Origin of the sequence: Acidovorax sp. Root402 (genome assembly GCF_001425125.1) — a bacterium.
In the GTDB taxonomy this organism is placed as follows: domain Bacteria; phylum Pseudomonadota; class Gammaproteobacteria; order Burkholderiales; family Burkholderiaceae_C; genus Acidovorax; species Acidovorax delafieldii.
Window position 1 is genome coordinate 664775 of sequence record NZ_LMDQ01000014.1, and the last position, 230686, is coordinate 895460.

Sequence of the window (230686 nt, forward strand, 5' to 3'; positions counted from 1 at the left end):
CCGCCACGCGCAATGTTGACGAGCGTCGCCGTGGGCTTCATCAACGCCAGCTCGGCCGCGCCGATGGTGTGGTGCGACGCGGGCGTGTAGGGCACCACCAGCACCACATGGTCTGCGGTGCGCAGCAACTCGTCCTTGCCCACGTAGGTGGCCTTGCATTCGGCCTCCAGCTCGGCCGACAGGCGCGAACGGTTGTGGTAGACCACCTTCATGCCAAAGCCGTGCGCGCCGCGCTTGGCAATGCCCTGCCCGATGCGGCCCATGCCGATGATGCCCAGCGTGCTGCCGTGGATGTCGCTGCCCGCGAACATGTCGTAGCTCCACTTGGTCCACTTCCCGGCACGCAGGTAATGCTCGCTCTCGGTCATGCGGCGGGCCGTGGCCATCAGCAATGCAAAGCCGAAGTCGGCGGTGGTCTCGGTGAGCACATCGGGCGTGTTGGTGCCCAACACACCCGCGGCGGTCATGGCATCCACGTCAAAGTTGTTGTAGCCCACGGCCATGTTGGCGCAGACCTTCAGGCGAGGCGCAGCGGACAGCAGCGCAGCGTCGATGCGCTGGCTGCCGGTGGTCAGCACACCGTCCTTGTCGGCCAGGCGCGCGGCCAGCTCTTGCGGGGTCCAGATCACGTCGTCAGGGTTGGCCTCCACGTCAAAGTGCTCGCGCAGGCGGTCCACGACGTCAGGAAAGATCGCGCGGGCGACCAAGATGCGGGGTTTGCTCATAAGTCTTCAATCTCCAAACTATTCGCAACGCACGTCGGCCTATGAAACTGGCGTGGTCCAAGCCAGTGGCCGCCGAGCAAAGGCCGCCCTGCAGCGAGGGCGGCGTCCCCCTGCCCGCAGCGCGCAGCGGTGCGAGAGAAGGGGGAAGCGGCGAAGCCGCTCAGGGGGATGTTCACTATCTAAACCAGATGAAAGTCATGACGATAAAGAGCGGCACCAGAATGCCCCCCGACCACAGCATGTAGCCGAAGAAGCTTGGCATCTTCACGCCGCGGTCTTCGGCAATGGCCTTGACCATCATGTTGGGCGCATTGCCGATGTAGCTGTTGGCACCCATGAACACCGAGCCCGCCGAGATAGCGGCCAGCGTGGGGGCCAGGGTGGTCATCAGCACGGCCGGGTCGCCCCCGGCGGTGTTGAAGAAGACCAGGTAGGTCGGCGCGTTGTCGAGGAACGAGCTGAGCAGCCCGGACGCCCAGAAGTACATGGCCGGGTCAGGTGTGCCGTCCGGCCGCGTGACGGCGGACACCACGGCACCAAAGGGGCCATTGACGCCCGCCTTGAGCATCGCGATCACCGGGATGATGGTGAGGAAGATGCCCGCAAACAGCTTGGCCACTTCCTGCATGGGGCCCCAGCTAAACTGGTTGTCTTCATGCACCTGCTTGGGCGTGATGCGCAGGGAAACCAGCGCCACGATGATCAGGCCCACGTCCCGCACGATGCCGGGCAGCCCCACCTCGGCCCCGGCGATGGTGAACGCCACCTGCGACTTCCACAGGCCACTCAGCAGCACCAGCGCCACCACCACGCCCAGCAGCGCAAAGTTGGCCTTGCCGTCAAAGCCGATGGCTTTGGTGTCGGGCGTGGGGTCGACCCTGAGCATCTCTTCGCGCCGGTGGTAGTACCAGGAATCCATCACGAAAAAGATGGCCAGCAGCGAGCCCACCAAAAAGAGGGTCTCGGGGAAAATGTGGCTCACCGTCCAGAAGAAATCCACCCCCTTCAGGAAGCCCAGGAACAGCGGTGGGTCACCCAAGGGTGTGAGCGAGCCCCCGGCGTTGGACACGATGAAGATGAAAAACACCACCACATGCGCTGTGTGCTTGCGGTTGTCATTGGCGCGGATCAACGGGCGGATGAGCAGCATCGACGCCCCCGTGGTGCCCATGACGCTGGCGAGCACCGCGCCAATGGCGAGGATGGCCGTGTTGAGCGCCGGGCTGCCGTGCAGGTTGCCCCGGATGTAGATGCCCCCTGCCACGGTAAACAGCGCGGTGAGCAGTATGACGAACGGAATGTATTCGGCCACCAGCGCATGCACAAAACTCGCGCCCGCCGCGCCCGGGCCAAACACCAGCGCAAACGGCACCAGAAAAGCCAGCGCCCAACCGGCTGCGACCTTACCAAAGTGGTGGTGCCAGAAGATGGGCGCCAACAGCGGCATCAAGGCAATCGACAGCAGAATGCCGGCAAAGGGCACGCCCCACAGCACCGACAGCGCACTGCCATCAATATCGGCCGCCAGTGCCAGACCCGGCAACGCCGCCAGTAGGCCGGCCACTGCCAGCCCGCGCGAAAATTTCATGGTTCTTGTCTCCGTCTCATTGCTAAAAATCAGGGGACGCAGGGCCATGGCACCTGCGGGGCACGGTCACACCGGCGAAGGGATATCAAACACCTGGCGCAGGTAGGCCAGGTACTTCTCGTCATCACACATGCCCTTACCCGGCGTGTCCGACAGCTTGGCCACAGGCTGGTCATTGCAGCGCGTCATCTTGATGACGACCTGCAAAGGCTCATGGGCAGGCGGGCTGCCGAGGTCATTGGTCAGGTTGGTGCCGATACCAAACGCGAGCTGGCAGCGACCCCGGAACTGCTGGTACAGCTCGATGGTGCGCGGGATGGTGAGCGCATCGCTGAAGATCAGCGTCTTGGTCAGCGGGTCCACGCGGTTCTTGCGGTAGTGGTCCAGCAAGCGTTCACCCCAGGCAAACGGGTCGCCGCTGTCATGGCGGGCACCGTCGAACAGCTTGCAGAAGTACAGGTCGAAGTCACGCAGGAAGGCGCTCATGCCGTACACGTCCGACAGCGCAATGCCCAGGTCACCCCGGTATTCCTTGGCCCACATCTCGAAGCCAAACACCTGGCTGTCACGCAGCCGCGGGCCCAGCGCCTGGCAGGCCTGCAAATATTCGTGCGCCATGGTGCCCAGGGGGGTCACGCCCAGCTTCATCGCGTACAGCACGTTGCTGGTGCCTGCGAACTGCCCGGGGCCTGCGGGTGCACCTGGGCGGCGGTCCCCGGTACCGAGGCGTGCCACCAGCACGCGCAGCACTTCCTCGTGCCAGGCGCGCGAGAAGCGGCGGCGGGTGCCGTAGTCGGCGATCTTGAGGTCGGACAGGCCCTCGCCCTGCAGCAGCGCAATCTTGGCATCCAGGCGGCGGCGGCCTTCCGGAAAGTCGGGCACCTTCTGCGTGTTGCGAAAGTACACCTCGTTGATGATGGCCAACACCGGGATCTCGAACAGGATCGTGTGCAGCCAGGGCCCGCGGATGGTGATGTCGATTTCACCGTTGTGCTGGGGCACTACGGTGATGTACTTCTCGTTGAGCTTGAACAGGCCCAGAAAGTCCACGAAGTCGCTCTTGATGAATCGCAGCGATCGCAGGTAGGCCAGCTCTGCATCCTGAAACTGCAGGCTGCACAACGAACGGATCTCGTCGCGGATTTCATTTGCAAACGGTGCCAGCTGCACGCCGGGGTTGCGGCACTTGAACTTGTACTCGACCTGCGCCCCGGGAAACTGATGCAGCACCACCTGCATCATGGTGAACTTGTACAGGTCGGTGTCGAGCAGGCTGGTGATGATCATGGACAGGGCACGCCTCAGAAACCGCGCACGCTGGGCACGCGATGCTCCGGCCGCAGACCGGACGATAAAGCCGCAAAGTGTAGGCCATCACGGCGCCCGGTGCGCGGCGCTGCGGGCGGCGTCAGCCAGTGTTCAGCCGCCGCTGTGCATTCAAGCTGTTCAGGGCCCAGGCGCACATTGCAGCTGCGCCTGACGCTATCAAATCAGTAGCTACGGTTTGCAGCCACTGATCAGCCGCCAATCAACGACCCGTCAACCGGGCATGACCAGCGCCTGCAGCACGTTGCGCAATGCGTCTGGCACGGCCACCGGGCGGCGGGTTTCGCGGTCCACGTACACATGGATGAAGTGCCCCGCCGCCGCCGTCAGCGGCTCGCCCTGCGCAAACAGGCCCACCTCGTAACGCACACTGGAGCCGCCCAGCCGTGCCACACGGATGCCCGCCTCCACCGTCTGCGGGAACGCCAGCGGCGCGAAGTAATTGCATTGTGTCTCGATGACCAGGCCGATGGTCTGGCCCGCATGGATGTCCAGCACGCCCTGGTCGATCAGGTGGGCGTTCACCGCCGTGTCAAACCAGCTGTAGTACACGACGTTGTTCACGTGGCCATACACATCGTTGTCGGCCCAGCGTGTGGTGATGGGGCGGAACACGCGGTAGGCGCTGCGCGGCTGCGGAGCCGGGCGGACCGACGCGGAAGAAGCGACAGGAGAGGGGCTGGCGGCAGAGGTCATGGCCGCACATTCTGCCAGCGCTGGTGGTACTGCCAGGCCACGCGCCAGGTGGTGAGCTGCGCCTGCAGCGTGTCTTCCAGGTCGTTACCATAGCCGCCCGCCATCACGAACACCGTGGGAATGCGCCGCTGCCAGGCCCAGTCAAACACGCGCCGGTCGCGTGCCTCCAGCCCATCGTGGGTGACGGCGAGACGACCCAGGCGGTCGCCCACATGGGGGTCCGCCCCCGCCAGATAGAACACCAGGTCCGGCTTGCAGCGATGGTCCAGCGCCTCCAGGGCCTGGTCCAGGGCGTGCAGGTAGTCGTCGTCAGCGCATCCGTCTGGGAGTTCCACGTCCAGGTCACTCGGCTCCTTGCGAAAAGGAAAGTTGCGTGCACCATGCAGCGACAGGGTGAACACGCTGTCGTCGCCCTGAAAGATATGGGCCGTGCCATTGCCCTGGTGCACATCCAGGTCGATCACCGCCACCTGCAGCGGCCAGCCCGATCCATCGTTCAGGTGATCGGCCTGTGCCTGCCGGGCAGCCACCGCCACATCGTTGAACACACAAAAGCCACTGCCCTTGTCGGCATACGAGTGGTGGGTGCCACCAGCCAGGTTGCCAGCCACACCCTCGCGCCAGGCGGCGCGGGTGGCCGCCAGAGTAGCGCCCACCGAGCGGCGAGCGCGCTCTGCCATGGCAGGACTCCAGGGAAACCCGATCTCCCTCTGCGCGGCGGGCACCAGCGTGCCCTGGGCGACCGCGTCGATGTACTGCGGGCTGTGCACGCGCACCAGTGCCTCATCCGCTGCTGGCAGGGCTTCTTTCAACAGCACGCCAGGCAGGTGCTGGGCGATCCGGTCGCGCAGCATGCGGTACTTGGCCATGGGGAAGCGGTGACCATCCGGTAAAGGCAACACGAAGTGGTCGGCGTAGTAGGCGTGCATGACGCAATTGTGGCAAGCCGGGGATTTCTGGGTGATCGTGTCTAATTTGCTGCAGTGCAACAAAAAGCCCTTGCAATAGCGCTGCAAGTCCCTAAAATTCAACCCCATGCTGCACTGCAACATGACCCAACAGGTCAAGGTCAGCGCAGATGTCTGTGAACCACCCGGCCCCCTGGGCCCTCATTTTAGGAGATATGACATGTCGCTGACCGCAGAACAAATCCTGGCATCCCACAAGGCCAACATCGAAACCCTGTTTGGCTTGACCACCAAGGCTTTCGAAGGCGTGGAAAAGCTGGTCGAACTGAACGTGACCGCTTCGCGCGCTGCCCTGTCCGAAGCCGCCAACCACACGCAAGCCGTGCTGGGCGTGAAGGACGCACAAGAATTGCTGGCCCTGCAAGCTGGCCTGTTCCAGCCCCTGGCTGAAAAGACCGCCGCTTACAGCCGCCACCTGTACGACATCGCTTCGGGCACGGGCGCTGAGTTCGGCAAGGCTTTCGAAGCCCAGGCCACCGACGCACAGAAGGCTTTCACCAACCTGGTGGACAGCGCCGCCAAGAACGCCCCCGCCGGTTCCGAAACCGCTGTGGCCGTGATGAAGAGCGCCGTGTCTGCCGCCAACAACGCGTTTGAGTCGGTACAAAAGGCTGTGAAGCAAGCGTCTGATGTGGCTGAAGCCAACTTCAACGCCGTGGCCAATACCGCTGCCAACGCTGCCAAGACGGCCGCTCCCCGCAAGCGTTAATCGCCCTACCTGCGGTCTGGAGTGCAACCTCTAGGCCGTGTTCAGGGAATACCCTGATAATTCAACCCATGCGCTGCTGACCTTGTCTACAGCGCCTCAGTTGTCTCCTTGGATCCTCTCGAAACCCCCGTTTCAAGGATCCTTTTAAAGCCCGGTTTTACGACCGGGCTTTTTTTTGGCCTGACCACCCACAGGCCGCAAGCGTGGGAACGGGCCCGCGCGGCGAACCGATCTTTTTGCGGTGTTCCGGCATCCACGGCATGCGGCCCTTGCGCCACTTCAAACCCTGACCCGAAATCCGGCCTTTGCGCAAGACATTGATCAAGAATAATTCGCGTTTGCTTTATCATTGACGCAGTTTCAACCCCGAAAGACGCAACCCATGTCGAAGACTGTGAAAGCCTTGCTGAGCGCTTGTGCCCTGGCCGCCGCTGCAGGCGCCGTGCACGCCCAGGAACAAGTGGTCAACCTCTACTCGGCCCGCCACTACTCCACCGACGAAGCGCTGTACACCGGCTTTACCAAGGCCACGGGCATCAAGATCAACCGCGTGGACGCGGACGATGCCGGCATCCTGGCCCGGCTGAAGGCCGAAGGCACCGCCTCGCCCGCCGACGTGATCCTTCTGGTGGACGCAGCCCGCCTGTACAAGGGCGAGATCGATGGCCTGTTTCAGCCCATCCAGTCCAAGGTGCTGAACGATGCCATCCCCGCTAATCTGCGCAGCCAGCCGGCAGCGGACGGCGGCATCTCGTGGTTTGGCCTGTCCACCCGCGCGCGCGTCATCGTCTACAACAAGGTCAAGATGCAGAAGGCCGATGTGGACACCTACGAAGAACTGGGTGACCCCAAGAACAAGGGCAAGCTGTGCATCCGCTCCGGCTCGCATCCCTACAACCTGAGCCTGTTCGGCGCTGTCACGGAACACATGGGCGAACAGAAGGCCGAGGCCTGGCTCAAGGGCATGGTGGCCAACCTGGCCCGCCCACCCAAGGGTGGCGACACCGACCAGATCAAGGCCGTGGCTGCGGGTGAGTGCGACATCGCCGTGACCAACACCTACTACCTGGCGCGCATGATGCGCTCCAACAAGCCCGAAGACGTGGCTGTGGTCAACAAGGTGGGCGTGGTGTTCCCCAACCAGGAATCCTGGGGCACGCACCTGAACATCGCCGGCGGCGCGGTGGCCAAGCACTCCAAGAACCAGGCCAACGCCATCAAGTTCCTCGAATATCTGGCAAGCCCCGAGGCACAGAACTATTTTGCAAACGGCAACAACGAGTGGCCTGCTGCCAAGGGCGTGGCACTGGACAACCCGGCCCTCAAGGCCATGACTGGCGGCAAGCCTTTCAAGAGCGAGACCATCCCGATCAGCGCGGTGGGCGCCAACACGACCAAGGTGCAGCAGATGCTGGACCGCGTGGGCTTCCAGTAAGCTGCCCCTGCCCTCACCCACCACAAGCCCGGCCTGGTCCGGGCTTTTTTTCGCGTTCAGCACGGTGAGGAGATGCGCCATAATTGACGTTTACGTTAACGTCACTTACTGGAGACAACCATGGACATCCAAGGCAAGGTATTCATCGTCACCGGCGGCGCTTCGGGCCTGGGCGAAGGCACGGCACGCATGCTGGCCGCCCAGGGCGGCACCGTGGTCATTGCCGACATGCAGGCAGAAAAAGGCGAAGCCGTGGCCAAGGAAATCGGCGGCGCGTTCGTGAAATGCGATGTGAGCAACGAGGCAGACGGCCAGGCCGTGGTGGCCAAGGCCGTGTCGCTGGGCAAACTAGTGGGCCTGGTGAACTGCGCCGGCATCGCACCCGCCGAGAAGACGGTGGGCAAGAACGGTGCGCATGCGCTGGCCTTGTTCAGCAAGACCATCACGGTCAACCTGATCGGCAGCTTCAACATGATCCGCCTGGCCGCCGAGGCCATGAGCAAGAACGAGCCGGAATCCACCGGCGAACGTGGCGTGCTGATCTCCACGGCCAGCGTGGCCGCCTACGACGGCCAGATCGGCCAGGCCGCCTACGCAGCCTCCAAGGGCGGCGTGGTCGGCATGACCCTGCCGATTGCCCGTGACCTGGCGCGCAACGGCATCCGCAACATGACCATTGCCCCCGGCATCTTCGGCACCCCCATGCTGTTTGGCATGCCGCAGGAAGTGCAGGACGCGCTGGCCGCTGGCGTGCCCTTCCCCAGCCGCCTGGGCACCCCCCAGGACTACGCCAAACTGGTGCGCCACATCCTCGAAAACGACATGCTCAATGGCGAGGTGATCCGCCTGGACGGTGCCATTCGCCTGGCACCACGTTGAGCTGGGGATTGAGTAAAAGAGGCATGTCTGAATGCTACTCTTTCGATAGCACCTTAGGCATATTCCTCTAGCGCATGGTGCCTGTTTGGCGCAAAAAGTCGTCCACTAGGAGCCCGGAAAGGCCGCAGGACTACTGAGAGCCAAACACTTTGCTGATGCCCACCCGACCGCCGCGCTCACAACGCGGCGGCTTCGTTTTGGCGGTGGCTTACCTCGGTCTCCCGCCTCCTCAACCCAAGACTGCGTGGCCTTGGGTGAGAAGCCCCTCCAAGTCGGCAGCTGGCACGGGGCGGCTGAAGTGGTAGCCCTGCCCGGTGTCACAGCCCAGTCCCGAAAGCACGTCACGCTGCGCAGCCGTTTCCACGCCCTCGGCAATGGTTTCCAGGCCCAGGCTTTGCGCCAGACCGATGATGGCGCGCACGATGTGGGGCGCGCTGGGGTCGTCGCCCAAATGCCGCACAAACGACTGGTCGATCTTGAGCTTGTGCACCTTGAGGCGCTGGATATAGCTGAACGACGAGTACCCGGTCCCAAAGTCGTCAATGGACAGCTGCACACCCAGGTCATACAGCTGCCGCACGATGGCAATCACCTGCTCTGGTGCATCCATGGCGATGCTCTCGGTCAGCTCCAGTTCCAGCATTTGCGACGGCACCCCGCTGTCGGCCAGCGCCCGGCCCACCATGTCCACCAGACCCGGATGGCGAAACTGCACCATCGACAGGTTCACCGCCACCACCAGCTCGGTGTGGCCAGCATCGCGCCATTCCCGGGCCTGGGCCAGCGCAGTGCGCAGCACCCATTCACCGATGCCCAGAATCTGGCCGCTGCTCTCGGCGACCGGTATGAACTCGGCCGGGCTGACGGCGCCCAGCTCGGGGTGGGTCCAGCGCAGCAAGGCCTCCACCCCCACCAGTTGACGGTCTTTCAGCCGGATTTGCGGCTGGTAGTGCAGCGTCAGCTGGCCCTGCACCAGGGCGCTGCGCAGAGCATTCTCGATGTGCAACACCCTGAGCGAGCGTGCCTGCATGTCCGCCGAGAAGAACCGGTAGGTGTCGCGCCCCGACTCTTTGGCGCGGAACATGGCTGCGTCGGCGCGCTGCGCCAGGGTTTCAAAGTCGCCACCATCTTCGGGGTACATCGCAATACCGATCGATGACGTGACCACCAGCTCGTGGTGCTCCAGCTTGCAGATGCGGCGCACCTGTGCCTGCAGTTCGTCGGCCACGTGGGCCGCCTGCTGGGCATCGGTGAGCGGCAGCACAATGACAAACTCGTCCCCGCCCTGTCGGGACACCGTGTCCTCGTCGCGCACCACTGACTGCAAGCGGTGCGCAATCTCGATCAGCAACCCATCGCCCACCTGGTGACCCAGCGAGTCGTTCACGTTCTTGAAGTGGTCCAGGTCCAGATACAACAAAGCAAGCTGATGGCCGCTGCGTTGGGTCAATGCAAGGGCCTGGCTGAAACGGGAGGCGAACATCGTGCGGTTGGGCAAGCCTGTCAGCGCATCAAAGTTGATCAGCTTGCGGATACGCTCCTCGTCACGCCGACGTTCCGTCACGTCCTCTTGCACGGCCAGGTAGTGGGTGATGCGGCCCTGCTCGTCGTGCAGTGGCGAGATGATGGCGGACTCGTTGTACTCGCCTCCGCCCTTGCGCCGGTTCACGAACTCGCCGCGCCACGGACGGCCTGACGTCAAATGCGCCCACAGGTCGGCATACACGCTGGCTGGCGTGGCCCCTGCGCTGAGCAGGCGCGGGTTGCGGCCTATCGCCTCCTCGGGGCTGTAGCCCGTCGTGGCGGTGAACGCAGGGTTCACGTATTCGATGTTGCCATCAGCGCCCGCAATGAAGATGGAATTGGGCGCCTGCTCCACGGCATGGCGAAGCTTGCGCAAAGTATCGAGCGTCTGAACGCGCTGCGTGATGTCACGCGACAGCACCACAAAGTGATCGTCCGCTTCATCGTCCATCACCTTGCGCGCCACGGACAGCTCAAACCAGTGCTTGCCATCGGGCAAGTCCAGCGCGTACTGGAAGTCACGGGCCAGGCCCTGTTCAGCCGCCGTATTGATCGCAGCCTGCGCTACCGCTGCGGCCGCTGGGGGCAAGATGTCGTGGATAGAGCGGCCCACCACCTCGCTGGCTGGCATCAGCAACAGCTCGGGCTGGCGCGTATGGATCTGCACGTAGTGGCCATCGCGGGTCACTTCGAACATCAGGTCGGGCACTGCATCCAGCACAGCGCGCATGGCTTTGTCGGACTGCTTGAGCACCCGATATGGCGCCTCGATGGTGCCCACAAAGATGGCACGGTAGAGGTAGTAGTACCCCACCACCTTGTATATGTGGCCCAGCAGATTGAATGGATCGGTAGCGATGATATAGAACGTGAAGAAGAACTCGCTCAGTGCCATCACCCACACGGCCGCGAAGAGTCTGGCCACATCAAAGGCGGCACGCTCCCGCGCCCAGTGCAGCAGCACGCCCAGCGATGCTGCATACAAGGCCACCACGCCGTACTCGGAGGCGATCTTGAACCGCGTGAGCCCCTGGGCGTCGTAGGTCTGCGGGTACCACTGAGGAAACCAGAACACAACAGCATGAATGGCGGCCACTGCAGCCAATACCAGCGTCAGCACCACAAATCTGCCAGGGCCGGGTGCGGCCGCATCGCCAGGCACGCGCCAGTGCAGCGTCACCGCAGCCAGGAGCGTCAGCGCCCCCAGGTATCTGGCGGGTAACCAGAAATTGATGCCTTTGGCTACCGAGTTGGGCGTGATGTAGTCGGGCATGCCGGCGAATGACAGCATGTGCGAAAAATCCAGGATCGCCACGCCCAGGAAGCCGCAGGCCAGGATGAGCACGTTGCGCTGCGGATTGAGACTGTGCGCCTTCCACCCCACCGCAAACACCAGTGCAGACACTGCAATGGACAGCGTCTCCAGCACTTGGTGCAACGTGAGGTAATGCCCCACCCGCTGTGGGCTGGCCACCGAAAAATAGACCCACGCTGCGATCACCCCACCGGTTAACAAGGAAAGCACCGGCGCCACGGCTTTGAAGCTGGCCAGGTGCTGTGGGTGGATCTGCAGCCGAATAAGGTTCATGGGCGCTGGATGGATCTGTGAGGACCGCCTGAGCGGTATGGCGGCGCGGCCGGGTACCGACGATTCTTGCACAGGCCCCACCACTTGTAACAGGTCGAATCCCAATAGCGGCCCCGCCTCACGCTGCCTGAACAGCCTGCCAGCGCAGGGCGCATCAGAACAAGGCATAAAAAAACCGCTGCAGCCTTGCGACTGCAGCGGTTGATATCTGGCGGAGTGGACGGGACTCGAACCCGCGACCCCCGGCGTGACAGGCCGGTATTCTAACCAACTGAACTACCACTCCTGGCAGGCAGCTTTTCGCTTGTATTTATCAACACAAGCCAAGTGCTACAAACTTGGCGACCCCACGGGGATTCGAACCCCGGTACTCACCGTGAAAGGGTGATGTCCTAGGCCTCTAGACGATGGGGTCAAAACCTTGGAACTAACCGAAATACCACTGACAAATTTGGTGGAGGTAAACGGGATCGAACCGATGACCTCTTGCATGCCATGCAAGCGCTCTCCCAGCTGAGCTATACCCCCACTGAATGACTTCAAACACTTTGTATTTGTTGTCATCACCTGAGCCTCGAATTATAGACAGATTTTTAGCGGTTTCGCAAACGCGCTATAACTTTTTCACGTCCGACCAGTTCCAGCACAGCATCGACCGATGGCGTGTGGGCGGTTCCGACCGTCAGGACACGCGCAGGCATCGCCAGCTGGGGCATCTTCAGACCCTGAGACGTCAGCACCTGCTTGAACGCAGCACTGATGGACGCCTTGTCCCACTCGCAGGCGGACAGTGCATCAGCCAGTGCGTCCAGAGCGGGCGCAATGGCGTCGGTGACATGCTGAGCGCGCTCTGCATCCACCGGAGTCACGTCGCCATAGAACACCTGCGCCCAGTTGGCAAGCACGACGGTGGTGTCGCACCGGTCTTTGAACAGCGCACAGATCCGGGGCAGACGCCCATCGGCCAGCGCCTCAGCCGAAACACCACGCGCCTGCAATTGCGGAGCAACCAGCGCGGCCAAAGCGTCGTCAGCCATGGCTTTCAGGTGCTGGGCATTCACCCAGCGTAGCTTGGCCTCATCGAACTGCGCCGCGCTGCGGCCCAGATGGTCGAGGTTGAACCACTGCAGAAACTGCTCGCGGCTGAAGATCTCATCGTCGCCGTGACTCCAGCCCAGACGCGCCAGATAGTTCACCATGGCATCGGGCAGATAACCTTCATCGCGGTATTGCGTCACGGGCTTGGCGCCGTTGCGCTTGCTCATCTTCTCGCCCTGCTCGTTGAGCACAGTGGGCAGGTGGGCATACACCGGGGGTTCCTTGCCCAGGGCGCGGAAGATGTTGATCTGACGCGGCGTGTTGTTCACATGGTCATCGCCTCGGATCACGTGCGTGATCGCCATGTCGATATCGTCCACCACCACGCAAAAGTTATAGGTGGGCGTGCCATCGGGCCGTGCGATGACCAGGTCATCCAGCTCATCATTGCTGATCTCAATGCGGCCCTTGACCTTGTCGTCCCAGGCCACAACGCCGCCCTGTGGGTTCTTGAAGCGCAGCACCGGCTGCACGCCTTCAGGAATGGCTGGCAAGGTCTTGCCAGCTTCAGGACGCCATGTGCCGTCGTAGCGAGGCTTCTCCTTGGCAGCCATCTGCCGCTCGCGCAGGGCATCCAGCTCAGCCACGCTCATGTAGCAGGGATACACGTGACCGGCAGCCTGCAATTCTGCGAGGACCGCCTTGTAACGATCCATGCGCTGCATCTGATAGAACGGGCCTTCGTCGTGGTTCAGACCCAACCAGGCCATGCCCTCGATGATGACGTCCACCGCCGCCTGGCTGGAGCGCTCCAGGTCGGTGTCTTCGATGCGCAAAATGAAATCCCCCCCCGTGGCACGGGCAAACGCCCAGGGATACAGCGCCGAGCGGATATTGCCCAGGTGGATGAAGCCGGTGGGAGACGGTGCAAAACGGGTGCGTATGCGGCCCGTGCTGGTGGCAGTGGTTTCAGTCATAACAATCAATGCTGGCCCTCCATGGGGCCAGTTCAAACTAGGATCAATCCGTCGGGCGCAGCCCGACCCGGCTAGGGCATCACGCGCACAACCGGAGGCACAGCATCGCGTGCGATGGTCCGCGGTGGCTGCGCAAGCCCTTGGCTACGCTTCCTGCGCATTGGGCAAAGCAAGGCGCGAGGTATCTTCCTCGCCCTCCTCTGCACCTACACGCCCCTCATTCAGGCTGGCAATCCCTTCCGCAGTGATGTCACCCGTCACGTACACGCCGTCAAAACACGACGCATCGAACCCGACAATGGCACTGTTGAGCGCACCCACAGCCCTCTTCATGCCATCTACATCCTGATAGATGAGAGCGTCGCAGCCGATGGCCTGGCGAATCTCTTCGACCGTGCGGCCATGGGCCACCAGTTCGCTGCTGGTGGGCATGTCGATGCCATACACGTTGGGGTAGCGCACGGGCGGCGCCGCGCTGGCGAGGTACACCTTGCGGGCACCCGCGTCACGCGCCATCTGCACGATCTCGCGGCTGGTCGTGCCACGCACGATGGAGTCGTCCACCAGCAACACGTTGCGGCCTTTGAATTCGCTGCCAATCACATTGAGCTTCTGGCGCACCGACTTTTTGCGCACGCCCTGCCCGGGCATGATGAAGGTGCGACCCACGTAACGGTTCTTGACGAAGCCTTCCCGGTACGGGACGCCGAGCAGATGTGCCAGCTGGGTAGCGCTGGGGCGGCTGGACTCGGGGATGGGGATGATCACATCGATCTCGTTGGGCGGCACGGTGGACACCACACGCTTGGCCAAGGCTTCACCCAGGTTCAGACGGGCCTGGTAGACCGAGATGCCGTCAAGCACCGAATCGGGCCGCGCAAGGTACACAAACTCGAAGATGCAAGGGTTGAGCTGCGGGTTCTCTGCGCACTGGCTGGCGTGAACCTGTCCGTCCAGCGTGATGAAAATCGCTTCGCCCGGATTGATGTTGCGTTCGAACACGTGGGAAGTGCCCTCCAGCGCCACCGACTCACTGCCTACCATCACGGTGCCGTCGTGGCTGCGGCCCATGGCCAGCGGGCGGATGCCGTGCGGGTCGCGGAAGGCCAGCAGGCCGTGGCCTGCGATCAGCGCGATCACAGCATAGGAACCCTTGATGCGCTTGTGCACCGCACGCACGGCAGTGAAAACGTCCTCGGGCTGCAGAGGCACGCCCCGCGTGGCGCGTTCGAGTTCGTGCGCAAACACGTTCAGAAGGACTTCCGAATCACTTTCCGTGTTGGTGTGGCGGTGGTCCGTCTGGAACAGCTCGGTGCGCAGTTCGCGGGCGTTCGTCAGATTACCGTTGTGCACCAACACGATGCCGAACGGGGCATTGACGTAAAACGGTTGCGCCTCTTCTTCGCTGTAGGCGTTGCCGGCGGTGGGGTAACGCACCTGACCCAGCCCCACATTGCCCGGCAGAGCGCGCATGTTGCGCGTGCGAAAAACGTCGCGCACCATGCCCTTGGCCTTGTGCATGAAGAATTTGCGGCCCTGCTGGGTCACGATGCCAGCAGCATCCTGGCCACGATGCTGCAAAAGCAGCAAAGCGTCATAGATCAGCTGATTGACGGGCGCAGGACTGACGACGCCGACGATTCCACACATAGTTGTATTCCATCCGTTTGCGGGAACAGCCCCGCGGTCATCCAACGGCAGCAGCTTCTGGCCGCTGCCGCTTCGATCTCACGAAGGCATATGCCTTCCAAATTCGTCCGGCAGCGCCGGTTTCAACCCCTTGAGCACTTCGGCCAAGACCGGCGCGCCCCGCGACTCCTGCCACCACTGTGCCTCGTGCACGGGGGTGATGCCAGCCACCACGGCCACAGCAAGCAACAAAACGAGGCCGCGCAACACACCAAAGACGGCACCGAGGGTGCGGTCCGCCGGGCGCAGCCCTACAGCTTCCACCAGCTTCTTGGCCAGCCATGCCAGAAAACCACAGGCAAAAACCGAAGCCACAAACACCACGACAAAACCGGCTGCATACCGCAGCGACTCGCCCGACCCACCCATGGGCAACAAGGCCGCTGCATCGGCCGCAAACCATTGCGCCACAAAAAAAGACGCCACCCAACCCAACACCGACAGCACTTCAAACACCAGTCCGCGCCACGCACCTATCAGCATGGAGGCCAGCAACACGGCCACAAACACCCAATCCAACGCAGCCATGGACAAGCGGCAGCCTGATCAATGTTTACAGGGTCAGCACCGACGCCGACAGGTCCAGCGACTTGATGCGCGCCGCCGCCTTGTCTGCCTCTGCCCGGTTGGTGAACGGACCCACACGCACCCGGGTGCGCTTTCCGTCCTTGGTGTCCACCACCTGCATATAGGTCTTGAGACCCGCCCGTTCCACCTTGGTGCGTGCTTCGCGGGCCTTTTCGGCATCTGCAAAGGCCCCCACCTGCACAATGAAGCGCGCCTCCTCGGCACCGGCGGCGGCTGGCGCCTCGGTGCTGCGGCCTTCCAACAGGGCGCGGGCACGTGCCGAATCGTCAGCACGTGCAGGCTTGGGTTCAGGGACGGGAGAAGGTGCGGGAGCAGCGGGCGGCTTGGCCTCGTGTTTCACCTCGGGCTTTGGGGGGGCAACCGCTGGGGCTGGCGCAGGTTTGGCCGCTGCAGTACGAGCGCTAGGCACCAGTTCTTCACCATCCGCCAAGCCATTGGCTGCGGCATTGCGCGAGGGCGCAGGCCGCTGCGCAGCAGCCGTCGGGGCTGGCTCTGGGGTGGAGGGCGCAACAGGCTTGGCGGCGGTAGCTTCGGCCACTGGCGCAGGCACCACCAAGGGAGCCACCTTGTTGCGGTCTGGGATCTCTATGGGAATGTCCACAGGGATAGGCCGTGGCTGGGTATCAAACAGCAACGGAAACCCGATGACCCCCACCAGTACCAGCACTGCGGCGCCAATCAAACGGTGCCGGGCGCGGCGGCGCATCACTTCGATGCTCTCAGCCTGTGGTGTGCGCGGGCGCTTGGACGGCTTTTCGGCCTGTTGCTGCTCACCCTGACCGGGCCACCGGAACTTGAAAAATGCCATGGACTAAGGACTCGTGAGGCGCTCAGGCGCCCATATGTTTGGCGTGCAAGCGGGGTGTTCCATTCATCAACACCCCACCCACCGTGTAGAACGAGCCAAAGACCACGATTCTATCAGCGGGGTCTGCGGCGGCCACCGCCGCCTGCAGGGCCTGCAGTGGGTCGGCATGCAAGCTGGATGCAACGTCCCGGCGACCGCCCGTCACCATATGCACGGCATTCCACTTCTGCTGCAACACGGCGGCCGACTCAGCGCGCGGAGTGGGCAGATCGGTGAAATACCAACGGTCCACCAGAGGTCCGACCTTGGCCAGCATGGGCGCCAGGTCCTTGTCCGCCATGGCGCCAAACACCGCGTGGGTGACGGGGAAGAACCCCATCGCATCCAGGTTGGCCGTGAGCGCCGCCACGGAGTGCGGGTTGTGCGCCACATCCAGCACCAGGGTCGGTTGCCCCGGCACAATCTGAAAACGTCCCGGCAACTCCACCATGGCCATGCCGTTGCGCACGGCCTGGGCGGTCACCGGCAGCCGATCGCGCAATGCCTCGAAAGCCGCCAGCACGCCCGAGGCGTTCACCAGCTGGTTAGCCCCCCGCAACGACGGGTAGGCCAGCCCGGCATAGCGCCGCCCCCGGCCAGCCCAGCTCCACTGCTGCTTGTCGCCCGAGAAATTGAAATCGCGCCCGAAACTCCACAAATCGGCGCCGATCTCCCGCGCGTGATCCACCACGCTCTGCGGGGCCATGGGGTCGCTCACGATGGCTGGGCGCCCCGTGCGCATGATGCCCGCCTTTTCGCGGCCAATGCTCTCGCGGTCCGGGCCCAGAAATTCTGTGTGGTCGATATCGATGCTGGTGATGATGGCGCAGTCGGTGTCGATCGCGTTCGTGGCATCCAGACGTCCTCCGAGGCCGACTTCGAGAATTGCCACATCCAGCAACGCATGGCTCATCAAGCGCAGGATGGCCAGGGTGGTGAACTCAAAGTACGTGAGAGACACCTCGTTGCCGTTCTGAGTTCTGGCGCTCTCCACCGCCTCGAAATGGGGTACCAGGTCCGCCGCCGACACGATTTCGCCATGCACACGGCAGCGCTCCTCAAAGTGCACCAAATGCGGTGAGGTGTACACGCCGGTGCGATAACCCGCCTGCAGCGCCACCGCTTCGAGCATGGCGCAGGTCGATCCTTTTCCGTTGGTGCCCGCCACCGTGATCACCGGGCACTCGAACCGCAGCGCCATGCGGCGGGCGACTTCGGCGACCCGATCCAGGCCCATATCAATGTTGCGGGGGTGCAGCTGCTCGCAATGGCGCAGCCAGCCTTCCAGGGTGTGGGGTTTGGTTTGCATACAGCCGGGGATTGTCGCCGAGCCAGCATTCACCCCCGCGATTTCGAGGATGATGCGCGGCATGAATACCGCCATCACCGTCTACGGCATCCCCAACTGCGATACCGTCAAAAAATCCCGCGCCTGGTTTGCAGAACAAGGGCTGGAAGTCCAGTTTCATGACTTCAAAAAGCAAGGCGTTCCCACCGAGCTGCTCCCTGGCTGGCTGAAGGCCGTGGGCTGGCAGAAGCTGGTCAATCGTCAAGGGACCACCTGGCGCAAGCTGGACTCAGCCACACAGGCATCGGTGCAGGACGACGCGAGCGCCAGTGCGCTGATGCAGCAACAACCCAGTGTGATCAAGCGCCCCGTGGTGCAGTGGCAGGACGCCCATGGCCTGCAAGTGACCGTCGGATTTGTGCCGGAGCAGTGGCCTGGCGGGCCGAATGGCGCATCCAAGGGCTGACTTGGGACGGGGAACGCGGGAAAATCGCACAAATCTTTACGCAGATTTACGGCGTCCGGGCCCCGAATTGACCTTGCGGGCCTAAACTTTTCCGCAGTCTGGTGCGTTATGTACCGACCCGAAAGGAGTTTCTCCATGAAAAAGATCGTCATTTTTTCTGCCCTGGCAGCCGTCGCCGTCGTGGCCAGCGCTCAGGAACAAGGCCGTGTGCTGTCTGCCACGCCCATCATTCAGCAGGTCGGCGTTCCGCAGCAGGTGTGTGGCAACGAGACCGTCTACAACGGCAACCGCACGACGGGCGCCGGCGCTGTGATTGGCGCGATTGCCGGGGGCGCTGTGGGCAATACCATCGGCAAGGGCAGCGGTCGCGCAGCAGCCACCGCCATCGGGGTGCTGGGTGGCGCCGTAGTAGGCAACCAGATCGAGGGCAACGGCCAGCCGCAGTACCAGAACGTGCAGCGTTGCTCCACCGAGACGTACTACGAAAACCGTACCGTAGGCTACAACGTGGTGTATGAATACGCAGGCCGCCAGTACACCACCCGCACCCAGAACGACCCAGGCCGCTGGATCCCGGTGAACGTGCAGCCCGCTGGCCAGACCTATTCCACACAACCCGACCCGTATGCGGCCCAGGGTGTTTACAGCCAACCGGGTGTGGTGACCTCCACCTACCCCGTGCAGCCGGTGTACCAGGCGCCCCCCACCTATGTGACGCCCCCGGTGACGGTGATTGAATACGGCTACGACAGCGGCCGCCCCTACTACCCGCACCACCGCAACCCTTACTGGCGTTGAAGGCTGGCGGCATAGCCGCACAAGCCAGTGAACAAAGAGCCCTTCGGGGCTCTTTTTCTTGGTGCAAGCGGCGGCGGGCATGGGTTTCGTTGGTTCGCACAGCCCAATGCGTCAGCACCCTGCCCTAAAATCGCGGGTTTCCTCCATTCCTACCCGCGCATCCATGACCACCGAAAAAATCGACGGCGTGTCCGTCACCACCCAGGCCAATGTGTACTTTGACGGCAAGTGCGTGAGCCACGGCATCACCTTCCCGGACGGCACGAAGAAGTCGGTGGGCGTGGTGCTGCCCGCAACGCTCACGTTCAACACCGGCGCCCCTGAAATCATGGAATGCGTGGCGGGCTCGTGCGAATACAAGCTGGCCGGTACCGATGCATGGGTGAAATCGTCCGCAGGCGAGAAGTTCAGCGTGCCCGGCAATTCCAAGTTCGACATCCGCGTAACCGAGGCCTACCACTACATCTGCCATTTCGGCTGAGATGTTCGGGCTGAAATTTGATTGATTTTGGCCTCTAGCGCTAGTCCACAATGCGCTGGCAGCTATCATTTTTGAAGAAGATTCCATGGCAACCATCCTCCAGAACCTCCCCCTCGGCCAAAAGGTCGGCATCGCCTTCTCCGGCGGCCTGGACACCAGCGCCGCACTGCACTGGATGAAGCTCAAGGGCGCCGTGCCCTACGCCTACACCGCCAACCTGGGTCAGCCCGACGAGCCCGACTACGACGCCATCCCCCGCAAGGCCATGGAATACGGCGCCGAGAAGGCCCGCCTGGTGGACTGCCGCACGCAACTGGCCCACGAAGGCATTGCCGCCCTGCAGGCTGGCGCCTTCCACATCAGCACCGGCGGCCTGACCTACTTCAACACCACCCCCCTGGGTCGCGCCGTGACCGGCACCATGCTGGTGGCCGCGATGAAGGAGGACGACGTCAACATCTGGGGCGACGGATCGACCTTCAAGGGCAACGACATCGAGCGCTTCTACCGCTACGGCCTGCTGACCAACCCCTCGCTCAAGATCTACAAGCCGTGGCTGGACCAACTGTTCATCGACGAGCTGGGCGGCCGCGCCGAAATGTCGGCGTTCATGACCCAGGCCGGCTTTGGCTACAAGATGAGCGCCGAGAAGGCCTACAGCACGGACAGCAACATGCTGGGCGCCACACACGAGGCCAAGGACCTGGAGTTCCTGTCCAGCGGCATCCGCATCGTCAACCCCATCATGGGTGTGGCGTTCTGGAAGCCCGAGGTCGAAGTGAAGGCCGAGGAAGTGTCCGTGACCTTCAACGAAGGCCAGCCCGTGGCGCTGAACGGCAAGGAGTTCAACGACCCCGTCGAGCTGATCCTTGAAGCCAACCGCATCGGTGGCCGCCACGGCCTGGGCATGAGCGACCAGATCGAAAACCGCATCATCGAAGCCAAGAGCCGCGGCATCTACGAAGCCCCCGGCCTCGCGCTGCTGCACATCGCCTACGAGCGCCTGGTGACCGGCATCCACAACGAAGACACCATCGAGCAGTACCGCATGAATGGCCTGAAGCTGGGCCGCCTGCTGTACCAGGGCCGCTGGTTCGACCCCCAGGCCATCATGCTGCGCGAAACCGCCCAGCGCTGGGTGGCCCGCGCCGTGACCGGCACCGTGACACTGGAACTGCGCCGTGGCAACGACTATTCGCTGCTGAACACCGAGTCGCCCAACCTGACCTACGCACCCGAGCGCCTGTCGATGGAGAAGGTGGAAGACGCGCCGTTCAGCCCGCTGGACCGCATTGGCCAGCTGACCATGCGCAACCTGGACATCTCGGACACGCGCGGCAAGCTGGGTGTGTACTCGCGGGCGGGCCTGCTGTCGCTGGGAGGCAATGCAGCCCTGGCGCAGCTGGACAACGACCGCAAGTAAGGCAGCACTCGCCCCATGGGCCCCAAGCCTCCCGGGTTGCCACCGGAAGCTGCTTGGCGGCTCATTGGGAGCAAAAATGGCTGGTAGCGCTAGTGCAATTTGCCTCTCCAGCTATCAATAGATGAGCAAAAGCCACCCTTGGGGTGGCTTTTTCATTGGGGTCTCGTACCAGGCGCGACACCGGCTCTTTCGAGGCGCAGCGGTCGCCTCAGACTTCGCGCTACACCACCACCGGCTCGGGCTCCAGCCGGATGCCAAAGCGCTCGTACACACTCGTCTGGATGGCCTTGGCCAGGGTCATGACCTCGCCCCCTGTCACGCTGTCAGCGCCCTGCCCCCGGTTGACCAGCACGAGGGCCTGCTTCTCGTACACCCCGGCCTTGCCGATGGATTTGCCTTTCCAGCCGCAGGCATCGATCAGCCAGCCCGCCGCCAGCTTGATGCTGCCGTCGGGCATGGGGTAGTGCACGATCTTGGGCTCGCGGGCGATGATGTCGGCGCACTGGTCGGGCGACACGGTGGGGTTCTTGAAGAAGCTGCCCGCGTTGCCCACCACGGCAGGGTCGGGTAGTTTCGCGCGGCGAATGTCGCAGACCCAGTCAAAAATTTGCTGGGCACTGGGGTGTTCCACCCCCGCCTCGGCGCGGCGGCGCTCCAGGTCCAGGTAGCCCAGTACCGGCTTCCAGGGCTTGGGCAGTCGAAAGCGCACATGGGTGATCACCGCCCGGCCTGCCAGACCCATGCCGCGCGGCAGCCCGCTGCCATCCTGCGCTTCGGAAGGTGCATGCTTGAAAACGGAATCACGGTAGCCAAAACCGCATTGCGCAGCATCCAGGCTGAACGACTGGCCCGTAGCCAGGTCGATGGCGTCGAGCGACTCAAAACGGTCCTGCAGCTCCACGCCATACGCGCCAATGTTCTGGACGGGCGATGCCCCCACCGTGCCCGGGATCAGGGCCAGGTTCTCCAATCCGGGATAGCCGTGCGCTAGCGTCCAGGCCACGGCGTCGTGCCAGACCTCGCCAGCACCCGCCTCCACGATCCAGGCCTTGGGCGTTTCATCCACCAGGCGCAGGCCCTTGATTTCCATCTTGAGCACGACGGACTTCACGTCACCGGTCAGGATGATGTTGCTGCCGCCGCCCAGCACAAATTTCGGTACCGGCGCGAGCTGGGGGTCTGCCAGCACAGCCCGCAGGTCGTCCACCGAATGCACTCGCACCAGGGTTTGGGCGCGTGCGGCAATGCCGAAGGTGTTGCAGGGCTGTAAAGGGGCGTTTTTCTCGACTACCATTGGCCCGATTGTCGCACCCGGCCTTTTGGCTCCCCGCGATCCGCCCCCATATCTGCACCTGTTTTCCCCGAGATAGAGACCCACCATGCCATCTTTTGACACCGTCTGCGAAGCCAATCTGGTTGAAGTGAAAAACGCCGTCGAGAACACCGCCAAGGAAATCGCCACCCGTTTCGACTTCAAGGGCACCTCTGCCAGCATCGAGATCAAGGACAAGGACATCACGCTGATCGGCGATGCTGATTTCCAGCTCACCCAGATTGAAGATGTTCTGCGCAACAAGCTCACCAAACGCAGCGTGGATGTGCGTTTTCTGGACATGGGCGATGTGCAGAAAATGGGCGGTGACAAGGTCAAGCAGGTCATCAAGGTGCGCAACGGCATCGAGAGCGAGCTGGCCAAGAAGATCCAGAAGCTGCTCAAGGAAAGCAAGCTCAAGGTGCAAGGCGCTATTCAGGAAGACAAGGTGCGCGTGACTGGAGCCAAGCGCGACGACCTGCAGGCCGCCATGGCCTTGATCCGCAAGGATGTGACGGACGTGCCGCTGTCGTTCGACAACTTCCGCGACTGATATGAAGCGACACCCCGCTGAGGTCCTGCGGGCCCTCCCCCCGCTCTCGCAGCGCGGAGCGCTGCAGGCAGGGGGACGCCGCCAGCGCGGCGGGGCGGTCCTTGCGTGGCGGCTCTCACCAGGGCTGCGCCGGTATCAGCGCCTCCTCGCCCTGTGCATCGGGTTGCTGCTGGGCCCCACCTGGGCGCATGCGCAGGCTGTGGCGCTGGCGGGTGTACTGGGCAGCAAGGCGCTGATCGTGGTGAATGCCAACCCGCCCAAGGCGGTGGGCGCGGGGGATGAGTTCCAGGGGGTGAAAGTCATCGCCGTCGCCAAGGACGAAGCCACCGTGGAGATCCAGGGTGCACGGCGCACGCTGCGACTGGGCGAGGCGCCCGTGAGTGTGGGCGGACGCAGTGGCAGCGGCAAACGCATTTTGCTGGTGGCAGATGGCAGAGGCCATTTTGTGAACAGCGGCACCATCAACGGGCAGGTGATGCAGTACATGGTAGACACCGGGGCCTCCACCGTCGCCATCGGGCGGCCGGATGCAGAGCGTATGGGCCTCAACTACCAAAGCGGCCAGCCGGTGCGCGTGAACACGGCCAATGGCATCGCCCAGGGCTGGCGCATGAAGCTCGACTCCATCCGCATCGGTGACGTCGAGGTCTTTGGGGTAGAGGCCATCATCACCTCGCAGCCCATGCCCTATGTGCTGCTGGGCAACAGCTTCCTGAACGAGTTCCAGATGACCCGCACCAACGACCAGATGGTGCTCGAAAAGCGCCACTGACGCCTGTACACCCGCAATGTCCGCACACCCCTCCTCCACCCACGCGCACTCCGAAGGGGAGTACGAAGACCTGCTCAGCCTCTGGTCCGACCTGGAGTCGGCCCTGTCGGTGCTGCTGAGCCGGCCGCTGCAAGTGCAGGACTTTCCGGGCAAGGTGCGGCAGTTTGATGCCTGGCTGCAAGACCTGGTGGCGCACGACATCGACGCGGCGCTGTACCTGATGTTCCAGCACGCCTCCACATCCACCGTGGGCTACAGCGCATCGCACGCGCTGGTGTGCGGCACGCTGTGCCACATCATGGCGCTGGAGCTCAAGCTGCCGCAGCGTGAGCGCGACAGCCTGGTGCGGGCGGCACTCACCATGAACATTGGCATGACGACCCTGCAGGACGAACTGGCCGTGCAGCGCGAGCGCCCCACGGCGGAGCAGCAGGAGGCCATCAAGAGCCACCCCGAAGACAGCATGCTGCTGCTGGAACGCCTGTTCATCAACGATCCGCTCTGGCTGGACGTGGTGGGGCAACACCATGCCAGCATTGCCGAACGCGTGCCTTTGGCAAACCAGGAGCCGATAGACCGGCTCACCCGCATCCTCGGCACCATTGACCGCTATGCCGCCATGATCAGCCCACGCAAATCCCGCGCCGGGCGCAGTGCCACCGATTCGGTGCGTGCCATCGTGGGACAAGAAGTGGACCAGCGCGACGAGGTCAGCTACACCCTGGTGCGCTCCATCGGCCTGTGCCCCCCAGGTACGTTTGTGAAACTGGACAACGGCGAAACCGCCATCGTGCTGCGCCGCAGCGACAAGGCCAACCACCCGTTGGTGGCCAGCCTGCTGGACAGCACCGGCAACCACCGCAGCCAGCCCAGCCTGTACCAGACCGCGAGCGGCAAGCCCCGCATCCAGTCTGCCCTGGCCCGGTCCGCAGTGAGCCTGGAACTCAACCACCGCACCATGGTGCGGCTGGGGCTGTACGCCGCCCAGCACAGCGCAGGGTTACGCGGGCTGGTGACTGCGCCCGGCGCGCTCTGACACAGGGCACGCGCCCAACCGGGCGCGTGGCTACATCAGTGTTTGGCCTTGGCTTTTGCTATGGGCTTTGCCTTGGCGCTCTCTTCGCCCTCGGCAGGTTTCGCCTTCTTGCTGCCCAGGCGTGATTCCGTGCCGGCAATCAGGCGCTGGATGTTCTCGCGGTGCCGCCAGGCCAGCAGCAGCGCCATCACCACGATCGAGGCGGCAATCGTGCCTTCGGCATACCAGACCACGCCATCCACCAGCAGGTAGTACACCGGAGCAAACGCGGCGGCCACCAGCGAGGCGAGCGACGAGTAGCGGAAGAAGAACGCAATGATGAGCCAGGTGGCCGCCGTGGCCAGCCCCAGCCAACCGCTGATGCCCACCAGCACGCCCAGTGCCGTCGCCACGCCCTTGCCGCCCTCAAACCGGAAGAACACCGGCCACAGGTGCCCCAGGAAAGCGGCCAGCCCCACCAGCGCCACGGTGCCGTCTTCGAGCCCATAGGGGTGGCCAAACCACATCACCAGCGCCACGGGCAGCCAGCCCTTCATCGCATCGAGCAGCAGGGTCACGATGGCCGCCGCCTTGCTGCCCGAGCGCAGCACATTGGTGGCTCCGGGGTTCTTGCTGCCATAGGTGCGCGGATCGCTCAGGCCCATGACACGCGTCACGATGACGGCAAACGACAGCGAGCCCAGCAGGTAGGCGGCCACGGTGGCAAGAACGGGATAGACGGCGGTCAAAGCAACTCCTTGGAAATCAAATGATCAGCCTTCTGACGGGCTGTATCGCGCGGCGGCCTATTCTGCCAGCGCGCACTGCACCGGTTTGGCGCCCAGCAACTGCACACACACCTGCGGGTCCAGCTGCACCAGAAAGCCCCGGCGCCCGCCGTTGATGGCAATGCGGGGCAACGCGAGGATGGTTTCTTCGATGTAAACCGGCATGGTGCGCCGCGTGCCAAACGGAGACGTCCCCCCCACCAGGTAGCCACTGTGCCGGTTGGCGACCTCGGGTGCACAGGGCTCGACCGACTTGGCGCCGATCTGGCGTGCGAGGTTCTTGGTGGAGACCTTGCGGTTGCCATGCATCAGCACCAGGAGCGGCTTGGCGTCCTGGTCCTGCATGACGAGGGTCTTGACCACAGTGAACGGGTCCAGACCCAGCACCTCGGCGCTGTGCATCGCGCCGCCGTGCTCCAGGTACTCATACGGGTGTTCGGTGAACGCCACCTTGTTCGCCTTGAGCAGCTGGGTGGCTTGGGTCTCGGAAACGTGTTCTTTCTTGGCCATGGTGTGGTGCGGATAGGGCACCGATGGTATCCGTATCCAAATGTGAGCGTACTGGAATCTGCGGCAATGTGTCAGAACACCGAGGCAGGCGCTGGGGTGGCCTTGCGGCGGCGCCCGACCTTGCGCTTGCCGTATTCTTCGATGGCGATCACCAGCGCTTGCGTGAACTGCTGCACCAGGGCGGACTGGCTACGGCCCTCGGCTGCCAGCACCTGCAGGCGCCGTTGCTGCAGCTGGGTTTCGTCAAACGGCCGGGCAGCCAGCAGGCCCGCCTCCACCCATCGCGCCGCCGTGAGGTAGCTGGCCAGCACCACGTCCTGCCCGCTCAGCAGCGGCAACAAGGCCGACGAAAAATTGCTCTCCACAGCGGGCACATAGCGCAGGCCCTGCACCGCACAGCTCAGGTCAAACAGCTGCCGCCCCGTGGTGTTGGCGGCCCCCAGCAGCAACGGGTAGTGCACCACGTCAGCCACGCTCACACTGCGCTGGCGCGCCAGCGGGTGCTGTGCGGGCATGACGGCATAAATGGGTGCGATGGCCGAGTGCAGCACCTGCAGGCCCTTTTCGGGCGCCGTGCTGTACTTCAGCGCCAGATCGGCCTCGCCGCGCAGCACCAGGGCCGACACCTCCTGCGGCACGGCCACCTGCAACTGCAGCTGCACCTGCGGGTGCGCCTGCCGAAACCCCGCCATGACCAGCGGCATGAAGGCTGCCGCAAACCCTTCGGTGCAGGCCAGCCGCACCCGCAGGGCACCTTGGGCCGACAGATCCTGCAATTGCTCGACCAGCTCCAGCGCCTGCGCATCGTGTGCACTGGCGTGAGCCAGCAGGCGGGTACCCGCCTCGGTCAGGTTCATGCCGCGCGCCTGGCGCTCGAACAGCACCACACCCAGGCTGTCTTCCAGCTTGCCTAGCTGCCGGCTCACGGCCGAAGCGGCCACGTGCAGGCGCTGCGCGGCCTGGTTGACGGAGCCGGTGCGCGCGACCTCCAGAAAGTAGCGCAATGGCAGACTGAGCAGTGAAATGGCCATGGTTGTTTAAATCACAAAAAGGCAATGGTCAGTTGCCAAATCTCTATTCCAAGCAATGGTAAACCAGCATCCATCTTGCATGGCTTGAGGCTCCAATTCACCCATGCCCTTGCGCGGGCGCCACGTGGTCATTGCTCCCACGCCGCCCGCTGCCGGGGCCCTACCACCGGAGTCCGCATGAAACGCCTTGTTCGAGCCTCTTTCCTGTCTGCCACCCTGGCAGTTCTTGCCGGCCATGCCAGCCTGGCCTGCGCCCAGGCAGCAGCCCCTGCCGACGCCTGGCCCCAGCGCCCCGTGCGCATGGTGGTGCCCTTCCCGCCCGGCGGCGGCACCGACGTGGTGGCACGCGCGCTGGCACAGAAGCTGGCCAGCCGCCTGGGCACGCCAGTGGTGATCGACAACAAGCCGGGTGCCTCCACCATCATCGGCACCGAAGCCGTGGTGCGTGCCGACCCCGACGGCTACACGCTGCTGGTTTCGGGCTCCACCAGCTACACGGTCAACCCTGCCTTGCGCAGCAAGCTGCCCTACGACCCTGCCAAGGACCTCGTGCCCGTGGCCACCGTGGCCCGGGCACCCCTGGTGCTGGTCGTCAGCGCCAGCGCGCCGTACAAGGACCTGAACGCACTGATCGCCGCAGCCAAGGCAAAGCCCAAGAGCATCCACTACGCCACCTTCGGCTCCGGCTCTGGCCCGCACCTGGCGGGCGCACTGCTGGAGCAGGCCGCGGGCATCCAGCTGCAGGACGTGCCCTACCGGGGCAGCAGCCAGTCGCTGATCGCCCTCATGGGCGGCGAAATCCAGCTAGGTATCGACACCGTGGCCGCTGCGGCGCCGCAAGTGAAGGCCGGCAAGCTGCGCGCCCTGGCCATTGCGGGCAAGTCGCGCTCCAGCATGCTGCCGGGGGTGCCCACCGTGGAGGAACTCAAACTGCCAGACGCCGTGTTCGACGCCTGGTATGCCATCGCCGCCCCCGCCAAGACGCCACAGTCTGTCATCCGAAAGCTGGTGACCGAGGTGGAAGCCGTCACCCGCGACAGTGGTCTGCAGGAACAGATGCGCACCCAGGGCATGGAACCCGTGCATCTGGGCCCCGTGGCCACGCGCGCCATGATCGATGACGAGATTGGCCGCTACCGCGCGCTGGCCCATCGCGCCAAGATCGTGGTGGACTGACGAACACCCAACAAGGACCTGCACGATGAACCGCCAACAACTCATTCAAGACGTCCAGCGCTACTTTGACGATGGCCGCTTTGCCACCGACCTGCGCCGCCGCGTGGCCTGGCGCACCGAAAGCGACACTGGCAAGGTGCCGCCAGAACTGCACACCTACCTCACCGACGAAATGGTGCCCTGGCTCGCGCCCCTGGGTTTTGAATGCGAGGTGCTCGACAACCCGTCGCCACAAGGCGGCCCCTTCTTGGTGGCCCGCCGCGTGGAAGACCCTGCGCTCCCCACCGTGCTCACCTACGGCCACGGCGACGTGGTCAACGGACAGGACGCGCAATGGCGCGAGGGCCTCTCGCCCTGGGAGCTCACCATCGAAGGCGAGCGCTGGTATGGCCGAGGCACGGCCGACAACAAAGGCCAACACACCGTGAGCCTGGCCGCACTGGCCCACACCATCGAGGCCCGGGGCGGCCGCCTGGGCTACAACGTGACGCTGCTCATGGAGATGGGCGAAGAGGCGGGTTCACCCGGCCTGGCCGCCTTCTGCGAGCAGCACAGCGACGCGCTGAGAGCCGACCTTTTTCTGGCCAGCGACGGCCCCCGCGTGAACGCGGGCCACCCCACCCTCTTCCTGGGTTCACGCGGAGCCATCAACTTCTCACTCGCGGTGCGCAGCCGCGACAAGGCCTACCACTCGGGCAACTGGGGCGGCGTGCTGGCCAACCCGGCCACCGTGCTCACCCACGCACTGGCCACACTGGTGGACGCCAAGGGCCGCATCCTCGTCAAAGGCCTGCTGCCGCCTGCGGTGCCCGACAAGCTGCGCACTGCCCTCAAAGATGTGGTGATTGGCACCGGCGCCGATGACCCCGCCCTCACCCCCGGTTGGGGCGAGCCCGGCCTCACCCCCGCAGAGCAGCTGGTGGGCTGGAACACGCTGGAGGTGCTGGCGCTGGGCGCGGGCAACGCGCAGCGGCCCATCAACGCCATCCCCGCGCAGGCCGTAGCGCACTGCCAGCTGCGCTTTGTGGTGGGCACCGATTGGCAGAACGTGCAGGCCACGCTGCGCGAACACCTGGATGCGCATGGCTTCAGCCAGGTCGAGATCACCATGGGCATGCACTGCGGCGCCACGCGGCTCGATCTGCACAACCCCTGGGTGGACTGGACGATGGCCTCGCTGCAGGCCAGCGCAGGCCAGCCCGCAACGCTGCTGCCCAACCTGGCAGGCTCGCTGCCCAACGACATCTTTGCCGACCAGCTCGGTCTGCCCACGCTGTGGGTGCCGCACTCGTACCCCGCCTGCGCCCAGCATGCACCCAACGAACATTTGCTGGCGCCCGTGGCACGAGAAGGTCTGGCGGTGATGGCCGGGCTGTTTTGGGACCTGGGTGAGCCCCAAGGGACGCCGTGGGTTGAAGGGCGCACCACCCGGCAGGAGGCAACTGCCTGACAGCAGCGCGCACAAACTCGCAGAAAAACAAAGGGGCCTGCACGGCCCCTTGGTTTGATCTTGCCGATTCGCAGGGCCACGCCCTGCCCCCGGTCACAACGCAGGGTCGCGCAGCTCCCAGCGGATCGCATCGATGGCCTTCAGCACCTCGGGCGACAGCGTGGTGCCCCAGGCATTCAGGTCTTCCTCCAGCTGCGCCACCGACGTCACGCCGATGATGGTGCTGGCCACTTGCCACTTGGTGTAGCAGAACGCCAGGGCCATCTGCGTGGGTGTCATGCCGTTGGCACGCGCCAGTGCGTTGTAGCGGCGCGATGCCTCCAACGCCTCGGGGCGGCCCCAGCGTTGTTTGCGCACGGATTCATACGATGCAATGCGCGCACCCTGCGGGGCATTGGGGCCAGTAATGCCGCTTTCGTCGTACTTGCCCGTCAACAAACCAAAACCCAGCGGCGAATAGGCCAGCAGCGACACATCCAGGCGGTGGCAGGTTTCATCCAGTCCGTTTTCCCAGGTGCGGTTGATCAGGCAGTACGGGTTCTGCACCGTGGCCACACGCGGCAGGCCGTGCTGCTCGGCCAGGCGCACAAACTCGTGCACGCCGTAGGGAGTTTCGTTCGACAAACCGATATAGCGCACCTTGCCGGCCTTCACCAGGCCGGCCAGCGCTTCCAGCTGCTCGCGGATGGGGGTTTGCGAGGTTTCCTTGGAAGGGTCGTAATACAGGTTGCCGAACGCTGGCACATGGCGCTCGGGCCAGTGGATCTGGTAGAGGTCGATCACATCGGTCTGCAGGCGACGCAGGCTGGCCTCGCACGACGCCACGATGTCGGCCGGGGTCATGCCCTTGCCCTCGCGCACCCAGGGCATGCCGCGCGATGGGCCGGCCACCTTGGTCGCCACCACCAGCTTCTGGCGCGCGCCAGGGTTCTTGGCAAACCAGTTGCCGATGATGGTTTCGGTGGCACCAAAGGTCTCGGCCTTAGCGGGCACAGCGTACATCTCGGCCGTGTCGATGAAGTTCACGCCGCGCGCAAGCGACTGGCTCAGGATGGCATGCGAGTCGGCCTCATTGACCTGCTCGCCGAAGGTCATGGTGCCCAGGCAAATGGGGGTGACAAGCAGGTCACTCTGACCCAAGCGGACGGTGTTCATGCGGTGAAGGCTCCAGAAGGTGGGAAAGTAGGCAGGGCCTGCTGCGGCCCCGGCTGGCGATGGTACAAGCGATCGCCAAAACCTGCCGGACGCCGGACTCCTTGGTGACACCGCAGGGCGCCCCGCCAGCGTGGCGGCAACGTAACATTGGCACAGCATGTACCAAGTCCTCACCCCTTCGCGCAGCAGCACACTGGCGCTGCGGCACCTCAACTACCACGTCCGCCACTGGGGCCCAGAGCAAAGCGACCTGCCCACGCTGGTGCTTTTGCATGGCTGGATGGACGTCAGTGCCTCCTACCAGTTCACAGTGGACGCGCTGCGGCAACCACGCCGCATCATCGCGCCGGACTGGCGCGGTTTTGGCCTCACCACCGGTGCACCGGTAGACCACTATGTGTTTGCCGACTACCTGGCCGACCTGGATCTGCTGCTGGACCACTACGCCCCCGGCGAAGCCATCGACCTGGTGGGCCACAGCATGGGCGGCAACGTGGCCATGATGTACGGCGGTGTGCGGCCCGAGCGCGTGCGCAAGCTCGTCAACCTGGAAGGTTTTGGCCTGCCCGCCACACGCCCCGCGCAGGCGCCCACGCGCTACGCGCAATGGATCGACGAGATCAAGCAGCTGCACCAGGGCACCAAGGAGCTCAAGACCTATGACAGCGCCGACGGCGTCGCCCGCCGCCTGATGAAGACCAACCCCCGCCTGTCCGAAGACAAGGCCCAATGGCTGGCCCAGCACTGGGCGCGGCCCAACGCGCAGGGGCAGTGGGAAATCCTGGGCGACCCCGCCCACAAGATCACCAGTGCGCAGCTGTACCGCGCGGACGAAGCCCTGGCCATCTACGAGCGCATTTCCGCACCCGTGCTGGCCATCGAGGCCAGTGGCGACAGCCTGGGCCAGTGGTGGAACGGCCGGTACACCCTGGACGAATACCACCGGCGCCTGACCCATGTGCGTACCTGCAGCACCGCCGTCGTGCAAGACGCGGGCCACATGCTGCACCATGACCAGCCGGGGCAGGTGGCCCAGCTGATCGAAGCGTTTTTGGATGCTGCCTGAGGCAATTTGACGTTCTGGCGCCCGCAAGCGCTAGTGGATATTGCCTGAGTAGCTATCATTTTTTATATGAATGCCGCCCAGAGCCCACACGCCGGCCTGCGCAGATCCGGCGGCGGTCTGGCACAAAGGGCATTAGCGGGGCACCTGCCCGTCCCATGAGAAAATCGCGGGTTATTCCACAGAACACGCAGGACAAGAATCATGGACGCAGAACGCATCAACCTCATCGGCACCACCCTCAGCGACCTGGCTCTGCGCACGCAAGAGTTACGGAGGTATCTTTGACTTCGATGCCAAATTTGAACGCCTGCGCACGGTAAACGCATCGCTGGAAGACCCCTCCGTCTGGAACGACCCCAAGAAGGCCCAGGAGTTGGGCAAGGAGCAAAAGTCGCTCTCCAGCGTGGTCGTCACGCTGGACAAGCTCACCCGCGATCTGGCCGACAACGCCGAGCTGTATGAGATGAGCAAAGAGGAAGGCGATGAAGCCGGCCTTTTGACCATCGAGTCGGAAGCCGCCACGATGCGCGCAGCGGTGGAAGAGCTGGAGTTCCGCCGCATGTTCCGCAACGAGGCGGATCCTCTCAACTGCTTTGTGGACATCCAGGCAGGCGCTGGCGGCACCGAGGCCTGCGACTGGGCCAGCATGCTGCTGCGCCAGTACCTCAAGTACGCCGAGCGCAAGGGCTTCAAGGCCACGGTCGAAGAAGAAACCCCGGGCGACGTGGCCGGCATCAAGAGCGCCACGATCAAGATCGAGGGTGAGTACGCCTTCGGCCTGCTGCGCACCGAAACCGGTGTGCACCGCCTGGTGCGCAAGAGCCCGTTCGATAGTTCGGGCGGCCGCCACACCTCGTTCGCGTCGCTGTTCGTGTACCCCGAAATCGACGACTCCATCGAGATCAACATCAACCCTGCCGACGTGCGCACCGACACCTTCCGCGCATCGGGCGCGGGCGGCCAGCACATCAACAAGACCGACTCGGCCGTGCGCCTCACGCACATCCCCACCGGCATCGTGGTGCAGTGCCAGGACGGTCGCAGCCAGCACAGCAACCGCGACGTGGCATGGCAGCGCCTGCGCAGCCGCCTGTACGACTTCGAGATGCGCAAGCGCATGGAAGAGCAACAGAAACTGGAAGACACCAAGACCGACGTGGGCTGGGGCCACCAGATCCGCAGCTACGTGCTGGACAACAGCCGCATCAAGGACCTGCGCACCAACGTTGAAATCTCGGCCACGCAAAAGGTGCTGGACGGCGACCTGGACGCTTTCATCGAAGCTTCGTTGAAGCAAGGCGTCTGAGCGATGTGGATGCGCACCGACGCCATCATCTTCGACATGGACGGCACCATGATCGACTCCATGCCCTGGCACGCCCAGGCGTGGGTCGAGTTCGCACGCCGCCGGGGCATGGACATCGACGTGCCTGACCTCATGGCCCGCACCACGGGCCGCAATGGCACCGAGTGCATCGTGGAACTGTTGGGGCGCCCCGTGTCGCAAGACGAGGCCGACGCGCTCACGCACGAAAAAGAAACCATCTACCGCGAGCTGTTCGCCCCGCGTTTCTCCGAAGTGGCGGGCTTTCGCCAGTTTGCGGCCCAGGTGCGCGCGCGTGGTCTCAAGGTGGCGGTGGGCACCGCGGGTGACATCGGCAACGTGGAATTCGCACTGGGCCACCTGGGCCTGGAACCCGCGCCCCAGGCCATCGTGCGTGGCGATGAGGGCCTGCCCGGCAAGCCGCAGCCCGCGATCTTTCTGGAGGCTGCACGCCGCATCGCGGCAGCCCCCGAGCATTGCATCGTCTTTGAAGACGCGCCTTTCGGCATCGAGGCAGCGCGCCGCGCGGGCATGCGTGCCGTGGCCATCTGCAGCACCCACACGCCCGAACAACTGGCCGGGCCCAATGTGCTGGCCGCCGTGCGCGACTACACCGAACTCATGAACACCGACTTTCTGGAGAGCATCCATGTTGCAACTGCATAAAGCCGACGGAAGCGGAGACGGCGCAGCCCCGGCCATCGCCATCCGCCGCGAGGACTACACCGCCCCCGCCTACTGGATCGACAGCGTCGAGCTGACCTTCGACCTGGACCCGAACAAGACACGCGTGCTCAACCGCATGACGCTGCGCCGCAACCCCGACGTGGCCGCGCAGCCGCTCAAGCTCGATGGCGATGACCTGAACCTGGCACGTGTGCTGGTCAACGGCCAGGGCACCTCGTTCAAGATGGAAGGCACCCGCCTGGTGCTAGAGAACCTGCCTGAAGGCGCCGAGCCCTTTGCGCTCGAAATCTTCACCACCTGCTGCCCCGCCAAGAACACGCAGCTCATGGGTCTGTACGTGAGCCAGGGCACCTTCTTTACGCAGTGCGAGGCCGAGGGCTTTCGCCGCATCACCTACTTCCTGGACCGCCCGGACGTGATGGCCAGCTATACCGTCACGCTGCGCGCCGACAAGGCCCAGTACCCGGTGCTGCTGAGCAACGGCAACCTGGTGGACAGCGGCGACCTGGAAGACGGCCGCCACTTTGCCAAGTGGGTGGACCCGCACAAGAAGCCCTGCTACCTGTTCGCCCTGGTCGCAGGCAAGCTGGTGGCCCGCGAGCAGAAGATCAAGAGCCGCTCGGGCACCGACCACCTGCTGCAGGTCTACGTGCGCCCCGGCGATCTGGGCAAGACCGAACACGCCATGAACTCGCTGATGTACAGCGTGGCCTGGGACGAAGCCCGCTTCGGCCTGCCGCTGGACCTGGAGCGCTTCATGATCGTCGCCACCAGCGACTTCAACATGGGCGCCATGGAGAACAAGGGCCTGAACATCTTCAACACGAAGTACGTTCTGGCCAGCGAATCCACGGCCACCGACACCGACTTCGCCAACATCGAAAGCGTGGTCGGCCACGAGTACTTCCACAACTGGACGGGCAACCGCGTGACCTGCCGCGACTGGTTCCAGCTCAGCCTGAAGGAAGGCCTCACGGTCTTCCGCGACCAGGAATTCAGCATGGACCTCGCGGGCAGCCCCTCCGCCCGCGCCGTCAAGCGCATCGAGGATGTGCGCGTGCTGCGCACCGCCCAGTTCCCCGAGGACGCTGGCCCTATGGCCCACCCGGTGCGGCCCGACAGCTACGTCGAGATCAACAACTTCTATACCGTCACCATCTACGAAAAGGGTGCGGAAGTGGTGCGCATGCAGCACAACCTGGTGGGCCGCGAAGGCTTTGCCAAGGGCATGAAGCTGTACTTCGAGCGCCACGACGGCCAGGCCGTGACCTGCGACGATTTTGTGCAGGCCATCGCCGATGCCAACCCGGGCAGTCCGCTCACGCAGCACCTTGGGCAGTTCAAGCGCTGGTACAGCCAGGCCGGCACGCCCCGCGTGCGCGCCACGGGCCGCTACGACGCTGCCACGCGCTGCTATGCACTCACGCTGTCGCAAAGCTGCGCCCCTACGCCCGGCCAAAGCGAGAAGTTGCCCTTCGTCATCCCGGTCGAGCTGGGCCTGATCGATGCCACCACCGGTGCCGCCCTGCCCTTGCACCTCGCAGGTGAAGGCGCTGCAGAAGGCGCAGCCCACACCACCTCGCGCGTGGTCGTGCTCACCGAGGCATCGCAGACCCTCACCTTCACCAACCTGGACAGCGAGCCTGTGCCATCGCTGCTGCGCGGGTTCAGTGCTCCCGTGGTGCTGGACATCGACTACACAGACGCGCAGTTGCTCACGCTGCTGGCGCACGACGCCGACGCTTTCAACCGCTGGGAAGCTGGACAGCGCCTGGCATTGCGAATTGCTATTAATACAATAGCTAATGAAGCATATACAACCGGCGCTACCGGCCGATTTGAGCAAACCATTCTGTCGACAGCGTTTGTAGAGGCAATGCGCAGCGTGCTGCGCAACCCGGCCCTGGATGCAGCATTCAAGGAACTGGTGCTCACGCTGCCCTCCGAAACTTACATCGCCGAGCAGCTGGACGTGGTGGACCCGCAGCGCATCCACGCGGTACGCGAAGCCATGCGCGAAGAGCTGGCACTGGCGCTGCAGGCCGACTGGGAAACCGTCTGGGAACAGAACCACGACACCGGCGGCTACCGCCCCGACCCCGTCTCCTCCGGCCGCCGCGCACTCAGTGGCCTGGCGCTGCACATGCTGTGCATTGCCGCGCAAAAGACAGGCGATGTGGTCTGGCCTGGCAAGGCGTACCAGCGCTTCAAGGTCGCGGGCAACATGACCGACCGGTTCAATGCCCTCACGGCCTTGGTTGCAAGCGGCAGCGAACTGGCCACACCCGCCCTCGCCCGCTTCCATGCGCTGTTCAAGGACGAGCCCCTGGTCATCGACAAGTGGTTTGCATTGCAAGCCGGCGCCCCGGACCGTGGCGGCAACGTGTTGCCCGCCGTGCGCCAGCTCATGTCGCACCCAGACTTCAGCCTCAAGAACCCGAACCGCGCACGCAGCGTGATCTTCAGCTACTGCAGCGCCAACCCCGGTGCGTTCCACCGGTCAGACGCTGCGGGCTACGTGTTCTGGAGCGACCGCGTGATCGAGCTGGACGCCATCAACCCGCAGGTTGCGGCCCGCCTCGCGCGCGCGCTCGACCGCTGGAAGAAGCTGGCGGCCCCCTGGCGCAGCGCCGCGCGCGAGGCCATTGCTCGTGTGGCCGCCAAGCCTGATCTGTCCAACGATGTGCGCGAGGTAGTGACCCGCGCACTCGCCGAATAAACCACGACCGAGAAGAGACTGACATGGCAAAAAGCATCAGCCTGACCCGCTACCTTGTTGAACAACAACGGGTGGACGGACTCATTCCCTCGCAACTGCGCCTGCTGCTGGAAGTGGTGGCCCGCGCCTGCAAAAGCATCAGCCACGCGGTGAACAAAGGTGCACTGGGCGGCGTGCTGGGCACGGCCAGCAGCGAAAACGTGCAGGGCGAGATTCAGAAAAAGCTCGACATCATCGCCAACGAAGTGCTGATCGAAGCCAACGAATGGGGCGGCCACCTGGCGGCCATGGCGTCTGAAGAAATGGACGGCATCTACCTGGTGCCCAACCGCTACCCGCAAGGTGAATACCTGCTGCTGTTCGATCCCCTCGATGGCTCCAGCAACATCGACGTGAACGTGAGTATCGGCACCATCTTCAGCGTGCTGAAAAAGCCCGATGGTGATCGCGGCGTGGAGGAAGGCGACTTCCTGCAGCCCGGCACCCAGCAAGTGGCCGCGGGCTACTGCATCTACGGCCCGCAGACCACCCTGGTGCTCACCGTGGGCGATGGCGTGGCCATGTTCACGCTCGACCGAGAACAGGGCTCCTTCGTGCTGACCGAGGAGAACGTGCGCATCCCCGAGGACACCAAAGAATTCGCGATCAACATGAGCAACATGCGCCACTGGGACGAGCCCGTGAAGCGCTACATCGACGAATGCCTGCAGGGCAAGGAAGGCCCGCGCGGCAAGGACTTCAACATGCGCTGGATCGCCAGCATGGTGGCCGACGTACACCGCATCCTGACCCGTGGTGGCGTCTTCATGTACCCGTGGGACAAACGCGAGCCCAACAAGCCCGGCAAGCTGCGCCTGATGTACGAGGCCAACCCCATGGGCTGGCTGGTAGAACAAGCCGGTGGCGCTGCCACCAATGGCAAGCAACGCATCCTCGACATCCAGCCCACGCAGCTCCATGAGCGCGTCAGCGTGATCCTCGGCTCAAAAAATGAGGTGGAACGCGTGACCAGCTACCATTCCACGCTATAATCCAAGGCTAAGCCGGTGTAGCTCAGTCGGTAGAGCAGCTCATTCGTAATGAGAAGGTCGGGTGTTCGATTCATCTCTCCGGCACCAAATGAAAAGCCCTGATTCGCAAGAGTCAGGGCTTTTTTCATGTAGTCAGAATGTACCCGTGAGGACATTATCCAGGCGCGAGGCCGCAACCTGCAAGCCTTCCGGCGCTACGTGGGCATAGCGTTCCACCATTTCCAGTGTTTTCCAACCGCCCAGGCGCTGCAGTTCGTGGGTCGGCGTTCCGGCCTGCCGGTGCCATGTTGCGAAGGTGTGCCGCAGGTCATGCCACCGGAAATCCTCGATCCCCGCACGCTTGAGCGCTGCCCGCCATGCCTTGGTGTTCACCTGCACGATGGGCTTTCCTTCGTACGTGAACACATGGGTCAGGTGATCGCCTTGGCGTTTTTGCAACACCTGCATGGCAGCTTCATTGAGCGGCACCGCATGCGCCTTGCCGTTCTTATGGTCCTCGGCCGCAACCCATAGGTGCCGCCGCTCCAGGCTGATCTGGCGCCATTGCAACTTCGTCACGTTGCTTTGCCGCAGGCCTGTCGCCACCGAGCAAATCGCCATATCCCGCAGGTGTTCGGGCAACTGCACCAACAGCCGCGCGAACTCTTCTTTGGTCAGCGCACGGATACGCCCACCCTTGTCACGCAGCATCCCCACCTTGGGGACGCGATCGAGCCATTCCCAGTCGTAGCAGGCCCTGCGCAAGATGGCGCGCACTAGGGCCATGTATCGGTTTACCGTCCCAGGCGAAACGCCCTTGGCGCGCTTGGCCTTGACCTCGTCCAACAATGCGCGGTTGATCTCGTCCAGGGCTTTCCCCCCTAGATACGGGTGGAACCAGCGCAGCATGGACTTGTCCCAGGCCTGCGTGCGCTTGTGGGTCGTCTCGACCAGGAAGCGGTCTGCAGCTTCATCCCAGGTGCGACGCGGTTTCACATCTAGCTTGTCTTGCTCCCAGCGCTCGGCCTTGAGCTTGTCGTGGTACTGCTGCGCCTGCCGCTTGTTGGCTGTGCCGCTGGAGATTTGCAGGGGTTTCAGCTCGTTTTTCGTGGGTGGCAAGCGTATCCACCAGTACGGCGAATTTGCGCGTTTGTAGAGGCTCATGCTGCCCCCTCTCCGACGCGAGAAGAGCGCCGATCTTGTCGCTCAATGAAATCCCGTTTGATCAGGCTACCAAGCGTTTTTTCATCGCAAAGGACAAGACCTGACGCCCCATATTTGAGCCACGAAACACGCCCAAATCGAAGCCAACGACCAAAACCCATCGGCTTAGATTCTGGAAAATGTTCACGGTAGGCGACACAGTAAGCGTCCCATTCCGGCCGATGTGATCGGCGCCACTCCTTCATGCGGTCGTTGCTCTCAGCGTTGAGTCGGTTTCTATGCCGACGTCGATACGCAAGCGCTCCACCGCCCTCCTGCGCATAGGCAAGAATCAAACGCCGGCCTGTCGAGTCAGGTCGTTCAACCTTCTTAAGCCAAAGGTCACCATCAACCAAAGCGCATTCATCCAAAACGCTGGCGATTTCATCCGCTCTCCAGCCCTCATAAACCCGGGAAACGGGACCTGACCATCGAGCAACAAGCCTACATGAAGGTCGTACTTGATCGCCCAATACGGCAGTGAGCTTTTCGGCAAACCCAGACGATGCAGATAACTGCAACAGTGCATCACACCACGTCATGCGGTACCCCCTCTCAGCTCCCAATCGAGCATGGCCGGATCGTTCTTCACGTGGTAGCTATAGGGGTCGATGCGCGCGGGAATGCCGGGGCGCAAGAGCTTTTCAACGACTGCCACATAGTCCCCTTGCATCACCTGCATCATGAGGTTGACCAGCTTCCCGCAATGCTGTTTGGCGTTCTCTACCGCAGCATCAAAAGCAATTTGCGCGGCGTTCGTCACCGTCTTGATGATCGACTGTTCTTCACTCAAGAACGCAAGACAGGGATAGGCCCCAGCAAGGTAGTGACTTGGGCGCGTGAGGATGTCATAGGGGATGAAGCGGTCCTCTGCACGCCATTCGACTTCCATGCGCGTCCAGGGGTTGGAGGCATCGCCAAGCTGTTTGCCCTTTTCGTAGATCCGGGCGTACTTGCCACTGGCACGATTGCCGATGCCAAGGGTTCGCCCCTTGGTCGAGGACTCGCCTTCGAGCCAGTCCCCATAGCACGTATGGATAGGCTTGCGACCGCCCGCATTGAAGCCCCCAGCCCGGTACTGGTCGATTGCCCACGCGATGGATACGAGCCTGCCTGCAAAGTCGTCATAAGCCAAATCTGCCCGCTTGATGGCGGCCCGGTGTTGCTCAAGCCACAGAGCCAAATCGGCCCAGCGCGTGACCATTGAACAGCCCTTGCCCATGAGGCTGAAATAGACCCTGCCCCGCTGGCTTTCACCACCCCATGCAACGATGCCCGCGCCATCGCCAAAGCGCGCCGAGAAGCGAAAACCAAACAAGCCCTTGCGGTGTTGCAAGTCGCTGATTTCGAGGAACTGCGCCATTTCGCTCAACACCCAGTCATAGGACTTTTCATCGGGTGGCACGATGGAGAAGGCCAAGGCATCAACGAGGGCCACGCCTTCCCGCAATGGCTCAACTGGTTCCATGTGGCGCAGCATGACAAGCTTGGAACCATTGTGAAGAAGCTCAACAGGTTCGCCCGTTTCCGGGTCATTCCCTGCGTAATGCGGTTGACGTTTAACGTCTTTCTTTCTCCCCGTGGTTACTACACGGGGGATGATCGGCGCATCGCTCGCTCGTGCAGCGCCCGCTTGCCCGGCGAGCGCTGCGCCGCCCAAGCTCTGTGCAAAACCGTCTTCGGAAAAGGACATACGAACTCCAAGAACTTGGGTTCGCAACGCATAAAGCAAAAAACCATGCAGCAGCGAACCCCTGATTAGGAAAGGTTCGCAACAGCATGGCTTGCTTATCGGGTCTTTGGATTGAGCCTCAATCGGCTGTAGGGGTGCCCGCGCAGCCCCGTCGGTTCCACTGGGGCCAGAGTGTTAGTTGTCTGCCAATGCTAATGCGAATGCCTCATCACACGCAACAAATCACCCGTTAGGTGTTGCATCCTCGTCATAGCTTGGATCGTCTGGCGAGCGAAACGAGTAGGTCACTCGGCCTGTTTCTACATCCCTACTCTCAATCACCTTCACGCCCGGCTCAGCCATCAGCGCCTTGGTTTCTGGTCTGGAAAGCATCTCCTCAAGCACATCGATGACCGACGACTGTGCGCGTTGGGCAGGCTGAAGAATGGTGGGCTTTTTCTTCATGGTTGCACCTCTGCAGAAGCGACCAGTTCACCAGGGGGTTGCACCCCCTCCTTACGCTGCGCTCCAGCCCCCGAGGTGACTACGCCCCCTCCACTGCGTGGCCCCTCCCCCGCCTGCCAATCAGCAACAGCGCGCACAGCCAGTTCGCCCAAAGACGCAACCAGTCCGATATTGCGCAACCAGCGCTCTACAACCCGACCGTCTTCTGTGTCGTCCGCAACAGCGACGCGGAGAAACAAAGCCGCACTCTCTCTCATGCGGCTTATTGCCACCGAAAGTTCAGTTCCTGCGGCCTCTTCTTGTGCAGCCGCCCAAAGCCTCTCTCCCTCCGCAAACTCGCTCGACAACTGGAGGTTTCTATCAACTTGCATGTGTAGCTCCGATGTAGTTCAAAGGTTGAAAACACCGGGTACAAACTGACCTTCACCAGAGAGAGGCGATTCCCGAGAGGCCTTCGTAATGAGAAGGTCGGGTGTTCGATTCATCTCTCCGGCACCAAATGAAAAGCCCTGATTCGCGAGAGTCAGGGCTTTTTCATTGGCCGTTCCGGAGCAACAACCCAGCCCACCGCCGGACAACAAGAACTGGCGGTGCGGCCAGTGGGTGGCGCAAATCAACCCACTGCCGGGACATGCGATACAGCGCTGCCAACAGGAGGGGCCGCCACTCGGTACGCCCGCCTCCATCGTCAACAATGGTGTCGCGCGTGTGTTGCGCCCGCCAGATGGCAGCTTAGGTGTTTGCAAACATCGGCAACTGATGCAGACTGTGCGCTTCAGCTTGCCACCAGAGGTTGCCTGGTCAACTGGCGACAGGCCGCACACCAAAGTCTCACACCTCCACTACCAGCACCATCATGAGTGTCGAACGCAGAGGCAGCATGGACCGCCGCACCGGCAAGGATCGCCGCCAGGAAGAAAAAGGCCCCCCCACCAATTTCGAGCGGCGCCGAGCCATCGAGGCGCGCCAGCCCGAATTGACAGAACTACACATGAGCGAGGATGAGCTCAAGGCATTGGGATTTGCGCCCACTCCCAAAGGCAACCCTCGCAAGACAGGCTAGGTACAGCGCCCGGTCCGGGTGCGCTTGTGGGCTCTCCCCGCTCCGCGTGTCATCCCATGACACAGCTTGCGCCGCATATGCCTACTGCTCGATGCCAGAGACCGGCAGGCTGATCAACCGGTGTGCCACCATATCCAGCGCGGGCCTCGCGTTGCCTTGTTTGTCCGTCCAGACACGAGGATTCAAGCTGCCAGAAAGCGCCACTGAATCACCGTCGCGCAACTGGTGAAGTGACGCGCAGAGACCCTCGTCAAAGGCGATGACGTTGATGAAAAGCACTTCGCCCTCCGCCGTGCTAGCTCTCACCTTCGCCAAGGTGTAGGCCTTGCCCGCTTTGTCCGTGCGGCGCTCCGCCTCACCGTAAAGCCGTCCGGCTACCAAGCCATCAATCATGAAGGTCTCCATGCCCATCGTGGGCGCGTTGTTGCGCCCCTCCCAGGCCGCGGCCATCACTGCACTGCCGATGTCACCGGCAAGGGTGCCTGACGTCGCCGCACGCACGGCACGCAAGTACAGCATGTGCATGGAGCGATGCGCCACCACCGAACCGCAACGCTGCCGCCGCTAAAACCAGGGAGGAGAAAAGCAAAAAAGCCCAGAACCTTTCGGCTCTGGGCTTTTGCTATCAATGGTCGGCGTGGCGGGATTCGAACTCGCGACCCCTTGCACCCCATGCAAGTGCGCTACCAGGCTGCGCTACACGCCGACAAGACTTAGATTATATGCAGAAAAAAGCTCAGTTCAGAGAAAGTAGCGCACGAATTTCAAATAATTCTTGGCGCACTGCGTTGGAGTCCAGGGAGAAGCCCGCAGCAACGATGGAAAGGTCGCGCGCGCTGTCCACCAGCATGCTGGGTGGCTCTGCGTCCTGCGGCATAGAAGCCTCGTCCGACCCAACAACTTCTCGCGCAGCATGTGCAAGCTCTTGCAGGCGATTGCGCGCTCCACTGATGGTGAAGCCCTGGTCGTACAGCAAGTCACGGATGCGGCGAATCATCAGCACCTCATGGTGCTGGTAATAACGCCGGTTGCCACGTCGCTTCATGGGCCGCAGCTGCGTGAACTCCTGCTCCCAGTAACGCAAAACATGCGGTTTGACGCCGCACAGCTCCGCAACCTCACCAATCGTGAAGTATCGCTTGGCGGGAATGGAAGGGAGGGTGGTGCCCATGAGATGCGTGTTCAAACGGGAAAGCTTTCAAGCGTACTGCAGACCAGCCTGCACCGCCAGCCACCAAGAACATCTTGGCAACAAAAACAGCACAAACTCACGCAACAGCGGCCGTCTGAATCTGCTCCTTGAGCTTGCTGCTGGCATGGAAAGTCACCACGCGACGCGCCTTGATGGGTATGGCCTCGCCCGTGCGTGGATTGCGCCCGGGACGGGGAGCCTTGGTCCGGATCTGAAAGTTACCAAACCCCGAAAGCTTCACGTCCTTGCCTTCGACAAGGCTTTGGGCAATCAAGTCGAAGAAGGCATCGATCATGTCCTTGGACTCGCGCTTGTTCAAGCCGATCTGATCGAACAACAGATCCGCCAACTGCGCCTTGGTCAGTGCCGGTGTTTCCAGGCTTTCAACTGCGAATTCGATCATGGCTCGTCACTCCCCTTGGACATCATCACACCCGCAGACGGGCGCCCGTGCGCTGCGTCAACTGAGTGATCACGGATTGCATCGCTGCGTCGATTTCTGCCTCAGTGAGCGTGGCTTCATCGCGCCCCAGAGTGAGGCGCACGGCCAGGCTCTTCTCGCCGGGGGCCAAGCCACCCGCAGGCGCCTCTTCTCCCGCCCGCAGCGCCTTGGGCCGATACACGTCAAACAGCACGGCAGAGCGGAGCATGCCACCCGGAACGGCCTGCTCTACCGCGCCCATGATGTCGGCGTGCGTCACGCGCTCTGCCACGACCACGGCCAAATCGCGCTCGACAGCCTGGTGTTTGGTCACCGGCTTGAACTGAGGCACCACACGCTGCAGCACGGCGTCAAGCTCCAGTTCGAACATCACAGGCGCCTGAGGCAGGTCCCACGACTGGCGCCACTGGGGGTGCAATTCGCCCACGAAGCCCATGGCACGCCCATCGACCAGCACGCGGGCGCAACGGCCAGGGTGCATGGCGGGGTGGGTGCCGGGCTCGAACGTTGCGCGCAGGGGGGCCAGAAGCGCTTCCACGTCCCCCTTCACATCAAAGAAGTCGATGGCCTGGTCCTTGCGACCCCACTGCAGCATGTCGTTCGGACCATACGCCAAGCCCGACACGCGCATGGGCTGGTGAAAGCCTTCGACCGTGGTGTCGGTGTTGCGCACGCCGCCGTCGCGCAGGAACACACGGCCCAGTTCGAAGACGCGCACCCGCTCGGCCTTGCGGTCCAGGTTGAACTTCAAAACTTGTAGCAGAGAACCCAATAAAGTCGAGCGCATCACGCTCATCTGACTTGCGATCGGATTGAGCAGCTTGATGGGTTGCGGGTTGGCAGCCAGCTCGTGCTCCCAACGCTCCTCCACAAAGCTGAAATTGATCGTTTCCTGATACCCCAGGGCTGCCAGCGAACGGCGCACTGCAAACGGGCTGCGCGTGGCCTCGAGCGCTAGCTTGGGCGTAATGGGTGCCAGCGGTGGAGTGGTCGGAAGGTTGTTGTAGCCCACCATACGGGCCACTTCTTCGATCAGGTCTTCCTCGATGGTGATATCGAAACGGAACGACGGCGGCGTGACCGTGAGCGCACCTTCGCCCTGCACCACCGGCAGACCCAGGCGGGTCAGCGCGTCGGCGCATTGCACCTGCGTCAGCGGCATGCCGATGACCTTGGCAGCACGCGCCACGCGCAGCGTGACAGGCTGTGGCACAGGCAAGTTCACCACTTGGTCGTCCATAGGGCCGCATGCTGTATCGGCCGTACCGCAGATATCGATGACGAGTTGGGTAATGCGCTCGATGTGCTCCACCGTCAGGCTCGGATCCACGCCGCGCTCAAAACGATGGCCGGCATCCGTCGAGAAGTTGAAGCGGCGCGAACGGCCTGCCACCGCCTTGGGCCACCAGAAAGCCGCCTCGATATAGATGTTCCGGGTGTCATCAGACACCGCCGTGGCGTCTCCGCCCATGATGCCCGCCAGCGATTCCACCTGGCTGTCATCGGCGATCACGCCCACCTTGTCATCCACCGTGATGGTGTTGCCATTGAGCAGCTTCAGCTGCTCACCCGGCTTTCCCCAGCGCACGTCCAGGCCACCATGGATCTTGTCCAGGTCAAAAATGTGCGAAGGACGTCCCAACTCAAACATCACATAGTTGGAAATGTCTACCAGCGGCGACACACCACGCTGGCCGCAGCGTGCCAGGCGATCGAGCATCCACTGAGGCGTGGCAGCCCGCGTATTCACGTTGCGCACGATACGGCCGGAGAAACGGCCACACAGGTCAGGCGCGCTCACTTTGACGGGCAGTTTGTCCGTCAGCTTTGCGGCCACGGCAGGGAACGATGGATTTTTCAGCGGCGTACCCGTCAATGCGGACACTTCTCGCGCGATGCCATAGACGCTCAGGCAATGTGCAAGATTGGGCGTGAGCTTGAGCGTGAACAGCGTGTCGTCCAGGTTCAGGTGGGTGCGGATGTCCTGGCCCACGGGTGCAGAGGCGTCGAGCTCGAGCAGACCGCCATGGTCCTCTGACAGTTTAAGCTCACGGGCGGAGCACAACATGCCTTGGCTTTCCACGCCGCGCAGTTTGCCCACCTTGATGAGGAAAGGTTTGCCATCGTCACCCGGCGGGAGCTCGGCACCCACCAGTGCGCAAGGCACCTTGATACCCACGCGGGCATTGGGCGCACCACAAACGATGTTCAGCAGGGCGCCCTGCCCCACGTCCACTTGGCACACACGCAGGCGGTCGGCGTCTGGGTGCTGTACCGCCTCCTTGATCTCACCCACCACGATCTTGGTGAAAGGCGGGGCCACGGGGCGCAGCTCCTCCACCTCGAGGCCGGCCATCGTCAGCGTTTCGGCCAGCTCGGCCGTCGTCAAAGGGGGGTTGCAGAACTCACGCAACCAGGATTCAGGAAATTGCATAGTCGGACACTCTTGTACGGAAGGTGCGCAGCACGGCCACAGGGCTCGCGCACGGCGCGAAGTCGGCGGGCTTTACTGGAACTGCGACAGGAAGCGGATGTCGCCGTCAAAGAACAGGCGCAGGTCATTGACGCCATAGCGCAGCATGGTCAGGCGGTCGGGTCCCATGCCGAATGCAAAGCCGATGTACTTCTCAGGGTCAAGACCCATATTGCGCACCACGTTGGGGTGCACCTGGCCCGAGCCCGCCACTTCGAGCCAACGGCCTGCAAGCGGGCCCGTCTGGAACTGGATATCGATCTCGGCGCTGGGCTCTGTGAACGGGAAGAAACTGGGACGGAAGCGCAACACGAGATCGTCGCTCTCGAAGAACGTGCGGCAGAAATCCGTGAAGATGACTTTCAGGTCCTTGAAACTCACGTTCTCACCAATCCAGAGACCTTCGCACTGGTGAAACATGGGCGAGTGCGTAGCGTCGCTGTCCACGCGGTAGGTACGGCCGGGGGCAATGACGCGGATCTCGGGCATCGCCTGACCGGCATCGAGCGCAGCCCGGTGCTTTTTGACATGCTGGACCGCATGGCGGATCTGCATGGGGCTGGTGTGTGTGCGCAGCAGGTTGGGAGCGGTGGCAGTGCCGCCCTCCACATAGAACGTGTCATGCATGGAACGCGCAGGATGGTCTTCCGGCGTATTCAGTGCAGTGAAGTTGAACCAGTCGGTCTCGATCTCAGGGCCTTCGGCGACGTCAAAACCCATGGAACCGAAGATGCCCTGGATGCGTTCAAGCGTGAGCGACACCGGGTGCAAGCCACCCTGCCCGCGCTGGCGGCCTGGCAGGCTCACGTCCAGTGCTTCGGCCTTGAGCTGCAATTGAAGTTCGGCATCGGCCAGAGCTTGGCGGCGAGCGGTCAGCGCAGCCTCGATGGCCTGCTTGGCAACGTTGATGGCTGCGCCGCGGGATTTCTTTTCCTCGACGGACAGCTGCGCCATGCCCTTCATGAGCTCGGTCACGCGACCTGACTTGCCCAGAAACTGCGCCTTGGCGTTTTCGAGGTCAGCAGGGGTTGCGCTTTGGGCAAACAGTTGCGTCGCGCTCTCGACCAGGGAATCCAACTCGTTCATATCGACTCTTGAAAATGAACAAGGGCTAGTGCCTTTTCAAGCCCTAGCCCTTGCTGTTATTGCGCAAGCAGCTATCAGAACGATAGCCGCTCATCGTGAACTCAAGCAGCCAGCTTGGCCTTGACTTGCTCCACGATGCTGCCAAAGGCAGCCTTGTCGTGCACTGCGAGGTCGGCCAGCATCTTGCGGTCGATCTCGATGGATGCCTTCTTCAGGCCGTTGGCGAACTGGCTGTAGGTCAGGCCCAGTTCACGGGCAGCGGCGTTGATACGGGCGATCCACAACTGGCGGAACACGCGCTTCTTGGTGCGGCGGTCACGGTAGGCATATTGCCCAGCCTTCATTACCGCCTGTTTGGCGATACGGAAGACGTTACCGCGGCGACCACGGAAACCCTTGGCAAGGGCGAGAACTTTCTTGTGACGGGCACGGGCCGTTACACCACGTTTGACGCGAGGCATGTATGTACTCCTTGTTCGTCAGTAAATTAAACGCCCATGCCGGGCAGCATCTGTGAAATCGAGCCCATATTGGTCTCGTGCACAGCAACCGCACCACGCAGATGGCGCTTGTTCTTGGTGGTCTTCTTGGTCAAGATGTGACGTTTGAAGGCTTGACCGCGCTTGACGGTACCACCTGGACGAACGCGGAAACGTTTTTTCGCGCTGCTCTTGGTCTTCATTTTGGGCATGTGAATGCTCCTTTTTCGTTGTGCTCGTGAGGCGTTTGCAAACCGATCTGCAAACTTGTTGGCCCCGAGCCACTTTTATCGAAAGGCTTTCACCTTCCGGTCGGCAGTGCTCGAAAGCCCCACCTTTTCAAACACCCCGCCCCTTCGGGCGTGGCGCTCAAAATCTGACACTGATTGGCAAACCTACGCCGCCGCACCCGTTGCAGGGGCCGCGCCTTCAGCCGCTGGCTTGGCCGCGGGCTTCTTCTTGCCCGGAGCAATCATCATGATCATCTGGCGGCCTTCCAACTTAGGAAACTGCTCAATGATGATGCTGTCAGCCAACTCGTCACGAATCCGGTTCAGCAAAGCCAAGCCGAGTTCCTGGTGCGTGATTTCACGCCCGCGGAACCGCAGCGTGATCTTGCACTTGTCGCCATCCGCCAAAAAGCGGCGAATGTTGCGCATCTTGATGTTGTAGTCGCCATCGTCCGTTCCGGGGCGGAACTTGACTTCCTTGATCTCAATGACCGTCTGCTTGGCTTTGGCTTCTGCCGCACGCTTTTGCTCTTGGTACTTGAACTTGCCGTAGTCCATGAGGCGGCACACCGGTGGATTCGCCGTAGCGGCGATTTCCACCAGATCCACGTCCAGCTCACCGGCCATGCGCAAGGCCTCCATGAGGCTGACAACACCCAAAGGCTCGTTGTCTGGCCCGGAAAGGCGGACTTCCGGGGCCATGATTTCACGGTTCAGGCGGTGCTTGCGCTCTTCCCGGTGGCGACGATCACGAAATTCAGTAGCGATGGCTATCTTCCTTGAATCAAAATGCTACAAATAAAGTAGCTACTTCCGCACAGTCCGCGAGCGGCAAAGCAGTTTTGTGTTCAAAATCAGGCTTTGGTGGCGATGTCGTTAGCGATCAATTCAATGAACGCATCCACCGACATCACGCCGAGATCACGATTACCCCGGGCTCGCACTGCGACGGCGCCGGCTGCCTTTTCCTTGTCGCCTGCGACGAGGATGTAGGGCAGCTTTTGCATCGAATGCTCCCGTATTTTATACGTAATCTTCTCATTGCGCAGATCCAGGGCCACCCTAAGGCCTTGATTGGGCAGCGCTTTTTGCAGTTTTGCTGCGATTTCACGACAGTAATCGGACTGAGCGTCCGTGATGTTGAGCACCGAAACCTGCACGGGAGCGAGCCATGTCGGCAAAGCACCCGCGTGCTGCTCGATCAGAATGCCAATGAAGCGCTCCAAGCTACCCACGATGGCGCGATGCAGCATGATGGGCCGATGGCGGGCGCCATCTTCGCCCACAAACTCTGCGTCCAAGCGCTCGGGCATATTCGGATCCACCTGAATCGTGCCGCACTGCCAGGGGCGCCCCAGCGCGTCCTTGAGCGTGTACTCGATCTTGGGACCGTAAAAGGCGCCCTCTCCGGGCAGGTATTCAAATTCGCAACCGGATGCCCTTAGACCCTCAGCCAAGGCGTTCTCGGCGCGGTCCCAGCTTTCCTCACTACCGATTCGCTTCTCAGGCCGTGTGGACAGCTTGTAGATGATGTCCGTGAACCCGAAGTCCTTGTAAACCTTCTGCAGCAACGTGGTGAACGCCACGACTTCGGACTGGATCTGGTCTTCGGTACAGAAGATGTGGCCGTCGTCCTGTGTGAAAGCACGCACGCGCATGATGCCGTGCAGCCCCCCGGTCGGCTCATTGCGGTGGCATTGGCCGAACTCGCCAAACCGCAAAGGCAGGTCGCGGTAGCTCTTGATACCTTGCTTGAAAATGATGATGTGCCCAGGGCAGTTCATCGGCTTGAGCGCGTAGTCGCGCTTTTCCGACTCCGTGACAAACATGTTCTCGCGGTATTTGTCCCAGTGCCCGGTTTTCTCCCACAGGCCCTGGTCCAGGATCTGCGGCCCCTTGACCTCCTGGTAGCCGTTGTCGCGGTACACGCGGCGCATGTACTGCTCCACCTCCTGCCACACCGTCCAGCCCTTGGGGTGCCAGAACACTGTGCCAGGCGAGTGTTCGTCGATGTGGAACAGATCCAGCTCGCGGCCGAGTTTGCGGTGGTCGCGCTTTTCGGCCTCCTCCAGCATCGTCAAATACTGCTGCAGCTCATCCTTGGTAGCCCAGGCCGTGCCATAGACCCGCTGCAGCATCTCATTACGATGATCGCCACGCCAGTAGGCGCCAGCCACCTTCATGAGCTTGAAGAACTTGAGCTTGCCGGTGCTGGGCACATGAGGGCCGCGGCACAGATCTTCGAAATTGCCTTCGCGGTACAGGCTCACGTCTTCGTTGCTGGGGATGCTGGCAATGATCTCGGCCTTGTAGTGCTCACCCAGGCCCTTGAAATACGCCACGGCCTCGTCGCGCGGCAGCACGCGGCGCACCACGGGCTCGTCCTTGGATGCCAGTTCGGCCATGCGCTTTTCAATCGCCACCAGGTCTTCAGGTGTGAAGGGCCGCTTGTAGGCAAAGTCGTAATAAAAGCCGTTTTCGATCACCGGGCCAATGGTGACCTGCGCGTCAGGGAACAGTTCCTTGACCGCGTAGGCCAGCAAGTGAGCGGTGGAGTGACGAATCACCTCCAGGCCATCCGCATCCTTGGCCGTCACGATGGACAGCGGGCTGTCGGCCGTGATCTGGTAGCTGGTGTCCACCACCTTGTCGCCGATCTTGCCCGCCAGGGCGGCTTTGGCCAGACCGGCGCCAATGGAGGCGGCCACCTCGGCCACGGTGACGGGGCCCGGAAACTCGCGCTGTGAACCGTCGGGAAGCGTGATGTGAATCATGGGAGCAACTCTTTCTCTGTGATCAGTGCAATGGATGCGGGCACGCGCCAGGCCCGAAAAACAAAAAAGCGCGGAACAGGTCCGCGCTTTTTGGAGGTGTGTGCAATCTCGTGCAGGCGCGAACAGCCAGCCTCAACGGCCGGTCAACATCTCCGATGTAGTTCGCGGTGTCATAACCAGATTGCCTTTCTCGCTCTTGTGCAGTGAATTTCCGCAGATTTTAACCCCAGCACCCAGAAAAAAGCCCGAAGCATCTGCTTCGGGCTTTTGTCGAGTGCATTTGGCGCCACAACAAAGCAGCGCTGAGCCACGCAGATCAGTGGAACTGCTCTTCTTCGGTCGAACCCGTCAGGGCCTTCACGGAGGACGAGCCACCCTGGATCACCGTGGTCACGTCGTCAAAGTAGCCTGCGCCCACTTCCTGCTGGTGCGACACGAAGGTGTAGCCCTTTTCGCGTGCTGCGAATTCAGGTTCCTGCACCATTTCGGTGTAGTGCTTCATGCCTTCGCCTTGGGCGTATGCATGGGCGAACTGGAAGGTGTTGAACCAGTTGATGTGGATACCGGCCAGCGTGATGAACTGGTACTTGTAGCCCAGAGCCGACAGGTCTTCCTGGAACGACGCGATCTGCTTGTCGTTGAGGTTCTTCTTCCAGTTGAACGAAGGCGAGCAGTTGTACGACAGCAGCTTGCCAGGGCAGGCAGCGTGCACAGCTTGCGCAAATTCACGGGCGAAGCCGATGTCTGGCACGCCAGTTTCGCACCACACCAGGTCGGCATAGGGAGCGTAGGCCACGCCGCGGCTGATGGCTTGTTCCAGGCCGTTCTTCACGCGGTAGAAGCCTTCTTGCGTGCGCTCGCCGGTCAGGAAAGGCTTGTCGTTGGCGTCGTGGTCGGACGTGATCAGGTTGGCGGCTTCTGCGTCGGTGCGGGCCAGCACGATGGTGGACACGCCCATCACGTCAGCAGCAAAACGTGCGGAGATCAGCTTTTCGCAGGCTTCCTGCGTAGGCACCAGCACCTTGCCACCCATGTGGCCGCACTTCTTCACGGCAGCGAGTTGGTCTTCGAAGTGCACGCCGGCAGCGCCCGATTGGATCATGTTCTTCATGAGTTCGAAGGCGTTCAGCACGCCGCCGAAACCGGCTTCCGCGTCCGCCACGATGGGCAGGAAGTAGTCGATGAATTCCTTGTCGCCGGGGTTGATGCCACGGCCCCACTGGATTTCGTCGGCGCGCTTGAAGGTATTGTTGATGCGGCGAACCATGGTGGGCACCGAGTCATACGCATACAGCGACTGGTCGGGGTACATGGTTTCGGATGTGTTGCCGTCAGCGGCGACTTGCCAGCCCGACAGGTACACGGCTTCGAGGCCGGCCTTGGCCTGCTGCATGGCTTGACCGGCAGAGATGGCGCCGAAAGCGTTGACGTAGCCTTTCTTGGCACCGCCGTTGATCTTGTCCCAGAGCTTTTCAGCGCCGCGCTTGGCCAACGTGTGCTCGATGGGCAGCGAACCACGCAGACGCACCACGTCGGCAGCGGAGTAACCGCGCTTCACACCCTTCCAGCGGGGGTTGGTCGCCCAGTCTTTTTCCAGGGCGGCAATTTGCTGTTCGCGGCTCAGTTGTTCGTTGAGGGATTGGGGCATGAGATCACTCCAGGGGTTGGTTGAAAACGCCGGGCTGCTGTGCGCCGCCCTTGAAGACAACTTTAAGTCTTCTATAAGACTTGCGCAAGCTCTTATGTCTTATAGAAGAGATAAATTTTCTTCTTTCAAAACAACCACTTAACCACGTGATTTCTCAATACAGAAATTGATTTCTCATATCGAGAAAAATTGCGGCAATGCAACATCTATCGCATTCCACATCAAGAAATCTAACTTTCGTATTGTGATAATTCAAGCGGACGCAGTGCCAACTGCCCTGAGCCAATCGCCATGTTCGATCCGGCGTGCGCCCTCTGCGTATCGGGGATGGACCTCGTACACCAGACAAGACAGCCGTTGGCCCTCAACTGTCACCACGATCTCGCGCTTGAGGTATTCGTCGGTGGGGTGATCTCCGGTCAACCCTTCAATGGCATCCAGAACCTCCTCCAGCGCAGGCTCGATGGCGTACACCTCGCCATGCACCGGCTGATCGCCACCCAGCGTCATGCCCGGATACGCCCCCAGGTGAAACAACACTCCCGGCACCTGCGCAAAACCCACCCAGTGTGGCGCAGGCAACAAGCGCGTGATGTCATTCGACCCACCGCGGCGCAAGGTGCCGTATACAAACACATGGCGTGGGGTGCCAGCAGGCAAAGAAGGCTCGGGCATGATGCGCAGTCGTTTTTGATTGAACAGCGCCCCAGTCTAGTGAATACGCCCGCTCCCAGCCGCCCTTTCGCCTATGTGTGCCTAGCCCTCAGCATGTCGCTGGTGGGCAGTTATGTGGCACTCTCCAAACCCCTGGCAGCCGTGCTGCCCGTGCTCTTGCTCGCCTGGATGCGCTTTGGCATCGGGGGCATCGCCATGCTGCACTGGCTCAAGAAGCCCGCCAACGAGCCGCCACTGACACCGCAGACCAAACGGCTGCTGTTCCTGGAGTCCTTTCTGGGCAACTTTCTGTTCACCATCTGCATGATCTATGGCGTGAGCCTGACCGACGCTGTCTCCGCAGGGGTGACCATGGCAGCCATTCCTGCAGCCGTGGCATTGATGGGATGGGCATTTCTGGGTGAACGGGTGGCGCCTCGCACCTGGATGGCGGTGCTCTGTGCGGTGATTGGCATTGCCCTGTTCTCACTATCAAAACCAGAGCACGCAGCACATATGGAACCTGCGCTTGGAGCCAGAAACACTGCAAACGATGCCTGGTGGGGCCAATTGCTGCTGCTGGGGGCAGTGATTTGCGAGGCCGCCTACACGGTGATCGGCAAGAAGCTGACCGGCAGCCTGGGGCCCAAGCGCATCACCTCGCTCATCAACCTGTGGGGCTTTGTGCTGACAACACCGTTTGGCCTGTACCTGGCGCTGGACTTCCCGTTTGCCTCGGTGGGATGGGGCACCTGGCTATTGCTGCTGTTTTATGCGCTGGCCGCCTGCATGTGGACGGTGTGGCTGTGGATGACCGGGCTCAAGGCCGTGCCCGCTGCTCAAGGCGGTGTTTTCTCGGTCATGCTGCCGGTGAGTGCTGCACTGGTGGGCGTGCTGTTTTTGGGCGAGGTATTGACGGGCCTGCAACTGGTCGCCTTTGTCATTGCCCTGGCCAGCGCGTTGCTGGCCACCCTGCCCTCGCGCGCGGCGCTGCGCGTAGGGCGGCGGAGCGGCAGCGCCGACTGACTGGCCCTTCGGCAACCGTCTTCACCATCCCACCACGGGGACTGGACAGACTGGGCAGAACCAGAGAAGGCCGGACTCAGCCGTGCAAGGGCTGCGCACTGACCACGATGCCATCGGCATCGGCATACAGCCAGTCGCCGGGGCGCACAGGCACGCCCTGGATCGACACAGCCACATCGCGTTGCCCCTCGCCACGCCGCTCGGTGGGCAGCGGCATCAGCGCCAGCGCGCGGATGCCGACGGCTTCCGCGTTCAGCTCGGCCACGTCACGCACACAGCCGTCCACCACGATGCCGGCCCAGCCATTGCGGGCGGCGGCTGCCGCCAGGTTGCCGCCCACCAGGGCCCGGCGCAGAGAACCGCCGCCATCCACCACCAGCACCCGGCCCTCGCCTGCTGACTCGACAGCCGCCTTGACTTGGGTGTTGTCCTCGTGGCACTTGACGGTGGTGACGGGGCCCGCGAACGCGGCAACGCCCCCAAAGCTCTGGAACACCGGGGGCAGCACGCGGAATGCACCGCTGGTGTCGCCCTTGTGGACGTCACAAAAGTCGCAGGTGGCAAACGGCGTGAGGGGAAGAGGCGAAGCTGCAGCCATTCCAAGATCCTTTCAGTCAATCAAACGGTTCCAACAATCAAACCCGCCCCAACGGCAGCGGCGAGCACGAACCCCACACCGAACGCCCCCCGCCGGGGTACAGGCCTGCGGGCGAGCCGCGTTCGTTGAGCGGCAAATCTGTTGTGCAAGATTGTGCTGCAGCAGCAGCCACCCCAGATGCGGCGCCCAACGCCGCACTCAGAAGATGCCCCCCGAGGAACCGCACTTGAAACCCGCCCTCTGCCGCGTGTTTGTCAAGCCTGGCGCGCCTTGGCGGCCTATTGCTGCGGGGTGCGCGGCGCCACCGCTACAAATCGAGGCAAAAAAAGCCGTTTCTCCCTTGGAAACGCGTTTTTTTCCCATTAGCATCAGCCTGCCAGTGGGAAAGCGTCGTTTTCGCTGGTAAAAATTTATTCCCAACAAGGACAACCCAACATGGCAACTGCAAAAAAAGCTCCGGCAACCACAGCCCCAGCAGCCAAGAAGGCCGCTGCACCCGCCAAGAAGCGGACCCCTAACGCCGCTTTCATGAAGGCGCTCACGCCCAGCCCCGCGCTGGCCGCTGTGGTGGGCTCGGCTCCTCTGCCGCGCACGGAGATCATTAGCAAGCTGTGGGTCTACATCAAGGCCAACAACCTGCAGGACGCCACCAACAAGCGCAACATCAATGCCGATGCCAAGCTCAAGGAGCTGTTCGGCAAGCCACAGGTCTCCATGTTTGAAATGGCTGGCCTGATTGGCAAGCACGTCAAGTAAGCCCTGGCGCTTTGCGACCCGCGTCGCACCCGTAAAAGAACCGGCTCTGCCGGTTTTTTTACGCCCATACCCTGTCGAAGTGTGGCGCGCCCGCATCAATGCAAATGAGAATGACCCGCATTTGATGTAACATAAAGCTGCACGACGACGCACAGCCATGTTGATCTAGCCACTGCCTCTCGCCTGCTCTTGGTGCCCCTGCGCGCCACCTGCACACCCCTATTGACGGAGGCCCTCTTGGCTAAATCTCGCGCCCAGCGCCGCAGCGGCATGCTGCGTTCTTCTCCCGCATTCGTTGCTTCTCCCGCCACCCTGTCGCCCCAGGCTTCGCAATCCGACAGGGCCTTGCTGCCACTGGGCGCGCTGATGCTGGCCGCCTCGATGGGCGCCATGGCGCAGACCGGCACGTCCGAGACCACCCTGTCCACCGTGACGGTGAAGGAAGCCGCAGAAGTCCAGGGCAAAGACACCCTGCTCATCAAGAAGACCACCGTGGGCAAGGGCAAGCAGGACATCAAGGACATCCCCCAGTCCGTGACGGTGTTCACCGAAAAGCTGATGAACGACCGCAACCAGGACGACTTCCGCGAAGTGCTGCGCACCACGGCGGGCGTGACCTTCCAGTCCGGCGAAACCGGTGAAGAAGACGTGCGCCTGCGCGGCTTCTCGCTGGGCCTGGCGGGCGACATCTACGTGGACGGCATGAAGGACGCCCCGCTGATCGAGCGCGACACCTTCAACAACGACCGCATCGAAGTGCTCAAGGGCTCGGCCTCCATGCTGTTCGGCAAAGGCTCGACCGGCGGCGTGGTCAACCAGGTCAACAAGTACCCGCTGCTGATCGACCAGCACGAAGCCGGCTACACACTGGGCACCGGCAAGTACCACCGCGCCACCGGCGACTTCAACTGGGTGACGGGCGAGAACTCGGCCTTCCGCCTGAACGCCATGGTGCAGGAGTACGACAACTACGGTGCCAAGCAGGACAAACGCGGCATTGCACCCACGTTTGCCTGGGGCATCGGCACGCGCGATGAGTTCTCCGTCGGGCTGTACTACCTCGAATCCAAGGGCCGCCCGCTCTACAACCACCCCTGGCGCCTCTCGGCCGACGGCAAGATCAACATGCCGCTGGAAGCCGGCAAGTACTACGGCCTGGCCAGCGACCACAACGACACCACATCGCAGTACGTCACGCTGGGCCACATCCACCGCTTTGACGACAGCGGCGAGCTGACCACCCGCCTGCGCTACGGCAAGTACGAGCGCGACCTGCTGGCCAGCACCATCGGCTTCCAGAACAGCGCCATCACGCTGGACCAGATCAACAGCAACACCGTGCTGACCCGTGGCTCCAAGGGCCGCGTGGGCGAGAGCAATGTGCTGCAGGTGCAAAGCGACTACAGCAACACCTACAACTGGGGTGGCAAGAAGCACGCGGTGCTGACCGGCGTGGACTACTACGACGACGACGCCAAGCGCAACCAGAACTACGCCAACACCACCACCCGCCCCACCACCACGGTGGGCACGCCCAACGACGGCGCGTGGGTGGCCGACGGCCGTGCGCCGGTGCAGTGGAATACGTTCACATCGCGCAACCTGGGCCTGTACTTCCAGGACACGGTCTCGCTGAGCGACACGCTCAAGCTGGTCGGCGGCCTGCGCTACGACAACTTCCGCGCCGCGTACCACAACGCCGCAGGCAGCCTGAGCAACTCGCGCTCCGACAGCCTGTTCAGCCCCCGCGTGGGCATGATCTTCCAGCCTGACGAGCTGACCTCGTACTACCTGTCGTACGGCACTTCGTACAACACCTCGGGCGACACCTACCAGTTTGGCAACCCCGGCACCACCACGGCGCGCACCGCCAACACCGACCCAGAAAAGAGCCGCAACATCGAAGTCGGCGGCAAGTTCGAGCTGTTCGAGCGCCGCGCCCTGCTGGGTGTGGCCGCCTTCTACAGCCAGAAGTACAACGAGCGCAACACCGACCCCGACACCGCTGCCGCGCAAGAACTGCTCTCGGGCAAGCGCCACGCCACCGGCATGGAGTTCAACCTGGCGGGGCGCCTGACGCCGAAGTGGGAACTGTTCTTCAACCACACCTGGATCCCGTCGGCCAAGATCGACAAGAGCAACGTGGTGCTGGCCGCCAACGGCGGCGGCGCGCAGGTGCAGGGTGACCGACCCGGCCTCACGCCCAAGCACAGCGGCAGCGTGTGGAGCACCTACGCCGTCACCTCCAAGCTGCGTGTGGGTGCTGGCCTGACGTACCGCGCCAAGCAGAACCCCGAGGGCTCGCGCGCCGTGTACGCCAGCGGCTTTGCGGTGGTGGACGCCATGGCCGAGTACGCGTTTGACGACAAAACCTCGCTGAAGCTGAACGTGAGCAACCTGTTCGACCGCACGTATGCCGAAGGCCTGTACCGCGGCTTCTACACGCCCGGCGCTCCGCGCGCTGTGCAGCTGACGCTGAAGACACGGTTCTGACGCACCTCTGAAGTCCCTCGAATGAACCGGCCCCGGCACTGCCCGGGGCCGGTTCACAATGGTTCCATGTTCCTGCACATCCAAGACGTTCTCACCGCCGACGAGGTCGCGTTCTTCCGGCAAAAGCTCTGGGCGGCCGACGCCCCCTGGGTGGACGGCGCCCGCAGCGCGGGCGGCCAGGCGGTGCACCAGAAAAACAACCTGCAGCTCGCACAAGCCAGCGAGCTGTCCGCCCAGCTCCAGGGCCTGGTCAAGGCCGCGTTGAATCGCAACGCCCTCTTCTTTTCGGCCGCACTGCCGCGCCGCATCTACAACCCGCTGTTCAACAAGTATGGCGATGGCGCCAACTACTATGGCAACCATGTGGACAGCGCCGTCATGCACTCCCGCGCCGACAGCTGCTGGGTGCGCAGCGACCTGTCGTGCACGCTGTTCCTCACGCCGCCCGACGACTACGACGGTGGCGAGCTGGTGATTGCCGAAGCCCTGGGCGAGAAGCGCATCAAGCTGCCTGCGGGCGACATGATCCTGTACCCCAGCAGCACCGTGCACCAGGTCGCGCCGGTCACGCGCGGGCACCGCGTGAGCAGCTTCTTCTGGGTGGAGAGCATGGTGCGCGGGCTGGAGCAACGCCAGTTGCTGTTCGACATGGACATGGCCCTGCTCAAGCTGCGCCAGACCCACGGCGACACCGACCCGTCGGCCATCGCGCTGTCGGGCACGTACCACAACCTGCTGCGCATGTGGGCCGATGTGTGAACCGCAGGCCCCTACCCCACGGCTGCGACCGAGGGTATGAGACACCCCGCAAGAACTATTATTTTGATAGCACCCAGCGCATGATCCACTAGCGCTTGGTGCTATTTTTGTTTGTATGACCCAATTTCCTGCACGGCACACCATCCCCCCGGGCCTGGTCACCCTGGCCGACCACGAGCAACACGCACGCACGCAGCTGGACGACAACGCCTGGGCGTACTTCAGCGGCGGCGCGGCCGACGAGATCAGTCTGCACGCCAACCGCAGCGCCTGGGACGCCCTGCCCCTGTGGCCCCGCGTGCTGCGGCCGCTGGCGGGTGGGCACACCCGCGTGCCCCTGCTGGGCCGCACGCTGGCGCACCCCATCCTGCTCGCACCCGTGGCCTTCCAGCGCCTGGCGCACCCCGACGGCGAACTGGCCATGGCCTATGCCGCAGCGGCGCTGGGCGCGGGCGTGGTGCTCAGCACCCAGGCCAGCGTGTCGCTGGAGAGCGTGGCCCAGGCCGTCCTGCCCGACCCGGGGCGCGGCCCGCTGTGGTTTCAGCTGTACCTGCAACCTGACCGTGGCTTCACCCAGTCTCTGGTGCAGCGTGCCGAAGCGGCCGGCTATGAGGCCCTGGTGCTCACGGTGGATGCCCCCACCAGCGGCGTGCGCGACCGCGAACGGCGTGCGGGCTTTCGGCTTCCGCCCGGCGTGGGCCCCGTCAACCTGGCAGGCCTGCAGGCACCCGCGCCTTCCGCGTTGGGCCCCGGCCAGAGTGCCTTGTTCGACGGCCTGCTCCACCATGCGCCCACGTGGGACGACATCGCGTGGCTGCAGTCCATCACCCGGCTGCCGGTGCTGCTCAAGGGCGTGCTGCACCCCGCCGACGCGCGCCAGGCCGTGTCGCTGGGCGCTGCGGGCCTCATCGTGTCCAACCATGGCGGGCGCACGCTGGACACGGCCCCTGCCACCGCCACCGCGCTGCCCCGTGTGGTGCAGGCCGTGCAGGGCAAGGTGCCGGTGCTGGTGGACGGCGGCATCCGGCGCGGCACCGATGTGCTCAAAGCCATGGCGCTGGGCGCCTCCGCCGTGCTGGTGGGGCGCCCCGCCGTGTGGGGCCTGGCCAATGCAGGTGCTGCGGGCGTGGCCCATGTGCTGCGCCTGCTGCGCGACGAATTGGAGGTCGCCATGGCCTTGACCGGCTGCGCCACCCTTGCCGAAGCGACTTCCGCGCTGTTGGACGGCCACGACGAGCCCGCCGCGGGCGCGATCTGAGGCCCGGGGTATCGGCAGCTCCACACGGGCAGGTGCGCGTTCCCCCTGTCGGCAGGAATGATTTATTGCAAATGCGATAGATTCGTATTTATAATCTCAATCATCCTTTCAACAGCCAGCCACACTGCCTGCCGCCATGATCGTCTGTGTTTGCCGCCGGGTTTCGGACCGTGAGATTGCCCGCCATGCCCGTGCTGGCATGAGCTTCGATGAGATCCAGTTCGAACTGGGCGTGGCCACCCAATGCGGATGCTGCGAAAGCTGCGCCCGCGACGTGGTGGCGCAGTGCAGTGTCTCGAACCCGGTAGCCGCCTTGCGCAACGATGCGGCGCCGCAGACGATCCAGCTTGCCAGCTCCATCCTGGAAAGCAAGTCATGGAACTCCTCTCTACCCTCGCAGGCAGCCTGATCCTGGTCGCAGGTTCGGCCTGGTGGATCTTTCGCAAATAATCCGGGTTTACCCGGCAGCGTCCGCCCTATGCTAGGGGCGGCGCTGCCCTTCCTTTCTTTTTATGTCTCACCCTGATCGTTTCGCCCCCCCTGGCGGTGTGAGCCGCAATGCCGTGATCGTCGGCTCCGTGGTGGCGCTGCATGTGGCGGGCATCTGGGCCCTGCAGTCCGGCCTGGTGCGCAAGGCGGCCGAGGTGATCGTGCCGGCCGAACTGCTCAGCGAATTCATCGCGCCGCCCGCCCCGCCCAAGGTCACCCCGCCGCCACCGGCACCACCGCCCCCTCCCAAGCCAGCGCCCAAGGCCGCGCCGCGCCCGGCACCGATGCCCGTCGCCATTGCCGACCCCACGCCAGCGCCCAATGCCCCCACCGGCATCACCACGCCCCAGCCGCCCGCCCCGCCCATCGAGGCCCCTGTGGCGCCCCCGGCCCCCGCGCCTGCGCCACCGGCGCCACCCGCACCACCCAAGATCGAGCTGCCGTCCAGCGACGCGGCCTATCTCAACAACCCCAAGCCCAGCTACCCCGCCATCAGCAAACGCATGGGCGAGCAAGGCAAGGTGGTGCTCAGGGTGCTCATCGGCACCGATGGCGTGCCGCAAAAGGTCGAAGTCAACAAGTCCAGCGGCTTTGACCGGCTGGACCGCCAGGCCCAGGACGCCGTGATGCGCTGGCGCTTTGTGCCCGGCAAACGCAACGGCGTGCCCGAGGCCATGTGGAACCTCGTCCCCGTCAACTTTGTTCTCGAATAAACCAATCACCGCTCAGGGAGTTTTCATGGAATCGCAATTCGGCATCGCCAACGTCTGGATCCAGGGTGACTTTGTCACCCGCGCCGTCGCCATCCTGCTGCTGGCCATGTCGCTGGCCTCGTGGATCGTCATCCTCATCAAGGCACTGGACATCATCAAGTTCAAGAAACACGCCCGCGCCGCCCAGGACTTCTGGCACAGCGAGGACTTTGCCGCGGGCTTGACCAAGCTGGGCGCCGACCCGACCAACCCCTTCCGCCACTTGGCGCTGGAAGGCCGCGAAGCCACTGCCCACCACCGCAACACCAAGGCCCACCTGCACGACAGCCTGGACGTGAGTGACTGGGTGACCCGCTGCCTGCGCAACTGCATCGATGAGTTCACCGCCCGCCTGTCCTCGGGCCTGGCCATCCTGGCGTCGGTGGGCTCCACCGCCCCGTTCATCGGCCTATTCGGCACCGTGTGGGGCATCTACCACGCCCTGCTGGCCATCGGCACCTCGGGCCAGTCCACCATCGACAAGGTGGCCGGCCCCATCGGCGAGGCGCTGATCATGACCGCGCTGGGCCTGGCCGTGGCCATCCCGGCGGTGCTGGGCTACAACGCGCTGGTGCGCGGCAACAAGTCCATTCTGAATGGCCTGAACAGCTTTGCCCATGACCTGCACGCCTACTTTGTGACCGGCGCCCGCGTGAACGCTGGCGAGCCCGGCAAGGTGCTGCCCATGAAGAAAGGCGGCTAAGCCATGGCCTTTGGAACCCAAGACGACACCGATGACGTGATGAACGAGATCAACATGACGCCCCTGGTGGACGTCATGCTGGTGCTGCTCATCATCTTCATCATCACCGTGCCGGTGATGAAACACGCGGTGAACGTGGACCTGCCCCGCGCCACCAACCAGCCCGAGAACGTCAAGCCCGAGACCGTGCGCCTGTCGGTGTCGGCCGATGGCAAGTTCTTCTGGAACGAGTCCCAGGTGTCGGAAGAAGAACTCTTCCCCCGCCTGCAGGCCGAGGCTGCCAAGGAGCCCCAGCCAGACCTCCACATCCGTGGCGACAAGAACGTGCGCTACGAATTCGTGGCCCAGGCCATGGCGGCCGCGCAACGCGCTGGCGTGCGCAAGATCGGGTTTGTGACCGACCCGCGGGGCCAGTAAAGACACGGCGAAAGTCACCGGCCCGGTCCCTGCGCATCTTGGCCAGCCCACCCGTCTTGGGCGCGCTGGCCGGGCGCCAGGGAACGCAGGGCCCGTGCAGCGGCTCGCAGCCCCCTGCACGGCGCCCAGGGCGCACGGACCTTTGCCCCGCGCCCTGGGCGCTGCTCAACGCCTCGCCTTTGCACCTGATGCAGGGCGGAACCAAGAACAAAAAGAAACACACCGTTCGCTTGACTTGTAATTGCGAATCGTTATCATTAACAAAACGCACTGCAATGACCCAGGAAAACTCCATGCAAGCCTCCCTGACCTCCGCCCCGCTCCGCCGCGCCGTGCCGGCTGACTCCGCAGACGCCTCGGCATCTGGCGAGGCCCCGTCGTCCGGTGCGCATTGCGCCACTGCTGCACTGGACAGCAGCGTGCTGCTGCAAGGGCACAAGACCGTCGCCATCAGCCACAACGGCTCGGTGTACCGCCTGCAGGCCACCAAGCTGGGCAAGCTCATCCTGACCAAATAGTTTCATCGTGGGGCGACTCCCGGGCTTGCAACAAGCTCGCAAGGGTCGTTTTTGCCAGCCAACGGGTTTGCTCCCGCGTAGCCAGGCTTTTTTTGCCGCCCCCGACCTTCCCAACAAAAAACCGGCCCACAGGCCGGTTTTTTCATGCTCCCAGAGGGTTTTGAAGCGTTTTCAGCCCCATGCGCTAGTGGAACATGCGCTTACAGCTATCAAAATAATAGCAATCGCACCCCCTGCCGGGAGCCCCCGAATCAGAGGCCCAGGGCTGCAATGCCCGCGCGGGCGATCTGTGCATCTTCGGTGGACTTCACGCCGCTCACGCCCACGGCACCCAGGCACTGGCCGTCCTTCATGATCGGCACGCCGCCCTCGAGCAGGCCGTCAATGGTGGGCGCGCTCAGGAACGAGGTACGGCCGCCGTTGATCACGTCCTCGTAGACCTTGCTTTCGCGGCGGCCCAGAGCGGCCGTGCGGGCCTTGGAAGGAGCGATGTGCGATGACACGGCTGCGGCACCGTCCAGGCGCTGCAGCCACAGTAGGTGGCCGCCATCGTCCACGATGGCGATGGTCACAGCCCAGTTGTTCTTGAGGGCCTCGGCTTCAGCGGCGGCGGCCACGGCCTTGACGTCGGCCAGTTCGAGTTCGTGCTTGGTTTTCATGAAAGGATCCGAAAGTGGGAGAGGAAACCGGGCCGCACAGGCCGCCCCGGCACGCAAAGAGAACCGAGCATACCGGCATCCCCGGCGCCGTTGCCCTCAGCCAAGGTGAAAGTATCCTTACCAAAAGTAGGTGACCGGGTGCGGTCATTGCAAAGCAAAAAAGCATCACCACCTAGAATTTGTGATGTCTGCGTCGTGCAGGCCAACAAGGAGAGACACAAGATGAATGACCAAGTCACCACCCTGGGCCACTCTGCGGGCTATGGCATCTCGCAGGAAGAGCGCCACAAGGTGCTTCGCAATACTTACTGGCTGCTGGCCCTGAGCATGATCCCCACGGTGCTGGGCGCCTGGATCGGAGTGGCCACCGGCATCACCCGCTCGCTGACCGGCGGCCTGGGCCTGATCGTGTTCCTGGGCGGCGCGTTCGGCTTCATGTTCGCCATCGAAAAGACCAAGCGCTCGGCCGCAGGCGTGCCGGTGCTGCTGGCCTTCACGTTCTTCATGGGCCTGATGCTGTCGCGCATGATCGGCATGGTGCTGGGCTTCAAGAACGGCACCGACCTCATCATGACGGCCTTTGCCGGCACGGCCGGTGTGTTCTTCGTGATGGCCAGCCTGGCCAGCGTCATCAAGCGCGACCTCTCGGGCATGGGCAAGTGGCTGATGGTGGGCGCGCTGGTGCTCATGGTCGGCGGCATCATCAACGTGTTCGTCGGCTCTGGCGTGGGCATGATGGTGATCTCGATGCTGGCCATCGGCATCTTCAGCGCCTACATGCTGTATGACCTGAAGCAGATCCTGGACGGCGGCGAAACCAACTACATCAGCGCCACGCTGGCCCTGTACCTGGACATCTTCAACGTGTTCCAGAGCCTGCTGGCCCTGCTGGGCATCATGGGCGGCGAGCGCGACTGAGCCCTGCCAGTCCCTTGACCTCCATCAAAAGGCTCCCTCGGGAGCCTTTTTTGTGGGTCGCGCCCCAGGATCAAGCCTCAATAGCGCGGCCAGTGTGCCGATAATGCAAGTACATGTATCCACAAAGCCCTTCCACCGCATTGCGCCTGATGGTTCTGGCGGGCCTGTTGCTGCTTGCAGGCTGCGACAAGATCCCGGGCCTGGGCCCTGACCCGCGCGTGGCCCAACGCGATGCCGAGGCCAAGGCCATCGGCGGTGCCTGCCGACACGCACTGCGGGGGCTGGAAGACTGCTACACCCTCAACCCCAAGGCCTCCAAGGCCTCGGTGTTTGCAGGCTGGAAGGACATGGACGCCTACATGCGTGAGAACAAGATCGAGGGCACGCCCTCGGTGCTGGGCAAGGTGGAAAAGCCCGAACGCAGCGAACGCGCACCCGACATCGAAACCGAACCCCGCGACCCCGCAGCCAGCCGCAACCGCAGCTGATATTGCGCGGGGGAGTTAAGGCCACGGGACGGAGGGCTGCGCCCTCCCCTTCCTGAAGCCTCTTTCCGGCAACCGGACTCAGACCCGCTCGAACACCGCCATGCTCTCCACATGGGCCGTGTGCGGGAACATGTTGATCATGCCCGCCGCCGTGCACCGGTAGCCGGCCAGATGCACCAGCAGCCCGGCATCGCGCGCCAGAGTGGCTGGGTTGCAGCTCACATACACAATGCGCTTCGGGGGCGTCCAGCCTTCGGCCCCTGCAGGCAAGGGGCCAGCGCCCTCGGCGCCAATGCGGGCCTGTTCAATGTCCGCCAGCGCCTTGGCCAGCGCAAACGCCCCTTCGCGTGGTGGGTCCACCAGCCACTTGTCGGCAGCGCCGTCGGCCACCAGCATCTCGGGCGTCATCTCGAACAGGTTGCGCGCTACAAAATCCGTAGCTGCCAGCGCTTTGTGGTCCGGCGCCTTGGCCTGATTCAGTGCATAGTTCTCACGCGAGCGGGCCACCAGGGCCTCGCTGCCCTCGATGCCCAGCACCTCGCGCGCCTGCGTGGCCAGGGGCAGCGTGAAGTTGCCCAGGCCACAGAACCAGTCGATCACGCGTTCGTGGGGCTGCACGTCCAGCAGGCGCAGCGCGCGGCTCACCAGCACGCGGTTGATGTGCGGGTTCACCTGGGTGAAGTCCGTGGGCTTGAAAGGCATGGTGATGCCGAAGTCTGGCAGTGCGTACGACAGCTGCTCGCCGCCCTCGTCCAGCAGCTTCACCGTGTCCGGGCCCTTGGGCTGCAGCCACCATTGCACATGGTGCTCCGCCGCAAAGGCGCGCAGCCGGGTGATGTCACCGGTGCTCAGCGGCTCCAGGTGGCGCAGCACCAGCGCGGTCACGGTGTCACCGCAGGCCAGCTCGATCTGTGGGCAGGTGTCGCGGGCATCCAGGCTGGCAATCAGTGCGCGCAGGGGCATCAGCATGGCATCGACATGCGGGGGCAAGATCTTGCAGGTCTGCATGTCGGCGATGTAGCGGCTCTTGCGCTCATGAAAGCCCACCAGGACCTGGCCCTTCTTGATCACGTGGCGCACCGCCAGGCGGGCGCGGTAACGGTAGCCCCAGGCGGGCCCCTCGATGGGACGCAGCATGGTCTCGGCCTTGACCTTGCCCAGGTGCCAGAGGTTGTCTTCCAGCACCCGCTGCTTGACGGCCACCTGGGCGCCCACGTGCAAGTGCTGCATCTTGCAGCCGCCACAGGCGCCTGCGTGCAGGCCAAAGTGGGGGCAATCCGGCCGCACGCGCTGGGACGACTCGCGGTGGATCGCTACCAGGCTGGCCTGCTCCCAGTTGTTCTTCTTGCGGTGGGTGTTGGCGGTGACCAGCTCGAATGGCAAGGCACCATCGATAAAGACCACCTTGCCATCGGGCTTGCGGGCAACGCCCTGGGCGTCCAGGTCCATGGACTGCACGTGCAGCCAGCCTTCGGGCAGGTCGCTTTGGGAATTCTGCTCGGTGGGTTCAAACGAGGGGGATAGTTCTTTCGGTTCGCTCATCCCCCGATTGTCTCAGGCGCGGCACGCCCACTGGCCGCACCCCTGCGAACTGTCCGTTTCAGCCCCGGTCAGCGCGCGCAGGCCGCATGCCCCCGGGCGCGGACACGGCCGTGAGTGGCAGCTTGTTGATGGTGAGTTCGCAGCCAAAGTTGTCGGGCGAAAACACGAGGGTCGAGCCCGGGGCCACCAGGGGCAGGGTTTCGTGGATCTGCCGTGACATGTCCACCGGCGGCACCGGAGCACGGTACACGATGTCCTTGTCAGGGCCATAGACGACGTAGCAGGATGCAGCGGCCGTCTGGCTGAACAGGGCAGCCACCAGGGCTGCGGCGGCATAGGGGAAAGCGGTCGTCATGGTGTAGCTCCTCATGCAAGCAGATCTGCCGAGAATTATGCGGGCTTCTGCCAGCACCGCCAATCCGGTGGGTGTACGCGCATGGTGTGGAGTCAGCGCAGGTACAGGTGGTTGGTGTGCTTGACCTCTTCCATCACCGCATAGGTCCGCGTCTCGCGCACGCCGGGCAGTTGCCACAGCACATTGCCCGCAAACACGCGGTAGGCATTCATGTCGGCCGATCGCGTCTTGAGGAGGTAGTCAAACCCGCCCGCCACCATGTGGCATTCCATGATCTCGGGGTGCACCTGTACGGCGGCCTTGAACTGATCGAACACGTTGGGCGTGGTGCGGTCCAGCAGCACCTCCACGAACACCAGCATGCCCGCACCCAGTTTCAGCGGGTTCAGACGCGCCTCGTAGCCCAGGATGAAGCCGTCGCGCGTGAGGCGCTGTACGCGCGCCAGCACGGCGGTGGGCGACAGGGCCACCGCCTCGGCCAGCTTGAGGTTGGCAATGCGGCCGTCCTCCTGCAGGATTGACAGGATCTTGCGGTCAATCCGGTCCAGATCGGGTTCTGTTTGCATGTCGATTAGATTTTTATTCGGATTCAGTGCCAATTTTCGACCATTTATTCATCGCCAACCCAAGGATCATCGCCAATAACGCGCCCAACCAACACTTCCCACCGTGTTGGGCCCCGCCAAATCCCTGAAAGACACCGCCATGACGCAGCCCTCCGCCCCGTTTGCAGACTTCGCGCCCCGCACCCCGCTGAGCAACCCGCTGCGCGCCGCCATCACCGCTGCCACCCGCCGCCCCGAGCCCGAGGCCCTGGCCCCGCTGCTGGCCCAGGCCCGCCTGCCTGCCGATCAAGCGGCGTCCGCCGAGCAATTGGCGCTGCGCATTGCCAAGGCGCTGCGCGAACGCAAGGCCAGCGCCGGGCGCGCGGGCATCGTGCAGGGGCTGCTGCAGGAGTTTTCGCTGTCGTCGCAAGAAGGCGTGGCGCTGATGTGCTTGGCCGAGGCCCTGCTGCGCATCCCCGACAAGGCCACACGCGATGCGCTGATCCGTGACAAGATCAGCCACGGCCAGTGGGATGCCCACCTGGGCAAGAGCCCGTCGCTCTTTGTCAACGCCGCCACCTGGGGCCTGCTCATCACCGGCAAGCTGGTGGCCACGCACAGCGAAGGCAGCCTGGGCAACTCGCTCAGCCGCCTGATCGGCAAGGGCGGCGAGCCCCTGATCCGCAAGGGCGTGGACATGGCCATGCGCATGATGGGCGAGCAGTTTGTGACCGGTGAAACCATCGACGAAGCGCTGCGCAACGCCCGCACGATGGAGGCCGAGGGCTTTCGCTATTCGTACGACATGCTGGGTGAGGCGGCGCTGACCAGCGAAGACGCCAAGCACTACTACGCCTCTTACGAGCAGGCCATCCACGCGATTGGCAAGGCCTCTGCCGGGCGCGGCATTTACGAAGGGCCTGGCATCTCCATCAAGCTCTCGGCCCTGCACCCGCGCTACAGCCGCGCACAGTTTGGCCGTGTGATGGATGAGCTGTACCCGCTGGTGTTGCGCCTGACCGCGCTGGCCAAGCAGTACGACATTGGCCTGAACATCGACGCCGAAGAAACCGACCGCCTGGAGCTGTCGCTGGACCTGCTGGAGCGCCTGTGCCACGAGCCCACGCTGGCGGGCTGGAACGGCATTGGCTTTGTCATCCAGGCCTACCAAAAGCGCTGCCCGTTCGTCATCGACTATGTCGTGGACCTGGCCCGCCGCACCCAGCGCCGGCTGATGGTGCGCCTGGTCAAGGGCGCGTACTGGGACAGCGAAATCAAGCGTGCCCAGGTCGATGGGCTGGAGGACTACCCCGTCTACACCCGCAAGGTGCACACCGACATTTCGTACATCGCCTGCGCACGCAAGCTGCTGGCCGCGCCCGAGGCCGTGTACCCCCAGTTCGCCACCCACAACGCCGAGACGGTGGCCACCATCTACCAACTGGCGGGCAGCAACTACTACGCGGGGCAGTACGAGTTCCAGTGCCTACACGGCATGGGCGAGCCGCTGTACGAGCAGGTGGTAGGCGCTGCGACCGCAGGCAAACTCGGCCGCCCGTGCCGCATCTACGCCCCCGTGGGCACGCACGAAACCCTGCTGGCCTACCTGGTGCGCCGTTTGCTCGAAAACGGCGCCAACACCTCGTTTGTGAACCGCATTGCCGATGAAACGATTGCGCTGGATGAGCTGGTACGCAGCCCCGTGCAAGTGGTGGACCAGCAAGCTGCGGCAGAAGGCACTGCGGGCCTGCCCCACCCCCGCATTGCCACGCCCCAGGGCCTGTATGGCGCGCACCGCACCAACTCGCGCGGGCTGGACCTATCGAACGAAAACACGCTGACCGAGCTGACCACCACCCTGCAAGCCACTGCCACCCATGCCTGGACCTCCGCCCCCCTGCTGGGCGCCGATGCCCCCGCAGGCCCCATGCAGCCCGTGCGCAACCCCGCCGACCACAGCGATGTGGTGGGTACCGTGCAAGAGGCCACTACCGCCGATGTGGACCAGGCACTGGCCCACGCCCAGGCCGCCGCAGCCCCCTGGGCCGCCACCCCGCCCGCCGAGCGCGCTGCCGCCCTGCTGCGCACCGCCGACCTGCTCGAAGCCCGCATGCAGCCCCTGCTGGGCCTGCTGATGCGCGAAGCGGGCAAGAGCGCCAGCAACGCTGTGGCTGAAGTGCGCGAGGCCGTGGACTTCTTGCGCTACTACGCGGCCCAGGTGCAAAGCACCTTCGACAACGCCACCCACCTCCCGCTGGGCCCCGTGGCCTGCATCAGCCCCTGGAACTTCCCGCTCGCCATCTTCATGGGCCAGGTGGCGGCTGCACTGGCCGCAGGCAACCCCGTGCTGGCCAAGCCCGCCGAGCAAACTCCACTGATCGCCGCCGAGGCCGTGCGCCTGCTGTGGCAGGCCGGTGTGCCCCGCGCCACCGTGCAACTGCTGCCCGGCCAGGGCGAGACGGTAGGTGCCCGCCTGATTGGCGACGCCCGCGTGATGGGCGTGATGTTCACCGGCTCCACCGAAGTGGCGCGCATCCTGCAGCGCACCGTGGCCGGGCGGCTGGATACCGCAGGCCGCCCCATCCCGCTGATTGCAGAAACCGGTGGGCAGAACGCGATGATCGTGGACTCATCCGCATTGGTCGAGCAAGTGGTGGGCGACGCGGTGTCGTCGGCCTTTGACAGCGCAGGACAGCGCTGCTCGGCGCTGCGCGTGTTGTGCGTGCAGGAAGATGCCGCGGACCGCGTGGTGGAGATGCTGCAAGGTGCCATGGGTGAACTGCGCGTGGGCAACCCTGGCGAGCTGCGCGTGGACGTGGGCCCGGTGATCGACGCCGAAGCACAAGCGGGCATCACCCGACACATCGAGAACTTCAAGGCCCAAGGCCATCGGGTGTTCCAGCACCCGCAGCACCTTGCGACCGCGACCAGCCAAGGCACTTTTGTGCCCCCCACGCTGATCGAGCTGAATCACATCGGCGAGCTGCAACGCGAAGTCTTCGGCCCTGTGTTGCACCTGGTGCGCTACGCCCGCAACGACCTGGACCAGTTGCTCGACCAGATCAACGCCACCGGCTACGGCCTGACGCAAGGCGTGCACACCCGCATCGACGAAACCATTGCCCGTGTGGTGAACCGGGCCCACGCTGGCAACGTGTACGTCAACCGCAACATGGTCGGTGCCGTGGTGGGCGTGCAGCCGTTTGGCGGCGAGGGCCTGTCGGGCACGGGGCCCAAGGCAGGCGGGCCGCTGTACCTGCTGCGCCTGGTGTCGCAGCGCCCGGCCGATGCGCTGGCGCGCACCTTTGCCGACGCCGACCGCACTACGCCGCCCGAGGAGGCAGTGCGCGAGCGCCTGCTGGCGCCTCTGGCCACCTTGCAGCAATGGGCGCAGCTCCAGGGCAATGCAGCCCTGGCCAACACCTGCCAACAGTTTGCCCAGCAAACCCAAAGCGGCACAGCCCGCACCCTGCCCGGCCCCACGGGCGAGCGCAATGTTTACACCCTGGCCCCACGTGGCCGCGTGCTGTGCCTGGCGCGAAGTGTGGATGACCTGCTGGTACAGACTGCGGCCGTGCTCGCCAGCGGTGGCACGGCTCTGTGGCCCACCGCACAGGCCAACCTGCGCACGCCATTGCCCACGCTGGTGCAGGCGCAGATCCAGCTGCAGGACAACACACTGAACGACGGCACGCTGGAGCTGGATGCCGTGCTGCACCACGGCGACGCCCCCTCGCTGCAGGCCGTGTGCACCGCCCTCGCCCGCCGCGCGGGGCCTATCGTGGGCGTGACGGCATTGCAGCCCGGTGCCACGGACATCCCGCTGGAGCGCCTGCTGATCGAGCGCGCGCTGAGCGTGAACACAGCCGCAGCGGGCGGCAACGCGAGCCTGATGACTATTGGATGAGGGCCCAACATCGGGCCATCATCCAACCTGGAGAAATTTGAATAAAATTGGCTGCTAGCGCTTATTCATCAAGCGCTAGTAGCTATTAATTTAATAGCAATCAAGATACCGATGGCAGCGGCAGATTGAGCAACAGGTTCTGCGGCTTGATGCGCACCACGCCCTCGGCGTTGGTCGCCAGCCCCAGGTACACCGGCTTGCCCGCCACATCGGCACGCATCTCGGCCGGGTTGGCAAAGGTCAGCGTGAACAGGCTCACCAGCCGCGCCATGCGCTCAGACTCCACCGGCCGGTCCTGGTACAGGTCGTTGAGGATGGCGGTGGACTCCACATCCAGCCCCACATGCCAGCGCCACGCGCTGTCGGTGACCTGGTGCACAGGCTCGATCTGCACTTGCACGCCCAGCAAGTGGCCGACCCAGCGCTCCAGCACCCGCGCCAGCGCCTTCAGGCCAGAACGGGCGCGGGTCATCTTGAAGGTCAGGCCATGGCTCAGGTCCTGTGTCAGCTCATGGGTCAGGTCGAGCAGAAAGTGGTGGCGGTCACTCTCCTGCCAATATTGCGCCGCGTTGTCGGCCGACAGCACCTTGACCTGCGCCGTGGGCTGCAGTGCGCCGCTTTGCAGCAGCAAGCGCCCCACGTCGCCCAGGCCTCCGGTTTCGTTGAGCATGTCGAGCGTCTCCCGGTCGCCTGCCAGCATTTGCCCTTCCTGCAAGGTGATGCGCTGGGGCCGAAACAGCATCTCTGCAGCGCGGGCTTCGAAGGCGTCGTTGCAGTCATCCAGCACATTGCGCAGCAGGGCCTGCACCACGGCGTCGATGAACACGGTGGGCACATTCACCGCTCCACTGCGCATGAGTTGCAAGTAGTACGCCTCCAGCGTGCCCGCGGCCAGCAGGCCATCGCGAAAGCGGAGGAATACGGTGTAGTTCTCGCGCGCGTCTTCGTCCTGCAAAGCAGCCAGCTCCGCAGAGGCAACCACCCGCGCGGGCGACACCTTCAGCGATTCATGCAGTGCGATCTCAGCAGCGCACGACTCCGGCACCAGCGCCAGCTCTGGTCGGGCCAGCAGCCAACGCAGGTATCCATCGGAGGGAGCCAGCCAATCACGGACATCGTGCTCCAGTGTTTGGAAACCACAACGGGGCCAGAAATCGTGAAGTGTTGTCATGAAGAAACGAGAAGTCGAATGGCTTCAGGGGAAGGTAGCCGCGGAGCTTTCGGACGACGATGCCGGACTGCGAGTGCGCATGGGCATCCACATGCTTCGCAACATCACCAATCGAGAAAGGCCTGCTGCCGTGCCTGCAAGGACCAGCGCGCGAGCACATCATGCCTGCTCAGGCCGTAGAGGCTGTCTACCAAGGCAAACTGCGTCACGGTCCATGCCACGGGAGCAACCACCATTGGGTCAATGCGTTCGTGCTTGTAGTGCAAAGTCATGTGCGGGTGGAAATGGCTGCGGATTTGGGTTTCTGCAAACCCCATGCGGCGCATCGTGTTGCCAAGCGCATGTTGAAATCCTCGCAATTCACGCGCAGCGCCCGCTTGTGGCGCCAGCTCGACGGTGCCGAAAGTCCCCTTTTCAAAGCCGCCCCGGGACTGCAGCACGTCGAGGCGGACCCCAAACGGTTCGTAGTCCATGGCGCTACCCGCCGCCAGCGCCAAGTCGATTACCTCTCGGGGGATGCTGTTCAGAAAGCGCCCCAGGTGATGGAGCGTGATGTGCAGCCGATCCAAGGACATTGGCTCGCCTCTGCCCGCCCCACAGGGTCCTTGGAGGCGCTGCAGTAACCTCTTGGCCGTCTCGGCGGCAAGCTGCGTAGGGAAAAGGAAATAGTAGAGATCGTGAAGCTGGGACATGGCACACAAAGCTCCGGAAGATCCGTCGCATTGTGCGTCAATACTGTTCAAATAACCAGTATTTTGATTTACCCGCACTCACTCCCACTCAATCGTCGCTGGCGGCTTGCTGCTCACGTCATACGTCACGCGATTGATGCCACGCACTTCGTTGATGATGCGGCCTGACACCTTCTTGAGCAGCGCGTAAGGCAGCTCGGCCCAGTCGGCAGTCATGAAGTCGCTGGTCTGCACGGCGCGCAGGGCTACCACGTAGTCGTAGGTACGGCCGTCGCCCATCACGCCCACGCTCTTGACGGGCAGGAACACGGTGAAGGCCTGGCTGGTCAGGTCGTACCAGGTCTTGCCCGTGGCTTCGTCCTTGAAGTTGCGCAGTTCTTCGATAAAGATCGCGTCGGCACGGCGCAGCAGGTCGGCGTATTCCTTCTTCACCTCGCCCAGGATGCGCACGCCCAGGCCGGGGCCGGGGAACGGGTGGCGGTAGACCATATCGGGCGGCAGTCCCAGGGCCACGCCCAGTTCGCGCACTTCGTCCTTGAACAGGTCACGCAGGGGTTCCAGCAGCTTCAGGCCGAGCTGCTCTGGCAGACCACCCACGTTGTGATGGCTCTTGATGGTGACGGCCTTCTTGCTCTTGGCGCCGCCGGATTCGATCACGTCGGGGTAGATCGTGCCCTGGGCCAGGAAGGTGGCGCCCTTGTGGCCACCGGTGCCTGCCTTGAGCTTGGCGGCCTCGGCCTTGAACACGTCCACAAACAGGCCGCCGATGATCTTGCGCTTTTGCTCGGGCTCGCTCACCCCCGCCAGCTTGCCCAGGAACAGGTCGCTGGCGTCCACGCGGATGACCTTGGCGTGCAGCTTGCCCTCGAACATGTCCATGACCATGTCGCCTTCGTTCAGGCGCAGCAGGCCGTGGTCCACAAACACGCAGGTGAGCTGGTCACCAATGGCGCGGTGGATCAGCGCTGCAGCCACGGACGAATCCACGCCGCCCGACAGGCCAAGGATCACCTCCTCATCGCCCACCTGCTCGCGAATCTTTTGCACAGCCTCTTCGATGTAGTCGCCCATGACCCAGTCGGCACGGGTGCCGCAGATGCCCAGCACAAAACGCTCCAGCAAGGCGCGGCCCTGCACGGTGTGTGTGACTTCAGGGTGGAACTGCACGGCGTAGTAGTGGCGGCTTTCGTCGGCCATGCCAGCGATGGGGCAAGAGGGTGTGGAGCACATCACCTTGAAGCCCGGGGGCAAGGCAGTGACCTTGTCACCGTGGCTCATCCACACCTTGAGCATGCCGTGGCCTTCGGGCGTGGCGAAGTCTTCGATGCCCTTGAGCAGTTCGGTGTGGCCATGGGCGCGCACTTCGGCGTAGCCAAATTCGCGGGTGTTGGAACCCTCGACCTTGCCGCCCAACTGCTGGGCCATGGTCTGCATGCCGTAGCAGATGCCCAGCACGGGGATGCCCAGCTCAAACACCGCATTCGGCGCCTTGTCGTCCACCTCATACACGCTGGCATGGCTGCCCGACAGGATCACGCCCTTGAGCGAGCCGTCCTTGGCGTAGTCGCGGATCCACTCGTCGGTCACGTCGCAGGGGTGCACCTCGCAGTACACATGGGCCTCGCGCACGCGGCGCGCGATGAGCTGGGTGACTTGCGAGCCGAAATCGAGGATGAGGATTTTCTGGTGTTGCATGGTGGTGGTCCGTCAGAGGCTGGAGAGATCAAGAAGCGGGACGCCGCTGCGCTGGGCGGCAGCGATCTGGTGAGAATCAAAGGTGGCCAAAGGCAGGCGCAGCGAGCGCGCCAGCCACAGGTACGCAGCATCAAAGGTGGGCAGGCCGGTTTCCAATGCCACGTCGAGCACGGCTTTGTGCTGGGCAGGGGCCAGTTCGTGCAATTCGACGCGGTGACGAATGGCTTCGAGCACGCCCCACAGGCCTTCGACGGAAGCGGCTGGAATGCGCCCGCTGTTCACACCGGTGGCAAGTATGTTGTGGCACTCCCAGTGCCAGAGGTTGGGCGCCTGCGGCTCGACCTCATCGCGGCGGATCAGGGCGTACAGGCGGCGGGTGTGTTCGCTGGCCGCGTCCGGCAACAACCAGGCGGCAGTGACCGAGGCATCAAGCACGAAAGCGGTCATGCAGTGCTCCGCCCTGTACGGCGCAAGCCGTCCACCGTTGTTGCCCCTGCGGGTTGAATGCTGGCGTGTAACGCGTCCATCTGGCCCAGTTCGCGCGCAATCTGTTCGTCAGAAATCACAGGGCGGCGGCGCACGGGCAACATGCGCACCACCTCTTTGCCGTGGCGGGTGATGCGCACTTCCTCGCCCTGCTCGACCAGTTCGATCAGGGCAGAGAATCTGCTTTTCGCTTCGTAGATGCCAACGGACTGCATAAAGTAAAAAAGTCTGGCCTGAATGGTGAATTCAGACCAGACTATATCATTCTGACCAGATTTTTCAATCAGGCCAGATCGGCTTGGAACGATCAGTCAGCGCGGTAGTTCGGCGCTTCCTTGGTGATCTGCACGTCGTGCACATGGCTTTCGCGGATACCGGCGGTGGTGATCTCGACGAACTCGGCCTTGTTGTTCATCTCTTCGATGGTGGCGCAACCGCAGTAACCCATGGAGGCGCGCACACCGCCCGCCATCTGGTAGACGATGCTGACCATGGAGCCCTTGTAGGGCACGCGGCCTTCGATGCCTTCGGGCACCAGCTTGTCGGCATTGGGGTTGCCGGTGCTGGACTCCTGGAAGTAGCGGTCCGCACTGCCCTGTTGCATGGCGCCAATGGAGCCCATGCCACGGTAGCTCTTGTAGCTGCGGCCCTGGAACAGGATGACTTCGCCAGGCGCCTCTTCCGTGCCTGCGAACATGCCACCCATCATCACCGTGCCTGCGCCAGCGGCCAGGGCCTTGGCGATGTCGCCGCTGTAGCGGATACCGCCGTCGGCAATCAGCGGCACGCCCGTGCCCTTGAGCGCGGTGGCCACGTTGTCGATGGCCATGATCTGGGGCACGCCCACACCGGCCACGATGCGGGTGGTGCAGATGGAGCCAGGGCCGATACCGACCTTGACGGCGTCCGCGCCCGCCTCGACCAGCGCCAGCGCAGCCGCGCCGGTGGCGATGTTGCCGCCGATGACGTCGATCTGCGGGTAGTTCTGCTTGACCCAGCGCACGCGGTCGATCACGCCCTTGCTGTGGCCGTGGGCCGTGTCCACCACGATGGCGTCCACACCGGCCTTGACCAGCGCCTCAACGCGCTCCTCGGTGCCCTCGCCCACGCCCACGGCAGCGCCCACACGCAGGCGGCCTGCGGCGTCGCGTGCAGCGTTGGGGAAGCTGGTTTGTTTGGTGATGTCCTTCACCGTGATCAGGCCCTTGAGCTCAAAGGCGTCGTTCACGACCAGGATGCGCTCGAGCTTGTGCTTGTTGAGCAGCGCCTTGGCCTCTGCGGGCGTGGTGCCCTCTTTTTCATTGACCGTGATGAGCTTCTCGCGCGGGGTCATGATCTGGTGGACCTTGACGTCGTAGCGGGTCTCGAAGCGCAGGTCACGGCCCGTGACAATGCCCACCACCTTGCCGCCGTCGCACACCGGGAAGCCCGAGATACCCAACTGTTCGGACAGCTGCAGCACCTGCAGCACGGTGTGCTCGGGGGTGATGACCACGGGGTCGCGCAGCACACCGGACTCGTAGCGCTTGACCTTGGCCACGTGGGCGGCCTGCTCTTGCGCAGTGAGGTTCTTGTGCACGATGCCGATGCCACCCTCCTGGGCGATGGCGATGGCCAGGCGCGCCTCGGTCACGGTGTCCATGGCGGCGGACACAAGCGGCAGGTTCAGTTGGATATTGCGGGAGAGTTTCGTCGCGAGGGACGTGTCCTTGGGCAGGACCTGGGAGTACGCTGGCACCAGCAACACATCGTCGAAGGTGAGCGCTTTTCCAAGAAGGCGCATGAGAAAGCTCCAAAAAACGGATTGTACCCGCGCCGCGTGTGGTGAAAACGCGCCCACCCGTCTGCAACGCACTGGCGGGGGGGGAATCACACGGATAAACTTGTTCGCATGAAAATGCACAAGCTTCTCCTGCTGGCCGTGGCCTGCACCTGGGCCATGGGCGCGGCGGCGCAATGGCAGTGGACAGACAAAGACGGGCGCAAAGTCTTCAGCGATCGTCCGCCACCACCCGATATCCCCGAAAAGAGCATCCTGAAACAGCCTGGGGGCAACCGCCCGGCACGAGCTGCCGTCCCGGCCGCGCCAGCAGCCTCTGACGCGGCGCCCGCAGCAGCAGCAGCAGCGCCCAAGACCGCTGCCAGCGCCCCTGGTGCTGGCAAGGACAAGGAGCTGGAAGAGAAGAAAGCCCAGGCCGAGGCCGCAGAAGCCGCCAAGAAAAAGGCCGAGGACGAAAAGATCGCCAAGGCCAAGGCTGAAAACTGCACCCGCGCACGCGCGGCCAAAGCGGCGTTCGATGCTGGCAAGCCCATCACACAAGCGAACGCCCAGGGCGAAAAAATCTTCCTGGATGGCCCCGCCCGCGCAGCCGAAGCCAAGCGCATCGACGAGATTGTCGCGGCCGACTGCGTACGCTGAGCTGCATGCTGCTCCGCTACCGCGCGGATCAACTCAGCAGTACTAGTAGCCTGACTTGCCCCCTGGTCGGCGGCGCGCAAAGAGGCCTGTAGTGCGCGCCCCTTGTCGGGCAAAGCGCTCCCGCCGTGCTACCTTGGGGTCCACCTTCAAAGGTCGGTAGACTTCTACGCGGTCCTGGGGCTGCAACCCCACATCCAGATTAGTAGCACGGCCCCAGATACCGACGCACGGTGCGCCCCCCTCCTCCAGCACGGACAGCGTGGCCATACCGCAGCTGGCGTGCAGGGCATCCGCTACCGTGGCGCCCACCGGCAAATCCAGAGCCCACTCACGCACCTCGCGCGGAGCCAGACAGACGACGACGGTGATAGCGATGGTCGCCGAGGTCCCTCCACCCACGTCAACCATAAACCTGTTCCGCTCGCTTGACGAAGGCATCGACCATGCTCCCTGCGATGCGGTCAAACACCGGCCCCACCAGCGTGGCCAACGCAGCACTGTCAAACCCATAGTTCAGTATCAACTCCACCTTGCACGCACGCTGCGTGCCGTCCCCCACGGGATGAAAGTGCCAATCCCCGTCCAGCCGTGAGAACGGTCCTTTCACCAGATGCATCTGCACACGCCTGCCCACTTCGTGCGTGTTGCGCGTGACAAAGGTCTGGCGAATGCCGCTGAATGCAATGCCCACCTCGGCGGTCATGCCCTCTTCGGTCTGCTCCAGCACTGCGGCGCGGTCGCACCAGGGCAGGAACTGCGGGTAGTGCTCCACCCCGGTGACCAGGGCAAACATCTCTTCGGGGCTGTACCAAATGAGGACGGACTTGTGGACGGTTTTCATGCAGGCAGCTGGCGCGGGGCTTTCGAAGGGGAAAGGCGGGCCGGGGAAACTAGAATCACGGGTCTCTGAACGGCCACAATTGTATGTAGGGAGACCTTTTATCTCCCGCAGGGCGCCGCATCTGATCTACATGGCCAAAAAACCCGATCCCACCTCCCGCATTGCCGACAACAAGAAAGCGGCCTACAACTACTTCTTCGAGGAGCGCCACGAGGCGGGCATGGTGCTGCACGGCTGGGAGGTCAAAGCGCTGCGCGAGGGCAAGGTGCAGCTGACCGATGGCTACGTGCTGATCCGCGATGGCGAGCTGTATCTGCTCGGCTGCCTGATCATGCCGCTCAAGACAGCGTCCACCCATGTCAACCCCGAATCGGCACGCACCAAGAAGCTGCTGCTCAAGAAAGACGACATCAAGCGCCTGATTGGCAAGGTCGAGCAAAAGGGCTACACGCTGGTACCCATCAACCTGCACTGGAAGAACGGCTTCGTGAAGTGCGAGATCGCCCTGGCCAAAGGCAAGGCCGAGCACGACAAGCGCGACACCATCAAGGACCGCGAAGGCAAGCGCGAGGTGGAGCGCGCCATGAAAAGCCGCAGTCGCTGAGACAAACGCATTCACTACTCTGCGCAGCACAAACAGTCGAGACAGGGACTACAGGGATGCCTGCGGGGAAACGAGAAAAATAATCTCGGCTTCACTGCCGCCTCTGGGTTGGGCCAATGAACTGACTCCTTGAATCCGAGAGCGCAAAACGTAAACGCCCGATGCAACCCATCGGGCGTTTGCGTCTTCAGTCACTTAGATCCTGCTTTTGTATGCGACATTGCGCAAGCCGCCTTGTCATGCGCTGAACTTGCAGCAGCACAAAGCGATTCAGCAAGACACCTGAATCAAGATTGCAAACACATTGTATAAAGCACTTAAATTCGCTTGCAGTGACTCACGTCTTCAGATGCCTCGATACAGATGAAATCAAGCCTGTTCAGGCCGAAGCACCAACCCATAAAGGCAATGACCCATGCCAAAACTCTTGGCCCAGCGACTAAAGTCAATTCCCCATTCAGCAGCCCGTTCGGTAAAGTCTTTCGCGCCTGATCTCGCAAAATTTATCACTGCGACCTCCTATGAGCTGATGGCGGTGAAGAGCTTGCCGGCCCAAGCGCAGGGTGGAGAAAGTCTCATTCTCCCGAAGATGTCCGTGGGTGCTGACGATGCATTGCTGGAAGTCACGTTACAGCTGGACGGAACACGTGCCGAGTTGGGGCGTTACCTGTATAGCAAGCTCTACTACACCACACACCCATGGGCGCAATTCAGTGAAGATGCGGTTGTGTGTTTCGAGGTGCGCGAACGATTCAGTCCACAGCGTTTGCAAATCGCGTTGCCCGATGCAGTTCTACAGGCAGCGAGAGCCAGTGGCTGCCTGCGGATTCGAATGGATGGGTTGCCCTATTCGCAAGGCACATGGCAATTGATGGAAATGCGGCTAGTCAGTGAAACACATGACACCACGCTCACTCAGCATGCCAAGCGCGTAGCCCACCGGCAATGGGTGCGCGAGCAAGTCAGGATCAGCGAGTCGAGCCGCCGGGTCAATTTGCCACACTACCCAGAGTCAGTCTCTATTGAGTTGACACCTGTGTGCAATCTGCGCTGCCCACACTGCAGTTCCCATGGAATGCCACATCTGCACAAACATCACAACTGCAGCCCAGAAATGCCCGTTGAGAACTTCATGCAACTGGCTCAGGAGACTTTTCCACACGTTTCGGTGGTGAGCTTGGTGGGCAGAGGCGAGCCTACTCTGGCAAGCGATGAACTATGGAATGCTGTCACTCAACAACTACGCGAACACGACGTGCGCATGAGTTGCGTGACCAACGGTACGCGCGTGCGACAACGCTTTAACGCGGGCTTGATGCCATGGGTACACGAGTTGATTTTCTCTTTCGACGGCAACACTGCCGCAACGTTTGAAACGAACCGCGCTGGAGCCAAATTTGAGACCGTGCTTGACAATCTGCGTTACTACCATGAGCTGAGGAACACGGCCCCTTTGTCACGGCGCCCGCAGCTCACAATCTCTTGGACGCTCAAACGCAACAATGTGGCAGAAGTGCCTGATTTCGTCAGGCGAATTGCCGAATTCGAACCCGACCTCATCTCGCTCAGACATCTGGTGGTATTCCAAGACAAGGAACGATCCGAAAGCCTGCTGGACTACCCAGAAGAAGCCAATGCAGCCCTGAGTGAAGCCTATGCGGAAATGGATCGCCTTGGCATACGGCACGAGAGCCCACCGCTAATGATGGCACCCGAGTCCAAATCAATAGCTGTAATCCCCATCCGACTGGTATCACCGAATGACCTGAAACATACCGCCAGCGACGCCAAAGGCATGGAGCCAAACACAACGACACAGCAAGCACCCAAGGCAGCAGAAGCCACGGCCCAGATGGATGAAAGCCCGGCAGGCTCAGCGCAAAGCCAGTCATCTACGCCCCCTGCTCAACACGATTTAGCCCACGCCTTGCCGTCCCATACATGGGACAGGGAGACCTCGATTGCTTTGCGAGAACCAGAGTGCAACTGGATGCATCGCACTGCGATCATCATGGCAGATGGGGAAGTGATCACCTGTGGAAAGCACTATGGAGAACAAGTAGGCCACCTGACCCATAAAAACTCTCTATGGGATCTTTGGAATGGCCCACGCATGCATTCATTGCGGGCAGGATTTGGTACTCCATGCATGTGGGATCAATGCAAAGACTGCTGGTTGCGCGAACTCAAATGGCACTCTCAACGGCAGGCAAAGGATCTCATTGCCCCCTACAGCCTAGCCAACAGCATGGACTACTCTGAAGCCGCGTGGGACTATCGCAAGTACTCCGAGCTTTGAGTAGATTCCTGCGGTAGAAAACTGTTCTAGCTGCCAGACAGCATTCAGCCATCCTGAACACCGCATCGGCTCAATTCAAGCCGATGCATCCAATCACGCTAATGCCGCCAGCGGGTGCGAATGCACCGGCCAGGGGCTGGCAAAGAACGGTGCCACCATCTCCGGCGTCACATCTTCAATGCGGCCTGGATTCCACTGAGGCGCATGGTCCTTGTCCACGGCCAGGGCACGGATGCCTTCCACGGTCTCACTCTGTCCTGGGCGCAGGAAAAAGCAGTGGCGCACCATATCGCGCTCCATGCGCAGGTCGTCGGCCAGGCCCATCGCACGGGCGCGGCGAATCTGCTCTAGCACCACATGCAGCATCAGTGGCGAACGCTTGCGCAGCGTGGCGGCCGTGGTGCGTGCCCAGTCGCTGTCGGCGGCCTCGAGTGCCCGCACGATCTCGCCAACGGTCGGCAGCGCAAAATATTGGTCAATATCAGCCAGAGCGCTAGTACCGCTTGCCTGAGATGCTACAAATTGAGAAGCAACATAGGCCTTGATGGCCGCGCCATCCGCAAAGCTTTGGGTGGCCAGCGCATCCCACACCGCGGCCTGCCGGTCTGAGGGCAGGCAGCCATCGGCCAACTGGTAGGCAATGGCATCTCCCGCGCCGATGGTGTCGCCGGTCAGTGCCAGCCACTCGCCCACGCGGCCCGGGCAGCGGCTCAGGAAGTAACCCCCGCCCACGTCCGGGAACAGGCCAATCGCCGTCTCGGGCATGGCCATCCTGGTGCGCTCGGTCACTACGCGCAGGGCGGCGCCCTGGCTGATGCCCATGCCGCCCCCCATCACGATGCCATCCATGAAGGCGATGTAGGGCTTGGCGTAGTTGTGGATCAGGTGGTTGAGCGCGTATTCCTCGGTGAAGAAGTCCTCGATCAGCGGGTTGCCCTGGCTACCCGCCTGGTGCAGAAAGCGGATATCGCCGCCTGCGCAGAAAGCACCAAACGGGCCTTCCTTGTTGCTGCCACGGATGGCCACGGCCAGCACCCGCGCATCGTTCTGCCATGCCAGCAGGATGCCCATCAGGTCACGCACCATACCCAGCGACAAGGCATTGAGCGCACGCGGGCGGTTCAGGGTAATGAAGCCCACCTGGCCACGCACTTCGCTCAATACTTCAGACACGACCGTCTCCGTCATTTTTGTTCCTTCCAACCCAACAGTTCATTGAAAACCAGCGCACCGATCACCAGTGCGCCCCCCGTCAGCACCGCCGTGCCAGGCTTTTCGCCCGCGCCCAGCCATGCCAGCAAGATGCCAAAGATCACTTCAAGCAGCCCGAGCAGCGCCATCTCGGGCGCCTTGAGCACGCGCCCGCAGCGCACGGCCAGCACACAAGGGATGGCCAATTGCACCACGCCCAGCAAGGCCAACAGGCCCAGGTCGTGGGCCGACGCCTGAAAAGGCAGCGCCAGTGGCAACGTGGCCACCACCGAAATCACTGCGCCGACCAACACCGCAGGCACCAGGTCCACCGCATGGCCATGGCGCTGCGAATGTTGTACCACCGTCCAATTGATGGCAGCGGCCACAGGCACACACAGCGCCACCAGCGTTCCCGCCAGAGGGAGGCCCGCCATCTGCGAACCATACATCCACGCAATACCCAGCCCCGCCACGGCAATCGCAGCCCAGGTGCGCGGGGCGATGTGATGGCCGATGAACACCCTTGCAAACAGCGCTGTGAGCAGCGGCCCCACGGCCATCGTGACCAGCACATTGGCCACCGGCATGAGAACCAGCGCCACCATGAACGCCGTGAACATCACGCTCCAGCACACGCCAGAGATCCACAACGCACGGCCACTGTGGCGCATGGAGGCAAACACCGCCCTGCCCTGCAGCGCGGGCAAGATGACCAGCAGCGACAGCAACGTGAAAAAGCTGCGCCAGAAGGTCACTTCAAAACTTGCCGCATGCTCCAGGTGGCGCGTGACCACGCCGGCGATGGACCACATCAGGGTCACCGCCACCATCAGCAGCACCGCCCGGGTATGGGTGAGTTTCAACATGGTTTGTGCAGGGTTCAGACGGAAAAAAGGCCACTGCGTGGCAGTGGCCCTTTCGGAAACGCTGAGCTTATCAAGAACGGGAGGCGCGCTTGCGCTCGTTTTCGGTCAGATAGCGCTTGCGCAGGCGCACGGACTTGGGCGTGATTTCGACCAGTTCGTCGTCCTCGATGAACTCCACGCCGTATTCGAGCGTGAGGTCGATCGGAGGCGTGATCTTGATCGCGTCTTCCTTGCCGGACACGCGGAAGTTGGTCAGCTGCTTGGTACGTGTGGCGTTCACCACCAGGTCGTTATCACGGCTGTGGATGCCGACGATCATGCCTTCATACACAGGGTCGTTGGCCTTCACGAACATGCGACCACGGTCGTCCAGTTTGCCCAGCGCGTAGGTGAAGATTTCACCGTCGTCCATGGAGATCAGCACGCCGTTCTTGCGGCCGCCGATGTCGCCCTTGTGCGGCTCGTAGCTGTCGAAGATGTTGCTGATGAGGCCGGAGCCGCGCGTCAGGTTCAGGAATTCGTTGGTGAAACCGATCAGGCCACGGGCCGGGATGCGGTACTCCAGGCGAACGCGGCCACGGCCGTCGGACTCCATGTTCACCAGCTCGCCCTTGCGCTCGCCCAGGGCCTGCATCACGCCGCCCTGGTGGCCTTCTTCGATGTCGGCCGTCACCAGCTCGATAGGCTCGTGCTTGACACCGTCGATATCCTTGAACACCACGCGGGGCTTGGACACGGCCAGCTCGTAACCTTCGCGGCGCATGTTTTCCAGAAGGATGGTCAGGTGCAGTTCACCACGGCCCATCACTTCGAAGATGCCTTCTTCGTCGGTTTCGTTCACGCGCAGGGCCACGTTGTGCTGCAGTTCCTTTTGCAGGCGGTCCCAGATCTGGCGGCTGGTCACGAACTTGCCTTCGCGGCCGGCCAGCGGGCTGGTGTTCACGCAGAAGTTCATGGTCAGCGTGGGCTCATCCACCTTCAGCATGGGCAGCGGCGCGGGGTTGGCGGGGTCGGTCACGGTCACGCCGATACCGATGTCTTCAATGCCGTTGATCAGCACGATGTCGCCAGGGCCCGCCAAGGGGGTCTGCATGCGATCAAGGCCCTGGAATGTCAGCACCTGGTTCACACGGCCCTTCACGGCCTTGCCATCAGGGCCTTCCATGACGATCACGTCCTGCATGGGCTTCAGGGTACCCTGGCTGATGCGGCCCACGCCGATGCGGCCCACGAAGCTGGAGAAGTCCAGCGCAGAGATCTGCAGCTGCAGCGGCGCATTGGCATCGCCCGTGTTGGGCGGAACGTGCGAGAGGATGGTGTCGAACAGGGCCGACATGTCGGGGCCCCACTGCTCACCGGGCGCGCCTTCTTCCAGCGATGACCAGCCGTTGATGCCCGAGGCGTACACCACGGGGAAGTCGAGCTGTTCATCGGTAGCACCGAGCTTGTCGAACAGGTCGAACGCGGCGTTCACCACCTTGTCGGGGTTGGCACCGGGCTTGTCCACCTTGTTCACCACCAGGATGGGGCGCAGGCCCAGCGCCAGGGCCTTCTTGGTCACGAAACGCGTCTGGGGCATGGGGCCTTCTTGCGCATCGATCAGCAGCACCACGCTGTCCACCATGGACAGCGCACGTTCCACTTCGCCACCGAAGTCCGCGTGGCCGGGGGTGTCCACGATGTTGATGTGCGTGCCCTTCCAGCTCACGGCGCAGTTCTTGGCCAGGATGGTGATGCCGCGTTCCTTTTCGATCGCGTTGTTGTCCATCACGGTATCGACGACCTTTTCGTGGTCGGCGAAGGTGCCGGACTGGCGCAGCAGTTGGTCCACCATGGTGGTTTTGCCATGGTCAACGTGGGCAATGATGGCGATATTGCGGATTTGTTTAGTCATAGTTTTTCCAATATGCCGCTGTGCGCCATGGACGCGGAATGCGGCGTGCTTTCCAAAATTTGTTGAATTTCCAGCGGACTCAGGAGCCTGTCCGGCACCAGCTCCCCGCCCACGATGTGGCCCACCCCCAGCAGCGCCGGGGGATTCTCGCCAAACACCGCCACGGCACTGGCATCGGGCCAGTTGCCACGGCGACGCACGCCCGACAGGAATCGGGCTGCATTCTCACCGTCCAGCGTGACACGCATGTGTTGTGCCAGCAGTGACTCGGGCGCTTCCAGACTGGCCAGGCGTTCTGCCTCGGGCATGGCCTCCAGCTGGGCCAGCGTGACACAGCGCTCCACACCAATGCCCCCCGTGTCGACGCGGCGCAAGAAGGTCAGGTGAGCCCCGAAGCCCAATGCCGCGCCAATGTCTTCACCCAACGTACGGATGTAGGTGCCCTTGCTGCAGGTCACTATCATTTTAATAGCTACCTGCGCTTGATCCGTATGCACCAGCGTCAGCTTGAGGGCATGGATGATCACGTCCCGTGCTTCGCGCTCCACCGTGACACCGGCGCGTGCATATTCGTACAGCGCCTTGCCGTCCTTCTTGAGCGCGCTGTGCATCGGCGGCACCTGGCGGATGGGACCCGTGAACTGTTGCTGCACCGCCGCCAGGCGCTCTGGCGTGAGTTGGGCAGCATCTACGTCGCAGCGTTGCACCACGTCCCCTTCGGCATCGCCGGTGGTCGTGGTGGCGCCGAGCAGCGCAATCGCCTCGTAGGTCTTGGCGGCATCCAGCTGCAGCTGGCTGAACTTGGTGGCGGCGCCGAAACAGAGCGGCAACACGCCCGTGGCGAGCGGATCCAGCGTGCCCGTATGGCCCGCTTTCTCGGCGCGCAGCAGCCATTTCGCCTTTTGCAAGGCGTCATTGCTCGAAAGGCCGAGCGGTTTGTCGAGCAGCAACACCCCATGCACAGGGCGCCGCTGCACCCTGGTGCGTGGCGCGTGCATGGACTAATCCTCTTTGGCGCGCGAAGACACCGCCTTGGCGATCAAGGCGTTCATGTCGGCCGCACGCTCGGAGGTGCGGTCGAACACGAAGTGCAGCGTAGGCACGGTGTGGATGTGCAGGCGCTTGAACAAGCCATTGCGCAGGAATCCAGCCGCCTGGTTGAGCGCCGCCTGCGTTTCCACAGGGTCGCCCGTCAACAGGCTGAAGAACACCTTGGCATGTGCGTAGTCGGGAGTCACCTCCACGCCCTGCAGCGTCACCATGCCCACGCGCGGGTCTTTCAACTCGCGCGCGATCAGCTCCGTCAGATCACGCTGGATCTGGTCGGCCACCTTGAAGGCGCGGTTGGGAGTGGAAGATTTCTTCGCAGCCATATCGTCGTCACCGAGGCTTTACAGCGTCCGGGCGATTTCCTTGATGTCAAAGAACTCGAGTTGATCGCCTTCCTTGATGTCGTTGTAGTTCTTGAGCTTGATACCGCACTCAAAGCCTTCCTTGACATCCTTGACATCGTCCTTGAGGCGCTTGATCGAGTCGACTTCGCCGGTGTAGACCACCACGTTGTCGCGCAGCAGACGGAACTTGGCGTTGCGATGGACCATGCCGGACGTGATGTACGAACCCGCCACAGTACCGATCTTGGAGGCCACGAACACGGTGCGGATCTCGGCCGTACCAATGACTTCTTCGCGCTGCTCGGGAGCCAGCATGCCAGACATCGCCACACGCAACTCGTCCACAGCGTCGTAAATGATGCTGTAGTAATGCAGGTCCACGCCATTGCCTTCGGCCAGCTTGCGCGCACCGGCATCGGCACGCACGTTGAAGCCGATCACGATGGCCTTGGAGGCGATCGCCAGGTTGATGTCGGACTCGCTGATGGCGCCCACAGCGGCGTACACCAGTTGCACCTTGACCTCGTCGGTCGAGAGCTTGAGCAGCGACTGGGCCAGCGCTTCCTGCGAGCCTTGCACGTCCGCCTTGACGATGATGGGCAGGGTCTTGACCTCACCCGCCGTCATGTCGGCGAACATGTTTTCCAGCTTGGCGGCTTGCTGCTTGGCCAGCTTGGTGTTGCGGAACTTGCCTGCACGGTACGTCGCGATCTCACGGGCACGGCGCTCGTCCGTCAACACCATGAATTCGTCACCCGCCTGCGGCACTTCCGTCAGACCCTGGATTTCGACAGGAATCGATGGACCAGCCGTCTTGGCGACCTTGCCGTTTTCGTCCAGCATGGCGCGCACGCGGCCATAGGTCTGGCCAGCCAGCACCACATCACCCACCTTCAGCGTACCGGACTGCACCAGCACCGTGGCCACAGGGCCGCGGCCCTTGTCCAGCTGGGCTTCGATCACGAGACCCTTGGCCAGCGAATCCACCGGCGCCTTGAGTTCCAGCACTTCGGCCTGCAGCAGCACTTGCTCCAGCAGGGTGTCGATGCCCATGCCGGTCTTGGAGGACACGGGCACAAAGGGCGAATCGCCACCGTATTCTTCAGGCACCACCTCTTCGACCACCAGCTCCTGCTTGACGCGGTCTGGGTTGGCATCAGGCTTGTCAGCCTTGGTGATGGCCACCACGATCGGTACACCAGCAGCCTTAGCGTGCTTGATGGCTTCCTTGGTCTGCGGCATGACGCCGTCGTCGGCGGCCACCACCAGAATCACGATGTCGGTGGCCTGGGCACCACGGGCACGCATGGCCGTGAAAGCCTCGTGACCCGGGGTGTCGAGGAACGAGACCATGCCGCGTGGCGTTTCCACGTGGTAGGCACCAATGTGCTGGGTAATGCCACCGGCTTCGCCCGCAGCCACCTTGGCGCGGCGGATGTAATCCAGCAGCGAGGTCTTGCCATGGTCCACGTGACCCATCACGGTCACGACCGGAGCGCGCGGCAGCAGTTCTGCATTTTGCTGGCCTGCATCTTCGTCGGTGAAGGCTTCCGGGTCGTCCAGCGCAGCCACGACGGCCTTGTGACCCAGCTCTTCCACCACGATCATGGCCGTGTCCTGGTCCAGCGGCTGGTTGATGGTGACCATCTGGCCCATCTTCATAAGCGCCTTGATGACCTCGTTGGCCTTGATGGACATTTTGTGCGCCAATTCAGCCACGGTAATGGTCTCGGGCACATGCACTTCGATGATGCGTGCTTCGACCGGTGCGGCCTGCTGGTGATCATCACGGTGGTCGCGGTTGTCGCCACGGCGGCCACGCGGGCCACCACGCCAGTTGTTGCGACCGACACCGCCGCTGCTGTCGCCGCGGGTCTTGATTTCTTTTTTCTTGGCCGTGTCATTGGCCCAGCTGGAGGACAGCTTGGCTGACTTCACTTCCTTGCCAGCGCCAGGCGCACCCGCGCCCGCTCCAGCAGCAGCGGGAGCACCGGCGCGCGCCACGCCAGTGCCGACTGCCGGCTTGTGCAAAGTACCCTTCTTGGCGTCACCCACGGCAGCAGGCTTGGCCGCTGGCTTGGGTTCCTCGGGCTTCTTGGCGACCATGACCGCCTTCTTGGGCGTAGCCATCATGGAGCGAATGGCGGCAGCTTCGGCCTCGGCCTTGCGGCGACGTGCATCCAGGTCGGCCGCACGGGCGGCTTCTTCGTCAGAGCGGGCCTTGGATTCGGCAGCAGCCTTTTCGCGGGCTTCGTTCTGTGCTGCCGTGCGCGCAGCGGCTTCGGCAGCCTGCTCGCGGGTGGCTTCCTGCTTGACGGCAGAAGCCTGGGCCTTCTTCTCAGCTTCCTGAGCAGCGTAGGCGGCAGCACGCTCTTCGGCTTCGCGCTCGCGCTTTTCGCGGGCTTCGCGCTCGGCACGTTTTTCGGCCAATTCCGCCTCCTGGCGGCGGATCAGCTCGGCCTGGCGGCGGGCTTCTTCCTCGCGGCGGGACAGCTCAAGGTCTTCACTCGACACCGCGGGTTCTTCCACCGCCGCGGGTGCGTGCGACTCTGCAGCAGCCTCTGCACCTTCGTCGCGCTGAATGAACGTGCGCTTCTTACGCACTTCCACCTGGATGGTACGGGCCTTGCCCGTAGCGTCCGCCTGCTTGATTTCGCTGGTGGACTTCTTGACCAGCGTGATCTTCTTGCGATCGGCCGAGGCCGTGCCGTGGCTGGCCTGCAGGTAAGCAAGCAGCTTTTGCTTGTCCGACTCGGTCAACGCGTCAGAGGGAGCAGCCTTGCCCACGCCGGCAGCCTTGAGCTGGTCGAGCAGGGTTTCAGGCGATTTTTTGAGTTCGGTAGCGAACTCGGCGACAGTGTTACTGGACATATGTGGTTCGTGCCTCCCTGACCTTTACTCTTGCCCCGCGAACCAGTGTTCGCGCGCCTTCATGATCAAGGCTTTGGCTTCCTCTTCAGACTGTCCGGTCAGGTCGGTCAGTTCATCAATGGCCAGATCGGCCAGGTCGTCACGTGTGTGCACACCGCCTTCGGCCAATTTGGCAATCAGCTCAGGGGTGAGGCCTTCGAGGTCGCGCAGGTCCTGGGAGACCTCTTCCACGCTTTCCTCACGGGCAATTTCCATGGTGAGCAGCGCGTCCTTGGCACGGGCCCGCAGTTCGTTGACGGTGTCTTCATCGAAGCTTTCGATCTCCAGCATTTCCTGCAGGGGAACGTAGGCCACTTCTTCGAGGCTGTTGAAGCCTTCGGAGATCAGGATGTCGGCGATTTCCTCGTCCACATCGAGCTTTTCCATGAACAGCTTGCGGGCCGTATCGGTCTCGTTGGCCTGCTTTTGCGCGCTTTCGGCGGCGTCCATGATGTTGATCTTCCAGCCGGTCAGGTCGGACGCCAGGCGCACGTTCTGACCACCACGGCCGATGGCGATGGCGAGGTTTTCCTCGTCCACGACCACATCCATGGCGTGCTTTTCCTCATCGACCACGATGGAGGACACGTTGGCCGGAGCCAGTGCGCCAATCACGAACTGTGCGGGGTCTTCGGACCACAGCACGATGTCCACGCGCTCGCCAGCAAGCTCGTTGGTCACCGCGTTCACACGGGTGCCACGCACGCCGACGCAGGTGCCGATGGGGTCCACGCGCTTGTCATGGGACAGCACGGCGATCTTGGCACGCGAGCCGGGGTCACGGGCGCAGGATTTGATCTCCAGCAGGCCTTGCTCGATCTCGGGCACTTCCTGGCGGAAGAGTTCGATCATGAACTCAGGCGCCGAACGCGACAGGATGATGGGAGCGCCGCGCAGTGTCAGGTCCACTTCCATGATCATGGCCCGCACGCGGTCGCCGCTGCGCAGGTTTTCCTTGGGGATCATTTCGCTGCGGCGCAGACGGCCTTCCACGCGGCCGGACTCGACAATGATGTCGCCCTTGTCCATGCGCTTGACGGTGCCGGTGAAGATCTTCTCGCCGCGCGACATGAAGTCGTTGAGCAACATTTCGCGCTCAGCGTCGCGGATCTTCTGCAGGATGACCTGCTTGGCAGCCATGGCGCCGATGCGACCGATGGGCACCGACTCGACACCCTCTTCGATGTACTCGCCGACTTCGATGTCTGGGATGCGATCCTTCGCATCCATCAGCAGCTCTTCGGCTTCGGGGTTTTGCAGGCCCGCATCGTCGGGCACCACCAGCCAGCGACGGAAAGTCTCGTAGTTGCCGCTGTCGCGATCCACAGACACGCGAATGTCCACCTCGCCCTGGTACAGCTTCTTGGTAGCCTGGGCCAGGGCCGACTCCACGGCGCCCAAGACCACATCACGCTCCACGTTCTTTTCGCGCGAAATGGCCTCAACCAACATCAACAATTCGCGATTCATGCGACGACTCTCCTGTTTTCAATCACCCGAGGGCAAGGCAACGCACTGCAGCCACCCACCCCACAATTTTCAGCAGCAAATCAGGCAGGTGCAGCCCCGGCCTTGCCTGCGCGTCCCTTGAAGTCCACGATGGGCGCAAGGCGCACATCCCGGCATTCGTCCAAGGTGAAGCCCATCGCCTGCAACGGGGCGGGCACGCGTTTCTTGCTGACTCTTTGTCCTGGCTTGACCGGCGGCTCGTCGCTCCAGACGATCTGCCAGCCTCCGGCCTCGGCCCGCTCCAGCGTGCCGCGAAATTTCTTGCGGGTGGCGTTGACCTGGCCTCCCGCTGCTGCGGCGCCGATGGGCGCCTTCAGGGTGATGTCGATGACAGAGCCTTCAAAGCGCACGAAGTCTTGCTCGTGGCGCAAGGGCCGGTCGATACCAGGGGATGACACTTCGAGGCGCTTGTACTCGACGCCATCGACCTCCAGCGCAAACTGCAGCTGGCGGGTGACCTTCTCGCAATCCTCGACCGTCACGAACTGCTCGATCACAGGCTGGGGCGCATCAGCGGCCGGCTGCACCCAAGGCAAGTCGATGGTGACGCGCAACAGGCCGCCGGCAGAGCGCTCGATCTCCACCAGGTCATATCCCAGTCCCGTCACAATTTGTTCAACGACTTGCTGCAATGCCACGTGTTCAGTTCAATCCCGGATAAACCACACAACTTGCGCCCATCAGGGCCAGGCCACCAGCCCGCCCACTGGGAGCACTGTTTGTGCCCCTCGTTTGCGCAAATCCAAAACAAAAAACCCGATAACCCCCGGAGACTCTTCCCCGACAGCTTCGAGCTCCAAAAGCGTTCGACCAAAAAAAACGGGCGGTTGGTACCCGCCCGTTTGGTCGTGAGATTCGTATTGTAGCGCGCAAAGTGTTGATTTGCAAAGGCGGCGGCAGGGAAAACTGTTGTCAACACGCTCAGGCAGGACGCCCAAGCCAGTGTCCATGCGGCCTTCCGGGCGGTGCCCCGCCTCAATGGCACGACACGCTTGTCCAAGCTGCACCAGCAGCTATGACAGTGATAGCGGCTGCAGCAGTTCTGCCAGATCGCTTTCGGTGAAGAGCGGCTCCTTGCGGGCAGCAGCTCCGCTGTACAGGCTGCCCGCCAGCTGCGCCTTGCGCTCCTGCAGGGCCAGGATGCGCTCCTCGATCGTCCCCTGCGCCACCAGCCTGATCACCCACACGCTTTGCGTCTGACCCATGCGGTGCGCACGGTCGGTGGCCTGGTTTTCCACCGCCGGGTTCCACCAAGGGTCGAAATGGATCACCGTGTCGGCCTGCGGCAGGTTCAGCCCCACCCCGCCCGCCTTGAGGCTGATGAGAAACAAAGGCACCTGCCCGCTGGTGAACTGCTCGATGATCGCGTCGCGCCTTTGGCTCTGCCCCGTGAGCTTGACCCAGGGCAGGTCGCGCTTTTTCAGCTCGGTCTCGATCAGCCTGAGCATGCTGGTGAACTGCGAGAACAGCAAAATGCGCCGCCCCTCGGCCAACATTTCGGGCAGCAGCGTCATCAAATGGTCCAGCTTGGCCGAGGTCTCCACGGCCTTGGCTGCGTCCAACGGCACCAGCTGCGGGTGGCAGCACACCTGCCGCAGCTTGAGCAGCGCATCCAGGATGGTGATCTGCGATGGCGCCAGCCCCTTGGACTGCAGCGCTTCGCGCACGGTTTTCTCCATGCCCAGGCGGATGGTTTCGTACAGGTCCGCCTGCGCGCCGGTCAGCTCCACAGGCATGACCGATTCGACCTTGGGCGGCAGCTCCCCTGCCACCAGCGCCTTGGTCCGCCGCAGCATGAAGGGGGTGATGCGGGCGCGCAACTGGGCCATGCGCGCACCGTCGCCCTGCTTTTCGATGGGCGTACGAAACACCTCCTTGAAGCGCGTTTGGCTGCCCAGAAAGCCCGGCATCAAGAAGTGGAACAGGCTCCAGACCTCGCCCAGGTGGTTTTCCATGGGCGTACCCGACAAGCACAGCCGGTGGCGCGCCTGCAGTTCGCTGACCACCTGTGCGGCCTGGCTGCTGGCGTTCTTGATGTTCTGGGCCTCGTCCAGCACCACCAGGTGCCACTGGTGCGCCAGCCAGCGGTCTCGGTCGCGTTGCAGCAGCGAATACGGCGCGATGACCAGGTCGTGCTCGGTGACTTCATCGGCCGCTTCATGGCGATCCGCGCCATGCAGCACCAGGCACCGCAGACCCGGGCAAAAGCGAGCGGCCTCGCGCTGCCAGTTGCCCATCAGGCTCACGGGCGCAATGACCAGCGCAGGGCACGTCAGCCGCCCAGCGTCCTTTTCGACCTGGATGTGCGCCAGGGTCTGCAGGGTCTTGCCCAGGCCCATGTCGTCGGCCAGCACACCGGCCAGGCCGTGGGCCCGCAAAAACTGCAGCCAGTTTAGGCCTTGCTGCTGGTAGGGCCGCAGCGTGGCACGCACGCTGGCGGGCAGCGGCACCTCGGGCAAGGCACTGGCGCCCCGCAGCTGGGCCAGCATGTCGCGCAAGGCACCGGCGCCCTGCCACACCGCGCCCTCGCCCAGCGCAGCACCGGTGCGCAGGGCGTCCAGGCGCGAGAGCTTCAGGCGGTCGGCGTTGAAGTCACGCGCGCGGTCGCCCGCGAGATCGAGCAGCGCTGCCATCCAGGGCCGCAGGGTATCTGTCGGCAGGCGCACAAACCCGGCACCGGTCAACGAGGGCATGTAGACATGTCCCGGCAGCTGGGGCAAACCCGTCGCTGGGTCCAGCGGCTGGGCCGCCGCAGCGGCAATCAGATCGGGCAGCCAGGGCAGGATGTTGTGGCGCACACCATTGATCTCCATGCCCAGCGACAGCGCAAACCAGGGCGATGTGGTCGCGTCATCCTCCTCAGGCTGCAGCGCCACATCCAGTCGGTCGGCGTGTTGCACCCAGCCATGCAGCGCCGCGTCCAGCGTCACATCAAAACCCGCGTCGCGCAGCCCTGCAAAGCCGTTGTCTGCCCAATGCATCCAGTCATCCTGCGCACACTCGCCAGGGATGCCGAACAGGCCGTCGTCGGTGGCCAGGAGGCCCAGACCCTGCAGACGCTCGATGGCATGGCGTTCAGCCACCGCATCGCGCTGCAGCAGCACCTGGCCGCCGTCGGCACCGGGCACCAGCACCGCCAGCTCCTGCCCTGCCCACCAGCCCACATAGCCCTGGTAGTCAAAACGCAAGTGCGCGGTGATAAGCCCCATTTCAGCCACCTGGTTCGGAGATGACGGAGCCAGATGCAGGCGCGCCACGGGCTTCACCCCCCGCACCTGCGTGAGCGGTCCCAGCGCCGGCGGCAACGGCAACACCCCGCCAATGCGGCGCACCACCTCGGCATGGTGTTTTTGCAGCGCCGCAGCACTGAGCGCGGGGGCCTTGAGCAGCATGGCCACCTGGGCCGGGCTCAGGCCCTCGGCGTGCACCGGACCGCAGACGCCCTGGACGGCGTCCAGGTACAAGGGCGGATGGTTGTCGCACAGGACGGCGGTGTCGCCTGGCAGACTGGCCCGCAGGCCCCAGACGGCCTCGCCGCCTTGCGCCGGCGTGGACGCCTGCCATGCCCACGCGATGGGCAGCGGATCGCCCCATCGCAAAGGCTCACCCACGGTGGACCCACCCGCATCCACAAACAGGCGGCCTGTGGCCGCAGCCTGCTCCAGCGCCAGCAAGCCCACCGCACCCTCCAGCACCCCAATGGGCGCGACGCTGTAGGCCGAGTAGTACCCCACGCTGCGGGGCATGGCACGCAGCAGCTGCAGCACCTGGCGGTCGACATCGCTGGCGCGGTCGTACACCGCCTGGCCGGGCGCGGGCTGGGTGCGGATCTGTTGCGGCTTGGCCCACCCCCCGGTGAGCTTGGGGTACGACACCACGGCCTCCAGCTGCAACTGCGGCACGCTGGTGCGCGCCCGCCCTACGGTAGAGACAAGATAGAGATAACACTCGGGCCGCCCCGGCCGTGCGACCGGCTCCTGCGGCACAGCACCGCCCAGAGCGCGGTCCCACTCCTGCAGCCAGTGCACCAGCCGCGCCTCGGCCTCGGCGCGCGCCAGGGCCTCTTTGCGCTCCTGCATGGTCTTGAGCGCATCGGCAGCCCGCGTGGACGACGGGCCCTGCGCCGGGTCGCGGTGCGCGGCCTCCAGGGTCAGGGCCACGGCGTGCTTGCAATCTGCCCCCACGGGGCAACTGCAATCGCCCGACCATTGCTTGACCTGGCCATTGGGCGCAAGCACCAGTTGCACAGACACTTCGTACGGGTCGGGCGAGCTGCCCTGCACTTCACCCGCCAAGGCCCAGCGGCCCTCGGCCTGTTGCTGGAGCCCCACGCGCACCACATCTGCCTGGCGGTACAGCTCCATGCCCCGCTCCCAGGTGCCCTTGTCGCACTGGGCCTGCAGCGAGTTGAGCGGGAACCAGGGTGGAGGGGGTGTGGACACAGATTTAGAGCAAAAAGTGGCTGTAGCGCTAGTGGATCATGCGCCGTCAGCTATCAAAAAAAGAGCATTCAAGATGTGGGCGATGGTACGGTAGCCACCGCTGCCAGCCCGCAAGCCCGCCCGCTAGGCGCGGCGTGCTGCGCGCACCCGCTCGAAAACGCTCTGGGCCTCGCCCCCCGCCCCGGCACTGCCGGGCGCTGCCGCCTGCAGGCTGGTCAACAACCGCGTGAGCACTGGCGCCTGCGGCAACAACGGGCCCAGGAACAGGGCCCGCTCGCCGTCGGCAATCAGCAGGGTGGGAAAGGTTTCCACATCCAGGTCCCCGACCAGATCGGATTCGTCTTCGATGTCCACCCATTCAAACCGCACGTCCGGGTGTGCACGGGCCAATTCGTCGAACAAGGGGCGATAAATGCCGCAGGTGCCGCACCACGCTGCACACAGGCACACGGCCCACCAGCCGCTGGGCGTGGCGGCACCTGGGCTCGTGGGGGCGGGTTCGGGCAGTGCGGCGGGACTGGACATCAAAAGGGCTCCTGGAGGGCCGCGCTGCGGGGCGGCTGGCGCGGGCCCCGGGCCTGGCGCTACATGCCGCGGCGCTCGCGCGCGCGATAGACCTCGATGGTACCCACACCTGGCGCCTGGTTGCCCCAGCTGTTGCGCACAAACGTGGTCACCGCCGCCACCTCCTCGTCCGACAAGGTCTGCTGAAACGGCGGCATGCCGTGCGGACGCGGGTTGCCTGCGGTGGCGGGCAGGTAGCCGCCCTGCAGCACCACGCGCACCAGGTTGGTGGGGTCGGCCAGCGTGATGGCGCGATTGCCCGCCAGTGCCGGAAACGCGCCCGGCTCGCCCTGCCCCCGGTCGCCGTGGCACTGCGCGCATTGCTGCTCGTACACCTTGCCGCCTCGCGCCATCGCGCTGGCCGGGGGGGCGGCCACGGTGGCAGCCGCCTTGCGATCCTGCTGCGGCAGGCCCTGCAGGTACACGGCCATGGCGCGCGCATCGGCGTCGCTCAGGTACTGCGTGCTGCGAAACACCACCTCGGCCATGGGGCCCAGCACCGAGCCCTGCGGGGCCACGCCGGTCTTGAGCAGTGCCACCACGTCGTCGGTGCGCCACTCCTTCACGCCCGCCTCGTGCGCCGCATTGAGTGCGGGGGCATACCAGTTCTGCACCGGGATCAACCCGCCGGTGAAGGCCTTGGCGTCCGTCGTGGCGCCCAGTGCATTGCGGGGCGTGTGGCAGGCGGTGCAGTGGCCCAGGCCGTTGACTAGATAGGCGCCCCGGTTGTATTCCGCCGTCTGCGTGGGTTCGGCGCTGGGCGCTCCGGGCGCAAAGAACAGCGCACGCCACACGGCCAATGCCGCCTGCGTGTTGTACGGAAAACGCAGCGCATGGGCGCGGTTGGCGTCGGGTGCAGCAGGCACGCTTTGCAGATAGGCAAAGATGGCGTCCGAATCCTCGCGCGTCACCTGCGTGTAGTTGGGGTACGGGAAGGCCGGGTACAGCAGCCGCCCGTCCTTGCTGCGGCCATGGTGCATGGCGCGCCAGAACTCGGCCGAGGTCCAGCTGCCAATGCCTTGCACCCTGTCGGGCGTGAGGTTGGAGCTGTGCACCACGCCAAACGGCGTCTCAATGCCGCGCCCGCCTGCAAACGGCGCGCCACCCTGGGTGGTGTGGCAGGCCATGCAGTTGCCGACGCGGGCCAGATATTCGCCGCGCTGCACCAGCACGGGCGTGGATTGCAGCGTCTCGGCGGTGGGCAGCGGCTCTTCGCCACGCAGGTTCAGGGTGATCAGCACGGCGGCGGCAATGCCGAGCGCCGCCAGCACGGAAGAGAGGGTCCAGAGGATGCGTTTCATCGGTGCATCCCTTCTCAGCGTGCCGCTGCAGCAGCGACGGGAACCTCAGCCACACCGCCGCATCGGGCCGGCATGGCGGCGGGCAGCGTGCGGGCTGGCTTGCCACCCGCCGCCACGGGCTGGGCTGCCAGCCAGGCCGAGACTGCGCTCACGTCATCGGGCGTGAGCTGGCGGGCAATATCGGCCATGCAGTCGGGCACGTGCGCGCGGCGCTGGCCGGTCTTCCAGGCGCCCAGCTGGCTGTTGAGGTAGTCACGCGGCAGGCCCAGCAGGCCGGGGATGGACGGTGCCACGCCCGTCATGGCCGCACCGTGGCAGGCCACACAGGCGGGAATGCGGCGCGCCGCGTCGCCCTGCTGCACCAGCTGGCGGCCCTGCTCCAGCGCGGCGGCGGGCGCTTGTGGTGCGGGCGGCGGTGGGTACGGCAAGTCGAGCGCGGCAAAGTGCTCGGCCATCTCGCGCAGGTAATCGTCCGTCAGGTGCTCGATGAGGTAGCCCATCTGCGGGTAGCTGCGCCGCCCGTCCCGAAAGTTGAGCAGCTGGTTGGTCAGATAACCCGCTGGCTTGCCCGCAATGCGCGGAAAGTAGCCGTCGGGCGTGGCACGGCCTTCCTTGCCGTGGCAGGCGGTGCAGGCCAGCACGCGTGAAGACATGGAAGACGCGGGCACTGTGGCCACAGTGGATGCAGCGGCCACCGGGGTTGCAGGGTTGGCGCTGGCAGGCACCGTCTGGGCCACAGCGCCAGCGCTCAAGGCCAGCGCCAACAGGGCAGTGGCCGCAGGCAGGCTGAGAACGGGGCGCAGCAAGCTGCGCAGGCAATCGGTCATGGGAATCTTTTTGTCCGGGAAAGAAACGGTTGGGTGGCCCACAGCGGCCAAACACGCAAGGCGTGCGCCCACACAGTCCGCCACTCTACGCCCGCCCCCAAAAACAGTACAGATTCAGTTTCGAGTTAAAAATACAGATCAGTTTACCCTGCATCAACCCGGCCCTGCCCATGAAGCGCTACGAACGCCACGCCGACGCCATTGCCCAGCTCATCCACAGCGGCGCCCTGCGTCCCGGCGACCGCGTGCCCTCGGTGCGCGAGGCCAGCCGCACACGGGGCATCAGCCCGTCCACCGTGTTCGAGGCGTATTACCTGCTGGAGGCCCAGGGCCTGATCCATGCGCGCCCGCGCTCGGGCTACTACGTCAGCGCCCGGCTACCAGGTACGGCCGAGGTTCGACCCGCGGAGCCCCAGCCCTCGCAGCCCGCCGCCACCTCCACCGGCGTGGCCATCAGCGACCTGGTGTTCGAGGTGCTGGGCCTGGCGCGCGACCGCGACCTGGTGCCGCTGGGCTCGGCCTTTCCAGGGCTGGAGCTGTTTCCACTGGAGCGCCTGGCGCGCTGCCTGGGCAGCGGCATGCGCAAGCTCGACCCGTGGACCATCGTGCAAAGCCTGCCGCCCGGCGACGAACGCCTGCGCCAGCAGATTGCCCTGCGCTACGGCGTGCACGGCATGCCGGTGGACGTGGAAGAAATCATCATCACCAACGGCGCCATGGAGGCGCTCAACCTCTGCCTGGAGGCCGTCACCCAGCCCGGCGACGTGGTGGTGGTCGAATCGCCCACCTTCTACGCCGCGTTGCAGGCCCTGGAGCGGCTGAACCTGCAGGCGCTGGAAATCGCCACCCACCCGCGCGATGGCATCGACCTGGCAGCGTTGGCGCAAGCACTGGAGCGGCAAACACCCCACCAGCCCATCAAGGCCTGCTGGCTCATGCCCAGCTTTCAGAACCCGCTGGGCAGCCTGATGCCCGAGGACAAGAAGCGCGAGCTGGTCGCCCTGCTGGCGCGCCACGGTGTCCCGCTGATCGAGGACGACGTGTATGGCGAGCTGCACTTTGGCCCCCAGCGCCCGCCCCCAGCCAAGGCGTTTGATATCGAGGGGCTGGTGATGCACTGCAGCTCATTCAGCAAAAGCCTGGCGCCCGGCTACCGGGTGGGCTGGGTGGCGGCGGGCCGCCAGGCCAAGGCGGTGCAGCGGCTCAAGCTCATGACCACGCTATCGGCTGCCACGCCGTCACAGCAGGCGCTGTCGGAATACCTGGCCCAGGGCGGCTACGACCGGCACCTGCGCCAGCTGCGCCGCAGCCTGGCCGAGCAGCAGGCGCTGGCCCTGGCGGCCGTAGCGCAGCACTTCCCACACGGCACCCGCGTATCGCGGCCTGAGGGTGGGTACTTCTTGTGGGTGGAGCTGCCGCCTGAAGTGAACGCGCTGGAACTGCACCGACTGGCACTGCAGCAGGGCATTAGCCTCGCGCCCGGGCAGATCTTCTCGGCCGACCAGCGGTTTGCGCACTGCGTACGCATCAACTACGGGCATCCAGCGCAGGGGCGGCTGGAACCAGCACTGCGCACCGTGGGCCAACTGGCCGCGGGCTTGGCGACAGCCGTTCCGTAGAGCACAGCAATTACAAAAAGAACTAGCAAAACGATAGCTTGTAAAGCATGCGGATGTGGCGCTTAGGCCCATTTCTATCAGAGCCCTGGCACCTGCAGACGGCGCGCGGCCCTGGCACCAATTAACCGCATTGCCCCCGCCAGCGCGCACCTCGCTAGCCTTGCACCACGCTGACACCCCACCCACCGCGTTGGAAAGGCCCAACCTCGGGTTCTCCCGCAGCAGGCACAGCGCTTGCAGCGGCATACTGGCGCCCGCCCGCACCCTGGGCTACGCACCACAGCGGCCCACGCGCCCCGCCCTCCAACCTCAACGCCCAACACCATGGCCGCACCCCAGCATGTTCCGTTTGTGATGGTGGAAGACGAAGATGACTGGGTGGTTTCGTTCGCCCTGGGCCCACAAGGTGCCGACCGCCTCACACTGGTGCGCACCCCCCACCTCGAATTCATGCTGCGGCCCGAGCAGCGCGGCGTATCAGTGGGCGCCGAGGCAGGCCAGCGCCCCGCCTTGCTCGTGGCGGTGCAATGGGGCCACAAATGTGTGGATGTGGTATCCACCGCCAAGCGCTACAGCCTGGACATCAGCAAGGTGGACAACGCTACCCGCGACGCGGCGCTGAGCCTGCTGGGCAAGATGAATTTTGACCAGCGGTTTCAGCTGGCAGAAGCTTGAGGACCGAGGGTTTAATCGTTCAAAGCGACGACACGCCAAGTACCCCTGCCTCACGCTACCGCCACCGCGCCAAGCGTTCGCGGCTCGCGCACGGAAATCAGCGCATCATCTGAAAAAGCGCCGTGGTGATGGCCACCTGCGATTCATCCAGCGAAGTCACTGTGGTGGACCCAAATGCCATCCGGTCATCAATGGGCCAGGCTTGGCCATTGAGTTCAGCGATGGAATTGGCGAAGGAGATATCGCGCCAGCGCCCAAAACGCGCATCACTGCGTCCGTCGATCTGCTGGTCCAACGCAGCCGCCAAGGAAAACGTCACACCACGGACCACCATGATGTTGCGCTTGCGAGATACAAACACTCCCCCGGTGGCGCCAGGCTCAGCCCAGTCACGGCTTTGAAAACACACCCGCACTTCCTGCGGGTTCCCATTGCTGTCCAGATACACATAGCGGTCCTGCTGGCCCTCGGCACGGCCCGTGGGCAGGCGGATACCGGCGGCCAGAAATGCATTGATCATGTCCGCACCACACAGCTCTGTACCGGGCGTGGCAGCGTTTCCATTGACCTGCCCTGTGGGCGCGGTCGGGTTGTCACCGGGTGGGTAACCCACACCGTTGAAGAAGCCTTCATACGCGAGTTGCCAGCCCTGGATGAAGTCGGTGGACAGCCGCTGATTGGCGGCAGAACGCTGCAAATCACGACCAACAGCAACGGCACCCAGCAACAAGCCGATCACGATCAGAACGACGCTCAGCTCGAGAAGCGAAAAACCACGTTGTCGACGCGAGGCAGCGCCGTGAGGGTGAATGTGAAATGGGGTCATGGTGCGTCACTCAGTAAACGTCGGTCATCAAATTCATCAGTGGCCAATGGCGTCAGCCCGCAACGCGTTGGTATTAATGTCTCGTGACAATTCGGTCATTGCCGTCGTGCGTGTCGCGAAGCCATCAAAAACATCCTCAGCTTCTGCAAGAGAAAGCGCAGCATCCACCACAGCGGCCGCAGCCGCAATATCGCTGGCCACAGCCAATCCGATGCCCACAGCCGCCAGTGCTATCTGAAACGCACGAGCGCCCACAGACATGGTGGTATCTGCCACGGCGGACACCATCTCCTTCGCGGCATCTAGCGACCCAGCAGCTGCAGAAAGCGCTCCTGCCGCCGCCGCGGCAACATCAGCACGAGCCAGCACCACAGCGATGTAGAGTTGATCACGGTAGTCGTACATGGCACGCTCCATCACAAAAGCTCCCGTGGCTACGTTGAAATGAGCGTGTGAAATGGCGGACAACGCTGCCCCACATTGCAGCTCTGCAAACAGCTCGGTGTGACTCGCGGCCAGCACGATGTCATCGTACTGTTCGGTTACAGCCTGACTGGGCGAAGCGAAAGTGGGGTCAGCGTTGGATGCAGTGGCATTGGCGCCGTCAAACGCCTGGCCATTGCCTTGGGCATCCAACAGACCTGGCGCGGCGATCACGAAGGCGGCGGTGCGCCGGGTTGCTCCGACCTGAGTGGCCAACCGGCCAGCAGGAGCCACCAAAGCATCGCTGGCGGTGTTCAGCGCCAGGCAAATGTCAATGAGATTGACCGCATTGACTACACCCAATGGACAGGCCGGGTCACCGGCAGCATCGCAGGCTGGGTTCAGTGGTGCCGCATCGTTGCCAGACTGGGTAACTCCCAACACGCTGTTCAAGCTGGACAGCACTTCCGGAATGGGAGGCGCGTTTGGGTTGGGGGCCGCTGTGTGGTTCTGGGGTTTGGGAGATGGGGTGCGTACACGCAGCGGGTTCATGCGGTCGCGAGCCACCGCAAGGTCCCGGTCCGAAGGAGCGGCAACCATCGTGGCACCTGAAGGCTCACGGTATACGCCGTACCGCAAACGTCCTGCCTCAGGGCGCGGAAGGTTCAACGTACGCCAAGGGAGATAGCCCACCTGGCGAATCACGGCACCATCCGTGCAGGACTCCACGCCGTTAGCATCCGCAGCCGGGCATGGCAACCTGAAATGAGAATGCAGATAACCCAGCAGTGCCTGGCGCGACTGCTGTTGCGCGTCCATTTGCACGGCCGCCACGCGATGCCGCTCTGACAACTGCCAGAAGATGACTGCACCAGGCAATATCAGCCCCAGAGCCAACAACACCAGCGACAGCTCGACCAGAGTGAAACCCTCCATACGGTGTCTCATGGGTTAAGCCCTTTCTCATCCAGCCGGTTCGCCGCCGTCAGCGCTTGGGTAAAAGTTTCAAACACCTCGATCACATACGCCCGCGACGCGAGTTCCTTGTCTTTAGAGTCTTGCAGTGCCTTCTGGGCTTCAATGAGATCGTCCGCCGCAAAACCCACCTCTACAGCTGCGGTGACCACATTGGCCGCAGACAGAACTAGACCAAAAATCGTGATCCCCTCGGTGTTGGCGGCTGAAGCGACGGCCAGTGCCGCGCTGCCGGCGGCCAGAGCAGCGTTCATGGCCGCCATGATGACGCCCGTTTCTGCGGCCTCCAGGGCTGACTGCGCCTGCTCAATGTCGAAGACCCGCAAAGACCAGTATTCCTGCACCACTCGCACGTTGTCATAAGCGGTGTAGGCCCCCTGCGCGGCAGCCTGCATAGCACCCAGACGCGGCACGCACCCAATGCGGGACGCAAGGTCGCCCGCGCCAACAGCCACGGACAGATCATCGAAATTGCTGTCCTGCGCGCGTCCGGGCATATCGAATCTGAACCCCGCTGCACCTCCCGGCACATTGCTGCCCTCAAACACGCCATTCACCCCCGGGTGCGCGATCACAAACGCGACCGGAATACTTGCGGTGAGATTGCCCGCAGTGAGGACACCCGCCGCCGTGGGATTGGCCGCAAGACGGCGCACCACACGGCACCAATCAAGGCCATTGATAACGGCGCGCCTGCCATTTGCTGCCGTGATGGCGCCCGTCAACGCGGCTGCAGCAGCGTTGACGCCCGCATCGGTTGACAAAGCCAGCACCGGAATAGCGGGGGTGTAATTGATGTTGAGATCAGGGAAAGCGGAGGCCGTCGGCGCACTGGCGAGATCCAGCGAAGCACCGCGATTGACGCCATAGTGCAACTGGCCCATGCGACTGGGTAACCCCAGAGTGCGCCACGGCAGCAAGACCGCAGCAGCGCTGGTGTTGCCACAGTCTTCTGTGCCATTGCTGCCGGATGCGGCGCAGGGCAACCGATGATTGGCGAGCACAAAGCCTTCCACCGCTGCTTGGGCTTCAGACAGCTGCCCCATGATGGCAGTGCGATCCATAGGAGCACGCGTGTCGGCCACCCATCGCCACGTGATGATGCCAATCACCCCGACGATTGCCATCGCAACGCCCAGCTCCACCAGTGACAACCCTGTCTGGCGCAGGCGCGAAGGTAATTGCGCGTCCGCTCTCATGAACATCATCGCGTCCCTCCCTTGCGATCTACATCCGCCAAGATGGACTCGGCTTGCTCGGGTGTCATGGGCACTACGGCCGAGCCCGTGGCGTTGCAGGGCGGCGGGTTATTGACACGGTTTTGCGCCTCCAGCAACCGCGCATCGGCCGTGGCCTTGCGATCTTGCGCTGCCGCCAGACGTTGATTCAAAGCATCCAGCTCTTTTTGCAGCTTGACGGGTTTAAGGTACTTGGCGTCGGTGCTCGGGCTGGTCATCGCGCCCAGTCCAAAAAGGTCGACCAGCGCGGAGCCCAGTTGGCCCACGCTGTTGATATTGACGTCGCCAGCCTGACAGGCGGTCGTGCATCCATGGGCAACCACGGCCCCGCTGCTGTTGTAGATGTTGTAGCGGGCCGTGCCGTTGACAAAGTTTGAAATGGCACTTTGGTAGCTCGTCTGCGCCGTGGAATAGGCAGCGCTGGCAGCCGTTTGCGCAGCAACGGCGTTGTCCAGTGCCGTCTGTGCGCTGGCCAGTTCAGCCACAGCTTTGTCTCGCACGGCCGTCAGGCCGGCTACATCACCAGCCAATTTGCGCTCCGCATCCTTGCCGTCACGCTCATTCTGAAGGTCTGTCTTGTTGGGCGGATTGGTGGCAATGAGCAAGTCCAGTGCAGCAATCTCGCTATTCAATCGGGCGAGAGTGCCCGGTATGTCTGCCAGCATTGCGTTGTACTTGGCGACCTCGGCCGCCCAGCGATCACGCAGCTGCGTAGCCTGCGTGACCTTGGAATCGGCGGCAGCGCTGGCGTACGATGTACTGCCCCAGGTACCGGCAGCAGCCAACAAGGTGTTGAGCAATCCGTCGATCTGCGAACTGGCTTGGCCATTTCGAATCAGGCTGGTCAGACTGGTGACGGCGGCAGTTCGCTGCGCGATGGCGGTATTGAGTTCTGCCGTCTTGTTGTTGACAGCCGTAGTCGCGGCGGCCAGTTCGGCATTGGCATCCGTCACCTCCTGCTGCGCGATGGACAGCATGAGGTTGTTCACCGCCGGATCCATGGGAGGGCATATATCGTTAGCCGTGGCACTACTATCGGCCAGCGTCAAAGCTGTACCGGCAATGCCAGCCGCCACTGCATTGGCAACCACGGCAAGACCGTTGGCGATGATGACGCCCCCCGCCAGCCCAATCGCTACAGTGTGCTGGGGTGCGGCCGCACAGGCATTGACCGCCAACCCCAGCGACGCCGCACAGATGGCCCACTCTGCGGCGGCGTTGCCAGCATCAGAAGCCCCCTCTGCCACGGCCAGGGCAATCTCCAGAGACGTCATGATGGCCGCCAAAGTGCTGAAGGCAACCGAACGACGGGCAGACGAGATGTTGTCGGCACGCATCTCAGCTACGTCTCCGGCCACATCATGGGCCAGAGCTACTGTGTTGATGGAATCGATCAAAGGGCGGCAATGAAAAGCCGACAGCAGGCTGTCGTAAGACCGCTCCAGCACGATGTCGTTGTACCCCGCCAGGAGCGAACGCCGGTTCGGGTCTTCCATGCGGTTGACATTGGCTGCGGCATTGGAATTGGCGCCGTCAAATAGATCACCGTCACCATCCGCATCGTTGTTTCCCGGATGGGCCAGCGCATAGGCGATGGCGCGCGGGGTCGGTGCATTGACTTGAGCCATGGTGGGTAACATCGTCGCCCTGCGGCCGGTGTCAAGCCTTTGGCACAGGTCGGTCAACGTGAGGATGTCCGCTGGGTAAGGAGCTCCGCGCATGGCGAAAAAGCCGTCGGCTCCGTCGCTGTACTCGAGAGGAGTCCACGTATCCGTCAGCATCGTGAGGTCGTTGGCACCACCTTGGCGCTGAACGAGGTAGCGCAACTGCCCCACGTCCACTCCGGGGTCAACGCCTGCCATGCGAAGGGTCGCCGTTGGCAGCCATCCCTTTTGGGTAGCCGGTGCACCGCAATCCTGCAAACCGTCTCGATCAACGTCTGGACACGGCAAGCTGCGGGCTACAGTGGCATAGGCAATCAACGCCTGATCAGCCTGCGCCAGGGCCTGACGTTCCTGGCGGGACGAATCCAACGCGGAACGTTCGCGCCATTGAAGGTAGCCCATCGTGGCAAGACCAGACATTACTGCGATGAGCAGCATCACTTGCAGCAGGCCAAATCCGCCTGCGCGGCGTGCAGCGCTTCGGAGCGGCAAGGAGAGACAGGTCGTAGACATCGGCAGCATGAAAGTGAAGGAGGGGATTGCCGTCAAGGCAGGCTCTTGCGCAACCACCCTGCCAACTGCGCAGGTGACTCCGCGATCACCACGTCATCCGACGCAAACCGCAGCGGCGCTGAAGGGCTCGCTGCGCACAAACTGGTGAGAGTGTGAGGGGCATCCAGGCGGTTCCCGTCGCCGTCTTTGTCTTGAAGTGGCACCACCACCCAGTACGCTGCAACCATTACACGATTGGCAGCGCAATCAATGGCTCCCGCCGCACCGCCGTCACCTGTGAGATACGTGCGCGCTGACGACACTGGCTTAGTAGACGCATTGTTCAAAGCAACGATCAAGTCGGTGATGTCCCGATGCGTAGGCGCACCCAGCGAATCACCCGTTCGCTCCAACTCCACAGCCAGATCTGCGTCTTGCGCAGGCACGGCGAGGTTCGCTTCTCGGAAAACCGAATAGCGGGCACGCAGTCGATCCGTGGGCAATTCCAGACCGACGCTCACATAAGGGAACCAACCCAGCTGGACCCCTGATGCACACACTCCACTGCTCAGCGCCTCATATCCGTCAGGCGTGCTCGCAGGACATGGAAGCCGCCCATTGCGCAGTGCAAATGCCCGCAGAATCGACTGCAATTGCTCTGCCTCGACTCGGCCACGTTCGATTTCCTGTTGTTCGGATACCGTCACGTACCCACTGAAAGCCGCCCAAGTCATTAGCCCCGCTACCACGAGCGCGATCGCCCCTTCGACCAGGGAAAATCCCCTCTGCGTGGCACGCTTGTGCAATGCGCCAGAGTAAGAACCACTGGAACTCATGGAGCTTTTACCTCAGGCGTGGGCTTGGGCATGAAGGCCTGCATGGCCTTTGCTTCCGCAGCCACGCGCTCGCCTATTGCACGCATTTCGGCGAGGATGGCTTCCTGTCGCGCTGCATCCTTGGGGGCCTTGCTTTTGGTGAGGATTTGCAGTTCCGCGTTGAGTTGCTGCAGTTTTGCGTTCTGGTCCAGCATCGTCCGCAGCGACTGGAAATAACGCGGATCGAAGCTGGGGCCGGACAAGGCCTCCAATTCATCCACCAACGCCCGCATTTTCTGTGGCGATGCCTGCGCCCCTTGAGCACTCAGCACCCTGAATTCTGCGCGCACTTCCGCCAGGCGGCGGCGGCGGTCCTGCCTTGCCATGTCTGCCTGTGGAATGCTCTGTGCTGTGCCCGGAGCCATGGAAGCCGCTGGGGCTGACGGCACGATCCGGGGGCTCGTCGTGCGAGGTGGTATTCCACCGACAACTGGCTCGGGATGCTTATCAGTTATCCATACACCGACGGCGATCGCGACCAACAGCAGCAGTCCTAGACTCGCACCTACCAAAACGGGCTTACGCATTCAGTCTCCTGCCCAGCAGAACGGGCAGGCCTCACCAGCATGAAAACTCTCAAACAAACCTATGCCAGAAACAGGGGTTGGAATGTCTGCGCGAAGTGACAACAAAGAACGTGACATCAGCCGCCTCCCATACTTTGAGTGACCGACTGCCGCACCAGGTCGTAAACAGGCAACAACAGCGCAACGATCAGAAAAAGAAACAAGCCCCCTGCAACCAGGATGATCAGAGGCTTGAGGATTTCCGCGAGCGACTTGACCAACACCTCGAGGCGCTTGCGATAGTCCGCTGCAAGGTGAGAGAGCTGCTGATCCAGGCTACCGGACTCTTCCCCCACTGAAATCATGCGCACTGCCATGGCGGGAAAACCGCCTACGCGCCGCATCGATGAGGACACGGACTCGCCGCGCGAAACCGATTCAGCCACATGGATGAGACGGGTGCGGTAGTAGCGGTTCTTGGTGGCCCGCCCCAGAACGCGCAGGCTGGACACCATGTCTACCCCCGCACGTACGAGGATCGAGAGATGCTCGGTGATATGTGCCATGCCGGAAGACACCAGCAACGTACGAGCAATAGGCAAACGGTGCATGAAGGTATAGGTTGCAAGCTGGAATCGCTCGGACCGTCTGAAGGCAATGACGCCGATCGACACCACGATGACCGTGACCAGCAGCACCCAGGGCAGATGGGTGGACAGCAAGTTCGCAAAGGCCACCAGCCCTTCAGTGATGGGTGGCAGTTTCGCCTGCAGCTGCTTGAACAGGCGCGCCATGTTGGGCACGACGTAGTAGATCCAGAAGATGGCGACGCCAATGATGGAGGCGAACACAAACGCCGGGTAGATCAGAGCAGTCTTGATATCGCGCCGGATATTGATCATGCGCTCCACGTGCTCCGCGGCTTCGCCCAGCATGCGGTCCAGAGTACCTGTCTGGTCCCCGATGGAGATGAGGTTACGCACCGTCTCAGGGAACACATTGGGGTGCCGGTTGAAAGCTTCGGTCATGCCCACACCCGCGTTCAAGTCGTCCAGCATGTTGCGTGCAACGGACGCCATGGCAGGGTTGCCAACACTGTGGCTTTCTTCCACCAGGGTGGTCAGCGCATCGAGGGCGGGAACGCCTGCGCGCATCATGAGGCCCAGGTCGCGAAGGAAGCCCGCAAGGTCTTCGCCGCGCACTTGCTTTCGGAACAGATGCAACAGCGCATCGGCCACCACTGCAAGCCAGGCCGGAAAACGCCACAGGCTGATCACCGTGCCGTCAGTGTCGGCCTCCAGCCGCATGCGAGCCGATAAGTCGCGCTTGACTGCCAGGCGCAACAGACCCGAGCGCACCCCGCCATGGGGCAGCAGTACGCGGTAGTAATAAGTGTTGAGATTGGCCATGCAATGCTTCCGCCAAAGCGGCTCAGTCCTCGCCCACGGTGCGGAGGATTTCCTCCATCGTGGTCTCACCTGCCAACACGCGGTGCCGCGCCAACGTCAAGATGGGTCGCATGCCTGCTGCCAGCGCGCGCTGCCGCATTTCGGCCCGCGTGGCATCAGAGGCGATGGCGTCCGCCAGGTCACGGTTGACCACCAGCATTTCGTACACCGGCAGGCGGCCCAGATACCCTGTGTCGCGGCAGTGATGGCAGCCGGCACCATGGAACACCTGCAGCATTTCGCCCGCAGCGCCCTGCCCCAGCCAGCGGCGCTCATCGTCAGTCGCAAGACGTGGCTTGGCGCAGTGTGGACAAATGCGGCGCACAAGGCGCTGGTTGATCACTGCCACCAGGTTTTCGGCAATCGTTTCCGTGTCCACGCCCAGCAGCTTGAGGCGAGGCATCACCCCAAAAATGCTGCCCACGTGCAAGGTAGACAACACCAGGTGACCTGTAGAGGAAGCGTCCAACGCAGCACGAGCAGTCTCAGAGTCCCGGATTTCGCCCACCAGGATGATGTCGGGGTCATGCCGAAGAAAGTGCCGCATGGCATTGGCGAACTCATAGCCCGCACGGCGGTTCACTTCGGTCTGGCAGGCGACCGGGACGCGGTACTCCACCGGGTCCTCCACGGTCAGCACATTGCGCTCAATCAAGGGCTGCATGCGCAGCGCGGCATGCAGCGTCGTGCTCTTGCCTGAGCCGGTAGGGCCCGTGATCAGGATGAGGCCGTGCGGACGCGAGAACGCCTTGGCCATGACGGCGACATCCTCCTCCAGAAAACCGAGGTCTGCCAGCTTGTCCAGGTTGCTGCGCTCGGGCAGCAAGCGCAGCACCATACGCTCGCCAAATTCGGAGATCAAGGTGGAGACACGGATGGTGAAGTTGTGCTCCATCACCTGTGCCGTAAAGCTACCGTCCTGGGGCAGGCGCTGTTCGCTGGCATCCATGTCGGCCTGCAGCTTGACGTAGACCACCAGGCGGTCCAGGGCCGGCGAGAGCGCGAACACCGGACGCAAAACGCCGTCTACGCGCAGCAGCACCGAACGGCTACGCGCCGTGGGCGCCAGATGGATATCCGTCGCCCGTTCGCGCACCGCCAGGTGGAGCATGTGTTCCAGCAAACGGGCGGGGCTGTAAGCACGATCTACGTCGGCTTCAAGCTTGCGGACCTCGCTCTCTATCAGGCGTGCCGGCGGGTGCTCTGCGAAGTAATAGTGCTGCTGGATGGCCTGGGCAACACTATCGAATTCACCTTGGAAAAAATGGCATCCCTTGCCCAGCTTGCGCTGCACAAGTTCGGTCACCGTATCAGGCTGTGCGTCGCCAAGCACTACCTCGATCAGGCCCTCGTCGTTTTCCCGCACAGGCAGGAAGCCATAAGTCAGGCACAACGATCGGTTAAAGATGCCGGCTACGGCCGTATCGGGCTCCGGCATTTCATCGGCGTTGACAAAGCGCAGTCCGCGCTGGCCAGCAAGCTGGCGTGCGACCTCGTTGGCACTTGCGAAACCCAGCTCCACCAGAAGGTTGCCCATAGGCACCTTCTCGATCTTCTGTTTTTGCAACACATAGTCGATGGCGACTGCAGACACAAGGCCGGCATTGACCAATGCAGCGCCCAGGGAAGGACTCTTGTCACGCAGCACCGCCAGGCGATCCTCGACCGTAGGGCCTGCGGGCTGCAACTGGCCCGAGGCCTCTAGCAATGATTCAGCGGGGGGATGCATCCTGATGCTCCAGAAGTAAGAAGGTCAGTTCGTCGGGCTTGCCAGTCGGCGGCAGACCCTGCTGCAGTTGAAAGCGGGCGAACGCCTCTCCAGTCTTCGAACCAAAAAAACCGTCGTCAGGCTCACGCTTGTCCAGAAGGCCCATGCCCTTGAGCTTGCCCTGCACCTTGCGCGTGACCTGCTCGGCGGCCTCGATATTGCGCGTGTTGTTGCGACTCAGCCATGCGACCCAGGACTCCTTGTCCACATTGAAGCGGCACAGGCGAGTCGACGGTTTCAGGCTGTCGGCCATGCCATCGGGCAGGCGGTAAACATGCACCACCTCGTCAGCAGCAGCTGCCGCCTTGAGCTGGTTTTCACAGGCTTGGCGAGCAGGTACCGCAGCCGCAGGCTGCGCCTTGGGTGTCGGTGCAGTCGCCACGAAGGCGGTCGCAGAGCTGCCATTGGGCGGTAATGCTGAGGCCTCGCCCGACACCGTTGGCCGAACTACCTCGGGGGCGGGAGCTGCCACCACGGGGGCTGCTGGTGATACATGCTCGCTGGGTTGGGTAGCCAACCCCCAGCTGGCCAACGCGACTGTTGCTGTCGTGCCCGCCAGCAGGCCAGCGAGCACCCAGGCCTTGCGACCGCGATGGCCACCAGTCACCTTGGCGATCACTGCGGCTTCATCCCCCAATGCAGGCAGATCGGCCACCGCACGCTGAACAAGGGGCTCGGTCACCACAGATGCCCTGGTACTCGCCAAACCGTACAGACAACGGTCCAGCACCAAGTGAATGCGTCGCAGGTTTCCCTGCGTGGCCCGGTGCAAAACGTCCGCAGCTGCAGGTTCGATGGAGAGGCGCCCCTCTGCGCCCGCAGCGTTCACGCGAAAGTCGAAGTAACGGGTGACTTCATCCTTTTGCAGACCCGACAGCCGAGCGTGTTTGATGATGCGACTCTTGAGCTGACGCAACTCCGGCGTCGCCAGGGTTTCCTCAAGCTCGGGCTGTCCGACCAGCAGGATCTGCAACAGCTTTTCCTGGCCGGTTTCCAGATTGCACAACAAGCGCACCAGCTCGAGCGATTCCACACTGAGGTTCTGCGCATCATCGATCACCAGCAAGCTGATCTCGCCTGCCTGGTGCCCCGCGATCAGGAACTCGGTCAGTCGCGCCAGCCCCTGCTCTACGGAGTCCGAAGGCGGCAAACCGAAGTCAGACTGTATGGCAGACAACAGAGCACTGTCTTGCAAAAAGGTGTTCAGGATCAGCGCGGAGTGGCAGTTCTTGCCACTGAGGGTGTCCAGCAGGCGCCGCACCAGAGTGCTCTTGCCCAGCCCCACTTCTCCTGTCAGAAGAACAAAGCCCTTGCGCGCCTCGATGCAGTGCACGATCTCCGCGAAATCCTCCTCCAGCCGAGGCGTGAAGAAGTACGAACCCGCATCCGGCGTCGGCGGAAACGGGTTGCGTGACAACCCCAGCGTGGCATAGATGGAATTGGCCGTCATTGGCGTGCAGCAGGGGTGAACTGGGCCAATGCGGCCCGCAACGCAGCCGAATCTGGTTGCAGTCGCGATGCGGCATCAAGGGTTGCGCGGGCTTCTTCAGTCTTTTGCTGGCGCGACTGAATGCTGGCCAGGTTGATGGCGGCCTCTTCATCGCCAGGCAGCCGCTCAAGGATGGCGCGATAGCCGTCTGCAGCAGCAGCATCGCGGCCGGCGCGCAGGTCAAACCAGGCTTGCGCGCGCAACAGTCCCAAAGACCCTGCCGGCAGACGCTCCTTCAACGCAGCCAATTCACGTTCAGCATCGGCCGTACGTGACTCTTTCATGGCGGCGACGAAACGGGCAAAGCGCAGCTCCACCGGAGTGTCATCCACGGCCGGGGCCGTCGCCACTGCGGGCGCAGTCGCCGTATTGGAGCGGTTTGCACCATGCGCCTGTCGCATCGCACTGCTGCGGGTCACCGCAGCCGGTGCGGGCGTAGCAACATCACTGCGTGGGCTGGTTGCCACGACCATCTTGGGCGCAGCGGGCTCCATGGCAACAGCCGGAGCGGGAGTCGCTGACTGCACTGGCGCAGCTGCGGGAGCCGCCACAGCGACTGCTGGAGCTGGCACGGCAACAGGCGCAGGAACTACCGGTGCAGGAGCAGCAGCCATGGCAGAGTTGGCGGCCGCAGCAGGGTCAGCAGCGGATACCGTCACTGGCGTTGGCAACGCCGCAGCAGGCGCAGCCGTTTCAGCGACGGGCGAAGCGACCGCCACCGGGGCTGGCGCTGCAGCGGGGGCCGGACTTGGCGCAGCAGCCATCGGCGGCGGCAATGCCTTGGGCTTCATCTGGGTCTGCCAGACAAACCACCCCAGAATCCCCGCCCCCAATACGACGGCGAAAGCCACCATGGCATCCAGCCATGCTGGACGGCCACGCACCGCCGCCTTGGAAGCCCTTGCCATGGCAGGCTTGGAATCTTGAGGCGCATCCATGGATTTCAGCGCGTCGTGGATGAGGCTCATAGCACACGCACCCGCAAGACGATCACCAGCTCACGACTTCCGTGCACTTTGTTCTCATTGCCGAACAGCTTGCCCAGCAAAGGCACGTCAGACACCCCAGGTGCTCCACGGTCGTTATTGGAGCTGCGCTGGTCGATCAACCCCCCGACCACCACCACGTCGCCATCGCCCACGTTCAAGGTCGTGGTCAGCCCCTTGTAGCTCACCTTGGGAAGGGAGACGAGGTTGTCTCCCCCCACAGCCACCAGTTGCAGGCTGGCAGGGTCGACATCGCTCTGCATGGGATTCAGCAACAGCTCGATGCGGCCATCGTCACGGACCATGGGCAGCACCCCCACCATGACACCGGAGAACACGGTGTCAGTCTGTACGCTGGAAGATGTAGTGGACGCACCGCCACCAGGAACGGTTTGCGTGGATGCGGACTGCGACACGTAGCGCGAGCTAGTGCCAACGGACAGCAATGCAGGCGTGCCGTTGCGCACTTGCACGTTGGGATTGGACAGTACCTTCAGATTTCCGTAGGAGCGCAGTGCGTTGATCACAATGCCATAGTTGCTGCCTTGGTAAGACATGCCCAGTGCAGGCCCAGCCACGCTACCGATCAGCGCTGCGGGGATGGAAATGGCCCGCGAAGGGTAGCCCGTGCCGGCATTCGGCAACGTACCCGAGCTGCCACCCAGCTGCATGGGCGACGAACCAAAGCCTGCCGCCAGACGGCTGCGCAAGGACGTCCAGTCCACACCGAACTCGAAGTTGTCAGACAGCTGTACATCGATCAGCTGCGCCTCGACATACACCTGCTTGCCCAGCACCTTGTGCACCTGGGCCAACATCTTCTCGACGGCGCGCATCTTGGAGGGACGGGCTTTTACGTACAGCGTGCCAGTCATCTTGTTCAATGTGAAGCCGCTGTCTTCATTCATCGTGGCCAAGGGCGCCTGCGGCAACTGGGCGGGACGTGTTGGGTTGGCCCCACTCCCAATCCAAGGCGACGAGGACGAGCCCGGGGTCGTCATGCTCAGGTTCTGCTGCTGCATTTGCTGCTGCTGGGCCAGGCGGTCTTGGTGCGAGTCACCCAATACCGACTTGAGGGCGGTTTCGATTTCCAGGTACGGATCCGTACTTCCGCCGCCAGAGCCCGACATGGTCAGGCTGCCCTGTTGGGCACCCGATCCGCCGCCCCCGCTGCTTCCACTCCCGCTTCCGCCCCCGCCGCCCGAATTGGAGCTGCCGAAAACGTTACCGCCAGAGCCCATCTGGATGCTGGTCTTGGTGTTGAGAAAGTTCAATGAAAAGAACTTCTCCTCGGTAAGGTTCACGCGCAGCGTATTGCCACGGAACTCGCCAGCCACGTCATAGGTGCGCAGCACTTCGTTGAAGCCTTCACGCAGTGTCACCTGGCGCAAGTGCATGTCGGCAAGCTGCCCGCCCTTCAGCACATTGGGATCAACGATCAAGTTCAGGTTTCCTGCGTCGGCAAACGCACTCAAGATCTGGCTGATGCTGGCTCGGGACATGGCCACATTGATCAGCTTGCCTTCCAGCGGATCAAACACCGGGGCCACCGGAGCGATGACCGGTGCCGCTGCCGTCTTGTTGATTTCGGCCAGCAACATCTGCTGATGTACCAGCAAACGCTGGGCCTCTTGCGCAGCGTGCTCGCGCATCTGGTCTGCTGCAGTGGTATCTGGCGGCGGGAGGCTGGAAGCGCTGCGGGGCGAAGGGCTGGCGCAACCAGCCAGCACCAGGGCGGCACATACCAGCGCCAATGGCTTGAAAAATGGAGGATTGTTCATGTCGCTGTCCTTGGCGCTACTAGCGTGATTTCTTGAAATGGTCATGAGGAGAAGCCAACGGGAGCCCACAACGCGATGCACACGTCGAACCGCGAGTCACGTTGTCTGTCTGCTGCCAGCGGACCTTCGTGGTCATGGCAAGCTCTTGATAGGGCCAGGTTGTCCGCCCGGCAGACCCGAGCGGAACTCCTGGGTATTAATGCTTGCCAGCGATCCGTCGGGCCAGCGCAGCGTTCCCACCCGCAGTTCCCCCTGAGGCAGCGTCAAAGTCTGACGACCCAGCCGCTCGGTAACCACTGCCTCGCTGGGGCGCACCTGCACAACACGCCCACCGCCCTCCAGCCTTGCACCCTGGCGTGCCAATTGGCCGTCAATCACCACAGACTGCCGCTCAGAGGCCAGATCGTCCAAATGCAACGACAGGGAGCGGCGCGGCATTTGCACACTGCCCACCACATCACTGCCAGGCACTGGCAGCGCGATCAGACGCTGCGGATCGGTGCCTGCCGTCGTCGTCTGCGCCTGGATGCGAGACATGGCGCCAAAGGCCTCGGTCACGCGCTCCTGATCCGTGCGCAAAGCGGCTGGCAAGGGCGCCAGCTCCACGGTCATGGGACGCATCGACGGAGTGCGCCCTTGAGTGAGCTGAAACACGCCATAGAGCCCCCAGCCGAGCAAAAGAATGGCAAGCCCATTGAGAAGTAAAGCCGCGTATTTCATGGTTTCACATTTCCTAGAGCAGCTGCATTGGCCACCAGCTCATACGAGAAAGAACCTGGCAGCGTGAAGGTGGGATCCACCGCCCGGAGCGTCCAGCCAGCCGCTGCCATCTGCGAGACCCAGCGTGTCACAGAAGCCGAGGCACCGGGTGCGACCACGCCGTCTACACGGAAGGCTTTTTTACCGGGTTGTGCACTCCCTAAAGAGCTCGTCGTTTCCAGACGTACTCGCTGAATCCGAATGTCCTTGTTGGAGGCAGCTTTCAACACTGCCATGAACGCCACTGGATCATGGCGCGCGCCCTCGTCCAGCGTGCGCGAGAACTCGGCCACCGGCAGCAGCTTCCCCGGAGCTTCCACCAACGACACCGTCTGGATTCGGCTTTGCAGCGCCTCCAGCTCAGCGCGCTGGTTCATTCCCGCATTGCGCTGCTGATCCGCCAGTTGCCCGACCAGCACGCCCACGATGGCCAGAACGATGCCGACGAGCGCCGTTACCACGGTGATAGGAGCCACCCAGCGCTCGGCACGCCACGCCACCCGCTCCAGACTAGGATTCAGTGCATGGCGGCCTGCAGCCTTGCGCGCCAATGTCGGCATCGCGGTATGTACCCGCTCAGCAGCCAGCGTCATCTCTTGCGCATGCATGACCACGGGCGCGCCGCCCACTACGCTGCGTACAGCTGCGAGGCAGGTGTCCACATCCGCAGGCTGCGTAGACCACAGCGTGCACCACTCCACAGCCTCCGCACCCAGCCGCATCAACAAGGTACTGTGGTTGCTGGTCAGCACCTGGGCCGCACTGGCCATGGCAGATGGCCCAGAACCCAGCGCCTGGGTAGAGCCAAAAACCATGCCTTCTTCGGATTGCACAAAACACATCAGCCGCCGCTGGGACAGCACGACGCGCGCACTGCCAGACGCCACGCCGTCACACAGGAGCCCGCCAGCCATCATCACCAGGCAATGGTCGTCCTGCTCCTTGGCCCATTGCGTGCAACGCTGCCACAGATCCAGCGAAATCGCCGAGAAGAACACCTGAAAGCCGCCCGGCAATTTGACCAGCCGGTGCACCACGACATGGGCCGCGCCTTCGACGAGGCCTTGCGTGCGCACACGCTTTTCAACCAAAGCGGCTGCGTATTCGGTCTTGCCCTCGAAACGCCAGACGTCGGTATAGACGTCGTCCATGTCCAACACCACCAGCGCGCTGTGAGTCAGACGCGGCCATGCAGGAACTTCTTCGACCTGATGCCCGTGGCAGTGCAGCCAGCCGGAACTGGCGACGCGATACACATGTTCTGCACTCATGGAGTCACCTTCGGCGATGGAGAGACAGACGCCGTCTGAAAGTGCAGCGTGCCCGTGACACCCAGCAAAAGCCCTTGGTCGCCGGGCATCGGGGGTTGGAACAGGCTGGCTTCAGGCGACACAGTAGCGATCTCGAAAACATCAGCCACGAAGATCTGCCCTGCTCCGCCACGACCCAGTTCACCCAGGAACTGAGCAGCCTCGACCCGCGTCGCGGGGGCTACGGCCCGGCGTAAGCGACGTTCACCCCATTGGGACGGGTCAAAGCCCATGCGTTCCACCTGTTGGGAAACGTCTTTGATAGAACGCACCAGTTGCTCGCGCCGCTGCACTTCAGGCACAAGACTGCGGGCGCTTTCGAGCCCCTGTTGCAACTGAGCGAATTGCTGGCGCTCCCAAGCCAGTTGCTTGAGACCGCGCTGCGCCAACCAGGCTCCACCGCCCAGCAGGGCAGTGGCCAGTGCCAGACAGGCCAGCTTGAGCGTACGGGTGCCGTTCAATTACTGCTCCATGATCCAGTGGGCGGTCAGCAAGATGACCTGGTCTTCGTCGAAGGTGCGGCCTCCAGCCGTGCCTCCCGCGTTCCCGGCGGCATTGACTACGGGCGAGCGCGCATCACTGGTGTTCATCTGAGTGCTGTTGCCGCCCACATTGATGGCAACGCCCTGCGTGTTGTTGGCCTCCCACTGGGTGCCGGGTGCATTGGCTTCGGTGGATGCCGTCTGCTGGGGGCGGCCCTGGATGCGGAAGCGGCCTTCGCGGGAATCCGGCTTGCCATCGATCACCTGGTCCATGAAACGCGCAAGATCGGGCGTCAGTCCACGAATCACCATGACGTTTCCCGCCCCGCTTGCGACGCCCGCGTTGTTGAACTGGAAGCAAACTTGCAGCTCAGCCGGGTTGCCATTGGAGTCGATGTAGAGGAAGCGGTCTTCGTGTCCTTCACCACGGCCAGGGGGCATACGCACACCAGCACGGGTCATCAGTTCGCGCAGGTTCAGTGTTGCCAGCGTAGTGTCGCCAGCACCGACCGTGTCTGCAGCGTAGCCCTGGCCAGAGCAGATTTTGCGACCACGGTCTGTGAAGCTGGCTGGAATGCCGGGAACAGCCATGGAACCCGCACGCGTACAAGCGTTGCCGCCATTGATAGAGGTTTCAGAGCCATCCACCATGTAGGTTGGCGCCTGCTGGCAATCACCCACCACCACGCCGGTTCGCTGGTAGTACTGGTCGTAGGCCATCTTCCACTGATAGGCGAACTTGTTGACGGCCTTCTGGTATTCAGCATTGCGCTGGACGTCCTTGGCGATGGCCACGGCACCGATGATCAGGCCGATGACGGCCAGCACGATAGCCAGTTCAACCAGAGTAAAACCTTGCTGGACCTTGCGGCCCAGCCCACGAAACGAATGCATCTTTTTCATTGAAACCTCCGACGAGGGGAATAAGTTGTGTAAAGGGTCAAGGGTGAAACGGCTCAAGCCACATCACTGATTCATGCGATAGATGGCCGTGACGATGGCGATCTGGTCTTCGTCAAAAGCACGATCATTGGTCGTGCCGATCTGGTCACGGTTGGAGGCTTGCCACTCCTGCCCCGGCGCATTGGGATTGGTGCCGCCAGCGTTGTTCAGCACGCCCTGGCGACGGAAACGGCCTTCACGCTCATCCGGTTTTCCGTCGATCATTTGATCCAGCGCGCGTGCCAGGTCAGGCGTCAGGCCGGTGATGACCATCACGTTGCCCATGCCATCACCCACTGCATTCGCGGCAGAGCCATTACCGAGCGGCACGTTCCACTGGAAGCACACCTGGACTTCTTGCGGGTTGCCATTGGTGTCCAGATAGACATAGCGGTCTTCCAGACCTTCTGCACGGCCGGGAGGCATGCGGATACCGGCACGCGTCATCAGGGCACGCAGGTCAGGATCCGTACCAGCGGTGAATCCTCGAGTCATGCCCTGCCCTGCTGCCGCACGGCAAATGGCGTTGGGTGGCGTGACACCGGTCATGTCGCGGCCAGAGCGTGTACCAGCTGCCAGAAAACGCTCGCCGTTGACCATGTTCTGAGGGGCAGTCTGGTTGTCTCCCAGCACGACGCCCGTGCGCTGGTAGTACTGGTTGTACGCCTGCTCCCACTGGTCAATGAACTTGTTCTTGATCTTGGTGTACTCGGCGTTGCGCTGCACATCCTTGCCGATGGCCACGGCACCGATGATGAGACCGATAACTGCCAGCACAACCGCCAGCTCGACCAGCGTGAAACCCTGCTGACGCGTTGATGGCGAGCGGCGGGCCAGGTTCTTGAATACTTGGTTCATGATGTTGTTTTCCTCGCCCTGATTACTGGTTCATCTTGTAGATGGCGGTCAGGGTGATGACCTGCTCTTCGTCACGGGTGTTGCCCGCGCCGGTGGCCGTGGTGGCGCCTGCGCCGCGGCCGAAGGAGTTGTTGGCAGACCATTCCACACCAGGACCATTCGGCGTGCCGTTGGCGATGCCCCGCAGGCGGAAGCGACCTTCTTGCGCGTCAGGCTTGCCATCAATCATCTGGTCCAGCATGCGTGCCAGGTCGGGAGTCAGGCCAGAGATGACCATGACATTGCCCGAGCCCTCGGGTGTCGTGGGTCGGTTCCATTGAAAGCACACCTGGATTTCCTGCGGCGAGCCGTTGGTATCGGTGTAGACATACAGGTCTTCCTGACCCTCTGCACGACCAGGCGGCATGCGGATGCCTGCGCGCGTCATGTAGGCACGAAGGTCATTCACATTGACCGTAAAAGGAGAGTCTGAGCGCATGGTCCCGGCTTCAGGATTGCGCGAGCAAACGGGGACTGGCTCGGAGCCGGCTGCGACCAGTGCAGCCATGTCACCACCCGAAGTGGGAGAACCTGCTGCTGCCACGTAAGCAGTCCCGTTCACCATGATGCGGGGCGCGGTCTGGCTATCGCCCACCACCACGCCGGTGCGCTGGTAGTACTGGTTGTACGCCTGCTCCCACTGGTCAATGAACTTGTTCTTGATCTTCGTGTACTCGGCATTGCGCTGCACATCCTTGCCGATGGCCACGGCGCCGATGATCAAGCCGATGACGGCCAGCACAACAGCCAATTCCACCAGGGTAAAACCACCCTGCGTCGCTCGGGAACCGGGAGAACAGTGTGCGCGCCGAGCAGGCAGGACGGAGAAAAGTGATCGCATGATTTCCTCAGGCGTTGAAAGAAGAGTGAGCGCGGAGATTACTAAACGTAACGAAAGTAAACAATTAAAAATTGGCGTCAGGGATCCCCGCGTTTTGCATCCCTCAACTGCCCTGCGGCACTGCTGGCAACGCTTGCTTGGTGGCGTCCGACCCGCATCCCATCCATCTATTTTTTTGATATGAATCAATGGCTTACTGCCACTCTTTGTTTAATCACCAACTTCAAAAGATGGTGCGCAAGCATCGCGCAAGTGCCCTCGCTTAGCCATAGTGCGTATGTATTAGTGACACAACAGCAACAAAAACAAACAATTAGTCACCATTTTCAATAGCTCAAAGCTATCGAAAAAATAGGGGTTTTCCTGGCTCGGAAATTGAGGACATTCGGAGCTTGACGCTAGCCTTGGCATGGGGCTGGTCGAGCACAGACACGTGTACGAAGCCGCTCCGCAACGTAAGCTTGATTCAGCCAACCCAGAAGACTCCGCCGAAGGTCGGGATAGCGGTTATCGCGGCAACCCAACCTTCGGAGGGATACGCGACAACCGCCCTCCGTCCAGGGCTGCGGCCCGTGCAGCCTAAATCAGAGGCGCATGCGAGTTGTGACCCTTATCAACGCTGTTTCATCGCTTTGATCGCAGGGCTACAGCTTCCATGCGCCGCGACGCGCGGCGTTGCTCAGCGCAATGCCGTCCACTTCTGCTCACTGGCAGCAGAGGCCAACACCCGCTCGATAAATTGCACCCCACGCGCCCCATCTTCCACGCGTGGGTAGTCGGCGTGCAGGGGGTCGGCCGCCGTGCCTGCCTGCCGCGCGCGGATGTCGGCAGCAACACCCAGGTAGACGTTGGCAAAGGCTTCGATGAAGGCCTCGGGGTGGCCCGCAGGAATGCGCCCGGCCTGCAGCGCGGCCGGGCTGAGCCACGGTGAGCCACGCGTGAGGATGCGGCGCGGACCGTCCACCGGGGAGTGGACGAGCTGGTTGGGCTCTTCCTGCCGCCAGGTGATGGTGCCCAGCGTGCCCGAGACCTGCAGGCGCAGGTCGTTCTCCAGCCCCGCTGCCACTTGCGATGCCACGATGAAGCCGCGCGCACCGCTGTCGTAGCGCAGCAGCAGCTGGGCGTCGTCGTCCAGCCTGCGCCCGGCGCCAAAGGTGGTGAGGTCGGCGCACACCCAGGCGGGGTGCTGGCCGGTGACGGTGGCGGCCAGGTTTTCGGCGTGCGATCCGATGTCGCCCAGCGTGCCTGCGCTGCCGCTGCGCGCCGGGTCCAGCCGCCAGTCGGCCTGCTTGTTGGCGCCGCCCTCTTCCACTGCGGTGGCCAGCCAGCCCTGGTTGTATTCGACGGTGATCTTGCGCAGTGTGCCCAGCACACCGCTGTGCACCAGGTGGCGCGCCTCGCGCACCATGGGGTAGCCGGTGTAGTTGTAGGTCACGCCGAACACGGTGCCCGCCTTCTTCACGGCGGCCACCAGCTCGTCGGCCTGCGCGCGGGTGTGCACCAGCGGCTTGTCGCACACCACGTTGAAGCCCGCCTGCACAAACGCCAACGCCACCGGGTGGTGCACATGGTTGGGGGTGACGATGCTCACCAGGTCGATGCGCTCATGCGCGGGGCGGCGCAGTTCGTCGGCCAGCAGGTCCTGCCAGCTGCCGTGGTTGCGGTCGTCCGCCAGGCCCAGTTCGGCGCCGGATGCGCGCGCCCGCTCGGGCGAGGATGACAGCGCGCCCGCCACCAGATCGAACTGGCAGTCGAGCGCCATCGCCTTGCGGTGCACCGCACCGATAAACGCGCCGTGGCCGCCGCCCACCATGGCGTAGCGGAGCTTTCTAGGACTGGACATACGAAACGCCTTTGCTCGCTGTGTGTTGTTGTTATCGGTTTTATGGACGGAGCGCGGCTAGGCCTGCTTGTCGCGCGCAAACACGGCGTCGAATGCACCGGCGGCGGGCTTGAAGTCGAGCCGCTTGCAGAACGCCGCGCTCTCTGTGGCGCCGTGTACGCGGTCCATGCGGCTGTCTTCCCACTCCACCGAGAGCGGGCCCTGGTAGCCGATGTCGTTGAGCGCCACGATGATGGATTCGAAATCGATCATCCCGCGTCCCACGCTGCGAAAGTCCCAATTGCGCCGCGCATCGCCAAAGCTGGTGTGCCCGCCGAAGGTGCCCACCGTGCCGTCGCCCTTGCCCCACCACACGTCCTTCATATGGGCGTTGTAGATGCGGTCGGCAAACTGGCGGATGAACTTCACGTAGTCCACGCCCTGGTAGGCCAGATGGCTCGGGTCGTAGTTGAAGCCGAAGCGCTTGTTGCCGCCCACGGCTGCAATCGCGCGCTCGGCCGAGGCAATGTCGAACGCGATCTCGGTGGGGTGCACTTCGAGCGCAAAGTTGATGTCGTACTCTTCAAACACATCGAGGATGGGGCCGAAGCGCTTCGCAAAATCGGCAAAGCCCTTGTCCCAGTACGCCTGCGTGGTGGGCGGAAAGGCATAGATCGAATGCCACACCGACGAGCCGGTGAAGCCCGTCACCGTCTTCAAGCCAAACTTGGCGGCAGCGCGCGCCGTGTCTGCCAGCTCGGCCGCTGCCCGCTGGCGCACACCCTCGGGCTCGCCATCGCCCCACACATGGGGCGGCAGGATGGACTGGTGGCGCTCGTCGATCAGGTCACACACTGCCTGGCCCACCAGGTGGTTGCCGATTGCAAAACACTGCAGGCCGTGCTGGGCCAACAGCGCATGTTTGTTTTTGACGTACTGGGGCGACGACAGCGCCTCCTGCACGTTGAAATGGTCGCCCCAGCAGGCCAGCTCCAGGCCGTCGTAGCCCATGCTTTTGGCCAGGGGCGCGAGTTCTGCCAGCGGCAGGTCGGCCCACTGGCCGGTGAAGAGGGTGACGGGTCTTGGCATGGAGGCTCCAAGGGCGTGTGGTTGCGGATGTACAAGTGGCAAGCAGCTATCTTTTCAATAGCTGCTTGCGCTTGATGAATAAGCGCTACAAGCCTATTTGATTCATAACACCATCAGAACGGCGAGTCCGGGAAGTAGAAGTCCTTCGCCGTTTCCTTCGTGATCAGCACCGACGGAATGATGGTGTTGGCAGGCAGCTTCTCGCCCTTGATGCGCGCCTCGGCCGTGAGCTTGATCGAGTCGTAGATGAACTTGGGGCTGTACGACACGTTAGCCTGGATGAGAGGGTTGCTGCCATCCATCAGCGTCTTGATCATGCCCTTGGCACCCGCGCCGCCGAACACCAGCTTGATGTCCTTGCGCTTGGCCTGCTCGATGGCCTTGAGCACGCCCACGGCCATGTCGTCGTCGGCAGCCCACACGGCGTCGATCTGCGGGAAGCGCGTCAGGTAGTCCTGCATCACCTTGAAGGCGTCGTCGCGGTTCCAGTTGGCGTATTTCGCGTCCAGCAGCTTGATGCCGGGGTGGTTCTTCAGCACGCTGTTGAATGCGTCCATGCGCTCGTTGTCCAGCGTGGTCGCAATGCCGCGCATGGCCACCACATTGCCCTTGCCGCCCAGCGCCTTGGCGATGTACTCGGCCGGAATCTTGCCGAAGGCCGTGTTGTCACCGGCCACGTACGCGTCCTGCGCGCTGGTGTCGGTCAGGCCCCGGTCCACCACCGTCACGTACACGCCCTTGGCCTTGACCTGGGCCACGGGCTTGGTCAGCGCCGCCGATTCAAACGGGAAGATGACCAGTGCGTTGATCTTGTTCACCGTGACCAGGTCTTGCAGCTGGTTGGCCTGCTCGGGCGCGCCGCCTGCGGTCTTGACGATGACCTGCAGGCCCGGATGGGCCTTTTCCAGGTCCTTCTTGGCCTGGTTGGCCCAGTACACGATGCCGCCGGTAAAGCCGTGCGTGGCCGACGGAATGGCCACGCCCACCACCGTCTTGTTGGCCTGCGCCATGGCGGGGGCGGCCAATGCGAAGGCAGCGGCGCCCACGGCCGTGAGGGCCAGGCGGCGGGTGAAAGAAAGTTGGCTGTTCATGCGTTGTCTCCTGTTGCTTTGGAATATGGCCATGGAAGCTGGCCGGCTGGGGAACACCTTGAAAAACAAATGCACGCAAAGAGTGGCTGGAAAACTCAGCGAAGCGGTCCTGGCTAGGCGCTGTGTCGCAGACAGTGCGAGTAGCACGGCAAGACACAGCAACAACGCCAGGAGAGTTGTTCCAGCCACTCCATCACCGCTTGCCGCGTTGCATGAAGGCAACCGCAATGATCACGAAGCCCTGCACCGCCGCATTCAGGTACACGCTGATGATGCTGGTGAGGTTGAGGATGTTGCTGATGACTGAAAGCAGGATCGCCCCCACCACCGTGCCGGTGATGCTGCCCGCCCCGCCCTTCAACACCGTGCCGCCCACGATGACGGCGGCAATCGCCTCCAGCTCCCACAACAGCCCCGTGGTGGGCGATGCGGACCCCAGGCGAGGCACGTACAGCAGCGTGGCGATGCCCACGCACACGCCAAGCAGCATGTAGGTAAGGATCTTGATCTTGTGCACATCCACCGCCGCGTACTGCGCTACCTGCTCGTTGGAGCCGATGGCCTGCACATAGCGGCCATAGGCCGTGCGGTTCAGGATGACGCCGCCGATGACAGCCACCAGCAGAAAGATCCACACGGGGATGGGCACGCCCAGCAGGTTGGCGTAGTACACCGGGCTGTAGATGTCCGAAAGGTCGTTCTCCAGCGTGATCGCCCCGCCGTTCGAGAAATACGTGAGGTAGGCGCGGAAGATGCCCAGCGTGCCCAGCGTGACGATGAAGGGCTCGATGCGGCCCTTGGTAATGAGCAGGCCATGCACCAGCCCGAACACCGCGCCCAGCACCACCGCCAGCAGCATGCCCACCACCACGGCCGCCATGGGCGAGCCGAGCACGGGCGCCATCGCGTTCATGAACAGGATGACTGAGCCCGCAATCAGCGCCGCCATGGAGCCCACCGACAGATCGATGCCGCCCGAGATGATCACAAAACACATGCCCACCGCGATGATGCCGATGAAGGCCGTGCGCGTGAGCACGTTCATCACGTTGTCGTAGGTGGCGAAGTTGCTGTTGAGCAGCGTGCCGCCAATGCACAGCAGCACCAGCCCGATGACCGGGCCCAGCCCGTGCAGCTTGCCCCACCAGGCCGTGGCGCCGCCGTGGCGGCCTGCACCGGGCACAGCGGGTGCTGCGGCAGCCGCTGCGGTGGGTGCGTTTTCAGCGGGTACCTGTGGCATGGGCGATCAACTCCTCTTCGGTCAAATTTGGCTCTTGGAGCGTGGTCTGCAGCCGCCCGGCGCGCATCACCGCCACGCGGTGGCACAGGCCGATCAGCTCCATCAGTTCAGACGAGATCACCACAACAGCAAGCCCCTGCTCTGCCAGGCGCTGCACCAGGTGATAAATCTCGCGCTTGGCGCCCACGTCCACGCCGCGCGTGGGCTCGTCCAGCACCACCACGCTGGGGCCGGGGTGCAGCACCTTGGCCAGCGCCAGCTTTTGCTGGTTGCCGCCCGACAGCGACGACGCGCGCACCTCCAGCGACCCGGTGCGGATGCCGAACTCCTGCACTGCATCGCGCAGCGCAGCCTGCTCGGCCGCCGGGTCCAGCCAGGGCTTGGCGTAGCGCTCCAGCGCCATCAGCGTCAGATTGGGCCGCAGGCTGAAGTGCACGTGCAGGCCCTTGCCCTTGCGGTCTTCACTCAGATAGGTCAGGCCATGGCGCGCCGCATCACGCGGGCTTTTCAGCTGCACGGATTTGCCAGCAATTTCTACCGTGCCGGCCGAGCGCGGGCGCAGGCCCAGCAGGCCCTCGAACAGCTCGGTGCGCCCGGCGCCCACCAGCCCGGCAAAGCCCAGAATCTCGCCGCGCCGCACGTCAAAGCTCACATCCTCGGCCCAGCCCGGCACAGTCAGGCCGCGCACCTTGATGGCCGGCTCTCCACCCGCCGGCGCGGGCAGCTTGGGCGGGAACAAATCCGCCAGCTCGCGGCCCACCATCAGGTTGGCCATCTGCCGCCGCGTCACGCTGGCCGTGGGCTCGCGCGCCACCAGCAGGCCGTCGCGCATCACCACCACCTCGTCGGTGGTGCGCTCCACTTCGTCGAGCTTGTGCGATATGTAGATGATGGTCACGCCCGCAGCCTTGAGCCCGGCCATCAGTGCAAACAGGCGCTCCGTCTCGCCCGGGGTCAGCGTGGCGGTGGGCTCGTCCATGATGAGCAGGCGCGCATTGCGGGCCAACGCGCGGGCAATCTCCACCAGCTGCTTTTCGGCCACGATGAGCTTGCGCACGCGCGTGTCCGGGTCCAGCGGCAGGCCCACTTTGGCAAGCGCCTCGCGCGTTTTCTCGCGCATCGCCTTGTCATCGAGAAAAAGCCCGCGCTTGATCTCGTGGCCCAGAAAGATGTTCTGCGCAATCGTCAGGTCGTCCGCCAGGTTGAACTCCTGGTGGATCAGCACAATGCCCTGCGCCTCGGCCGCGCGCGAGCCACCGCCCGGGGCGCACACCGCGCCGTCCACCACCACCTCGCCGGTGGTCGGGCTCTCGTACCCGGCCAGAATCTTCATCAGCGTGGACTTGCCCGCGCCGTTCTCGCCCAGCAGGCCATACACCCGGCCCGGCTGCAGCGCAAAGCCCACGCCATGCAGCACGCGCACGGGGCCAAACTCTTTGGTGACGTTGCGGAACTCGACGGCGACGCTCATCGCACGGCCCCTGTTCCTACAACTGCTCCAACGCCCGCACCCGCCATCGAGCCAGCACGCGACAGGCTCTCCTGCATTGCCAGCACGCCCGCACCCACCACACCGGCATCGTCGGCCAGCGGCGCGTATTGAATCTCCAGGTGCCGCGTAGACAGCGCCAGCGACCGGTGGTACACGCTTTGCCGCACCGACGCGAGGAACAGCGGCCCCATGTCCGTCACCCGGCCCGCAATGAACACATGCGACGGGTTGAAGAAGTTGACGATGGACGCCAGCATCTGCCCCACCAGGCTGCCCGCGCGCTGGATGATGGCGTTGGCCGCCACATCGCCCGTGCGGCTGGCCTGGGCCACGTCTTCAATCGTCAGCGTGCCCGTGCTTTGCAGCCGCTCGGCCAGCAGCGCGCTCTCGCCGCGCTGCGCGGCCTCGATGGCCATGCGCGCCATGGCGGGCGCTGCAGCCATGGCCTCCACGCAGCCCTGGTTGCCACAGTGACAGCGCGGGCCGTGCTGGTCCACACAGATGTGGCCCACATCGCCCGCCGAGCCATTGGCGCCCCGGTACACCTGCCCATGGCACACGATGCCGCAGCCAATGCCCGTGCCCACCTTGATGACCAGGAAGTTGGGCAGATTGCGCTGCAGCCGGTACATCTCGCCCAGCGCCATCAGGTTCACGTCGTTGTCCACAAACACTGGCGCCGCAAACGCCTCGCGCAGGTAGTCGCGGATCGAAAAGCCGTCCCAGTCGGGCATCAGCGGCGGGTTGACGAGCTGCCCGCTTTCAAAATCCACCGGTCCCGGCACGCCCATGCCAATGGCAATCACCTGGTTGGCCGCAAGCCCGCAGCGCGCCAACAGCTCGCGCATCAGCCCCCGCACCCGCGCTAGGATCACACCCGGGCCCTGGCGCACGTCGATGGGCTCGCGGTGCCGCGCCAGCACTGTCATGTCGGGCCGCATCACGGCAACCTGCATGCTGGTCGCGCCCAGGTCGGCGCCGATCACCACGCCCAAGGTCTCGCTCAAACGGAGGGTTTCGGCACGTCGGCCGCCAGAAGATTCTTGCAGGCCCACCTCGTCAAGCAGGCCCTCGTCCAGCAGCGCCGCCACCATGGCGTTGGCCTTGCTCTTGGAATAGGCCAGGCGCTGCGCCAGCGCATTGCGCGACGCGCCGGCGGACCAGAAGATGGTCTGCAAGACGCTCAGGTCTTCGGTGCCGCAGTGACTCCAGCGGGTGGATGGCAAGGCTTGTCTCCTGTCATGTTTTGTGCAGCACCTCATGGGGGTGGGTGCTTGACAGGGATGCTATGCGGTCTACTTTGACCGGGCAAGACTGAACTTTGACCAATTACAGGCGGAACACGCTTGACCCCGATCAAACAGCCAAAACCCAATAACAAAAAATGATTGCGCTTGGCAAAAATCCTTCTAAGATGTAACGAAATTATCAAGAATTTCTTATAACATGTTTGAAAAACACGAATATTCGGTGGTCGGTCATAGTCGGGTTAATATGGGTCGTTACCTTGGAATAATTGCAGGATTATTGAGCTCAGCAGTTGCCACGCTGATCGCCGGGCTAATTGCAATTGCAATTGCGGAAGGTTTCACTCCGAGCAAGCAATACTACATTCTCCCCATAACCTCCACAGTGTTTTATGGACTAGGTTATCTTATATTTGATAAATACGCGTGGAATTGGCCGTGGATTCAGAAAATTTTCAATATTCCCTCAGTTGGTGGTGATTGGTCCTGCAAAGGCAAAACAATAGATGCAGAAGGACAAGTTACTTATGAATGGAGCGCGAAAATAAGTATCGTTCAGCACTGGGAAAAAATTTCAGTACAGATTGAGACAGCCCAATCCAGATCATACAGCGTAGCCGCATCCATCATAAAAAATGAAAATGCTGGACCAATACTAATGTACAGCTATCGAAATGAACCCAAACCAGGCGAAGTCGAATTAAATAGCCATTTTGGATACTCCGAATGGCATTTCTCAAAAGACCTAAAATCCGCCCAAGCGACATATGTCAACGGTGGAGGACGTCGCACCAGCGGTATCATGGAAATAACTAAGAACTAAATATGAAAAAAAACTACACTGCGCGTGTCAAGGCTCTTAAAGCGCGTCGACAATTCGAGGGCAATAGTATTGCACTTGAAAGCATTTTTAAATCTGAAAGCGGAAATCAGACGCTCAACGAATCCCTGAATGCCTACGAAGTAGAAGAGTACGAAAAACGTGGAAAAACCAGCGCACTGCAATATGCACTAGGAGCAATGCAGGAGGTCGATCCGAAGTACACGCAAATAAGCATGGATGAGGCCTCGCGAGTATCCAAACAAATAGTTAATGGATTGGCAAACAAGAATAAGGATGTTGAGCCCGAACTTCAAGGCTCTTTACCCATAAACGTACATCTCAGAAGGGTTAGTGATGTTGATATCCTCATCCTTCCAACTTGGTATTGGAGCTATGCCTCTTCGGGCCCAGCTGCCTCCAGCTATAACCCGAGTTCGCAGGATAAACAATCTGTCGCTATAGCGCTTCGAAAAGATTGCGTAGATGTTTTGGAATCTGCGTATCCAGCAGCTACAGTGGACGACACTGGATCAAAATGCATCACGGTGACCGGCGGTTCGCTTCGGCGGGAAGTTGACGTCGTACCCGCCATATGGTTTGATACAGTTAATTATCAAAAAACACGTTTAAAACAGGACCGCGCAGTTCAAGTATTCGACAAGAAAAATTATCAATTTAATGATAACAAACCTTTTCTTGTTCAAGCGAACATTCACTCGAAAGACAAACTTACACAAGGAGGATGCAAAAAAACCATCAGATTGCTAAAAACGCTTAAAATTGATGCGGATGATGCTATTGATTTTTCAAGCTTTAACATTATGTCCATAATTCACAACATGGACAATAATTTGCTAATTCACAATAAAATATTTGAAGGCTCACTTATTATTTCCCTTCGCGATTGGATGAATTATTTAGGCTCTAATTTATCAGTTCTAAGAGAATTGAATGCCGTAGACGGGAGCAGGAAAATTATCCAAAAATCTCAAGATGAAATAGCATTTCAAAATCTACGGGCCGAAGTTAATTTCTTAGTAGACGAGATAAAAGTCGAACTCGCCCCAACCGCCGCAATCCGCAGCGACTCTATTCTCAAAGACGCAATACTTTTCTAAGCAGTGCAATACCGTTCATCGATTCATTGTGGTGCCACGAAGGGCGCAGAGGAAGAATTGCTGTGAAATTGATAGCGTCAAGCGCCTAAAAATAACCGCGAGAGCCGGTTTTCACTCACGTTTCAGCGGGCGACGTAACTGCCTGGACTGTAGGGAGGTGCTACGGCCCGGCGAGGCCAGCAACCCTAGCAAAGATCACGCGACACCACCCCCACCTCTTCACACCACCGGCGGTAGTCAGCCCGCCGATCCGCCGTAGCAATCCGCTGCAGCACCGTGTGATGCGGCCCCAGGTATTCCACGCTGCCCTTCACTACCACATGCACCAGTAGCTCTTCGGTGCCCGTCGCCTCCCACCAGTCCACATTGCCGGCGGGCTCGTGGATGTAGTCGCCCGGCCGCACCACGCGGCCGTCGTTCAGGCGGCGCTCGCCTGCCAGCGTCAGGGCATGCACGTCGCCCGTGTGCCGGTGCAGGCCCAGCCGCGTGCCGGGCGACAGGCGCATCAGCTCCACCCAACCGGCATCGTCGGGCAGGAACTGGATGGGCAGGGACCACTTGCCTTCGCCTTCAGGAATCCAGTCCGCCAGGCCTGCGCGCTCCAGCGTCTGGGCCACGATCACTTCGGCAAGGTGGTTGTTCGTTGTCGTCATCGTCATGTCGGTGCTCCTGGGTAGCTATTGGTTGATGGACTGCTTGATTGATTGCTTGCTTATTGCTCGGGATGCTGGTGGCGGTATTCCTGCGTGCGGCCGCCAAAGCCGTACGCGGTGGCGCGAACGTCCTGCACATAGACATAGCTTTCGGGGTGCAGCGCGCCCAGCAGGCCTTCAAAGGCTGCGAACGCCTCGGCGATGTAGCGCGCCTTCTCGGCCTTGGTGTTGGTCTCGTCCACCACCTTGACGTCGAAGTAAAAGCTCGACTGTTTCAGGTCGGCCAGCGACCGGCCGGCGACGTACCAGTCGGCCGGGTCGACAAAGGTGATGACGACGGCGGTCAGGTCGCGCCGCTTGCCGAGCACGCGGGTGGTCAGGTCCAGCAGGGTTTCTGCAATGCGGGCAGACAGTTCGGGCGTGCGTTGGGCTGACACTTTGACGTTGAGGATGGGCATGGAGGGCTCCTGTTGAAAGTATTGGGTTGAACGAGCCTTCACTGTAGAAATGGCGCCCCGCCACGGAAACCGCCGGTGGCGATAATGGCTTTTGCTCCGCACGCAAAGGCGCGCTCGATGAAACAAGAACCCCGCTCCTTCCTCCCCGATCCGGCCGACCTGCGGTGGCTGGTGCGGTCGCTCGACCTGCGCTCGTTTTCTGCAGCGGCGCGCGAGATGGATGTGGCGGTGTCAGTCGTCGCGCGCGGTGTGGACCGGCTGGAGGCCGGCTACGGCGTGCGCTTGCTGCGCCGGTCCACGCACGGCCTGTCGGCCACGCCCGAGGGCGCAGAGCTGGCGCAGGAAGCGCGTGCCTTGCTGGCGCAGCTGGAGGACATCGGGGCTTCGCTGTCGGACCAGCGCAGCCGCGTGGCGGGCACCCTGCGCCTGGCCTCCAGCCAGGAGATTTGCGAGGCGCTGGTGCTGCCGCACCTGGCAGACCTGCAGGCGCGCTACCCCGCGCTGCGGGTGGAGCTGCTGGCCGATGACCGCGTGGCCGACCTGGTGACGGAGGGCATCGACGTGGCGCTGCGCACCACCGTGGGCCACAGCGACCTGGTGGTGGCGCGCGAACTGGGCCGGTTCGAGCGGCGCCTGTACGCGGCCCCGGAGTATTTGCGCCTGCACGGCACGCCCGCCCACCCCAGCGATCTGCAGCAGCACCACACCGTCACGCACACCGCGCAGGGGCCTGCCGTGACCTGGGCTTTTCGCAATGCACAGGGCAAGCCGCTGGAGGTGACCGTGCGCTCGCGCCTGGCCGCCAGCAGTTCGGCCCTGGTGCACCACGCACTGGTGGGCGGCGCGGGGATCGGGATGCTGTCCTGCCCGCTTGCGGCGGCCGATGTGGCGCAAGGCCGGTTGGTGGAGGTGCTTGCGCCTTTTGCGTCCCGCACCGTGCACACGCTGTACGCGGTGTCATCACCGGGCCGGCGCAATGCGGCCAGGGTGAAGGCGATGATTGATTTTCTGGTGAAGGCGTCGAAGGACCGGTGGGCGCTGGCGCCTGTGCGCTGAGGGTTGACGCAAACGGCTGGCACGGGCGTTGGCTGCCCCGCTGCGCGGCAGCATGTGGCGGCCATTACTCCGACGGCCAGCGCTCGATGCAAGATGGGTGAAGTCCTGGCGCGCAAGCTGCGGCAAACTCGGCGGGCAAAGCCCCTGTGATTTTCCACCGCGCCAGCACATCACCATGACCTTTTCGTCGCTGCTTCGCCTTCGTTCCATCTCTCCTTCACGCATCGGCCTCGGCATGCGCTGGCTATTGGCCGCAGCGCTTGGCTGCGCCGCCACCGTGGCCCAGGCTGCAGGCTTTGCCTTCATCGAGGTGCCTGCGGACAAGGACGGCCCCGCGCTGCGCGGTGCGGTGTGGTCGCCCTGCAGCACGCCACCGGATCGCATTGACCTGGCGCCGCTGGTGCTGCAAGGCACGCGCGACTGCCCCGTGGCCGGGCAAGGCCTGCCGCTGGTGGTGGTGTCGCACGGTGCGGGTGGCTCGGCCCTGGGGCACCACGACACGGCGGCCACGCTGGCCAATGCGGGCTATGTGGTGGCCGCCATCAACCACCCGGGCGACAACTTCCAGGACATGAGCCGCCAGGGCCACCTGTCGGCCTTTGCCACGCGGCCGGTGGACATGCGGCGGCTGACGGACTACATGCTGGGCACATGGCCCCAGCGCGCGCAGCTGGACGCGGACAAGGTGGGCTTTTTCGGCTATTCGCGCGGCGGCTACACGGGGCTGGTGGCCATCGGTGCCAAGCCAGACTGGAAGCTGCGCCCGGACCTGTGCCCGCCGCTGTCCATGCGCCCCCTGTGCGGCGAGATTCGGCGCAATGAGATCCCCGCCACGCCCGCACCGGACCCACGCATCCGGGCGGCGGTCATCGCGGACCCGTTGAGCGTGTTTGATGCCAAGGGGCTGGGGCAGGTCAGCACGCCAGTGCAGCTGTGGGCCTCAGCGCTGGGTGGTGATGGCGTCACGCCCCAGAGCGTAGAGGTGGTGCTCAATGGCTTGCCCCGCGCACCCGAATGGCAGGTGGCCGCCCACGCAAGGCACTATGCCTTCCTGGCGCCCTGCTCGTCCGCGCTGGCAGAAGTGGCGCCCGATATCTGCCGCGATGCGCCGGGGTTTGACCGGGCTGCATTTCACCAAGGGTTCAATGCGCAGGTGGTGGCGTTCTTTCAGCGGCACATCACTGTAGCCAAAGCGCCCTGAGCGCGGCTCGGCATTCTCCGGGCCTCCCAAGCCCGTAGGTTGACCCAACCTCCGCCAGCCGCCTACACTGCCCCACTTGCTTCTTGATCTTTGGATCGGAAGCGAGCCGCAAAGCCCTCCACCACCGTTGAGGGCTTTTCTTTTTGGTCCATCGCATTGAAGGCTCTCCCTGCTTGCAGAGAGGGCTTTTTACATTTCTGGAGCCTTTATCTCATGCACACCGCTTCAACCCACACCACCCCCGCAGCCGTTGCAGGCACCGCCCCCCGCATCCACCTGGTCATCGGCCCGGTGGGTGCGGGCAAGTCCACCTTTGTGCGCCAGCTGGTGCAGCAGCACCGCGCCGTGCCGCTGAACCTGGACGACTGGATGGCCACGCTGTTTTCGGCCGACCGGCCCGATGCGGCGGACGCCATGGCCTGGTATGTGCCCCGCACGCTGCGTTGCTTGGCGCAGATCTGGAAGACGGCCGAGGCCGTGCTGAACGCAGGTGGCGATGTGGTGCTGGAGGTGGGCCTGATCCAGCAGCACCAGCGCGATGCGTTTTACGCCCGCATGGGGCCATGGGCCGATGCCATGGTGGTGTATGTGCTGGACGCCCCGCGCGAGGTGCGGCGCGCGCGTGTGTTGCGGCGCAACGCCGAACAGGGCGCCACGTTTTCGATGGTGGTGCCGCCGCACATCTTTGAGCTGGCCAGCGACCTGTGGCAGCCGCCGGACGAAGTGGAGTGCGCGAACCACACCGTGGTGTGGGTGCCCGTGGCGGACCACGGAGCTTGAAGACATGGCGCGGGCCTGGCTGCAATTTGCAGTGCGGGCAACGGTGCAGCCCGAGCCGCGCCGTGCCAACCGCGCCGCTCAGGCCTGGGCCACCTGCTGCAGCAATGTGTCGAAGTTGCCGTGCAGGGTCTGGCTGCCCAGCACACGGCGGCGGCCGGTGGCGGCGTCGCCCACCGCCAGTTGCGGCACGCCTTGCGCACCCAGGGCTTGCATGTCGGCCCGGGCTGCGGCCACGCGCTGCAGCATGGCGGCGCGCAGGGCATCGGTGGGCTCGCGCACCAACTCTGCGGCTGCATGCAGGCCCAGGGCGCTCAGCACATCGGCCAGCACGGTGGGCGCCGTGGTGTCGCGCCCGTCCACATAACGTGCGCGTTGGAAGGAGTGCAGTGCCTCCAGCTCACGCGCGGGCTCGGTCTGCGCCACAGCGGTGAGGGCCAGCGTAGCGGGGCCCGAGTCAAAACGCCCGGCCGGCTGGCCCAGCACCTGCTCGCGATAGGCCTGGCTGAACGGCTGGCCGGTGAGCTGCGCGATGCGCTGGTCGTTGGCCCATGCGTAGGCGGCAAATTGCGCGTCCATGGGCCGGGCGCCTGCGCCTGCAAACAAGCCCGTGGGTGCCAGCACTACCTGCACGCCGGGCGTGGCTTGCAAGCGGGCCAGTACGGGTGCGGCGGCGTAGCACCAGCCGCACAGGGGGTCGAACAGGTACGTAACGGTGACGGTGGGCGTGGAGGGCATGGATCAGGGTCTCTCTTCAGAATCTTCAGGATCAGGCGGTGTGGCGGCGGCTGGTGCCGCTGCGGGTGCAGCCTGGGCAAGCTGGGTAAGGTGTGCGGCCAGTGCGGCCTCAAACGCCGCAATCTCTTCGGCCAGGGTGCCCCGGCTGCGGAAATGGCGGGCGGCGCGGTCGTACCAGTTTTCGGCGTCTTCCAGGTCGCCCTCTTGCAGGTGCAGGATGCCGTGCAGCCAGGCGCCGAGCATCGTGCCGTCGTGCTGCACCAGATCGTGCGCCGCGTTCCAGCGCCCGGCGTGCAGGTGCTGCAGGACTTGTTGGAGCGGGTGCGTGGTCACGATCTGGTTCCTTTCAACAACTTGCTTTGACAGCTTTCAGCACGTCATCTCACCACTTCATCTCGCCCTTGTTCACCTTGGCGCCGATGTCCAGCGACAGGCCCATGGGCGCTGCGGGGTAGGCCTTCTTCATCGCGTCGATGAGTTCGGCGCTGGTCTTGGTGGCGGCGGCGTTCTTCTCAAACGCTTGCAGGTAGCCCTTGGTGTAGCTGATGTTGGCGGCATCCAGCGCGCCACCGGCGGGCATGTGGCCGGGCACCACCACGGTGGGCTGCAGGGCGGCCATTTCGTCGAGCTGAGCCACCCAGGCGCTGCGCTCGGCCACGGTTTGCGTGTCGGCCGTCCACACATGGGTGTTGGTGCCAAACACGCCGATGGTGCCCACCACGGCCTTGATAGACGGAATCCACGCATACGGGCGGTGCGCCAGCAGGCCGGTGGTGCCACGGATCTCGACCGCCTGGCCGTCCACGCTCAGCGTGTTGCCAGCAATCGCCTTGGGCAGCACGGGCGTGCGCGGTGCGTTGGCGCCCATCTTGGGGCCCCAGAAGGCGAGCTTGCCAGCCAGCTTGGCGTTGATCTTCTCCAGCACGGCGGGCGTGGTCACCACGTCGGCCTTGGGGAAGATTTCTTTCAGCGTTTCCACGCCAAAGTAGTAGTCCGGGTCGGCCTGGCTCACGTAGATGGTTTTCAGCTCTTTGCCCGTGTCGAGCACATTGGCGGCGATGCGCAGCGCGTCGGCACGGGTAAAGCCGGCGTCGATGACCATGGCCTCCTTCTCGCCATAGACCAGCGTGGAGTTGACGTTGAAGCTGTTGCCGTCGGCGTTGTAGACCTTGACCTGCAGCGGCTGGGCGGCCTGAGCGCCGGTGAAGGCAACGGCGAGGGTGGCGGCGATGAGGGTGGTGCGGAACATGGTGGTTTCTCCGGTGTGTTGAGCGGTGGTGCAGATGACGGAATGAAGTTTATTTGCGCCAATCGATCCAATAAACCCGATAATTCGCGCATATTTGTTTCACCAATCGATCAAATAACCCCTTATGGACCGCCTGACCGCCATGCATGTGTTTGCCGAAGTCGCCACCAGCGGCAGCTTCAGCGCCACGGCCGACAAACTGGATATGTCACGTGCCATGGTCACGCGCTATGTGGGCGAGATGGAGCAGTGGCTGCAGGCCCGCCTGCTGCAGCGCACCACCCGCAGCGTGACGCTGACCGATGCGGGCGAACACGCGCTGCGCCGCTGCCAGCAGATGCTCGCGCTGTCGCAAGACCTGGAAGAAGAAACGGCCACCACCACCGAAGGCGCATTGCGCGGCCAGCTGCGGCTGACCTGCAGCGTCTCGTTTGCGTTTGCGCAGATGGGTGCGGCGATTGCGGACTTTCTGGCGCAACACCCGCAGCTCAAGATCGACCTGGACGCGAGCGAAGGCTCGCTCAACCTGGTGGAAAAGCGCATCGACCTGGCCATCCGCATCAGCGCCGAGCCCGACCCGCTGCTCATCGGCCGGCCACTGGTCCGCTGCGATTCGGCCCTGGTGGCATCGCCCGCCTACCTGGCCGCGCACGGTGTGCCGCAGCAACCTGCCGACCTGGGGCAGCACCGGTGCCTGAGCTACGCCAACTTTGGCAAAAGCGTGTGGCAGCTGACGCGCGGCGAGGTGGTGGAGCGCGTGGGCGTGAGCGGCCATTTCAGCGCCAACGAGGCCACCACGCTAATGCGCGCCGCGCTGGCGGGCGGCGGCATTGCGATGCAGCCGACGTATCTGGTCAACCCGTATCTGCACAGCGGCGAGCTGCAGGCCGTGTTGCCGGGCTGGGACTTGCCGGTGATGACGATCTATGCGCTGTACCCATCGCGCCGGCACTTGTCGCCTGCGGTGCGGGCGCTGCTGGATTTTTTGGTGGCCCGGTTTGCGGGGGTGCCGTGGTGAGGGTGGCAGAACGGCCAGAAAACGCTACGCTTTTGATAGCTGCTCAGGCATATTTCTCTGGCGCATCCGGCCACTTTGGCTAAAAAAATGCCCCCAACCCTCTTGCGAGAGGGTTTGGGGGCCTGCAGGGGACAGCACGGCACGGGGCCGTGCGGGTCGTCACGTCACCTCAGGGCAGCACGGCTGCGGCCTTGGCGCGCGCAATCTGCAGGTCCGCATCGCGCGGCAGCAGCAGGCGCTGGGCCACCAGGTCGTTGGCGGCCTGCGTCACCGCAGCAACGTAGCCATCCTGCGTGCCATACAGCTCTTCCAGCGAGGGGCGTGCATCGCCCGCCGCCAGCCGCGCGGCGCGCGTCTTGTGGAAGGGGATGAAGCTGCCCGTGAGGTTGGCCAGGTCGGTGATGCCGGGTGTGGCCACGTAGTTGAACTCGATGCTGGTGCCCAGCGGCGCACGCGCCTCCACGCTGCGGATGCCCGCACGCGTGAGGCCCGTGGATGCATCGACCTGCGGCACCAGGATCGCGTAGTCGCGGCCCAGGTTGCGCGGGGGCAGCACGGTGGCAATGCCAGCCTCGTCCTGCGGGATGTACTGCGGGCCAAAGTCGAACAGCGGGAAGTTGTTGTACAGGCCGCGGTAGCTGAAGTCCGGGATCGCCGTCTGCACGCCGCCCACCGCCCAGGTCAGCCCCTTCATGGCAGGGAAGGCCAGCGCCTCGGGCCGCACCAGCGTGCCGTCGGCCAGCCTGGGCACCTGGCTGGCGGGCGGCAACGTGCCGCGCACCACCCAGTCTTCGAGGTTCAGGAACAGCGCGCGGAAGGTGTCGTTGAACTGCACCACCGTGCCGGTGGGGTACGTGGCGCGCGTGGGCGCATAGGCAATGCTGGCCGTGCCCCCTGCCCCGCCGTGCTGGGTGCTGGAGTAGTAGTAGATGCGGGCGTTGTCGGGCTGCGCCAGGTCCTTGGTGCCGTTGGCGTCGGTCAGCACGGGCGAGCCCTGCAGCTGCCAGAACTCCGTGCCCGACAGGCCCAGGAAGAACTTGGGGCAGGTGTTGGTGGCGGCGCAGCGCTTCATCACGCCGCCCTGGCGGCCGCTGATGTCGTCCTGGTAATCCTTGTCCAGCCCGCGCGGTGCCGTCTGGCCGAAGGCGGTGTGGTCGGTGCGCAGGCCACCACCGCCGCCGGGCACGGCAAAGCGGGTGTTGATGTTGGTCTGGCGCGCAGCGACGTGGGCGTACATGCCGTCGAACACCTTGCCGCCATCCAGCGCCTGGTTGAAGCCCAGGTGCAGGAAGGTCTTCATGGCGTTGCCCGACTGCGAGGTGCCCTGCCCCAGCGTGTGCGTGATGCGGCCTGCGAGCGGGTTGGGGGTGCCGGTGGAATCGGCCGCCTTGCTGCGGAAGAAGCTCACCGTGTCGCGCAGCGCAGCCAGGCCCACGCCCATCACTTTGGGGTCTTTGGCAACATAGACCAGCTCGTACAGATAGGCTGGGTCAAACCCGCCCTTGAGGCACACGCTGGTGGGGCTGGGCGTGCCGGGGAAGGCGTGGGTGCCCGTGTCGCAGGTGGCGAACTTCCAGTCGCTGGCGGGCACAGGCACGCGCGCATCCGTCTCGTTGGCACGGCGGGTGAGCGAGTAGCCGGGCTGGGTGTTGTCCAGGCTGGCGGGTTCGTACGGAATCATGGTGCCGTTGAACACGCCGCCGGGCAGCGTCATTGAGGGGCTGGCGGCGGTGGGCACCAGCTCGGCGCGGTAGGGGCCGGTGATGCTGCTGCCGTCCTTGTTCTTGGCCACGGGCACCGTCACCGTCAGGCGCGCGGCGGTGCTCTTGGGCACATCGCCCTGCCAGGCCGAATACAGCATCACATAGCCGCGCTCCAGGTACACCGCATCGCTGGGCGTGGCCGTGGGGTTGAGCATGGTGAGGATGTTGCCGCGATTGGGTGCGTCGTAGCGCAGCACGCCGCTGGCCTTGGCCATGTTCTTGGGCTTGAGCATGACGAAGTCGGCCTGGTACTCGACCATGCCGTTGGCGTTGGTGGGCGCCAGGGCCAGGTCCTGGATGACGGCGTTCTTGGGGTCCTTGGGGTCCACCTCGCCGCTGATGGTGCCGGTCACGCGCTCGTATTCGCCCACGTCGCCATAGGTGCCCGGAAAGGCCTCGGTGGCGGTGATGGCCAGCTTGAGTGCGGGGCCCTTGGGCGCATCGTTGCTGGAGCCCCCGCAGGCCGTGATGGCGGCTGCAGCGGCGGCCGTGAGCGCGAGTTTTCCGAATGCACGAAGAGGTTTCATGGTGTCTGTCTCCTTGGATGGATGGTGGTGCGGGCCGCTGGAACGGCTCTGGAACAAAAACGGCAGCGTCTGTTGCGCTGCGCGCGGGCAAGGCTTCGCCCAGACCTGCCAGCAAAGGCAGGCTGCGAGAAGCGCGAAAGGGGTTGAGACGGCCCGGCGGATGGGCCGGTGGCTTATTCGGCCTCGATACCTGCGGCCTTGATCACCTTGCCCCACTTCTGGGTTTCGGCGGCCTGGAACTTGGCGAGTTCATCGGGCGTGGTGGTCCAGGCTTCGGAGCCGGCGTTGTCATAGAAGCTCTTGGCCGCAGCGCTCTTGGTGGCGGCGGTCAGCAGCTCATTCAGGCGCGCCACCACCGGCGCGGGCGTGCCTGCTGGCACGTAGGCCGCAAACCAGTAGCCCATGTCGTAGCCCTTCACACCGGCTTCGTCGATGGTGGGCACGTCGGGCAGCTGGGTGCTGCGCTTTTGCGTGGAATAGCCCAGCGCACGCAGCTTGCCCGCCTTGACCTGTGGCACGCCGGTGGAGGTGTCGGTGATCATCAGGTCGATCTGCCCGCCCAGCAGGTCGGTGATGGCCAGCGGGTTGCTCTTGTAGGGCACATGCAGGATGTCCACGGCCGCCAGCTGCTTGAGCATTTCACCCGCCATGCGGCTTGACGAGCTGCCGCTGCCAAAGCTGAGCTTGCCGGGGTTCTTCTTGGCAAAGGCCAGCAGCTCGCCCACGTTCTTGTACGGTGCGCTGGCGTTGACCACCAGCACTTGCCCGCCCTTGCCCAGGCCGGTGACGGGGGCGAAGTCCTTCACCGGGTCGTACGAGAGCTTTTTGTACAGGTGCTCATTGGCGGCGTGTGTGGTGTTGGTGGTGATGAGCACGCTGTAGCCATCGGCCGCCGACTTGGCCACGGCCGACGCGGCGATCATGCCGCTGGCGCCGGCCTTGTTGTCGATGACCACGGGCTGCTTGGTGTCGTTGGTGATGGACTGGCCCAGCGCGCGCGCCAGCTGGTCGGTGGCGCTGCCTGCGGCAAAGGGCACGACGAAGGTGATGGCCTTGGCCGGGTAGGCACCGGTCGCCTGGGCGAGCGCAGCGGGGGCGTGCAATGCGCCCAGCGCCAGTGCGGCGGCAGTGGCGAGCAGAGCGCGGCGGGGGGATGAATGGGTCATGTTGTCTCCTGGTGTTGGTATGAATGAAAAAGCGAAACGGGAGGTCTAGGCCGTGGGACCGCCAAAGTGCGGCGACAGGTGCGCGGGCACGGTGATGGGCATATCGAGCAGCAGGTAGCTCAGTGCCTTGCCGTGGCTGTCGAGGTTGAGCGAGTCGTTCACGCCGCCGTCGAGCACGTCGTCCAGCACGAGGTTCATGGCCTGCAGCTGGGGCAGCAGGTAGCGCGTGACCTGGCGCGGGCGGCGCTGCGCAAATTGCTGCGCCACAGCGGCCTCGGTGACTTGTTCGACCAGCACATCCCACAGCGCGGGGTGCCAGGCGATGACGCTGATGTTGGAGCGGTTGCCTTTGTCGCCGGTGCGGCTGTGGGCCAGGCGATACAAGGGAACAGTGACGGTAAGGTTTGTAGTGGTCATGGCTTGAGTCCTCAATCCACCATCTCGAAGTAAACGGACACGGCCTCGCGCGGCACCAGGCACGAGACGGTACCCAGGCGCGGCCGCATCGCCGTGCGCACGCCACCACCGCCCGCGGGGCCGCAGGTGTACAGCGCGGTCACCTCGCGCACCAAGCGCTGGGCGCTGGCGTGGTCGCGGTGCTGCAGGGCCACGCGCAGGCGCACATCGCGGTTGTCATTGTGGGCATCGCCCGCTGCGGGGTCGTCCAGCCAGCGGCTGGTGTCGTCGCCAAAGATGCTGGTCACGCCGATCAGGTCGATGCGCAGCGGGCCCAGGCCCTGCAGGCGCTCGCGCAGCACCTCGCCCGCCAGCCGGGCACGGGCCCCTGCGCGCGGGCCGGCGTAGGAGATTTCGCCCTCGGCAAACCAGCCCGATTCAAAACACACGTTGACCTTGAGCGTGGCGGGCCGCGCATGGCCCTGCACGCCCTCCAGCCGCACCGCGTCAGCGCCCAGCGTGGTCACGCGGGCGGTGGTGATGTCGGCCACCACATCGGGCGTGAGGTACGCCGCCGGGTCGTGCAGCTCGTACAGCAGCTGTTCCTTCACCGTGCGGTCGGTGATGCAGCCGCCCGTGCCCGGGGGCTTGGTGATGGTGCAGTGGCCGTCGGCGTCGATCTCGGCGATGGGATAGCCCAGCTGTGCCAGGCCCGCCACGTCCTTGTAGCCAGGGTCGGCAAAGTAGCCGCCTGTGACCTGTGCGCCGCATTCCAGCAAATGCCCGGCCATGGTGGCGCGGGCCAGCCGGTCCCAGTCGTCCAATGCCCACCCGTAGTGCGCCAGCGCGGGGCCCAGCACCAGCGACGGGTCGGACACACGGCCACACACCACGATATCGGCGCCTGCGCGCAGCGCATCGGCAATGGCCTGCGCGCCGATGTAGGCGTTGGCGCTGACGATGGGCTCGGTGGGCATCGCGCTGCCCAGCGCGCCCTGCAGCAGCGCGCGGTGTTCGGGGCCGCTCAGGTCGTCGCCCTGCAGCACGGCAATGCGCGGGCGGGCCAGGCCCAGCTCGGCCGCCAGGGCGTGGATGCGACGCGCGGCGCCGTGCGGGTTGGCCGCGCCAAAGTTGCTGACGATGCGCACACCGTGCGCCAGGCACTGCGCCAGCACGGGGCGCAGCAGGTCCACCAGCAGGGGTTCATAACCAGCATCGGGGTCAGTGCGGCGCGCGAGCTGGGCCAGCGCCAGCGTGCGCTCGGCCAGCGTCTCGAAGATGAGCACCGCAGGCTGGCCGCTGGCGATGAGCGCCTGCACCACGGGCAGGGCCGCGTCGGTGCGGTCGCCCGAGAAGCCGGCGGCGCAGCCCACCAGCAGGTTGGTTTTTTGGTCGTTCGGCATGAATCCGTTGTCTCCTGACCGTGAATGTAGGAACATGGCTGTATTCTGTGAAATCGATTGTTACGATTAATCCATCTGAAATTCAGATGAATCACACCCACCCCGCATGAGCGCCTCTCATCTCTCCAGCCGCCAGCTCGATGCCTTCCTCGCGCTGGCCGAGCAACGCAGCTTTACGCGCGCCGCCACGTTGTGCCATTTGTCGCAGCCCGCGTTCAGCGCCCTCATCCGCGCGCTGGAGGACGACCTGGGCCTGCGGCTGTTCGACCGCAGCACGCGGCATGTGGACCTCACGCCCGAGGGGCAGAACTTTCTGGAGTCTGCCCGCCGCATCCGCGCCGAAATCACCAGCGCCCTGGCCGCCGTGCGCAGTGCCGCCACGCTGCAGCGCGGGCGTGTGGCCGTGGCGCTGCTGCCGTCACTGGCGGCAGGCTGGCTGCCGGGCGTGCTGGCGCAGTACCGCACCGCACACCCAGGCATCGAGATCGACATTGCCGATGTGCTGTCCGAGCCCTGCATCGACCGCGTGGCCAGCGGCCATGCCGACTTTGCACTGGCCGCGATCCGCGCCGACACGCCCGCGCTGCAGGCCGAGCCGTTTTGCAGCGACGACTTCTACCTGGTGTGCCCGGCCGACCACCCGCTGGCGCGCCGCCGCAAGGCCATCACCGCGCAGGACCTGGCCGCCTGGCCCTTCATCCACCTTGCGCGCACCAGCAGCGTGCGCCAGTACCTGGAGGCCGCCCTGCACCCGCAGGCCATGCACACGCTGATGGAGGTGGAGCAGCTCGCCACCGTGATGGGCATGGTGCGCGCGGGGCTGGGCATCAGCGTGGTGCCGGCGCTCACGCTGTTCCACTTTGACCAGCCGGGGCTGGTCACGCGACCGCTGTCGCTGCCAGGGCTGACGCGGCAGATCTACCTGGTGCGGCGGCGGGACGAGAGCTTGTCGGTGGCGGCGCAGGCGCTGTACGCGCTGGTGATGGCGCAGCGGCCTTGAGGCGGCCTGCCATCTGCTATCTATTCAATAGCTTCCAGGGCATATTGAATAAGCGCCTAGCGGCCATTCGGCTCAAAATTTTGCAGCGATGGCGCCGCAGCACTCCATGCGCTGCTCAATCCGGATCACGGTCGCGCGCCAGCACCGCCAGCTCCTGGTGCAGAAGCAGTTCCACCTCCGCCGGTTCAAACTGGTCCTGCAGCAGCGGGATGGCAAAGCGGTATTCGCCGCCCTCGTGTTTGCGCAGCACATAGGCCAGCTGCAGGCGTGCCAGTGACTGGCGCAGGGCCTGCGCGTCGCCCGCGATGCCATGGCTTTGCAGCAGCTGGGCCAGGGTGACCAGGCTGGACTGGCCCGCCTGGGCCGTGTGATAGACCACCATGCGGTCGAGGCGGCAGGCGGCTTCGTCGTGGCTCAGGCGGCCCCAGCCGGCCAGTGCGTCCTGCACGGCCTGCGAGGCCAGGGCCTGGTCGAGATGGCGCTTTTCGATCACGCGTTCGCCGGGCAACAGGGCCTCCAGGCATTCCTGGCAAAGGATGGCGACCAGGTTGGCGCGCTGGCCGCTGGCGTCCACCAGGCGGTTCACCAGGTGCTCGTTGTCAAAACCCAGCCGCAGCTTGCGCAGTGGCTCGGTGGCCAGTTCGCGGCAGGCATCGCGCTCCAGGCCGCCGATGGTCAGCACCTCGCCAAAGTTGCGCAGCGGGCTCTGGTAGTCCAGCACGGCGGTGGCGTACAGGTCCCAGAAGCCCGCGAGCATGAACCAGCAGCGGCCCTCCTCGCTGAGCGCGCGCAGGGTGGACAGCTGCACGTAGCCGTTGGCCGATTCGTCACGGAAGAACAGGTCGGCCTCGTCGATGAGCAGCACCAGGCGCTTGCCCTGGTACTGCGCCTGCAGGTGGTCCACGATGGCTTCGAGCGGTGTGTCGGCGGGCAGGCCAAACTGCAACGCCATGCGTGGCGCCAGGCGGTGGTCGCGCAGCGAAACGTAATGGCACACAGTGTGCGGGTGGCCCGCCATGCGGCGCTGCACGGCCTTGAGCAGGCTGCTTTTGCCCAGCTGGCGCCCACCCACCACCAGGTAGTTGGCGGGCTCGCGGTTGATGACGCGGGCCAGCAGTTGCGCACGGCCAAAGAAGGCGCCTTCGCGCGTTACACCGCCGCGTGTCTGGTAGGGCGAGATGCGGGTGATGCGCAGCTGCGCAGCCAGCAGGCGCAGCAGCACTTGCAGGGCGTCGCCACCAATCAGCCATTCGGTCTGGCTGGCGCTGTCGGCCATCACATGCAGGTTGGCGCGGTCTTGTGCGTGGGCGTGCAGCAGCGGCCAGGGGGTGTCCACGCTGTGCTCGCTCAGGATCAGCAGCACGTCGCTGCCGGTCTGCACGGCGCGCAGCTGGCGCAGCACGGTGGCTTCGTCGATGCCGTGCGTGGGCACAAAGACCAGGCAACGGTCCAGCGACACGGGCAGGTCGGGCGGGAACGACCACTCAAACACCGCACCGGGCAGCGCCCAGTCGGTGCTGGGCTGGCAGCGGGCGGACACGCGTTCGGCCAGCGCGCGGGCCAGGGCCGGGGCGCGCTCGCTGCCCGTGGCCTGGGCGCAGGCCACCGCGCGGCGCCAGTCCACCAGGCGAATGTCGGCGGCCTGCAGCGTGGGTTCCAGCCGCCGCAGCCAGCGCAGCAGCCGGTCAATTTGCGGCAGTCGCGCCAACGGCGTGCGGCGCAGGCGCGCAGGGCGCAGCTGGCCCGCACCGATGAGCGGGTGGCGCACCACCCACAGCACTGCACCCACGCCAAAAATGACCGCGCACCACGTGATGAGCGAGCGCATCCAGCCGAAGGGGTCGGCGTCTGGCACCGGCTTGGCGGGCTCGAAATCGTCGGTGCTGCCTTGCTGGCAGTTGATGGGCAGGTAGCCCTGCGGGATGGGCGGGTTGCCGGGGCGGCAGGTCCAGGTGTGGGTGCCGGGCTGCAGCTCCACCACCACCTGCGTACCCGCCAGCTTGCCAAATTCGGGGTTGTGGGCAATGTCGGCCTGCAGCACATTGGGGCGCGGGGAAGTAACGCGCAGCTGCGGGTTGGCAATGGGCGGCGCGTACTTCTGAATGTCCGTGGGCCAGGCATCCAGCTCGTTGCGGGCGTTGACCATGGCCACACGCCACTGCACAAGCTCGCCCCACAGCGGCCCCACATTCATCGCCGCCATGAACCTGCCCCGCGTGGCCGGGTTGTGCTGGGGCGTGAACACGGCGCTGGCCACAAACAGCGTGACCAGCGCAATGACCACGGCGCGCACCACGGGCCGGGACAGCCAGGGCGTCAGTCGGCCGAGCATGAATCCAGCACCATCCAGCCGGCCTCGCGCACCGTGGGGCTGCGCCAGTGCAGCCGCGCTGCGTCCCCCACGCCGCGCGCCAGGATGAGGTTGCCCCAGAACAGGCTGCGCAGGTCGTCGTCCTGCAGGTAGGGTCGTGCGCGGCCGAGGTCGTCCGCGCCCAGCAACTGCTGCAGGCGGGCCCGGCTGGCTGGCACCTGCGCCAGCGGCAGAAACGTTTGCCACAGGCGCGGGCTGCTGGCCAGGTGGGTGCGCAAGGCGCTGAAGGCGGGCTGGCCTTCGTGCAGACTGGCGCCCGCGCCGGGGTGGTCCACCAGCCATTGCAGGCCTTCTTCAAACAGCGCGGGGTGGCCGCCGCTCAGGGCCTGCAGCGCGGCCACCACCGGCTCGGACCAGGGCTGCTCGGGCCAGCGGTGGCGGGCCATTTGCAGCAGGTCGGCAAGCGACGGGTCGGGCCAGTGGTGGACCTGGGCGATGTTGAGCAGCGACAGGTCGCCACTGCGGTACTTGAGGTCGGCCAGCGCCTGCCCGCCGCACAGCAGCAGGTGCAGGCGGCCGCTGTGCATTTCGCTCAGGCTGCGCAAAATGCCCGCCAGGGTTTCGCGCAGCGCGGGCGTGCCCTGCTCGAATCGGCTGACCAGGCAGAAGATGCGCTCGCCCGCCAGCAGGCGGCGCTCCAGCGCGGATTCAAACTCGTAGTCCGACGCCACATCGCCCAGCCCGCACTGGCGGCCGATGGCCGCGAAGTATTCGGCAGGCACCGTGCTCACGCTGTAGGGCGGCTGGATGTGCAGCACCGAGCCTTCGCCGTACTGCGCGCGGGCGCGCTGCAGCAGCTCGTGCCGGAACGGCGGCTGCCCCCAGTGCGCGGGCGACAGCAGCAGCGAGATGGGGTATGGCACCGCCTGGGCCAGTTGCGCAAACACCTTGTCCTGGAACGCAGCAAACGGCTGCGCACCGGTGTATTCGGCCTGCAGGGGAAATTCTGGCGCAAACCCTGCGGCGCTGAGCAGGCGGTTGGCCTCACTCTCCGTCAGGCGCAGGTACCGGGTGCAGGCCACCAGCTTGTCGCGCGAGCGCGGGTTGGGCACCGAGATGCCGTTGCGCCAGTTGTTGACGGCCTCACGGCTCAGGCCAATTTCGGTGGCCACACCGGAGGCGCTGGCGCGGATGCGCCGCATGTAGACCGACAGAAGATCGGCAAAGGAATCGGGGGACATGGAGTTGTGGACTAACGAAGGCGGGTACACCGAGCCAAAACCAAGGGCTGCGAAAAACATGGGGATCGTGGGCAGGCATTGTCAGCCTTGCCAGACCACCGCCATCCCACTGCGCACTGCGGATGCACTACGCCAGGCGCTGCACCATGGGCCAGGCCTTGTAGCTGGCGAGGCCACAGGCCGTGAGCACCGGGCTGTACAGCACCATGGCGCCGACCACCGACATCAGCCAGCCGGGCTCTTCGTACTCGTCGGTATCGTCGGCCTTGGCTGTCGCGCCCTCCTTCAAGGGCTCCTTGCTGCGCCCCTCTTCTTGGCCCTCGCCCGAATCGCCGGTCATCTCCTGCACCAGCATCACGGCCACCACCAGCAGCGAGACGGCCAGCAGCGCCAGGTAGCCGTATTGCAGCGCGGGCTGCGTGAGCGGATAGAAATAGCCCGCCAGCAGCGCGGCCGGGGCCAGAAAGAACACGTGCATCATGAGCCGGTACCAGGGAATGCCGTCCGCCGGCCTTTCCAGCGCCCCCATGACCATGCGGTAGGTCAGCGCCCCCAGCACAAAGATCACCCCACCCCACCATTCGATTTGCGTCAGCATGTTGTTGTTCTCCTGAGATGCTTTTACTGGGGTGCCATCACCGTGGCGGGGCCGTCGTCGCCAGGCGGGGCGGCGTCATCGTCTCCGTCGTCCCCGCGCAGCGCCTTGTGTTCGGTGGCCATGTAGTACAGCGGCAGCGCCACGGCCAGCACCAGCCCCAGGCCCATCCACAGCCAGAAGCCCTTGAACAGCAGCACAGTGACCACCGTGAAGACCACTGCGTGCACCAGCCCCTTGAGCCCGGCGCGCAACAGCAGCACGGCCATCAGGCCCTGCACGGGCGACTTGCCGCTTTTGCCCATCGCCTTCGCCATCTCGACAAACGCTTCGGCCGCCTCCTGGGCCTCGCGCTTGCGCTTTTCTTCCTGCTGGCGCAGCTTGGCCACAGCCAGCGGCTTGGCCGGGTCTTTGGAACAGGCGTAGCGGTCTTCGGTCTCCCCGTCCTGGCCTTCGCCGTCCTGCTGCGCGGGCTCCACCACAGCGCGCCACTGCGGGTTGGCGTCCATGAACGCCCGGCGCGACACCCACTGGCCCCGGTCAAAGTGCATGCGCTCGGTTTCACCGACCTGGTCGTAGAACACCTCCAGCACCGCAGCCCGCAGGCCGTGGGCGAACAGGGTCTCCAACGCGCGCAGCGGCAGGTCGTCGTGCGTGCCGGTGTCGAACCGCAGCGTGAGGTGACCGGGTTCGGCAACCGCCTCCTGGTTGAACCATTGGGCATCCCACAGCGCATCGAGATCGGCGCCGCCAAGCTTGTCGGCCCAGCGCCGTGCCTGCTCGGTGTTGCCCGTGGCAAGGTACTGGTAGACCAACTGGCCCATCTTGAGCTTGATCGGGTCTTCGAAGAACAGGTGCAGGGTATGGGTGTTTTGCGACATGGCTCTGGGGATGGGGTGGGTCCGTGTGAAAGTGCACGAATTGTTACCGCCGGATCAGGACCTGTCCCTCGCGACGTTGTCCACCCCCCACACCCTGTGCACTGGACAGGATGTCAACCGCCCACACCACCCGCAGGTGCGGCGCACCCGGCGCGCTCAGCCCTGTGCGCGCCGGGCCTGTAGGCGCGCCCGCGTGCGCAGCGCCACGTCCTTCACCCAGGGTTGGGCAGACCAGTGGCGCTGGGCAAAGGCCTGTATCTGATCGGCATACGCCAGCGATGCGCCGATCACATCTTGTCCCTGCAGGAACATGCTCTGGTGCCGGTCGGACAGCACAAACTGCGCGCTGTGCCCCGCGCTGCGCACCATGCGGTGCTGCACATCAATGGTGATTGCCAGGGGGCCTCGCAGCTGCGCAGCCTGCGCCTTGAAGACCTGCACATCCTCCTCGGAAACCATGGCCAGCAGCAGGCGGTTGTTGAGCGCATTGGAGTAGAAGATTTCTCCAAAGCTCGATGCCACCACGGCCCTGAAGCCGTACTGCTGCATGCCCCACACCGCGTGCTCGCGACTGGAGCCGCAGCCATAGTTGGAGCCCGCGACGAGCACGTCCACCCCCTGGAAAGCCGCCTGGTTGAGGACGAAATCCGGGCGCGGCAATCCTTCCCCGTCAAAACGCAGGTCGTAAAACAGACCGGGAGCCAGGCCCGACTTGTCGATACCGCGCAGGAACTGCTTGGGCATGATCTGGTCGGTGTCGAGGTTGGCAATGTCGAGCAGGGCCGCATGGCCGTGCACGATGGTGTGGTGATCGGCGCTCATGCTGGCACCTCCAGGGTACGGACGTCGGTGATGCAACCGGTGACGGCGGCTGCTGCAGCCATGGCCGGGCTCACCAGGTGGGTGATGGCGCCCCGGCCCTGGCGGCCTTCGAAATTGCGGTTGGTGGTGGATGCGCAGCGCTGGCCGGGGGCGAGCACGTCGTCGTTCATGGCCAGGCACATGGAGCAGCCGGGCTGGCGCCACTCAAAGCCTGCGGCCACCAGGCGCTCGGCAATGCCTTCCGCCTCGGCCTGGGCCTTCACTGCGCCGGAGCCGGGCACCACCATGGCGCGCACGCCGTGGGCCACGTGGCGGCTGCCCACAACGCGGTCTACCTCGCGCAGGTCTTCGATGCGCGCATTGGTGCAGGAGCCGATGAAAACATGCTGCACGGGCACACCCTGCAGGGACTGGCCGGCGACGAGCCCGGTGTAGCGCAGCGCTTGCTCGGCGCTGCTGCGCTGCACGGCATCGGCCAGTTCTTCGGGACGGGGAACCGTGGCGTTGATGGCCATGGCCTGGTCGGGGCTAGTGCCCCAGGTGACGAACGGGGCGACGTCAGCCGCGTCAAACACATGTTCCGCATCGAATGCAGCGCCCTCATCACTGTGCAGGGTGGCCCAGTGCGCCAGTGCCTGCGCGCGCAGTTCGCCCGCAATGTCGGGGGCCTTGGCCAGCACGTAGTCAATGGCGGTAGCGTCGGGTGCGATCAGTGCGCCTCGGGCGCCCGCCTCCACGGCCATGTTGCACAGCGTGAAGCGCGCCTCCACCGACAGCGCGCCAATGGCGCTGCCGCAGAACTCCACCACATAGCCGCGTGCGCCCTGCGCACCGATGCGGCTGATGACCATGAGGATCAGGTCCTTGGCCGTGGTGCCGCTGGGCAGCACGCCGTCCACACGGATGCGCATGTCCTTGGCCAGGCGGTAGACCAGCGTCTGGGTGGCCAGCACATGCTCGACCTCCGAGGTTCCGATGCCAAAACCCAAGGCACCCAGTGCCCCGTAAGTGGTGGTGTGGCTGTCGCCGCAGATGATGACCATGCCCGGGCGCACCATGCCGTGTTCGGGCGCGATCACGTGCTCGATGCCCTGCAACGGGTCGTTGGTGTCGAACAGCGGGATGCCGTGGCGGTCGCAGTTGGCCTTGAGGTTGGTGGCCTGCAGGGCCGAGGGCGGGTCCTGGATGGTGCGCCAGCGCACCGGATGCGTGGGAATGATGTGGCTCACCACCGCCACGTTCTGCCCCGGCACGGGCACGCCGCGCCCGGCCTCGTGCAGGCCGGCGAAGGCCTGGGGGCTGGTGTATTCGTTCATCAGGTGCAGGTCGCAAAACAGCAGAACGTTCTGTTCGTCCAGAACGGCCACGGTGTGCGATGCCACCAGCTTCTGGTAAAGCGTTGAGGGAGTGGTCATGGTCAGCGTCGGGGGTTGTCGTTGGGTGCGGCCTTACCGGTCGGCCAGCAGGAAGGGCAGCGCCGCGTCGAGCAGCGCATCAGGGGCCTCCTCGGCGATGTAATGGCCGCAAGGCAGTGCATGGCCGCGCACGTCGGCCGCCACGCGCTGCCACTCGGCCAGGGGCTGGAAGCACTGGTGCACCACGCCCTGCTCGCCCCACAGCGCCAGCAAAGGCATGGGCAACTGGCGGCCCGCATCGCGGTCGGCACGGTCGTGCACCAGGTCGATGCCCGCAGAGGCACGGTAGTCCTCGCAGATGCCATGGGCCGTGCCGGGCAATGCCAGGCAGCGCACGTACTCGGCCAATGCCCGCGCATCGAACGGGGCCAGACCAGCACTGCGCCGGCCCATCACGTCGCGCACGTAGGCTGCGGGGTCGGCCTCGATCAAGCGCTCGGGCAGCGGCGCGGGCTGGATCAGGAAGAACCAGTGCCAGTAGGCACGGGCAAAGGCGTTGCTGGTTTGCTCGTACATGGCCAAGGTGGGCGCTATGTCCAGCAGCACCATGCGCTGCACGGCCGCCGGGTGGTCGGCCGCCAGGCGGTGCGCCACGCGGGCGCCCCGGTCGTGGGCCAGCACGGTGAAGCTCGGGTGGCCCAGGTGCTGCATCACAGCCAGCATGTCGGCGGCCATGGTGCGTTTGCTGTAGAGCAGGTGCTCCGCATCGCCCTCGGGCTTCGCCGAATCGCCATACCCGCGCAGGTCCGCCAGCACCAGGGTGAAGTGCTGCGCCAGCTTTGGCGCCACCTTGTGCCAGATGGCCGAGGTCTGCGGGTGCCCGTGCAGCAGCAGCAAGGCAGGGCCTGTGCCGCCCACCAGCGTGTGGATGTGCTGGCCGTCCGGCGTAGGCACGCGGCGGGCGGTGAAGCCCGGGAAAAGCGGGGTCGTCGTGGTCGTGGTCATGGGTGTCGGTGGGTAGTGCAGCGCAGGCGTGTTCACTCTGCCGTGATGCCCCGCTCCTTGATGAGCTTGGCCCACTGCGGCATTTCCTGCTCCAGCTGGGCGCGGGCCTGCTCTGGCGTCGAAGGCGTCGGGTCGAAGCCATCCCTGGCCATGCGCTCTCTCAGAGCGGGGGTGTTGAGTGCCTGGTTCAGGCTGGTGTTGAGCTTATCGATGACTGGCTTGGGTGTGCCGGCCGGCGCAAACACGATGAACCAGGTTTCAAACGTGTAGCCCGGCAGGCCAGCCTCGGCAATGGTGGGCACGTCGGGCATGAGTGGCGAACGCTTCGTGCCCGTGACGCCCAATGCACGCAGCTTGCCCGCCTGCACATGCGGCTGCGCTGCAGACAGCACCGGGAAGCTCATGGCCACCTGGCCGGACATGGTGTCGATCATGGCCGGGCCGCCGCCGCGGTAGGGGATGTGCACGATGGGCGTGCCTGCCACGGCCTTGAACAGCTCGGCCGACATGTGGAAGGTGCTGCCCGCCCCCGCTGAACCATAGGAGTATTGCCCCGGCTTGGCCTTGAGCAGGGCCACCAGTTCCCTGACGTTCTTGGCTGGCAAGGCGTTGTTGACCACCAGCAGATGCTGCGAACTGGCCACCATGCCGATGGGCGCCAGGTCCTTCAGGGTGTCGTAGGGCATCTTGGCCGTCAGGCTGGGGTTGATGGCCAGGGACACGGTCTGCAGGCCGATGGTGTAACCGTCCGGTGCGGACTTGGCCACCATGTCCACGCCGATGTTGCCGCCCGCGCCCCCCTTGTTCTCGATGAACAGCGAGCCGCCCAGGGCCTTGCCCCATTCGTCGGTGATCAGGCGGGCCGCAATGTCCGCGCTACCGCCGGGTGCATAGGGCACCACGAGCTTGATGGCCTTGGCCGGGTATGCCTGGGCCCATGCGCCAGCGGCGGCAGACAAGGCCAGTGCGGCCGTGGCCACGGCGCGCCATGTTCGTAACCGCCGGGGATGGGATGTGTTCATGGGTGTGTCTCCTGCAAGGTTCTTGTGTGGTGTTGCAGTGGCATCTTATGAGTGAGCATGATTCACATAAAGTCATTCAAAATTACTTCATTCGTAAATCAAACACACTAATCACCCACAAGCCCATGGACGCTTTTTCAGACTTGCGGTTTTTTGCACTGCTGATGAAGGAAGGCAGCCTCGCGGCTGCCGCCCAGCAGATGGGCATCACTCCGCCGGCCGCCAGCAGGCGCCTGGCGCAGCTGGAACGGCGGCTGGGCGTGCGGCTGCTGCGCCGCACCACCCGACGCATGAGCCTGACGCCCGAGGGTGAGACCTACCTGCTCGACGGCACGCGCATCCTCGGCGACCTGGATGCGCTGGAACGCACCGTGGCTGGCGCGCGCAGCTCGCCACGCGGGCTCATCAAGCTGGCAGCCACGCTGGGTTTTGGCCGAATGCACATTGCCCCCGCCCTGTCGGCATTTGCACGCGCCTACCCCGAGGTGGAGGTGCAGCTGCACCTGACAGACCGGCCCGTGAATCTGGTGGAACAAGGCTTTGACGCCGCCGTGCGATTTGGTGACCTGCCGGACTCACGCCTCACGGCCCGCAAACTGCTCGCCAACCGGCGTGTGCTGTGCGCATCGCCCACCTACCTTGCCCAGGCAGGCGAGCCCGTGCAACCGGCAGACCTGCTGGCCCACCAGTGCATCGTGATCCGCGAAAGCGACGAGACCTACGGCACCTGGCATCTGCGCCAGGGCGAGCGCCAGGAGACAGTGAAGGTGCGCGGCATGCTGAGCACCAACGATGGCGCAGCTGCCACCACCTGGGCGCTGGAGGGCCACGGCGTGCTGATGCGATCCGAATGGGACGTGGCGGTCCACCTTTCTGCAGGCCGCTTGCTGCGCGTGCTGCCAACATGGTCGCTGCCGGCGGCCGACGTGACGCTGGTCTACCCCACACGCAGCGATCTGTCGGCCAAGATGCGCGCGCTGACCGACTTCCTGCGGGAGTGGTTCTCGGCACCGCCGCATGCATGAAGGCCCGCAGGCCGAAGTCATCGCGCGCGTCAGGGCCACGGCTTGAGATTTCTGCGGATGTGCCGATAACACAGCATGCAGATTTCAAGTGCAACCCCTTCGACGGGCACAGCGTCCAGCGCCAGTGCAGCCAGCAACATCAACAAGCTGCAAAAACGGATGCGCGAACTGACCGACGAACTGCGCAACGTCGCCGGACAGGACATGGAGCCCAAGGCCAAGCAGGAGAAGGTCAAACTGCTGCAGGCCCAGATCCAGATGGTGCAGCAACAGATAGCAGCCATCCAGCGCCAGATGCAGCAAGAGCAGATGGACCGAGCCCAGGCACAGCAACAGGCCAAGGCCAGCCAGCAGCCACGATCCACCCCGGCGAACAAGCCGCAGAGCCTGCCGGGGTTGGGAGAGTCGGTCGATACCTTTGCTTAGTGCTATGGCACTGCGCGAGGACATGCTGCGGAGCGTGCAGCGTCACGCCGTCTTGGATAACGGCTAGGGCCTGTTCATCAGGGTCAGCGTGGCAAACGGCAGGTGGTGCATGAGCTCGCGCAACACCAGCAGCGTGCCCGCAAAGACAGGATCCTTCGGCAGGCCTTCGTGTGCGGCGGGGCGCCCTTCGGCCACAGCGGCCAGGCGGTTGAAAAGACGCTCCATGGCCTCCAGCGTCAGCACGCGCTGGGCCCCCGGCGGCACACCCGCCAAGGTGGCCAGGTCATGCAACGCCGCATCTGCAGACCATGGGGCCCACACCTGCCCGCCGGGCAACAGGCCTTGCAGTTGCTGGTGGCCCACATGGACCTCATCCTCCACTACGGCAATGGCGTTCTCCAGTTCCAGAGGTGTTGGCACGGCATGGCGGAAAAACTGGCGCGCCGTGCGCTCGCCACCCAGCGGCAGACTCAGCTGCACGGACGGCATGGGGGTATCTGCCCCCGCAGCCCAGAGCACCTGGTGAGGCCCCAGGTGCAAGCCACAGCTCCATGCACCCGGCAGGCCGTTGCGCTGCGCCTGCTGGTAGCTGCGTGTGGCCGGGTCGTCGGCAGCAAGACTGTGTTGCTGCGCCTGTGCCGAGGCGGCAGGGAGCGCAGAAAGGGATGGAGAGCTGGGATGGTTCACGGGACCTCCTTGACAACATAACGGCCGAACGCGGGAGGGGTGGAGAGGCCCCACTGCCGTTGCCCTGCAGCACTCTAACCCCGCACGGGGCAGGCTGCATGCATACATCGATGACAACGCACAGGACATGCCACACGCGGGCTGCTCAACGCCCACGCCACGGCGACAACAACCGGACAGGGACACCAGACCCGCCACACCGCCGACACCGTGCGCCAGCGCCTTCCTACACCGGGCGCATTCCACGGTCCCTACAGTCGGTTGCGAGGAGAAGGGCACAGCCAGCGCGGTGGCCCCACCACCAGAACCCACCCACAGGAGAACCCACCATGCAAGCCATCCGCACCGCACCTCGCCGCTCCCCCTGGCCGCTCATCGTGGGCGCGGCTGCGTTGATGGGCGTGCTGGTGCTGTCAGCGTGCTCGACGCCACGCACACCGGATGGCGTGCAACCCGTCACGGGCTTTGACGTGGACCGGTATGCAGGGCACTGGCACGAGCTGGCGCGCATTGAAAACTCGTTTGAGCGGGGGCTGACCCAGGCCAGCGCCACGTACAGCCGCAACGCGGACAACACCATCAAGGTGGTGAACCGAGGGTACGACCCGGTGCGCAAGCAGTGGAGAGAGGCCGAAGGCCGGGCAGAGTTTGTGGACAGCCCCGACCGGGCCGCACTCAAGGTGTCGTTCTTCGGACCGTTCTATGGCGGCTACAACGTGGTGGCGCTGGACGAAAACTACCAGTGGGCGATGGTGGTGGGCTCCAGCACCGACTACCTGTGGGTACTGTCACGCACCCCCACCCTGCCCTGGCATGTGCGCGAACACCTGATGGAGCGTGCGAGGGCCCTGGGAGTGGATGTGAGCAAGATCGTCTGGGCGCAGCCCGGTGCAGAGCAACATGCGCGCCGGGTGGCGGTCAGGACCTGATGACAGCGCAGCGGGGCCTGAAGGCTTGCGGCGCCCAGTGAACAGCTCGGCGCCGACGGCACCAGACAATCAAAATTGATAGCAGCCAGCGCATGTTGCACTAGCGCCTGCGGCAGATTTGGCCTGAAACTCACCCACCAGGCACTGTGGCGGCAGCTACCAGACGCTGGGTGTACGGGTGCTGGGGGGCATCCAGCACATCGGCCACGCTGCCACTTTCTAGCACCGCGCCGTCCTTCATCACCACCACATCGTGCGCCATGGCGCGGATCACATCCACGTCGTGGGTGATGAGCAAGTAGCTCAGGCCCTTTTCTTTTTGCAGGCGCTGCAGCAGGCCCAGCACCTGCTGCTGGATGGTCACATCGAGCGCGCTGGTGGGCTCATCCAGCACCAGCACCTGGGGCTGCACGATCAGGGCACGCGCAATGGCCAGCCGCTGGCGCTGGCCGCCGGAGAATTCATGCGGGTAACGCTCGAGCAAACGCGGGTACTGAGTCTCGGCCAAGCCCACCTCGTCCAGCGCGGCCTCGACGCGCACGCGGCGCTGGGCCACGGTCAGTGTGGGCTCGTGTACCTTCAGGCCCTCGCCCACGATCTCTTCGACTGTGAGACGCGGTGACAGCGATGAAAACGGGTCCTGGAACACCACCTGCACCCGGCGGCGCAGCTGCTGGTTGGCTGGTGTGTTGCGCGTGGCAGGCTGTTGCCACGCCTGCCCTCCCACCTGCAACTCACCTGCGTATGGCAGCAGCCCCAGGATGGCCTGTGCCAGCGTGGACTTGCCCGAGCCAGATTCGCCCACTACGCCCAGTGTCTGGCCGGGCAGCAGTTGCAGCGTGGCGCCTTGCACGGCCACAAACTCACCTTTTTTGAACCAGCCCCTGATGCCCGGCAATGGCGTGGGGTAGACCACGCGCAGATCCCGTGTCTGCACCACCGGTGCAGTGCCTGCGGGTGGGTCTGACTCGACCACATCGCGGCGCGGCTGGCTGGCGATCAGACGGCGGGTGTAGGCATGCTGGGGCGCGCCGAACACGTCGGCCACTGGGCCCTGCTCTACCAGCACCCCCTGCTCCATCACGGCCACACGGTCGGCAAAGCGGCGCACCAGGTTCAGGTCATGCGTGATCAGCAGCACCGCCATGCCGGTCTGGCGCTGCAAGTCGCTCAGCAGGTCCAGGATCTGGCCCCGCAAGGTCACGTCCAGTGCGGTGGTGGGCTCGTCGGCCAGCAAGAGCTTCGGCGCGCTGGCCAGGGCCATGGCGATCATGGCGCGCTGGCGCTGGCCGCCGCTGAGCTGGTGTGGAAAGCTGTTGGCGCGGCGCGCGGGCTCGGGGATGCCGGTTTGCGCCAGCAGCTCAATGGCGGCTTGCGCGCACTGGGCGCCGGTGAGCCCCTTCTTGAGCAGCAGGATTTCGGCGATCTGCTGGCCTATCGTCATCAGCGGGTTGAGCGCGGTCATGGGCTCCTGGAACACCATGGCGATATCGCCGCCGCGCACGCCGCGCATCTCGCGCTCGGTCATCGCCAGAAGGTCGCCCCGCCCTTGCAGCAGGGCCTGGCCGGTGATGGCGGCATTGCCCGCCAACCGCAGCAGGCTCAACGCCGTGATGGTCTTGCCCGAGCCGGACTCGCCCACCAGTGCCAGCTTTTCGCCCGCAGCCAACGTGAAGTTGACGCCGCGCACCACCTCTTTGGAGCCAAAGCGCACATGCAGGTCGTGAACTTCGAGCAGCGCGGGTTTCATGCTGGATGCCGTCATGGTCACAGATCCGCCTTTCTGGGGTCCAGCGCATCGCGCAGCGCATCCCCCATGAAGGTCAGCAACAACAAGGTGACCACCAGCACGCCGAAGGTGGACAACGATATCCACCACGCATCAATGCTGTTCTTGCCCTGGCTGAGCAACTCGCCCAGCGAGGGCGTGCCGGGCGGCACGCCCAGGCCCAGAAAATCCAGCGATGTGAGCGCCAGGATGGCCCCGCTCATGCGGAAGGGCAAGAACGTGACCACGGGCGTCAAGCTGTTGGGCAGGATGTGACGCCAGATGATTTGGGCATTGCTCACCCCCAGGGCGCGCGCCGCCTTCACATAGTCAAGCTGGCGGTTGCGCAAGAACTCGGCCCGCACATAGTCCGACAGCCCCATCCAGCCAAACAGGCTCAGCAAGATGAGCAGCAGCGCGATGCTGGGCGCGAATACCGCGCTGAAGATGATGAGCAGATACAGCTCTGGCATGGAGCCCCAGATTTCGATGAAGCGCTGAAACGCCAGGTCGGTCTTGCCGCCAAAAAATCCCTGGATGGCGCCGGTGAGCATGCCCAGCAACACGCCTGTGACGGTGAGCGCCAGACCAAACAGCACACTCACACGGAATCCGTAAAGCAGCTGCGCCAGCAGGTCACGTCCGCGGTCGTCCGTACCCAGCCAGTTGTCCGCCGTCGGCGCCGAGGGGTTGGGTGCCTTGGCGAAGTAATTGAGCGTGTTGGGGCCGTAGGGGTTCAAGGTGTAAAGCGCCCAGTTGCTGCCAGCGGAGAGGCGCTCCTTGATGAAGGGGTCCAGGTAATCGGTTGGTGTCTCGAAGTCTCCGCCGAAGGTCCTTTCGGGGTAGTCCTTGAGCATGGGGAAGTAGGTTTGCCCCTCGTAGCGCACGATAAGAGGCTTGTCGTTGCTGACCAGCTCGGCGCACAGGCTCACCAGCACCAGGGCGCAGAAGATCAGCAGGCTCCAGTACCCCAGGCGATTGCGCTTGAAGCGCAGCCACGCGCGGCGGGAGGGCGAGAGCGAAGGCGATGCGGGAGCAGAACTCATCAGGGCCATGGGTTCGTTCGGGCTAGTCAAACTTCACGCGCGGGTCCACCCACACATAACAAAGGTCGCTGACAAGCTTGGTGACCAGCCCGATCAGCGTGAACAAATACAGCGTGCCCAGCACCACGGGGTAGTCGCGGCGGATCACGCTCTCATAGCTGAGCAGGCCCAGGCCGTCGAGCGAGAACAGGGTTTCGATGAGCAGCGAGCCCGCAAAGAACGCCCCGATGAAGGCAGCGGGGAACCCGGTGATGATGGGGATGAGCGCGTTGCGGAACACATGCTTCCACAGCACCTGCCGCTCGCTCAGGCCCTTGGCACGGGCCGTCAGCACGTACTGCTTGCTGATCTCTTCGAGGAACGCGTTCTTGGTCAGCATGGCCGTCACGGCAAAGCTGCCCAGCACCATGGCGATCACCGGCAGCGTGATGTGCCACAGATAGTCCACGATGCGCGCACCCCAGGACAGCTCGTCCCAATTGGCCGACGTGAGCCCCCGCAGCGGAAACCACTGCAGCTGCCCGCCAAAGATGACCAGCAACGCCACACCCAGCACAAAGCCCGGAATGGCGTAGCCCAGCAGGATGAGCAGCGTGGTCACCAGGTCAAACCGCGACCCGGCCCGCACCGCCTTGGCCACGCCCAGCGGCACGGCGACGAGGTAGCTGATGAAGAAGGTCCAGAGGCCGAGGCTGATGGAGACCGGGAGCTTCTCGACCACCAGTTGCCACACGTCCTTGTTCTGAAAGAAGCTCTTGCCCAGATCAAAACGCGCGAACTGACCCAGCATCTGAAAAAAACGTTCATGTGCAGGCTTGTCAAAGCCGTACAAGGCCTTGATCTGCTCCAACCGCTTGGGGTCCACGCCCTGCGCGCCCCGGTAGCTCAGGCCGCCGCCTTCGGCACCACCGCCCCCGCCAACGCCAGCCTTGGCTTCGGCCATGTACTGCTCCACGGGGCCGCCCGGCACAAACTGGATCACCACAAAGGTCAGCAGCAGCACGCCCAGCAAGGTAGGGAGCATCAGCAACACGCGTTTGAGGATGTAGGCAAACATGGGTGGGCTGGCGTGTGGTTATTTTTTGTCGGGCGCGGTCTGTGGCGGTATGCGTGCCCACCAGGTGTCAATGACCCAGCCCTCGCCGCTGGAGTACGGCGGCACCGTGGCGGGCTTGGCCAGTCTCCAGGCGTTGTAGGCCATGCGGTGCGTGGCCGCCGTCCATTGCGGAATGAGGTAGTGGCTGTGCGCAATGATGCGCTCCAGCGCGTGGCAGGCGGGCAGCAGCTGGGCTTCGGTTCTGGCCGAGGTCATGGCCTTGATCATGGCGTCCACCGCAGGGTTCTTCACGCCCGCAAAGTTGCCGGAGTCCTCCACGTCGGCCGCCTGGCTGCCGAACATGTCGGCAAACTCCTGCCCCGGGTTGTGGGTGCCCTGGAAGGCCATCGAGGTGATGTCGAAGTCAAACTTCTGCAGGCGCTGCTGGTACAGCGCAAAGTCCACGGAGCGGAAGCGCAAGGTGACACCGATCTTTTCGAGGTTGCGCATCCAGGGGGTGATGGTGCGCACTCCACCTTCGTTGCTGTCCATGTATTCCAGCACCATGGCCTCGCCCTTCGCGTTGCGCAGGGCGCCATCGCGCACCTCCCAGCCCGCCTGTTTGAGCAGGGCCTGCGCGCGGCGCAGGTTGGCACGCAATGACGAATCGCCGTCGGTGCGCGGGGGCATGGTCATGGGGCCAAAGGCGGTTGCGGGAATGTCTTTGCGGTAGGGCTCCATCAGCGCAAGCTCCTCGGGCGACGGACTGCCCCTGGTTTCGCACGCGGTGTTGCCAAACAGGCCGTTCACGCGCTGGTAGGCGCCGTAGAACATCTGGCGGTTCATCCACTCATAGTCCATCGCCAGGCCCAGGGCCTCTCGCACGCGCGCATCCTGCAGCAGCGGGCGGCGGGTGTTGAGCACGTAGCTCTGAAAGCCCGACGGCAGCTTGTGCTTGAACTCGCCCTTGACCAGCTCGCCGGTGTCGAATTTTTTGCCCGTGACGCGGCGGGCCCAGTCGCCCGCGCTGAAGAACCGCATGAGGTCGAACTCGCCCGCCTTCAGGGCCTCCAGCCGCGCGGTGTTGTCCTTGTAGATCTTGACGAGGATGCGGTCGAAGTTGGCCGTGCCCTTGCGCACATTGAGGTCGCGTGCCCAGTACTGCGGGTCGCGCACATAGGTGATGTCCTTGCCAAACCGCACGGGCCCGATCTTGTAGGGGCCGCTGCCGATGGGGATGTCCATCACCACCTGGTCAAAGGGCTTGGCCTTGCCGTTTTCCACGCCCCAGTCGCGACTGAACACCGGCAAGCCGCCCACGGTGATGGGAAGCTCGCGGTTGGGTTGCTTGAAGCGGTAGCGCACGGTGCGGTCGTTGATCACATCCACGCCCGCCACCTCGATCAGCAAAGTCTTGTACGCAGGCGAGGTGAAGGGACCCACCAGCGTTTCGTAGCTGTGCTTCACGTCCTGGGCCAGCACTGGCTTGCCGTTGTGAAACCGCGCCTCGGGCCGTAGGCGGAACGTGGCAGACAGCCCATCGGGGGCGACTTCCACGTCCTCGGCCAGCAGACCATAGCCGGTCGCGGTCTCGTCCATGGAGCCCACCAGCAGCGAGTCGAACATCAGCGACGACAGGTAGGCGGGTGCGTTGCCCTTGATGGTGAACGGGTTGTACTTGTCGAAGGTGGAGACGCGCAGGTTGCTGACCAGCCGCAACTCGCCGCCCTTGGGAGCGTCGGGATTCACGTAGTCGAAATGCGCAAAACCCGCCGGATAGCGCGGCGCGCCCCACAAGGCATACGCATGCGCTGCCCACGCTGGAACAGCACACCCCATCAGCAACAAAGCCAGCCAAAACCGCATGCGACAATTCTGCACTACGTTCGCAGGGGCTTGCAGCCAAAGCCGCATATCCACATGCACCGGGCACCAAGCCTGCATTCCGCTATTCCACAAGGAGATTTCACATGGGTTTTCTGACCGGCAAGAAGCTGCTCATCACGGGCGTGCTGTCCAACCGCTCCATCGCCTACGGCATTGCCAAGGCCTGCCACGAGCAAGGCGCCGAACTGGCGTTCAGCTACGTGGGCGAGCGCTTCAAGGACCGCATCACCGACTTTGCGGCCGAGTTCAACTCCCAGCTGGTGTTTGACTGCGATGTGGCCAGCGACGAGCAGATCGCGCGCATGTTCGCGGATCTGTCGCAGACCTGGCCGAAGTTTGACGGCTTTGTGCACAGCATCGGCTTTGCACCGCGCGAAGCGATTGCGGGCAACTTTCTGGACGGGTTGAGCCGCGAAGGCTTCCGCATTGCACACGACATCAGCGCCTACAGCTTCCCGGCCATGGCCAAGGCGGCCCTGCCCTATCTGAACGACAAGTCGTCGCTGCTGACACTGAGCTACCTGGGCGCGCTGCGCTCCATCCCCAACTACAACACCATGGGTCTGGCCAAAGCCAGCCTGGAAGCCAGCGTGCGCTACCTGGCAGAGGCCGTGGGCCGCACCGAAGACGGTCGCAGCATCCGCGCCAACGGCATCAGCGCAGGCCCCATCAAGACGCTGGCTGCCAGCGGCATCAAGGACTTTGGCAAGCTGCTCAGCCGCGTGGCCGATGCCTCGCCCCTGCGTCGCAACGTCACGATTGAAGACGTGGGCAATGTGGCGGCCTTCCTGCTGTCGGACCTTGCCTCGGGCATGACCGCCGAGATCACCTATGTGGACGGCGGCTTCAGCCAGACGGCGGGCCTGAGCGCCGACCAGGTGTAAATCCTCGCCAGGGCTGCACGCTCACTACGTAATTGGCTTCTAGCGCACATAAATCATGCGCTAGAAGCTATTTTTTTGATAGCACCACCCTACCTATGCTCCGCAGACACTGGCTGGCCTGTATGGGCCTTGCACCCCTGGCGGCACTTGCAATACCCCAGGCCTGGGCCGCCGACGCGCCCGCCCTGTTGCTGGCCAATGTGTACCGCCCCGGCATGCGGCTGGCGGACTACTGGGTGAGCGAAAAATACGATGGCGTGCGAGGCTATTGGGACGGCCACACACTGCGCACGCGGGGCGGCGAGACCGTGGCGGCCCCGGCATGGTTCACCGCCGGCTGGCCTGAAACTCCCATGGACGGCGAGTTGTGGGCAGGACGCGGCCGGTTCAGCCACGCCCAGTCCACCGTGCGCCAGCAGCAGCCGGACGATGCCGCATGGCGCGAGATGCGCTTTATGGTGTTTGACCTGCCCGCCCATGGTGGCACGTTTGACCAGCGCCTTCCTGCACTGAACAAGTTGGTCGAAGCGCTGGACCAGGCTTGGGTGCAGGCGGTGCCACAACAGCGTGTGGCAAGTGACGCCGCACTCCAGAAGTTGCTGCTGCGCACCGTGCGTGCGGGCGGCGAAGGACTGATGCTGCACCGTGGCGCATCGATGTACCGCGCAGGGCGCAGTGACGATCTCATCAAGGTCAAGACCCACGAAGACACCGAGGCCCGCGTGGTGGCACATCTGCCCGGCCAGGGCCGCCACGCCGGGCGGGTGGGTGCGCTGGTGGTGGAGATGCCTTCGGGCCAGCGGTTTCGGCTGGGCGCAGGGTTGACCGATGCGGAGCGCGACCACCCGCCGCCAGTGGGCAGTTGGGTGACCTACCGCTTCAGGGGCACCCACGACAGTGGCGTGCCACGCTTCGCGAGTTTTGTGCGGGTGCGGGACGACATGCCGCCGGTCCGCTGACGGGGCCACAGCAACCCCTGGCCGATCCCGGCCCTGCAATGCGGCGGCCATACCAGCGAGCGGGCAGCCCCTCCCATCAGTTGCGCAATCAGTTCGGCAACAGGACCTTGTCCACCACGTGGATCACGCCGTTGGACTGGTACACGTCGGCAATCGTCACCGTCGCCGTACCGCCCTTTTCGTCCGTCACCATGACAGCATTGCCGCTGGCCTTGGCGGTGAGCGTACCGCCCGCCACCGTCTTGAGACTGGCCATGCCTTTGCCGTCTGCAATCATCTTGGACAACGCAGCAGCGTCGTACTTGCCCGCGACCACGTGGTAGGTGAGCACCTTGGTCAGGGTGGGCTTGCTCTCGGGCTTGAGCAGCGTGTCCACCGTGCCGGCGGGCAATGCGGCAAATGCCGCATTGGTGGGCGCAAACACGGTGAAGGGACCGGTGCCCTTGAGCGTTTCGACCAGGCCCGCAGCCTTCACAGCGGCCACCAGCGTGGTGTGGTCCTTGGAGTTCACGGCGTTGTCGATGATGTCCTTGCTGGCCAGCATGGGCGCACCGCCCACCATGACCTGTGCTGCGGCAGGCATTGCGGCAGCGGCGATGGCTGCGGTGAGGGCGATGGTGGCAAGGCGGGCGTTGAATCGAGGGGTCATGGGAATCTCCTGAGAGGTGTGTGAAGACAGTCGTCACCGCATGAAAACCACGCGGCTGACAGTCAATACGGCAGCACCACAACAGCGGATTCAAATGCACAAAAAAAACGCTCCGCCAGCCATGCCGGAGGAGCGATTTTCGAGACGCTGGTGCACTCACACACCAGCGCGAAGACGTGCTTACACGTTGCGCCCGTACGGGCCATCGTCGCCCACCTGCACCAGGTTCTTGGCGGTCGCCAGTGGCTTGGGGTTCTTGCCGGTCTTGCCTTGCTCTGCCACGCAGTCGGCGTAGTAGCGCACCTGGCCGTTCTCGTCTTCCACTTCCACCAGGCCGTGGATATCGGTCTCAAAGCCCGGGCACAGCTTGGCGAATTCGCGGGCGAACTTGAGGTAGTCCACGATCTTCTTGTTGAACACCTCGCCTGGAATCAGCAGCGGAATGCCTGGGGGGTACGGTGTGACCAGGCCCACGGTGATGCGGCCCTCCAGGTGGTCGATCTCTACGCGCTCGGTGGTGCGGTGCGCAATGTGCGCGTACGCATCCGAGGGCTTCATGGCGGGCGTGAGGTCCGACAGGTACATCTCGGTGGTCAGGCGCGCGATGTCGTACTTGGCGTACATCTCGTGCACATGCTGGCACAGGTCCTTGAGGCCCATGCGCTCGTAGCGCTTGTGCTGCTGGCAGAACTCGGGAAGGATGCGCCACATGGGCTGGTTCTTCTCGTAGTCGTCCTTGAACTGCTGCAGCGCAGTCAGCAGCGTGTTCCAGCGGCCCTTGGTGATGCCGATGGTGAACATGATGAAGAAGCTGTACAGGCCCGTCTTCTCCACCACCACGCCGTGCTCGGCGAGGTACTTGGTCACGATGGACGCGGGGATGCCGGTCTTGTCAAACTTGCCGTCCAGGCTCAGGCCCGGCGTGACGATGGTGGACTTGATCGGGTCCAGCATATTGAAGCCGTCAGCCAGCTGGCCGAAGCCGTGCCACTTGCTGCCCTTCTTGCTCTTACTGTCGCTGCGGATGATCCAGTCTTCTGCGCGGCCAATGCCCTCGTCGGTGAGCTTTTCAGGGCCCCAGACCTTGAACCACCAATCGTTCTTGCCGAACTCTTCTTCCACCTGGCGCATGGCGCGGCGAAAGTCGAGTGCCTCCAGAATGCTTTCTTCCACCAGCGCGGTGCCGCCAGGTGGCTCCATCATCGCAGCGGCCACATCGCAGCTGGCGATGATGCTGTACTGAGGGCTGGTGCTGGTGTGCATCAGGTACGCCTCGTTGAACAGGTGGCGGTCGAGCTTGGTGGTCTGCGAGTCCTGCACCAGCACATGCGATGCCTGGCTGATACCGGCGAGCAGCTTGTGGATGGACTGTGTGGCGTACGTCACCGAGTGCTTGGGGCGTGTGCGCTTTTTGCCCATGGCGTGGTAGCTGCCATAGAACGGGTGGAACGCCGCGTGCGGCAGCCAGGCCTCGTCAAAGTGCAGGTTGTCCACGTAGCCATCGAGCATGCCCTTGATGGTCTCGGTGTTGTAAAGCACGCCGTCGTAGGTGGACTGCGTGAGCGTCAGCACGCGGGGCTTGACCTTCTTGGCATCCACGCCTTTGAGCAGGGGGTTGGCCTTGATTTTGGCCTCGATCGCCTTGGGCTCGAACTCGCTTTGCGGGATGGGGCCGATGATGCCGAAGTGGTTGCGCGTGGGCTTCATGAACACAGGGACGGCCCCGGTCATGATGATGCTGTGCAGGATGGACTTATGGCAGTTGCGGTCCACGACCACCACATCCCCGGGTGCCACAGTGTGGTGCCACACCATCTTGTTGGATGTGGACGTGCCGTTGGTCACAAAGAAGCAGTGGTCGGCATTGAAGATGCGCGCGGCGTTGCGCTCGCTCTCGCCAATGGCGCCGTTGTGGTCCAGCAGCTGGCCCAACTCTTCCACCGCGTTGCACACGTCGGCGCGCAGCATGTTTTCACCATAGAACTGGTGGTACATCTGGCCCACGGGGCTCTTCAGGAACGCAACGCCGCCGGAGTGACCGGGGCAGTGCCAGCTGTACGAGCCGTCTTCGGCGTAGTCCAGCAGCGCCTTGAAGAACGGTGGCTGCACGCTCTCCAGGTAGCTCTTCGCCTCGCGGATGATGTGGCGCGCCACGAATTCGGGGGTGTCCTCGAACATGTGGATGAAGCCGTGCAGCTCGCGCAGGATGTCGTTGGGCAGGTGGCGGCTGGTCTTGGTTTCGCCGTGCACATAGATGGGCACTTCGGCGTTCTTGCGGCGCACCTCGCCAATGAAGTTGCGCAGGCTCAGCACGATGGGGTCCAGCCCTTCGCCCTCGGAGAATTCTTCATCGTCGATGGACAAGATGAAGGCACTGGCGCGGCTTTGCTGCTGTGCAAACTGCGAGAGATCGCCATAGCTGGTGACCCCGACCACTTCAAAGCCCTCGGCCTCAATGGCCTGTGCAAGCGCACGAATGCCAAGCCCCGAGGTGTTCTCGGAACGATAGTCTTCATCGATGATGATGATGGGAAAGCGAAACTTCATGCGCAGCCTCCAAGGAGCCGTGGCCTGCCCGGCCAAAAAACGAAATAGGCGCGAAGTGTAAGGAATAACGTTGACGCGCCTTTGAACTGCCATCCTTTTGACCCAGAATGTGGTGCACTAAACACAACCACACAAGGAGGTTCTACATGGAGGCATCCACCATCTGGTGGCTGGCAGCAGGGGCCGTGGTCGTGGCAGAACTGCTCACCGGCACGTTCTATTTGCTGATGGTGGCCTTGGGGCTGGTAGCCGCCGCCCTGGCCGCCCACCTGGGCCTGGCGTCCGCGATGCAGATGGTGTCTGCCGCCATTGTGGGCGGCGGGGCTGTCGTGGCCTGCTACCTGCTGCGGAGAAAGCGCCCCGGCGATCCGTCTGCACGTGCGGACCGCAGCGTGAACATGGACGTAGGCGAAACCCTCCTCATCGAAAGCTGGAGCCCCGACGGCACGACCACCGTGAAGTACCGGGGCGCCCAATGGACGGCCATGCACCGCCCCGGCGTCACCCCGTCTACTGGCATGCATCGCGTCGCCGAGCTGGTGGGCAACCGCCTGCTGGTGGACCCGCTGTAAACACCGCAGACTCCCTGTCGATCACCCAAGAAAGGCTTCCCATGGAAATTGCCATCGTCATCCTGATCATTGCCGTGATCTTCATCGCCCGCTCGGTCAAGGTCGTGCCCCAGCAAAACGCCTGGGTCAAGGAACGCTTGGGCAAATATGCGGGCACGCTGACCCCCGGGCTGAACTTTCTGATCCCCTTTGTGGACAAGGTCGCCTACAAACACAGCCTGAAGGAAATTCCGCTCGATGTGCCCAGCCAGGTCTGCATCACGCGCGACAACACGCAGCTGCAGGTGGACGGCATCCTGTACTTTCAGGTCACCGACCCGATGCGCGCCAGCTATGGGTCGAGCAACTACATCATGGCCGTGACCCAGCTGGCGCAGACCTCGCTGCGCTCGGTCATCGGCAAGCTCGAACTCGACAAGACCTTCGAAGAGCGCGACATCATCAACGCACAGGTGGTGCAGGCCATCGACGAAGCCGCCCTCAACTGGGGTGTGAAGGTGCTGCGTTATGAAATCAAGGACCTGACCCCTCCCAAGGAAATCCTGCACGCCATGCAGGCCCAGATCACTGCGGAGCGGGAGAAGCGCGCACTGATTGCCGCCTCAGAAGGCCGCCGCCAGGAGCAGATCAACATCGCCACCGGCGAGCGTGAGGCCTTCATCGCCCGCTCCGAGGGCGAAAAACAGGCTGTCATCAACAAGGCCCAGGGCGAGGCCGAATCCATCAAGGCCGTGGCCGAAGCCAACGCCCAGGCTATCGAACGCGTGGCCGCAGCCATCCGCCAGCCCGGCGGCGAGCAGGCCGTGCAGCTCAAGGTGGCTGAAAAAGCCGTGGATGCCTACAGCCAAGTCGCGTCGGACGCCACCACCACCCTCATCGTGCCCAGCAACATGACCGAGGTGTCGGCGTTGATCGGCTCGGCGATGAAGATGGTGCAGACATCCCAAAAGGCAGGCTGACAACGTGTCGGCCCACTGAAATTTTCAGGCGATACCGATCAGTGACCGGAATGCACCCAATCCTGTGGCTATAATCGAGGGCTTCGGAGAGGTGGATGAGCGGTTTAAGTCGCACGCCTGGAAAGCGTGTGTGGGCTAATCCCCACCGCGGGTTCGAATCCCGCCCTCTCCGCCACATATCAACCCAGGTGATTCCGGTCACCTGGGTTTTTTGTTGTGGGGGCTGGCTTTTTGCGTACAGGACCCCGGCGCTTTGGGCTGAACATCAACGACTGTGCGCCCCGCTCGGCGCATGACAGTGTCTGCGACAGCCATGGCCATTCATGTCAACGACCCTGCGATTGCGGGGCTGGGGCTGACCTCCAGCGTGGTGCGCAGGAGCACACCGGGTGCAGTGCCCACACTGGACCTGCAGGCCATACAGGTCCCAGGCTGGTCTACCACCATGCCAGGGACGGCTGCAAACACTGCCAGGCCAGCGATACGCCCGCCATTCTGAGAGGGCTGGCGCGGGCGCAGGTCAAAAAACTCAGGGTGGTCCATGGCGTCGCCAACCCCCATCGGTGATGAGTGTGCTGGCCAACATTGGCCCGGCTTCATTGGCATCGAGCAGGAGGCCATTGCCCAGATCACCGCGTGGATTCAGACGCCCGCACCCTGATCTATTCATGCCGCGATGACCGCTGGACGGCTCCACAGGAGCCCTCTGCAGTCCGTCCGCTTGGCACTCCATCCGCCTCCAACTCAAGGCCCTGAACCGGACCTCCGGACGCTTGCAAGGCGCGGAACGTTTCTGGCAGGTTTGTAAAGGCAACAGGCCGTAACAGTTGCCCATGGAGCCCTGTTATGGCACTTGTCTTACACGCGGAACTGCGGCACTTTGCTGAAATCCTAGCCAGCAGCCATTGAGGTTGCACCGGGAGGTCATTGCGGCCCCCACCCCTTTTTTCAAAAGGACTTCACCATGAAACGCCATTCCTTACCGCCGGGAGCGCGCGCGTTGATAGCGTTCATCGGAACCGTGGTGCTGGCAGTGCTGGCGGCGGTGTCATTGCTGATGCCGGACGTGGCCGTGCAGTCTGTGGATTCGATGTCGCACGGGCTTACCGGGCTCGACCAGATTTTGTCCACCAGCTTTCTGGACCACTGAGTTGTGATGCGTGCAGGAGTGGCTGGCGCTGCGCTGCAGCGCGTGTGGGTCCAAACAGCAACACAGTAGTAAAAAGCATAGCATCGGAGTACCATTCGGCGCTGCACACCGGGACTTTTCGGTGGCATTCTGGAATGGAGGACGATCGTGACCACACGTTTTCGCATCTCTGCAAACCGTTTTTTCTTGATTCACTCCCCGAAATTCTGGGGCTCGATGGTGTTGCTGGCCGCTGTGGCGGGCTGTTCCAGTCCCCGCGACAACGCCTTGGACGAGTTCTCGCGCTGGTACGACGGTGCCAGGGCCCAAGCCCAGGCAGGGGCCATGAGCTGGAGCGAGCTGTACAAGCAAAGCTTTGACCGCCTGACCGCCCTGCCCCCCTCCCTGCAACAAGACACACGTCTCGAAAACACGGTGCTGCTGCTGTCTGTGGCCCGCAAGCTGGAGTCCAACGAGATCAGCCCCCAGCAGTTCGCCATGGAGCGAGACGACATCGAAACCCAGTTGCAGGCTCGCCTGCGTTGACGAAGCCACCAGCAGCGGCAATGCAGCTTCTTGCGGCCTGGTCAATGGCTTGAGTAGCGGTTGTTGAAGCAACTCGGGCAGCTTTTTTGCCCGCGCCACGGCTCGTTACCTGCCGCCTCCCTAGCGTGGCGGCCAACGCTATCGAGACGTAAACCCCGACTGCTCCACCACCCCTACGCGACGGCGCAACGCATCGGCTGCCGCAGTGTCCCCGGCAGCCTCTGCCCTTCGCACCTGCAGCAGCAACCATGCCATCAGCGGCCTGCGCCAGCCCTGTGCCGACGCGGTATCGGTGGCTGTTGCGATGACTGCCGGGCTGGCGTGTCCCGTCTGCAACAACACGCCCGCCGCCACCAAGCGCGAAAGGGGGTCGGCAATGCCTGCCAAGGTGGCAGCGTTGCCTGCCGTGGCGACCGCACGCTGCGCCGGTGGCAATAGGGCCACCTGGCCGGCCTGCACGCGGCCCGCCAGATAGTCGGCGTAGGCCTGCTCGGGCGCAGCGGCGTCGGCGCGCAAGGCCTCGAAGCGTTCGCAGGGCTCGGTGACCAGACTCGCCACCTGGGCCGCGCAGCGCATCAGCTCCAGGCGCGCCAGCAGATCGAGGCGCCCCGTGCGCGCCACTTCGGCGCGGGCCCGGTCCCATTCGAGCTTCTCCACGCGCGCGTTGCCGGACAGGTAGGCCTCGATGGCCTTCTGGGACGCACCCTGGGCGTTCATCTGCCAGTCAGGCACCGGGGGTTGGCTGGAACACGCAGCCAATGCGAAGGCACAGCCGATGGACAGGAGCCGCAATGCAGCCCGCAAACGAAGTGCAGCAGAGGGGTTCATGGCAGCTTCAACTCCGTGTCGCGTGCAAAGGGCCATTTGCGGTTGATCTCGTTGACCAGGCTTTCCACCTTGCGCAGATTGCTTTCCACCTCGGCGCGCAACGCACCCAGGTCCGTCGTGGCTTCGCGGGCATTGGTGCCGATGGCCTGGGCCTCCACCAGCACGGCATCCACCTTCTTGAGGCTGGTGCGGGTGTCGGACAACAAGCCATTGAGCTGGGCCATGGTGGCGCGCACCTCAGGCACCAGCGCGTCCTTGTTGCCCTCGCTGCCAAACACCTGTTTGTCGGCGCGGGCGGCCATGCCGTCCAGGCGCGCCAGCAGCGCGTTGGTGCGCTCCAGCGTGGCCACAATCTTCTTCGCATCGGCTTCGTTGCCCACCAGCACGCCCAGGGCGCCGCCGGGCCCGTTCAGGCGCTCCGTGAGGGCCTTGACGTTGGTCAGGGTGTTGCCCAGCGCGGCGTCGGGCGACGTCAGGGCGTTCAGGTTGGTCAGCAGCTCGCGCGCGGTCGCCATGAGCTGCGGGATCTCCGCCGTGGCATCCCCGCGCAACACCGGCCGCACCGCGCCATCGGGCAGTGCCGGGTCGGTCAGGATGCCGGAGTACGCCCGGATGTTGGTGCCCCCCACCAGACCGCGTACCAGCGTGAACACGCTGGACTCGCGCAGCCAGTGCGCGTCCTTGCGGGGCACGTCCACCAGGATGCGGGCATTGCCTGATTCGGCCAGCTCGATGCGCCGCACGCGGCCAATGGGAAAGCCCGAGAAGGTCATGTCCATGCCCACCACCACGCCTTCGGAGTCATCGGCCGTCAGCACCAGCGTCTGCGTGGGCTCAAAAGCACCCCGCGCATACAGCAGGTACAGGCCCGAACCCACGATGAGGGCCAAGGTGAACAGCAGCAGCGCCGCAGCCTTGAGTTCCAGATAGGCCACCGGGCGCAGGGTCTCGACCGGAGGCGCGTCGGCCCCGGCGGGGCCATGCGATGGGTGAGGAGGATGGTCGTTCATGTCGTGGGTTTATGCGGGTGGGTGCGACCGGCGCGGGCCGTCAGTAGTAGTTGCCCATGAGCGAGGCCACCTCGATCAGCAGCAGCACCGCAAACATGCGGGCCAGGCCGCCCAGTTCCGAGTCGGGCTGGGTGCGTTCGCCGCTGTCATACAGCCCGGCAGCCATGGGGATCAGCGCCACGGCCAAGCTGAAGAACAGGGTCTTGAGCACAAACACCATGGTCACGCTGGGCGAAAACACCTGGCCGAACATGCGCGTATAGCTCGGCAGCCCCGCCATGTTGAAGCCGTACACCCCCAGGTACGCCAGCACCAGCGCCACCACGCAACTGAGCGCAGCCAGCGTGACGCAGGCAAACACCCCGGCAATCACGCGGGGCAGCAGTTCGATGCGCACGGGGTCGGAGCCCTGGCGGCGCAGCGCCTCGAACCGGCCCGTAAGCCGCAGGTGCGCCAGTTGCGAGCCGTTGGGAATGGTGCAGCGCATGGCCACAAACAAGGCGGCTGTGAGCGGGATGAGCTCCAGCACCAGCACGCGGATCACCATCTCCAGCGCATAGCGCGACAGCCCGTAGCTCAGCGCCGTGACCACCACAATGCGCGTGAGCACCAGGCTGATGAGCGCCGCCAGCACCGTGAAGCCCAGCAGCACCGGCGCCGTGTCCAGATACAGGTGCCGGGCCAGCGCGCGGCGGGTGCCCTTGCCGTAGCTGGACGGCGACAACACCAGCACCAGCACCACCGCACCCAGGTACAGGATGCGCCACCAGGCCACCGCCCAGCGCCGCGCCGTGTTCCACACACGTTCGGGCAGGGAGAGGCCGGGAAGGCGCGAGATCATGGGCGGATCATAGCGGGGGCATGCGCCAGGGCAGCCCATGGCAGGCTTCTGGAGATATTTGGGCCATTTTCGGGCGGTCGCGCTACAAACATATGCCCAAGCAGCTATCAATTAAATAGCAAATAGCGCACACGCAGCCGCACCGTACAACAACTGCTCACACATGGCGCTTGCCCTGGCCGGGAGGGGCGTTGACGCCCACGGGCTGCGCGTCAGCCCGCGCATGCAGCGCTTCGATGATGTGGCAAGTGGCGTCCGCGCCATCGCAACGGCTGCGCAGCGCCTGCAGGTCGGCCTCCAGCGCCTGCAGCTCGGCCAGGCGGGTGCGCACATGCACCAGGTGTGCATCCAGCGTGTCGCAGGCGGCATGGCAGTCCGTCTTGCTGTCCCAGTCCAGCGCCAGCAAGGTTCTGACCTCGTCCAGCGACATGTCCATGGCGCGGCACAGGCGGATAAACCGCAGCTGGTGCACGTCGGCGCTGCTGTACAGGCGGTAGCTGTTGTCGCCGCGCGCACCGGGCGGCAGCAGCCCCTCTTTTTCGTAGTACCGGATGTTGGCGGCCGACACGCCGGACTGCTGGGCGGCCTCGCCAATCCGGAACTGTGCAGCGTGGGGGTCCATGGGCTTGACCTTCAAGTGACTTTAAGGTTTCCAATGATGCCATCGCTTTCCAAAACCGACAGGAGAAAACACCATGTCCGCCCATTGCCATCACGGCCACCACGACCACAGCGCCCCCGGCCACAGCCACGATGCCCCCGCCAGCGCAGACCCGCGCTACCGCCGCATCCTGTGGATTGCGCTCGTCGTCAACGCCGCCATGTTTGTGGTGGAACTGGGCGCGGGCACCCACTCGGGCTCGGCGTCGCTGCTGGCCGACGCCATCGACTTTCTGGGCGATGCGGCCAACTATGGCCTGTCGCTGTGGGTGCTGGCCATGGCGCTGACCTGGCGCGCGCGCGCCGCGCTGCTCAAAGGCGCCAGCATGCTGGCGTTTGGCGTGTTCGTGATCGGCCGGGTGGCCTGGGGGGTGTGGCAAGGGGTTCCGCCCGAGCCCTTCACCATGGGTGGCGTGGGCCTGCTGGCGCTGGCGGCCAACCTGGGTGTAGCCGCCCTGCTCTACGCCTGGCGCGAGGGCGACGCCAACATGCGCGGCGTGTGGCTGTGCACGCGCAACGACGCGCTGGGCAACCTGGCCGTGATGGCGGCCGCGCTGGGGGTGCTGGGCACGGGCACGGCCTGGCCCGACCTGGCGGTGGCGGCCGTCATGGCGGGCCTAGCCATCAGCGGCGGCTGGAGCGTGATCCGCCACGCGCGGCAGGAGCTGGCCAGCACCGCCGCCGCCCCCGCAGCACACGGGCACTGATCCATGCGCGTACGCCTGTCCACTCCGCTCAACGCACCGCCCGAATGGGTGGCTGCGCAACTGCAAAGCACATCAGTGTTCCGCCACATCACGGCGCCTCTGGTGCGGTTCAAGCGCCCTGGCGGCGCGCCCTGGCCCACCCACTGGTCTCCCGGTGATCTGCCGTTGCAGATGCGGCTGCTGGGGCTGCTGCCCATGGGCTCGCAAACCGTGCGCATCTCCATCGAGCCATCTGCCCAGGCCGGTGCCTGGCCCACGCTGCGCGACAACGGCGAGGGCACGCTGATGCGGCGCTGGGACCACCGCATCACGCTGCAGCCGCTGCCAGACGGCCGCACGCTCTATACCGACGACATCGACGTGGTCGCGCGCCACCTGCCCTGGCTGATGACGCCCCTGAGCGCGGCGTTTGCCCAGGTGTTCTACCGGCACCGACAACGGCGCTGGCGCCAGCTGGCGGCGCGCCACGCTGCAGCACCCATGGCTGACCCCTTGCAGAGGGAGCGCGCGTTCGACCACCTGCTGACTGCGTTTGCGCGCGATGCCAACGCACCGTCTGCCACCCGCTGGCATTGGCTGGAGGCCGCGCACGTGCTGGGGCAGACCACGCTGTCCCTGCATTGGCGGTCACACAGGGCCATGCTGCGCTACGCCCTGCAGTTGCGCGACCTGCGCGAGGCCGGCGGACAGGTACTGCGGCTGGCACTGGTGCCACTGGGCCACGCGTTGGCGCGGCTGCCCGTCGGCAACACGGGCCGGGCGCAGGTCAGTGCGCTGGCGCCCATGGCGCCGCAGCCGCACATCACGAAGCTGATCGACGGGGCGTTGGCGGCTGCCAGCCTATCGGCCACTCAATTTCAACCAAAAACCGATGCTGGCGCTTGATTCATATGCGCTGGCAGCTATCAAATCAGGAGTATCCGGCTGATTGGTGCGATGGCAAGCTGGCACCCGGAAGTTGACGCACGACAAGCCCGGCATGGGGCTTGCATGGTCCAATCCCATGCCTGTGCGCCGCCCTCTGCCCCGGGGGCCGCGAGCACAGCCTTCATCCTTTTGCCCTTTGCCCATGCCATCCCGCTCCCCTGCCGCCCCCACAGCCCACGCTCCGCTGGTCGTGCCCCACAGCCTGACGGAAGACGCCGTGGCCATCTTCACAGGGGTGCTGCTCATCTCGGTGGGGGTGGCGTTTTTCACCAGCGCGGGGTTGCTCACGGGTGGCACGGCGGGGCTGGCGTTTTTGCTGCACTACGCCACGGGCATCGGCTTTGGCAAGATCTTCTTTGTGCTCAACCTGCCGTTTTACTGGCTGGCGCTGCGCAAGCTGGGCCGGGCCTTCACCGTCAAGACTTTCATCGCGGTGCTGCTGTTGTCGCTGCTGACCGAGCTGCAGTCGCAACTGCTGCAGTTCGCGCAGTTGCAGCCGCTGTATGCCGCCATTGCGGGCGGGCTGATCACGGGCACGGGGTTTCTGGTGCTGTTCCGCCACCGCTGCAGCCTGGGCGGCGTGGGCATTGCGGCGCTGTACCTGCAGGACCGCTACGGCTGGCGCGCAGGCAAGGTGCAGATGGCGGTGGACTGCTGCATCGTGCTGCTGGCCCTGTGGACGGTGGAGCCCGTGCGCGTGGCCTGGTCCATTGCGGGCGCCGTGGCGCTCAACCTGGTGCTGGCCATGAACCATCGGCCGGGCCGCTACATGGCGGTGTAGGCCCCGGCCAAGGGCGGTTGAGCGCCCTGCAGAGACACACCTTCTACGTGGACACCTGCCAGCCCAGCCCACTGTGCAGCCGGTGCTCCAGCACCTCGATGGGCACCGGGCGGCTGAACAGGTAGCCCTGCCACAGCGTGCAGCCGTGGCGCTCCAGAAACGCGCGCTGCGCCTCGGTCTCCACCCCCTCGGCAATCACGTCGATGCCCAGGCTCTGCGCCATGCCGATGATGGTCTGCACGATGAGCGCGTCGGTGTGCTGGATGCCAATGTTGCGCACAAAGCTCTGGTCGATCTTGAGCTGGTCCAGCGGCAGCCGCGTGAGGTACGACAGCGACGACTGGCCGGTGCCAAAGTCATCCATCGAAAAGCGCAGGCCCAGCGCGCGCAGTGCATTCATCTTGGCGATGGTGTCGTCCACGTTGTCCAGCGCCAGGCTCTCGGTCAGCTCCAGCTTCAGGCGATCGGGCCGCGCGCCGGTCTGCCGCAGCACGGCCACCACCTGCTCCATGAAGTCGGCCTGGCGGAACTGGCGCGCGCTCACGTTCACCGCCAGTTGCAGGTCGGCCGTGGCAGGGTCGTCCTGCCAGCGGCGCAGCTGGCTGCAGGCGGTCTGCAGCACCCACAGGCCGATGGGCAGGATCAGCCCGGTCTCTTCGGCCAGGGGGATGAACTCGAACGGCGGCACCATGCCGCGCGCCGGGTGGTTCCAGCGGATCAGTACCTCGGCCCCCACCACATGCTTGCCGCAGCCCACCTGCACCTGGTAGTGCAGTGTGAACTGGCCCTGTTCCAGGGCCGTGCGCAGATCATTCTCCAGCGCCGCGCGGGCAGTGACGGCGGCCTGCATGCGCGGGTCAAAAAAGCGGATGCCATTGCGCCCGGCGGTCTTGGCGGCATACATGGCCAGGTCGGCGTGCTTGACCACATCTTCCACCGTCTGCGCCTGGCCGCTGAACAGCACGGCGCCCACACTGGTGGTGCTGTGCACATGGTGTGATGCGAGCTGGTAGGGCTGGTTGAGCGCGGCCAGAATCTTTTCGCCCACCATCTGCGCCTGCTCGGCAGCGTCCGTGGCGAGTGCGCCCAGGTCTTCCAGCAGCACCAGAAACTCGTCACCACCCAGCCGCGCGACGGTGTCACCTTCACGCACACAGGCCGTCAACCGCTGGGCCACCTGCTGCAGCAGCACATCGCCCATGTCGTGGCCCAGGGTGTCGTTCAGGGTCTTGAAGTGGTCCAGGTCCAGGCACAGCAGCGCCCCTTGCAGCCCGGCGCGCGCGCTGGTGGCAAACGCCTGTTGCAGTCGGTCCATCATCAGGCGGCGGTTGGGCAGGTGGGTGAGCGGGTCGTAGAACGCCAGGTGCTCGATCTCCCGCGCCGCCGCCGCGCGCTGGGTGATGTCGCTGAGGGTGGCCACGTAGTGCGTCAGCACCCCGTGCTGGTCCGTGACGGCGGTGATGGCCATGAAGTGCAGGTTCACCTCGCCGCTCTTGCAGCGGTTCCACAGCTCGCCCTTCCACTCGCCGGTGCTGGCCAGGCTGGCCCACATGGCATCAAAAAACGCCTTGTCATGGTGGCCCGAGGCCAGCAGGCTGGTGCGGCGGCCCACCACCTCGTCGGCGCTGTAGCCGGTGATGCGGCTGAACGCGCGGTTGGTGCGCAGGATGAGCGTGTCCGCGTCGGTGACGATCATGCCCTCTTGCGACTCGAACGCAATGGCCGCAATGCGCAGTTCGTTCTCGTCGCGCTTGCGGGCGGAGATGTCCTTGCCCACGCCCCGATAGCCACAAAACACACCGTCGTCATCAAACACGGGCGTGCCGCTGATGGACACCCAGTACGAGCAGCCCTGCTGGTCGCGGCGCTCGAACTCGAAGTCGCGGAACTCCTGGTGGCGCTCCAGCAGCGCGCGGTGCTCTTCCCACAGCGCGTCGCTCATGCCCGGTGCGGCCAGCTCCCAGCGCGTCTTGCCCATGTGCAGCGCGGCTTCCTGCACCAGCCGGTCATCGGCCCGGCCTTCCACATGCGTGAGGCGAAACTGCGCGTCCTGCTCCCAGTACCAGTCGGACGACAACGCGGTGAGGGTGCGAAAACGCGCCTCGTTGTCCTCCAGCTTGCGGCGCACGCGGTAGGACTCGCTCACGTCGCTGAACACCAGCACCACCCCCACGATCTGCCCCTGGGAGTTGCGAATGGGAGCGGCGCTATCGGCAATGTGGTACTCGGCGCCATGCCGGGCCTGCAGGGTGGTGTGGTTGCTCAATGCCACCACCTGGCCCCGGTCCATCACCAGCTGCACCGGGTCCACCTGCGGCTCGCGGGTACCGGTGTTGATGATGCGGAACACCTCGGGCAGCGGCTGGCCCATGGCCTGTGCCAACGGCCAGCCTGTCAGGCGCTCGGCTACCACGTTCATGCGGGTGATGCGGCCCTGCGCATCGGTGGCGATCACACCATCGCCGATGGAAAGCAGCGTGATGGCCAGGTTTTCTTCGCTTTGGCGCAGCTCGGCCTCGGCTTTCTGTCGCGTCAGGGCCATGCGGTCAAACCGGCGGCCCAGCTCGGTCAGCTCCTGCAGGCCCGTGGCGGGAACGCGCGATACATAGCGCCCCTCGGCCAGCTCGTCCGTGGCGTGCATCAGGCGCCTCAGGGGCCGCATCACGCCGCGCCGCACGCCCACCTGCGCCACGGCAAATGACAGCACCAGGCCGCACAGCAAGAACGCCATCTCGGTCCACATGCGGCTGTTGGCCGCGGCGTACAGGTTGTCCAGCGGCACGGCCAGGCTCATGGTGGCCACCGGTTTGCCGCCTGCCTCGATCAGCGGCTGGAACACCACCAGCTCGGGCGCACCATCAGGGCGGTACCGCTGGCGCTGCCCCTGGGGCGTTTGCAGCACCAGGGCGCGGAACTCGGCATCGGCAAACGGTGCCCCCAGCTCGCTGGCGTCGGGGGGATAACGCGCCAGCACGCGCCCCTCAGGGTCGGACACCCGGGCCACCGCGCCGTCCGGCAGCCCCAGGTCGGTGAGCCGCCGGCTCCACCACTCCAGCGACACCACCGCCACGGCGGCCGCCACCACCTCCTGCGTGCCGGGCGGTATCACCGGGTAGGCAAAGTTGACACTGGCCACCTGGGCGGCACGGTCCACCTGGAAGCTGCCCACCGCAAAGTCCCGCCCCGAAATCGTCTGCTGAAAATATGGGCGGTTGGCGACGTTGACAGGCGCCTTGAGCGGACGCGCATTGCACAGCAGCTCGCCGTCCGCCCGTGGCACGCCAATGTTGACGTAGGTGGCATTGAGCGACAGCACTTCGGCCAGGTAACGCCCACACTGGGACGCTGAAGGGTCGTGCACCTGCGGCATGGCGGCCAGCTGCTGCAGAAACTGGCGGGTGTTCTGGATCAGCCGCTGCTGGGTGCCAGCCACCGACTGCAGGGTCTGCAGCGCGCGCTCTTCGGCCGCAGCAATCGCGTCCGTGCGGTGGGCCCGTGCCTGGTACACCACCAACAGCACCGCTGGCAGCGTGGCCCACAGCACCAGCCAGCGAATACGCGCGGACAAGGTGCTCCACATTCCAGCGACCCATGAGGGCATACCGACCTTTCTGTGCAAGAGAAAGAACGCTTGAGCACATATCTGCCGACAGCCGCTGACAAACGGGCAGACATGTTTCGTCACATGTTACTGCCCATGGTCGGAAAAGGCATTCACGATTTGCGCAGGGTTGCCCGCAGCGCCAGAAAGTGGTTACCTGCGGAACCTTGAGCGGCTCCGCCGTATCATTGAAGGATGCGTCGCGGCTTCTTCTTCCTGCTGATGGTGGTGCTGGTCCTTCGGGGCCTGACGGGCACGGCCATGGCGGCGGGCATTGTGGCTCCGCTGCTGCCTGCAGGCGCCGCGCAGCATACCGAGGCCCATCAGCCTACGGCGGAAGGCATGGTCCACGACCACGACCAGGGCCATCCCCACGATCATTCCGCAACCCTGGCGCAGGCCGAGGGCGTGGCACCCGCCGACGCCCACGCCTACCATGGCGCCCCGGCCGCTGAGCCCGGCATCGACCACACCGCCAGCCACTCTGCGGCCTGCCAGAACCCCGATGCGGGCTGCAAATCGGGCGACGACCACGACCACCACAGTGCCAGCTGCTCGGCCTGCGAAATCTGCCACTCGGCCATGCTGGGCCTGCCCGCATCGCTGACCCCCGCCCCCCTGCCCGCCGGAGCCTTGCTGCCCCTGGCCTCTGCGCAGTTTGACAGCGCCCCTGCGGCGCTGGCCATCAAACCACCCATCGCCTGATCTCCGACGCCCGAAGTGCGTCTGCCATAGCCTGATGGCCCCTGAACAACGGGGTTCGTCGGGCTGCAGTGCACTGTTTTTTCGTTCGTTGTCTGGAGATCGCCATGCGCGCCCCTGCCATTTTTCTCTCCTTGCCGTCGCCCGGGCCATCGTGGCCGATGCGATTGGCTTGTCTTGCCCTGTTGTCGCCCTTGCTGGCGCAAGCCCAGGGCCCATCTGCACCCGACGCTACCCGCGCCGATGCGCCCACGGCCCCCCTGCCGTACACGGCCATGCCGCCGCAACCCCCGCTGGTGGACGCCTTGCCCACACCCCAGGCCTGGCGCCAGGCGCACGAGGCCGTGGGCGCGTTCCCGCGCGGCCATGCGGACATCGTGGCCTGGGAGGCGCAAAAAGGCTCTGCACCTACTCCCACGCCCGCAGCCTCCACGGCTACCTCCATGCCACACCATTCCCAGGGCATGCAGCACGGCATGCCGCATGGGAAGCAGCACGGCACACGCCATGAAATGCATCACGGAAGCCCAGGGAGTGCCCAACCCGCCCACCACCCTGAGCAGAAGGGCAAGCCATGATCAGCGCACATCGCCTCTGCATACTGGCTGCCGCCACCCTGCTGGCGGGCTGCGCCAGCGTGTCGCCCGATGGCCTGCGCAGTGATGTCGCGGCCCTCACTGCGGGCCGTACCGCCGGTGTGCCCCAGGCGGCCTTGCCCGCCACGGACCCGAGCGCTCGCGCAAAGGCCCAGCAGTCCATTGACGGCTGGCTCGCGCAACCCCTGACACAAGACGCCGCCGTGCGCATTGCCCTGCTCAACAACCCCGGCTTGCAAGCCTGGCTGGCCGCGCTGGGCGTGGCCGATGCCGAGCGGGTGCAGGCCATCACGCTGCCCAACCCGCACCTGACCCTGGGGCGCTTCACCAACAGCCAGGAACGCGAGATCGAACGCACCCTGGCCTTTGGCCTGATGGACCTCATCACCCTGCCCTGGCGCACCCAGCGCGAGGCCGAGCGCCTGCAGATTGCCACGCTGCAGGCCGCGCAGGACGTGGTGCAACTGGCTGCAGACACCCGCCGCGCCTGGCTGCGGGCGGTGGCGGCCGAGCAGGTGGCCGCCACGCACGACCGCATGGTGGAAGCCGCCGAGGCCGGGGCCGAGCTGGCGCACCGCATGGCGCAGGTGGGCAACTGGAGCCGCCTGCAACAAGCCCGCGAACAGGCCGTGCTGCACGAGGCCACCCGCCAGCGTGTCCGCGCCCGCCTGGCCGCCGCCACCGAGCGTGAGCAGCTCAACCGCCGCATGGGCCTGTGGGGGCAGCAAACCCAATACCAGCTGGCCCAGCAGCTGCCGCCCCTGCCCGCCACCGCCATACCCGCCGATGGCATCGAAGCCACCGCTCTGCGCGAGCGGCTGGACGTGCAAGCCGCCCGCCGCCAGCTGGACACCCAGGCCACGCGCCAGGGCTGGAGCCGTGCGGGCGCGGTGTTTGGTGACATTGGGCTGGCATACAGCCGCAACACCGCGACCGAACGCGACACCGGCCGCAGCGACATCAAGCGCGGCTGGGAGATCGAGCTGCCCCTGCCCCTGTTGGACTGGGGTGGTGCAGCCCGCACCCGCGCCCAGGCCGAGGTGGAGCAAAGCGCCGCCCAGCTGCAAGACACTGCCGTGCGCGCCCGCAGCGAGGTGCGCACCGCCTGGCTCACCTACCGCACGGCCCTCGACCTGGCGCGCCAGCAGCAGGCTGAAGTGGTGCCCCTGCGCCAGCTCATCGCCGACGAGACCACGCTGCGCTACAACGGCATGCTGGCCAGCGTGTGGGACATGCTGGCCGAAGCGCGCAACAGCACGCAGGCCGTGGCCAACGCCATCGAAGCGCAGCGCGACTTCTGGCTGGCCGAGACCGACCTGCAACTGGCGCTGACCGGCACCTCGCCCGGCGCACTGCAGGGCCTCACCTCCGGCGCCGCAGCCTCCACCACCCCACAAGGCCACTGACATGAACCGCCGCAATTTCTTTTCTGGCGCCGCCACGGCCGTGGCCGCAGCCTCCGTCAGCCGCGTGGCCCTGGCCGCGCTGCCCGAACCCGCCACACAGTCCAGCGCCGACACCGCGCCACCGCTGCACCCGCCCACCGGCCGCCCCTACAACCCCGTGGTCACCCTGAACGGCTGGACCGCCCCCTGGCGCATGAACGCGGGCGTCAAGGAGTTCCACCTGGTGGCCGAGCCCGTGGTGCGTGAGGTGGCGCCTGGCTTCATGGTCAACATGTGGGGCTACAACGGCCAGAGCCCCGGCCCCACCATCGAGGTGGTCGAGGGCGACCGCGTGCGCATCTTCGTCACCAACCGCCTGCCCGAGCACACCACCATCCATTGGCACGGCCAGCGCCTGCCCAACGGCATGGACGGCGTCGGCGGCCTCACCCAGCCCGCCATCCAGCCCGGCAAGACCTTCGTGTACGAGTTTGTGGCGCGCCGCCCCGGCACCTTCATGTACCACCCGCATGCCGACGAGATGGTGCAGATGGCCATGGGCATGATGGGCCTGTGGATCACCCACCCCAAGGGCAGCCATCCGCAGATCGCCAAGGTGCAGCGCGACTACGCGTTTCTGCTCAACGCCTTTGACGTGGAGCCCGGCAGCATGACCCCCAAGGTCAACACCATGCTGGACCACAACATCTGGTGCTGGAACAGCCGCGTGTTCCCTGCCATCAGCCCGCTGGTGGCGCGTCAGGGCGAGCGCGTGCGCATCCGCGTGGGCAACCTCACCATGACCAACCACCCTATCCACCTCCATGGGCACGAGTTTGAAGTGACCGGCACCGACGGCGGCCCCGTGCCCAAAAGCGCGCGCTGGCCGGAGGTGACCACCGACGTGGCCGTGGGCCAGATGCGGCAGGTGGAGTTCATCGCCGACGAACCCGGCGACTGGGCCCTGCACTGCCACAAGAGCCACCACACCATGGGCGCCATGGGGCACGCCGTGCCCACCATGATCGGCGTGGACCACCGGGGCCTGGTCGGCAAGATCCAGAAGATCGTGCCCGACTACATGGTGATGGGCGAGCGCGGCATGGCCGACATGGGCTCCATGGAAATGCCGCTGCCCGACAACACCTTCCCGATGATGACGGGCACCGGCCCCTTCGGCCCCCTGGAGATGGGCGGCATGTTCACCACCCTCAAGGTGCGCGCTGACCAACCCGCAGGCAGCTATGCCGACCCCGGCGACTTCAGGCAGCCACGCGGCACCCAGGCCTTTGAATGGCAAGGCGCCCCGGCCGCCACACCACGCCCTGCACGCACCGACACCCCAGGCACCGCCCCGGGCGCGGCCAATGCACGCAAGCCGGCTGCCAGCGGCCACCAACATTGATGCCAACGATCACCATGAACACTATTAAATTCATAGCTGCCTGGGCAATATGCACTAGCGCATTCGGCACTTTTTCTGCCTATGGGCATGAAAACATACCCCACCGCACCTCCACAGCCCCCGTGGTCAAAGAGCAAAAAGACTGGGGCATTGCAGGCGATGCCCAGCAGGTGCGCCGCACGATCACCGTGCGCATGGGCGACGACATGCGGTTCAGCCCCCGCCACATCGAAGTGCGCGAGGGCGACACCGTGCGGCTGCGCGCCCAGAACAAAGGCCAGGTGCTGCACGAGATCGTGATCGGCACCAAGGCGGAGCTCGACCAGCACGCCGAGATGATGAAAAAGCACCCGGGCATGGAACACGACGAGCCTTACATGGCCCATGTGGCGGCGGGCAAGGCCGGCGACATCGTGTGGCACTTCAACCGTGCAGGCAGCTTTGACTTTGCCTGCCTTATCCCCGGCCATTACCAGGCCGGCATGACCGGCACCATCACCGTGCTGCCCCGCCATCCATAACGCCAGGAGAAACACCATGACCCTCCAACGCCCTCGGGCTGCATCCGCATCCATGACCGCGCTCCCCAGCCCTGCCCGCCGCCAATGGCTGGCCACCACTCTGCCTCTGCTGGGCGCGGGGTTGGCCGTCGCTTTGCTGCCGGTTGGGTCCCGCGCCGCCACCAACACGCCCACACCGCTGGAAGTGTGGAAAGACCCCAACTGCGGCTGCTGCCAGGACTGGGTGGACCACATGCAAGCCAACGGCTTTGCCGTGAAGGTGCATGCCACCGGCAACAACGCCGTGCGTGCCCGCCTGGGACTGCCGCCAAAACTGGGTTCGTGCCACACCGCGCTGGTGGGCGGCTACCTGGTGGAAGGCCACGTGCCCGCCAGCGATGTGCGCAAGCTGCTGCAGCAAAAGCCGAAGGCCCTGGGCCTGGCCGTGCCGGGCATGCCCGTGGGATCGCCAGGCATGGACGGCGCCGTGTATGGCGACCGGCGCGACCCGTACGACGTGCTGCTGGTGGCCCACGACGGCAGCACGCGCATCTTCAACAGCTACAACAAAAAGGCATCCACATGACCCAGCACTTCTTCTCCATCCCGCTGGCTGCCGCCCTTTTTGTCCTGGTTGCAGGGCCCGCCCTGGCGCAGGCGCCCGCAGGGGCTGCCGCAGACAGCCACAGCAGCCACCACCCCGCCGCCACCGCACCGTCCGCGCCACAGGCGGAGTTGAGCGAAGGCGAAATCACCCGCTGGGACCCGCGCACCCTGCGCCTGACCCTCAAACACGGCGAGATCAAGAACCTGGAGATGCCGCCCATGACCATGGTGTTCCGCGTGGCTGACGCGGGTGTGGTGGGCGACCTGAAACCCGGCGACAAGGTGCGCTTTCGGGCCGAACAGGTCAGCGGCGCCTACCACGTCCAACGGATCGAGAAAGCGCCCTGACGCGACTCCACGTGCAGCGCCAGGGCCCTGATGCTGCGCAACTGTCGCCCGGCCCCAGGGCACCATAATCACCAGCCATGAGTTCTCCACACGCAATGGCTGGCGACGCTGGCAGCATCACCCGCGTGGCCGGCATCGAGGTCGGCCACTTCACCGAAACCCGCCGCCCCACGGGCTGCACCGTCATCATCACCCGCGAGGGCGCCGTGGCCGGGGTGGATGTGCGCGGTGCCGCACCCGGCACGCGCGAGACGGATTTGCTCCACCCCTCCAACCTGGTGGACAAGGTGCACGCCATCATGCTCGCGGGCGGCAGCGCCTGGGGGCTGGATGCCGCCACCGGCGCCGTGCGCTGGCTGGAAGAGCGCGGCGTGGGTTTCGACGTGGCCGTGGGCCGCCTGCCCATCGTGCCCGCCGCCGTGCTGTTCGACCTGCTGGTGGGCGACATGCGCGTGCGCCCCGATGCCGCGGCAGGCTACGCGGCGTGCGAGGCCGCCTCCACCGCAGACCCGGCCGAAGGTAACGTGGGCGCGGGCACCGGTGCGGCGCTGGGCAAGATCTTCGGCATTCAGCGTGCGATGAAGGGTGGCATCGGTACCGCCTCCGTCACCGTGGACGGCGTCACGGTAGGTGCCCTCATCGCCTGCAATGCGCTGGGCGACGTGATCGACCCCGACACCGCGCAAGTGATTGCCGGTGCCCGCACCGACGACGGCCTGCGTTTGCGCGACACGCGCCGCGCCCTGCTGCGCGGCGACCCGCCCCAGCCCCTGCTGGCGGGCACCAACACCACCATCGGGGTGGTCGCCACTGACGCGGTCATCACCAAGGTGCAGGCCCACCGCCTGGCCGTGGCCGCTCACGACGGGCTGGCCCGCAGCATCAACCCCGTGCACACCATGTCGGACGGCGACACCCTGTTCAGCTTGGGCACGGGCCGCAGCGGTAAGAGCCCGGGCATGATGGTGCTGGCCACCATGGCGGCCGAGGCCACGGCCATCGCCACAGCACGGGCGGCACGGGCGGCACGGGCGATCACCACCGCCGAAGGCCTGTACCTGCCCGCTGCCGCCGACCTGCGGTAGGCCGGGACTACGGCGTCGCCTTCGCGCTGAGCGCCACCTCCCCCCTATCCAGCCTCGGATCCAGCCGGGGCCATGGGCTGCCATTTAGCGCCCACTCCTCCACACCTATCCAAAACCATCTGGCCGGCGGATACTGTGCGCAAAACAACCTTTGCGCATGTCGCTGTTCCGAGTTCAATCGGAGCATGGGGTGATCTGCGGCGCTGCCGATGCTTGCAATAGCTGCGACTGTGGCCGTTTTTCCTCGCAGGCCTTTTCATGCACCGAGCGCGCATTCCCTGCGCGGCAAGCACCGAGGCCCCCGGTGCTTGCGCTACTTGCTACTTACCTGTTAGGAACATGTTCTCGATCTGAATCTAGCCAATTTTTTGAGGAGAAAAGCATGCGACTGTCGAATCTGCGAGTCGGTTTGCGCATGGGCCTGGGTTTTGGCCTTTTGCTGACATTGGTGCTGGCCATGGGGCTGTTTGCCGTGAACCGCGTCAATCGGGTGCAAGGCAGCGTGGAGGACCTTGCCACCAATTGGTTGCCCAGCACCCAGCAGTTGGCAGGCCTCAACGAAGCGCTCAATCAAATGCGCCGTGCCGAGCTGCAGGTGCTGCTGGGTGGCGGTGACAAAGCCCTGCAAGAAGAAAGTGCGCGCATAGACAAGCAGTGGACCCTGGTACCCAATCTGCTGCAGGCCTACGCAAACACACTGGACGACGACGCAGAGCGCAAGCTTTTTGACACCTTCAAAGCTGCGGTCGAACGCTACAAAGGCACCCAGAGCCAACTGCTGGCCCTGGTGCGGGACGGCAAGGGCGATGAGGCCCTGGCGTACCTGCGGGGCGATTCACGGCAGGCATTTCGTGCAACCACCGACGCCATTGGCAAGCTCAACCAGCGTAACGACGAAGGGGTGGAAAAGGCACAGCAAAAAGGCACCGAGAGTTACCGCGCGGTGCTTTGGGGCATCTGGCTGATGGTTGCAGTGGCCTTGGCCCTCGGTGCCGCCATTGGCTGGGTGCTGACACGTTCGCTCACCATTCCTCTGAGTTTTGCGGCGGGCACCGCCGATCGCATCGCTGATGGCGACCTGACGGGCGAAGTGCATTCGTCGCGCGGCGATGAGTTGGGTGACTTGCTGCGCGCCCTTGCCCGCATGCAACAGGCCCTGAACGAATCCGTCACGAACGTGCGTCGCAGCGCCGACAGCATCGCGACTGCCAGTGAAGAGGTGAGCAACGGCGGGCAGGACTTGTCAGTACGCACCGAGGCGGCGGCCGCCAGCATCGAGGAGACATCCGCAGCGCTGCAGCAAGTCACCGAAACAGTGCGCCACAGCTCAACGTCTGCGCAGCAGGCTCACCAGTTGGCGTCGGCAGCTTCGACCGTGGCCGTCCGGGGCGGTGAGGTGGTGGCACGCGTGGTGAACACCATGGATGGCATTCAATCCTCATCGCGCAAGATTGGAGACATCATTGGTGTGATTGATGGCATTGCGTTTCAGACCAACATCCTGGCCTTGAATGCAGCCGTGGAAGCGGCACGGGCCGGGGAGCAAGGGCGCGGGTTTGCGGTGGTGGCCACCGAGGTGCGAACGCTCGCGCAGCGCAGCGCGCAGGCAGCGCGGGAGATTAAAGAGCTGATATCAAGCTCGGTTGACCAGGTGGAAGGCGGGGCGCAGTTGGTCGGGGAAGCTGGCCGAACAATGGATGAAGTGGTGGGCTCGGTACAGCAGGTAAGCCATTTGATTGGCGAAATCGCCAGCGCCATCAAGGAACAGACCCAGAGCGTGGTCGAGGTCAACACCGCCATCTCTCAACTGGACAGCATGACCCAACAGAATGCCGCACTGGTGGAGCAATCTGCTGCTGCGTCAGAGTCGCTGCGCGACCAGGCCGGGCGGTTGATCGAGGTGGTGGCGCGTTTCCGACTCAAGGCCGGTTGAACCAGGAGGACACCCTTTAGTCATCCTGCCAATGAATGGGTGATGGGGGGCATGCCCTTCAGCCTGCTGACCCGCACGACGACCCGGCCTGCAGCCCCGCCACCGGTTTGGCGCGGCGATGCACTAGAGACATTCAGGAGCGCGGCGCAAGGCTTGCAGAGCCTGCTGCGCGCGGTCAAAAAAAACTTTGACTGGGCCGGAAAGTCGCCCAACATCAATGACCACAACACGCCACAGGCCCCGGCGGGGGTGCACTGTGGCGCCCCGCACTACCAGAGCACATGTGGCTGCTGGCTCACAAGCCTAAAAACATGGCGCTTTTTCCCGCACAAAGCGCATCATCGTCATCACCAGCTGGAGGGCCTTTTGTATGAACGTCCTGCAAAACCTGAGCATCAAGACGCGTCTTGGCATTGGTTATGTAGTTATCACCAGTGCCTTGATCCTGGTGGCCATCATGGGCCTGCACGGAGAAGCCAAGACGCAGGAGAGCCTGGACAACCAGGTCAATCACCTGAATGTGGTCAAAAGCCTGGGTAACCAGGTGTTGGATGCTGCGAATGCGCGGGCCATCTCGGCCCGCAATCTGATGATTGCCGGGTCGAAGGAAGATGCCGCTGCTGAACTCCGGCTCATCGGCGCGGCGCACGACCGCATGGGGCGGGCGCTCAAGAGCGTGGAGGAAGCCCTCCAGGCAGCTCCACCTGAGACGGCCCCGTTGCGCAGCCTGCTGGCCCAGATCAAGGAGACGGAAGCCGCCTATGGACCGGTGGCGCTGGAGATCACGCGGCTTGGCAGCCAGGGCGAGAAGGACGCAGCGATCCAGAAGATCAACACGGAATGCCGCCCCCTGCTGACCAAGCTGGTGAGCAACATCGGCGTCTTCCTGGCCGAGAGTGACGCCATCAGCAAACGGGCCAGCGAGCAGTCGATGCGCCAGTTTGAATCGCTTCGCTTGCAACTGGTTGTGCTGAGTGTGGCAATGGTGGCGTTTGCCTGCGTGCTGGGCATCGCCACCATGCGCTCCATCGTCAGACCCCTGAGTGAGGCCAGTCGGGCCACGCAGGAGTTTGCGCGGGGCAATCTGGCCACGCCGCTGGTGGCGCAGGGCAAGGACGAAATCGCCACGGTGGTTGCCTCGATGGAGGCCATGCGCCAAAACCTGTCGAACCTGGTGGCGGGGGTCCGCCAGGGGTCGGAAAGCGTCTCTACCGCCAGCGCCGAGATCGCGCAGGGCAACCAGAACCTGTCGATGCGCACCGAGCAACAGGCCAGTGCGCTGCAGCAAACCGCAGCGTCGATGGAGCAACTGGGCTCGACCGTGAAGCAGAACGCGGACAACGCTATCAATGCGAATCGGCTTGCGCAATCAGCCTCGACTGTCGCGCAGCAGGGGGGCGAAGTGGTGGCCATGGTGGTGGCCACCATGAAGGACATCAACGACTCCAGCCGCAAGATCAACGACATCATCAGCGTGATCGATGGCATTGCGTTTCAGACCAACATCCTCGCGCTGAATGCCGCCGTGGAGGCCGCACGCGCAGGCGATCAGGGCCGGGGCTTTGCTGTGGTGGCCAACGAGGTGCGTAACCTGGCCCAGCGCAGCGCCGCCGCCGCCAAGGAGATCAAACAACTGATCACCGAAAGTGTGGGCCGCGTGGAGCACGGCACCGCCCTGGTGGACAAGGCAGGCCAGACCATGACCGAGGTAGTGGCCAGCATCCGCAACGTGACGCACATCATGGGCGAGATCAGCGCTGCCAGCTCTGAACAGAGCGCGGGCGTCACGCAGGTGGGTGAAGCGGTCACGTTGATGGACCAGGCGACCCAGCAGAATGCCGCGCTGGTGGAGGAAATGGCGGCCGCCGCTTCGAGCCTGCGCGGGCAGGCCGACGACCTCGTGAATGCCGTGGCGGTCTTCCGGATTCACGGTAGCGGGTCGTCACTGCTGCTCAAGTAGCGCCCTCGTCCCGTCCTGCCGCGCCATCCAACAGGGCGGGATCAATCTTGCGCCGAGCCACGTGGTGAAACGGCTGGCTGCGGGCGCATGCCGGCCAGCAGATCATTCAGCGGCATGGCACGGGCAAACTTCCAACCCTGGGCTTGGCGCACACCCCGGGCAATCAGGAAGTCCACCTGGTCCTGAGTCTCGACGCCCTCGGCAATCAGTGCCAGCTTGAGCATGTGGGCCATTTCGATGATGTGGGTAGTCACCGGGCTGATGGCGGCTTGCGCGCCGATGCTGGCGATGAAGATCCGATCAATCTTGAGGGTGTCGATGTCGATGGACTCCAACATGGACAGGCTGGAGTAACCCGTACCGAAGTCATCCAGCGCAATCGATGCACCGATCTGCCGCGCAGCCTGCAGCGCGGGCCGTGCAGCCTCGATGTCCACCAGCCCGCGCTCGGTAACCTCCAGCATGAGCGCGCCCGGCGGCATCTCCATGGCGCTGAAGCGCCGCTGCAGGTACTGCACGGGTCCGTCGGCCACCAGGTCCTGGGGCGAGAGGTTCAGGCTCACATGAAAGCCCGGGCGTGCCTTGAGCATCTCGGGCAAGTCGGCGAGCACCACATCCATCACGTACCGCGTGATGTGCACGATCACCCCGGCCTTCTCCGCTTCTGCAATGAATTCATCCGGGGGCACCAGGGTGCCGTTGCGGCGACGCCAGCGCAGCAGAGCCTCCGCCCCCACCCACTGGCCGGTTTCCAGATCCACGATGGGCTGATAGAGCACGAAGAACTCGCGCCGGCGCAGGGCCGCCCGCAGTCTGACGCGGGGCGACAACTGCCACCGGGTGAGCATCGCGACGCCCAGCGCAAACAGGGCACTGGCCACCAGCCCCAGGGGTGCCAGGATCAGCGCCTGGGCCTTGAGCCCTTCGTGGGCCAGCGCCTTGGGAGCTGCCGCGACCGCCGCCACATTGTTTTCCTTCGACACCCGGAAGACGATGTAGTGGGTCTCGCTTTCAGCCACGTTGTTCACATGGGGCGTGTAGAGGTTCAGCCACTGAGTATCCAGCGGACCTTTGGACCGGATCAGCGCCCGGGGCGTGCTGATCAGAAGCCCCAGCGCGACATCCGCATGAAGCACAGGCATGTCAATCACGATGCCCGGGTGAATGATCACCGCATGGCCGTTGCGGGCGTAGATGTTGAAAGGCTGCTCCGGGGCAAAGGGCAGGCGGGCGCCAATCCAGGTGGAAATACCCGTCGAGGTGACCATGTGGTTGCCGGTGAGCGGTACCACCTCATTGCCCGTGGTGAGCGTGCTGCAGACTAGCGCTCCATCCCTCACCGCCCCCATGCCCTGCAGATAGAACGAGGTGCCCACCAGCTGCTGCATGCGTGTGAGGCTGGCCTGGCTGCAAGCGGGGTGCGGATCTCCGTCCAGATCGTTGAGCGCCGCCACCAGCTGCTGGCGCGAGGCCACGCCGCGTCGCAGCACCTCGTCCGCCAACGAGGTCAGATAGGCGACCTGGTCTTCCTTGGCCTGGCGGTGGGCCACCCACAGGGATGCAGCAATGGGGATGAGCGCCGCCAGCAGCAGTGGGATGGAGGCAACGACATAGAAGCGTTTCATCGGACACGGCAGTGGATGGGTAGTACAAAGGCAGACAAGGGGCTGCCCCAGCGCGACGCCATCATGCACGAACAGTCCTCGCTGCTCCAGCAAGATTTCAACCGATGGCGCCCCTGTCGCCGGGCGCACAAGCATCAGACCGTCCTATGATGCCGGTGACGGTTGGTGCCCTGGGCCGGGGCCCACTGCGCTACACCCATCCCCATGGACCCTGATCGGAACAAGGAGAGTGAACCCATGAGAGACCAGGCCTTTCGGAAACATGCATGGCTGCTATGCCTGCCATTGCTCGTGAGCACCCCGGCGGCACAGGCGCAGGACCAGTTGGTGGATTTGCAGTCCAGCGGCGGCTACACCTCCTACCGCCTCGCGGACGACGTGACCCAGGTGGATCTGGTGGAACAAACCCAGGGGGCCTGCCGCTTCAACCGCACCTGGGGCTACGACCTGACCAATCGCGAGCTGTGGACCAACGGTGGTTGCGGGGGACGTTTCAAGATCACACGCACCTATGCATCCGGTAGCAGCAGCGGCTCCAATGCCGGAGCAGCTGTGGCGGCCGTGGCGGCCATTGCCGGCATCGCGTTGCTGGCCAACCACAACCGGCACGACAACGACCGTCGCCCCGAGTACCCGGACTACCCCGGCCAGGGCGGGGACTGGGGGCGCGAGATCCGGGTGGACGGCCGTCTGTGCCTCGACGTGAGGGGTGGCAAATTCCAGCCCGGCACCACCCTGCAGGTGTACGAATGCAACGGGACGGCGTCCCAGCGTTTTGCGGTGGGGCGGGGTGGGGAGATCCGGGTGCGCGACCTGTGCGTGGACGTGGACCGTGGCGACCCACGGGACGGTGCACGGGTGGTGCTGTGGTCCTGCTCGGGCTCGCGCAGCCAAAGCTGGTCTACCCTGGGTGGGCAGATCGTGAGCCAGCTCACCGGCAAATGCCTGGATGTAGACGCAGGCCAGGTCCGCCCTGGGGCACACACCATGGTCTGGCCCTGCAACCGCAGCCCCAGCCAACGCTGGTGGTGGTAAGGAGGTCCCATGCAAACAACTCTTCACTGGATCTGTGCAGGCGCCTGCGCCCTGGTGCTGGCAACAACGACGCACGCGGCCAATGCGGCCGACACCTCCGTATCGTCACCCACCACGCCACCCCGCCCTGCCAAGGCGCACAAACCGGTGGCACCAACCCTCACCCACCGGCTGCAGGCCATCTGCTCGGCAGCCGATCTCAATCACGACGGCAACGTGTCGCTGGACGAGTTCCACCAGGACATCGTGCAGGGCTGGCACAGCCTGGGGCCCGATGGAGAGGGCTACGTCCATCTCTCCCAGCTGGGCCAATTGCCCCGCATCGGCAAAGGCCCGCTGAGGCGGCTGGCAGCAGCCGACAAGGACGGGGACGGAAAGCTGTCGTTCACCGAGGTGGTGCAGGCACGCATGGCCTACTTCGAGGCAGCGGATGTGGACCAGAACGACATGCTCTCGCTGCAGGAATGCATGGCCTATGAGCGCCAACGCAGGCGCCTGCCGCAGTAGGAGCCCTCGCTGGCCGGCGGTTTCAGTCCTCCAGCTATCTGAGACCTGGGCGACTCCCGGTGCGGGATGCCCAGAGCTGGTGCGCGCCGCCGCCACGCCTGCCTGGATAATCCACCGGCTCGCTGATAGCGAGGTATGGCTCCGGGACCACCCAGGGGCCCCGCCATCCCATCCAGGCATACCGCCGCCCCGTTTCGCTCTGTTTGTCCATCCCCTATGCCCCAGGCCTTTCGCAACACTTTCCTCACCCTGCGCGATCTGATTGTGTCGGCAGGCCCCCTCGCCTTCTTGGCGGTCGGGCTGCTGGTGCTGGCCTATTGGTGGCTCAACCCCAATCCCCCCAAGACGGTGACCCTGGCCACAGGCCCCGCCCAAAGTGCCTATGAGGAGTTTGGCAAGCGCTACCAGAAGGCGCTGGCGGCAGACGGCATCGATGTGGTTCTGCTGCCCAGCGAGGGCTCATCGCACAACCTGCAGCTTCTGCGCGACGGCCAGGCCGATGTCGCTTTTGTACAGGGCGGCACAGCCGAACTGCAACCCGATGATCCGGACAACCTGGTATCGCTGGGCAGCCTGTTTGTAGAGCCGCTGTGGCTGTTCTACCGCACCGATGCAGCAGAGCGCATGCACAACGCACCCCGGCTCGATGGCCTGCGGCAGCTACGCGGCTGGCGGGTCAATGTGGGGTCGGAGGGCAGCGGCGTGCCCACGCTGATCGAGCGGCTGCTGCAGGCCAATAAGGTGGAGCCCAGCGCAGTCAAGCTATCGCGCCTGGAACAGACGCCCGCGACGGTGGAGTTTTTGGCGGGGAGGCTCGACGCCTTGGTATTTGCCTCGGCGCCTGAATCGCTGATGGTGCAGATGCTGCTGCAAACGCCCGGCGTGCAGCTGCTGGATTTTGCGCAGCACGAGGCCTACGCAAGGCGGTTTCCGTTCCTCACCCCCGTGACCTTGCCACGCGGGGTGGTGGACCTCGCGGCCAACGTGCCCCAGCGCGATGTTCGGCTCGTGGCCACCACCACGTCCCTGCTGGCGCGCGACGGCACGCACCCCGCCCTACTGACCCTGTTTGCCCAGAACGCACAAAAGCTGCACAGCGGCGCAGGCTGGTTCAACCGAGCGCGTGAGTTTCCCAACACGCGCGGCAGCGAGCTGCCGATTGCCAAGGAGGGCGACCGCGCCATGAACGAGCCGGTGCCCATGCTGCAACGCTACCTGCCGTTCTGGATGGCCAACCTGATTGAGCGCATGTGGCTGGTGCTGGGCATCTTGCTGGCCATCATGCTGCCGCTGTCGCGCATCGTGCCGCCGCTCTACCAGTTCCGCGTGCGGTCGCGGGTGTTTCGCTGGTATGGCCGCCTGCGCGAGATCGAAAACGACCTGGAAATGGGCAAAAGCGACCCCTCAACCCTGCTGCGCACCCTCGACGGACTGGAAGCCCAGGCCGAAAAGGTGAGCGTGCCTCTGTCGTACGCGGACGAGCTGTATGCCCTGCGCAACCACATCCACCTGGTGCGCAAAAAACTGCTGCGCGCGTCGGAAGGGGCTGGTGGATCTGCTGACCACAGCACGCCGGGCGAAGGGATGACGAACAATAGCGTGACGGAAACAGGGAGTGCAGCAGGAACTGGGCGTTGACCAGCTCTACAGCTGCACAAGGCCGCTCGCGGCCTCAAGGTGGCACGCGCAGCGCGCGTGTCTGTGCGATCAGCGATTCTTGGGCGACTTGGCACCCGAAGCCGGGGCCAGGGGGGCGGATTTGGACAGCGGCGCCATTTTGGAGCCGAAGCCCGTACGGCCCTCGGACGACTTGCGATCTGCCCCGCCCGTTTCCGTAGAGCCCGAAGCGCGGATCGCAGGCTTGGCAGGCTTGGGCGGCTGGGCCGGCACCACGCGCAGCGAGCCTTCGGCCGCCAGCTTGTCGCGCATGCGGCGGGTCATGGATTGGGTGCTGGCATCCGGCGCAGTGAACAAAAACAGGGTGCCATGCGGGCTGGCCCAGGTCAGCTGGGTGCGCACCACCCGGCCATTGGTCACCAGCTCCACCCAGGCCCCGATGACAAAATCAGCGTAAGGGTCCGGGGTGTCCAGCGGCGCCTGGGCACTGTCCTGCGGTGCAGGAGCGGACGCCTCTGCCGATTCGGACGGCTCTGTCGCCTCCGGGGCCACTTCGGGCTCTCCCGCAGGGGCGGACACTGGGGCAGGAGCCGGTTTTTCAAAAGCGGCCTGGTGCAACGCCACAAGCCGCTGCAAGAATGCGCTGGTCTGCACCGCCGGGTAGTTGATGGTCTTGAGGCCCTTGCGCAGCTTGGCCAGCAGGCCGGGGATGGCTTCGTTGAGCCGGTCCGTCTCCTGGCGCGTGAGGTCAGGCTGCGCAGTCCACAGCAACACCGGAACCAGCGCCAGGTAACCGCTGGGGTCATCTTCCTGGCTATCGTCACTGCGCATCACCTGCGCCAGCGCCACTACGTCAGCCCAGGGGCCCGCCGCAAAATCCAGCACGTCCGACGGCACCTTGTCCACATCCGGCAGCTTGCGGATATCGGCTGCGATCTTCTCGGCCAGCAGTTCGCGCTGCTCCGCCTGCAATTTGGCTTTCTGCTCGGCCTCCTGCTGGGCCTTGATCTTTTGCTCCTGGGTGTCCCAGGCAGACTGCAGCGCCTTGAGCACGGTGTCGAACGGCCCCGCGTCCTTGACCTCATGGGCAGACAGGTGGCCCACAGCCTCGGTCACCAGTCGCATGAAGCGGCTGAAGCCAGGCTCTGTCTCGGCGGTGAATGCCAAGCTGCGCTGCGTAAGCTCGTCAAGCAGGCGGCGCGCAGGGTGGCTGCTGTCGGTAAAAAACCGGCCGTCGTGGTGCACCAATTGCTTGAGCGCAGGCTCCAGGCTCTTGACGGCCTGCTGCACAGGGGGCAGCAAACGGGCGTCCTGGGAGATGTTGGCCATCATGCGCCCCACCACCTCCACCGCCATGGCGGTGGACTGGGTAGCAGCCTCCATGGGCATGGCTGCATAGACCACCGGCGCAACGCCAGGCCCACGCCAGCCTGCGAGAGGCACGGGCAAAGAGCCCGCCTGGCTGACCGTGCCCCCACCGGCAAGACGGCCCACCAGGCGCTCCAGCTGCGCCATGTCTTCAATCGCTTCAGCGGCCGCACCCGACGGGTAGTAGCCCCCGGCCAACGATGACTGAGCGCTGGCGGCTCCCGCGCGGGGGTCCACCCAGCCCGGCTGACCCGCGCCGCTGGGCATGACCACCGCCTGTGCGGGCACGGCGCCGTAGACCGGAGGAGGGGCAAATGGATCACCGCCCGCCAACATCTGGCGCAGGATGCCGACCGTGAGCAATGCCTCTTCGGCAGCGTCCACGGGCACAGGCACCATGGCACCCTGCTGGGAGTCGCCGCTCCAGCCTGTGCTGGGACCCATACCACGCCCATAACCTGTGTTGCCATAGTCGCTCATGGGCGCGTTCATTGAGGGGCCGTACCCGGAATAACCGCCCCCGTAACCCGTACCGGGCCCGCCATAGCCAGACCCACCGTAACCGGTGCCTTGGCCGCGACCGCCGCCCGCAGGCGTGCCCAGCACTGCGTAGCCCACCGGCTGTACGCCATGCTCACGCAAGCTCTGGGCGGTTTTTTTGTATTCTTCGGCCAGCAGCTTCCCGAGCAGGTCGCGCATGTGCTGCATCCACAGCTGCCGTACCTCGGCCGAGACGCCGGTCTCACCCACCACCTGCTGCAATGCACGGATGTAGCTCTCGGGCCGCAGAGGGTTGCGCTCGGGTTGCACGCTGCGCAAACCTTGCGCAGCGCTCACCAGGGTGTTGAGTTCGGCCAGTACGGCGTCGGTAGCATGCAGCGCAGACTGCTGGGCCTTGGACAGTTCCACCTGGGCCTGCATCTCGCTTTCGTCCATGAGCGAAAGCTCGCCAAAGTCCATGCCGGTGTCATCGGCCGAACTGCGCCCCTTGGCTACCGCAGGGCCTTCGGCAAATATTTCCAGCAAGGCCATGGGATAGCCCTTGACCAGCGCAGCCTCGTGCTCGTTGAGCAGCCGCAGTGCATCACTGAACAAATTGCGCTGTTGGATGTTGCGGCTGGCCGACTCCTCGCTAGTCAAGGCACTTTGGGTGACCTTGACGAGCTGCCCCATCAAGGCCTCGCCACCGCGAACGGCGTTGACAACGCAGGCGCGGAAAACGGCTCTCAGACGCGATGCGGGCAGGGACATGGTGGGAGGGAGGAATCGGACAAGAGGTTTCCAGATGCAATCCTACTTGACCTCGGCCTTTATTTGAGGGCCTTGAAACGCATCCGCTTGGGCTTTGCACCTTCTTCACCCAGCCGCTTCTTCTTGTCGGCCTCGTACTCCTGGTAATTGCCGTCAAAGAACGTCCACTGGCTGTCACCTTCGGCGGCCAGAATGTGCGTGGCGATCCGGTCCAGGAACCAGCGATCGTGGCTGATAACCAACACTGTGCCCGCGTATTCGAGCAAAGCGTCTTCCAGCGCGCGCAGGGTTTCCACGTCCAGGTCGTTCGAAGGCTCGTCCAGCAGCAGCACGTTGCCGCCAGCAATCAGTGTCTTGGCCAAGTGCAGACGGCCACGCTCACCGCCCGACAGCATGCCCACCTTCTTTTGCTGGTCGCCACCGTTGAAGTTGAAGCGCCCTGCGTAAGCACGGCTGGCCATGGTGAACTTGCCGATGTTGATCATGTCCAGGCCGCCGGAGATGTCTTCCCACACGGTCTTGTCGTCCGACAGGGCATCGCGGTGCTGGTCCACAAAGGCCATCTTCACGGTCGAGCCGATCACCACCTCACCGCTGTCCGGCTGCTCGCGGCCCGCGATGAGCTTGAACAGGGTCGATTTACCGGCCCCGTTCGGACCGATGATGCCCACGATGGCACCCGCAGGGATAGTCATGGACAGGTTGTCGATGAGCACACGGTCGCCGAAAGACTTGGTGACGTTGTGGAACTCAATGACCTGGGTGCCCAGGCGCTCGGCCACAGGAATGAAGATTTCCTGCGTTTCGTTGCGCTTTTGGTATTCGTAGTCGCTCAGTTCCTCGAAACGGGCGATACGCGCCTTGCTCTTGGCCTGACGGCCCTTGGCGTTCTGGCGCACCCATTCCAGTTCCTTCTTCAGGGCCTTGGCGCGTGCCTCCTCACCCTTGTTTTCAGATTCCAGACGGGCCTGCTTCTGGTCCAGCCAGGTGCTGTAGTTGCCCTTGTAGGGGTGACCGTAGCCGCGGTCCAGTTCCAAAATCCACTCCGCCGCGTTATCGAGGAAGTAGCGATCGTGGGTGATGGCCACCACGGTGCCCGGAAAGCGGTGCAGAAACTGCTCCAGCCAGTCCACCGATTCAGCGTCCAAGTGGTTGGTGGGTTCGTCGAGCAGCAGCATGTCGGGCTTGGACAACAGCAGGCGGCACAGCGCAATGCGGCGCTTTTCGCCACCAGACAGCAGCCCGACCTTGGCGTCCCAAGGAGGCAGGCGCAGGGCATCGGCAGCGATTTCGAGCTGGTGCTCGGAGTCAGTCCCCGCCGTCGCAATGATGGCTTCCAGGCGAGCTTGTTCAGCGGCCAGTGCGTCAAAGTCTGCATCGGCCTCGGCGTAGGCGGCGTACACCTCTTCCAGCTTGGCCTTGGCGGCAAACACCTCGCCCATGGCCTCTTCCACGCTTTCGCGGACTGTGTGCTCCGAGTTGAGCTGGGGCTCCTGGGGCAGATAGCCGATCTTGATGCCGGGCATCGGAATGGCTTCGCCTTCGATTTCCTTGTCTACGCCGGCCATGATCTTGAGCAGCGTGGATTTGCCCGAGCCGTTCAGACCCAGCACACCAATCTTGGCGCCCGGGAAAAAGCTCAGGGAGATGTCCTTCAAGATCTGCCGCTTGGGCGGCACGGTCTTGGAGACGCGATTCATCGAATAAACGTATTGGGCCATGGAGGGTTCTAGCTTGCGAAAGTGGGCAGGAAGTCTGCATCCGAGCAGGTTCAGAGGGCCATTTGGAGCATTCCAAAAAGACGCCGAACGCGCTCTCAAACCCTAGATTATCGGTCCATGCGACAATACCCCCGTTGTGGGCTCCAGTTGCCCGCCACATCAGCACACTGCTGGGGACGAAGGAAGACACGCTTCCGGGCTCCCAATCCTGAACCTCATCAGCCTGAGACTGGCTCAGCAACCTCCCGGTTGCATGACAGGCGGATACCCAGCGCCCCGGACGGGCGCATCCAACGACATGACATTTGACGAACTGAACCTGGCTCCTGCCATCCTGAAGGCCGTGCACGAAACGGGCTATGAAACCCCCACGCCCATTCAGGCCCAGGCCATTCCCGCCGTTCTGGAAGGCCACGACCTTCTGGCCGGCGCGCAGACTGGCACCGGCAAGACCGCTGCGTTCACCCTGCCCATGCTGCACCGCCTCTCGCAAGGCACGGCACCCAAGAACAAGTTTGGCGGCAAGGGCATCCGCGCCCTGGTGCTGACCCCCACCCGTGAGCTCGCAGCCCAGGTCGAAGAATCGGTGCGCGAATACGGCAAGTACCTGGACATCAACTCCACCGTGGTCTTCGGTGGTGTGGGCATGAACCCGCAGATCGACCGCATCAAGCGCGGCGTGGACATCCTGGTGGCCACCCCTGGCCGTCTGCTGGACCTGCAGCAACAGGGCTTCCTGGACCTCTCCACCGTGCAGGTGCTGGTGCTTGACGAAGCCGACCGCATGCTCGACATGGGCTTCATCCACGACGTGAAGAAGGTGCTGGCCCTGGTGCCCAAGGACAAGCAAAGCCTGCTGTTCTCGGCCACCTTCAGCGACGAGATCCGCGAGCTGGCCAACACCCTGCTCAAGAACCCGCAAAGCATCCAGGTCACCCCGCGCAACACCACGGTGCAGCGTATTTCGCAAGTGATCCACCCCGTGGGCCGCGGCAAGAAAAAGCAGGTGCTGCTGCACATCATCCAGCAACACAACTGGAGCCAGGTGCTGGTGTTCACGCGCACCAAGTTCGGCGCCAACAACGTGGCCGAGTTCCTGACCAAGAACGGTGTGCAGGCCATGGCCTTGCACGGCAACAAGAGCCAGAGTGCCCGTACGCAGGCCTTGGCGGGCTTCAAGAGTGGCGAGATCCGTGCCCTGGTGGCCACCGACATCGCCGCACGTGGCATCGACATCGATGACCTGCCGCACGTCGTCAACTACGAAATCCCGAACGTCTCCGAAGACTACGTGCACCGCATCGGCCGCACGGGCCGCGCAGGCGCTACGGGCGAAGCCGTGAGCCTGGTCTGCATGGACGAAGAAGGTTTCATGATGGACATCGAGCGCTTTACCAAGCAGCAGATTCCTGTCCAGGTGATCGAAGGCTTTGGCCCAGAACCCGGCGAGAAGGCGGAACCCATCGCCATGGGCCGCCAGACCATCTGGGGCGGCGCAGGCAAGCCCCCGAGCCGTGATGTGATGCAGGCAGCCGCCAAGGCCGCCCGCAGCGAAATGATGGAGCGCATCCGCACCAACAAGGCAGGCCAGGGCGGCGGCCAAGGTGGGGAGCGCGGCCCCCGTGCAGGCAACGGTGGTGGCGGTGGTGGCCGTTCCGGTGGCGGGGCTCCACGCAACGCCCAGGGTCCAGCCGGCGGCGGCCGCGGAGGCCAGGGCGGTGGTCGGGGTGGTGCCCGTGACGGCGCCGCCCAGGCACCTGCGCGCAGCCGAGGCCCACGCCCCGAAGGCGGCGGTGGTCATCGCTACGATGACGCACAACCTCCCCGCGCCAATGCGCACCTGGGCACACACCTGGGTCACAGCAACCCAGGCCATCGCAGCTCGGGCCACGGTGCGGGCGGTCAGCCCGACCCCATGCGGACCAGCGTGGACAGCATGGCTGAACGCGGCCGCCGTGGCGGCGGTGGTGGTGGTGGGTATCGCAACTCTGGAGGTGGCGGCTATGGTGGCGGATCAGGCACGGGTGGCGGTGGTGGCCGGGGCAACGGGCCTCGTGGGCCAGGCGGTCCTCGCGGCTCTTTTAACCGCTGAGACGCGCAAAGCGCCCCCTGCCAACACCACGGACGCAGCGGGCGCCAGCATCCATGTGCTGCACGCCAAAGGGCGGCGTGCGCCAGCGCTGAACCATCCCCGCCTGCAACTGCACGCGGTGGATTTTGCGGCGATGCCCGCCTTGCCGCACGTCGATGATGTTTACATCACCCTGGGCACCACCATGGCTGCAGCCGGCAGCCAGAGCGCGTTCCGTGCGGTGGACTATGACGCCGTGATGGCCACGGCCCGCGCAGCGCGCGCGGCGGGCGCCACCCGCTGTGGCGTGGTCACCGCCATGGGGGCCAATGCGCAGTCGCGCATCTTTTACAACCGCGTCAAAGGCGAGGTCGAGCGCGACCTTCAGCAGCTGGGTTTTGAGACGCTGGTCATTGCACGCCCATCCCTGCTGATGGGCGAACGCCGGGCGCTGCAACAAGCCCACCGGCCCGCAGAGTCCCTGTCGCTCAAACTGTTTCAGTGGCTGAACCCGGTCCTGCCCGCCAACTACCGTGCCCGCCCCGGGGCGGAGGTGGCCCGTGCGCTCGTCCGTGCCGTACAGTTGGGCCGACCCGGGCTGCAAGTGCTGTCCGGCCGCGCGCTGCAGGCCAGTTGATACAGGGGTGCAGCCGTCGTGACCCCGCCTACGCTGTACGCCCTTCATGCGCCCCAACGAACTTCCCCAACCGCTGGACACCCTCATGGTGGCCACTTGCAATGTGCTCAACCTGGCCAATCCGGGACGCCTGTTCTACGAGAACCAGGACCCCTACAGCCAGACCGAGTTTGAACGCAAGATCACCTGGCTGGGCGAGCGCTTTCGGGCACTGAACGCCGATGTACTGGCGGTGCAGGAGGTCTGGGACGACGCGGCCTTCAAAGGGGCGCTGGGTCGGGGTGGCTTGCGCTACGACTTTGTCGCCGTGCCAGGGGCAGAGAACAACGACACCCAACAGGGCGCACAGGGAACGCCCCGTGTGGGCCTGGCCACGCGGCTCAAGGTCGAGGCACTGCAGTCCTTTGCCGACTTCCCACCGGGCTTTCAGGTGGATGTGCCTGGCATTGGCCAACACACGCGCTTCGAGCGCCCACCCCTCGTGGCCACGTTGCGGATGAAGCACGGCCAAACCCTCAACGTCCTCACCGCGCACCTCAAATCCAAGCGCCCCAAATTTCTGCAGGACGCATTGGGCCAGCCTACGGAGGACAGGGACGACCGCAAGGTGGTCGCACTGGCATCGCTGCGCTCGCTGATCATGCGCGGCGCCGAGGCCATGGCGCTGCGGTGCCTGGTGATCGACCTGCTGCACCGCACCAGCGTGCCCCTGGTAGTGCTGGGCGACTTCAACGACACCCCCGACAGCGTGACCACGCAACTGATCTGCGCCACCACCGACATCGCCTACGACCGGTCCGCCCGTGATGTGGCCTTGTTCAATGCGTACGACCTGCAGGGAGATTTCGCCTTGAAAAAGGACGTGGCCTACTCCCACATCCACCAGGGCGCGCCCTATGTGCTGGACCAGATCCTGGTCAGCGAGGAGTTCCTGCCCAATGGGCGCAACAGCGTGGGCGATGTGCGCCGGGTGGATTATTTCAACGACCACCTGCATGAGGGACGCGACCGCACGCGCTCGGACCACGGCTTTGTGCGCGCCTTGCTGCGCCTGAAAATACCCAGTTCTCCTCTGGCCCAGAGCATCTCGCCGCCGCCGACCGACGTTAGCGCACCCAGCGACGCCCCTCGCTGATCACTGCGGCAGCCCACGGCGCCACGGGTTTGCAACGGGATGTACGCTGACAAGGAGAGGCGGGTGCGCGCAGGTAACATCCACGTACAAAGCGCCCCACTCGCCCCACAACAGGGGCTCTCTCTGGCAGCCCACACCATGACCCAGCACAATTTCCTGCGCCGCAGCGCCGATACCGCCCCGCTTTCCCGTCCTGAACCACGGATTGCGCCCTGGGCCGCCCCGGCCACGCTGGCAGCACTGCTGCTGACAGCCTGCGGCAGCACCCCGCTGCCCCCTTGGCCATCCACCCCCACTGCCCAGCAGCGCAGCGCCCCCGCGCCACTGCCGCGCGTACAACAAGGTACGGTGGTACCCGCACCGCTGGGACAGCAGACGCCCTCGCAGCTGCCGCCACAACGGGCTGCCGTGGTGGCCAGCCCCCTGCCCCCGTCCGCGCCGCTCTTGGTGCGCGACGAGGCGCCCATGGCGCCGCCCTATGGCGATGCGGTGGCCGCGCGGTTCCCCAACCCTTCTGTGGTCTACAGCACGCCCGGCCTGGGTGCCGACCGCAGGGCCTTCACCACCAATGCCGAGCTAGGCCAATGGCTGCGCGGGCTGAGCGACGGCGTGCCCCGTGGCGGCACACGCACGCAGTTGCTGCAGATTGGCACCTCGCAACGCGGCGAGCCCATCCAGGGCCTGCTGCTCACCCGCGCCGCAGGCACAGACCCTGCCAGCCTGGACAAGAGCGGCCGCCCCACCGTTGTGCTGATCGGCCAGCAGCATGGCGACGAACCCGCAGGCAGTGAGGCACTGCTGGTCATCAGCCGTGAGCTGGCCCAAGGCCTGCTGGAGCCGCTGCTGGACCGCATCAACGTGGTGGTGGTGCCCCGCACCAACCCCGATGGCGCCGAGGTGGGCACCCGCGTCACAGCCAACGGCGTGGACCTGAACCGCGACCACCTGTTGCTCAACACGCCCGAGGCCCGCGCCATTGCGCAGGTCATCAACGACTACCGCCCCATCCTGGTCGTGGACGCCCATGAATACACCGTGGTGGGCCGCTATCTGCAGAAGTTCAACGCCATCCAGCGCTACGACGCACTGCTGCAATACACCACCACTGCCAACTATCCGGAGTTCCTCACCAAGGCATCGCAGGAATGGTTTCACCAGCCCATGGTGTCGGCCCTCAAGGCCCAGGGCCTGACAAGTGACTGGTACTACACCACCTCGACCAACCTGCAGGACAAGCGCATCTCCATGGGGGGCACCCAGCCCGACACGGGGCGCAACGTCCATGGCCTCAAGAACACGGTCAGCCTGCTGATCGAGACCCGTGGGGTGGGCATCGGCCGAATGCACATCCAGCGCCGCGTGCATGCCCAGGTCACCGCCATCACCAGCGCGCTGCGGACCACCGCCGAGCGGGCGGCCAACCTGGAGCAGGTACGCTCGTTCGTGGCCCGCGACGTCAGCGCCCTGGCCTGCCGCGACCAGGTGGTTATTGAAGCGGAGGCCACGCCCACCCAGCGCGACCTGGATTTTCTGGACCCCGAAACCGGCGCCGATCGCAGCATTCGCGTGGACTGGAACTCATCGCTGACACTGCGCAACACCAAGGTGCGTGCGCGGCCCTGCGGCTATTGGCTGTCGGCAGACGCCAGCGGTGCAGTGGAACGCCTGCGCCAGCTGGGCATCCAGGTCATGCGGGTGGCAGAGCCAGGTTCTGTCCTGGCCGAGAGCTACCGCGAAACCGCGCGCGAAACCGGCAACCGCCAGGACGTGATCGGCACCATTGCCGGTGGTGGCGACATCGTGCGTGTGCAAGTGTCTGCCGTACGTAGCGCCATTGATGCACCTGCTGGCAGCTTCTATGTGCCCCTGAACCAGCCACGTGCCAATCTGGCCGTGGCAGCGCTGGAGCCCGACACGCAGAACAGCTACTTTGCCAACCACCTGATCCAGGACCTGGGCCAAAGTGCCCGCGTGATGGCCGTGCCATCGCTGGTGTTTGAAGAAACGGATTGATCCGTGCCTTGCGGCAGGTCGCTGCATGGCGCGAGGCTGAGGTCTGCGTTCTTGGCGGGGTCAGATGGGACGCTCCGTGAGGAGCGCTGCCCGGATGCTGCGCTGGGACTGTGGCTGCAGACGCACTATTGCTATTAATTTTATAGCTGCCCCGGCATATTCTTCTGGCGCTACAGGCAAATTTCTTTCAAATCATGCCGGTCCATGCAGTGGCGCGGGCCGCGTGGCGCGGGCCTGGCGGTCCCGGGCACGCTCCAGCACATGGCGTGCCATGGCCTGTGCCAAGGCATCTTCTGCCAGGAACACCTGGGCATGGCTGCATTCCTGCACCAGCCGCTGGGCCTCGTCCTCATTGTGGCTCCGCACCACGATGTCGATGCCCGGGTTCAGGGTCTGCGCCGTCTCGATCATCTGGCGCACCTGCAGCGCGTCCGGGGTAGCCACCACCAGCATAGCGGCCCGTGCAATGTGGGCCTGGATCAGCACGGCAGGCTCCACCGCGTCACCAAACACGGCGGCCACGCCATCGGCCCGCAAGGCTTCCACCAGCTCCCGGTTCTGCTCCGCCACCACAAACGGAATATCGTTGGCCGCCAGCGTTGCCGCCACACGCCGCCCTACCCGGCCGTACCCCACCAGAACCACCTGCCGCGCGAGGTAACGCGAATCGGTGCTGGTGGGCAGTTCGGCCAAAGGGTCATCCCGCTGCTCCAGCCGCCGCGCAAGCGCGGATCGGGCGCGCAGCCAGCCCTGCAACGGCGCAATGGCATGGAACAACAACGGGTTGAGCGCCATGGAGAACAGGGCCCCCGCCAATACCAAGCTGGCCCCCTCTGGCGGCAGCAGCCCCAACGAAGAACCCAGTGCGACCAGAATGAACGAGAACTCACCAATCTGCGCTAGGCTGGCCGATACGGTGAGCGCTGTGTTGAGCGGGTAACGGAACGCCAGCACCAGGCCCGCAGCGGCCACCGTCTTGCCCAGCATGATGATGGCGACCACTGCCAACACTTGCAGTGGGCGCTCCCACAAGACGGCGGGGTTGAAGAGCATGCCGACCGACACGAAAAAGAGTACGGCAAAGGCATCGCGCAAAGGCAGCGACTCATGCGCAGCGCGGTGGCTGAACTCGGACTCGCGCATCACCATGCCGGCAAAGAAGGCCCCGAGCGCAAACGATACGCCAAACAGCGCAGCCGACCCGAACGCAATGCCCACCGCTGCGGCCACCACGCACAGCGTGAACAACTCACGCGAGCCTGTGCGAGCCACCTGCCATAACAGCCAGGGAAACAGCCGGCGCCCGACCAGCAGCATCAGCACCACAAACGCTCCGACCTGCAGCAGGGTCCAACCCAGCGTGCGCCAGAGCTGCGCAGCATCCAGGTCGGCCCCGGTGCCGCCTCCCAGCCATCCCCCCAGCGGGGGTAGCAGCACCAGTACCAGCACCATGGCGAGATCCTCCACCACCAGCCAGCCCACTGCGATGCGTCCGGTGTAGCTGTCCAGAATCCCCAGGGTCTCCAGCGCACGCAACAGCACCACCGTGCTGGCCACCGACAGTGCCAGACCAAAAACCAGGGCACCACCCATGCCCCAGCCCCACCACAGGGCCAACGCCATACCCAGCGACGTCGCCACGATCATCTGCACCACAGCACCCGGCACGGCAATCTTGCGCACGGCCAGGAGGTCGCCCCACGAGAAATGCAGGCCCACGCCAAACATCAGCAGCATCACACCAATCTCCGCCAGCTGGCTGGCCAGGGCCGCATCTGCGACAAAACCGGGAGTGAACGGGCCGATGGCCACCCCAGCCAGCAAGTACCCCACCAATGCTGGCAGCCGCAGACGGGCGGCCAGAAAGCCCAGCACCAACGCCAGGCCCAAGGCGGCGGCAATGGTGTGGATCAGCGTGACGCTGTGTGGCATGGGCAAATGCTCCAGTGAGGCGGGCAGTCAAGGGGGATGGCCCGGTTATAACCGCATCACCATCCCGGCAGCAAAATCGCCCCTGCAGCAGCGCCAAGAGCACGGGCCAGGGCGGGTATGATTAGCGTCCTGCGTTACGCAGATGCGGACACTCCGCAAGCCCGTCCGGCCACACAGCCGGCCAACATCCATCTGCCCGTAGCTCAACTGGATAGAGCAATAGCCTTCTAAGCTATAGGTCGGGGGTTCGAGTCCCTCCGGGCAGGCCAAAACACCCCTTCAGACAGTCTCACAACCTCTCAGAACCCGCACGTTTCCTAGCGCTGCGGGTTTTTTGTTGTCTCAGGCCGTTTCACTGCGTACCATGACATACCAACAAAAAGTTGGTACTTCTGCTGGTATCTCGACATACCAACTGTGCAGATACCAACAACAGGGGCACGCATGGCACTTACCGACACCTTTGTGAAGAACATCAAGCCCGCCGGCTCTGCCACGGGCGTGAAGCACGCCGATGGGCAGGGCCTGTACCTCCACGTCAAACCGGCGGGCAAGTATTGGCGCATGAACTACCGCCACCTCGGCAAACAGAAGACGCTGGCGCTCGGCGTGTACCCAGAAGTCTCGCTCGCAAAAGCCCGCAAGCGCCGAGAGCAAGCCCGCGAGCTGCTGGCCGAAGGTTTAGACCCTGGCGCCACCAAGACGGCCGAAAAGCTGGCAACTAGAGTGGCCGCAGCCAACACTTTTGAGGCGGTGGCCCGTGAATTCCACGCCACCCAGGCCAGCGGCTGGAGCCCCCGCTATGCAGCGCGGTGGATCGAGCGCATGGAGAAAGACCTGTTTCCGTACATTGGCAAGCTGACGCTGCCCGCCATCACCGCACCCGTGCTGCTGGACGCCCTGCGCAAGGTAGAGAAGCGCGGCGCCAACGAAACCGCCCACACCCTGCGCCAGACAGCAGGGCAGGTGTTCCGCTACGGTATTCAGACCGGGCGCTGTGAACGCAGCCCCGTGACTGACCTGCACGGTGCATTGAAGCCCATAGTCGTCAAGCACATGGCTGCCGTACTGGAGCCTGCCAAAGCGGGCGAACTTCTGCGGGCCATTGATGGCTACACCGGCCAGCCCATGACCAAGGCGGCGCTGGCGCTGTCTGCCCTGCTCTTTCAGCGTCCCGGCAACATCCGGCAGATGGAGTGGGCGTGGATTGACTTTGACAAGGCCCTGCTGACCATCCCTTCCCAGGACATGAAGCGGCGGCTTGCGCAGAAGATCAACGGCAGGCCGCACTTTGTTCCCTTGGCTCCACAAGCCGTCGCCATCCTGAAAGAGTTGCAGTCCCTCACCGGCCATGGCCGATATGCGTTCCCCAGTCTGCGCACAGGCGAGCGAGCCATGAGCGACAACACTATCAATGCAGCCCTACGGCGCATGGGCTTCGCTTCCGACGAAATGAGCGCCCACGGTTTCCGAGCGATGGCGCGCACGCTGATGATTGAGCGTATCCACGGTATTTCTGCCGACGTGATCGAAGCCCAATTGGCGCACGGCAAATCGGGCCCGCTGGGGGCTGCTTATGACCGAGCTGAATTCATGGAGCAGCGGCGCAGGATGATGACTGAGTGGGCAGACTATCTAGACAAGCTTCGCCTTGGCGCGACCGTGCTGCAGCTCAAGGCAGCGTAACGGGAACAGGAGACCGAATGAACTTGAAAATCATGAGCGATTGGGACGCTATGCGATTGGCTGATGTTCTGACAATCGCAGAAGCGGCATGCTGCATTGTGGGCGTACCGACCACCAGGCTGGGGAGCAACACGATGACCTCTCCATATTTGGACGGAGACCCTACGGAAAATGGAAATGGCACAGAGAACTGCGAGGCCGTCTTTCGCCGTGTTGTGGAAGCTTTGCTGAATTCCATTAAGGCCAAAAAACTCCAACCAGCAAAGATTTATCCCGGCAAATCGCACGGCATCCGCAACGTAGACGCCGTGAGCGGAGGCCGTTGGGACCCTGTGGAAGACATTGATGCCTGGTCAACCTTGGTTGAGGTCGACGTTCTCAAAGCCTGGCTTGAATCGCGCAATGTTCGCCCTCCGTTCTTCTATTCGGAGAAAAGTGGCGAACCTGATTACCTCGATCCCAATCATGCGCGCTACTCAGGGAAGCTCGCGGCGTCAGTGAGGGCGTGGCAGGCCATGGAAGATGAAAATTTGAGGCGTAGCAAATCTCCGCTGTCTGCAATGACGGAGTGGCTGGAAACACGATACGAAGAGTTCGGCTTGATTCATCGACAAGACAACATCAAGTCGGGGTACAAACTTGGCCAAAGAAATGACGGAGCCATAAAACAAGCCGCAATGGCTGCGAATTGGCAACCCGAGGGAGGAGCCACCAAAACGCCGACCGCGTTGAAGCGCCCCTCCCCTCGGCGCTAGCGCCCCCCCCCCCCGGCAAACCCGCATGGTTGCTCAGTTTTCGTGATTTCTTCAATTTGGGGCGTAGTCTTGAAATTTTGAAGCACCCATCCCTAGCGTGGTGAAGGGGGGGCAGTTTTCTCAAGCGGCCCACCTGTTCGACAGCAGCTCCAATCGACAAAGTCCGAGCCTTCACATCACAAGAAGGCTCGCAATGTCACTCAGCCCCACCAAACCTCATGCGTCTATCGCCAAGACGGTAGTCAATGCAAACGGCGCAGCTTCCGCCGCACCGCGCCACGTCAACCCCTCGGTCTTCGATCATCTGCCCGACAGCGCATTCATCCGCGAGTCGCAGTTGGTGCAAAGTCCCAAGCGTCCAGGCCTCCTCGCTCCGCTGCCCTTCAGCGCACCCACGCTATGGCGGATGGTAAAAGCAGGTACGTTCCCAAAACCCGTTAAGTTGTCCCAGCGCGTGACGGCCTGGAACATAGGGGCCGTCCGTGCGTGGATTGCCGCACAGACCGATGGCAAGGACTGAGGAGCGGAAGATGCAAGCGAAAGATTCGCCCCTCAAACACCGCACCACGGCACTGGAACTCACTGCCACAAAGACGGAAGCACGCATCGACTCTCGCTTGCTCGCGATGCAGCTTCAAACCCAGCACGAAAGCCTGCTCAAGTTGGTCAGCGCCTACAAAGACAATTTTGAGGAACTCGGTAAGGTCCGATTTGAAATCGGACCTTCGCCTGACAGCCGCACCGGGCAGTCGATGAAATTTGCGCTGCTCAATGAGAATCAAGCTTACCTGCTGCTGACCTTCAGCCGTAATACCCCCCGCGTTCGCGAGCTGAAAGTCCGCCTGGTCAAGGCGTTCAATGACGCTCGGCTAGCAGCGGATACGCGCAAATTGGAGTACATGCCGACCTACCACCAATTGCATGACCAGATCCACGCCTTGGCGTCTGGCTCCCCCAACGAGCGCCACGTGCACGGCAATATCAACAAGCTGGTGAACAAGGCCGCAGGCGTAGAGGCTGGCCAGCGCTCGACAGCACCGCTCGCAAAGCTGTCCCTGTTGGCAGTCGGTCAGGCCTTGGCGGCGGGAGCGCTGCGCGGCGCCTCGGACCACCGCGATGGCTACCAGCGGGTCAAGCGCGTACTCCAGGATTTCGAAGCTGTTGTCCAACCTCTGCAATTGGCTCCCGTCAGCAATGGCTAACGGCCGCAACAAGAGCCGCAAGAAGGCGTCTGGCCGCGACCCAGGAGGATTCGTGGCCCTTCCGTGGTCTGTGCTGGATTGCACTGCCTACCTGCACCTGAGCCACCCCGCGCGCTCGTTGCTCCTGGAGATTGCGCGTCAATTCGTGTTCAACAACAACGGGCGCCTGCTGGCATCCGCTGCCTACCTGGCCACACGCGGCTGGAAAAGCTGCGACGTAATCACCCGTGCCAAACGTGAGCTGATCGAAGCAGGCTTCATCCACGAGACCGTCAAAGGCCACCGTCCGAACAAGGCCAGCTGGTATGCAGTCACTTGGCAAACACTCGACCGGCTGCCGGGGTATGACGCTGGCGCTGCCGAATCCTTTCAACGTGGCGCATACCAGCACACCCAACCGTTGAAAAACACACTGCTTAAACCGTCACGCGGTGCACGCAGCGGTGCCATAGCACCGTCTGGCGGTACAACGCACAAGGATGCTGCACCGTCTGGCGGTGCAATCAGTACCAACCAGACCACCCCCTTGCACCGTCTCACGGAAACCCTCTAGAGATGCCATCTGCAGGCAGTCAACTGCACCACTGAGCCCAAATATGAGGCGCTATTGGCAGCCCACATGAAGCGCTGCGCGATTCCGGTAGCGACATAAATTCGTCCGAAGGGGCTTGCACCACTCGAAACTCAATTGCACGCCTACTTCTTTGCGCAGGTCCTACCCTTTTTCCAATTGGCAAGCGACGTCGGTGACCTTGCGAGAATGGTCGCTCTACGCTTAAGCCGCCATGGAATCAGAAGCCCGCCATCACCACTACATCTCGCAAACCTATCTTCGGGGGTTTGCCCAGCGCCGGGAAAGGAAACAAAAGCCAGCTTTCTTCACCCAGGTCACAGACTTTCGACAGCTCAAAACTTTTGAGGCCAATGTGCGCAACGTTGGCGGAGAACGCGACTTCAATCGCGTGGAAATCCCCGGCTATGAGCCTACCGTTGTGGAAACGGCGTTGTCGGCGTTTGAAGGTTCTTGCACAGACGCCATGAAGCGCGTTGCCGCCTCTCGAAGGTTTGAGGGCGAAGATGCGAACCTAACCCTCAATTTCATGGCCGTTCTGGCGGTGCGATCTCCTGAGAACCGGGAGAACGTCCGAGAGTTTCACGAACGGGTGCACAAGGGTCTTCTCGCTACCATCACCCGGGACGCGGAGACCTGGCAGGCTACAACGGCGGGAATGAAGGCCGATGGAGTGCCCGTGAATACCGCCATAAGCTACGAGGACGCGAGGAGCTTTTCGCAACGTGGGGAGTTCGATGTGGCGGTGCCTCGGGAGTACCACATGAGGTTAGAGTTCGACCTGGCAAACAAGTTGTTAGAACTGCTGGGTAGGCGGGTTTGGACGCTTTACACAGTGGACGGCAATGACATCGAATTTATTACTTCCGACCGCCCGGTGACTCTCGCGTGGGTCAATCCGCCGACGACGCCAAGCTTTCTGAACGCTCCGGGCTTTGGTTTGGCGAACACCGAGGTTCTGTTTCCTCTCTCACGAAAGGCTGCTCTGATCGGCCGATGGGACAAAGGCGGCGGCACGCAGAACGCAGGACGTCTTTTTGCGGCGGCGTTCAACACACGAATGCTTCAGCACAGCGGCGAACGAGCATTCTCGGCATCAAAAAGGATGCTGTACCTCGGCCGTCAATCGGAAATCCATGAGGACCACCTCCTGATTGACAACTTCATGAGTTGGACCGGGCGGTGGAATCCGGCTGAGGGCGCGGGGACACCGTGAGCAGAACTACAGAACGTCGTGATTTTCTTGCCCCACCTCTTCCACGCTCATTCCGGCTCTTCCCACTATCGCGCCTTCACTCTTCTTTGTCTCACTTCCGTTCGCCGACAACGGCCGCGAAGTTTCGTTGTCAGGTTGATGAGTAGTTCGGCGAAAGTACAACTACGCGCTTGCGGATGCCAAGCTGGTGAGGACGGTTTTAGCGCCTCGGATTCCAAAGTTGGGGCACATGAAAACCCGAGCCAATCGCGCAAAAAGCGCTGCCGCAAAACCTGTCAAAACCTTACATTCATTCGACTTCCGAATTGGGCAAACCTTGTAGCGCGCAATGCACCCAAACGCCGCGGCGGTGTCGTCGCCAGCAGCGTCCCGAACATATGGCCTGGCCGCACTTGGGAGTGCGTCGTCGGCCCAGAGCCATCAGGCCTCGGTCACCTGCAACTAGTTCGCCTCCTCCGCCAGATCATCATCGCCGTCGTTCGCTGCTCGAGCATTTGCCGATGGCGCCTTGCCCATCGCTTGCTCAATCAACTGGAGAAGCAGCGCCTTGCGTGCCTTGTAAAAGCCGTCAAAGTCATCCGCGCGCAGGAACGACGCGGGAATTTGGTGCGTGTGCAGCAGTGAGTCCATGGCCGCATCGTCCAGCCCGACCAGCTTCTCCGCCTGGAGTTTGGCGAGGTACTTGGACGGTGCCGCCCCGCCAATCTTGCGGTTGGCCTTGTACGAGATGGGCGTCTTGTTGACGATACTGTTGAACACGGCGGGCTTAATGCCGCCTTTCTTGCACCAGTCCTCGGGGAAGATGTGATGAATATCCAGGCTCATCATGTCGTCATGGTCGAGCTTGTCCACCGTGGACTTGAAGTACCAGTCCTGCGCGCCCTGGCGCAGCATCAGCACATTTACGCCCTTGTAGGCTGCGCTGTTGCGCGTGTAGAGCCGGTCCAGTCGCTGCGCGTCGAAGCTGGCGTCCAGCACTGTGGACGGCACAGGCCCATCGCGCAACACCCAGTCCAGCACCTCTTCCACATCCTTGGCGATGCGCGTTTCGACCGCGCCGCCGTACAGCTCTCCGAGAACTCCACACCAGAACCAGCGAGACAGCTTGTCAAACACCACCGGCGTCAGCCACACCTTGTCGTCCAGCTCGGTCAGGATGGCGGCCAGAGGCACCAGCTGTGTGTGATACGGCAACTCTCGCAGTCGCATGATGGACTGGCGGCGCAAGAACTGCGGGACCTGCGCATATCCCCTTTCTACCTTGCCCGCCCAGGACTGGTAGGCCGTGCGAGTCAGCATCAACATGGTCTTGCGCTTGGCGCTGACCGGAGGCAGTTGCTGCTTGTCCGCGTCAGGCACCACCCCGCCGTTGGCCTGGGTCAGCTCGGCCAGCCGCTCGCGGCGCTTGGCCAGGGTGTCCAGCAGGGTGATGCTTTGGATGAAGTCGCTGGCCTCCACATTGCGCAGCAATTCCGACGTTTGCAGGCGGGGTTGCCGGCCTTCGACACTGCGTTCCACACTGCCCAGCCAGTCGTCGCGCAGATTAAACTTTTCGGCAGCAAAAGTCGCCGTGATCAGCTCAAACACGTTTAACGGCACGCCGCCAGTGTTGACCTTCTCGAACACCGTGCACACCGCCTCTTTCGAGGTGTCCTTGAGCAGTTGGATGACCGGCACCTTGTACCCCGCGAACCGGGCAATGACAGCCTGCTGAAACTCCAAGAACTGCTGAATCTTCGCGGGATTGAGCTTGCTCAGGTCCACCATCCAGGCCATGGCATCAAACATGGCATTGCAGGGGAAGTGCATCGCTAAGCATTCACGCTCCCGTGTGCTCAGGTCCAGAGTGACATCGCGGTGGAACTGCCCGTACTGCTGGCGGCTCTCGTCAACCGCCACGATGGCGTCCAGCAAATCGGCACCCGGCTGCAGCGCTTTTTCGATATCCCAGTAGTAGTAGAGCTTGAGCCTCTTGCCCCGCCCGTTGTGGGTTTGCACCGGCGCCTTGAGCTGGAGCACCTGTGTCAGCGTGGTCAGGCGCTGCTGGCCATCCAGGATCAGCCATTTCGCATCTTCTGGCTTGGGGCGGGGCTCCACGCCCTCTACCCCGCGCTGCTCGAATGTGACCTCGCCGCCCGTCTCAAGCATCATCACGGCCCCTACCGGGAAGGACTGGGCCACACTTACCAGCAGCTCGCGTATGCGCATGTCCTCCCACACCCAGCCACGCTGAAAGTCGGGCAACTGGATCTTGCCTGCCTGGATATCGACAAGCAGGTCTTTCATGTCCTTGGGGTTGGTTTCAAAGCTCGACACGGGAATTCGCTTTCAAAAAAGTATTGGAATCCACCAGCTATTGGGCCAAGTGGAACTGGGTGGTCTGGGCAGGCCAAGCATTGGCCCAGGTCGGCTCACCTGCGGCCCAATCGCGCTAAGCAGATGACGACGATGGAAGCTACCGCTCCAGTTTCAATCGCTGAAGAATCTCAGCAGGAGCAGCCCAGTCCCCTTCGGAATACCAAATGGGGCTGATTCCATGCGATGCCAAGAACTTGTCACGCTCTCTCAATTCTTGCGCGTCATCCGGGGCCGTCAAGATCGCGAAATGATCTGGCAATGAATCCTTGTTCTGCCCAAACACTTCTTTTAGACAAGTCAAATACCTGTCAGCTATCAAACTACACCCGAGGAAAAGAATTGAAAAACTGGCAAAGACGCGCGCCAAAGTACGTGGCACAGGGAGACCATCAGCATAGCTTTGGTCATATTCTTGGCGTGTGAGAACACGATCCCTCTGCCCATCGATATTGCCATGCAACTTGAGGAGATACTTCTCCCCCTGAAATGCAGCCTTAATGAATCTATACGAATCTTCGTTTCCAACCACTTTCTCTGCAAATGGCGCACCAGCTTCTTGATGGCAGTTCTCCAGTACCCGATCAAAATTTGTGGTAATCACTGAGCCCCTAAACAAATCAAACAATTCGACAGAAGGGCTCTTCGATGAATCAATTTTTTGATTTTCAAATGCAGAGCGGAATTCCCGTGTAAAAACATCCAACGTTTGAGCGGCGATAACTTCATCCATGACAAGTTCATGTTCACCAGCTTGCAGTCGACGCTGCGTATCTGCTTCGTCCATTCCGCCCTTGATCGCTTGCTGAACAATGTACTTCGTCCAAGACGGGCAACCCGCATCAACAGAAAACCCTGCACCGACAAATGGAAGCACCATTGCTCTGCGTCGCACCAGTGTTTGCAATCTGTCAAAAACCGCCTCGTTGGATGGAAAACTGTCCAAGCGAAGAGTTCGATTTCGCTCCAAGATACCTTGCTCATTCATTAGAGCCGCATAAGTAGGTCGGTCTGCATAGAACAAAGCGCGACTGATGGAAGGAATAGGAGACTCGGTTCCATCCGGTTTTTTGAGGATTAGCTCATATTCACCAAGGTCACCGTCATCGAGCATTTCATTGAAATGCTCGTTTTCATCAAACTCTTGGCTCCGTCTTTGTTTTCGTCAGACCCAGGCGCTATTTCAAGATTTCTCACGATGCGACGACCTCACTGACAAGCGCCACAACTAGGCGAGATTGGCTTGATTGAGCAGCTGTGAGGCGCTGGCGCAAATCGACGCACAGCCTGCGCATTTGGGCCAAGCGGGCAACAATGCGTGATTGCTCAGCGAGGGGCGGCATCGGCAGCAACAACAAGTCCCACTTGCCTTTACTAATAATCGGTGTCGCAGATCCTGTAGAGGCCCCGATTACGGAAATAACGAAGTCGCTAGCGGCCATCGCACTCAATACATAAGCGTTAAGCGCGAGTAGAGGATGGATACTATTTATTTGCTGATTAAACGCAGTTGCGTAGGTAGCAGAGGCGCTCTTGCCAATAGAGCCACCAATACAAACCATAAGAATGTCTCCGGGCTCAGCGACTGCCGACTCGAAGCGACCGCCTTCGGATATGAATTTCTCCGGCGATAGGACTTCTCCAGTCAACGTGATTTGACCAGGTCCAATAAACGGGAAATCCCCATCAAAGAATTCCGGCCTATTCGAGGCAGGAGTGCCGCCCGTCTGCGTAATGCCAATGTTTCCAACGCGTGCCCACTCCCACCCCACCGGCAATTCAAACGGCATTTCCTCGTCGGTGATGGGCGGCAGGGGTTTGTCGCGTTTGATCTGGCCGGTGGCGATGAGGCGGTCTTTTTCGGCGCGGATTTTTTTCAGCAGTTCGCATGCGGGTTCGTCGGTGGGGTCTTGGGCCACGAGCAGGCCGCGCACGGCCAGTTGCAGCAGGGTTTTCTCCAGGGCGTCGATGGCTTCGGGGCGGTCCAGCAGCAGGTCGAAGTGCTGGGCCACGCGCTGCCAGTTGGCGGCCAGTTCCTCGGGGGTGGTGCTTGCGGTGAGCGTGCCCAGCAGGGTGCTGACCAGTTGAGCGTGTTGCGCGGCCTCCAGTTGGCCCTTGGCCTCCAGCGCATCGCACAGGCGCATGAGTTCTTCGACGCGGGTGACGATGCGGGATTGTTCTGCCTCCGGCGGCAGAGGAAACGGCAACGGCCGCAGCTTCGCTAAGGAGACATTGGCAATGTTTGTCGTTTGGCTTGAGCTGTCGATCAGCAACGACCGAGCGTATGGGGTGCGCAAAACAGCCATCGCATAACGTGGCTCAATTTTCCGAGGGCGCAAAACTCCAAGAAAACCACCAAACGTCGCTTCGGCGTGAGGAACATGCTCGATGAGCGCAACCTTGCCGACCAGTTCACGACTGTTTGCCATAGACATAACGATGTCGTGATGCTGAATAAGTTGGTCCTCGCGACCCATAAAAGAACGATCCACAAATAGAAGGTCGTCCCATTCAATCGCCAGTTGCACATTCGACGTACGAAGGCAAGCTATTCGCCCAGGCGCAGCCTCCCTGGTTTTTTGATCGGCCGGAAAGGTAATACCGCGAACAATGTCGATGACCTCCCCCAATGCCACCCAACTCCAAGAATCAGGTAACTCAAACGGCAGTTCACCGTCAGTTAGCGCGGGCTCATTCTTTTCGCGCTTCAATGTTTTTGCGGCAATCAACCAGTCTTTCTCCGCCCGAATCTTCTTCAGCAGCACGCTGGCCGGTTCGTCCGCCGGGTCTTGCGGCACCAGCTTGCCTTGCACGGCCAGGGTCAGAATCAGTTCGCGCAGGCGGGCCACGCCGCCGGGAGCTTTCGCCAACACATCCAAATTTGATAGCAGCATGCGCTTATCCCTCAAGCGCTAGTGGCCGTTTTGACCATTAAAGACTGGGCCAGGATGCCCTTCAGCTCATCGCGCAGGGCCTGGGCCTCGGCTTGCAGCCGGGCGTGCTGGGCCAGCAGTTCGTCGGGGTCGTGGCTGGTTTGTTCGCCCACATGGGGGTTCTTCTGGTCGAGGTTCCAGTTGGCGGCGCGGATGGTGTCGATGCTGACCTTCCAGGCGCGCTCGTTTTCCGCGCGGGCAGCAAAGCCGTCAGCCTCGGTGCCCCACCAGGCTTTTTCGGCATCGAACTCTTCGATGCGGATGGGCTTGGTTTTGTTGTAATTCTTCACGCCCGGCGGGTAGGGGTGTTCGTAGTACCAGACATGCTGGGTGGGCTGGCCCTTGGTGAAAAACAGCAGGTTGGTCTTGATGCCGGTGTAGGGCGCAAACACGCCGTTAGGCAAGCGCACGATGGTGTGCAGGTTGCACTCGGTGAGCAGTTGCTCTTTGATGCGGCTTTTGACGCCTTCGCCAAACAGGGTGCCGTCGGGCAGCACCAGGGCGGCGCGGCCGTTGGTTTTGAGGATGTGCTTTATGAGCACTAGAAACAGGTCGGCGGTCTCTTTGGTGCGCACGTCGGCGGGGTAGCCTTGTTCGATGCCGGGCTCTTCCACGCCACCAAAGGGCGGGTTGGTGAGCACCACGTCCACGCGGTCGGCGGCAGTGTAGTCGCGCAGGGGGCGCACCAGGGTGTTGTCGTGCCGGATGTTGCTGGGCACCTCGATGCCGTGCAGCAGCAGGTTGGTGACGCACAGCATGTGGGGCATCTGCTTTTTCTCGACGCCGCGAATGCTGTTTTGCAGCACGTCCTCCTGGTCGGCGTTGTGCACCTGTTTGCGTAGGTGCTCGATGGCACAGACGAGAAAGCCGCCGGTGCCGGTGGCCGGGTCTAGCACCACCTCGCCCAGCTGCGGGTTGACCATGTCCACCATGAACTGGGTGACGGCGCGGGGGGTGTAGAACTCGCCCGCGTTGCCGGCGCTTTGCAGGTCTTTGAGGATTTTTTCGTACAGGTCGTTGAACTGGTGGCGCTCGCTCTGGCGGTTGAAGTCGATGGCGTGGAGCTTGTTGATGACCTGGCGCAGCAGGTGGCCGCTCTTCATGTAGTTGTAGGCGTCTTCAAACACGCCGCGCACCACAAAGCCGCGTGGGTTGCGCACGGGGTCGGCGCTGAGGCTTTTGAGGGTGGCAAAAAGCTGGTTGTCCACAAAGTCGAGCAGCGCCTCGCCGGTCATGCCCTCGGGGTCTGCAGCCCAATTGCGCCAGCGCATGGCTTCGGGGATGGGGCTTTGGTAATGGTCGCGCGTGAGCTCCAGCTCTTCTTCGAGCGCGTCAAACACCTTGAGGAACAGCAGCCAGGTGAGCTGGCTGATGCGCTGGGCGTCGCCATCGACGCCGCTGTCCTGGCGCATGATGTCTTGGATGGATTTGATGACGGGGGTGAGGTTGGACATATCTAGTTATCGATCCAGGATCTTCTTTTTTTCGGTGGCGAATTCTTTGCTTGTGAGGGCGCCCTTCACCTTGAGATCGTGGAGCTTGTTCAGCTCTTCAAATTTGTCGGTTGGGGTTTGCTCACTAGCCACAACGTCGATCACAGTGACCGGCTGGCTAGTGAGTAGCGGAGACGGATCAGCAGACCTATTGGTGCTTGGGCGCGTGATGTTTTTGTAGACGCCCAATCCTGCACCGATGACGGCTCCCGCCATGGGCCCAATCACCGGCACTGGGACAGCGACAAGGGCGCCAATGGCAGCGCCTGCGGCAGCATCTCTGGCCATATCCGTTTTAAGTGCATCCTTGCCAAGGCGCCCAACTTGTCCAGCGACTTTGCTCGCAGCGTCAATCGCATAGTCTGTCGAACGCTTAATGTCAGCGGCATCTGGACGCAGGTCTCGGGAGAGCTGGCCCGCCTTCGCTTTTGCCTTGTTCAATATTTCTTTCATGGTCACTCGGTAGGAGATCGGTTCGCTCAAGCGGAGGTGGAATAAAGCTCACGCTGCAGGGTTTGCAGCGCGTCAAGGTACTGCGGGCGGCCGCCAAAACTACGCACCAACTCCGATGGGCTTCCCAGCTCGGTGAAGGGTTGAATTTTGAAGACCTCGTTGCTTTCAATAGTGACGATGCCCTCGTCGGCGTATTTGTCGAGCAAAGCCTCCAGCACTTTGCGAGCCACGGGGCCGTACTGAGTGAAGATGTTCCGCTTTTTCACACGGCGGGCCCGCTCGGTGCGGGTGAGCGGGGGCTGGTCGTAGGCGACATGCAGCAGCAAATCAAAGGGGTCGAGGTCTTTGCCTACTTCGTCGGCCAAAGCCTCCAGCAGCACGCCCTGCCCTTCCAGTTCTTGCAGCAGTGCCGCCTTGCGGTCGGCGTGCTGCCATGCCTGCAGAAACTGGTCCAGCGATTCGAAGCGCTTCTTCAGGTTGATGCGGGTGTAGTCGCGCAGGCTTTCGGTGATGAGCTTGCCTTCGGCGTTGAGGTATTGCACGCGCTCGCGGGCCACGGTGACGGTGACGTTGCTGCCGACGACGTATTTCTTGGGGCCGCCCCCCGCACCACCACCGCCTGCGAAGGGGCCTAGAGGGTCAAGGGGGTCAGACGCACCGCCGGGCAGACCTGTGTCACCCGGAATGCCGCCTGGCAGCGCTGGTTCGGGCGGCGCCACGGGCTCACCGCTGCCGGGTTCGTAGATTTGCACGGGCTCGCCGTCAAAGTCCTTGTCGGCAAACAGTTCGGTGGCGCGCTTGAAGTCGAGGATGGTGAACCAGGTTTTGCCATGGTTCTCATTGATGCGGGTGCCCCGGCCGATGATCTGCTTGAACAGGGTCATGGACTTGATGCCCTGGTCCAGCACGATGAGCTTGCATGTTTGGGCGTCCACACCCGTGCTCATGAGCTTGGAGGTGGTGGCGATAACGGGGTAGGTTTTTTCTGGGTCGATGAAGTTGTCGAGCTCCATCTTGCCCTCGGTGTTGTCGCCGGTGATCTGCACCACGTATTTGGCCTGGGTGGCACACAGGTCGGCGTTGGCGTTGCTCAGCGCCTGGCGCATACGTGCGGCGTGATCGATGTCTTCGCAAAACACAATGGTCTTGGCGTAGCGGTCGGTGGCCTTGAGGTATTCGGTGATCTTGGCGGCCACGGCCACGTCGCGCTGCTCCAGCACGAGCTTGCGGTTCATATCGGCGCCTGTGTAGATGCGGTCTTCGATGGCGTGGCCGTGTTTATCGGTCATGCCCACCGTGGGGCGCCAGCCGAAAGTGTCTTTATCCAGGTCCACGCGGATGACTTTGTACGGGGCCAGGTAGCCGTCTTCGATGCCTTGTTTCAAGCTGTAGGTGTAGACGGGCTCGCCAAAGTAATCGCTGTTGGAAACGTCCTTTGTCTCCTTGGGCGTGGCGGTCAGGCCGATCTGCGTGGCGCGGGCAAAGTAGGTGAGGATTTCGCGCCAGGCGGAATCTTCAGAGGCACTGCCCCGGTGGCATTCATCAATCACGATGAGGTCAAAAAAGTCGGGGCTGAACTGCTTGTAGATGTTGCGCTCTTCCTCCGTGCCGGTGACGGCCTGGTAGAGCGACAGGTAGATCTCGTAGCTTTTGTCCACCAGCTTGGTGGTTTTGTTGACGGCCAGGTCAACGTCTTCGACCGACACAGTGCCTTGCGCATCGACCCGCTCCACCCCCTTGGCGTTGGGGCTAAGCTTGGCCATCGCGCCCTTGAAGGGGCGAAAGTCGTTGACCATGGTCTGGTCGATGAGGATGTTGCGGTCGGCTAGGAAGAGGATGCGCTTTTTGGCGCCGCTCTTCCACAGGCGCCAGATGATCTGAAAGGCGGTGTAGGTCTTGCCGGTGCCGGTGGCCATGACCAGGAGCACGCGATCTTGCCCGGCAGCGATGGCCTCGACCGCGCGATTGACGGCGTTGAGCTGGTAGTAGCGCGGGGTTTTGTTGGGGGCGTAGTCAAACCCCGCGACGCGGCTTTCTTCGGCGGACCAGCCCTTCCAGGCGCAGTAGCGGTTCCACAAATCCTGCGGCGACGGAAATTCTTCGAGGGTGAGGTTCTGCTCCAGCACGCCGGTGGCCAGGGTCGCATCGCGGAACACGAAGCCGTCGCCATTGCTAGAAAAGCTAAACGGCACATCGAGCAGCTGGGCGTAGTTGAGCGCTTGGCCTATGCCTGCACCTACGGCGTGCTTGTTGTCCTTGACCTCAACGACCGCCAACGGAATGTTGGCCTTGTAGAACAAGGCGTAGTCGGCCCGCAGCACCGTACTCTTATCGCGGTAGGCCTTGCTGCCACGCACCACCACACGCCCGGCGCGCAACGGATACTCCCGAAAAATCTGGTCCAGACCGTTCCACCCGGCTTGCTCCATGGCCGGGCGGATGAATTTTTCGCAAATGTCGCTTTCGGAGAGTTTTGTCTTATCCATTCGGCAGTTCGCACCATCCCTGTGCATGCAAAGGCGGCGTGTAGTTGTTACCGAATACTACCGCCCCTGCCGGAGACCACCGAAAGAATCATTACCATTCAGGCCGTCTCACAGCGTCTGATAAGTGCCACACAGGAGACGCACCGAAAAATGATGGTACTTTTGATGGTACTTTTCTGAATCGAAAGCACGAAAGCCAATATCCATGTGGCTTACGAGGCACTGTGTGAACTCCTCCGGGGCCAGCCGCCCAGCTGGTAGCTTTCAATCTCCCCACTCATACCAATCGATCCATTCTGACGAGTGTGGAACAGCCAAGCAATGCGCGCGCGGGCTGGATAACGGATGTGGATCAAGCACCTCGTCGCGTACAGCCCCAACCCTAACGATTGGGCTGGGGCACAGCAGCGTAATTCATGGCAATGGCCTGCACCACGGCGCCGATCAATGCCGCATCGCCAGCGCTCTGCGGCAACACGTCGCGCACGATCTGGACCGCGTATTGAAGTTGCTCTTTGGCCAAGGCCGCAGACATGGCGTTGCCGCGCTTTTCACTGGGCGACGCGTCGCGAATCACAAGGCTCATCAGAAACTCCCAAAAAGTGGAGCATGCAGTATGCGCCGTGTGGGGCTGTGGTGAGCGAAAGGCGGGGCTTTGATGGTCAGAAGATCCCATTGACGCGCAACGCTGCACAGGGGGACATGCGCAAGGCGAGATTCCATACAGCCCCAAAGCAAAAAGCGCTGCAACATTTCTGCTGCAGCGCTTTGCTATTTTGGGGTGGCTGATGGGGCTCGAACCCACGACAACAGGAATCACAATCCTGGACTCTACCAACTGAGCTACAGCCACCGTAGCTTTGTATTATAGCCCGGGATTTTGGTCCCGGACATCAAATCGCTTAATTTTCTGCAGTCACTGTTGCTGCCGCCTCGGGACGTGGTGCCTTTATCTGCACCTTGAAGCGCTGCTTTAGCAGTTCATAGTACGCCAGCCCTTCGGCCGTGGCCAACCACTGCACGTATTGTTGGCGCTCCTGCTGCGCACGCTGCGCGTCCGGTGCCTGGCGCGGCACGACGCGGTTGACCTTGACCACGGCATAACCCGCAGCGCCCAAATCCACCCCCGTCCAGCCCGGCAGCGCTTCGGAGGGAGCCCGCAGCGCGGCATCGATCAGGGCACGCGGCAGGTTCTGGGTCTGTTCGCGTGAGACTTCGGTCGCTGCGGCCAAGCCTGTGGCAGAAGACGGGGCAGCCTTCCATGCATTGAGCTTGGCCTCGCCCTCCTTGCGTGCGAGTTCGGCAGATTTCTCAGCCACATACAAGGTGCGAACACGGGCCTTCACTTCGTCATAGGGCAGTGTCAATGCAGGGGTGTAGGTGGTCACACGACCGGCAGCCATCTGGCTGGGGCCCACTTCCACCGCCTCGGTGTTGCGCTTGTTCTGCAGCGAGTCGGTAGCAAAAAGTGCTTCGAGGAACTTGGCGTTGGCCAGAGGGCCCTTGGCACCTGCGGCAGGGGTCCGGGTCACGCCCTTGGCAGTCTGAATCTTCAGCTTGAGCTTGTCGGCCACGGGCTGGAGGCTGTCTGCCTGCTCATACACACCGTTGGTGAAGGACTCTGCCACCTCGGCAAACTTGCGCTGCGCCTGCTGCTGCTTGAGCTCTGCTTCCATGGTGGGGCGCAGTTCTTCAAAGCTGGGCTGGCGGGGTGTCTTGATGTCGGTGAGCTGGATGATGTGATAACCAAACTCGGTTTCCACCAGATCACTGATTTCACCCTTTTTCAGCGCAAACGCAGCTTCTTCAAAGGGCTTGACCATCGCACCCCGGGCAAAGAAGTTCAGGTCTCCGCCCGCAACGGCCGAGCCCTTGTCGTCAGAGGATTTCTTGGCCACATCAGCAAAGCTGCCGGGAGCCTTGCGCACCTGGGCCAGCAGTTCAGTGGCACGGGCCTTGGCCTTCTCGCGGTCCGCGGCGGATGCATCCTTGGGAGCGTTTACCAGGATGTGGCTGGCGCGGCGCTCTTCCTTCGCCGTCATGCGAGCCACATTCTCTTTGTAGTAAGTACGCAGGTCGTCTTCACCCAGGGTGATGGACGCCCGCACGCTGTCGAGATCCAGCACCACGTATTCGATGGCTGCCTGTTCCAGTTGCTGGAACAGGGCGGGATGGGCCTTGTAGTGGGCCTCCAGGTCTGCATCTGTCGGGGTGACTTTGCTGGCGAAGTCGGCAGCGTTGAATCGGGCCACCTGGATCTCACGGCGCTCATACAAAGCGTCGAGCGCAAGTTTGACCTGCGCATCGGAGCCAAACGCGGAGCTCATCACGCCACCCATCACTTGGTTCACCGAGATGTCGCGGCGCACATTGGCTTCGAAACCTTCGGGCGTCAGGCCTTGAGCAGCGACCAGTGCGCGATAGGCATCGGCGTCCAGCGTACCGTCCGGGCGCTTGAGTCCCGCAATGGCGGGAATCTCCTGCAGGCTGCGGGCCAGGCGCGCATCGCTGGTCACGAGGTGCATCTTTTGCGCGGCAGCCGCCAGCACACGGTCACGCACCAGGCGCTCCAGCGTGGCATACCGGGCGCTGGGAGAGTCCAGCAACTTGGGATCGACCGAGGGAGACTGGGCGCGAATGCGGTCTGTCTCCATGCGATGGGCATTGTCCCAGTCCGTCTGGTTGATGTTGTTGCCATCGACACGGGCTACCACAGGGCTCTTTTCAGAGAAATAGTTGCGGTCGATGCCTACCAGCACAAACGAAGGAATGATCAGCAAGAACAAGAAGATCATCACGATCTTGGAGTGCTTGCGGATGGATTCAAACATGGTCGATCTTTCAGAAGGCAAAAAACAAAAGGCGAACTTGCGTTCGCCTTTGTTCGGTGATGGTGGGTCCTGACGGTCTCGAACCGCCGACCTACTCCGTGTAAAGGAGCCGCTCTACCAACTGAGCTAAGGACCCCACCTAAACTGATCCTCAGTTCAAGGCATCTTTCAATGCCTTGCCAGGACGGAACTTCGGAACTTTAGCAGCTTTGATTTTAATCGTAGCGCCAGTACGGGGATTGCGACCGGTACGGGCAGCACGCTTGCCCACAGCGAAGGTACCGAAACCGACGAGCGACACGGTGCCGCCCTTCTTGAGAGTCTTCTTGACAGCCTCGATCGTGGATTCCAGGGCACGCGCAGCAGCGGCCTTGGAGATGTCGGCGTTGGTAGCGATGTGCTCAATCAATTCGGTTTTGTTCACAAGAAGCCTCTCGGAAAAGAGTTAATGGAATGTCTCGAGGATATCTGGTCTTCACACGCCTGAAAGCACAGCCGTGGGCTGGTGGAGAACAGGCGGGGGAATGACTGGCATACACAGCAGTGGCTGCTGCATCAGATTAAAGCCATCGAGTTTCAGAGTGTCAATACAACACGCTGTTTTGCGTCAGCGTTGTTTTGGATTCTAGTCGTATTTCACGCTGCGACAGGGCTTGGCGGGGGGTTTTGTCTCAAACACGCCGTATCGGCAGCACTCCGTATTGACACCCCGCAGCCAGCCGTACTCAACGAGCAGCGAGTGCCTGAGCAATGGCTTTGCCCACATCCTGCGTGCTGCCCGTGCCGCCCAGGTCCGGGGTGCGCGGAGCACCACTGCCGGGTTGCAACACGGCTTCGATAGCGGCCAGAACGGCGTCGTGCGCGGCGCGGTAACCCAGGAAGTCCAGCATCATTGCGCCACACCAGATCTGCCCGATGGGGTTGGCGATGCCCTTGCCCGCGATGTCGGGCGCCGAGCCATGCACCGGCTCAAACAGCGACGGCATGGTGCGCGTGGGGTTGAGGTTGGCGCTGGGCGCGATGCCGATGGTGCCGGTGCACGCAGGTCCCAGGTCCGAGAGGATGTCGCCAAACAGGTTGCTGGCAACCACCACGTCAAAGAAGTCGGGCCGCTGCACGAAGTGGGCGGTGAGGATGTCGATGTGGAACTTGTCCACCGTCACATCGGGGTAGGCCTTGGCCATCTCGGCCACGCGCTCGTCCCAGTAGGGCATGGTGATGGCGATGCCGTTGGACTTGGTGGCGCTGGTCAGGTGCTTCTTGGGGCGCGACTGGGCCAGTTCAAACGCAAACTTCAGCACGCGGTCCACGCCGTGGCGCGACATCACTGTCTCCTGCATCACGATCTCGCGCGGAGTGCCTTCGTACATGCGGCCACCGATGCTGGAGTATTCGCCTTCGGTGTTCTCACGCACGATCAGCATGTCGATCTCGCCGGGCAGGCGCGGGCTGCCATCACGGCGCACCACAGGGGCGATCACGCCTGGCATGAGGCGTGCGGGCCGAAGGTTGATGTACTGATCGAACTCGCGGCGGAATAGCAGCAGCGAGCCCCAGAGCGAGACATGGTCAGCGATCTTGTCGGGCCAGCCCACCGCGCCGAAGTAAATGGCCTCATGGCCGCCAATCTGGTCCTTCCAGTTATCGGGCAGCATCTTGCCGTGCTTTTCGTAGTAGTCCCAGCTCGAAAAGTCGAAGTGGTCGAAATGCAGGTCAATGCCAAACTTGCGGGCGGCCTCGTCCAGAACGCGGATGCCCTCGGGCATGACCTCTTTGCCAATGCCGTCACCGGCAATGACTGCAATGCGATGCTTCGCCATTCAGATGCTCCTGAAAATATAGCTGCCTGCGCTTATATATCAAGCGCTCCAGGCATCAAAGACTTGAAAACTATTTGACGCGTGCCCGGATCTCCGGCAACGCCTTCTGCAGGTAGTACACCATCGACCAGACGGTGAGCACCGCCGAGGCCCAGATGAGCCAGGTGCCCCACACGCCGGTATCGATCACGCCAAACAGGCGCCCGTCGTACAGCAGAAAGGGGATGGCCAGCATCTGCACCGTGGTCTTGACCTTGCCGATCATGTGCACGGCCACGCTCTTGCTGGCGCCGATCTGCGCCATCCACTCGCGCAGGGCCGAGATCGCGATCTCGCGGCCGATGATGATGAGCGCCACAAACACGTCGGCACGTTGCAGGTGCACCAGCACCAGGAGCGACGCACACACCAGAAACTTGTCGGCCACCGGGTCCAGGAAAGCACCGAAGGACGAGGTCTGGTTGAGCTTGCGGGCCAGGTAGCCGTCCAGCCAGTCGGTGGCCGCGAACACCACGAACATCACGGTGGCAATGAGATTGCGCGTGGCCGGGTCCAGCGGTGCGTAGAACACCCCCACGATCAAAGGTATCGCGACGATGCGCGTCCAGGTCATCAAGGTGGGGATAGTCCAGAACATGGCGGCGATTGTGTCACGGCGCGGCCGTGGAACGGCACATGGGGCTTATCTCAATGCCTTGTAAATTTCTTCTGCCAATTCATGCGAGATGCCATCCACGGTGGCCAGGTCCTCCACGCTCGCGGATGCCACACCACGCACCCCGCCAAAACGTTGCAACAGGCGCGCTCGCTTCTTGGGCCCCACCCCCGCAATTTCTTCCAGTTGCCCGCCTCCCACGCGCACCTTGGCCCGTGCCGCGCGCATGCCGGTGATGGCAAAGCGGTGCGCCTCATCGCGGATCTGCGCCACCAGCATCAGCGCGGCCGAATCCTTGCCCAGGTAGACCTTTTCGCGCCCGTCGGCAAACACCAGCTCTTCCAGGCCCACCTTGCGGCCCTCGCCCTTCTCGACCCCCACGATGCGGGTCAGGTCCAGCCCCAGTGCCGTGAACACCTCGCGCGCCACGCCCACCTGGCCCTTGCCGCCGTCGATGAGCACCAGGTCCGGCAAACGCGCCTGGCCTTGGGGCCGGGCTGCGGCTTGCGCCTCGGGCGATTGTGCATAGTCGATGCCGCCCTCCTCGCGCAGCGCCTCCACCACCTTGCTGTAGCGGCGCGTGAGCACCTGGCGCATGGCGGCATAGTCGTCGCCGCCGGTGATGCCTTCGATCTTGTAGCGGCGGTATTCGCTGCTCTGCATCTTGTGGTGGTGAAACACCACACACGACGCCTGGGTGGATTCGCCTGCCGTGTGCGAGATGTCGAAACACTCGATGGTGAGCTGATCCAGGTCTTCGGGCGGCAGATCCAGCGCCTCGGCCAGCGCCCGCGTGCGGGCCTGCTGCGAGCCCTCCTCGGCCAGCAGACGGGCCAGTTGCAGATCGGCGTTTTTCTGCGCCATGTCCAGCCACGCGCGGCGCTGTTCGCGCGGCTGGTGGATAGCGTTCACGCGCAAGCCACTTTGTTCGGTCAGCGCGTCCAGCAAGGCCTTGTCCACCGGCACACTGGTCACCAGCAGCGGTGGCACGGGCACACCGATGTAGTGCTGGGCAATGAAGGCCTCCAGCACCAGGGCCTCCACAGGGCGAACCGGGCGAGACGGGGTGGCCACCGTTTCATCCGCACCGTCCCCGCCTTCTTCTTCAAACACCGCCGCAGCGTCCTCGACGTGCACCGGGAAATACGGCCGGTCGCCCAGGTGGCGGCCACCGCGCACCATGGCCAGGTTCACGCAGGCACGACCGCCTTGCACGCGCACCGCCAGGATGTCCACATCCTTGTCATCCACCGTCTCAATGGACTGCTGGTGCAGCACGCGCGACAGCGCCTGGATCTGGTTGCGCACCTCGGCAGCCTGCTCAAACTCCAGCTTGTCCGAGTGCGCCATCATCCGCACCTCCATGGCTTGCAGCACCTCCTGCGTTTCACCACGCAGCAATGCCTCGGCGTGCTGCACGTCAGCCGCATAGGCCTCGGGCGAAATCAAGTCCACGCAGGGCCCGGTGCAGCGCTTGATCTGGTACAGCAGGCAGGGCCGTGTGCGGTTGGCAAATACCGTGTCTTCGCAGGTGCGCAGCCGGAACACCTTTTGCAGCAGCTGAATGGTTTCCTTCACCGCCCAGGCGCTGGGGTACGGGCCAAAGTACCGGTGCTTTTTATCGACCGAGCCCCGGTAGTACGCCATGCGCGGAAACACCTGGCCCGGCGCATCGCCCCGCGTGTGGGCACCCGGCGTGCCAGTGATCTTGAGGTAGGGATAGCTCTTGTCGTCGCGGAACAGGATGTTGAACTTGGGGTTCAACGTCTTGATGAGGTTGTTTTCCAGCAGCAGCGCCTCGGCTTCGGAGCGCACCACCGTGGTCTCCATGCGCACGATCTTGCTGACCATGTGGCCGATGCGCGTGCCGCCATGGTTCTTCTGGAAGTAGCTGGACACCCGGCGCTTGAGGTTGAGCGCCTTGCCCACGTACAGCAGCGCATCCTGCGCGTCGAAATAGCGGTACACGCCCGGCAGCGCGGGCAGCGCAGCCACCTGCGCCAGGAGTTCTTCGGAATGCACATCAGACATGGCGCGTATTGTGGCCCCGCGCGCAGCCTGCCCTGTTCACTATCAAAAAAATAGCTACCAGCGCATATTCAACCAGCGCTTGCAGCCATTTTGATCAAAAAATCACCGTACCCCGGTCACTCCGCCTCGATCTTCGAGGTCTTCACCACCTGCGCCCAGTTGGCCAGATCGGCCTTCACCTTGTCACCCAGCTGCGCCGGGGTCTGGTAGTCCGCCGTGGCGCCCTGCTCCTGCGCCTTTTGCTGGAAGGCCGAGTTCTGCACCACGGTGCGGATGTCGGCCGCCAGCTTGTCCACCACGGCCTTGGGCACGGCGGCGGGGGCAAACACGGCAAACCACGAGGTGGCATCGACTCTGGGGTAGCCGGCCTCGGCCGTGGTGGGCACGTCGGGCAGGCTGGGCAGGCGCTGTTTGCCCGTCACGGCCAGCACGCGCAGTTTGCCGCTGGCAATGTGGGGCATGAAGGGAGGCGCGGTGCCAAAAGTCAGGTCCACCTGGCCGCCCAGAAGGTCCTGCAGTGCGGGGCCCGTGCCCTTATAGGGCACGTGGACCATCTTGATGGCGCCTTGCTGCTCCAGCATGGCACCGGTCACGTGCTGCAGCGAGCCGTTGCCCGACGAGGCGTAGTTGAGCTTGCCGGGATTGGCCTTGGCGTAGGCGATCAGCTCGGGCAGCGTTTTCACCGGCAGGTCGGCACGCACCACGATGATCTGCGGGGCCGAGATCACGTTGGCCACGGGTTGGAAGTCGCCTTGCTCCCACTGCTTTTGTTTGGTGATGTGGGGCGAGATGACGTGGTAGCCCGAGTACTGCATGAGCAGCGTGTAGCCATCGGCCTCGGCCCGCTTGACGGCGCTGGCGGCAATGTTGCCGTTGCCCCCGCCCTTGTTGTCCACGATGACCGACTGGCCCAGCACCGGCGCAAGCGCCTGCGCCAGCATGCGGGCCGACAGGTCGGTGGTGCCGCCTGCGGCGGTGGGCACCACCATGGTGACGTTCTTGGACGGGTAAGCGCCCTGCGCCGCTGCGTGGCCGATGAAGCTGATGGTGGCCAGTGCGGCCAGGGCGAGGGTGGTGAACTGCTTGCGGGTGGTTTTCATGAAGGGATGTCTCCGTCGTTGTCGTTGTCGTTGTTGTCAAAAATCTGAGTTGCGAGAAGCAAAAAGGCGCAGAGAAAGCACCCGGTCAATCGACCGTCGCACCCGTGTCCTTGACCACGCGGCTCCACTTGGGCAGGTCGGACTGCACCAGCGCCGCCAGCTGCGCCGCCGTGCCCTTGAAGGGCTCGCAGCCCACGGTGGCCAGCTTGTCCACCACGTCCTTGTGCTCCAGCGCGCGCGCCACCTCGGCCTGCAGCTGCGCCACGATGGGCGCGGGCGTGCCAGCCGGGGCAAACAGCGCATACCAGGGCGCCTGGCCAAAGCCTTTGATCGTCTCGCCGATGGTGGGCGCATCGGGCAGTGCGGCCACGCGCTTTTCATTGACCACACCCAGCACCTTGAGCTTGCCTGCCTTGATGAACGCAATGGCTGACG

Annotated in this window: 203 protein-coding genes and 9 tRNA genes (2 of these 212 cut by a window edge); 81 read left to right on the forward strand and 131 right to left on the reverse strand. The window is 63.7% G+C overall.

Annotation, left to right across the window (positions count from 1 at the left end; all coding sequences use genetic code 11):
• From ASC83_RS14190 to ASC83_RS14210, 5 genes are all read right to left on the reverse strand, one after another.
• Positions 1-725: the 5' portion of a D-glycerate dehydrogenase gene (locus ASC83_RS14190; protein WP_056063702.1), read on the reverse strand. The gene continues 259 nt to the left of window position 1, outside the view; the window shows 725 of its 984 coding nt (coding positions 1-725); its start codon is at positions 723-725; its stop codon lies beyond the left edge, outside the window.
• Positions 726-900: 175 nt separating this feature from the next.
• The gene (locus ASC83_RS14195) at positions 901-2313 is read right to left on the reverse strand and encodes a sodium:proton antiporter (protein ID WP_056063705.1); all 1413 of its coding nucleotides are present in this window, start codon (positions 2311-2313) and stop codon (positions 901-903) included.
• Positions 2314-2379: 66 nt separating this feature from the next.
• Positions 2380-3600 carry a nicotinate phosphoribosyltransferase gene (gene pncB, locus ASC83_RS14200; protein WP_056063706.1) on the reverse strand — a complete coding sequence of 407 codons (1221 nt, stop codon included), beginning with the start codon at positions 3598-3600 and terminating at the stop codon, positions 2380-2382.
• Positions 3601-3852: 252 nt separating this feature from the next.
• Complete coding sequence (locus tag ASC83_RS14205; protein ID WP_056063710.1) at positions 3853-4335, reverse strand: thioesterase family protein; 483 nt, start codon at positions 4333-4335, stop codon at positions 3853-3855.
• Positions 4332-5264, reverse strand: a complete 933-nt coding sequence (locus ASC83_RS14210) for a histone deacetylase (protein WP_056063712.1) — start codon at positions 5262-5264, stop codon at positions 4332-4334. Before ASC83_RS14210 ends, ASC83_RS14205 begins: the two co-directional genes overlap by 4 nt.
• A 199-nt stretch (positions 5265-5463) precedes the next feature.
• Here ASC83_RS14210 and ASC83_RS14215 point away from each other — a divergent pair, with 199 nt between their 5' ends.
• The 3 genes from ASC83_RS14215 to ASC83_RS14225 all read left to right on the forward strand — a co-directional run bounded on the left by ASC83_RS14215 (position 5464) and on the right by ASC83_RS14225 (position 8326).
• Positions 5464-6012 (forward strand): phasin family protein, encoded by a 549-nt coding sequence (locus ASC83_RS14215; protein ID WP_056063715.1) that lies wholly within the window; start codon positions 5464-5466, stop codon positions 6010-6012.
• A gap of 382 nt (positions 6013-6394) precedes the next feature.
• Positions 6395-7447 (forward strand): extracellular solute-binding protein, encoded by a 1053-nt coding sequence (locus ASC83_RS14220; RefSeq protein WP_056063717.1) that lies wholly within the window; start codon positions 6395-6397, stop codon positions 7445-7447.
• Between the two features lie 120 nt (positions 7448-7567).
• The gene (locus tag ASC83_RS14225) at positions 7568-8326 is read left to right on the forward strand and encodes a 3-hydroxyacyl-CoA dehydrogenase (RefSeq protein ID WP_015014461.1); all 759 of its coding nucleotides are present in this window, start codon (positions 7568-7570) and stop codon (positions 8324-8326) included.
• Positions 8327-8555: 229 nt separating this feature from the next.
• On the opposite strand, the gene ASC83_RS14230 is transcribed toward ASC83_RS14225, so the two are convergent.
• The 9 genes from ASC83_RS14230 to folC all read right to left on the reverse strand — a co-directional run bounded on the left by ASC83_RS14230 (position 8556) and on the right by folC (position 17886).
• A complete protein-coding gene (locus tag ASC83_RS14230) occupies positions 8556-11438 on the reverse strand; it encodes an EAL domain-containing protein (RefSeq protein ID WP_082522459.1) in 2883 nt (960 codons plus the stop codon).
• Between the two features lie 209 nt (positions 11439-11647).
• Positions 11648-11724: transfer RNA gene (locus tag ASC83_RS14235), tRNA-Asp, on the reverse strand.
• 53 nt (positions 11725-11777) lie between these two features.
• A tRNA-Glu gene (locus ASC83_RS14240) sits at positions 11778-11853 on the reverse strand.
• Between the two features lie 37 nt (positions 11854-11890).
• Positions 11891-11966 (reverse strand) — tRNA-Ala (locus ASC83_RS14245).
• A gap of 65 nt (positions 11967-12031) precedes the next feature.
• Entirely contained in the window at positions 12032-13453 is a 1422-nt protein-coding gene (gltX, locus tag ASC83_RS14250) for a glutamate--tRNA ligase (protein ID WP_056063720.1), read from the reverse strand.
• Positions 13454-13597: 144 nt separating this feature from the next.
• Complete coding sequence (purF, locus tag ASC83_RS14255; RefSeq protein WP_056063723.1) at positions 13598-15103, reverse strand: amidophosphoribosyltransferase; 1506 nt, start codon at positions 15101-15103, stop codon at positions 13598-13600.
• Between the two features lie 78 nt (positions 15104-15181).
• Positions 15182-15670: a CvpA family protein gene (locus ASC83_RS14260; RefSeq protein WP_056063726.1), complete on the reverse strand. Its 489-nt coding sequence runs from the start codon at positions 15668-15670 to the stop codon at positions 15182-15184.
• Positions 15671-15695: 25 nt separating this feature from the next.
• Positions 15696-16538 (reverse strand): SPOR domain-containing protein, encoded by an 843-nt coding sequence (locus tag ASC83_RS14265; RefSeq protein ID WP_056063729.1) that lies wholly within the window; start codon positions 16536-16538, stop codon positions 15696-15698.
• Positions 16539-16560: 22 nt separating this feature from the next.
• Positions 16561-17886: a bifunctional tetrahydrofolate synthase/dihydrofolate synthase gene (folC, locus tag ASC83_RS14270; RefSeq protein WP_056065076.1), complete on the reverse strand. Its 1326-nt coding sequence runs from the start codon at positions 17884-17886 to the stop codon at positions 16561-16563.
• A 61-nt stretch (positions 17887-17947) separates the two neighbouring features.
• Between folC and ASC83_RS14275 the strand changes: the two genes are divergently transcribed.
• The 4 genes from ASC83_RS14275 (at position 17948) to argG (ending at position 21033) form a co-directional block, all read left to right on the forward strand.
• Positions 17948-18331, forward strand: a complete 384-nt coding sequence (locus tag ASC83_RS14275; RefSeq protein WP_056063732.1) for an arsenate reductase — start codon at positions 17948-17950, stop codon at positions 18329-18331.
• Positions 18332-18466: 135 nt separating this feature from the next.
• Entirely contained in the window at positions 18467-19129 is a 663-nt protein-coding gene (locus ASC83_RS14280) for a glycine zipper 2TM domain-containing protein (protein WP_056063736.1), read from the forward strand.
• Between the two features lie 163 nt (positions 19130-19292).
• Positions 19293-19610, forward strand: a complete 318-nt coding sequence (locus ASC83_RS14285) for a pyrimidine/purine nucleoside phosphorylase (RefSeq protein ID WP_015014470.1) — start codon at positions 19293-19295, stop codon at positions 19608-19610.
• Positions 19611-19695: 85 nt separating this feature from the next.
• The gene (gene argG, locus ASC83_RS14290; protein ID WP_056063739.1) at positions 19696-21033 is read left to right on the forward strand and encodes an argininosuccinate synthase; all 1338 of its coding nucleotides are present in this window, start codon (positions 19696-19698) and stop codon (positions 21031-21033) included.
• A gap of 220 nt (positions 21034-21253) precedes the next feature.
• Here argG and murB read toward each other — a convergent pair whose 3' ends face one another.
• Positions 21254-22327: a UDP-N-acetylmuramate dehydrogenase gene (murB, locus tag ASC83_RS14295; protein ID WP_056063742.1), complete on the reverse strand. Its 1074-nt coding sequence runs from the start codon at positions 22325-22327 to the stop codon at positions 21254-21256.
• An 85-nt stretch (positions 22328-22412) separates the two neighbouring features.
• Here murB and ASC83_RS14300 point away from each other — a divergent pair, with 85 nt between their 5' ends.
• Genes ASC83_RS14300 through ASC83_RS14310 form a run of 3 tightly spaced genes read left to right on the forward strand, consistent with a single transcriptional unit; the run spans position 22413 to position 24706 of the window.
• Positions 22413-22898 (forward strand): YajQ family cyclic di-GMP-binding protein, encoded by a 486-nt coding sequence (locus ASC83_RS14300; RefSeq protein WP_056063745.1) that lies wholly within the window; start codon positions 22413-22415, stop codon positions 22896-22898.
• 1 nt (position 22899) lies between these two features.
• Complete coding sequence (locus ASC83_RS14305; RefSeq protein WP_235509381.1) at positions 22900-23670, forward strand: TIGR02281 family clan AA aspartic protease; 771 nt, start codon at positions 22900-22902, stop codon at positions 23668-23670.
• A gap of 16 nt (positions 23671-23686) precedes the next feature.
• Entirely contained in the window at positions 23687-24706 is a 1020-nt protein-coding gene (locus ASC83_RS14310; protein WP_056063748.1) for an HD-GYP domain-containing protein, read from the forward strand.
• Positions 24707-24741: 35 nt separating this feature from the next.
• Here ASC83_RS14310 and plsY read toward each other — a convergent pair whose 3' ends face one another.
• The 3 genes from plsY to ASC83_RS14325 form a co-directional block, all read right to left on the reverse strand.
• Positions 24742-25434: a glycerol-3-phosphate 1-O-acyltransferase PlsY gene (gene plsY, locus ASC83_RS14315; RefSeq protein ID WP_056063751.1), complete on the reverse strand. Its 693-nt coding sequence runs from the start codon at positions 25432-25434 to the stop codon at positions 24742-24744.
• Positions 25435-25491: 57 nt separating this feature from the next.
• Positions 25492-25983: an aminoacyl-tRNA deacylase gene (locus ASC83_RS14320; RefSeq protein WP_056063754.1), complete on the reverse strand. Its 492-nt coding sequence runs from the start codon at positions 25981-25983 to the stop codon at positions 25492-25494.
• A 71-nt stretch (positions 25984-26054) separates the two neighbouring features.
• On the reverse strand, positions 26055-27014 hold the full coding sequence (locus tag ASC83_RS14325) for a LysR family transcriptional regulator (protein WP_056063757.1): 960 nt from the start codon (positions 27012-27014) through the stop codon (positions 26055-26057).
• A gap of 177 nt (positions 27015-27191) precedes the next feature.
• Between ASC83_RS14325 and ASC83_RS14330 the strand changes: the two genes are divergently transcribed.
• Complete coding sequence (locus ASC83_RS14330; protein ID WP_056063760.1) at positions 27192-28190, forward strand: tripartite tricarboxylate transporter substrate binding protein; 999 nt, start codon at positions 27192-27194, stop codon at positions 28188-28190.
• A 25-nt stretch (positions 28191-28215) separates the two neighbouring features.
• Positions 28216-29640: a M20 family metallopeptidase gene (locus ASC83_RS14335; protein ID WP_056063763.1), complete on the forward strand. Its 1425-nt coding sequence runs from the start codon at positions 28216-28218 to the stop codon at positions 29638-29640.
• Between the two features lie 93 nt (positions 29641-29733).
• Here ASC83_RS14335 and ASC83_RS14340 read toward each other — a convergent pair whose 3' ends face one another.
• The gene (locus tag ASC83_RS14340) at positions 29734-30795 is read right to left on the reverse strand and encodes an aldo/keto reductase (protein WP_056063766.1); all 1062 of its coding nucleotides are present in this window, start codon (positions 30793-30795) and stop codon (positions 29734-29736) included.
• Between the two features lie 157 nt (positions 30796-30952).
• Here ASC83_RS14340 and ASC83_RS14345 point away from each other — a divergent pair, with 157 nt between their 5' ends.
• From ASC83_RS14345 to ASC83_RS14370, 6 genes are all read left to right on the forward strand, one after another.
• On the forward strand, positions 30953-31861 hold the full coding sequence (locus tag ASC83_RS14345; RefSeq protein WP_056063769.1) for an alpha/beta fold hydrolase: 909 nt from the start codon (positions 30953-30955) through the stop codon (positions 31859-31861).
• A 201-nt stretch (positions 31862-32062) separates the two neighbouring features.
• A protein-coding gene (gene prfB, locus ASC83_RS14350; RefSeq protein ID WP_099730502.1) for a peptide chain release factor 2 occupies positions 32063-33167 on the forward strand; the annotation gives its coding sequence in 2 pieces (ribosomal slippage) (positions 32063-32143 and positions 32145-33167; 1104 coding nt in all).
• Between the two features lie 9 nt (positions 33168-33176).
• Positions 33177-33851, forward strand: coding sequence for an HAD family phosphatase (locus ASC83_RS14355; protein WP_056065083.1), 675 nt, complete (start codon positions 33177-33179; stop codon positions 33849-33851).
• A complete protein-coding gene (gene pepN, locus ASC83_RS14360) occupies positions 33835-36591 on the forward strand; it encodes an aminopeptidase N (protein WP_056063772.1) in 2757 nt (918 codons plus the stop codon). Before ASC83_RS14355 ends, pepN begins: the two co-directional genes overlap by 17 nt.
• A 23-nt stretch (positions 36592-36614) precedes the next feature.
• Entirely contained in the window at positions 36615-37622 is a 1008-nt protein-coding gene (locus ASC83_RS14365; protein WP_056063775.1) for a class 1 fructose-bisphosphatase, read from the forward strand.
• Between the two features lie 11 nt (positions 37623-37633).
• Positions 37634-37709, forward strand: a tRNA-Thr gene (locus ASC83_RS14370).
• Between the two features lie 45 nt (positions 37710-37754).
• Here the strand turns inward: ASC83_RS14370 and ASC83_RS14375 are convergent.
• The 3 genes from ASC83_RS14375 to ASC83_RS14385 all read right to left on the reverse strand — a co-directional run bounded on the left by ASC83_RS14375 (position 37755) and on the right by ASC83_RS14385 (position 40941).
• Complete coding sequence (locus ASC83_RS14375) at positions 37755-38765, reverse strand: site-specific integrase (protein ID WP_056063777.1); 1011 nt, start codon at positions 38763-38765, stop codon at positions 37755-37757.
• A gap of 577 nt (positions 38766-39342) precedes the next feature.
• Complete coding sequence (locus ASC83_RS14380) at positions 39343-40497, reverse strand: replication initiation factor domain-containing protein (RefSeq protein ID WP_082522460.1); 1155 nt, start codon at positions 40495-40497, stop codon at positions 39343-39345.
• A gap of 222 nt (positions 40498-40719) precedes the next feature.
• On the reverse strand, positions 40720-40941 hold the full coding sequence (locus ASC83_RS14385; RefSeq protein WP_056063781.1) for a hypothetical protein: 222 nt from the start codon (positions 40939-40941) through the stop codon (positions 40720-40722).
• Between the two features lie 880 nt (positions 40942-41821).
• Here ASC83_RS14385 and ASC83_RS14390 point away from each other — a divergent pair.
• The gene (locus tag ASC83_RS14390; protein ID WP_056063784.1) at positions 41822-42004 is read left to right on the forward strand and encodes a hypothetical protein; all 183 of its coding nucleotides are present in this window, start codon (positions 41822-41824) and stop codon (positions 42002-42004) included.
• A gap of 81 nt (positions 42005-42085) precedes the next feature.
• Here the strand turns inward: ASC83_RS14390 and ASC83_RS14395 are convergent, their stop codons facing one another.
• The 12 genes from ASC83_RS14395 to ASC83_RS14450 all read right to left on the reverse strand — a co-directional run bounded on the left by ASC83_RS14395 (position 42086) and on the right by ASC83_RS14450 (position 53003).
• Positions 42086-42397, reverse strand: coding sequence for a single-stranded DNA-binding protein (locus ASC83_RS14395; protein WP_056065085.1), 312 nt, complete (start codon positions 42395-42397; stop codon positions 42086-42088).
• A 236-nt stretch (positions 42398-42633) separates the two neighbouring features.
• Positions 42634-42710: transfer RNA gene (locus ASC83_RS14400), tRNA-Pro, on the reverse strand.
• A 30-nt stretch (positions 42711-42740) separates the two neighbouring features.
• Positions 42741-43175, reverse strand: a complete 435-nt coding sequence (locus ASC83_RS14405; protein ID WP_056063786.1) for a MerR family transcriptional regulator — start codon at positions 43173-43175, stop codon at positions 42741-42743.
• 97 nt (positions 43176-43272) lie between these two features.
• Positions 43273-43599: an integration host factor subunit alpha gene (locus ASC83_RS14410; protein ID WP_056063789.1), complete on the reverse strand. Its 327-nt coding sequence runs from the start codon at positions 43597-43599 to the stop codon at positions 43273-43275.
• 25 nt (positions 43600-43624) lie between these two features.
• Positions 43625-46072, reverse strand: a complete 2448-nt coding sequence (gene pheT, locus ASC83_RS14415) for a phenylalanine--tRNA ligase subunit beta (RefSeq protein WP_056063792.1) — start codon at positions 46070-46072, stop codon at positions 43625-43627.
• A gap of 72 nt (positions 46073-46144) precedes the next feature.
• Positions 46145-47197: a phenylalanine--tRNA ligase subunit alpha gene (gene pheS, locus ASC83_RS14420; RefSeq protein ID WP_056063795.1), complete on the reverse strand. Its 1053-nt coding sequence runs from the start codon at positions 47195-47197 to the stop codon at positions 46145-46147.
• A 101-nt stretch (positions 47198-47298) separates the two neighbouring features.
• A complete protein-coding gene (rplT, locus tag ASC83_RS14425; protein WP_005795139.1) occupies positions 47299-47658 on the reverse strand; it encodes a 50S ribosomal protein L20 in 360 nt (119 codons plus the stop codon).
• Positions 47659-47684: 26 nt separating this feature from the next.
• Positions 47685-47888, reverse strand: coding sequence for a 50S ribosomal protein L35 (rpmI, locus tag ASC83_RS14430; RefSeq protein WP_008904041.1), 204 nt, complete (start codon positions 47886-47888; stop codon positions 47685-47687).
• Between the two features lie 183 nt (positions 47889-48071).
• On the reverse strand, positions 48072-48680 hold the full coding sequence (gene infC / locus ASC83_RS14435) for a translation initiation factor IF-3 (RefSeq protein WP_082522461.1): 609 nt from the start codon (positions 48678-48680) through the stop codon (positions 48072-48074).
• 80 nt (positions 48681-48760) lie between these two features.
• Positions 48761-50680: a threonine--tRNA ligase gene (thrS, locus tag ASC83_RS14440; protein WP_056063802.1), complete on the reverse strand. Its 1920-nt coding sequence runs from the start codon at positions 50678-50680 to the stop codon at positions 48761-48763.
• A gap of 316 nt (positions 50681-50996) precedes the next feature.
• Positions 50997-52328: an isocitrate lyase gene (aceA, locus tag ASC83_RS14445; protein WP_055402695.1), complete on the reverse strand. Its 1332-nt coding sequence runs from the start codon at positions 52326-52328 to the stop codon at positions 50997-50999.
• A 252-nt stretch (positions 52329-52580) separates the two neighbouring features.
• Positions 52581-53003, reverse strand: a complete 423-nt coding sequence (locus ASC83_RS14450) for a gamma-glutamylcyclotransferase (RefSeq protein ID WP_056063805.1) — start codon at positions 53001-53003, stop codon at positions 52581-52583.
• Positions 53004-53096: 93 nt separating this feature from the next.
• Here ASC83_RS14450 and ASC83_RS14455 point away from each other — a divergent pair, with 93 nt between their 5' ends.
• Complete coding sequence (locus tag ASC83_RS14455; RefSeq protein WP_235509397.1) at positions 53097-54008, forward strand: DMT family transporter; 912 nt, start codon at positions 53097-53099, stop codon at positions 54006-54008.
• A 76-nt stretch (positions 54009-54084) separates the two neighbouring features.
• Here the strand turns inward: ASC83_RS14455 and rraA are convergent, their stop codons facing one another.
• Entirely contained in the window at positions 54085-54606 is a 522-nt protein-coding gene (rraA, locus tag ASC83_RS14460; protein ID WP_056063808.1) for a ribonuclease E activity regulator RraA, read from the reverse strand.
• 435 nt (positions 54607-55041) lie between these two features.
• On the opposite strand from rraA, the gene ASC83_RS14465 reads away from it, so the two are divergent.
• The 9 genes from ASC83_RS14465 (at position 55042) to hemP (ending at position 62751) form a co-directional block, all read left to right on the forward strand.
• Positions 55042-55362: an SWIB/MDM2 domain-containing protein gene (locus ASC83_RS14465; protein ID WP_056063811.1), complete on the forward strand. Its 321-nt coding sequence runs from the start codon at positions 55042-55044 to the stop codon at positions 55360-55362.
• A gap of 270 nt (positions 55363-55632) precedes the next feature.
• Positions 55633-57855 (forward strand): TonB-dependent siderophore receptor, encoded by a 2223-nt coding sequence (locus ASC83_RS14470; protein WP_056063815.1) that lies wholly within the window; start codon positions 55633-55635, stop codon positions 57853-57855.
• Between the two features lie 66 nt (positions 57856-57921).
• Entirely contained in the window at positions 57922-58614 is a 693-nt protein-coding gene (locus tag ASC83_RS14475; protein WP_056063818.1) for a Fe2+-dependent dioxygenase, read from the forward strand.
• A 115-nt stretch (positions 58615-58729) separates the two neighbouring features.
• Positions 58730-59872, forward strand: a complete 1143-nt coding sequence (locus ASC83_RS14480; RefSeq protein ID WP_056063822.1) for an alpha-hydroxy acid oxidase — start codon at positions 58730-58732, stop codon at positions 59870-59872.
• Positions 59873-60008: 136 nt separating this feature from the next.
• Positions 60009-60281 carry a bacterioferritin-associated ferredoxin gene (locus ASC83_RS14485; protein WP_056063825.1) on the forward strand — a complete coding sequence of 91 codons (273 nt, stop codon included), beginning with the start codon at positions 60009-60011 and terminating at the stop codon, positions 60279-60281.
• Between the two features lie 103 nt (positions 60282-60384).
• Positions 60385-61074, forward strand: coding sequence for an energy transducer TonB (locus tag ASC83_RS14490; protein ID WP_056063828.1), 690 nt, complete (start codon positions 60385-60387; stop codon positions 61072-61074).
• A 25-nt stretch (positions 61075-61099) separates the two neighbouring features.
• The gene (locus ASC83_RS14495; protein WP_056063831.1) at positions 61100-61816 is read left to right on the forward strand and encodes a MotA/TolQ/ExbB proton channel family protein; all 717 of its coding nucleotides are present in this window, start codon (positions 61100-61102) and stop codon (positions 61814-61816) included.
• Between the two features lie 3 nt (positions 61817-61819).
• Positions 61820-62233 (forward strand): biopolymer transporter ExbD, encoded by a 414-nt coding sequence (locus ASC83_RS14500; protein ID WP_056063832.1) that lies wholly within the window; start codon positions 61820-61822, stop codon positions 62231-62233.
• A gap of 293 nt (positions 62234-62526) precedes the next feature.
• Complete coding sequence (hemP, locus tag ASC83_RS14505; RefSeq protein ID WP_056065088.1) at positions 62527-62751, forward strand: hemin uptake protein HemP; 225 nt, start codon at positions 62527-62529, stop codon at positions 62749-62751.
• A 251-nt stretch (positions 62752-63002) separates the two neighbouring features.
• Here hemP and ASC83_RS14510 read toward each other — a convergent pair whose 3' ends face one another.
• On the reverse strand, positions 63003-63410 hold the full coding sequence (locus ASC83_RS14510) for a heme-binding protein (RefSeq protein ID WP_015014564.1): 408 nt from the start codon (positions 63408-63410) through the stop codon (positions 63003-63005).
• A gap of 222 nt (positions 63411-63632) precedes the next feature.
• Here ASC83_RS14510 and ASC83_RS14515 point away from each other — a divergent pair, with 222 nt between their 5' ends.
• Together ASC83_RS14515 and ASC83_RS14520 are read left to right on the forward strand one after the other, a co-directional pair.
• Positions 63633-64328 (forward strand): Bax inhibitor-1/YccA family protein, encoded by a 696-nt coding sequence (locus tag ASC83_RS14515; protein WP_015014565.1) that lies wholly within the window; start codon positions 63633-63635, stop codon positions 64326-64328.
• Positions 64329-64441: 113 nt separating this feature from the next.
• Positions 64442-64816 (forward strand): hypothetical protein, encoded by a 375-nt coding sequence (locus ASC83_RS14520; protein ID WP_056063836.1) that lies wholly within the window; start codon positions 64442-64444, stop codon positions 64814-64816.
• Positions 64817-64894: 78 nt separating this feature from the next.
• Here the strand turns inward: ASC83_RS14520 and rlmD are convergent, their stop codons facing one another.
• From rlmD to ASC83_RS14535, 3 genes are all read right to left on the reverse strand, one after another.
• The gene (gene rlmD / locus ASC83_RS14525; RefSeq protein WP_056063839.1) at positions 64895-66358 is read right to left on the reverse strand and encodes a 23S rRNA (uracil(1939)-C(5))-methyltransferase RlmD; all 1464 of its coding nucleotides are present in this window, start codon (positions 66356-66358) and stop codon (positions 64895-64897) included.
• Positions 66359-66416: 58 nt separating this feature from the next.
• On the reverse strand, positions 66417-66713 hold the full coding sequence (locus ASC83_RS14530) for a hypothetical protein (protein WP_099730513.1): 297 nt from the start codon (positions 66711-66713) through the stop codon (positions 66417-66419).
• 92 nt (positions 66714-66805) lie between these two features.
• Entirely contained in the window at positions 66806-67279 is a 474-nt protein-coding gene (locus ASC83_RS14535) for an Lrp/AsnC ligand binding domain-containing protein (protein WP_015014569.1), read from the reverse strand.
• A gap of 139 nt (positions 67280-67418) precedes the next feature.
• Here ASC83_RS14535 and putA point away from each other — a divergent pair, with 139 nt between their 5' ends.
• Positions 67419-71165, forward strand: a complete 3747-nt coding sequence (putA, locus tag ASC83_RS14540) for a trifunctional transcriptional regulator/proline dehydrogenase/L-glutamate gamma-semialdehyde dehydrogenase (RefSeq protein ID WP_056063845.1) — start codon at positions 67419-67421, stop codon at positions 71163-71165.
• 100 nt (positions 71166-71265) lie between these two features.
• On the opposite strand, the gene ASC83_RS14545 is transcribed toward putA, so the two are convergent.
• The 6 genes from ASC83_RS14545 to guaB all read right to left on the reverse strand — a co-directional run bounded on the left by ASC83_RS14545 (position 71266) and on the right by guaB (position 76992).
• Positions 71266-72336: a DUF6352 family protein gene (locus tag ASC83_RS14545; protein ID WP_056063847.1), complete on the reverse strand. Its 1071-nt coding sequence runs from the start codon at positions 72334-72336 to the stop codon at positions 71266-71268.
• A 104-nt stretch (positions 72337-72440) separates the two neighbouring features.
• Complete coding sequence (locus ASC83_RS14550; protein WP_056063850.1) at positions 72441-73028, reverse strand: 2'-5' RNA ligase family protein; 588 nt, start codon at positions 73026-73028, stop codon at positions 72441-72443.
• 78 nt (positions 73029-73106) lie between these two features.
• On the reverse strand, positions 73107-74723 hold the full coding sequence (gene guaA, locus ASC83_RS14555) for a glutamine-hydrolyzing GMP synthase (protein ID WP_056063853.1): 1617 nt from the start codon (positions 74721-74723) through the stop codon (positions 73107-73109).
• Positions 74724-74735: 12 nt separating this feature from the next.
• Positions 74736-75170, reverse strand: coding sequence for a type II toxin-antitoxin system VapC family toxin (locus ASC83_RS14560; protein WP_056063857.1), 435 nt, complete (start codon positions 75168-75170; stop codon positions 74736-74738).
• Positions 75167-75424 (reverse strand): type II toxin-antitoxin system Phd/YefM family antitoxin, encoded by a 258-nt coding sequence (locus ASC83_RS14565; RefSeq protein ID WP_056063860.1) that lies wholly within the window; start codon positions 75422-75424, stop codon positions 75167-75169. Before ASC83_RS14565 ends, ASC83_RS14560 begins: the two co-directional genes overlap by 4 nt.
• A 92-nt stretch (positions 75425-75516) precedes the next feature.
• The gene (gene guaB, locus ASC83_RS14570) at positions 75517-76992 is read right to left on the reverse strand and encodes an IMP dehydrogenase (protein ID WP_055398151.1); all 1476 of its coding nucleotides are present in this window, start codon (positions 76990-76992) and stop codon (positions 75517-75519) included.
• Positions 76993-77100: 108 nt separating this feature from the next.
• Here guaB and ASC83_RS14575 point away from each other — a divergent pair, with 108 nt between their 5' ends.
• Positions 77101-77628, forward strand: coding sequence for a DUF4124 domain-containing protein (locus tag ASC83_RS14575; protein WP_056063863.1), 528 nt, complete (start codon positions 77101-77103; stop codon positions 77626-77628).
• A 42-nt stretch (positions 77629-77670) separates the two neighbouring features.
• On the opposite strand, the gene ASC83_RS14580 is transcribed toward ASC83_RS14575, so the two are convergent.
• Together ASC83_RS14580 and ASC83_RS14585 are read right to left on the reverse strand one after the other, a co-directional pair.
• On the reverse strand, positions 77671-78036 hold the full coding sequence (locus tag ASC83_RS14580) for an RnfH family protein (protein WP_056063865.1): 366 nt from the start codon (positions 78034-78036) through the stop codon (positions 77671-77673).
• Positions 78029-78469 (reverse strand): type II toxin-antitoxin system RatA family toxin, encoded by a 441-nt coding sequence (locus ASC83_RS14585; RefSeq protein ID WP_056063868.1) that lies wholly within the window; start codon positions 78467-78469, stop codon positions 78029-78031. Before ASC83_RS14585 ends, ASC83_RS14580 begins: the two co-directional genes overlap by 8 nt.
• Positions 78470-78599: 130 nt before the next feature.
• Between ASC83_RS14585 and smpB the strand changes: the two genes are divergently transcribed.
• Positions 78600-79073, forward strand: a complete 474-nt coding sequence (gene smpB, locus ASC83_RS14590; RefSeq protein ID WP_056063871.1) for an SsrA-binding protein SmpB — start codon at positions 78600-78602, stop codon at positions 79071-79073.
• Between the two features lie 415 nt (positions 79074-79488).
• Positions 79489-81372, forward strand: coding sequence for a radical SAM protein (locus ASC83_RS23605; RefSeq protein WP_156379510.1), 1884 nt, complete (start codon positions 79489-79491; stop codon positions 81370-81372).
• Positions 81373-81465: 93 nt separating this feature from the next.
• Here the strand turns inward: ASC83_RS23605 and ASC83_RS14600 are convergent, their stop codons facing one another.
• The 12 genes from ASC83_RS14600 to ASC83_RS14655 all read right to left on the reverse strand — a co-directional run bounded on the left by ASC83_RS14600 (position 81466) and on the right by ASC83_RS14655 (position 98273).
• Complete coding sequence (locus ASC83_RS14600) at positions 81466-82560, reverse strand: enoyl-CoA hydratase/isomerase family protein (protein WP_056063877.1); 1095 nt, start codon at positions 82558-82560, stop codon at positions 81466-81468.
• Positions 82557-83432: a DMT family transporter gene (locus tag ASC83_RS14605; protein WP_056063881.1), complete on the reverse strand. Its 876-nt coding sequence runs from the start codon at positions 83430-83432 to the stop codon at positions 82557-82559. Before ASC83_RS14605 ends, ASC83_RS14600 begins: the two co-directional genes overlap by 4 nt.
• Before the next feature lie 70 nt (positions 83433-83502).
• Positions 83503-85326 carry a translational GTPase TypA gene (gene typA, locus ASC83_RS14610; RefSeq protein ID WP_056063883.1) on the reverse strand — a complete coding sequence of 608 codons (1824 nt, stop codon included), beginning with the start codon at positions 85324-85326 and terminating at the stop codon, positions 83503-83505.
• Complete coding sequence (gene truB, locus ASC83_RS14615) at positions 85323-86324, reverse strand: tRNA pseudouridine(55) synthase TruB (protein ID WP_056063885.1); 1002 nt, start codon at positions 86322-86324, stop codon at positions 85323-85325. The genes typA and truB overlap by 4 nt, the downstream gene beginning before the upstream one ends.
• Positions 86325-86327: 3 nt before the next feature.
• Positions 86328-86699, reverse strand: a complete 372-nt coding sequence (gene rbfA / locus ASC83_RS14620; protein WP_008904004.1) for a 30S ribosome-binding factor RbfA — start codon at positions 86697-86699, stop codon at positions 86328-86330.
• An 18-nt stretch (positions 86700-86717) separates the two neighbouring features.
• A complete protein-coding gene (gene infB, locus ASC83_RS14625) occupies positions 86718-89591 on the reverse strand; it encodes a translation initiation factor IF-2 (protein ID WP_056063888.1) in 2874 nt (957 codons plus the stop codon).
• 24 nt (positions 89592-89615) lie between these two features.
• Positions 89616-91100 carry a transcription termination factor NusA gene (nusA, locus tag ASC83_RS14630; protein WP_056063891.1) on the reverse strand — a complete coding sequence of 495 codons (1485 nt, stop codon included), beginning with the start codon at positions 91098-91100 and terminating at the stop codon, positions 89616-89618.
• 80 nt (positions 91101-91180) lie between these two features.
• On the reverse strand, positions 91181-91777 hold the full coding sequence (rimP, locus tag ASC83_RS14635; RefSeq protein ID WP_056063893.1) for a ribosome maturation factor RimP: 597 nt from the start codon (positions 91775-91777) through the stop codon (positions 91181-91183).
• Between the two features lie 375 nt (positions 91778-92152).
• A complete protein-coding gene (locus ASC83_RS14640; protein ID WP_369816977.1) occupies positions 92153-95581 on the reverse strand; it encodes an SNF2-related protein in 3429 nt (1142 codons plus the stop codon).
• Between the two features lie 123 nt (positions 95582-95704).
• Entirely contained in the window at positions 95705-96106 is a 402-nt protein-coding gene (locus ASC83_RS14645) for a thioredoxin family protein (protein WP_056063895.1), read from the reverse strand.
• A gap of 59 nt (positions 96107-96165) precedes the next feature.
• The gene (locus ASC83_RS14650) at positions 96166-97446 is read right to left on the reverse strand and encodes a cytochrome c (RefSeq protein WP_056063898.1); all 1281 of its coding nucleotides are present in this window, start codon (positions 97444-97446) and stop codon (positions 96166-96168) included.
• A gap of 14 nt (positions 97447-97460) precedes the next feature.
• On the reverse strand, positions 97461-98273 hold the full coding sequence (locus tag ASC83_RS14655; protein WP_056063899.1) for a c-type cytochrome: 813 nt from the start codon (positions 98271-98273) through the stop codon (positions 97461-97463).
• 170 nt (positions 98274-98443) lie between these two features.
• Between ASC83_RS14655 and ASC83_RS14660 the strand changes: the two genes are divergently transcribed.
• Both ASC83_RS14660 and ASC83_RS14665 read left to right on the forward strand, forming a co-directional pair.
• Positions 98444-99892: a PLP-dependent aminotransferase family protein gene (locus ASC83_RS14660; RefSeq protein ID WP_056063902.1), complete on the forward strand. Its 1449-nt coding sequence runs from the start codon at positions 98444-98446 to the stop codon at positions 99890-99892.
• Between the two features lie 324 nt (positions 99893-100216).
• Positions 100217-100567, forward strand: coding sequence for a hypothetical protein (locus ASC83_RS14665; RefSeq protein ID WP_056063905.1), 351 nt, complete (start codon positions 100217-100219; stop codon positions 100565-100567).
• Positions 100568-100664: 97 nt separating this feature from the next.
• Here the strand turns inward: ASC83_RS14665 and ASC83_RS14670 are convergent, their stop codons facing one another.
• The 23 genes from ASC83_RS14670 to ASC83_RS14775 all read right to left on the reverse strand — a co-directional run bounded on the left by ASC83_RS14670 (position 100665) and on the right by ASC83_RS14775 (position 128229).
• The gene (locus ASC83_RS14670; RefSeq protein WP_056063908.1) at positions 100665-101393 is read right to left on the reverse strand and encodes a prepilin-type N-terminal cleavage/methylation domain-containing protein; all 729 of its coding nucleotides are present in this window, start codon (positions 101391-101393) and stop codon (positions 100665-100667) included.
• A 36-nt stretch (positions 101394-101429) separates the two neighbouring features.
• The gene (locus ASC83_RS14675) at positions 101430-102752 is read right to left on the reverse strand and encodes a prepilin-type cleavage/methylation domain-containing protein (protein WP_233250243.1); all 1323 of its coding nucleotides are present in this window, start codon (positions 102750-102752) and stop codon (positions 101430-101432) included.
• An 8-nt stretch (positions 102753-102760) separates the two neighbouring features.
• Complete coding sequence (locus tag ASC83_RS14680; protein WP_235509382.1) at positions 102761-103996, reverse strand: type II secretion system protein; 1236 nt, start codon at positions 103994-103996, stop codon at positions 102761-102763.
• Positions 103996-106242, reverse strand: a complete 2247-nt coding sequence (locus ASC83_RS14685) for a hypothetical protein (RefSeq protein ID WP_235509383.1) — start codon at positions 106240-106242, stop codon at positions 103996-103998. Before ASC83_RS14685 ends, ASC83_RS14680 begins: the two co-directional genes overlap by 1 nt.
• Positions 106239-107021, reverse strand: a complete 783-nt coding sequence (locus ASC83_RS23610) for a type II secretion system protein (RefSeq protein WP_082522463.1) — start codon at positions 107019-107021, stop codon at positions 106239-106241. The genes ASC83_RS14685 and ASC83_RS23610 overlap by 4 nt, the downstream gene beginning before the upstream one ends.
• A complete protein-coding gene (locus ASC83_RS14690) occupies positions 107018-107587 on the reverse strand; it encodes a hypothetical protein (RefSeq protein WP_056063915.1) in 570 nt (189 codons plus the stop codon). The genes ASC83_RS23610 and ASC83_RS14690 overlap by 4 nt, the downstream gene beginning before the upstream one ends.
• Positions 107588-107703: 116 nt before the next feature.
• The gene (locus tag ASC83_RS14695) at positions 107704-108975 is read right to left on the reverse strand and encodes a type II secretion system F family protein (protein ID WP_056063918.1); all 1272 of its coding nucleotides are present in this window, start codon (positions 108973-108975) and stop codon (positions 107704-107706) included.
• Between the two features lie 22 nt (positions 108976-108997).
• Complete coding sequence (locus tag ASC83_RS14700) at positions 108998-110743, reverse strand: GspE/PulE family protein (protein WP_082522464.1); 1746 nt, start codon at positions 110741-110743, stop codon at positions 108998-109000.
• A complete protein-coding gene (locus ASC83_RS14705; RefSeq protein WP_056063921.1) occupies positions 110727-112232 on the reverse strand; it encodes an ExeA family protein in 1506 nt (501 codons plus the stop codon). The genes ASC83_RS14700 and ASC83_RS14705 overlap by 17 nt, the downstream gene beginning before the upstream one ends.
• Complete coding sequence (locus ASC83_RS23615) at positions 112229-113179, reverse strand: tetratricopeptide repeat protein (protein ID WP_162245495.1); 951 nt, start codon at positions 113177-113179, stop codon at positions 112229-112231. Before ASC83_RS23615 ends, ASC83_RS14705 begins: the two co-directional genes overlap by 4 nt.
• Before the next feature lie 56 nt (positions 113180-113235).
• Positions 113236-115038 carry a pilus (MSHA type) biogenesis protein MshL gene (mshL, locus tag ASC83_RS14715; RefSeq protein ID WP_056063928.1) on the reverse strand — a complete coding sequence of 601 codons (1803 nt, stop codon included), beginning with the start codon at positions 115036-115038 and terminating at the stop codon, positions 113236-113238.
• A gap of 132 nt (positions 115039-115170) precedes the next feature.
• A complete protein-coding gene (locus tag ASC83_RS14720) occupies positions 115171-115758 on the reverse strand; it encodes a hypothetical protein (protein ID WP_056063931.1) in 588 nt (195 codons plus the stop codon).
• Positions 115755-117068, reverse strand: coding sequence for a hypothetical protein (locus tag ASC83_RS14725; RefSeq protein ID WP_056063934.1), 1314 nt, complete (start codon positions 117066-117068; stop codon positions 115755-115757). Before ASC83_RS14725 ends, ASC83_RS14720 begins: the two co-directional genes overlap by 4 nt.
• Positions 117065-117568 (reverse strand): hypothetical protein, encoded by a 504-nt coding sequence (locus ASC83_RS14730; RefSeq protein ID WP_056063937.1) that lies wholly within the window; start codon positions 117566-117568, stop codon positions 117065-117067. The genes ASC83_RS14725 and ASC83_RS14730 overlap by 4 nt, the downstream gene beginning before the upstream one ends.
• The gene (locus tag ASC83_RS14735; protein WP_369816978.1) at positions 117569-118549 is read right to left on the reverse strand and encodes a type II secretion system protein; all 981 of its coding nucleotides are present in this window, start codon (positions 118547-118549) and stop codon (positions 117569-117571) included. It lies immediately after the preceding gene.
• 6 nt (positions 118550-118555) lie between these two features.
• The gene (locus ASC83_RS14740) at positions 118556-119389 is read right to left on the reverse strand and encodes a type II secretion system protein (RefSeq protein ID WP_056063942.1); all 834 of its coding nucleotides are present in this window, start codon (positions 119387-119389) and stop codon (positions 118556-118558) included.
• A gap of 22 nt (positions 119390-119411) precedes the next feature.
• On the reverse strand, positions 119412-120269 hold the full coding sequence (locus ASC83_RS14745; protein WP_056063945.1) for a type II secretion system protein: 858 nt from the start codon (positions 120267-120269) through the stop codon (positions 119412-119414).
• A gap of 679 nt (positions 120270-120948) precedes the next feature.
• Complete coding sequence (locus ASC83_RS14750; protein WP_056063947.1) at positions 120949-122112, reverse strand: Gfo/Idh/MocA family protein; 1164 nt, start codon at positions 122110-122112, stop codon at positions 120949-120951.
• A 57-nt stretch (positions 122113-122169) separates the two neighbouring features.
• Complete coding sequence (locus ASC83_RS14755; protein WP_056063950.1) at positions 122170-123180, reverse strand: sugar phosphate isomerase/epimerase; 1011 nt, start codon at positions 123178-123180, stop codon at positions 122170-122172.
• Between the two features lie 113 nt (positions 123181-123293).
• Positions 123294-124271 carry a substrate-binding domain-containing protein gene (locus ASC83_RS14760; protein ID WP_056063953.1) on the reverse strand — a complete coding sequence of 326 codons (978 nt, stop codon included), beginning with the start codon at positions 124269-124271 and terminating at the stop codon, positions 123294-123296.
• A 193-nt stretch (positions 124272-124464) separates the two neighbouring features.
• A complete protein-coding gene (locus tag ASC83_RS14765) occupies positions 124465-125511 on the reverse strand; it encodes an ABC transporter permease (RefSeq protein WP_200938940.1) in 1047 nt (348 codons plus the stop codon).
• A complete protein-coding gene (locus tag ASC83_RS14770; protein WP_056063958.1) occupies positions 125492-126982 on the reverse strand; it encodes a sugar ABC transporter ATP-binding protein in 1491 nt (496 codons plus the stop codon). The genes ASC83_RS14765 and ASC83_RS14770 overlap by 20 nt, the downstream gene beginning before the upstream one ends.
• Positions 126979-128229 carry an ROK family protein gene (locus ASC83_RS14775; protein WP_369816979.1) on the reverse strand — a complete coding sequence of 417 codons (1251 nt, stop codon included), beginning with the start codon at positions 128227-128229 and terminating at the stop codon, positions 126979-126981. Before ASC83_RS14775 ends, ASC83_RS14770 begins: the two co-directional genes overlap by 4 nt.
• A 220-nt stretch (positions 128230-128449) precedes the next feature.
• Between ASC83_RS14775 and ASC83_RS23975 the strand changes: the two genes are divergently transcribed.
• Both ASC83_RS23975 and ASC83_RS23980 read left to right on the forward strand, forming a co-directional pair.
• Positions 128450-129073 carry a pancortin-3 gene (locus ASC83_RS23975; RefSeq protein ID WP_156379511.1) on the forward strand — a complete coding sequence of 208 codons (624 nt, stop codon included), beginning with the start codon at positions 128450-128452 and terminating at the stop codon, positions 129071-129073.
• A gap of 2 nt (positions 129074-129075) precedes the next feature.
• On the forward strand, positions 129076-130191 hold the full coding sequence (locus ASC83_RS23980) for a hypothetical protein (protein WP_156379512.1): 1116 nt from the start codon (positions 129076-129078) through the stop codon (positions 130189-130191).
• Between the two features lie 185 nt (positions 130192-130376).
• Here the strand turns inward: ASC83_RS23980 and ASC83_RS14780 are convergent, their stop codons facing one another.
• Both ASC83_RS14780 and ASC83_RS14785 read right to left on the reverse strand, forming a co-directional pair.
• Positions 130377-130850 carry a cupin domain-containing protein gene (locus ASC83_RS14780; protein ID WP_056063960.1) on the reverse strand — a complete coding sequence of 158 codons (474 nt, stop codon included), beginning with the start codon at positions 130848-130850 and terminating at the stop codon, positions 130377-130379.
• Positions 130851-130903: 53 nt separating this feature from the next.
• Complete coding sequence (locus ASC83_RS14785) at positions 130904-131302, reverse strand: 4-oxalocrotonate tautomerase family protein (RefSeq protein ID WP_056063965.1); 399 nt, start codon at positions 131300-131302, stop codon at positions 130904-130906.
• Positions 131303-131419: 117 nt separating this feature from the next.
• Between ASC83_RS14785 and ASC83_RS14790 the strand changes: the two genes are divergently transcribed.
• From ASC83_RS14790 to ASC83_RS14800, 3 genes are all read left to right on the forward strand, one after another.
• Positions 131420-132358, forward strand: a complete 939-nt coding sequence (locus ASC83_RS14790; protein ID WP_056065099.1) for a LysR family transcriptional regulator — start codon at positions 131420-131422, stop codon at positions 132356-132358.
• 235 nt (positions 132359-132593) lie between these two features.
• Positions 132594-133559, forward strand: coding sequence for a serine aminopeptidase domain-containing protein (locus tag ASC83_RS14795; RefSeq protein WP_056065101.1), 966 nt, complete (start codon positions 132594-132596; stop codon positions 133557-133559).
• A gap of 213 nt (positions 133560-133772) precedes the next feature.
• Positions 133773-134339: an ATP-binding protein gene (locus tag ASC83_RS14800; RefSeq protein ID WP_056063968.1), complete on the forward strand. Its 567-nt coding sequence runs from the start codon at positions 133773-133775 to the stop codon at positions 134337-134339.
• Between the two features lie 78 nt (positions 134340-134417).
• On the opposite strand, the gene ASC83_RS14805 is transcribed toward ASC83_RS14800, so the two are convergent.
• From ASC83_RS14805 to ASC83_RS14815, 3 genes are read right to left on the reverse strand one after another with little or no spacing between them, the layout of a single operon-like run.
• Positions 134418-135074 carry a DsbA family protein gene (locus ASC83_RS14805; RefSeq protein ID WP_056063970.1) on the reverse strand — a complete coding sequence of 219 codons (657 nt, stop codon included), beginning with the start codon at positions 135072-135074 and terminating at the stop codon, positions 134418-134420.
• 3 nt (positions 135075-135077) lie between these two features.
• Positions 135078-135410: a hypothetical protein gene (locus ASC83_RS14810; protein WP_235509398.1), complete on the reverse strand. Its 333-nt coding sequence runs from the start codon at positions 135408-135410 to the stop codon at positions 135078-135080.
• Positions 135411-135456: 46 nt separating this feature from the next.
• A complete protein-coding gene (locus ASC83_RS14815) occupies positions 135457-136323 on the reverse strand; it encodes an MBL fold metallo-hydrolase (protein WP_056063973.1) in 867 nt (288 codons plus the stop codon).
• A gap of 124 nt (positions 136324-136447) precedes the next feature.
• Between ASC83_RS14815 and ASC83_RS14820 the strand changes: the two genes are divergently transcribed.
• Positions 136448-137341 carry a LysR family transcriptional regulator gene (locus ASC83_RS14820; RefSeq protein WP_056063976.1) on the forward strand — a complete coding sequence of 298 codons (894 nt, stop codon included), beginning with the start codon at positions 136448-136450 and terminating at the stop codon, positions 137339-137341.
• Between the two features lie 169 nt (positions 137342-137510).
• On the opposite strand, the gene ASC83_RS14825 is transcribed toward ASC83_RS14820, so the two are convergent.
• The 4 genes from ASC83_RS14825 to ASC83_RS14840 form a co-directional block, all read right to left on the reverse strand.
• Positions 137511-139631, reverse strand: coding sequence for an alpha/beta hydrolase domain-containing protein (locus ASC83_RS14825; protein ID WP_056063979.1), 2121 nt, complete (start codon positions 139629-139631; stop codon positions 137511-137513).
• A gap of 173 nt (positions 139632-139804) precedes the next feature.
• Positions 139805-140797: a tripartite tricarboxylate transporter substrate binding protein gene (locus tag ASC83_RS14830; protein ID WP_056063984.1), complete on the reverse strand. Its 993-nt coding sequence runs from the start codon at positions 140795-140797 to the stop codon at positions 139805-139807.
• Positions 140798-140842: 45 nt separating this feature from the next.
• Positions 140843-141214, reverse strand: coding sequence for a hypothetical protein (locus tag ASC83_RS14835; RefSeq protein ID WP_056063987.1), 372 nt, complete (start codon positions 141212-141214; stop codon positions 140843-140845).
• Positions 141215-141225: 11 nt separating this feature from the next.
• Entirely contained in the window at positions 141226-142596 is a 1371-nt protein-coding gene (locus tag ASC83_RS14840; protein WP_056063990.1) for an acyclic terpene utilization AtuA family protein, read from the reverse strand.
• A gap of 106 nt (positions 142597-142702) precedes the next feature.
• On the opposite strand from ASC83_RS14840, the gene ASC83_RS14845 reads away from it, so the two are divergent.
• A complete protein-coding gene (locus tag ASC83_RS14845; protein ID WP_056063993.1) occupies positions 142703-143596 on the forward strand; it encodes a LysR family transcriptional regulator in 894 nt (297 codons plus the stop codon).
• 115 nt (positions 143597-143711) lie between these two features.
• Here ASC83_RS14845 and ASC83_RS14850 read toward each other — a convergent pair whose 3' ends face one another.
• The 8 genes from ASC83_RS14850 to ASC83_RS14885 all read right to left on the reverse strand — a co-directional run bounded on the left by ASC83_RS14850 (position 143712) and on the right by ASC83_RS14885 (position 152828).
• The gene (locus tag ASC83_RS14850) at positions 143712-145928 is read right to left on the reverse strand and encodes an ATP-binding protein (RefSeq protein ID WP_056063996.1); all 2217 of its coding nucleotides are present in this window, start codon (positions 145926-145928) and stop codon (positions 143712-143714) included.
• Positions 145913-147148, reverse strand: a complete 1236-nt coding sequence (locus ASC83_RS14855) for a hypothetical protein (RefSeq protein WP_156379513.1) — start codon at positions 147146-147148, stop codon at positions 145913-145915. Before ASC83_RS14855 ends, ASC83_RS14850 begins: the two co-directional genes overlap by 16 nt.
• Before the next feature lie 127 nt (positions 147149-147275).
• Positions 147276-147746 carry a hypothetical protein gene (locus tag ASC83_RS14860; RefSeq protein WP_056064002.1) on the reverse strand — a complete coding sequence of 157 codons (471 nt, stop codon included), beginning with the start codon at positions 147744-147746 and terminating at the stop codon, positions 147276-147278.
• Between the two features lie 23 nt (positions 147747-147769).
• Entirely contained in the window at positions 147770-148624 is an 855-nt protein-coding gene (locus ASC83_RS14865; RefSeq protein ID WP_056064005.1) for a hypothetical protein, read from the reverse strand.
• Positions 148625-148780: 156 nt separating this feature from the next.
• Positions 148781-149446 carry a 3-isopropylmalate dehydratase small subunit gene (gene leuD / locus ASC83_RS14870; RefSeq protein ID WP_056064008.1) on the reverse strand — a complete coding sequence of 222 codons (666 nt, stop codon included), beginning with the start codon at positions 149444-149446 and terminating at the stop codon, positions 148781-148783.
• Entirely contained in the window at positions 149443-150861 is a 1419-nt protein-coding gene (gene leuC / locus ASC83_RS14875; RefSeq protein WP_056064011.1) for a 3-isopropylmalate dehydratase large subunit, read from the reverse strand. Before leuC ends, leuD begins: the two co-directional genes overlap by 4 nt.
• Positions 150862-150894: 33 nt before the next feature.
• Positions 150895-151806, reverse strand: coding sequence for an alpha/beta fold hydrolase (locus ASC83_RS14880; RefSeq protein WP_056065103.1), 912 nt, complete (start codon positions 151804-151806; stop codon positions 150895-150897).
• A 32-nt stretch (positions 151807-151838) separates the two neighbouring features.
• Entirely contained in the window at positions 151839-152828 is a 990-nt protein-coding gene (locus ASC83_RS14885) for a tripartite tricarboxylate transporter substrate binding protein (RefSeq protein ID WP_056064014.1), read from the reverse strand.
• A gap of 125 nt (positions 152829-152953) precedes the next feature.
• On the opposite strand from ASC83_RS14885, the gene ASC83_RS14890 reads away from it, so the two are divergent.
• Together ASC83_RS14890 and ASC83_RS14895 are read left to right on the forward strand one after the other, a co-directional pair.
• Positions 152954-153853 (forward strand): LysR substrate-binding domain-containing protein, encoded by a 900-nt coding sequence (locus ASC83_RS14890; protein WP_056064017.1) that lies wholly within the window; start codon positions 152954-152956, stop codon positions 153851-153853.
• Positions 153854-153928: 75 nt separating this feature from the next.
• The gene (locus tag ASC83_RS14895) at positions 153929-154279 is read left to right on the forward strand and encodes a FlxA-like family protein (RefSeq protein ID WP_056064021.1); all 351 of its coding nucleotides are present in this window, start codon (positions 153929-153931) and stop codon (positions 154277-154279) included.
• A gap of 63 nt (positions 154280-154342) precedes the next feature.
• Here ASC83_RS14895 and ASC83_RS23620 read toward each other — a convergent pair whose 3' ends face one another.
• The gene (locus ASC83_RS23620) at positions 154343-154966 is read right to left on the reverse strand and encodes a hypothetical protein (protein WP_082522466.1); all 624 of its coding nucleotides are present in this window, start codon (positions 154964-154966) and stop codon (positions 154343-154345) included.
• A 329-nt stretch (positions 154967-155295) separates the two neighbouring features.
• Between ASC83_RS23620 and ASC83_RS14905 the strand changes: the two genes are divergently transcribed.
• Complete coding sequence (locus tag ASC83_RS14905; RefSeq protein ID WP_056064024.1) at positions 155296-155895, forward strand: lipocalin family protein; 600 nt, start codon at positions 155296-155298, stop codon at positions 155893-155895.
• A 130-nt stretch (positions 155896-156025) separates the two neighbouring features.
• Here ASC83_RS14905 and ASC83_RS14910 read toward each other — a convergent pair whose 3' ends face one another.
• The 4 genes from ASC83_RS14910 to ASC83_RS14925 are packed head-to-tail and all read right to left on the reverse strand — an operon-like array spanning position 156026 to position 161611.
• A complete protein-coding gene (locus ASC83_RS14910) occupies positions 156026-157660 on the reverse strand; it encodes an ABC transporter ATP-binding protein (RefSeq protein ID WP_056064028.1) in 1635 nt (544 codons plus the stop codon).
• A 2-nt stretch (positions 157661-157662) separates the two neighbouring features.
• A complete protein-coding gene (locus ASC83_RS14915; RefSeq protein WP_056065107.1) occupies positions 157663-158709 on the reverse strand; it encodes an ABC transporter permease in 1047 nt (348 codons plus the stop codon).
• Positions 158710-158731: 22 nt separating this feature from the next.
• On the reverse strand, positions 158732-159766 hold the full coding sequence (locus ASC83_RS14920) for a microcin C ABC transporter permease YejB (RefSeq protein ID WP_056064031.1): 1035 nt from the start codon (positions 159764-159766) through the stop codon (positions 158732-158734).
• A gap of 18 nt (positions 159767-159784) precedes the next feature.
• Entirely contained in the window at positions 159785-161611 is a 1827-nt protein-coding gene (locus ASC83_RS14925; protein WP_056064034.1) for an extracellular solute-binding protein, read from the reverse strand.
• Between the two features lie 104 nt (positions 161612-161715).
• On the opposite strand from ASC83_RS14925, the gene fabI reads away from it, so the two are divergent.
• Entirely contained in the window at positions 161716-162516 is an 801-nt protein-coding gene (gene fabI / locus ASC83_RS14930) for an enoyl-ACP reductase FabI (RefSeq protein WP_056064037.1), read from the forward strand.
• 95 nt (positions 162517-162611) lie between these two features.
• Positions 162612-163475, forward strand: a complete 864-nt coding sequence (locus tag ASC83_RS14935; RefSeq protein ID WP_056064040.1) for a DNA ligase — start codon at positions 162612-162614, stop codon at positions 163473-163475.
• 88 nt (positions 163476-163563) lie between these two features.
• On the opposite strand, the gene ASC83_RS14940 is transcribed toward ASC83_RS14935, so the two are convergent.
• Positions 163564-164124, reverse strand: coding sequence for a fasciclin domain-containing protein (locus ASC83_RS14940; RefSeq protein ID WP_056064043.1), 561 nt, complete (start codon positions 164122-164124; stop codon positions 163564-163566).
• Between the two features lie 180 nt (positions 164125-164304).
• Complete coding sequence (locus ASC83_RS14945) at positions 164305-166671, reverse strand: arginine/lysine/ornithine decarboxylase (protein WP_056064046.1); 2367 nt, start codon at positions 166669-166671, stop codon at positions 164305-164307.
• A 146-nt stretch (positions 166672-166817) separates the two neighbouring features.
• On the opposite strand from ASC83_RS14945, the gene ASC83_RS14950 reads away from it, so the two are divergent.
• The 5 genes from ASC83_RS14950 to ASC83_RS14975 all read left to right on the forward strand — a co-directional run bounded on the left by ASC83_RS14950 (position 166818) and on the right by ASC83_RS14975 (position 169877).
• On the forward strand, positions 166818-167243 hold the full coding sequence (locus tag ASC83_RS14950) for an NfeD family protein (protein WP_056064049.1): 426 nt from the start codon (positions 166818-166820) through the stop codon (positions 167241-167243).
• A gap of 41 nt (positions 167244-167284) precedes the next feature.
• On the forward strand, positions 167285-168202 hold the full coding sequence (locus tag ASC83_RS14955; protein ID WP_056064052.1) for an SPFH domain-containing protein: 918 nt from the start codon (positions 167285-167287) through the stop codon (positions 168200-168202).
• 85 nt (positions 168203-168287) lie between these two features.
• A tRNA-Ser gene (locus ASC83_RS14960) sits at positions 168288-168377 on the forward strand.
• 789 nt (positions 168378-169166) lie between these two features.
• Complete coding sequence (locus ASC83_RS14970) at positions 169167-169352, forward strand: hypothetical protein (RefSeq protein WP_056064060.1); 186 nt, start codon at positions 169167-169169, stop codon at positions 169350-169352.
• A gap of 147 nt (positions 169353-169499) precedes the next feature.
• Positions 169500-169877: a hypothetical protein gene (locus tag ASC83_RS14975; protein WP_082522467.1), complete on the forward strand. Its 378-nt coding sequence runs from the start codon at positions 169500-169502 to the stop codon at positions 169875-169877.
• A 138-nt stretch (positions 169878-170015) separates the two neighbouring features.
• Here ASC83_RS14975 and ASC83_RS14980 read toward each other — a convergent pair whose 3' ends face one another.
• From ASC83_RS14980 to ASC83_RS14995, 4 genes are all read right to left on the reverse strand, one after another.
• Positions 170016-170705 (reverse strand): hypothetical protein, encoded by a 690-nt coding sequence (locus ASC83_RS14980; protein WP_056064066.1) that lies wholly within the window; start codon positions 170703-170705, stop codon positions 170016-170018.
• Entirely contained in the window at positions 170702-171715 is a 1014-nt protein-coding gene (locus ASC83_RS14985) for an MlaD family protein (RefSeq protein ID WP_056064070.1), read from the reverse strand. The genes ASC83_RS14980 and ASC83_RS14985 overlap by 4 nt, the downstream gene beginning before the upstream one ends.
• A gap of 40 nt (positions 171716-171755) precedes the next feature.
• Positions 171756-172556, reverse strand: a complete 801-nt coding sequence (locus ASC83_RS14990; protein ID WP_015014693.1) for an ABC transporter permease — start codon at positions 172554-172556, stop codon at positions 171756-171758.
• A 157-nt stretch (positions 172557-172713) separates the two neighbouring features.
• The gene (locus ASC83_RS14995; protein WP_056065109.1) at positions 172714-173178 is read right to left on the reverse strand and encodes a Cd(II)/Pb(II)-responsive transcriptional regulator; all 465 of its coding nucleotides are present in this window, start codon (positions 173176-173178) and stop codon (positions 172714-172716) included.
• A 73-nt stretch (positions 173179-173251) separates the two neighbouring features.
• Between ASC83_RS14995 and ASC83_RS15000 the strand changes: the two genes are divergently transcribed.
• The 3 genes from ASC83_RS15000 to ASC83_RS15010 all read left to right on the forward strand — a co-directional run bounded on the left by ASC83_RS15000 (position 173252) and on the right by ASC83_RS15010 (position 175631).
• Positions 173252-173923 carry a cation transporter gene (locus ASC83_RS15000; protein ID WP_056064074.1) on the forward strand — a complete coding sequence of 224 codons (672 nt, stop codon included), beginning with the start codon at positions 173252-173254 and terminating at the stop codon, positions 173921-173923.
• Positions 173924-173926: 3 nt separating this feature from the next.
• Positions 173927-174808 (forward strand): DUF3703 domain-containing protein, encoded by an 882-nt coding sequence (locus ASC83_RS24335; RefSeq protein WP_235509384.1) that lies wholly within the window; start codon positions 173927-173929, stop codon positions 174806-174808.
• A gap of 184 nt (positions 174809-174992) precedes the next feature.
• Positions 174993-175631, forward strand: coding sequence for a YitT family protein (locus ASC83_RS15010; protein ID WP_056064077.1), 639 nt, complete (start codon positions 174993-174995; stop codon positions 175629-175631).
• Positions 175632-175674: 43 nt separating this feature from the next.
• On the opposite strand, the gene ASC83_RS15015 is transcribed toward ASC83_RS15010, so the two are convergent.
• Positions 175675-179199 (reverse strand): EAL domain-containing protein, encoded by a 3525-nt coding sequence (locus tag ASC83_RS15015; RefSeq protein WP_235509385.1) that lies wholly within the window; start codon positions 179197-179199, stop codon positions 175675-175677.
• A gap of 228 nt (positions 179200-179427) precedes the next feature.
• Between ASC83_RS15015 and ASC83_RS15020 the strand changes: the two genes are divergently transcribed.
• The 10 genes from ASC83_RS15020 to ASC83_RS24445 all read left to right on the forward strand — a co-directional run bounded on the left by ASC83_RS15020 (position 179428) and on the right by ASC83_RS24445 (position 189752).
• Positions 179428-179937, forward strand: coding sequence for a hypothetical protein (locus tag ASC83_RS15020; RefSeq protein WP_056064083.1), 510 nt, complete (start codon positions 179428-179430; stop codon positions 179935-179937).
• Positions 179938-180041: 104 nt separating this feature from the next.
• Positions 180042-180512: a hypothetical protein gene (locus ASC83_RS15025; RefSeq protein ID WP_156379514.1), complete on the forward strand. Its 471-nt coding sequence runs from the start codon at positions 180042-180044 to the stop codon at positions 180510-180512.
• A complete protein-coding gene (locus ASC83_RS15030) occupies positions 180509-181936 on the forward strand; it encodes a TolC family protein (RefSeq protein ID WP_056064089.1) in 1428 nt (475 codons plus the stop codon). Before ASC83_RS15025 ends, ASC83_RS15030 begins: the two co-directional genes overlap by 4 nt.
• 1 nt (position 181937) lies before the next feature.
• Positions 181938-183320 carry a multicopper oxidase family protein gene (locus ASC83_RS15035; protein ID WP_056064092.1) on the forward strand — a complete coding sequence of 461 codons (1383 nt, stop codon included), beginning with the start codon at positions 181938-181940 and terminating at the stop codon, positions 183318-183320.
• A 14-nt stretch (positions 183321-183334) separates the two neighbouring features.
• Complete coding sequence (locus ASC83_RS15040) at positions 183335-183841, forward strand: plastocyanin/azurin family copper-binding protein (RefSeq protein WP_056065112.1); 507 nt, start codon at positions 183335-183337, stop codon at positions 183839-183841.
• Between the two features lie 16 nt (positions 183842-183857).
• A complete protein-coding gene (locus ASC83_RS15045; protein WP_233250591.1) occupies positions 183858-184406 on the forward strand; it encodes a DUF411 domain-containing protein in 549 nt (182 codons plus the stop codon).
• Positions 184403-184774, forward strand: a complete 372-nt coding sequence (locus ASC83_RS15050) for a copper-binding protein (protein ID WP_056064094.1) — start codon at positions 184403-184405, stop codon at positions 184772-184774. The genes ASC83_RS15045 and ASC83_RS15050 overlap by 4 nt, the downstream gene beginning before the upstream one ends.
• 77 nt (positions 184775-184851) lie before the next feature.
• Positions 184852-185859, forward strand: a complete 1008-nt coding sequence (locus ASC83_RS15055) for a P1 family peptidase (protein WP_056064097.1) — start codon at positions 184852-184854, stop codon at positions 185857-185859.
• A gap of 382 nt (positions 185860-186241) precedes the next feature.
• Positions 186242-187792 carry a methyl-accepting chemotaxis protein gene (locus ASC83_RS15060; RefSeq protein ID WP_082522468.1) on the forward strand — a complete coding sequence of 517 codons (1551 nt, stop codon included), beginning with the start codon at positions 186242-186244 and terminating at the stop codon, positions 187790-187792.
• 370 nt (positions 187793-188162) lie between these two features.
• Complete coding sequence (locus tag ASC83_RS24445; protein ID WP_056064101.1) at positions 188163-189752, forward strand: methyl-accepting chemotaxis protein; 1590 nt, start codon at positions 188163-188165, stop codon at positions 189750-189752.
• 41 nt (positions 189753-189793) lie between these two features.
• Here ASC83_RS24445 and ASC83_RS15070 read toward each other — a convergent pair whose 3' ends face one another.
• Positions 189794-191377, reverse strand: a complete 1584-nt coding sequence (locus ASC83_RS15070) for an EAL domain-containing protein (protein WP_056064104.1) — start codon at positions 191375-191377, stop codon at positions 189794-189796.
• Positions 191378-191614: 237 nt separating this feature from the next.
• Here ASC83_RS15070 and ASC83_RS15075 point away from each other — a divergent pair, with 237 nt between their 5' ends.
• The 3 genes from ASC83_RS15075 (at position 191615) to ASC83_RS15085 (ending at position 194557) form a co-directional block, all read left to right on the forward strand.
• A complete protein-coding gene (locus tag ASC83_RS15075; RefSeq protein ID WP_056064106.1) occupies positions 191615-192412 on the forward strand; it encodes a lectin in 798 nt (265 codons plus the stop codon).
• Positions 192413-192421: 9 nt separating this feature from the next.
• Entirely contained in the window at positions 192422-192919 is a 498-nt protein-coding gene (locus ASC83_RS15080) for an EF-hand domain-containing protein (RefSeq protein ID WP_056064109.1), read from the forward strand.
• A gap of 216 nt (positions 192920-193135) precedes the next feature.
• Positions 193136-194557, forward strand: coding sequence for a TAXI family TRAP transporter solute-binding subunit (locus tag ASC83_RS15085; protein ID WP_056064112.1), 1422 nt, complete (start codon positions 193136-193138; stop codon positions 194555-194557).
• 69 nt (positions 194558-194626) lie between these two features.
• On the opposite strand, the gene ASC83_RS15090 is transcribed toward ASC83_RS15085, so the two are convergent.
• Positions 194627-197155, reverse strand: a complete 2529-nt coding sequence (locus ASC83_RS15090; protein ID WP_056064115.1) for a DUF1631 family protein — start codon at positions 197153-197155, stop codon at positions 194627-194629.
• Positions 197156-197214: 59 nt separating this feature from the next.
• Positions 197215-198876 carry an energy-dependent translational throttle protein EttA gene (gene ettA / locus ASC83_RS15095; RefSeq protein ID WP_056064117.1) on the reverse strand — a complete coding sequence of 554 codons (1662 nt, stop codon included), beginning with the start codon at positions 198874-198876 and terminating at the stop codon, positions 197215-197217.
• Between the two features lie 298 nt (positions 198877-199174).
• Here ettA and ASC83_RS15100 point away from each other — a divergent pair, with 298 nt between their 5' ends.
• The 4 genes from ASC83_RS15100 (at position 199175) to ASC83_RS15115 (ending at position 204732) form a co-directional block, all read left to right on the forward strand.
• Positions 199175-200968: a DEAD/DEAH box helicase gene (locus tag ASC83_RS15100; RefSeq protein ID WP_056064120.1), complete on the forward strand. Its 1794-nt coding sequence runs from the start codon at positions 199175-199177 to the stop codon at positions 200966-200968.
• A 55-nt stretch (positions 200969-201023) separates the two neighbouring features.
• Positions 201024-201584, forward strand: coding sequence for a nucleoside-diphosphate sugar epimerase (locus ASC83_RS15105; RefSeq protein ID WP_235509386.1), 561 nt, complete (start codon positions 201024-201026; stop codon positions 201582-201584).
• A gap of 46 nt (positions 201585-201630) precedes the next feature.
• On the forward strand, positions 201631-202719 hold the full coding sequence (locus ASC83_RS15110) for an endonuclease/exonuclease/phosphatase family protein (protein ID WP_056064126.1): 1089 nt from the start codon (positions 201631-201633) through the stop codon (positions 202717-202719).
• 138 nt (positions 202720-202857) lie between these two features.
• A complete protein-coding gene (locus ASC83_RS15115; RefSeq protein ID WP_056064131.1) occupies positions 202858-204732 on the forward strand; it encodes a M14 family metallopeptidase in 1875 nt (624 codons plus the stop codon).
• A 192-nt stretch (positions 204733-204924) separates the two neighbouring features.
• Here ASC83_RS15115 and ybaL read toward each other — a convergent pair whose 3' ends face one another.
• Positions 204925-206664 (reverse strand): YbaL family putative K(+) efflux transporter, encoded by a 1740-nt coding sequence (gene ybaL, locus ASC83_RS15120; RefSeq protein WP_056064134.1) that lies wholly within the window; start codon positions 206662-206664, stop codon positions 204925-204927.
• Between the two features lie 192 nt (positions 206665-206856).
• On the opposite strand from ybaL, the gene ASC83_RS15125 reads away from it, so the two are divergent.
• The 7 genes from ASC83_RS15125 (at position 206857) to ASC83_RS15150 (ending at position 212094) form a co-directional block, all read left to right on the forward strand.
• Positions 206857-206933 (forward strand) — tRNA-Arg (locus tag ASC83_RS15125).
• Between the two features lie 175 nt (positions 206934-207108).
• Positions 207109-208350 carry an integrase arm-type DNA-binding domain-containing protein gene (locus tag ASC83_RS15130; protein ID WP_056064137.1) on the forward strand — a complete coding sequence of 414 codons (1242 nt, stop codon included), beginning with the start codon at positions 207109-207111 and terminating at the stop codon, positions 208348-208350.
• Between the two features lie 17 nt (positions 208351-208367).
• On the forward strand, positions 208368-209105 hold the full coding sequence (locus tag ASC83_RS15135; protein WP_056064140.1) for a hypothetical protein: 738 nt from the start codon (positions 208368-208370) through the stop codon (positions 209103-209105).
• A gap of 193 nt (positions 209106-209298) precedes the next feature.
• Positions 209299-209625, forward strand: a complete 327-nt coding sequence (locus tag ASC83_RS23625) for an AlpA family transcriptional regulator (protein ID WP_082522500.1) — start codon at positions 209299-209301, stop codon at positions 209623-209625.
• 10 nt (positions 209626-209635) lie between these two features.
• Complete coding sequence (locus ASC83_RS15140) at positions 209636-210307, forward strand: Rha family transcriptional regulator (protein WP_056064143.1); 672 nt, start codon at positions 209636-209638, stop codon at positions 210305-210307.
• Between the two features lie 145 nt (positions 210308-210452).
• Entirely contained in the window at positions 210453-210860 is a 408-nt protein-coding gene (locus ASC83_RS15145) for a hypothetical protein (protein ID WP_156379515.1), read from the forward strand.
• Between the two features lie 232 nt (positions 210861-211092).
• Positions 211093-212094 carry a DUF4238 domain-containing protein gene (locus ASC83_RS15150; protein WP_056064148.1) on the forward strand — a complete coding sequence of 334 codons (1002 nt, stop codon included), beginning with the start codon at positions 211093-211095 and terminating at the stop codon, positions 212092-212094.
• Between the two features lie 441 nt (positions 212095-212535).
• On the opposite strand, the gene ASC83_RS15155 is transcribed toward ASC83_RS15150, so the two are convergent.
• The 16 genes from ASC83_RS15155 to ASC83_RS15230 form a co-directional block, all read right to left on the reverse strand.
• The gene (locus ASC83_RS15155) at positions 212536-214410 is read right to left on the reverse strand and encodes a DUF262 domain-containing protein (protein WP_056064151.1); all 1875 of its coding nucleotides are present in this window, start codon (positions 214408-214410) and stop codon (positions 212536-212538) included.
• Positions 214411-214549: 139 nt separating this feature from the next.
• Complete coding sequence (locus ASC83_RS23630) at positions 214550-215563, reverse strand: SIR2 family protein (protein ID WP_082522471.1); 1014 nt, start codon at positions 215561-215563, stop codon at positions 214550-214552.
• A gap of 79 nt (positions 215564-215642) precedes the next feature.
• Positions 215643-217343, reverse strand: a complete 1701-nt coding sequence (locus ASC83_RS15165; protein WP_056064155.1) for a restriction endonuclease subunit S — start codon at positions 217341-217343, stop codon at positions 215643-215645.
• Between the two features lie 11 nt (positions 217344-217354).
• Positions 217355-218836, reverse strand: coding sequence for a class I SAM-dependent DNA methyltransferase (locus tag ASC83_RS15170; protein ID WP_056064158.1), 1482 nt, complete (start codon positions 218834-218836; stop codon positions 217355-217357).
• 6 nt (positions 218837-218842) lie between these two features.
• Positions 218843-219328: an SHOCT domain-containing protein gene (locus ASC83_RS15175; protein ID WP_056064161.1), complete on the reverse strand. Its 486-nt coding sequence runs from the start codon at positions 219326-219328 to the stop codon at positions 218843-218845.
• A gap of 26 nt (positions 219329-219354) precedes the next feature.
• Positions 219355-221814, reverse strand: coding sequence for an EcoAI/FtnUII family type I restriction enzme subunit R (gene hsdR / locus ASC83_RS15180; RefSeq protein ID WP_056064164.1), 2460 nt, complete (start codon positions 221812-221814; stop codon positions 219355-219357).
• A gap of 382 nt (positions 221815-222196) precedes the next feature.
• Entirely contained in the window at positions 222197-222400 is a 204-nt protein-coding gene (locus tag ASC83_RS15185) for a hypothetical protein (protein ID WP_056064167.1), read from the reverse strand.
• A 191-nt stretch (positions 222401-222591) separates the two neighbouring features.
• Positions 222592-222667, reverse strand: a tRNA-His gene (locus ASC83_RS15190).
• Between the two features lie 49 nt (positions 222668-222716).
• Positions 222717-224645: a SurA N-terminal domain-containing protein gene (locus ASC83_RS15195; RefSeq protein ID WP_056064170.1), complete on the reverse strand. Its 1929-nt coding sequence runs from the start codon at positions 224643-224645 to the stop codon at positions 222717-222719.
• A 60-nt stretch (positions 224646-224705) separates the two neighbouring features.
• Positions 224706-224781: transfer RNA gene (locus ASC83_RS15200), tRNA-Val, on the reverse strand.
• Between the two features lie 15 nt (positions 224782-224796).
• Entirely contained in the window at positions 224797-225069 is a 273-nt protein-coding gene (locus tag ASC83_RS15205; RefSeq protein ID WP_008906675.1) for an HU family DNA-binding protein, read from the reverse strand.
• Between the two features lie 301 nt (positions 225070-225370).
• Positions 225371-226465: a tartrate dehydrogenase gene (locus ASC83_RS15210; protein WP_056064173.1), complete on the reverse strand. Its 1095-nt coding sequence runs from the start codon at positions 226463-226465 to the stop codon at positions 225371-225373.
• Positions 226466-226535: 70 nt separating this feature from the next.
• On the reverse strand, positions 226536-227102 hold the full coding sequence (gene pgsA / locus ASC83_RS15215) for a CDP-diacylglycerol--glycerol-3-phosphate 3-phosphatidyltransferase (protein WP_026436902.1): 567 nt from the start codon (positions 227100-227102) through the stop codon (positions 226536-226538).
• A gap of 45 nt (positions 227103-227147) precedes the next feature.
• Positions 227148-229151 carry an excinuclease ABC subunit UvrC gene (gene uvrC / locus ASC83_RS15220; RefSeq protein ID WP_056064174.1) on the reverse strand — a complete coding sequence of 668 codons (2004 nt, stop codon included), beginning with the start codon at positions 229149-229151 and terminating at the stop codon, positions 227148-227150.
• A gap of 116 nt (positions 229152-229267) precedes the next feature.
• Positions 229268-230251, reverse strand: a complete 984-nt coding sequence (locus ASC83_RS15225) for a tripartite tricarboxylate transporter substrate binding protein (protein WP_056064177.1) — start codon at positions 230249-230251, stop codon at positions 229268-229270.
• An 85-nt stretch (positions 230252-230336) separates the two neighbouring features.
• Positions 230337-230686, reverse strand: the 3' portion of a protein-coding gene (locus ASC83_RS15230; protein WP_056064180.1) for a tripartite tricarboxylate transporter substrate binding protein. Its footprint extends 631 nt past the window's final position; the window shows 350 of its 981 coding nt (coding positions 632-981); its start codon lies beyond the right edge, outside the window — the gene reads right to left on this strand; its stop codon occupies positions 230337-230339.

Coding starts and splice junctions, on each gene's coding strand:
- ASC83_RS14195 (WP_056063705.1), bottom strand. CDS start 2,313: ATGAAATTTTCGCGCGGGCTGGCAGTGGCCGGCCTACTGGCGGCGTTG.
- pncB (WP_056063706.1), bottom strand. CDS start 3,600: ATGATCATCACCAGCCTGCTCGACACCGACCTGTACAAGTTCACCATG.
- ASC83_RS14205 (WP_056063710.1), bottom strand. CDS start 4,335: ATGACCTCTGCCGCCAGCCCCTCTCCTGTCGCTTCTTCCGCGTCGGTC.
- ASC83_RS14210 (WP_056063712.1), bottom strand. CDS start 5,264: ATGCACGCCTACTACGCCGACCACTTCGTGTTGCCTTTACCGGATGGT.
- ASC83_RS14215 (WP_056063715.1), top strand. CDS start 5,464: ATGTCGCTGACCGCAGAACAAATCCTGGCATCCCACAAGGCCAACATC.
- ASC83_RS14220 (WP_056063717.1), top strand. CDS start 6,395: ATGTCGAAGACTGTGAAAGCCTTGCTGAGCGCTTGTGCCCTGGCCGCC.
- ASC83_RS14225 (WP_015014461.1), top strand. CDS start 7,568: ATGGACATCCAAGGCAAGGTATTCATCGTCACCGGCGGCGCTTCGGGC.
- ASC83_RS14230 (WP_082522459.1), bottom strand. CDS start 11,438: ATGAACCTTATTCGGCTGCAGATCCACCCACAGCACCTGGCCAGCTTC.
- gltX (WP_056063720.1), bottom strand. CDS start 13,453: ATGACTGAAACCACTGCCACCAGCACGGGCCGCATACGCACCCGTTTT.
- purF (WP_056063723.1), bottom strand. CDS start 15,103: ATGTGTGGAATCGTCGGCGTCGTCAGTCCTGCGCCCGTCAATCAGCTG.
- ASC83_RS14260 (WP_056063726.1), bottom strand. CDS start 15,670: ATGGCTGCGTTGGATTGGGTGTTTGTGGCCGTGTTGCTGGCCTCCATG.
- ASC83_RS14265 (WP_056063729.1), bottom strand. CDS start 16,538: ATGGCATTTTTCAAGTTCCGGTGGCCCGGTCAGGGTGAGCAGCAACAG.
- folC (WP_056065076.1), bottom strand. CDS start 17,886: ATGCAAACCAAACCCCACACCCTGGAAGGCTGGCTGCGCCATTGCGAG.
- ASC83_RS14275 (WP_056063732.1), top strand. CDS start 17,948: ATGAATACCGCCATCACCGTCTACGGCATCCCCAACTGCGATACCGTC.
- ASC83_RS14280 (WP_056063736.1), top strand. CDS start 18,467: ATGAAAAAGATCGTCATTTTTTCTGCCCTGGCAGCCGTCGCCGTCGTG.
- ASC83_RS14285 (WP_015014470.1), top strand. CDS start 19,293: ATGACCACCGAAAAAATCGACGGCGTGTCCGTCACCACCCAGGCCAAT.
- argG (WP_056063739.1), top strand. CDS start 19,696: ATGGCAACCATCCTCCAGAACCTCCCCCTCGGCCAAAAGGTCGGCATC.
- murB (WP_056063742.1), bottom strand. CDS start 22,327: ATGGTAGTCGAGAAAAACGCCCCTTTACAGCCCTGCAACACCTTCGGC.
- ASC83_RS14300 (WP_056063745.1), top strand. CDS start 22,413: ATGCCATCTTTTGACACCGTCTGCGAAGCCAATCTGGTTGAAGTGAAA.
- ASC83_RS14305 (WP_235509381.1), top strand. CDS start 22,900: ATGAAGCGACACCCCGCTGAGGTCCTGCGGGCCCTCCCCCCGCTCTCG.
- ASC83_RS14310 (WP_056063748.1), top strand. CDS start 23,687: ATGTCCGCACACCCCTCCTCCACCCACGCGCACTCCGAAGGGGAGTAC.
- ASC83_RS14320 (WP_056063754.1), bottom strand. CDS start 25,983: ATGGCCAAGAAAGAACACGTTTCCGAGACCCAAGCCACCCAGCTGCTC.
- ASC83_RS14325 (WP_056063757.1), bottom strand. CDS start 27,014: ATGGCCATTTCACTGCTCAGTCTGCCATTGCGCTACTTTCTGGAGGTC.
- ASC83_RS14330 (WP_056063760.1), top strand. CDS start 27,192: ATGAAACGCCTTGTTCGAGCCTCTTTCCTGTCTGCCACCCTGGCAGTT.
- ASC83_RS14335 (WP_056063763.1), top strand. CDS start 28,216: ATGAACCGCCAACAACTCATTCAAGACGTCCAGCGCTACTTTGACGAT.
- ASC83_RS14340 (WP_056063766.1), bottom strand. CDS start 30,795: ATGAACACCGTCCGCTTGGGTCAGAGTGACCTGCTTGTCACCCCCATT.
- ASC83_RS14345 (WP_056063769.1), top strand. CDS start 30,953: ATGTACCAAGTCCTCACCCCTTCGCGCAGCAGCACACTGGCGCTGCGG.
- ASC83_RS14355 (WP_056065083.1), top strand. CDS start 33,177: ATGCGCACCGACGCCATCATCTTCGACATGGACGGCACCATGATCGAC.
- pepN (WP_056063772.1), top strand. CDS start 33,835: ATGTTGCAACTGCATAAAGCCGACGGAAGCGGAGACGGCGCAGCCCCG.
- ASC83_RS14365 (WP_056063775.1), top strand. CDS start 36,615: ATGGCAAAAAGCATCAGCCTGACCCGCTACCTTGTTGAACAACAACGG.
- ASC83_RS14375 (WP_056063777.1), bottom strand. CDS start 38,765: ATGAGCCTCTACAAACGCGCAAATTCGCCGTACTGGTGGATACGCTTG.
- ASC83_RS14380 (WP_082522460.1), bottom strand. CDS start 40,497: ATGTCCTTTTCCGAAGACGGTTTTGCACAGAGCTTGGGCGGCGCAGCG.
- ASC83_RS14385 (WP_056063781.1), bottom strand. CDS start 40,941: ATGAAGAAAAAGCCCACCATTCTTCAGCCTGCCCAACGCGCACAGTCG.
- ASC83_RS14390 (WP_056063784.1), top strand. CDS start 41,822: ATGGACCGCCGCACCGGCAAGGATCGCCGCCAGGAAGAAAAAGGCCCC.
- ASC83_RS14395 (WP_056065085.1), bottom strand. CDS start 42,397: ATGATTGATGGCTTGGTAGCCGGACGGCTTTACGGTGAGGCGGAGCGC.
- ASC83_RS14405 (WP_056063786.1), bottom strand. CDS start 43,175: ATGGGCACCACCCTCCCTTCCATTCCCGCCAAGCGATACTTCACGATT.
- ASC83_RS14410 (WP_056063789.1), bottom strand. CDS start 43,599: ATGATCGAATTCGCAGTTGAAAGCCTGGAAACACCGGCACTGACCAAG.
- pheT (WP_056063792.1), bottom strand. CDS start 46,072: ATGCAATTTCCTGAATCCTGGTTGCGTGAGTTCTGCAACCCCCCTTTG.
- pheS (WP_056063795.1), bottom strand. CDS start 47,197: ATGAACGAGTTGGATTCCCTGGTCGAGAGCGCGACGCAACTGTTTGCC.
- rplT (WP_005795139.1), bottom strand. CDS start 47,658: ATGCCTCGCGTCAAACGTGGTGTAACGGCCCGTGCCCGTCACAAGAAA.
- rpmI (WP_008904041.1), bottom strand. CDS start 47,888: ATGCCCAAAATGAAGACCAAGAGCAGCGCGAAAAAACGTTTCCGCGTT.
- thrS (WP_056063802.1), bottom strand. CDS start 50,680: ATGATTCACATCACGCTTCCCGACGGTTCACAGCGCGAGTTTCCGGGC.
- aceA (WP_055402695.1), bottom strand. CDS start 52,328: ATGCCCCAATCCCTCAACGAACAACTGAGCCGCGAACAGCAAATTGCC.
- ASC83_RS14450 (WP_056063805.1), bottom strand. CDS start 53,003: ATGCCCGAGCCTTCTTTGCCTGCTGGCACCCCACGCCATGTGTTTGTA.
- ASC83_RS14455 (WP_235509397.1), top strand. CDS start 53,097: ATGTCGCTGGTGGGCAGTTATGTGGCACTCTCCAAACCCCTGGCAGCC.
- rraA (WP_056063808.1), bottom strand. CDS start 54,606: ATGGCTGCAGCTTCGCCTCTTCCCCTCACGCCGTTTGCCACCTGCGAC.
- ASC83_RS14465 (WP_056063811.1), top strand. CDS start 55,042: ATGGCAACTGCAAAAAAAGCTCCGGCAACCACAGCCCCAGCAGCCAAG.
- ASC83_RS14470 (WP_056063815.1), top strand. CDS start 55,633: ATGCTGCGTTCTTCTCCCGCATTCGTTGCTTCTCCCGCCACCCTGTCG.
- ASC83_RS14475 (WP_056063818.1), top strand. CDS start 57,922: ATGTTCCTGCACATCCAAGACGTTCTCACCGCCGACGAGGTCGCGTTC.
- ASC83_RS14480 (WP_056063822.1), top strand. CDS start 58,730: ATGACCCAATTTCCTGCACGGCACACCATCCCCCCGGGCCTGGTCACC.
- ASC83_RS14485 (WP_056063825.1), top strand. CDS start 60,009: ATGATCGTCTGTGTTTGCCGCCGGGTTTCGGACCGTGAGATTGCCCGC.
- ASC83_RS14490 (WP_056063828.1), top strand. CDS start 60,385: ATGTCTCACCCTGATCGTTTCGCCCCCCCTGGCGGTGTGAGCCGCAAT.
- ASC83_RS14495 (WP_056063831.1), top strand. CDS start 61,100: ATGGAATCGCAATTCGGCATCGCCAACGTCTGGATCCAGGGTGACTTT.
- ASC83_RS14500 (WP_056063832.1), top strand. CDS start 61,820: ATGGCCTTTGGAACCCAAGACGACACCGATGACGTGATGAACGAGATC.
- hemP (WP_056065088.1), top strand. CDS start 62,527: ATGCAAGCCTCCCTGACCTCCGCCCCGCTCCGCCGCGCCGTGCCGGCT.
- ASC83_RS14510 (WP_015014564.1), bottom strand. CDS start 63,410: ATGAAAACCAAGCACGAACTCGAACTGGCCGACGTCAAGGCCGTGGCC.
- ASC83_RS14515 (WP_015014565.1), top strand. CDS start 63,633: ATGAATGACCAAGTCACCACCCTGGGCCACTCTGCGGGCTATGGCATC.
- ASC83_RS14520 (WP_056063836.1), top strand. CDS start 64,442: ATGTATCCACAAAGCCCTTCCACCGCATTGCGCCTGATGGTTCTGGCG.
- rlmD (WP_056063839.1), bottom strand. CDS start 66,358: ATGAGCGAACCGAAAGAACTATCCCCCTCGTTTGAACCCACCGAGCAG.
- ASC83_RS14530 (WP_099730513.1), bottom strand. CDS start 66,713: ATGACGACCGCTTTCCCCTATGCCGCCGCAGCCCTGGTGGCTGCCCTG.
- ASC83_RS14535 (WP_015014569.1), bottom strand. CDS start 67,279: ATGCAAACAGAACCCGATCTGGACCGGATTGACCGCAAGATCCTGTCA.
- putA (WP_056063845.1), top strand. CDS start 67,419: ATGACGCAGCCCTCCGCCCCGTTTGCAGACTTCGCGCCCCGCACCCCG.
- ASC83_RS14545 (WP_056063847.1), bottom strand. CDS start 72,336: ATGACAACACTTCACGATTTCTGGCCCCGTTGTGGTTTCCAAACACTG.
- ASC83_RS14550 (WP_056063850.1), bottom strand. CDS start 73,028: ATGTCCCAGCTTCACGATCTCTACTATTTCCTTTTCCCTACGCAGCTT.
- guaA (WP_056063853.1), bottom strand. CDS start 74,723: ATGCAACACCAGAAAATCCTCATCCTCGATTTCGGCTCGCAAGTCACC.
- ASC83_RS14560 (WP_056063857.1), bottom strand. CDS start 75,170: ATGACCGCTTTCGTGCTTGATGCCTCGGTCACTGCCGCCTGGTTGTTG.
- ASC83_RS14565 (WP_056063860.1), bottom strand. CDS start 75,424: ATGCAGTCCGTTGGCATCTACGAAGCGAAAAGCAGATTCTCTGCCCTG.
- guaB (WP_055398151.1), bottom strand. CDS start 76,992: ATGCGCCTTCTTGGAAAAGCGCTCACCTTCGACGATGTGTTGCTGGTG.
- ASC83_RS14575 (WP_056063863.1), top strand. CDS start 77,101: ATGAAAATGCACAAGCTTCTCCTGCTGGCCGTGGCCTGCACCTGGGCC.
- ASC83_RS14580 (WP_056063865.1), bottom strand. CDS start 78,036: ATGGTTGACGTGGGTGGAGGGACCTCGGCGACCATCGCTATCACCGTC.
- ASC83_RS14585 (WP_056063868.1), bottom strand. CDS start 78,469: ATGAAAACCGTCCACAAGTCCGTCCTCATTTGGTACAGCCCCGAAGAG.
- smpB (WP_056063871.1), top strand. CDS start 78,600: ATGGCCAAAAAACCCGATCCCACCTCCCGCATTGCCGACAACAAGAAA.
- ASC83_RS23605 (WP_156379510.1), top strand. CDS start 79,489: ATGCCAAAACTCTTGGCCCAGCGACTAAAGTCAATTCCCCATTCAGCA.
- ASC83_RS14600 (WP_056063877.1), bottom strand. CDS start 82,560: ATGACGGAGACGGTCGTGTCTGAAGTATTGAGCGAAGTGCGTGGCCAG.
- ASC83_RS14605 (WP_056063881.1), bottom strand. CDS start 83,432: ATGTTGAAACTCACCCATACCCGGGCGGTGCTGCTGATGGTGGCGGTG.
- typA (WP_056063883.1), bottom strand. CDS start 85,326: ATGACTAAACAAATCCGCAATATCGCCATCATTGCCCACGTTGACCAT.
- truB (WP_056063885.1), bottom strand. CDS start 86,324: ATGCACGCGCCACGCACCAGGGTGCAGCGGCGCCCTGTGCATGGGGTG.
- rbfA (WP_008904004.1), bottom strand. CDS start 86,699: ATGGCTGCGAAGAAATCTTCCACTCCCAACCGCGCCTTCAAGGTGGCC.
- infB (WP_056063888.1), bottom strand. CDS start 89,591: ATGTCCAGTAACACTGTCGCCGAGTTCGCTACCGAACTCAAAAAATCG.
- nusA (WP_056063891.1), bottom strand. CDS start 91,100: ATGAATCGCGAATTGTTGATGTTGGTTGAGGCCATTTCGCGCGAAAAG.
- ASC83_RS14645 (WP_056063895.1), bottom strand. CDS start 96,106: ATGTCCAGTCCCGCCGCACTGCCCGAACCCGCCCCCACGAGCCCAGGT.
- ASC83_RS14650 (WP_056063898.1), bottom strand. CDS start 97,446: ATGAAACGCATCCTCTGGACCCTCTCTTCCGTGCTGGCGGCGCTCGGC.
- ASC83_RS14655 (WP_056063899.1), bottom strand. CDS start 98,273: ATGACCGATTGCCTGCGCAGCTTGCTGCGCCCCGTTCTCAGCCTGCCT.
- ASC83_RS14660 (WP_056063902.1), top strand. CDS start 98,444: ATGAAGCGCTACGAACGCCACGCCGACGCCATTGCCCAGCTCATCCAC.
- ASC83_RS14665 (WP_056063905.1), top strand. CDS start 100,217: ATGGCCGCACCCCAGCATGTTCCGTTTGTGATGGTGGAAGACGAAGAT.
- ASC83_RS14670 (WP_056063908.1), bottom strand. CDS start 101,393: ATGACCCCATTTCACATTCACCCTCACGGCGCTGCCTCGCGTCGACAA.
- ASC83_RS14675 (WP_233250243.1), bottom strand. CDS start 102,752: ATGGAGGGTTTCACTCTGGTCGAGCTGTCGCTGGTGTTGTTGGCTCTG.
- ASC83_RS14680 (WP_235509382.1), bottom strand. CDS start 103,996: ATGTTCATGAGAGCGGACGCGCAATTACCTTCGCGCCTGCGCCAGACA.
- ASC83_RS23610 (WP_082522463.1), bottom strand. CDS start 107,021: ATGAGTTCCAGTGGTTCTTACTCTGGCGCATTGCACAAGCGTGCCACG.
- ASC83_RS14690 (WP_056063915.1), bottom strand. CDS start 107,587: ATGCGTAAGCCCGTTTTGGTAGGTGCGAGTCTAGGACTGCTGCTGTTG.
- ASC83_RS14695 (WP_056063918.1), bottom strand. CDS start 108,975: ATGGCCAATCTCAACACTTATTACTACCGCGTACTGCTGCCCCATGGC.
- ASC83_RS14700 (WP_082522464.1), bottom strand. CDS start 110,743: ATGCATCCCCCCGCTGAATCATTGCTAGAGGCCTCGGGCCAGTTGCAG.
- ASC83_RS14705 (WP_056063921.1), bottom strand. CDS start 112,232: ATGACGGCCAATTCCATCTATGCCACGCTGGGGTTGTCACGCAACCCG.
- ASC83_RS23615 (WP_162245495.1), bottom strand. CDS start 113,179: ATGGCAAGGGCTTCCAAGGCGGCGGTGCGTGGCCGTCCAGCATGGCTG.
- mshL (WP_056063928.1), bottom strand. CDS start 115,038: ATGAACAATCCTCCATTTTTCAAGCCATTGGCGCTGGTATGTGCCGCC.
- ASC83_RS14720 (WP_056063931.1), bottom strand. CDS start 115,758: ATGAAATACGCGGCTTTACTTCTCAATGGGCTTGCCATTCTTTTGCTC.
- ASC83_RS14725 (WP_056063934.1), bottom strand. CDS start 117,068: ATGAGTGCAGAACATGTGTATCGCGTCGCCAGTTCCGGCTGGCTGCAC.
- ASC83_RS14740 (WP_056063942.1), bottom strand. CDS start 119,389: ATGAACCAAGTATTCAAGAACCTGGCCCGCCGCTCGCCATCAACGCGT.
- ASC83_RS14745 (WP_056063945.1), bottom strand. CDS start 120,269: ATGCGATCACTTTTCTCCGTCCTGCCTGCTCGGCGCGCACACTGTTCT.
- ASC83_RS14750 (WP_056063947.1), bottom strand. CDS start 122,112: ATGTCCAGTCCTAGAAAGCTCCGCTACGCCATGGTGGGCGGCGGCCAC.
- ASC83_RS14755 (WP_056063950.1), bottom strand. CDS start 123,180: ATGCCAAGACCCGTCACCCTCTTCACCGGCCAGTGGGCCGACCTGCCG.
- ASC83_RS14760 (WP_056063953.1), bottom strand. CDS start 124,271: ATGAACAGCCAACTTTCTTTCACCCGCCGCCTGGCCCTCACGGCCGTG.
- ASC83_RS14765 (WP_200938940.1), bottom strand. CDS start 125,511: ATGCCACAGGTACCCGCTGAAAACGCACCCACCGCAGCGGCTGCCGCA.
- ASC83_RS14770 (WP_056063958.1), bottom strand. CDS start 126,982: ATGAGCGTCGCCGTCGAGTTCCGCAACGTCACCAAAGAGTTTGGCCCC.
- ASC83_RS23975 (WP_156379511.1), top strand. CDS start 128,450: ATGTTTGAAAAACACGAATATTCGGTGGTCGGTCATAGTCGGGTTAAT.
- ASC83_RS23980 (WP_156379512.1), top strand. CDS start 129,076: ATGAAAAAAAACTACACTGCGCGTGTCAAGGCTCTTAAAGCGCGTCGA.
- ASC83_RS14780 (WP_056063960.1), bottom strand. CDS start 130,850: ATGACGATGACGACAACGAACAACCACCTTGCCGAAGTGATCGTGGCC.
- ASC83_RS14785 (WP_056063965.1), bottom strand. CDS start 131,302: ATGCCCATCCTCAACGTCAAAGTGTCAGCCCAACGCACGCCCGAACTG.
- ASC83_RS14790 (WP_056065099.1), top strand. CDS start 131,420: ATGAAACAAGAACCCCGCTCCTTCCTCCCCGATCCGGCCGACCTGCGG.
- ASC83_RS14795 (WP_056065101.1), top strand. CDS start 132,594: ATGCGCTGGCTATTGGCCGCAGCGCTTGGCTGCGCCGCCACCGTGGCC.
- ASC83_RS14800 (WP_056063968.1), top strand. CDS start 133,773: ATGCACACCGCTTCAACCCACACCACCCCCGCAGCCGTTGCAGGCACC.
- ASC83_RS14805 (WP_056063970.1), bottom strand. CDS start 135,074: ATGCCCTCCACGCCCACCGTCACCGTTACGTACCTGTTCGACCCCCTG.
- ASC83_RS14815 (WP_056063973.1), bottom strand. CDS start 136,323: ATGTTCCGCACCACCCTCATCGCCGCCACCCTCGCCGTTGCCTTCACC.
- ASC83_RS14820 (WP_056063976.1), top strand. CDS start 136,448: ATGGACCGCCTGACCGCCATGCATGTGTTTGCCGAAGTCGCCACCAGC.
- ASC83_RS14825 (WP_056063979.1), bottom strand. CDS start 139,631: ATGAAACCTCTTCGTGCATTCGGAAAACTCGCGCTCACGGCCGCCGCT.
- ASC83_RS14830 (WP_056063984.1), bottom strand. CDS start 140,797: ATGACCCATTCATCCCCCCGCCGCGCTCTGCTCGCCACTGCCGCCGCA.
- ASC83_RS14835 (WP_056063987.1), bottom strand. CDS start 141,214: ATGACCACTACAAACCTTACCGTCACTGTTCCCTTGTATCGCCTGGCC.
- ASC83_RS14840 (WP_056063990.1), bottom strand. CDS start 142,596: ATGCCGAACGACCAAAAAACCAACCTGCTGGTGGGCTGCGCCGCCGGC.
- ASC83_RS14845 (WP_056063993.1), top strand. CDS start 142,703: ATGAGCGCCTCTCATCTCTCCAGCCGCCAGCTCGATGCCTTCCTCGCG.
- ASC83_RS14850 (WP_056063996.1), bottom strand. CDS start 145,928: ATGCTCGGCCGACTGACGCCCTGGCTGTCCCGGCCCGTGGTGCGCGCC.
- ASC83_RS14855 (WP_156379513.1), bottom strand. CDS start 147,148: ATGTCCCCCGATTCCTTTGCCGATCTTCTGTCGGTCTACATGCGGCGC.
- ASC83_RS14860 (WP_056064002.1), bottom strand. CDS start 147,746: ATGCTGACGCAAATCGAATGGTGGGGTGGGGTGATCTTTGTGCTGGGG.
- ASC83_RS14865 (WP_056064005.1), bottom strand. CDS start 148,624: ATGTCGCAAAACACCCATACCCTGCACCTGTTCTTCGAAGACCCGATC.
- leuD (WP_056064008.1), bottom strand. CDS start 149,446: ATGAGCGCCGATCACCACACCATCGTGCACGGCCATGCGGCCCTGCTC.
- leuC (WP_056064011.1), bottom strand. CDS start 150,861: ATGACCACTCCCTCAACGCTTTACCAGAAGCTGGTGGCATCGCACACC.
- ASC83_RS14880 (WP_056065103.1), bottom strand. CDS start 151,806: ATGACCACGACCACGACGACCCCGCTTTTCCCGGGCTTCACCGCCCGC.
- ASC83_RS14885 (WP_056064014.1), bottom strand. CDS start 152,828: ATGAACACATCCCATCCCCGGCGGTTACGAACATGGCGCGCCGTGGCC.
- ASC83_RS14890 (WP_056064017.1), top strand. CDS start 152,954: ATGGACGCTTTTTCAGACTTGCGGTTTTTTGCACTGCTGATGAAGGAA.
- ASC83_RS14895 (WP_056064021.1), top strand. CDS start 153,929: ATGCAGATTTCAAGTGCAACCCCTTCGACGGGCACAGCGTCCAGCGCC.
- ASC83_RS14905 (WP_056064024.1), top strand. CDS start 155,296: ATGCAAGCCATCCGCACCGCACCTCGCCGCTCCCCCTGGCCGCTCATC.
- ASC83_RS14910 (WP_056064028.1), bottom strand. CDS start 157,660: ATGACGGCATCCAGCATGAAACCCGCGCTGCTCGAAGTTCACGACCTG.
- ASC83_RS14915 (WP_056065107.1), bottom strand. CDS start 158,709: ATGAGTTCTGCTCCCGCATCGCCTTCGCTCTCGCCCTCCCGCCGCGCG.
- ASC83_RS14920 (WP_056064031.1), bottom strand. CDS start 159,766: ATGTTTGCCTACATCCTCAAACGCGTGTTGCTGATGCTCCCTACCTTG.
- ASC83_RS14925 (WP_056064034.1), bottom strand. CDS start 161,611: ATGCGGTTTTGGCTGGCTTTGTTGCTGATGGGGTGTGCTGTTCCAGCG.
- fabI (WP_056064037.1), top strand. CDS start 161,716: ATGGGTTTTCTGACCGGCAAGAAGCTGCTCATCACGGGCGTGCTGTCC.
- ASC83_RS14935 (WP_056064040.1), top strand. CDS start 162,612: ATGCTCCGCAGACACTGGCTGGCCTGTATGGGCCTTGCACCCCTGGCG.
- ASC83_RS14940 (WP_056064043.1), bottom strand. CDS start 164,124: ATGACCCCTCGATTCAACGCCCGCCTTGCCACCATCGCCCTCACCGCA.
- ASC83_RS14945 (WP_056064046.1), bottom strand. CDS start 166,671: ATGAAGTTTCGCTTTCCCATCATCATCATCGATGAAGACTATCGTTCC.
- ASC83_RS14950 (WP_056064049.1), top strand. CDS start 166,818: ATGGAGGCATCCACCATCTGGTGGCTGGCAGCAGGGGCCGTGGTCGTG.
- ASC83_RS14955 (WP_056064052.1), top strand. CDS start 167,285: ATGGAAATTGCCATCGTCATCCTGATCATTGCCGTGATCTTCATCGCC.
- ASC83_RS14970 (WP_056064060.1), top strand. CDS start 169,167: ATGAAACGCCATTCCTTACCGCCGGGAGCGCGCGCGTTGATAGCGTTC.
- ASC83_RS14980 (WP_056064066.1), bottom strand. CDS start 170,705: ATGAACCCCTCTGCTGCACTTCGTTTGCGGGCTGCATTGCGGCTCCTG.
- ASC83_RS14985 (WP_056064070.1), bottom strand. CDS start 171,715: ATGAACGACCATCCTCCTCACCCATCGCATGGCCCCGCCGGGGCCGAC.
- ASC83_RS14990 (WP_015014693.1), bottom strand. CDS start 172,556: ATGATCTCGCGCCTTCCCGGCCTCTCCCTGCCCGAACGTGTGTGGAAC.
- ASC83_RS14995 (WP_056065109.1), bottom strand. CDS start 173,178: ATGGACCCCCACGCTGCACAGTTCCGGATTGGCGAGGCCGCCCAGCAG.
- ASC83_RS15000 (WP_056064074.1), top strand. CDS start 173,252: ATGTCCGCCCATTGCCATCACGGCCACCACGACCACAGCGCCCCCGGC.
- ASC83_RS24335 (WP_235509384.1), top strand. CDS start 173,927: ATGCGCGTACGCCTGTCCACTCCGCTCAACGCACCGCCCGAATGGGTG.
- ASC83_RS15010 (WP_056064077.1), top strand. CDS start 174,993: ATGCCATCCCGCTCCCCTGCCGCCCCCACAGCCCACGCTCCGCTGGTC.
- ASC83_RS15020 (WP_056064083.1), top strand. CDS start 179,428: ATGCGTCGCGGCTTCTTCTTCCTGCTGATGGTGGTGCTGGTCCTTCGG.
- ASC83_RS15025 (WP_156379514.1), top strand. CDS start 180,042: ATGCGCGCCCCTGCCATTTTTCTCTCCTTGCCGTCGCCCGGGCCATCG.
- ASC83_RS15030 (WP_056064089.1), top strand. CDS start 180,509: ATGATCAGCGCACATCGCCTCTGCATACTGGCTGCCGCCACCCTGCTG.
- ASC83_RS15035 (WP_056064092.1), top strand. CDS start 181,938: ATGAACCGCCGCAATTTCTTTTCTGGCGCCGCCACGGCCGTGGCCGCA.
- ASC83_RS15040 (WP_056065112.1), top strand. CDS start 183,335: ATGAACACTATTAAATTCATAGCTGCCTGGGCAATATGCACTAGCGCA.
- ASC83_RS15045 (WP_233250591.1), top strand. CDS start 183,858: ATGACCCTCCAACGCCCTCGGGCTGCATCCGCATCCATGACCGCGCTC.
- ASC83_RS15050 (WP_056064094.1), top strand. CDS start 184,403: ATGACCCAGCACTTCTTCTCCATCCCGCTGGCTGCCGCCCTTTTTGTC.
- ASC83_RS15055 (WP_056064097.1), top strand. CDS start 184,852: ATGAGTTCTCCACACGCAATGGCTGGCGACGCTGGCAGCATCACCCGC.
- ASC83_RS15060 (WP_082522468.1), top strand. CDS start 186,242: ATGCGACTGTCGAATCTGCGAGTCGGTTTGCGCATGGGCCTGGGTTTT.
- ASC83_RS24445 (WP_056064101.1), top strand. CDS start 188,163: ATGAACGTCCTGCAAAACCTGAGCATCAAGACGCGTCTTGGCATTGGT.
- ASC83_RS15070 (WP_056064104.1), bottom strand. CDS start 191,377: ATGAAACGCTTCTATGTCGTTGCCTCCATCCCACTGCTGCTGGCGGCG.
- ASC83_RS15075 (WP_056064106.1), top strand. CDS start 191,615: ATGAGAGACCAGGCCTTTCGGAAACATGCATGGCTGCTATGCCTGCCA.
- ASC83_RS15080 (WP_056064109.1), top strand. CDS start 192,422: ATGCAAACAACTCTTCACTGGATCTGTGCAGGCGCCTGCGCCCTGGTG.
- ASC83_RS15085 (WP_056064112.1), top strand. CDS start 193,136: ATGCCCCAGGCCTTTCGCAACACTTTCCTCACCCTGCGCGATCTGATT.
- ASC83_RS15090 (WP_056064115.1), bottom strand. CDS start 197,155: ATGTCCCTGCCCGCATCGCGTCTGAGAGCCGTTTTCCGCGCCTGCGTT.
- ettA (WP_056064117.1), bottom strand. CDS start 198,876: ATGGCCCAATACGTTTATTCGATGAATCGCGTCTCCAAGACCGTGCCG.
- ASC83_RS15100 (WP_056064120.1), top strand. CDS start 199,175: ATGACATTTGACGAACTGAACCTGGCTCCTGCCATCCTGAAGGCCGTG.
- ASC83_RS15110 (WP_056064126.1), top strand. CDS start 201,631: ATGCGCCCCAACGAACTTCCCCAACCGCTGGACACCCTCATGGTGGCC.
- ASC83_RS15115 (WP_056064131.1), top strand. CDS start 202,858: ATGACCCAGCACAATTTCCTGCGCCGCAGCGCCGATACCGCCCCGCTT.
- ybaL (WP_056064134.1), bottom strand. CDS start 206,664: ATGCCACACAGCGTCACGCTGATCCACACCATTGCCGCCGCCTTGGGC.
- ASC83_RS15130 (WP_056064137.1), top strand. CDS start 207,109: ATGGCACTTACCGACACCTTTGTGAAGAACATCAAGCCCGCCGGCTCT.
- ASC83_RS15135 (WP_056064140.1), top strand. CDS start 208,368: ATGAACTTGAAAATCATGAGCGATTGGGACGCTATGCGATTGGCTGAT.
- ASC83_RS23625 (WP_082522500.1), top strand. CDS start 209,299: ATGTCACTCAGCCCCACCAAACCTCATGCGTCTATCGCCAAGACGGTA.
- ASC83_RS15140 (WP_056064143.1), top strand. CDS start 209,636: ATGCAAGCGAAAGATTCGCCCCTCAAACACCGCACCACGGCACTGGAA.
- ASC83_RS15150 (WP_056064148.1), top strand. CDS start 211,093: ATGGAATCAGAAGCCCGCCATCACCACTACATCTCGCAAACCTATCTT.
- ASC83_RS23630 (WP_082522471.1), bottom strand. CDS start 215,563: ATGCTCGATGACGGTGACCTTGGTGAATATGAGCTAATCCTCAAAAAA.
- ASC83_RS15165 (WP_056064155.1), bottom strand. CDS start 217,343: ATGCTGCTATCAAATTTGGATGTGTTGGCGAAAGCTCCCGGCGGCGTG.
- ASC83_RS15170 (WP_056064158.1), bottom strand. CDS start 218,836: ATGTCCAACCTCACCCCCGTCATCAAATCCATCCAAGACATCATGCGC.
- ASC83_RS15175 (WP_056064161.1), bottom strand. CDS start 219,328: ATGAAAGAAATATTGAACAAGGCAAAAGCGAAGGCGGGCCAGCTCTCC.
- hsdR (WP_056064164.1), bottom strand. CDS start 221,814: ATGGATAAGACAAAACTCTCCGAAAGCGACATTTGCGAAAAATTCATC.
- ASC83_RS15185 (WP_056064167.1), bottom strand. CDS start 222,400: ATGAGCCTTGTGATTCGCGACGCGTCGCCCAGTGAAAAGCGCGGCAAC.
- ASC83_RS15195 (WP_056064170.1), bottom strand. CDS start 224,645: ATGTTTGAATCCATCCGCAAGCACTCCAAGATCGTGATGATCTTCTTG.
- ASC83_RS15210 (WP_056064173.1), bottom strand. CDS start 226,465: ATGGCGAAGCATCGCATTGCAGTCATTGCCGGTGACGGCATTGGCAAA.
- pgsA (WP_026436902.1), bottom strand. CDS start 227,102: ATGTTCTGGACTATCCCCACCTTGATGACCTGGACGCGCATCGTCGCG.
- uvrC (WP_056064174.1), bottom strand. CDS start 229,151: ATGTCTGATGTGCATTCCGAAGAACTCCTGGCGCAGGTGGCTGCGCTG.
- ASC83_RS15225 (WP_056064177.1), bottom strand. CDS start 230,251: ATGAAAACCACCCGCAAGCAGTTCACCACCCTCGCCCTGGCCGCACTG.